The organism is Euzebyella marina (assembly GCF_014855515.1).
Classification (GTDB): domain Bacteria; phylum Bacteroidota; class Bacteroidia; order Flavobacteriales; family Flavobacteriaceae; genus Euzebyella; species Euzebyella marina.
In genome coordinates this window covers 461,372-663,301 of sequence record NZ_JACYFK010000003.1, presented here as the reverse complement: position 1 = coordinate 663,301, position 201,930 = coordinate 461,372, and the positions used below count along the sequence as shown (strand labels likewise).

The 201,930-nt window shown below is 38.8% G+C and carries 164 protein-coding genes, 3 tRNA genes and 3 pseudogenes (1 of these 170 running past the window's edge); 36 read left to right on the top strand and 134 right to left on the bottom strand.

All coding sequences use genetic code 11. The features are described from left to right. The 22 genes from IL356_RS15920 to IL356_RS15815 all read right to left on the bottom strand — a co-directional run. Positions 1-259 (bottom strand): type IX secretion system membrane protein PorP/SprF (locus IL356_RS15920; protein ID WP_192466564.1); only part of this gene is annotated, 259 nt, incomplete at its 3' end. Positions 260-279: 20 nt separating this feature from the next. Continuing rightward, positions 280-5,574, bottom strand: a complete 5,295-nt coding sequence (locus IL356_RS15915) for a T9SS type B sorting domain-containing protein (RefSeq protein WP_121848497.1) — start codon at positions 5,572-5,574, stop codon at positions 280-282. Positions 5,575-6,085: 511 nt separating this feature from the next. Then, positions 6,086-6,394 carry a hypothetical protein gene (locus tag IL356_RS15910; RefSeq protein ID WP_121848496.1) on the bottom strand — a complete coding sequence of 103 codons (309 nt, stop codon included), beginning with the start codon at positions 6,392-6,394 and terminating at the stop codon, positions 6,086-6,088. A gap of 14 nt (positions 6,395-6,408) precedes the next feature. Beyond that, the gene (locus IL356_RS15905) at positions 6,409-6,642 is read right to left on the bottom strand and encodes a hypothetical protein (protein WP_121848495.1); all 234 of its coding nucleotides are present in this window, start codon (positions 6,640-6,642) and stop codon (positions 6,409-6,411) included. A 231-nt stretch (positions 6,643-6,873) separates the two neighbouring features. Then, positions 6,874-7,125: a hypothetical protein gene (locus IL356_RS15900; protein ID WP_121848494.1), complete on the bottom strand. Its 252-nt coding sequence runs from the start codon at positions 7,123-7,125 to the stop codon at positions 6,874-6,876. A gap of 38 nt (positions 7,126-7,163) precedes the next feature. After that, positions 7,164-7,397 (bottom strand): hypothetical protein, encoded by a 234-nt coding sequence (locus IL356_RS15895; RefSeq protein ID WP_121848493.1) that lies wholly within the window; start codon positions 7,395-7,397, stop codon positions 7,164-7,166. A gap of 3 nt (positions 7,398-7,400) precedes the next feature. Next, positions 7,401-7,592, bottom strand: coding sequence for a hypothetical protein (locus IL356_RS15890; protein ID WP_121848492.1), 192 nt, complete (start codon positions 7,590-7,592; stop codon positions 7,401-7,403). Positions 7,593-7,931: 339 nt separating this feature from the next. Beyond that, positions 7,932-8,366 carry a hypothetical protein gene (locus tag IL356_RS15885; RefSeq protein WP_121848491.1) on the bottom strand — a complete coding sequence of 145 codons (435 nt, stop codon included), beginning with the start codon at positions 8,364-8,366 and terminating at the stop codon, positions 7,932-7,934. A 174-nt stretch (positions 8,367-8,540) separates the two neighbouring features. Then, positions 8,541-9,074: a hypothetical protein gene (locus IL356_RS15880; RefSeq protein WP_121848490.1), complete on the bottom strand. Its 534-nt coding sequence runs from the start codon at positions 9,072-9,074 to the stop codon at positions 8,541-8,543. A gap of 103 nt (positions 9,075-9,177) precedes the next feature. Then, positions 9,178-9,933, bottom strand: a complete 756-nt coding sequence (locus tag IL356_RS15875) for a PDDEXK family nuclease (RefSeq protein ID WP_162987856.1) — start codon at positions 9,931-9,933, stop codon at positions 9,178-9,180. Between the two features lie 163 nt (positions 9,934-10,096). Then, positions 10,097-10,615, bottom strand: a complete 519-nt coding sequence (locus tag IL356_RS15870) for a DNA-deoxyinosine glycosylase (protein ID WP_121848488.1) — start codon at positions 10,613-10,615, stop codon at positions 10,097-10,099. Between the two features lie 11 nt (positions 10,616-10,626). Next, a complete protein-coding gene (locus tag IL356_RS15865) occupies positions 10,627-11,364 on the bottom strand; it encodes a pentapeptide repeat-containing protein (RefSeq protein ID WP_121848487.1) in 738 nt (245 codons plus the stop codon). Further along, on the bottom strand, positions 11,333-14,548 hold the full coding sequence (locus IL356_RS15860) for a type I restriction endonuclease subunit R (protein WP_121848486.1): 3,216 nt from the start codon (positions 14,546-14,548) through the stop codon (positions 11,333-11,335). The genes IL356_RS15865 and IL356_RS15860 overlap by 32 nt, the downstream gene beginning before the upstream one ends. Then, entirely contained in the window at positions 14,545-16,059 is a 1,515-nt protein-coding gene (locus IL356_RS15855) for an RNA-binding domain-containing protein (RefSeq protein WP_162987855.1), read from the bottom strand. The genes IL356_RS15860 and IL356_RS15855 overlap by 4 nt, the downstream gene beginning before the upstream one ends. Positions 16,060-16,065: 6 nt before the next feature. Next, entirely contained in the window at positions 16,066-16,590 is a 525-nt protein-coding gene (locus tag IL356_RS15850; protein ID WP_225621518.1) for a toll/interleukin-1 receptor domain-containing protein, read from the bottom strand. Positions 16,591-16,653: 63 nt separating this feature from the next. Continuing rightward, entirely contained in the window at positions 16,654-17,340 is a 687-nt protein-coding gene (locus IL356_RS15845) for a TIR domain-containing protein (RefSeq protein ID WP_121848484.1), read from the bottom strand. A gap of 4 nt (positions 17,341-17,344) precedes the next feature. After that, complete coding sequence (locus tag IL356_RS15840) at positions 17,345-17,941, bottom strand: SLOG domain-containing protein (RefSeq protein ID WP_121848483.1); 597 nt, start codon at positions 17,939-17,941, stop codon at positions 17,345-17,347. Then, entirely contained in the window at positions 17,923-19,095 is a 1,173-nt protein-coding gene (locus IL356_RS15835) for a toll/interleukin-1 receptor domain-containing protein (RefSeq protein WP_121848482.1), read from the bottom strand. The genes IL356_RS15840 and IL356_RS15835 overlap by 19 nt, the downstream gene beginning before the upstream one ends. After that, a complete protein-coding gene (locus tag IL356_RS15830) occupies positions 19,092-20,345 on the bottom strand; it encodes a restriction endonuclease subunit S (protein ID WP_121848481.1) in 1,254 nt (417 codons plus the stop codon). The genes IL356_RS15835 and IL356_RS15830 overlap by 4 nt, the downstream gene beginning before the upstream one ends. Next, positions 20,329-21,894, bottom strand: coding sequence for a type I restriction-modification system subunit M (locus IL356_RS15825; protein WP_121848480.1), 1,566 nt, complete (start codon positions 21,892-21,894; stop codon positions 20,329-20,331). Before IL356_RS15825 ends, IL356_RS15830 begins: the two co-directional genes overlap by 17 nt. A 17-nt stretch (positions 21,895-21,911) precedes the next feature. Then, positions 21,912-23,186 (bottom strand): DUF2130 domain-containing protein, encoded by a 1,275-nt coding sequence (locus tag IL356_RS15820; RefSeq protein ID WP_121850671.1) that lies wholly within the window; start codon positions 23,184-23,186, stop codon positions 21,912-21,914. A 32-nt stretch (positions 23,187-23,218) separates the two neighbouring features. Next, positions 23,219-23,887 (bottom strand): recombinase family protein, encoded by a 669-nt coding sequence (locus IL356_RS15815; protein ID WP_121848479.1) that lies wholly within the window; start codon positions 23,885-23,887, stop codon positions 23,219-23,221. Positions 23,888-24,442: 555 nt separating this feature from the next. Between IL356_RS15815 and IL356_RS15810 the strand changes: the two genes are divergently transcribed. Beyond that, the gene (locus IL356_RS15810; RefSeq protein WP_121848478.1) at positions 24,443-24,910 is read left to right on the top strand and encodes a hypothetical protein; all 468 of its coding nucleotides are present in this window, start codon (positions 24,443-24,445) and stop codon (positions 24,908-24,910) included. A gap of 250 nt (positions 24,911-25,160) precedes the next feature. Here the strand turns inward: IL356_RS15810 and IL356_RS15805 are convergent, their stop codons facing one another. The 5 genes from IL356_RS15805 to IL356_RS20170 all read right to left on the bottom strand — a co-directional run bounded on the left by IL356_RS15805 (position 25,161) and on the right by IL356_RS20170 (position 30,142). Beyond that, positions 25,161-25,541 (bottom strand): DUF6876 family protein, encoded by a 381-nt coding sequence (locus IL356_RS15805; protein WP_121848477.1) that lies wholly within the window; start codon positions 25,539-25,541, stop codon positions 25,161-25,163. Between the two features lie 59 nt (positions 25,542-25,600). After that, positions 25,601-25,945 (bottom strand): single-stranded DNA-binding protein, encoded by a 345-nt coding sequence (locus IL356_RS15800; RefSeq protein WP_121848476.1) that lies wholly within the window; start codon positions 25,943-25,945, stop codon positions 25,601-25,603. A gap of 731 nt (positions 25,946-26,676) precedes the next feature. Next, entirely contained in the window at positions 26,677-28,074 is a 1,398-nt protein-coding gene (locus IL356_RS15795; protein ID WP_121848475.1) for an exonuclease domain-containing protein, read from the bottom strand. A 6-nt stretch (positions 28,075-28,080) separates the two neighbouring features. After that, the gene (locus IL356_RS20175; protein WP_262689283.1) at positions 28,081-29,448 is read right to left on the bottom strand and encodes an ATP-dependent helicase; all 1,368 of its coding nucleotides are present in this window, start codon (positions 29,446-29,448) and stop codon (positions 28,081-28,083) included. After that, complete coding sequence (locus IL356_RS20170; protein ID WP_262689281.1) at positions 29,393-30,142, bottom strand: UvrD-helicase domain-containing protein; 750 nt, start codon at positions 30,140-30,142, stop codon at positions 29,393-29,395. The genes IL356_RS20175 and IL356_RS20170 overlap by 56 nt, the downstream gene beginning before the upstream one ends. Positions 30,143-30,379: 237 nt before the next feature. Here IL356_RS20170 and IL356_RS15785 point away from each other — a divergent pair, with 237 nt between their 5' ends. Continuing rightward, the gene (locus IL356_RS15785) at positions 30,380-30,904 is read left to right on the top strand and encodes a DUF421 domain-containing protein (protein WP_121848474.1); all 525 of its coding nucleotides are present in this window, start codon (positions 30,380-30,382) and stop codon (positions 30,902-30,904) included. 237 nt (positions 30,905-31,141) lie between these two features. On the opposite strand, the gene IL356_RS15780 is transcribed toward IL356_RS15785, so the two are convergent. The 16 genes from IL356_RS15780 to IL356_RS15705 form a co-directional block, all read right to left on the bottom strand. Then, positions 31,142-33,283: a catalase gene (locus IL356_RS15780; RefSeq protein WP_121848473.1), complete on the bottom strand. Its 2,142-nt coding sequence runs from the start codon at positions 33,281-33,283 to the stop codon at positions 31,142-31,144. 83 nt (positions 33,284-33,366) lie between these two features. Continuing rightward, positions 33,367-33,804 carry a response regulator gene (locus tag IL356_RS15775; protein WP_121848472.1) on the bottom strand — a complete coding sequence of 146 codons (438 nt, stop codon included), beginning with the start codon at positions 33,802-33,804 and terminating at the stop codon, positions 33,367-33,369. 238 nt (positions 33,805-34,042) lie between these two features. Next, positions 34,043-34,642, bottom strand: coding sequence for a DUF2652 domain-containing protein (locus tag IL356_RS15770; protein ID WP_121848471.1), 600 nt, complete (start codon positions 34,640-34,642; stop codon positions 34,043-34,045). Between the two features lie 60 nt (positions 34,643-34,702). Further along, the gene (locus IL356_RS15765) at positions 34,703-36,181 is read right to left on the bottom strand and encodes a type III PLP-dependent enzyme domain-containing protein (protein ID WP_121848470.1); all 1,479 of its coding nucleotides are present in this window, start codon (positions 36,179-36,181) and stop codon (positions 34,703-34,705) included. Beyond that, positions 36,178-37,983 (bottom strand): FAD/NAD(P)-binding protein, encoded by a 1,806-nt coding sequence (locus IL356_RS15760; protein WP_121848469.1) that lies wholly within the window; start codon positions 37,981-37,983, stop codon positions 36,178-36,180. Before IL356_RS15760 ends, IL356_RS15765 begins: the two co-directional genes overlap by 4 nt. After that, positions 37,961-38,947 carry a 2,3-diaminopropionate biosynthesis protein SbnA gene (gene sbnA / locus IL356_RS15755; protein WP_225621527.1) on the bottom strand — a complete coding sequence of 329 codons (987 nt, stop codon included), beginning with the start codon at positions 38,945-38,947 and terminating at the stop codon, positions 37,961-37,963. Before sbnA ends, IL356_RS15760 begins: the two co-directional genes overlap by 23 nt. 1,102 nt (positions 38,948-40,049) lie before the next feature. After that, entirely contained in the window at positions 40,050-40,520 is a 471-nt protein-coding gene (locus tag IL356_RS15750) for an Hsp20/alpha crystallin family protein (RefSeq protein WP_121848466.1), read from the bottom strand. Positions 40,521-40,853: 333 nt separating this feature from the next. Continuing rightward, the gene (locus IL356_RS15745; protein WP_121848465.1) at positions 40,854-42,137 is read right to left on the bottom strand and encodes a site-specific integrase; all 1,284 of its coding nucleotides are present in this window, start codon (positions 42,135-42,137) and stop codon (positions 40,854-40,856) included. 471 nt (positions 42,138-42,608) lie between these two features. Next, on the bottom strand, positions 42,609-43,220 hold the full coding sequence (locus IL356_RS15740) for a GNAT family N-acetyltransferase (RefSeq protein WP_121848464.1): 612 nt from the start codon (positions 43,218-43,220) through the stop codon (positions 42,609-42,611). Between the two features lie 9 nt (positions 43,221-43,229). Then, the gene (locus IL356_RS15735) at positions 43,230-43,385 is read right to left on the bottom strand and encodes a hypothetical protein (protein WP_162987853.1); all 156 of its coding nucleotides are present in this window, start codon (positions 43,383-43,385) and stop codon (positions 43,230-43,232) included. Between the two features lie 131 nt (positions 43,386-43,516). Continuing rightward, a complete protein-coding gene (locus IL356_RS15730) occupies positions 43,517-43,984 on the bottom strand; it encodes a hypothetical protein (RefSeq protein ID WP_121848463.1) in 468 nt (155 codons plus the stop codon). 87 nt (positions 43,985-44,071) lie between these two features. Next, the gene (locus IL356_RS15725) at positions 44,072-44,305 is read right to left on the bottom strand and encodes a hypothetical protein (RefSeq protein ID WP_121848462.1); all 234 of its coding nucleotides are present in this window, start codon (positions 44,303-44,305) and stop codon (positions 44,072-44,074) included. Positions 44,306-44,307: 2 nt separating this feature from the next. Then, the gene (locus IL356_RS15720) at positions 44,308-46,848 is read right to left on the bottom strand and encodes a DEAD/DEAH box helicase (RefSeq protein ID WP_225621517.1); all 2,541 of its coding nucleotides are present in this window, start codon (positions 46,846-46,848) and stop codon (positions 44,308-44,310) included. Positions 46,849-46,898: 50 nt separating this feature from the next. Then, positions 46,899-48,812, bottom strand: coding sequence for a DNA methyltransferase (locus tag IL356_RS15715; RefSeq protein WP_162987852.1), 1,914 nt, complete (start codon positions 48,810-48,812; stop codon positions 46,899-46,901). A 275-nt stretch (positions 48,813-49,087) separates the two neighbouring features. Beyond that, positions 49,088-49,435, bottom strand: coding sequence for a hypothetical protein (locus tag IL356_RS15710; protein ID WP_121848459.1), 348 nt, complete (start codon positions 49,433-49,435; stop codon positions 49,088-49,090). A 4-nt stretch (positions 49,436-49,439) separates the two neighbouring features. Continuing rightward, positions 49,440-51,011, bottom strand: coding sequence for a HEPN domain-containing protein (locus IL356_RS15705; RefSeq protein ID WP_121848458.1), 1,572 nt, complete (start codon positions 51,009-51,011; stop codon positions 49,440-49,442). A 144-nt stretch (positions 51,012-51,155) separates the two neighbouring features. On the opposite strand from IL356_RS15705, the gene IL356_RS15700 reads away from it, so the two are divergent. Next, positions 51,156-51,563: a helix-turn-helix domain-containing protein gene (locus IL356_RS15700; protein ID WP_121848457.1), complete on the top strand. Its 408-nt coding sequence runs from the start codon at positions 51,156-51,158 to the stop codon at positions 51,561-51,563. Between the two features lie 189 nt (positions 51,564-51,752). Here the strand turns inward: IL356_RS15700 and mobB are convergent, their stop codons facing one another. From mobB to IL356_RS15685, 3 genes are all read right to left on the bottom strand, one after another. After that, a complete protein-coding gene (gene mobB, locus IL356_RS15695) occupies positions 51,753-52,775 on the bottom strand; it encodes a MobB family relaxase (protein ID WP_121848456.1) in 1,023 nt (340 codons plus the stop codon). 5 nt (positions 52,776-52,780) lie between these two features. Beyond that, positions 52,781-53,365, bottom strand: coding sequence for a BfmA/BtgA family mobilization protein (locus IL356_RS15690; protein WP_121848455.1), 585 nt, complete (start codon positions 53,363-53,365; stop codon positions 52,781-52,783). A 498-nt stretch (positions 53,366-53,863) separates the two neighbouring features. Beyond that, entirely contained in the window at positions 53,864-54,418 is a 555-nt protein-coding gene (locus IL356_RS15685) for a hypothetical protein (RefSeq protein WP_121848454.1), read from the bottom strand. A 233-nt stretch (positions 54,419-54,651) separates the two neighbouring features. Here IL356_RS15685 and IL356_RS15680 point away from each other — a divergent pair, with 233 nt between their 5' ends. Continuing rightward, the gene (locus tag IL356_RS15680; protein ID WP_162987851.1) at positions 54,652-55,761 is read left to right on the top strand and encodes an IS110 family RNA-guided transposase; all 1,110 of its coding nucleotides are present in this window, start codon (positions 54,652-54,654) and stop codon (positions 55,759-55,761) included. Positions 55,762-55,918: 157 nt separating this feature from the next. Here IL356_RS15680 and IL356_RS15675 read toward each other — a convergent pair whose 3' ends face one another. From IL356_RS15675 to IL356_RS15635, 9 genes are all read right to left on the bottom strand, one after another. Beyond that, positions 55,919-56,428: a lactoylglutathione lyase family protein gene (locus tag IL356_RS15675; RefSeq protein ID WP_121848452.1), complete on the bottom strand. Its 510-nt coding sequence runs from the start codon at positions 56,426-56,428 to the stop codon at positions 55,919-55,921. Between the two features lie 69 nt (positions 56,429-56,497). Further along, positions 56,498-57,298, bottom strand: a complete 801-nt coding sequence (locus IL356_RS15670) for a type 1 glutamine amidotransferase domain-containing protein (RefSeq protein ID WP_175443742.1) — start codon at positions 57,296-57,298, stop codon at positions 56,498-56,500. Between the two features lie 8 nt (positions 57,299-57,306). Beyond that, the gene (locus IL356_RS15665; protein WP_090294709.1) at positions 57,307-58,467 is read right to left on the bottom strand and encodes an iron-containing alcohol dehydrogenase; all 1,161 of its coding nucleotides are present in this window, start codon (positions 58,465-58,467) and stop codon (positions 57,307-57,309) included. Between the two features lie 31 nt (positions 58,468-58,498). Next, the gene (locus IL356_RS15660) at positions 58,499-59,131 is read right to left on the bottom strand and encodes an NAD(P)H-dependent oxidoreductase (RefSeq protein ID WP_090294707.1); all 633 of its coding nucleotides are present in this window, start codon (positions 59,129-59,131) and stop codon (positions 58,499-58,501) included. A gap of 12 nt (positions 59,132-59,143) precedes the next feature. Continuing rightward, the gene (locus IL356_RS15655; protein WP_090294704.1) at positions 59,144-59,590 is read right to left on the bottom strand and encodes a DoxX family protein; all 447 of its coding nucleotides are present in this window, start codon (positions 59,588-59,590) and stop codon (positions 59,144-59,146) included. A 6-nt stretch (positions 59,591-59,596) separates the two neighbouring features. Continuing rightward, on the bottom strand, positions 59,597-60,271 hold the full coding sequence (locus IL356_RS15650; protein WP_090294701.1) for an NAD(P)H-binding protein: 675 nt from the start codon (positions 60,269-60,271) through the stop codon (positions 59,597-59,599). A gap of 2 nt (positions 60,272-60,273) precedes the next feature. Beyond that, entirely contained in the window at positions 60,274-60,852 is a 579-nt protein-coding gene (locus tag IL356_RS15645) for a TetR/AcrR family transcriptional regulator (RefSeq protein WP_090294699.1), read from the bottom strand. 194 nt (positions 60,853-61,046) lie between these two features. Further along, entirely contained in the window at positions 61,047-62,270 is a 1,224-nt protein-coding gene (locus tag IL356_RS15640) for a site-specific integrase (RefSeq protein WP_121848451.1), read from the bottom strand. 226 nt (positions 62,271-62,496) lie between these two features. After that, positions 62,497-62,570, bottom strand: a tRNA-Pro gene (locus tag IL356_RS15635). 159 nt (positions 62,571-62,729) lie between these two features. Between IL356_RS15635 and IL356_RS15630 the strand changes: the two genes are divergently transcribed. Then, on the top strand, positions 62,730-63,653 hold the full coding sequence (locus tag IL356_RS15630; protein ID WP_121848450.1) for an aldo/keto reductase: 924 nt from the start codon (positions 62,730-62,732) through the stop codon (positions 63,651-63,653). Positions 63,654-63,660: 7 nt separating this feature from the next. Here the strand turns inward: IL356_RS15630 and IL356_RS15625 are convergent, their stop codons facing one another. From IL356_RS15625 to IL356_RS15615, 3 genes are read right to left on the bottom strand one after another with little or no spacing between them, the layout of a single operon-like run. Continuing rightward, positions 63,661-64,575 (bottom strand): alpha/beta hydrolase, encoded by a 915-nt coding sequence (locus IL356_RS15625; protein WP_121848449.1) that lies wholly within the window; start codon positions 64,573-64,575, stop codon positions 63,661-63,663. A 16-nt stretch (positions 64,576-64,591) separates the two neighbouring features. After that, a complete protein-coding gene (locus IL356_RS15620) occupies positions 64,592-65,308 on the bottom strand; it encodes a M15 family metallopeptidase (protein ID WP_121848448.1) in 717 nt (238 codons plus the stop codon). A gap of 10 nt (positions 65,309-65,318) precedes the next feature. Further along, positions 65,319-67,169 carry a DUF5060 domain-containing protein gene (locus IL356_RS15615; protein WP_162987850.1) on the bottom strand — a complete coding sequence of 617 codons (1,851 nt, stop codon included), beginning with the start codon at positions 67,167-67,169 and terminating at the stop codon, positions 65,319-65,321. A 58-nt stretch (positions 67,170-67,227) separates the two neighbouring features. Between IL356_RS15615 and IL356_RS15610 the strand changes: the two genes are divergently transcribed. Beyond that, positions 67,228-69,093 (top strand): arylsulfatase, encoded by a 1,866-nt coding sequence (locus IL356_RS15610; protein ID WP_225621516.1) that lies wholly within the window; start codon positions 67,228-67,230, stop codon positions 69,091-69,093. Here the strand turns inward: IL356_RS15610 and IL356_RS15605 are convergent. The 6 genes from IL356_RS15605 to IL356_RS15580 form a co-directional block, all read right to left on the bottom strand. Beyond that, on the bottom strand, positions 69,090-70,715 hold the full coding sequence (locus IL356_RS15605) for a sulfatase family protein (protein ID WP_121848446.1): 1,626 nt from the start codon (positions 70,713-70,715) through the stop codon (positions 69,090-69,092). The two genes, IL356_RS15610 and IL356_RS15605, sit on opposite strands and share 4 nt — an antisense overlap. 115 nt (positions 70,716-70,830) lie before the next feature. Beyond that, positions 70,831-71,649, bottom strand: coding sequence for a sugar phosphate isomerase/epimerase family protein (locus tag IL356_RS15600; RefSeq protein WP_121848445.1), 819 nt, complete (start codon positions 71,647-71,649; stop codon positions 70,831-70,833). A gap of 131 nt (positions 71,650-71,780) precedes the next feature. Beyond that, on the bottom strand, positions 71,781-72,506 hold the full coding sequence (locus IL356_RS15595; protein ID WP_121848444.1) for a gluconate 2-dehydrogenase subunit 3 family protein: 726 nt from the start codon (positions 72,504-72,506) through the stop codon (positions 71,781-71,783). Between the two features lie 2 nt (positions 72,507-72,508). Continuing rightward, positions 72,509-74,227, bottom strand: a complete 1,719-nt coding sequence (locus IL356_RS15590; protein ID WP_121848443.1) for a GMC family oxidoreductase — start codon at positions 74,225-74,227, stop codon at positions 72,509-72,511. A gap of 121 nt (positions 74,228-74,348) precedes the next feature. Then, entirely contained in the window at positions 74,349-76,460 is a 2,112-nt protein-coding gene (locus tag IL356_RS15585; protein ID WP_121848442.1) for a thioredoxin domain-containing protein, read from the bottom strand. Positions 76,461-76,519: 59 nt separating this feature from the next. After that, entirely contained in the window at positions 76,520-77,905 is a 1,386-nt protein-coding gene (locus tag IL356_RS15580; protein ID WP_121848441.1) for a sialate O-acetylesterase, read from the bottom strand. Between the two features lie 119 nt (positions 77,906-78,024). Between IL356_RS15580 and IL356_RS15575 the strand changes: the two genes are divergently transcribed. The 3 genes from IL356_RS15575 (at position 78,025) to IL356_RS15565 (ending at position 81,821) form a co-directional block, all read left to right on the top strand. Continuing rightward, the gene (locus IL356_RS15575) at positions 78,025-79,386 is read left to right on the top strand and encodes a Gfo/Idh/MocA family oxidoreductase (protein ID WP_121848440.1); all 1,362 of its coding nucleotides are present in this window, start codon (positions 78,025-78,027) and stop codon (positions 79,384-79,386) included. A 238-nt stretch (positions 79,387-79,624) separates the two neighbouring features. Then, the gene (gmd, locus tag IL356_RS15570; protein WP_121848439.1) at positions 79,625-80,737 is read left to right on the top strand and encodes a GDP-mannose 4,6-dehydratase; all 1,113 of its coding nucleotides are present in this window, start codon (positions 79,625-79,627) and stop codon (positions 80,735-80,737) included. 1 nt (position 80,738) lies between these two features. Further along, the gene (locus IL356_RS15565) at positions 80,739-81,821 is read left to right on the top strand and encodes a GDP-L-fucose synthase family protein (protein WP_121848438.1); all 1,083 of its coding nucleotides are present in this window, start codon (positions 80,739-80,741) and stop codon (positions 81,819-81,821) included. A gap of 76 nt (positions 81,822-81,897) precedes the next feature. Here the strand turns inward: IL356_RS15565 and IL356_RS15560 are convergent, their stop codons facing one another. The 10 genes and pseudogenes from IL356_RS15560 to IL356_RS15515 form a co-directional block, all read right to left on the bottom strand. Beyond that, complete coding sequence (locus tag IL356_RS15560; RefSeq protein WP_121848437.1) at positions 81,898-83,205, bottom strand: Gfo/Idh/MocA family protein; 1,308 nt, start codon at positions 83,203-83,205, stop codon at positions 81,898-81,900. Between the two features lie 14 nt (positions 83,206-83,219). Then, the gene (locus IL356_RS15555) at positions 83,220-84,338 is read right to left on the bottom strand and encodes a glycoside hydrolase family 88/105 protein (RefSeq protein ID WP_121848436.1); all 1,119 of its coding nucleotides are present in this window, start codon (positions 84,336-84,338) and stop codon (positions 83,220-83,222) included. Positions 84,339-84,418: 80 nt separating this feature from the next. Next, positions 84,419-87,943, bottom strand: a complete 3,525-nt coding sequence (locus IL356_RS15550; RefSeq protein WP_121848435.1) for a sulfatase-like hydrolase/transferase — start codon at positions 87,941-87,943, stop codon at positions 84,419-84,421. Positions 87,944-88,123: 180 nt separating this feature from the next. After that, positions 88,124-90,379: a xanthine dehydrogenase family protein molybdopterin-binding subunit gene (locus tag IL356_RS15545; protein ID WP_121850669.1), complete on the bottom strand. Its 2,256-nt coding sequence runs from the start codon at positions 90,377-90,379 to the stop codon at positions 88,124-88,126. Between the two features lie 25 nt (positions 90,380-90,404). Then, the gene (locus IL356_RS15540) at positions 90,405-90,866 is read right to left on the bottom strand and encodes a putative quinol monooxygenase (RefSeq protein WP_225621515.1); all 462 of its coding nucleotides are present in this window, start codon (positions 90,864-90,866) and stop codon (positions 90,405-90,407) included. Continuing rightward, positions 90,863-91,762, bottom strand: a pseudogene (locus IL356_RS15535) (alpha/beta hydrolase fold domain-containing protein). Before IL356_RS15535 ends, IL356_RS15540 begins: the two are co-directional and overlap by 4 nt. A gap of 49 nt (positions 91,763-91,811) precedes the next feature. Further along, positions 91,812-94,073, bottom strand: a pseudogene (locus tag IL356_RS15530) (molybdopterin cofactor-binding domain-containing protein). A 21-nt stretch (positions 94,074-94,094) separates the two neighbouring features. Next, on the bottom strand, positions 94,095-94,556 hold the full coding sequence (locus tag IL356_RS15525) for a (2Fe-2S)-binding protein (RefSeq protein ID WP_121850667.1): 462 nt from the start codon (positions 94,554-94,556) through the stop codon (positions 94,095-94,097). 110 nt (positions 94,557-94,666) lie between these two features. Beyond that, complete coding sequence (locus tag IL356_RS15520) at positions 94,667-95,272, bottom strand: flavodoxin (protein WP_121848434.1); 606 nt, start codon at positions 95,270-95,272, stop codon at positions 94,667-94,669. Positions 95,273-95,299: 27 nt separating this feature from the next. After that, positions 95,300-95,608: a nuclear transport factor 2 family protein gene (locus tag IL356_RS15515; RefSeq protein ID WP_205601284.1), complete on the bottom strand. Its 309-nt coding sequence runs from the start codon at positions 95,606-95,608 to the stop codon at positions 95,300-95,302. A gap of 158 nt (positions 95,609-95,766) precedes the next feature. Here IL356_RS15515 and IL356_RS15510 point away from each other — a divergent pair, with 158 nt between their 5' ends. Continuing rightward, positions 95,767-96,672, top strand: coding sequence for a helix-turn-helix domain-containing protein (locus IL356_RS15510; protein WP_121850666.1), 906 nt, complete (start codon positions 95,767-95,769; stop codon positions 96,670-96,672). 8 nt (positions 96,673-96,680) lie between these two features. Here IL356_RS15510 and IL356_RS15505 read toward each other — a convergent pair whose 3' ends face one another. The 7 genes from IL356_RS15505 to IL356_RS15475 all read right to left on the bottom strand — a co-directional run bounded on the left by IL356_RS15505 (position 96,681) and on the right by IL356_RS15475 (position 104,144). Next, positions 96,681-97,070, bottom strand: a complete 390-nt coding sequence (locus IL356_RS15505; RefSeq protein WP_121848433.1) for a helix-turn-helix domain-containing protein — start codon at positions 97,068-97,070, stop codon at positions 96,681-96,683. A gap of 12 nt (positions 97,071-97,082) precedes the next feature. After that, positions 97,083-98,066, bottom strand: a complete 984-nt coding sequence (locus IL356_RS15500; RefSeq protein WP_121848432.1) for an aldo/keto reductase — start codon at positions 98,064-98,066, stop codon at positions 97,083-97,085. A 63-nt stretch (positions 98,067-98,129) separates the two neighbouring features. Continuing rightward, a complete protein-coding gene (locus tag IL356_RS15495) occupies positions 98,130-98,603 on the bottom strand; it encodes a cupin domain-containing protein (RefSeq protein WP_121848431.1) in 474 nt (157 codons plus the stop codon). Positions 98,604-98,620: 17 nt separating this feature from the next. After that, positions 98,621-100,831 carry a DUF5916 domain-containing protein gene (locus IL356_RS15490; RefSeq protein ID WP_240467935.1) on the bottom strand — a complete coding sequence of 737 codons (2,211 nt, stop codon included), beginning with the start codon at positions 100,829-100,831 and terminating at the stop codon, positions 98,621-98,623. A 214-nt stretch (positions 100,832-101,045) separates the two neighbouring features. Beyond that, positions 101,046-102,179: an aldo/keto reductase gene (locus IL356_RS15485; RefSeq protein WP_121848430.1), complete on the bottom strand. Its 1,134-nt coding sequence runs from the start codon at positions 102,177-102,179 to the stop codon at positions 101,046-101,048. A 23-nt stretch (positions 102,180-102,202) separates the two neighbouring features. Further along, positions 102,203-103,276, bottom strand: coding sequence for an NAD(P)-dependent alcohol dehydrogenase (locus tag IL356_RS15480; protein WP_121848429.1), 1,074 nt, complete (start codon positions 103,274-103,276; stop codon positions 102,203-102,205). A gap of 25 nt (positions 103,277-103,301) precedes the next feature. Further along, positions 103,302-104,144: an aldo/keto reductase gene (locus IL356_RS15475; protein WP_121848428.1), complete on the bottom strand. Its 843-nt coding sequence runs from the start codon at positions 104,142-104,144 to the stop codon at positions 103,302-103,304. 468 nt (positions 104,145-104,612) lie between these two features. On the opposite strand from IL356_RS15475, the gene IL356_RS15470 reads away from it, so the two are divergent. Next, complete coding sequence (locus IL356_RS15470) at positions 104,613-105,515, top strand: helix-turn-helix domain-containing protein (RefSeq protein ID WP_121848427.1); 903 nt, start codon at positions 104,613-104,615, stop codon at positions 105,513-105,515. A gap of 68 nt (positions 105,516-105,583) precedes the next feature. Here the strand turns inward: IL356_RS15470 and IL356_RS15465 are convergent, their stop codons facing one another. Then, the gene (locus IL356_RS15465; RefSeq protein WP_121848426.1) at positions 105,584-107,098 is read right to left on the bottom strand and encodes a hypothetical protein; all 1,515 of its coding nucleotides are present in this window, start codon (positions 107,096-107,098) and stop codon (positions 105,584-105,586) included. Between the two features lie 270 nt (positions 107,099-107,368). Between IL356_RS15465 and IL356_RS15460 the strand changes: the two genes are divergently transcribed. After that, on the top strand, positions 107,369-108,103 hold the full coding sequence (locus tag IL356_RS15460) for an NUDIX hydrolase (RefSeq protein WP_121848425.1): 735 nt from the start codon (positions 107,369-107,371) through the stop codon (positions 108,101-108,103). Positions 108,104-108,125: 22 nt separating this feature from the next. Here the strand turns inward: IL356_RS15460 and IL356_RS15455 are convergent, their stop codons facing one another. Continuing rightward, positions 108,126-108,470: a cupin domain-containing protein gene (locus tag IL356_RS15455; protein ID WP_121848424.1), complete on the bottom strand. Its 345-nt coding sequence runs from the start codon at positions 108,468-108,470 to the stop codon at positions 108,126-108,128. 245 nt (positions 108,471-108,715) lie between these two features. On the opposite strand from IL356_RS15455, the gene IL356_RS15450 reads away from it, so the two are divergent. From IL356_RS15450 to IL356_RS15440, 3 genes are all read left to right on the top strand, one after another. Then, positions 108,716-109,297 carry a hypothetical protein gene (locus tag IL356_RS15450; protein ID WP_121848423.1) on the top strand — a complete coding sequence of 194 codons (582 nt, stop codon included), beginning with the start codon at positions 108,716-108,718 and terminating at the stop codon, positions 109,295-109,297. Positions 109,298-109,399: 102 nt separating this feature from the next. Then, complete coding sequence (locus IL356_RS15445; protein ID WP_162987849.1) at positions 109,400-110,479, top strand: sensor histidine kinase; 1,080 nt, start codon at positions 109,400-109,402, stop codon at positions 110,477-110,479. After that, positions 110,476-111,183 carry a LytR/AlgR family response regulator transcription factor gene (locus IL356_RS15440; RefSeq protein WP_121848421.1) on the top strand — a complete coding sequence of 236 codons (708 nt, stop codon included), beginning with the start codon at positions 110,476-110,478 and terminating at the stop codon, positions 111,181-111,183. Before IL356_RS15445 ends, IL356_RS15440 begins: the two co-directional genes overlap by 4 nt. A gap of 67 nt (positions 111,184-111,250) precedes the next feature. On the opposite strand, the gene IL356_RS15435 is transcribed toward IL356_RS15440, so the two are convergent. The 9 genes from IL356_RS15435 to IL356_RS15395 all read right to left on the bottom strand — a co-directional run bounded on the left by IL356_RS15435 (position 111,251) and on the right by IL356_RS15395 (position 119,400). After that, positions 111,251-112,075: an alpha/beta fold hydrolase gene (locus tag IL356_RS15435; protein WP_121848420.1), complete on the bottom strand. Its 825-nt coding sequence runs from the start codon at positions 112,073-112,075 to the stop codon at positions 111,251-111,253. 3 nt (positions 112,076-112,078) lie between these two features. Continuing rightward, positions 112,079-112,774 carry a family 16 glycoside hydrolase gene (locus IL356_RS15430; protein ID WP_121848419.1) on the bottom strand — a complete coding sequence of 232 codons (696 nt, stop codon included), beginning with the start codon at positions 112,772-112,774 and terminating at the stop codon, positions 112,079-112,081. Positions 112,775-112,780: 6 nt separating this feature from the next. Continuing rightward, positions 112,781-113,302, bottom strand: a complete 522-nt coding sequence (locus IL356_RS15425) for a DinB family protein (protein WP_121848418.1) — start codon at positions 113,300-113,302, stop codon at positions 112,781-112,783. Between the two features lie 24 nt (positions 113,303-113,326). Continuing rightward, complete coding sequence (locus IL356_RS15420) at positions 113,327-113,779, bottom strand: YybH family protein (RefSeq protein ID WP_121848417.1); 453 nt, start codon at positions 113,777-113,779, stop codon at positions 113,327-113,329. A gap of 73 nt (positions 113,780-113,852) precedes the next feature. Then, on the bottom strand, positions 113,853-114,329 hold the full coding sequence (locus IL356_RS15415) for a hypothetical protein (RefSeq protein WP_121848416.1): 477 nt from the start codon (positions 114,327-114,329) through the stop codon (positions 113,853-113,855). 471 nt (positions 114,330-114,800) lie between these two features. Next, positions 114,801-115,493: a 3-keto-disaccharide hydrolase gene (locus IL356_RS15410; protein WP_225621513.1), complete on the bottom strand. Its 693-nt coding sequence runs from the start codon at positions 115,491-115,493 to the stop codon at positions 114,801-114,803. A 144-nt stretch (positions 115,494-115,637) separates the two neighbouring features. Next, positions 115,638-117,776, bottom strand: a complete 2,139-nt coding sequence (locus IL356_RS15405) for an outer membrane protein assembly factor BamB family protein (RefSeq protein ID WP_121848414.1) — start codon at positions 117,774-117,776, stop codon at positions 115,638-115,640. Between the two features lie 87 nt (positions 117,777-117,863). Next, entirely contained in the window at positions 117,864-118,736 is an 873-nt protein-coding gene (locus IL356_RS15400) for a helix-turn-helix domain-containing protein (protein WP_121848413.1), read from the bottom strand. A 79-nt stretch (positions 118,737-118,815) separates the two neighbouring features. Beyond that, the gene (locus IL356_RS15395; protein ID WP_121848412.1) at positions 118,816-119,400 is read right to left on the bottom strand and encodes a Crp/Fnr family transcriptional regulator; all 585 of its coding nucleotides are present in this window, start codon (positions 119,398-119,400) and stop codon (positions 118,816-118,818) included. A 487-nt stretch (positions 119,401-119,887) separates the two neighbouring features. Between IL356_RS15395 and IL356_RS15390 the strand changes: the two genes are divergently transcribed. Genes IL356_RS15390 through IL356_RS15375 form a run of 4 tightly spaced genes read left to right on the top strand, consistent with a single transcriptional unit; the run spans position 119,888 to position 124,984 of the window. Then, a complete protein-coding gene (locus tag IL356_RS15390; protein WP_121850664.1) occupies positions 119,888-120,562 on the top strand; it encodes a TetR/AcrR family transcriptional regulator in 675 nt (224 codons plus the stop codon). 4 nt (positions 120,563-120,566) lie between these two features. Then, positions 120,567-122,231: a peptidase domain-containing ABC transporter gene (locus tag IL356_RS15385; protein WP_121848411.1), complete on the top strand. Its 1,665-nt coding sequence runs from the start codon at positions 120,567-120,569 to the stop codon at positions 122,229-122,231. A gap of 6 nt (positions 122,232-122,237) precedes the next feature. Beyond that, positions 122,238-123,587 (top strand): HlyD family secretion protein, encoded by a 1,350-nt coding sequence (locus IL356_RS15380; RefSeq protein ID WP_121848410.1) that lies wholly within the window; start codon positions 122,238-122,240, stop codon positions 123,585-123,587. Then, the gene (locus tag IL356_RS15375) at positions 123,587-124,984 is read left to right on the top strand and encodes a TolC family protein (protein WP_121848409.1); all 1,398 of its coding nucleotides are present in this window, start codon (positions 123,587-123,589) and stop codon (positions 124,982-124,984) included. The genes IL356_RS15380 and IL356_RS15375 overlap by 1 nt, the downstream gene beginning before the upstream one ends. Positions 124,985-125,117: 133 nt before the next feature. On the opposite strand, the gene IL356_RS15370 is transcribed toward IL356_RS15375, so the two are convergent. Beyond that, positions 125,118-126,026 carry a LysR family transcriptional regulator gene (locus IL356_RS15370; protein ID WP_121848408.1) on the bottom strand — a complete coding sequence of 303 codons (909 nt, stop codon included), beginning with the start codon at positions 126,024-126,026 and terminating at the stop codon, positions 125,118-125,120. Between the two features lie 93 nt (positions 126,027-126,119). Between IL356_RS15370 and IL356_RS15365 the strand changes: the two genes are divergently transcribed. Further along, entirely contained in the window at positions 126,120-126,728 is a 609-nt protein-coding gene (locus IL356_RS15365) for an NAD(P)H-dependent oxidoreductase (RefSeq protein WP_121848407.1), read from the top strand. Positions 126,729-126,783: 55 nt separating this feature from the next. Here IL356_RS15365 and IL356_RS15360 read toward each other — a convergent pair whose 3' ends face one another. The 13 genes from IL356_RS15360 to IL356_RS15300 all read right to left on the bottom strand — a co-directional run bounded on the left by IL356_RS15360 (position 126,784) and on the right by IL356_RS15300 (position 144,735). Continuing rightward, a complete protein-coding gene (locus IL356_RS15360; RefSeq protein WP_121848406.1) occupies positions 126,784-127,830 on the bottom strand; it encodes a lipid II:glycine glycyltransferase FemX in 1,047 nt (348 codons plus the stop codon). A gap of 402 nt (positions 127,831-128,232) precedes the next feature. Then, positions 128,233-128,499 carry a hypothetical protein gene (locus IL356_RS15355; RefSeq protein WP_121848405.1) on the bottom strand — a complete coding sequence of 89 codons (267 nt, stop codon included), beginning with the start codon at positions 128,497-128,499 and terminating at the stop codon, positions 128,233-128,235. 476 nt (positions 128,500-128,975) lie between these two features. Continuing rightward, complete coding sequence (locus IL356_RS15350) at positions 128,976-130,124, bottom strand: Gfo/Idh/MocA family protein (protein ID WP_121848403.1); 1,149 nt, start codon at positions 130,122-130,124, stop codon at positions 128,976-128,978. Positions 130,125-130,164: 40 nt separating this feature from the next. Next, positions 130,165-130,977, bottom strand: a complete 813-nt coding sequence (locus tag IL356_RS15345; protein WP_121848402.1) for a sugar phosphate isomerase/epimerase family protein — start codon at positions 130,975-130,977, stop codon at positions 130,165-130,167. An 18-nt stretch (positions 130,978-130,995) separates the two neighbouring features. Beyond that, positions 130,996-131,802: an alpha/beta fold hydrolase gene (locus tag IL356_RS15340; protein WP_121848401.1), complete on the bottom strand. Its 807-nt coding sequence runs from the start codon at positions 131,800-131,802 to the stop codon at positions 130,996-130,998. Positions 131,803-131,831: 29 nt separating this feature from the next. Next, positions 131,832-132,857, bottom strand: coding sequence for a sugar phosphate isomerase/epimerase family protein (locus IL356_RS15335; protein ID WP_121848400.1), 1,026 nt, complete (start codon positions 132,855-132,857; stop codon positions 131,832-131,834). A gap of 35 nt (positions 132,858-132,892) precedes the next feature. Then, positions 132,893-134,104, bottom strand: a complete 1,212-nt coding sequence (locus IL356_RS15330; RefSeq protein ID WP_121848399.1) for a class I mannose-6-phosphate isomerase — start codon at positions 134,102-134,104, stop codon at positions 132,893-132,895. 27 nt (positions 134,105-134,131) lie between these two features. Beyond that, positions 134,132-135,199, bottom strand: coding sequence for an aldose 1-epimerase family protein (locus IL356_RS15325; protein ID WP_121848398.1), 1,068 nt, complete (start codon positions 135,197-135,199; stop codon positions 134,132-134,134). Between the two features lie 32 nt (positions 135,200-135,231). Next, positions 135,232-136,032 carry a 3-keto-disaccharide hydrolase gene (locus IL356_RS15320; RefSeq protein WP_225621512.1) on the bottom strand — a complete coding sequence of 267 codons (801 nt, stop codon included), beginning with the start codon at positions 136,030-136,032 and terminating at the stop codon, positions 135,232-135,234. A 20-nt stretch (positions 136,033-136,052) separates the two neighbouring features. Beyond that, complete coding sequence (locus IL356_RS15315; RefSeq protein WP_205601283.1) at positions 136,053-137,309, bottom strand: FG-GAP repeat domain-containing protein; 1,257 nt, start codon at positions 137,307-137,309, stop codon at positions 136,053-136,055. Positions 137,310-137,339: 30 nt separating this feature from the next. Beyond that, positions 137,340-140,033 (bottom strand): c-type cytochrome, encoded by a 2,694-nt coding sequence (locus tag IL356_RS15310; protein WP_121848395.1) that lies wholly within the window; start codon positions 140,031-140,033, stop codon positions 137,340-137,342. A 54-nt stretch (positions 140,034-140,087) separates the two neighbouring features. Then, positions 140,088-141,596 carry a RagB/SusD family nutrient uptake outer membrane protein gene (locus IL356_RS15305; RefSeq protein ID WP_121848394.1) on the bottom strand — a complete coding sequence of 503 codons (1,509 nt, stop codon included), beginning with the start codon at positions 141,594-141,596 and terminating at the stop codon, positions 140,088-140,090. A 52-nt stretch (positions 141,597-141,648) separates the two neighbouring features. Continuing rightward, positions 141,649-144,735 (bottom strand): SusC/RagA family TonB-linked outer membrane protein, encoded by a 3,087-nt coding sequence (locus tag IL356_RS15300; RefSeq protein WP_121848393.1) that lies wholly within the window; start codon positions 144,733-144,735, stop codon positions 141,649-141,651. A 682-nt stretch (positions 144,736-145,417) separates the two neighbouring features. On the opposite strand from IL356_RS15300, the gene IL356_RS15295 reads away from it, so the two are divergent. Next, positions 145,418-145,831 carry a response regulator gene (locus IL356_RS15295; RefSeq protein WP_121848392.1) on the top strand — a complete coding sequence of 138 codons (414 nt, stop codon included), beginning with the start codon at positions 145,418-145,420 and terminating at the stop codon, positions 145,829-145,831. A 305-nt stretch (positions 145,832-146,136) separates the two neighbouring features. After that, complete coding sequence (locus IL356_RS15290) at positions 146,137-146,583, top strand: response regulator (protein ID WP_121848391.1); 447 nt, start codon at positions 146,137-146,139, stop codon at positions 146,581-146,583. A gap of 28 nt (positions 146,584-146,611) precedes the next feature. Here IL356_RS15290 and IL356_RS15285 read toward each other — a convergent pair whose 3' ends face one another. The 4 genes from IL356_RS15285 to IL356_RS15270 all read right to left on the bottom strand — a co-directional run bounded on the left by IL356_RS15285 (position 146,612) and on the right by IL356_RS15270 (position 158,116). Continuing rightward, positions 146,612-151,054 (bottom strand): chemotaxis protein CheB, encoded by a 4,443-nt coding sequence (locus tag IL356_RS15285; RefSeq protein ID WP_121848390.1) that lies wholly within the window; start codon positions 151,052-151,054, stop codon positions 146,612-146,614. A gap of 275 nt (positions 151,055-151,329) precedes the next feature. Beyond that, positions 151,330-152,220, bottom strand: a complete 891-nt coding sequence (locus IL356_RS15280; RefSeq protein ID WP_121848389.1) for a transglutaminase family protein — start codon at positions 152,218-152,220, stop codon at positions 151,330-151,332. A gap of 1 nt (position 152,221) precedes the next feature. Further along, a complete protein-coding gene (locus IL356_RS15275) occupies positions 152,222-154,783 on the bottom strand; it encodes a circularly permuted type 2 ATP-grasp protein (protein ID WP_121848388.1) in 2,562 nt (853 codons plus the stop codon). Positions 154,784-154,792: 9 nt separating this feature from the next. Further along, positions 154,793-158,116, bottom strand: a complete 3,324-nt coding sequence (locus IL356_RS15270; RefSeq protein WP_121848387.1) for a transglutaminase family protein — start codon at positions 158,114-158,116, stop codon at positions 154,793-154,795. Positions 158,117-158,477: 361 nt separating this feature from the next. Here IL356_RS15270 and IL356_RS15265 point away from each other — a divergent pair, with 361 nt between their 5' ends. Continuing rightward, a complete protein-coding gene (locus IL356_RS15265) occupies positions 158,478-158,891 on the top strand; it encodes a hypothetical protein (RefSeq protein WP_121848386.1) in 414 nt (137 codons plus the stop codon). An 84-nt stretch (positions 158,892-158,975) separates the two neighbouring features. Here the strand turns inward: IL356_RS15265 and IL356_RS15260 are convergent, their stop codons facing one another. The 9 genes from IL356_RS15260 to IL356_RS15220 all read right to left on the bottom strand — a co-directional run bounded on the left by IL356_RS15260 (position 158,976) and on the right by IL356_RS15220 (position 166,882). Next, positions 158,976-159,743, bottom strand: a complete 768-nt coding sequence (locus IL356_RS15260) for an SDR family NAD(P)-dependent oxidoreductase (RefSeq protein WP_121848385.1) — start codon at positions 159,741-159,743, stop codon at positions 158,976-158,978. 87 nt (positions 159,744-159,830) lie between these two features. Then, complete coding sequence (locus tag IL356_RS15255; RefSeq protein WP_121850663.1) at positions 159,831-160,760, bottom strand: helix-turn-helix domain-containing protein; 930 nt, start codon at positions 160,758-160,760, stop codon at positions 159,831-159,833. Positions 160,761-160,845: 85 nt separating this feature from the next. Beyond that, entirely contained in the window at positions 160,846-162,582 is a 1,737-nt protein-coding gene (locus IL356_RS15250; protein WP_240467934.1) for a glycoside hydrolase family 13 protein, read from the bottom strand. Positions 162,583-163,283: 701 nt separating this feature from the next. Further along, a complete protein-coding gene (locus IL356_RS15245) occupies positions 163,284-163,496 on the bottom strand; it encodes a hypothetical protein (protein ID WP_121848384.1) in 213 nt (70 codons plus the stop codon). Positions 163,497-163,503: 7 nt separating this feature from the next. After that, entirely contained in the window at positions 163,504-163,770 is a 267-nt protein-coding gene (locus tag IL356_RS15240; RefSeq protein ID WP_121848383.1) for a hypothetical protein, read from the bottom strand. A 9-nt stretch (positions 163,771-163,779) separates the two neighbouring features. Continuing rightward, complete coding sequence (locus IL356_RS15235; RefSeq protein ID WP_162987848.1) at positions 163,780-164,160, bottom strand: hypothetical protein; 381 nt, start codon at positions 164,158-164,160, stop codon at positions 163,780-163,782. Between the two features lie 111 nt (positions 164,161-164,271). Then, entirely contained in the window at positions 164,272-164,991 is a 720-nt protein-coding gene (locus IL356_RS15230; protein ID WP_121848381.1) for a LytR/AlgR family response regulator transcription factor, read from the bottom strand. Positions 164,992-164,996: 5 nt separating this feature from the next. Next, on the bottom strand, positions 164,997-165,746 hold the full coding sequence (locus IL356_RS15225; RefSeq protein WP_162987847.1) for a sensor histidine kinase: 750 nt from the start codon (positions 165,744-165,746) through the stop codon (positions 164,997-164,999). A 272-nt stretch (positions 165,747-166,018) separates the two neighbouring features. Continuing rightward, positions 166,019-166,882 carry a DUF6268 family outer membrane beta-barrel protein gene (locus tag IL356_RS15220; protein ID WP_162987846.1) on the bottom strand — a complete coding sequence of 288 codons (864 nt, stop codon included), beginning with the start codon at positions 166,880-166,882 and terminating at the stop codon, positions 166,019-166,021. A 774-nt stretch (positions 166,883-167,656) separates the two neighbouring features. Here IL356_RS15220 and IL356_RS15215 point away from each other — a divergent pair. The 5 genes from IL356_RS15215 (at position 167,657) to IL356_RS20255 (ending at position 172,168) form a co-directional block, all read left to right on the top strand. Continuing rightward, positions 167,657-168,082, top strand: a complete 426-nt coding sequence (locus IL356_RS15215; protein ID WP_121848378.1) for a DUF1801 domain-containing protein — start codon at positions 167,657-167,659, stop codon at positions 168,080-168,082. A gap of 307 nt (positions 168,083-168,389) precedes the next feature. Continuing rightward, positions 168,390-168,566, top strand: coding sequence for a hypothetical protein (locus IL356_RS15210; RefSeq protein WP_162987845.1), 177 nt, complete (start codon positions 168,390-168,392; stop codon positions 168,564-168,566). A 417-nt stretch (positions 168,567-168,983) separates the two neighbouring features. Next, the gene (locus IL356_RS15205; protein WP_121848376.1) at positions 168,984-169,709 is read left to right on the top strand and encodes a DUF6090 family protein; all 726 of its coding nucleotides are present in this window, start codon (positions 168,984-168,986) and stop codon (positions 169,707-169,709) included. A 135-nt stretch (positions 169,710-169,844) separates the two neighbouring features. Next, positions 169,845-170,411: a hypothetical protein gene (locus tag IL356_RS15200; RefSeq protein WP_225621511.1), complete on the top strand. Its 567-nt coding sequence runs from the start codon at positions 169,845-169,847 to the stop codon at positions 170,409-170,411. A 239-nt stretch (positions 170,412-170,650) separates the two neighbouring features. Next, positions 170,651-172,168: a TlpA family protein disulfide reductase gene (locus IL356_RS20255; protein WP_317125499.1), complete on the top strand. Its 1,518-nt coding sequence runs from the start codon at positions 170,651-170,653 to the stop codon at positions 172,166-172,168. A 268-nt stretch (positions 172,169-172,436) separates the two neighbouring features. On the opposite strand, the gene IL356_RS15190 is transcribed toward IL356_RS20255, so the two are convergent. The 9 genes and pseudogenes from IL356_RS15190 to IL356_RS15150 all read right to left on the bottom strand — a co-directional run bounded on the left by IL356_RS15190 (position 172,437) and on the right by IL356_RS15150 (position 182,756). Further along, complete coding sequence (locus IL356_RS15190) at positions 172,437-175,610, bottom strand: ABC transporter permease/M1 family aminopeptidase (RefSeq protein WP_121848373.1); 3,174 nt, start codon at positions 175,608-175,610, stop codon at positions 172,437-172,439. 2 nt (positions 175,611-175,612) lie between these two features. Next, complete coding sequence (locus IL356_RS15185; RefSeq protein WP_121848372.1) at positions 175,613-176,485, bottom strand: ABC transporter ATP-binding protein; 873 nt, start codon at positions 176,483-176,485, stop codon at positions 175,613-175,615. Positions 176,486-176,516: 31 nt separating this feature from the next. Then, positions 176,517-177,743, bottom strand: a complete 1,227-nt coding sequence (locus IL356_RS15180) for an alpha/beta hydrolase-fold protein (RefSeq protein WP_121848371.1) — start codon at positions 177,741-177,743, stop codon at positions 176,517-176,519. Then, positions 177,740-178,465, bottom strand: a pseudogene (locus IL356_RS15175) (DUF4386 domain-containing protein). Before IL356_RS15175 ends, IL356_RS15180 begins: the two are co-directional and overlap by 4 nt. Before the next feature lie 99 nt (positions 178,466-178,564). Next, on the bottom strand, positions 178,565-179,542 hold the full coding sequence (locus tag IL356_RS15170; protein WP_121848370.1) for an AraC family transcriptional regulator: 978 nt from the start codon (positions 179,540-179,542) through the stop codon (positions 178,565-178,567). Positions 179,543-179,549: 7 nt separating this feature from the next. Further along, positions 179,550-180,173: a CatB-related O-acetyltransferase gene (locus IL356_RS15165; protein ID WP_121848369.1), complete on the bottom strand. Its 624-nt coding sequence runs from the start codon at positions 180,171-180,173 to the stop codon at positions 179,550-179,552. A gap of 223 nt (positions 180,174-180,396) precedes the next feature. Further along, a tRNA-Pro gene (locus IL356_RS15160) sits at positions 180,397-180,471 on the bottom strand. 25 nt (positions 180,472-180,496) lie between these two features. Next, positions 180,497-180,580, bottom strand: a tRNA-Ser gene (locus IL356_RS15155). Between the two features lie 127 nt (positions 180,581-180,707). Beyond that, positions 180,708-182,756 carry an HD family phosphohydrolase gene (locus IL356_RS15150; protein ID WP_121848368.1) on the bottom strand — a complete coding sequence of 683 codons (2,049 nt, stop codon included), beginning with the start codon at positions 182,754-182,756 and terminating at the stop codon, positions 180,708-180,710. Positions 182,757-182,869: 113 nt separating this feature from the next. On the opposite strand from IL356_RS15150, the gene IL356_RS15145 reads away from it, so the two are divergent. After that, positions 182,870-184,045, top strand: coding sequence for an acetyl-CoA C-acyltransferase (locus tag IL356_RS15145; protein ID WP_121848367.1), 1,176 nt, complete (start codon positions 182,870-182,872; stop codon positions 184,043-184,045). 25 nt (positions 184,046-184,070) lie between these two features. Then, positions 184,071-184,823 (top strand): C40 family peptidase, encoded by a 753-nt coding sequence (locus tag IL356_RS15140; RefSeq protein ID WP_121850661.1) that lies wholly within the window; start codon positions 184,071-184,073, stop codon positions 184,821-184,823. A gap of 75 nt (positions 184,824-184,898) precedes the next feature. On the opposite strand, the gene IL356_RS15135 is transcribed toward IL356_RS15140, so the two are convergent. Beyond that, on the bottom strand, positions 184,899-186,161 hold the full coding sequence (locus IL356_RS15135; RefSeq protein ID WP_121848366.1) for a tetratricopeptide repeat protein: 1,263 nt from the start codon (positions 186,159-186,161) through the stop codon (positions 184,899-184,901). 46 nt (positions 186,162-186,207) lie between these two features. Next, positions 186,208-188,748, bottom strand: coding sequence for a DNA gyrase subunit A (gene gyrA, locus IL356_RS15130; protein WP_121848365.1), 2,541 nt, complete (start codon positions 188,746-188,748; stop codon positions 186,208-186,210). 260 nt (positions 188,749-189,008) lie between these two features. On the opposite strand from gyrA, the gene IL356_RS15125 reads away from it, so the two are divergent. Both IL356_RS15125 and IL356_RS15120 read left to right on the top strand, forming a co-directional pair. Beyond that, complete coding sequence (locus IL356_RS15125; protein WP_121848364.1) at positions 189,009-191,564, top strand: ATP-dependent Clp protease ATP-binding subunit; 2,556 nt, start codon at positions 189,009-189,011, stop codon at positions 191,562-191,564. A 198-nt stretch (positions 191,565-191,762) separates the two neighbouring features. Then, positions 191,763-192,170, top strand: a complete 408-nt coding sequence (locus IL356_RS15120; protein ID WP_121848363.1) for an STAS/SEC14 domain-containing protein — start codon at positions 191,763-191,765, stop codon at positions 192,168-192,170. Positions 192,171-192,215: 45 nt separating this feature from the next. Here the strand turns inward: IL356_RS15120 and IL356_RS15115 are convergent, their stop codons facing one another. Continuing rightward, complete coding sequence (locus tag IL356_RS15115) at positions 192,216-193,760, bottom strand: NAD(P)H-hydrate dehydratase (RefSeq protein ID WP_121848362.1); 1,545 nt, start codon at positions 193,758-193,760, stop codon at positions 192,216-192,218. Between the two features lie 75 nt (positions 193,761-193,835). Next, positions 193,836-194,000, bottom strand: a complete 165-nt coding sequence (locus IL356_RS15110) for a hypothetical protein (RefSeq protein ID WP_162987844.1) — start codon at positions 193,998-194,000, stop codon at positions 193,836-193,838. Positions 194,001-194,026: 26 nt separating this feature from the next. On the opposite strand from IL356_RS15110, the gene thrA reads away from it, so the two are divergent. Genes thrA through thrC form a run of 3 tightly spaced genes read left to right on the top strand, consistent with a single transcriptional unit; the run spans position 194,027 to position 198,700 of the window. After that, complete coding sequence (thrA, locus tag IL356_RS15105) at positions 194,027-196,471, top strand: bifunctional aspartate kinase/homoserine dehydrogenase I (RefSeq protein ID WP_121848361.1); 2,445 nt, start codon at positions 194,027-194,029, stop codon at positions 196,469-196,471. 3 nt (positions 196,472-196,474) lie between these two features. Further along, positions 196,475-197,404 (top strand): homoserine kinase, encoded by a 930-nt coding sequence (locus tag IL356_RS15100; protein ID WP_121848360.1) that lies wholly within the window; start codon positions 196,475-196,477, stop codon positions 197,402-197,404. Next, complete coding sequence (gene thrC / locus IL356_RS15095; RefSeq protein ID WP_121848359.1) at positions 197,405-198,700, top strand: threonine synthase; 1,296 nt, start codon at positions 197,405-197,407, stop codon at positions 198,698-198,700. It abuts the gene before it with no gap. Between the two features lie 379 nt (positions 198,701-199,079). On the opposite strand, the gene IL356_RS15090 is transcribed toward thrC, so the two are convergent. Together IL356_RS15090 and IL356_RS15085 are read right to left on the bottom strand one after the other, a co-directional pair. Next, a complete protein-coding gene (locus IL356_RS15090) occupies positions 199,080-199,547 on the bottom strand; it encodes a hypothetical protein (RefSeq protein WP_121848358.1) in 468 nt (155 codons plus the stop codon). A 120-nt stretch (positions 199,548-199,667) separates the two neighbouring features. After that, complete coding sequence (locus IL356_RS15085) at positions 199,668-201,284, bottom strand: aminopeptidase P N-terminal domain-containing protein (protein ID WP_121850660.1); 1,617 nt, start codon at positions 201,282-201,284, stop codon at positions 199,668-199,670. Positions 201,285-201,414: 130 nt separating this feature from the next. Here IL356_RS15085 and gcvT point away from each other — a divergent pair, with 130 nt between their 5' ends. Continuing rightward, positions 201,415-201,930, top strand: the 5' portion of a protein-coding gene (gcvT, locus tag IL356_RS15080) for a glycine cleavage system aminomethyltransferase GcvT (RefSeq protein ID WP_121848357.1). Its footprint extends 570 nt past the window's final position; only the first 516 of its 1,086 coding nucleotides appear in the window; it begins with the start codon at positions 201,415-201,417; its stop codon lies off the right edge, out of view.

The window sequence follows — 201,930 nt, the reverse complement described above, 5'->3', positions numbered from 1 at the left end:
TAAGTACCGACACTCCTAGGCCTACATTTTTTCCCAACGATGTACCGAAAATAGCACTTTGGCTTTCCGGAGCGCCTTCTACCCCTGCCCATTGGCTTCGAAGGCCCAAGGCAAATTCCAGGCCGTCATTACTACCGGCATAGGCAGGGTTCACTACGTTCATGTTATAGCGATAGAACGAGTACTGCGGGTCTTGTTGGGCATAAAGGCCTAGGGCCGCCAGAAGCACGCTAAATATTGTTATTACTATTGTTTTCATTTTTTTTTGGCTTGATTAGGTTAATAGTTGATGAATATCCAACCTCTCAACGGAGCTTCACCATTGCCGAGGTCGATTATGTAGAGATAAGATCCGGAGGGCAGTTTCTCGTTCTTATTCTTAAAGAAACCCTGCCAATCGTTTCGATAGCTATTTTGGGCAAATACTTCATGACCGTAACGGTTGTAGATCCTTACGACATTGTTGGGATAGTTTTCGATGCCGGGCACCATCCATGAATCGTTAAGACCATCGTTATTGGGCGTGAAGGCCTCCGCCGGAACCAGTACCGGTTCATTATCCTGTGGGAAATAATCCTCACTGTCAGGAACCCCGTCATTGTCATCGTCGTCGTCCCTATTGTCGGGAATACCGTCATTGTCATTATCGGCCGGGGTGTCTATCGGGTCGGTACTATCCGTTCCCGACTCGTTTTCCTGTTGGTCAGTATACCCATCTCCATCGTCATCGGTATCGGCATTGTCACCGGTACCATCACTGTCGGTATCTTTTTGCTCTGTTTCGTCCAGTGGAAAATCGTCCGAGCCGTCCACCACTCCATCATTATCGTCATCCTCGTCCACATTGTCCCCAAGACCATCACCATCGGTATCGACATCCTCTTCACCGTCGTTGTCATCGTCGGTATCCTCATTGTCACCAATGCCATCGCCATCAATATCGGAATACTCATTTGGGTTATGGGGCAGGTCGTCTACATCGTCGGGATACCCATCGTTGTCATCATCCTCATCGGAATTATCTCCAGTACCGTCCCCATCGGTGTCGGTATCCTCATTCCCGTCCAAGGGAAAATCGTCCTCCGTATCCGGGGTTCCATCCCCGTCGTCATCGGTATCGGTGTTGTCACCTGTACCATCACCATCGGTGTCGGTATCTTCATTCCCGTCCAAAGGAAAGTCATCTTCCGTATCCGGGGTTCCATCCCCATCGTCATCGGTGTCCTCATTGTCCCCGGTTCCATCACCGTCCGTATCGGTATCTTCGTTTTTGTCCAATGGGAAAGCGTCCTCTGAATCCGGTGTTCCATCATTATCATCATCTATATCACATACATTTCCTTCCCCGTCATTATCAGTGTCCGACTGGTCTGTATTAGCTGAATCAGGGCAGTTATCCGAATCATCCCTGACCCCATCATCGTCCGTGTCGGTATCCTTATTTACAACATGATTAGCATTGATTCCCGTGTTGCCATCGTTATCAGTTAAAGAAACTGTTAGGGTAACCATACCATCGCCAAGAACACTTAAATCGATATCTGAAATCTGATCGGTTGAAGACGTAATTGTACCCGTACCCGTAACATTGGTTCCCCCACCTTCACTACTAAAAGAATATTGGTAATTGGCGCCAATTTCTGCACCTGTAAATGTAAAAGAGGCAGATGATTCGTTGGATACGTCCAAAGAAGCCTGATCGAAAGCTACAGTGTAACCTACCGGTGCGGTTGTATCTTTATGAACCGTATCTGTGGTAGCTATGCCGGCATTGCCCTTGTCGTCGGTCAAAGCGACCGTCAATGTAATAGTGCCGTCATTAAGTCCGCTAAGGTCAATTCCTGAAATTTGTTCCTCTGTTGATGAGATAGTACCCGCGCCGGTAATATCGCTAACGCCACCGTCACTACTGAAGGTATAATTATAGGTAGAGCCCAACTCAGCACTTGCCAAAGTAAAAGAGACCGAAGTTTCGTTGGATGGATTTATCGAGGCTTGATCAATGCTTACGGTATATCCTACGGGAGCAATGGTGTCTTTTTCCGCCAAATCAGTGGCAGCTGTACCTACGTTGTTGTTCGCATCGGTCAAAGTAACCGAAAGACTAATAGTACCATCGCCAAGAGCGCCTAGGTCGATATTAGAAATCTTATCGGTCGAAGTTGTTATTGTGCCTGAGCCTGTTACATCAGTTCCCCCGCCATCGCTACTAAATGTATAATTATAGGTGGCTCCTACTTCGGCACTGGCAAAGGTAAAACTGATAGAAGATTGATTTGAACTCACTACCGGGTCTTGATCGATAGACACTGTGTAGCCTTCAGGTGCAATATCATCATTAACCGAAACGGTAAATTCCTTGGTAAAGTCATCCGTACCATCATTGGTGTTGATTCTGATGTTGTAGTTGCCCGCCGCTAAAGTACTATTGGTTCTTAGGGTAGTACCATTGATATTAAAACTCGCATTGTCGGTATCACCTGTGCCCGCTATGAGTGAGTAGGTGTGAGAATCGCCAGAATCTGCATCGATGGTGGATAATGTACCAACCGTGGAGTCCAAACCCGTTGCACTTTGATTGATGCTATTATTATTTAGAGCTATATCGGTAGGAGCAATGTTAATCGCTTGAACCGTGATTTGGAAATTATAAGGTACATTGACCTTTCCATCACTGAGGGTAAGTTCTACATCATGGACCCCTGCATCAGCGTTGGTTGGCGTACCGCTTAATTCAGCCTTAGTTGCTACCTGAGCAATAAGTGCGGTTGTCAATAAATATAACTCACCCGTATCTGATATTACGAGGTCATCGGCAAAACCGCCGGAAGAAACTGTAAAAAATGTATTAATATTACCGTTGATATCGATTTTTCTTATCCTTTTGCTTAATCTCTCGGAAATGAAAATTTCGTCATGTTCATTAATGGCTAATCCCGATGGGTCGGCAAAAGTCGCATTGACTGCAGGTCCGCCATCACCAGCTTCCGATCCGGCACCTTGTGTACCAGCTATGGTTTCAATGGTGTCCGTCGATAAATTAACCCTCCTGATGATGTCATTGAATCGGTCGGTAAAGACCAGACGCCCAGCATTATCAAACGCCATTCCGTGCGGTTGAGAAACTTGTGAGGTTGACGCAGTCCCTGTGTCGCTATAACCCATTGTTCCTGTGCCGACGACTCTTGTCCAATTCGTAGCGGGGTTATTGTTGGCAAGGTCAATTTCATATATTCCTCCCCGTGCCGACGCATAAAGTTTTGAACCGCTAGAATTCACTAGCAATCTAAGGATGAACGGTTCCGGTAAATCTGACAGAAGGGTTCGAGTACCCATGTTATCAATTTTAACGATGTCCGATTTGGCGTAGTCTCCAACATACACTGCATTATTGACCACATCATAGGCGATTCCTAATGGATTTAGATTTGTATAAGTCCCATCACCCTGATACCAAGTTTGCACATTTCCGCTCTCATCAACATAGCGAATCCCATACTCTTCGGTATCTGTGAAAAACAATTTATTATCACCATAGGCGGCAGTACCTGTTCGAATGACTGTGGCGGAGGCACTGGTACCATCTGGCGATTGATTTACACCATCCCCCATATTGCTTGGCGTTGCACCAGTACCTACGAAACTGGTTTGCAACGTGCCACTGGTAAAGGTCAACCAAGTAGGGACGTTGTTTGCCATCCAAGTAATTACATCGTTATCAGCATCTGAAGCCTTGATGTCGTAGTAATAAAGTGATTCCGCTGTTGCTGATGTGATTGAGGTGGACGTCACCGTTGGGGGATTATTGGTTGGGGCAATAGTTACAGATCCCGAATCACTATAGGCTATACCGCAACTGCCATTGGTCAGTACTGCTCTATACATTGTAATATTTGCTACGTTACTGTAACTATAGGTGTTTGAGGTATTCGAGATATCTGACCAAATAATGCCCTCATCGGTCGAACGCTGCCATTTGGTAATGGTCCCTGTGTAACCTGTCAACGTCAACGTACCGCTATTGGTGGTGGAACCGTGCACCGCTGAACTAACCTCTCCTCCTTCGGGAGCCGTACCGGATACTACGGTAATTTCCTTTGATGGGGAAATATCCGTAAAACCACAGTTGTCTATTTCGGTAACAACCCTGTAAAAATAAGTTCCTGTACCAGCAATGACTTCATCAAGTGTAGTTTGTGTATGGGCAATATCAGTCCAGTTTGTATTATCGCTGGAACGTTGCCACTTTTGGACTTCACCCTGCTGACCTGAAACAAAGAGTTCAACATTTGAGCCGGCACAAATCGTGGTGTTTTGGGCGAATACATTTCCAGCCTCAGCTTCCGACACGTTTATAGGTGTACTTGAGGTGGTTAAGTTGTTACAGTTAGTTGGGGCATTTGTATTAACAATTGCCCTATAGTAAGTGGTTCGGGAAATATTGTTAACTACCAATGAGGTGGAAGTGTTGTTGATGATCATTGGGGTATCGATAAAGTTATTGTCGGAGCTTTCCCAACGCACTACTGTACCATTAAGTCCAATAAGGGTAAGCGTGGTTGAATTGGAACCATAACAAACGGAAACCTCTCCACCGGTAATCGTACCTCCTGGAGCACCATTTATGTTGATATTTTTCGTGAAAAATGGTGTGGCACTGGTTTGATCATAGGGCATATCACCAAATTCCATGATACCAAAAATCGAAGAGGTGTTGGGAAAATCGTTCCAATCTCCTGCACTTGAATAAACATGACCAAAAGACTCCCCAGGGTTCCCATTATTATAATCATTCGGTTCACCGCTTCTCCAATTTTGATATACGCCCGAAATTTCATTGCCCCCTGTTCCCGCGTTAGCGGTGGTCAGCTGGGTACCTTTTTCCGGTCCTGTTACCCAAAAAAATTGACCTTCTGAAGCATTTGTATTAGCGAACTCATTATAACCTAAAGCTTGATTGATTTGGTCATGATCATCTGACGCTCCCATCCATGAATCTTGACCTATCAATCTGGTCACAAAAGTATTTTCAGCTGCATCCGTCAACGTTACCAAGTAACCTTCCCTTCCATAGTATGAAGTAGAAGAGGCCAAGGTTTTGGCATCTGTCCAGCTGGACGGATTTGGAGTAACACGATAAAAATGCCCGTTCAAGGGATTATAGAATGTTTCCCCGGCCACAAATGAAATCTTTCTGGATTCCGGGGAACATATTGGACCGGATGTTATCGTAACATTCCTAAGAAATGCCTGCCATTCCGATGGCGACAAAGTCCCCTTAAATACAATAGATCTGGTGTTACTGTTCCAACCAGCAGTCGATATACCGGCTGGTAACCCGCCATTGTAACCCAATTGATCGGATGGTGTGAATGAGTTGGTAATGGAAACTGTAAAATCGGTGATATTCGACCCCGCTTCAATATTCAAATTCGGGGCTACAATGGTCGCGGTGGTCGCTTCAATCGCATTTGGCTGATTGTCGCCGGAAACGGTTATATCGTTTTGGGCGTAAATAGTTCCAAGAGAGAGCAAGAGAACTATAGGTCTAAATAATTGGGTTAATTTTGTCATGGTTTTTTGGGTAATGAGTCAGTCATATATTTAATCTTATATTTTGGCATAGGTCATCCTGTTCCAACTTGTTGGACTTTTTTAAATAGCTTCATTGAAAACCTTAATTAATGGTGTTCGCAATGCGGAGTTAAAGCGTGGAACCAATGAAAGATTACCTACATTCCGCTAGTCTACTCACCTTAGTTGCAAGCGATTAATACCTTGCTACAAACGTGTCTGATAAAAACGGCAGAGAACCTTTGTTATTGCAATCCTTACACTTTAATTGTAAGAAAAATCATTTTACGATAATTCCCACAATTAAAAATTTTGCCGGATAAGTCTTAGTATTGGATATTAAACATCAAAAAAACTGATTTTCAATATTTTAAATCGAAACTCATTTTATCAATTCGATAATTTCGGATAGTGAATGGATAACTGTTAAATTTTTGTTTTACCGTAATCAGATGATACCATAAATAAGTTCCACATTACCCGATTAAAATTAAGCGAGGGATTTCATCGTTTATCTAGACTTAAGCGATTTTGCTTTTTCAAGACGTTCCCTGAAATCATTTAGCTTCGGTTGAACGTCCTCTCTTCCGCTACCTGCGAGGTTATGAAAGACTGACACAGCTTTATCTAGGACCCTGATCTCTTCATCAATGAATTTGCCTTTCCTGTACAGGATGGCTAGTCTTCTATACGGAAAGCTACCTTCAAAACCTTCGGAAATGTTACCTTCATATAGAGCTTTGGCCTCCAATATTCTTCCTTCTTTCTCAAGGCGCTTGCCCATCAGGTTCCTTCGAATTTGTGAATCGAAACTGCTCATTGTTCTTTAATAGATCACTTTTCCCAATGCTTCAGGTAAATCTGATTGTCATTGACATCGAACAGTCTTGAATAATTGTTGACCCTGGCCAAAATTTGGCCACTTGTGACTGCATGTCCGTCGATTCGTTCGTAAAGTGAGAGAGTATTGATCATGTCGGATATTTCACTCGGACGCAGCGGCCTATTCGATATTTTGAGCGTTTCTTCTATGGCCTCGTGAAGTTTCTTTTTTAGTTTATTTTCCATGGTCGTTGGTACTCTGGTATCTACCTGTTCATTTATAACCTCTATAGATGTAGGACCTTACTTAATAAACTAATTACTAAAGCTTTATATCTTCACCAAATTACAAAAAAACTAAATGCAGTAAGTAAATCGACTAATTATCGGTCATCTGGGTCTCGTCCGGTCAAATCCGACCGAAGGCCGCAACTTTCCTTCCTTTACATTGTACACAATCGGATAAGAAACCATCCACTATCGTTTATTTGAACTTTGCTCTTTTAGGTAATATTGACAGGCACTATCTTCATCAAAAAATTTACGTACAGAACCAATCTGACCTCTTTCTTTATAATATATTTCCCAAACAGGTCTGTGCTTTCCCTTCTTGATTAATAAAGCCAATTTATCGTTATCATCTTTACTTCCATATAAACCATGCAAATAAATTTGGGAATCATCAATTTCTAAAGCTTTTAGCTCATTATATAGCTCGGCTAGATTCATCGTTAATTTAGACTTTTCATTTTAGCTGCAGTATAATTTCATACCAAGAAATTAAGCTCATCATTGTCAAAAATTTGACGTAAACGTTGTTCTGATATTCCTGTTGTGTTCTCATCTATTTGGTGTTGTCTAAGAGAGGGGACATAAGTGCATGTAAGTTTGCCTGGGGCAGCTATAAATTCCTGACTTTCCTCAGCCATTATTAAAAAATCCTGAACTCTTTCTGGTCTTTGATTCGGAACGAAATTCCCTTTAATTGTCAATTCTGCCATCGTTTATTTATACTTTAAAAACTCTTCCATATCGCCTCCTTGATCTTGATAAATATCATGTAAGTCGTATGATATTTGAATGAATAAATTTGAAAAGATATAGTCCTCACATACATGAAGTGAGTTTACGAAATCCAATTCTCCAATTCCTTGTATAAGCCCATCTGTCATATCGTTGAAATTCTGCTTGGCCAAAATGAATAAATGTTTTAATTCCGCAACTGTCGGTTCAAAAGCAAGGTTGTGAGCAAATTTATTCCTGAGCTTGTTAATCCTTTAAAGAACGTCGGCTTGCACATCTGAAATCAAATTCATACTCTTAACCAATTTTATAAGCTTAAAATGATTTAGTTCCTCAGCGAATTTTAATAATTTAGGACTCTTTATTTCAACTATTCTAACCAATAAAAATTCTACCATTAGATGGCCTGAAATTATTGATGAAATAATCCCGTTAGGGCTCACAGCGCTCTCATACAATTGTCAAATGAGGTAATTTTATCGCCCATTGTTTATCAATATTATTATGGCCCTCTACTCTATAATGGGAGAATCAATTCTTGAAATGAACATATTGTATCCTTCCTCTTTTTCCCCTCCAACCAATGTGGTGGCTTTAAAATGAAAACCTGACCACTCCCAATCTTCCTTGAATTCTTTTGGATTGAGAGATATATTTATAACAGTACTGCCTACTTTACGCTCTATTGCTTGACTCAATTTCTCCAGTATTAAATCAAACTTATTGCATTTGAAAACTAGAACCATCGGTTTTTTGCATTCCATTTGCACAACAGCATAGTATTTATCATCATAATACTGGTAGCAGTTAGAACAGAGATACTTACCGGTTTTTTTACCTGAAAACGTTTCTTCCAGAATACCGTATTTAGAATGTTCGCAATCGTGTGAACTTATAGGTTTTTGAGACCTTCCTTTCTCAACAGCTCTTTTCTCAATCCTCTCCATTTTTTATTTGAACTTTATCCTAAGTTACAATCTATTAATTATCACTTGTAAAAAAAGGGAAGGCCACAAAAACAGGGAAGCCTTCAACTCTATTTAAATTTTTGCAATGGTCCTTTGATATCTCAATGAAATTATTGAAATCTAAGAAAAATAAAATATGAAATTTAAGCTAAGCTACGGTATACGTTCATAATACGTCAAATAATACTTTTCATCGTCTGTATCAAAATCAGAGATTAAAAAAGTATCCTGAGACAAAAATTCAGGTTGCCACAAGGTACCATCTTCTGCCAAACTTTTGTAGACCCAATTTATATCTAAAATTTTTTCTCCATTTTCGTCAAAGTCAATATACCAGTTACCGCTATCAAACCCTCCTCCTTCATCATCCTTGTCACATGTGCCTCCAATAATTTGATTTTCTTGGTTATACTTTTCATGCCATGTTGTTAGGTCTTCCATTATGAACTCTCCGTTTCGTAGAAATTTATATTTCGTTATTGCATCACATTCAATAGATAAGTAGCCTGGTAGCTCTAACTCTTTCCTGTTTTTATCTAATACTGAAATGTTATAAACATGCCACGTTCCGATAATAAGTTCGTCTATTTCTTTCTCCTGTTCCTGTAATTCATTTATCTCGGTATTTTGATCAGAGCAAGATGAAAAAGCTAGTATTAGAATGGCAATTATTTTGGTTGATTTCATTGGCTGTAACTTTGCGGTTTACTTAATTGACAAATGAGTTTGTTGCCTTAATTTAAATGAAAAGGATATGAAGACTTCATCATCGGCTATAAAATGTTATACTCTATTTCTCGCTATTTAATTCAAGTTTCATCTTGTATGTTTTCAGTTCAATTTTATCTGATGTTCGAATTGCATTTTTCAAAGTGACATCCATCTCGCCGGCAATTATCATTCCCTGGATTTTTCGGTCGGGAAATTTGTCCATTAGTAATCCAATGTACATTGATATTTGTCCGAAAACTTTGTAGTTAGCAATTCCAGATTTTAGCTCAATTACTAATAGCTCCCCATTTAGCTTCTCCAGAAGTATGTCAATTCTTTTTCCACCAATAAGATATTCAACTCCTTGATTATTTTCCCCAAATATCTTGTAGTCGGGAAACAGCTCATTTATTTGGGAAACCATGGAGTTTTTCAAGTCCTTTTCGTAACTGAAGTTAGTCCAGGTTTCTATGTTGTCAATTTCTTCTTCGAGGGATTGCTTTAAGTCAAATGACTTATTTGAACTTTCATCAGGTTCAAAGTTCGAACTTTTATAAGCCATATATAGTTTTACAGCTTGTTTCAGAGTTGCTGACCCGGTTCTTAAATTGCCATTTATTGGAATTTTATGGTTTGCCGGGAGGTCATTTCTTTGGTCTTCCGTTGAATAACTCAATCTTTCCAACAGAGAAAGCCCATTGTCTTTAGCATAATGCTCGTCTAAATCGCCTTCGTGATTTTCGACAGTCCTACAATTTGAGATTCGGCTCTGTATTGTTCGATAATCACTCCCATTTTCTTCGTCCAACCACACTTTAAATGCTGCTAAATTCATTATACGCTCTGTTTTGACCATTAATCTAATAATTCAATCGTTCCGATTGAATGGGTGCCTGTATGACATATGGAAAATAGTTATTAGGATGTTCAAATCTTATAATTTTAACGTTTACCAAAGTTGCTATCGATGAATTATCTATTGTTGAGACCTCCGAATTCTACAAGCCAATTGTTTCTATTTGGCATTTCCATTCATTTAATATTTTAAACGTATTATTTGAATTCATACTACTTGTGGAATTTAATTGATAAAATTTAATACTGGAAAATACCCCATCTTTATATTCCTTCCTGAAATATTTTTCAGATTTACTGCCATTAAACAGTACAGTCTTTATGTTTGGGTATCTTTTAAAAAATGTGGTAAAGTCGTTTAAATTTTCATTTTTTATCTTGCTGTCACTACTTCCTTTCCTTTCGCAACTCTCGATTACATCCCACAATCCAATTTTATTTTCTAACAGTAGCTTATATCTTTCTAATATCGACTTAGATTCCGCAAGTTCAAAACAACTAAATTCGGGCTGAAGTGTTCTGTACACGATATCCCAAAAGTGGTTCTTCTCATTGCCATAATAGCATTTTTTAAGAAGTGATTTTTCTCCGGGTATAGTACCAAGAATAACTAACTTTGTTTCTATATCCACTAGCGGGTCAAGACAATATTTTCGATTCATATTAAGCCTATTTAATTAAACTCTAGAATTGAGTCAATTTCTATGATAATATTTCTTAATTCCTCATCGTCCAAATAATCGCTAGGTTTTTCCCATATACTTTTAATTTTCTTTAAAGTAACACTGTCTACCAATTTGCTTTTTACTTTTAAACCAGTATTGTTTAAAAGAATCGCCTTTGAAAAGTTCAAAGAATTTATAGTTTTAACTGATGTGAAACTTGAATTTTTTATAACCGCACCTTTAAAAGAGGCATCTTTTAAGTTGGAATTGCTAAAATCAACTTCGTCCAAAAAACAATAATCAAAATTCACATTTTGAAGGTTGGCATCAATAAAGGAGATATTGTTCAATACTGACCTTGAAAATGAGGCTCCAGCTAAATTGGCATCATCTAAATTTGCAATCCTCAAGTCGATTCCGTCAAGTTTTTGTTTTGATTTCACTAAATCTTCCAATGCACTTTTTCTAGCATGTGAACTGGGCATTAACTCTGTAAAAGTTATAATCTCCCAAGCACGATATATTCTTTGCTTTCTTAAATTTTCTCTTTCCTCTTTTCGATCATCTATTTCTAAAATCCAAAATATAGCAGCAAACACTATTCCTAGTTTGGAAATAGAGTCCAATAGCCTAATTAAGGGATGGCTCTCTACAAAATCGGCATATTTCTTAAGGTGGTTTTTCAATTTAGCTAAATATCGGATTATCCAAATATTATTTTTTAACGGAGCGATACTTCTTAACATTTTCCGCTTGCTCAAAGATTTCCTTGTAAACTTCGTCCCTTTCTACTGGTGGATAGCCGTGCTCATCCAAAAGAAGTATTAGTCCTACTTTTAAAGCTGATTTAATATCTTCTCTTTTGTTCCAATCCGGAAACTTTGCTTGACCATCAACCAAATCTTTAACAGCGCGTGCCAGTTCAATTAATTTATCTTCGGGGTAACTAAAGTCATACTTTACACAAAGTTCCTTTAGGATGTCATAAAATGCTTTTTCTTCAAAATCAATCCCTAAATCATCACCAGCTTTAAACTCTTGGTAAACGTCCCAGATCATATCTGTAATTTGCTTGGCAAAATCGTCCAATACCTCACTCTGTAATACATCACCTTTACGCTCATTGTATTTCTGAACCAATGATTCCATTTTCTTGGAGAAGTCAACGCCTTTCACCTTATTGACCTTCTTCATTTCGCCAATAGCCTTGGCCAACAACTGTTGTAACAATTTGATCTTTGTATTGGGCAGCTTTATTTTATCAATTTTAGCCAAGTAGTGTTCATCAAAGATGTCCTGCTCTTTCTCAGTGTCTTCTCCCATTTTAAAAATCTCATCTACACCATCACTTTGTAAGGCATTCTTTATCATTTCCCTTACCTTGGCATTCATTTGGGCGGTGTCAGGTGCATCGCCTTTGGTAAGTTTGAAGACAATAGACCGGACAGCTAAATAGAAATGTGTAAAATCCCTTTCCTGTTGTGTCAATTCCGCACTCCCTGCACAGATATCATAAGCTGCTTTTAATCTTTTAACCAAGCCCATAAAACGAGTTTCCATATCCTTGGTAAGCTGTACAAATTCCGCGGCCATATTCAGGGTGTTCAATTGTTCCAGTGCCGTACCATTAAAGTATTTTGAGCTATCGAATTTATGTAGCAATTTAGCCAGTAAATCCAAGTGATTTCTGACCACTATCAAGGATTGTTGTATATCCTCAAAATTATCCTTATCGCCCTCTGAGTATTTTTTAAGCGCAAGGTTCATTTGTTTTTTGATGCCAATGTAATCCACCACCAAGCCCTTATTTTTTCCTTTGAATTTACGGTTCACACGGGAAATAGTCTGTATCAGGTTATGTTGTTGGATAGGCTTGTCAATGTAGATAGTGTCCAAGAAGGGGACATCAAAACCGGTCAACCACATATCCACCACAATGGCTATCTTGAAATTGGATTTCTCGTTCTTGAATTGTCTGTCAAGTTCCTTGCGATAATCCTTTGTGCCCAATATATCGTACAATTCCTTTGGGTCGTCTTTTCCCCGGGTCATGATCATTTTAATCCGTTCCATAGGTTTGATTTCCCGCTTTTCCTTGTCGGTCAAGACAGCACCGTCCTCAGCTACTTTTATATCGTTCCATTCCGGTTTTAACTCAAGTACGTTTTTATAAAACTCATAAGCTATAAAACGAGAACTGCTGACGAACATGGCCTTGCCCTTAACGGTTGCACCCTCAGTTACCCGCTTTTCGTAATGCTGAACAAAATCGGCAGCCAATTCTTTTAACCTGTCCGGGTCGCCCAAAATAGCGTTCATATTGGCAGATTGTTTTTTGCTTTCCTCAATTTGGTATTCGTTGGCACCGGCTTCCTCCGCTTCTTGATAATACTTTTCAATCTTCTCAAGTTCGCTGTTCTGCAAGGCTATTTTGGCAGCTCTACCCTCATACACAATGCGCACCGTTATCTCATCCTTTACAGATTCAGTCATCGTGTAGGCGTCCACTACTTTACCGAATACATCTAAAGTAGCATCTACAGGGGTACCCGTAAATCCTACAAAAGTTGCATTAGGCAGCGAATCATGCAAATACCTGGCAAATCCATAGGATTTTTTAACTCCCTTTTCCGTGACCCTAACCTTTTGGTCCAAATTGGTTTGACTTCTATGCGCTTCATCGGAAATACAGATTACATTGGTTCGTTCGCTCAATAGCTCAATGTCTTCCGTAAACTTGTGTATGGTGGTCAAAAATACACCACCACTTGCACGGCCTTGTAACAGCTCTCTTAATTCAGACCTGCTTTCTACACTTTTTATCGTATTATCACCTATATAAATTTTGGCATTGGAAAACTGTCCTGAAAGTTGGTCATCTAAATCGGTACGGTCTGTTATGAGAACGATTGTAGGGTTTTCGAAATATTCACTCTTCATTAATAACCTTGTGAGATAGAGCATGGTGTAACTCTTACCGCTACCGGTAGCGCCAAAGTAGGTACCTCCTTTTCCGTCCCCTTTTGGCTTTTGAGCTTTTTTGATATTATCATATAAAGCTTTTGCTGCATAGTATTGTGGATAACGACATACTATTTTCTCATCTTTTTTGGACGTGTCCGGTATGTAAATGAAGTTTTGGATAATATCCCTTAATCTGTTTTCATGCAACATTCCTTGAATAAGGGTGAACATACTATCAATACCATCCACTTCTTTGGCCAAACCAGCTATTCTGCGCCACGCATAGTAAAACTCATAAGAAGCAAAAAATGAACCTGCTTTATTGTTTACCCCATCACTGATTACACAAAAGGCATTGTACTTAAAAAGCTCGGGGATATCTCTTTTATAGCGGGTTGTTAACTGCACGTAAGCATCATGTATGGTGCAATTCTCTTTGATAGCTGTTTTGAACTCGAACACTACAACCGGGATCCCATTAATGTAGATTATACCGTCAGGAATACGTTTTTCCGTACCTACGATTTCTAGTTGGTTTACAAACTTGTAAATATTATTGTCCCCGTATTTTTCTCGAGGTTCGGCAACCGATAAACTATCCAAATTATCGCCCTGCATTTGCCGTTCCAAGCCTGTATAATCGATTAAAGAAACCCAAATATCCTTTTGGTTACGGTCTTCCCGTTTTAGGATAAAACCATCGGAAAGCCATTGCATTATTTTTTTATTGGTTTCGTACAAATCTGAGGCTGGCAAGGTCTTTAGCTGCAACACAATGGATTTGGCCTCCGTAAGTGTGAGCCCTTCGTTTTTGTAGCGTTCCAATAGAAATGCTATTAAATCTTCTTCTATCAGTACTTCTTCCGGTTCACGTTCAATGGTATTGCCTAAGTAATGTGGATACCCCTCATTATCCAGCAATTCTATAAATGTTTCCTCTAATCTGGCTTCCGTAAATTTTTTCATCCTTGATCAGTGATATGCCAATGCCCCTCTTTTCTTCCTCCCACGCGCTCAATTAAGTTGGCTTTTTTTAGTTTGTTTAAGTGTGTAAATATGGAACGTTCCGAAACTCCTATTAAATCCGAAATTTCATCTGCGGTAGTGTTGGAATCCAATGCCAATATCAATAGGACCATTAGGCTGGTAGGAGTTTTTATGTTGGATTGCCTTAATTTACCCGTTTTTAATGACGTTCCGAATTCTTTTCCGAAGTTTTCCTGAAGCTTTCCTGAAGTTATACTGAAGCTTTCCTGAAGCTCGCGCAACAAGGTGGGCAGATTATCCTTGACCCAAGGCAAAAATCCATCTCTACTGGGTTTATCACTGCTTCTCAGTGCATGAAATTCTTTTTGTAATGTATCCCAATTACTATCAGGAGCAGGGTTATGTGAAGCCTTACCTGAAGATGGAAAAACCATCCGAGTAAAATTGTCCATGAACTTAAAACAGTCCCTACCGTAACTTTGTAATATCCTAGGAATCCCAGAACCCAATTGTTCCACTAACTCTACATCTTTAAAGACACGCATTAGTTCCTTGTTCCTGGGAATGGAAACACCCTCAAAAAACTCTTCCTGGCTCAACCCTTCCGGCAGGGAACCTGCGGAAGTAATCTCTATCCTGTCATCGAATATCTCAAATTTAGGGGGTACCTCCCGAGTATAATCGTTATGTACAAGAGCATTTAAAATGGCCTCTCTCAAAGCCACGGCGTTCCATAACCGTTCCTCTATTCTTTCTTTGGAAGTAATAGTGGCAAAGGTTGTATTCTCAACTTCCATTTTGTCCAAGACACTCTTAGTGGCCTTGATTAGGGAACAATATCCGTACTCGTTATTTTCAGCAAGGTTAACCCGGTCCAAACCTTTGTATTTGGCCACTTTAATGGAAATATTGTTAACATCTGCCAAAAGGTAAGCTGCATAGTTTAAATCGCCATCTTCTGTAAATAGTTCCAGGTTTTTCTTAAATTGACTATTCAGGGTTTTGCCTTTCTCCTGATAATAAATGGAAAGTTGCTCAAAATTAAGGTCCTGACGATGCGATTTTATCTTACCTATCGAATTGCGGGTCCTACCGGCAAAAAGCTTGTCAATCATTGCCTGTGGCATTGGTTCGGCGGCTGTACCTACACGTAAGAAACAACCTTTCTCGGTCATTCCGTATTTTTTCTTGAAATAGGGTTTTTCACTACCGCTGGCCACAATGACTTTAATGATATGCTGACCGTCTTTTCCTTCTGCTACCACATCAAACAAGCCCATAGCGGAAGGAGCAATGTTGTTTTTAATGCGGTCTTTTATTTTAAGCATATCGGCATCCAGGTCTGCTACACCAAGGGTGTTGCCGTTTTTATCGATACCGATATAGACCAAACCGCCCTCGTGGTAGTTTAAAAAGGCTACCACTTCTTTTTCCAAATCTAAATCTTTGGTGAGCTGTGCTTTGTATTCTATGCGGTTGGTTTCTGTCATAACTGCTTAATTTTTATTATTCAACCATTCACTAATAGGCACAACTTTATCATTGCCATTAATCGATGGAAATACAACATAAGTTCCTTCTGACCTATAAGTTCCCTTGAAATATTGATAATAATCAACTTTGTAGATGTAAGGATATATTTCTAAATACTCACTACCTGAAAAATCTGAATAATCTTTTTTAATAGGTAAAATTGCAATTTGTTCAATATACTTTGCTGCATCTCCTAAACCTAACTCCCAATTACACCATTTAGAGCTTATTGCACCCTCTGTTGCTAAAAGAATAAATTTATGATTATCCTTAATTTTTTGTTTTATTCTATCTGCGGTCCTTCCTGATGTTGTTTTAGGCATCCCATCATCTAACCAATCAACATAAACGTCTACACCATACGATTTTAAAAATGAAATAGCACCTTCCAAATACTCTCTTTCGTCGTGTTTATGAGAAAGGAAAATTTTAGTTTTAAAAAGACTACTTTCTCCTTTAAAGCTGGTTAGGCTTTCATTTAAGGTCATATAGTAGGATTTTGATGACCTTCTTTGGTTTCTAAGTTCTGATTCAGTTATAAAGCTCATAGATTATCTAATAGTTTTTACAATATTAAAATCATCTTTCTTATCTCGTAGCTCTATCGCTTTGTCAATATATTTTGTGGGATTTGCTATAAAATCGGACCATTTTACAGATTGAATATAGGAGCTATCGCCAGAGTAAACCCAACCGCCATTGCAAGCTCTTCTGTTTGGTTCTTTTACATTAAAAATATTATCACGTATTATTTGAAACAGAATAGAAGTATTCAACGACCTGCAATTACATTCACCATCACGTGTTATATAGTATTCATAACTTCCGCTTTCATCTGGAAGTACAACGGCTATAACACCATTAGTACTACTCGACCTACCTAATCTTGTCTGCTTTTTTAAAGAGTATGAAACTTCCCAAGGCATCCATTGGTCTTTTTCGGATGTAAACGATTCCTTCATTCCTTTAGAAATTAAAACAACTGTAACACTACTATCAAAAATCTTGTCTCCTAATTTTGAACTGATAGAAGAGTCTGCCAAGTTCTCCATACTTTCATCGTCATTTTCACCTTTATAAATATGGTCATCACCTGTCAAATGCTCTGAAATCTCATCTACATAATGTCTTGCAGTTGTAGCGATTTTTATTTTACCAAAAAAGGAATCTTGATATATGCCTAAATCTTGTACTAATGAGTCAGAATATTTATATGAAACGAATACTTTTCTTGCCATACTATTAAATTTTATCCATTAGAAATTTTTGAAACAAAGACATATACCCATAATCCTTTTCAAGTCTTTTGTTTTTTAGGTTTTGAGGAAATAAATTCTCATATACTAATTTAGTTGCTGCACCTGTACTAGCTATAGGAAGTAATAATGCTTCTGGATGATATTCTTTAAACATTCTATATTCGTCTTCAATACCATCCATTCCGCCAATAAAAACTGCTGCTGAAAATTCATTCTCTGAGAACATCTTTTCTCTGAGTAGTTTTATACTAGCAGGAATGCTGTCTTCTTTTTTCGTGAATACTATATTTTCAAACTTATTATTATCTGCAGGGAAAATATCTTTAAACCATAAAGATTGGTAAAGCTTCACGTGTTCTTGGATATTCATATCCAATTTTTCCATCACGTAATAAATTAATGGCGTTATTGATGGATGACCACCCCAAATTATTCTGTGGTGTGGCAATATGACTGTTGTCAAAGCAATAACTGAATCACGAATTGCAATAATGTCTGCTGTTTCTATGTACTTGGGATGTCTATCAGGAAGAGGAATACTTGCTGATAGAAAAATATTTTTTAAGATTTTTGTAGCCATCCTTGAAATTCTTGTTTTTTTAGTGTTTTAATGTCCTTCTTGAAATTATCATTTAACCATTCCAAATGTTGTAACCATTTATCACGTATTCTTAAATCATCATATATCAAGCGTATAGACACCTCATCGTATCCCATTAACTCTTTTTTTATTTCGGCAGATTGACAACTAGTAGAGCGCGGTATACCAATTGTAGGAATGTAGATAATGTGCTCACCAGTTGGCCGGTCTTCTGTTAAAATTTTCTCGGGCTGTACGGTAACGATTCTATTATTTTTTTCAGCCATGTTTCTAAACTCGGTGATTAAATTGTCCTGTCTTGCAGCTAGATTTCTGGCGCGTACAGATTCAACTTCGACAATTATATTTTCAATCATCGATTCAACTAGCTGATCAGTTTTATCATATTTTTTTTTTGTGAAATCGTTTTCACTTAACTGAATAGGATAACAGAGGTATGAAGATTTGTCAATATCCTTTATTTGATGATTTGGCCACACCAGCTGGACAATTCCTATTTGTTTTGCATTTGCCTCTGCAAATTCTTCTTTACACCAATGACTTTCCAAAAAACCAGGAGTATTTAGTAGTACAATAACATCACAATCTGTCATACGATGCCATAATTCATCTTGAAAAGGTTCTCCTTTTTGAATTGAGTGCGTATCAAGAAACACATCAAAATTATAGGCTTCTAAAGCCTCATATAATTGAATAGCTACACCGGTAGATTCTGCTCTTCGATAACTAATGAATACTTTTCTTGTACTTCTTAACAATTCAAAAGCTTCTAAGACAACATTAGTAATTCTATTTAATTCATTTTCTGAATATTTAATGGCATTTTGATTTTCTAAAACGCGTGGTATATCGGTTTCAAAACTGTCATAAAAGATTGGTAGAATCATCGTACCATCTTTCAGAAGCTTCTGAGTAACATCTAAATCCTTAAAATCGCTACTAGTGTCTCCAAAGTACAGCGCAAATGCAGGTTGGTTACCCTTATATTCATCTTCAATAGAGGATGCCGGAATGACTTTAATAAACTCTTCAGGCAATTTGAGATTCCTTAAATCCTCCCTTATTTGGTTAATAATTATTTGCCTTTCACGAACGTCTGAGCCTAGTGTTATGAGTTGATATTTGTATTTCATCTTTGAGAACAGTAATGTTTAAGTTCAACTTTAGTCATTTTAGCTAATAACAAGCTTTGAAGTTCTTCTAGTTGGAATAATTGGCTTCTTTTTCTTTCAATTTCGGATTGAAAAAATCGTAATTTTCTTGATATTAAATCAGTAATTTCATTACTGTTGAAGAAAAATAAATTTGAAATTATTTTGGTGTTAAGTACTGATTGAACTGAGCCACCAAGTGAACCTTGAATCTGTTTTTTTGTTTCTATAGAATTCAAATAACAATAAATTAATTTAGATGATATTCGAAGCTCGTCTGGCTTAATTATTATTGTATTCAAACAATTAGCCTCAAAATCGGCATCAAAAATAACAGGCATACCATTTGTTCCGTGTCTAGCTACTAAAATATCTCCTTTCTTTAATTGAGATTTTATATGTTTACTGTGAAATTTCTTATTAACATATTTAAGGTCTTTATAAGACATTCCTTGAGAAGTTAAATCAGTTGTCCTTAGCATTGGTATACCTTCATCCTTGCTACAATAAGAATCATAAAGAGAGCCTACAAACCCTACACAGACCTTTTTAGTTAATTTTTCCAATCTCTCCACTCTCCACCCCACAGGAATCTCCTTATCCAACTCATCATTAAAAACCATTTCACCACCAGAAGATTTATAAGGTTTACCTTCTTCATTAGGAAACTCAAAATCCACAAACCAATGCTTATACAAGGCTTGTGCGGTTTCTTCCAGTTTTTGGTTAAGCTGTTCATTAAGTTCAATGCGGTTGGTAACGGTGTTGTATTCATTAACTATTTCGCGTTGTTTTTCTATGGAAGGGATGGGGAGTTCTACTTCGCAGAGTTCATCCCAATCAAAGGTTTCTCTTGCAGAACCGTGTGATTTAAAGCGAGCATAACGGTCAAATTCTGGTCTTCCAAACCACATCATTAGGTATTCGGGATTCAGTTCGTTTTTATCAATTACTTCAAAGACCGTATATGCTTGTGAAATAATAGCCTCATCATAATCTTGTAATAAAGCAATGGAAATTTTATCGCCATTACGTGATGTTACTGGACCATAAGCAAATTGATTTTTCTCTATAATCTTGTAGGTTTTCATATTTGTACCTACCGTGTTTGCTATGGATGGCATTAATATTTTTTGAATACTTACCCCTAACAGTGTTTCTACCTTTAAATCAGTATTTCTTTTGTTTACTGGTTGTATGTAATCGCCAAGTTTTTTATAGTTCGAGCTCATAACCTAATTCTTTAAACACGTTTAACAATTGGGTCTTGCTCTCGGCTTCTTGTTGCAACAAATCGCTTAATTCCGTTTGTAGAGCCGTCATTTTCTCCTCAAAATTGATGTTCTCGTCACGGTTTACAAACTCAATATATTTACTAGGCACTAAAGAGAAGTCTTTCTTTATAATCTCTTCTTGCGAAGCTGAATAGCAGAATTCAGGAACATCTTTATAGTCAGTTTCCTTTTGCTGCCAACTGTGATAGGTTTTGGTAATATCTTGGATATTTTCTTCTGAAAATTGGATAAATTTCTTTTCAAAGGGAATCCCTTTTTGACGTAAATCCATAAACAGAATTTCATCCTCACGATTACGATAGTTTCTTATAGTATCAGGTAATTCAACAGTGCGTTCGGTTTTGTTTTTGTTTAAAATCCAAAGTGTTACGCTAATGTCTGTGGTGTAGAACATACTTCTTGGTAGAATAACAATGGCTTCCACCAAGCCATTCTCTACTAATTTTTTACGGATTTTGTATTCTTCACCACCTCCGGAGAGAGCCCCATTAGCCAAAATAAATCCAGCCACACCATTTTCGGACAGTTTACTTACCATATTCAAAATCCAACCATAGTTGGCGTTGCTTTTTGGAGGTAAATCATAGCCTTTCCATCGTGGGTCGTCTTGCAGCTCATCAGCACCTCTCCAATCTTTTTGATTGAAAGGAGGATTTGCCATAATAAAATCGGCTTTTAAGTCCTTGTGTTGGTCTTGCGCAAAGGTATCGGCAGCTTTATCGCCTAAATTGGCAGCGATTCCACGAATGGCTAAATTCATCTTAGCTAGTTTATAAGTAGTGTTCGTATATTCTTGACCATATATAGAGACCTCTTTCTTATTACCGTGATGATTTTCTATAAACTTTATGGATTGCACGAACATACCACCAGAACCACAAGCAGGGTCATAGATGATGCCTTTATAAGGTTCTATCATTTCGGCAATTAGATTTACAATACTTTTTGGGGTGTAAAATTCTCCCTTTCCTTTTCCTTCTTTTAGCGCAAATTTTGATAGGAAATATTCGTACACTCTTCCAACAATATCCTGACCTTCATTTTGTAGCGTATCTATCTCGTTTATTTTATCTAGTAATGATCCTAATTTGGATTTATCTAAACCTAAGCGAGAGAAATAGTTGTCGGGTAAGGCTCCTTTTAACGATGGATTGTTTTTTTCGATGGTGTGCAAAGCCGTATCAATTTTAATAGCGATATCATCTTGCTTTGCATTTTTACTGATATAGGACCAACGAGAAACTTCTTCTAGAAAGAATACGTTTTTCATATTGTAGAAATCTTTCATTTCTACATATTTCTCTTTACCTTCTGCAATGAGCTCCTGTCTTCGTTGTTCAAATTTATCACTGGTAAATTTCAGGAAAATCAACCCTAATACTACGTGTTTGTATTCCGAGGGTTCAACAGAGCCTCTTAGCTTATCACACGATTGCCAAAGGGTTTCTTCTATAGATTTGGTCTTCAGTACTTTTTTCTTGGCCATTTATTGGTTGAGTTATTTTACTTTAATTCATTAAATTTTTCCTTCATCGTGGGATTGTTGTAGGTTAACTTCTTTATAGTTAAATCCTCCGCTTTGTTATTTGCCAAACGTAAATTATTGACAGATGCCAGCAGTGCATCTTTTGTCTTTTGTAAATGCGTCATGGTTTTATCAATTTCTTTGATTGCATCCCCAAACTGTCTACTAGCTAAATCATAGTTTCGAGCAAATCCAGTTTTAAAATCATTGATTTTTTCTTCGAAATTGGTAATATCTAAATTTTGATTTCGCATAATACTGAGCTCCGTTTTATACTCCAGTGATTTTTTACCTGCGTTGCGTAATAGGGTAATCATCGGAATAAAAAATTGCGGACGAATAACATACATCTTGTCGTATTTATAAGAAACATCCACTATTCCAGTATTGTAAAACTCATTGTCAGCCTCTAATAACGATACAAGCACGGCATATTCGCATCCCTTGGCATTTCTGTCTTTATCCAATTTGGCAAAAAAATCTTCATTCCGTTTTTTAGTGGCAGTTTGGTCATTTTCATTTTTCATTTCAAACATAATGGATACAATTTCATTATCATTTGCATCCTTATCTTTAAAAATAAAATCACCCTTGCTACCCCCGGAAGCATCGTTATCCTTTTCAAAATAGGCATTTGGAAAAGCCGTAGGTCTTATTTTATTAAACTCAATTTCGCAGTGTTGTTCTAGAGTTTCGCCAACCATTTTGGTTGAAAGCTTTTGCTTGTAATCTTTTAAGCGCTCAATTTCTTCGTCACGGTATTTTATGACTTGATCTTTGGTTTCCAACTCCCTTCTAAAATCATCTTTTAGAGATTTGGCTAATAATTCTTTTTCTACCTCTTTTGTTTTAAGGTTGTTTTCTAGTTTGTCCTTTTCCTTTTCTAAGACACTGACTGCCTCTTGCAGTTCCAGTTTCTTTTGTGTTTCCGCTTGCTCTAATTTGGATTGCAAGTCCCTAATTGTATTGTCTTTTTTTGAGACTTCTTGAATCAGCTCAGTCTTGCTTTTCTCTCGAAGTCTATCTATCTCTCTTTGTTTTTCAGCAAATTTTTGTTGGAATTCGTTTATCAACTGCGACTCTTTCAATTGAAGGGCATCAGCCTTTTGTCTTTCTGCAATATCCAAGCGATTTTTAATTTCATCTTGGAACTGCTGGTCCCGAACTTGCTTAACTATATCAGAATAAACCGAATCGTCTACTTTAAAGACTTCTTGACAATTTGGACATTTAACTTCTGTATTCTTATTCATTTTAATGATATTATTTGTAATCGAAACAATTGTTAATTCTTGATTGGGTTGTGTTTTGAACAAAAAGCATTTTCTAAATCTTGTTCTTTATCCCAAAACAAAGAACCACATTCCTTACAAGTCCTACGTCCGCGAATAGCGAGATACTTATAGAGCGTTTTCTTGGAGCCTACGTCAATCAATTTCATTATTTCTTCAACGCTCAATTCATTATCCCTATAATAGCGTTCAGCCAATATAGCCTTGTGCTCAGCCTTTTTGCTCAAGCCCGGTTTACGGCCAAGCCGTACACCTCTACGCCGTGAACTTTCCAGTCCGGCGCGGGTCCGTTCAATAATAATGTCTCTTTCCAATTGGGCTACGGATGCGAAAATGTTGAAAACAAACCGACCATGGGGGGAGGTGGTGTCGATAAAACTCTCTTGAATGCTCTTGAAATGTACGCCTTTTTGCTCAAATTCCTCGATCAATTTGGCAAGATGAGAAAGGCTTCTGGCTATCCGGTCCAGTTTCCAGACAACCACGGTATCGCCTTCGCGTAACTTCGACATCATTTCATCCAGACCCTTTCGTTCTGCTTTGGCTCCAGATGAAATATCTGCATAGATGTTTTTGGAATCTACCCCTTCCTTTAAGAATGCATCGACCTGCAGATCGTGCTTTTGTGTTTTGGTGCTTACCCTTGCGTACCCAAATTTCATTTTGTGGTATTTATACGTGTACAAGGTAAACTATTAAAGTGTACGGTAATAGTAAACTCTAGAATATTAACAATCTGGTATGGCTGGCAAAGTTTATTTAAACGGTGGGTTTTGTACACTTGGAATGGCACATGAAACGGCAATTGACGAACAAATAACAGAATAGATTTGGTTTAGATGCTTTAATTGTTAATGGGCTATCTTTAAACTGCTATTAATTAATGGCACCAATTTAGAAAAGTGTTCAGCACATATCTACTCTCTGCCTTTCGCAATAGGTTCTGTACTTTTCGCATTCACTATTGTATTTTCGCAATTGCTCTTGTAATTCACAGGTCAAACAAAAACCTGGGAAATAACAATTTTCTAATCGTTTTTTCGATGATTACCCATTTTGCAAATCCTTCAGGGAAATAAATTTCACAACGATTATGGTGCGCTTCACAACAAAAAGGAGAAACATTACCACAACAGGGTAGGGAAATTGTTAGTATCGTTGTTTAAAGGTCAACAAAACAAAAACTATAGTTTTAAAAATTTTCCAATAAGTAAATTATGAAAACCTCAAATCTATTCAAATCAGTTATTGCAGGAATAATGGTATTGACCGTAATTGCGTGTAGCAAGGATGATGACCCTACCGCAAGCGTAACGGTCAATGGAACTACTTTAAGAACAAGCCCTTCTGACTTTACCGTTGGTGACCAATCCGATTTCAATGGTGACATCGATGCAAGTTTTACTGGCAACGGTGGTTCCACTACGCGTATGTTCAGCTGGAACAACAATCTCACTACGGCAGATTACAATGCCGATATCACGGCGACCACAGATGGCACCTTCAATATGATCGTAACGGATGCGGACGCAAATATCGTTTTGAACAGATCCTTGAACGGAGCGGTTGAACCGGATTCTTTCTCTGGGGTAACCGATGCAGGAACTTCTGGGATATGGACGGTGACGATTACCGTTGAGTCTTTCAGTGGTGATGGTAGTTTCTCTTTGAGCGAGGGGGACTAATCTCCCGTTTGTAAATATATGGAAGCCCCTCTATGGGGCTTTCTTTGTTTCTAGTTCTAATTATAAAGGAAGTTTTATAAAAGCAACCTTTTTCTGAACAGGGTTGGTTATGACTGTTTATTGAAATGTAGGACAATGCTTTTCACATAAGTTCAATTTATTATAGCATTTCTTGAACTATCTGAAAAATGGATGAATGACCATCATCAGGACAATCAATCTGTGATTACTTAATCCTTTACTCGAATTATTAATATTCACTCGGTAACATCAAGGTATCATTAATGAAGAATAAACGAAGTTCATCCAATGGAAAATCCGTATAAAGGTATTCTTGTTTTACCAGAACATTATTGTTTCCATCACTATAGATAACTTCGGCTTCATATTCCAAATTCATTCTTTCCGTTTCAGAGAGCCTTTTAAAATCTATAGTTACAAATTCACTACAAGTTCTCAGACTTTTGGCCATTATCGAGGCATCGGTAATTAACCAAAAACATTCCGCAACTTCGGAAAGGTATTTGATTCCGTCGGTATATCTAGTTTTAAATAATGGTAGCCTGTAGAACCCTTCTGTTCCTATGAATTGTGAAAGTTGTTCCATTATTTCATCTGCTTTTGCTTTCATTTTACTGAGTTTTTAGTTGTTGTATGAAAGGGCGGAACTTGTTCCGCCCCTTACTCCATTTACTCTTTTCCTTTGTTACCGATTAATAATATTTCGTCGGCTACTACTTCGGTCACATAGCGTTGGTTTCCGTCATCGGTAGTATAAGTTCTAGTCTTCAATTTACCGGTCAATCCAACTTCCTTGCCTTTAGTAATGAATTTTTCCACTACCTCCGCTGTCTTGCCCCATGCTACAATTGTATGCCAATTGGTATCCGTTTGTTTGACCCCATTGGAATCCTTATAATTTTCATTAGTAGCCAATGAAAACCGGGCAACCTTCTTTCCGTTATCCAAATTGGTAATGGTTGGTTCTTGTCCAACATTTCCGATCAACTGTACGTAATTTCTAATGGTACTCATAACTATTTGATTTTAAAGCCTACTCTATGGGAGGCATAATTAATAATTCCCTTTGGTGTGCACATTAAATTTTAAGGGGTGTTTGTTTGATTTCCTTTGTGCACCGCACTATGGATAAGGTGGGTTCTGTCAAGACTTTTTGTGAACAAATAGGGAGTGTCTGCTACTCAGTTGTTCCATTTAAAACTTTAGTGAAGTAGAAACCTTATTTTTCACAAAAACTCGCCTTGGTCTTGATAGGTTCCATAAGGGCATTAGCGATTCCTTTAAATCTGGTGGTAGACCGAGTGTACGGAAAGTTTAACCGGGAAACAATCGGATTTAAATTGGAATCGGTTATGCCATTCCCCGTTTTGCGCAGTTCCGCAAAACGAGAAGGGCCTTATACATTATAGACCCCTTAAAATTTAGAAGGGTACGGTTCGATTTTCAGGGATGAACGGGAAAGGGCACGAAAAGACCTTACCGTTCATCCTGGGAAGAAAATCAGAATCGGGGCCTACCGATGGGTAAAGCGGACTTACCTGTTTTTTGAACGGAATGAAGTGTTCCGAACCGGCGTGGCGGTTCGGCTAAATGGAATGAAGGCTAAAAACAACAGGTGTGTCCAAGACTTTTTAGCGAAGCTCTTTATCCAAAATAGAGAGATAAAGTGCTGAGAAAATGTATGATAATTGAAATAAAATAAACCTGTACATCTCCATTCGTTGCAGGAGGCCTATTTGTCCAATTTACCTTATATCATTCTCTTCAATTAATCGTACTTTCCGTGGATAACGAGTTCTGTATGCCGCAATAATTTTAGCAGTATGGTATGAATGCTTTTTATTGTCAATAAAATTCCTCAGCTCATTAATTGAAGCAATAGATTGAGAATGGTCGAGATAACCGTATCCCTGATATACCCCATGGAGTACTAATACCAAGCACTTTTCACCTTCAACACGTCCTTTTTCAAAAATTACGTAATTATCCTTTTCATTAACAATATATTGCAAAGCATTAGCGACTTTATTATTATAAGTTCCTATATCCTCCTTACCTTGACATACTCCATCACAATTCGAAAATTCATCAAGATAACAATTTCCCAATCTACTTTTCAAGCCAGTCTTCAATGGGCACAACCTAAATTTACTCGTTAGTTCGATTAACCGTTTAATGGCATCGCCCCTCTTTAAAAATATCTCATTAGGAGAGTGCATAAATGGCCTTCTTTCGATTTTTAGCTCCATAAGGCCCAATTTGTTCTTTTGGGATATTATATGATAAGTGATATAATCTTTCTTTTGAATATAATTATAGATGGGATTTAATTTATCGATTAAATCTGCTTCTCTCAATAATGCGATAAGTTCACTCCCGGTTCTTTCAAAATCTATATCACTAGTACTTTCACAAAGTAATCTTTCCTTTTTACTATTGCTGTAAAAATGGCTTAAGACCCTTTTTTTAATATTTTTAGCCTTGCCTACATAGATTACTTTCCCTTCGCTATTTTGAAATTTGTAGATGCCAGGCGTATTTGGCAATTGGCTGAACTTCGAGCCATGAGAGTCTTTGATTGCATTTTTAAGCTTCCCAGTTTTAGAATTTAAGAGATTAGAAATTAGGTCCCCCTTCTCATCTAACAGCACCAATCTTTGAAATAGAATAGAAACCGCCTGCCCGAGACGATCGGAATAGTTTCCTTCCTCATATGGAATGTTTAATACTCTAGTCAAATATGATAAGTCGTAACTCGTCATATTTGGCATTAATTTTTTTGCTAGGCGCTTAGTGCAAAGGTGTGCAGCATTAAATGCAAAACCCAAATAATTGAACTCTGATTGTAAAGCATAATGAATCAATGATGCATCATGTGCAACTAAAATATAATCGTCAAGCTCATTTAATAACCTTTGGGCAATATCTAAGAACGAGGGCGCCTGGTGCAATATCGCGTCAGTCAAACCAGTTCTATTGCCGACATAAGAAGGTATTGGCTCTTCTGGATTAACATTAGTATGAAAAATAGGTTCATAATGAGTACCTTGAAGTTTACTCACGGTCAACTGAATTATTCTTTGAGGTTTAGTTTTATATCCGTAGGTAACGAGCGATACGATGGCAAAATTTCTTCTCAGCATATTACTTTAACTAAAATCCATTCCAGAGGACAGATCCAATTTACTGGGTTTCTCGGCATCCCTAATTTTCATGAAATTAGGACCAATAGTTTGTTGGTTTACTAAATCCTCTGGTATAGAAGTTAAAAAATAGCTTTCATTGGCCTGTGATAAATTCTTCAATTGGACCGATTCAGATATTCCGTGAATGGCAGAGATAGATGCTATGTTTCTTGTAATAATAAGTCGATTTTTTGCACGCGTTAGGGCTACATATAATACTCTTCTGTCCTCCTCTATAGCTTCCATGTCATCTAAAGACCTAGCAGATGGAAATGATTTTGGGGATACATTCAATACGATACAAATATCAGCCTCTAAACCTTTTGCCGAGTGGATTGTCGATATTATAACATGATCCCTATCTTCGGAAGTAGTCAACTGCGATTCACTTAACACGGGAGATCCATTTAAATTCTCGGCATTGTCCAATAAACCTTCGCCAATAAATTCTGCCAATGTCGAATAGCTATTTGCCAATAATTTTAAAACCGGAAAATCACCTTTACGCTTTTCAATCCAGTCTTTTCTATATCGAAATGCTAAACCTAACGACATGGCTTCATATGCAATATCCACCATTCTGCCAACCTTGCCCCTTTCCCTTTGAATTTCTTCATATAACCCAGAAATTTTATCGCCATCTTTCCCCGGTATCGCCCTTTTTAAAAGAATAGGTATTTCGGTACTACCTTGGTCCGCAAGAATTATTGCCATAATTCTTGATGCTTTAACTTCACCAATGCCCTCCCAAAAGGTTAGAAATCTTATCCATGCGATTTCATCATATGGGTTATTGACAATCCTTAATAGCGAAACTAAATCCTTAATGTGTGCAGCCTGGAGAAATTTTCGACCACCAAAAGTGATGTAAGGAATTTTTCTTCTTATGAATACAGCTTGCAAGGTTTTAGTATAATATTGAGACCGAGAAAGTATTAGGTGGTCTGAAAATTGACGGTCTTCTTCCGAATAATTCTTCAAAATCTCATTGGCTACCCAATTGGCTTCTTGCCATTCATCACTTACATTTAACAACAAAGGTTTTTCTCCGCTACCTCTAATGGATTTTAATTTCTTTTTATAATCGATAGGGGATTTTTCCAATAGCCAATTAGCAATATCCAAAATTTCTTGTGTTGAGCGGTAATTCTTTTCTAATTTTAAAATTTCAGAATTAGGAACACGTCTATTAAATTCATTTACATTTCTAAAATCAGCTCCCCTGAAAGAATATATGGATTGTGCATCGTCACCCACACAGAAAAGATGACAAATATTAATAAATGGCGTTAGCAATTCCCACTGTAAAGGATTCGTGTCCTGGCATCTCATCAACAAGCAAATAATCTAAATCTTGAGCCAATAGGGATTTAGCTTCGGGGTTCGAATTTAGTTGTGTAGAAACCACCAATAATAGATCATCATAATCTAGATAGCGCAACTCCATTTTTTTCTTTTGATAAGCCCTCAGCAGTAATTCTACATCTGTTTTGATTGCTGAGATTTCGTAATCTGTATCTTTATCGTTTTTTCCATTGTAAACTAAATCACGCAAAGATTCTGTCAGGTTTTTTTTAGTATTTCTAGCATACGAGTAAATGTCTATGAGCTGTTGGGGTTTAATTCTAAATTTGCTATAAGCCTCTTTATAGTTTCCACAAATCATTTTCATAATTCCCAACTGATCATCAGGATCAATGACTGTGAAATTTGCTGCTCCAAATAAGTTGGGGTATTTAATAATCAGTTGATTGCACCAACTATGAAACGTTGCTCCATTTAAGGATTGAGCGCTTGCTTTAGGCAAATTAGATTTTACCCGCTCAACTATTTCATTAGCGGCTTTTTTAGTAAAGGTCAATATTTGAATTTTTGAAGCCTGTGCACCCTTTTCAACTAAATAAGCAGCTCTTCCAATTATCGTTCTTGTTTTCCCAGTACCGGCACCGGCAAGTACAAGGAGATGCTGCCCTTTAAATTCAACAGCTTTCAACTGCTGCTCGTTTAGTGATTCTCTATAGCTCATAGAAATATTAAATATTTAAATTAATCATTAATACCTTCGTTGACTATAATAAATCTTTTGAAGATGGCGATAATTTACTATAGTGAAATTATACGCTGCGATGATGAATAGATTAATTTTACCAATTTCCTTATTGGTGATAAAGACTTATAAAATTAGGGATTACCAATGCATTCCTTGGTCACTTTTCAATCAAAACTTTGATAAAAAATTATCAGAATTATAATTACTATTTACATGATGGAATTATTGCAAATTAATTTACCGACACCCTATAGGATAGTACTAAGTACTATGGGTATTTACTTCACTGTCATTCTATTTACTAGAATAGCCGGAAAACGTAGTTTTTCGAAAATGTCCAGCTTTGATTTTTCAATGACCGTTGCTATTGGTTCGGTCATTGCATCGACAATTCTCTCTCCTTCAATATCTTTAGTAAGTGGTATAATGGGATTGGCAAGTATTTATATATTGCAAATTCTTGTTGCAATCGGCCGAAGATATAAATTGTTAAAGCAAGCGGTAGATAACTCACCTTTACTTCTTATGGACGGACGAATAATTATAAAGGACAACTTAAAAAAGGCTAGGGTAACCGAAAGTGATTTACGCTCAAAATTAAGAGAGGCAAACGTCGCTTCATTAGATGAGGTACTTGCTGTAATTTTCGAAACCACGGGCGATATAAGTGTATTGCATAAGATTGATGGAGATATAAAACTCGACCCGTGGTTACTAACCGATGTGCAAAAATCTTAATACACCACTGCTTAGTTGTTTCCTATCAGCATGAACTATCTTTTTCAAAGGGTAGTTGTATGAAAATGATTTTAAGGCAACGCGCATAATATACCTCATTTATGATAAAGTCGAAGTTACTCATCGAACCTTTATCAATTATGTTCACATGTGATAAAACATTTTTTCAAAAAGGGCTTATTTGAGCTAAAAAAACCCCAGTAGTTTACCATTGCTGGGGTTTTTCTAAATTTGGTATTATACAGGAATTTTTTGCGCTACTTGCATTCGCTTCCAATTTCGATGCCTTGATATAGCATCTATAAATAACTCCGGTTTTTCATTAATTAGAATAGCTTCATCTTCCTTATATTCTTTTATACTAGAGGTCTCTAATAAATGTTCACCCTCTCCATCTGCAGCGATGGATTTACAATGAGAAAATGCTTCATTGATAAATTTGAGAAATTTCGATTCTTCTTTTAATACATTGACGGATTTCTTACCGCCCGGAATATAAATCGCATCGAAAAGAACACTCTCCGTAGTCATGATCGCTGCATCGACCTTGTGATCCATTCCTTCATCACATTTCACCATTCCTCCATGCGGGGCAATTATTTTCACAACAGCCTTTTCATTTTCTAAAGCTTTCCGCATGGCCTGAAAAGATTGCATATGGAATCCGTCAGCAACTAAAAATGCAATTTGCCTAGTAGCAATAGTATCAAATTTAGTGTTGGCTTGACTCAAAACAGGAGATTTCTCAAGATATATTTTTTTACTTCCAGGCTGATGGTCCTCAACAACCGCATCCGCCCCAATTGATTGATTCAAGGGTCTATCAATATCTTCGGGTATTTCCATTCCTAAATTATCCGCTACCCTTTTAGCTAAATTGGAATCAATTTGGCCAATTATAAATAGCATACGACTTTTAATCTCTTCGTGGTTACATTTACCCAATTCAAATGAATATGCAGATATAACATGTTCTTTTTCCCAATCGGCCAAACTTCGGTAGAATAATGCTGGTTGTGAAAAATGGTCACTAAAACTTTCGCTTCTGCCCCTGATTTTCTTGGCGTCGATTCGTTCTTGGTAAGATTCGAACGCTCCATCGGCGACTTTACTCAAATAGGGGCAACCTCCACCCAAAGCATTTGGAAAATACGCAGTTTGCCCTTTAGGAATTTCCATTTGCATATGGCCATCACGTTGATTTACATACGACTCAGCAACTGGCCTATTGATAGGAATTTGGTGAAAATTAGGGCTTCCTAATCTGGATAATTGAGTATCTCTATAAGAAAAGAGCCTACCTTGAAGAAGTGGGTCGTTCGTAAAGTCAATTCCAGGAACAATATTACCAGGCAAAAATGCGACTTGCTCAGTTTCGGCAAAGAAGTTTTCTGGATTTTTGTTGAGTACCATGCGCCCAATAATTTCAACAGGCACCATTTCCTCGGGTATAAGTTTGGTAGGGTCTAATAAATCAAAGTCAAATTTGTGCTCATCTTCTTCAGCAACAACTTGGATGCCTAATTGCCATTCGGGGAAATTGCCCGAATCAATTGCATCCCATAAATCTCTTCTATGAAAATCACTATCCGCCCCACTGATTTTCACAGCTTCGTCCCAAGTTACAGAGTGAACTCCCAGTTTCGGTTTCCAATGAAATTTGACAAAATGAGATTTTCCTTCCTCATTTATTAATCGAAAGGTATGTATGCCAAAACCCTCCATCATTCTGTAACTTCGAGGAATCCCTCTATCGCTCATAACCCAAATATGATTGTGTAATGTTTCGGTTGTTTTGGAAACAAAATCATAAAATGTATCATGTGCCGAGGCTGCTTGAGGAATTTCATTGTTCGGTTCAGGTTTCACCGAGTGAATTAGATCGGGGAATTTCATCGCATCTTGAATAAAGAAAATGGGCATATTATTACCTACTAAATCCCATGTCCCCTCTTTTGTATAAAATTTTACTGCAAACCCCCGAACATCTCTCGCCAAATCGGTTGACCCTTTTGACCCAGCCACTGTCGAAAATCTGACAAATACTGGAGTTTTTCTAGAGGTATCGGTAAAAATTCCAGCCTTTGAATATTTTTTGATATTTTTTGTTAACTCAAAATATCCATGTGCCGCGCTTCCTCGGGCATGTACTATTCTTTCTGGAATTCTCTCGTGATCAAAACTTGTAATTTTCTCTCGAAGTAGAAAATCTTCTAAAAGTGTTGACCCTCTCACGCCAGCTTTTAATGAGTTATTGGTATCATTTACTTTCAAACCCTGCCTTGTAGTGAGAGGTTTATTCGCATAGTCAATAGTATATTCTTCAAGTTGACGTGATTTATCGGATTCTGATGACTTTTCATTATTCTTTTCGGCCATGATAATTGATTTTAGATTGTTGTTAACTACTTATAAAATGGTTATTCGCTTTTAGAATTGATATTCCTCCATTTATTTTAAATCTATGCAACAATGTTAATAATCGCAGTTCCCCCTAATGCATTACGACGAAGTGACTCGACTGAAGTTTGTATGGATGCTACCAATGAATTGAAGGAATCGGGCTTTTTTAAATACCTATTTGCTCCGATTGAAAATAATTTAGCTATGCGATCAATATCAAATTCAGTGGAATAAATTACAATAGGTACATTGTCAAATTTGCTATTCTTACGAAGAGCCTCTAAACATTCCTCGCCATCCATTCCTGGCATATACAAGTCTAAAAAAATCATGTCAGGTTTACTGTGTTCGGATGAAATAGCACTCATCAACTCCAACCCACTATTATAAATCTTTAATTCAGCAGAGCACTTTGATTCTAAGAAGGCTTCTTTAAAAAGTTGTTGATCATCTTTATCGTCATCCACTAAAAATATCCTAGACTTTTTCATTTTCATCTAAATTTCATTTATAATTAATTCAGTTAGGAGATGTAATCTGAAAGAAAGGATAGAGTCCTTTGCCATTTCTTGTAGAAACGAAATTCTTAGATTTTGAGTTAGAAATTTGTTGCCAAAAATTTTTAAGTTAACTCAAAACGATATAAGAATATACCTACTTAAAAGTATTACATATCATCATCGAATAATTAGCTATCTAGGTAACTTGCCAACTACTAAAAATTTTACAGCTTGTCTATACGGGTTTTAGAGGTGACAAATCTATATATTGAAGTCGAATTTCCCCCACATGTTCGTCGTACACAACATCATTGTGTAATTTTTCCCAAGTAATCACCTCATTGAAGTTTTCATTGAATTGTGCTAAAAGCTTTTCCGATAACAAAATATATTCGTTCTTGGCAATATCATTCTTGAGTAGCTTATGCGCAGTTATTACATCCTCTCCAATGAGTTTTATATGCTTACCAACTTTCACGTGAGCAATCTCCTCCCCAAAGTGAAGTATAATTTTAAGCCCTAAGATCTTTGGAATATCCTTGGCCCTAGCAGAATCTTCCTTTTTGATGAGCTCATCAATATGGAAATAAAAATCTGTATAGAATTTTTTACATTGATTTATAAGATCATCGAAGGAAGGAAGTTTCCCCTGTTTGTAGAATAAGACCGCGTCTCCCTCAATTTCAGAAATTTTAAGTCCAATATTATTTGAATATATAATATTATTTAGGAGGGAAGGTATCACTTTTGACCCTAGGTCAAAATCAACTTTGGACATAAATTCTGTGAACCCACTAATATCAGGGATACATAATAAGGTAGGTTTAGGATTCATATTATGAATAAATATTTGAGTGCAATAAGCTATGTTATCAGGCTTCGGCCAATAACGCCATTATTTTTTTTCAGGTTCGATGTCTTCTTGAAATTCATCTGTCATTTGAAATTCTGATTGATAGGTGAAAATATTGGTAGACAAATTAATTAAATGTGATTGCGTTTCATAGAAGTGCATCATGTAACCCGCCGTATTCACAAAAATTACAACATCTCCTTGAGAGGGCAAACCTGGGAACTTTAAAGCTCGTTTTAAGAGTACGTCCTGTTCTAAGCAATAGGCTCCAGTAAAGTATAATTGAACTTCCTCCCTTTCTGTTGGAAGGTTTTTATAAACAAGAAAGGGATCCACCAAATAGTCAGCGCTGGAACTTTTGAGATGGCTCATATTCATCTCAAGACCCACCAACCAATTATCATTAGCATCGATTTTTCTGTGAATGACCTTGGCCATGGTTATCCCCACTTGATCTAATAGAGACCGGCCAGGTTCAATTCTAACTTCTAAATTCAATTCCTTTAAAATATCCGCAACCGATTTCCCTTCAGAATTTTTATATTGAAGAACATTTTCCAAGTATTCGGGCCCGTTTACACTATTATAATATGGGTATGTGCGTAAATTACCCCTAATAGTCTTGGCCTCTTCATCTAGGTGTAATCCCAAACCATCATTCCTAAAAGTTATTTCTTTTTGATTACCATACAAGGAAGATCTTAAATTGTACTGGAAGGCGTTCCATTCATTTTCGGACTCCAGATAATTCATTAAAATTCCCCCTCCAATATCCATGAATTCTATCACGTTTCCTTGTTGACGGAATTCCTTTATTATCTGTAGGGTCTGTTGAGCTGCCTCCCCGCGCTGTCGGATACTATATCCATCTAAGTGAAAATGAATTCCACGAAGCATCAAATTGGGAAAGTCATTGTTCGAGAACCACATTTTAAGGCTAAATATATCTCTCTCGATATCGAAGCCAAAACGGCTGTAGAGTTTCTCCCCGCCCACTTTAAAACCGCTTAATCGAATAGCCACGTTACATTTTTGATTTAATTCACCAGCTATTTGATTGGCCATTTGCAATTCATCTAAATTATCAATAACCATGACTACCTGATTAGTTATAGCCAACTGCATCAATTTTCTATTTTTAACGGCAGCCGTTAATACCAATTTGTCAGGATTTCCTCCTAAGAGCAGTGATTGATTTAATTCTGTATAACTAGCCGTGTCTACGCCAATGCCGAACTCCAAAGCCTCTTTTACTAATCTGGTACATTTATTGGCCTTTCTTGCGAAATAAATTTGACCTTTCAGTTCCAACCTATTGAAAACATCTTGAAAGTCCTTTATATTATCTCTGAAAGATGGGAGATGGTGTACATTTATAGGAGAGTCATATTTCTCGAATAATGATTCGAGGACTTCTGAACTCCCCATAATATTATTCATCCATTCACTCATTTTTGGAGTTAAAGGTGTATCGCTCTTTGCCTTATAAACATTTTTTATTTCTGATATATTTTCAATCATAACTTATCTGAAAAATTCATTTCTTCTTGACTCGCATTTTCTAGAACAAGAGTTGCCCAAATGGAAGCGAAATTATTTCGCTTTCTTGACAATGTATCATTATCGTACACTACTCCTTCAGTAGGAGTGCCATAGATGGATATATTTTTGAGCGACTCACCGTCAGTGGATATAGCCTTACCCTGCCTATCAATTTCAGGACAACCTACATCATAGCTCTTATCATTATGATTCACATAGCTACGTAAAATACCATGCTGTCTCATGTTGGTAAATAAGGGACCCCAGTCCCGGGTAGATTGAGCTGTTGGGATTCGTGCATCAATTAAAACATCAAGATGGTCCCTATTTCTTCCATCTAGCGATAGAATCTCCCAATTTTTATCTTTTTTAACGACCGTAGGGTCGATACAATAACTGAAGTCAATAATGCCCGATTGAACCAGGGATAAAACTTTTTCCATATTCGCCAAAGGAGGTCCATAGGATATCCGGTTCAATTTTGATCGATATTTTTTGTCAAACACAAAATGTGAATCTCCCGATAGACCGGAAAAACTGAATACCCGATTGAAAATTTCACTCAAATCCCCCCATGTAAGGGCAGCCGCCATAAATCCACTACTGTGAGATCCTTTTTTACACTCTTGTACTATATAGTTTAAATAATCGACAGGATTCAGTTTGCTTTTTTCCTTTACAAAGGCCCTTGTCTTAAAAAGGTCTCCAAACACAAATTTGTATTCGTTAGGATAGCGTTGATGAAATGCTTTAATGAGAAATTCCATTTTCTCCAAATCATTATTTACCTCAAAATCGAAACTGTATTTTTTTGTAATTACACTATAATATCTATATCGGGTCTCCGCCACATATAATGGTAGAATATGTCTAATGAAGTGAATATAATTTTCGGATAGAGAAGCCTTAAAAATATTCTCTAGGGTGAAAAATTTGGGCGTGTATCGTATTTTATTTTCAATGCCAGTTCTAGGAACCATTAACATACCACTTCTAGAGAAGGGGAATATTTTGCTTGGTTCCTTTCCTGAGGGATGGTATTTATAGTTACCATTGGCTAACAATTCAAATCTCCCGCCTCTACCTTCCGTCAGGCCCAAGACAGCGTCAATGAATGTGAGACCCATTCCTTTTATTCCCACATGACTCCTTTCACTAATTGCTGCTAAATTTTCTTCAACAGGATATACAAATGGAATAAATGTTCCATTACAGGATATATCATTTCTTTTTCCACTCTTGAAGCTTGAGTGCCCGGTAGTTAGTAAAACCTCATTAACGAAAATTTTATGAGAACTACCATTTTCATTTAAATATATACCTACGCCATTCTCATAGTTAACAATATCACGAACCTCGTTGTGATAAATATTAATTTTTGCATTGTCCGGTTTGTTCCTCAACAAAAGATTGAAACAATGAACCAAATAACCTCCAACTGTTTTTCTGGAAGAATAACCATTTTCAAGTTTATAGATATCAATACCTTCCTTTCGCGATAACCACTCCACGAAACTTACTGCTTCAGAAGTAATTGATTTAGGCACTTCATCCACCCATGCATTTATTTTCCGATTTGGATAATTCATTAAGAGGTAGTCTGGCTGATTCGGCTGATATATAAAGCCAGCTCCTGGAAACCCTGATTTTTCATAAATATTAATTTCGAATGATATATCCCGACTATTGTATTTTATCTGAGACAACAAACGTTCCAGAGCATATAACCCTTTTGGTCCCAATCCGACTATAGCAATCTTATATGGTGTTATAGGCGCCATCTAACATATTTTGGTTCAGTATAAGATTGTCATCACTTGTTTTTTGATTGATACCTTCCAGCACCCAATGATCATTGTAAATAGTGTCTAAATACCTCTCACCACTATCTGGTAATAAAAGAACTGATGTAGCGTTCTTGGGTATTTTGTATCTGATTTTATTAAAAGCAGTGATGATACCTCCGGAAGAACCGCCAGAGAGAATTGCCTCTTTGTCCAATAAATCTCTACAACCAGTTACACATTCCAAATCAGACACATGAACAACTTCATGCACTTTCCGAACATCTAAAAATTTGGACGGAACCCCTGCGCCATGTCCCGGAATTCTCCTATTGCCAGATACGCCGCCGAAAAGAACACTCCCCTTTGCATCAACGGCTATTAACTTTGTTGACAATTCGTTCTCTTGTATATAATCTGCACAGCCCATTAGCGATCCACAAGTGCTGGTGGCAACAAATAAATAATCTGGTTGACTCTTCAATGATTCAACAATTTCATCCATGACATTCCAATAGGTTTTGGGATTGTTAGGATTTGCATACTGATTGGTCCAAACACTTCCTGGATACAAATTCAATAACTCACGAACCTTTTGTAAACGCGCGGCCAAAAAGCCACCATTAGGTAAAGGCTCTGTCACTCGGACAACTTCAGCCCCGTAAGCTGCCAATAATTTGTAATTTTGAGCATTTAGATTAACGTCAACTACAACTATCAGTTTTAAATCATAGAACCGACATGCCTGTGCTAAGCCCACGGCCATGTTTCCCGAACTAGACTCTATAAGTGTCCCCCCTTTTCTAACAGTACCATTTCTAATTAATTCCGAAACTATACGTTGAGCAGTACGGTCCTTCATGCTCCCTGCAGGATTCGCACTTTCTAGTTTGGCATATACATTATTCTCCTTAAAATAACGCCCCAATCTTACTAGTGGGGTATTTCCTATAGTATCCATGATATGCAATGCAACATTTCTCATAATTGTAACTTTAGCCGTGATTAATTGAGCTTAAATTCAGAAACCTAGGTATTATAAAGTAATCCACATACTTTAAACCACTGCAAATTCAGGATAATTAAGATGCTCTATGCTGCTCGATTCATTTTGATTTTAGCTTGATTAAAGTGTGTCAAAAATTCTTCTATAAGAACACATGGAAAGAACTGAAACAAAAAATTTAATAGTGTTGATTTCAAGATAATTAATAGTCTAAACCTATGGGTAACGAGAATAACTTGAAGACTGTAGAGGGGATAGGACTTTTTATTTATAAACTTATACTTGTTCCTATATCAAGAGATTTTCTTAGTATTCCTTTTTTTAAAAATTCTCTCGTTCCAATACATTAAAATTCTAACGATGTCAGCCTTAACCTTTTCAATATCAATTTGGTTGTCAATTTTCCCCAATATAAAAATGGAAGATATGTAAAGGAAAATAACATATATAAATAGTATTGCCGACATACCTACCGCAAAAGTTCCCATGTTATTCATATAAATTATTTGCTATCCAATACCTATCGCCTTTAACATAATTTACCGCATATATTTGATGAACTTAGGGTTGTATTAAGTTCTTCTCGCATAAAGTAGTTTGTTAAAATATAATTATAGGACATGGTCAACATTAAATTAATAGTCAAATACAAACCTAGATTATGTGATGGAAATGTATTAATTCGGTTGCTAAGAGCATGACAACCAATCCTATATATTTTGATAAATTAAAGATGATACGCTACATCGATTCGAACTTCGATAATCGTTAATAAACCAAGCCTAGATTATATAAAACCATTGGTATTCCAGCTACGAATTAACTGATGGCAAATTTGATTTCGACTACAGGTTTAGCGAGGATATGGTATTAATCATCAACGAGTAAATCATATAATTCCGTTAACAAGTTCCACTCCAAATTCATTAACCTATTTAGCCGATAAATTGCCAATGCATCATTGCCACAACCATATATGCTTAAATTAAGGTTATTAGAAAATTAATTAATGTGGGAGTATTTAAATACCCCCACATTATAGTTCTTTATTGCCCCCTCATGATAATTGAATTATCCTAGGAGGTTTTTGCCTCGCTTCTTCTTTTTTAGGTAAGAGGATTTCAAGAATACCATTCTGATATGATGCACCAATCCTGCTGCAATCCACAGTCTCTGGTAATCTAAAGGTTCGTTTAAAATTGGTATATCCGAACTCCCTTCTAGCGTATGTACTTCCTCCCGCTTGCTCGTCGACTTCACTTTTAGAAAATATGGAGAGTAATAGGTTGTCAAGTTCGATTTGGAAATCGGACTTTTGCATTCCAGGCACGGCCATTTCTAAAATTAAGGCATCAGATGTTTCTTTAATGTTTACTCTGGGCAAGGTAATTCCGTTATTATACCCTGTAGGTAATACACCGGATAATTCGGATTTTAAGACATTGTCAATCCAATTCGACCAATTGGCTAATCCTAAATCGGAAGTTGCTAAACTTCCATTTTTCGGAACAGTTAATACATTGTTCATTTTAAAAAAAATTTAAGTTCAACATTATTTTGTCATTAGTATATGCCCCTTGGGACAGTTTATAAGAAAACAAATGAAATGCCAATTGTGAAATGCACAGTGTTGAAACTTTCAATTTTAATAAAATTTTTAAATTTTTAGTGTTCTAGAAAATAGTGCATAACCGAGCATATGTCAATTTGACAGAGCGTATAACATAAATTTTGATGCTTCCGAATGGAACTTTCCTTATTTCATTAATAATAAGGATTTTAGAATAATTTGATCCTTACATTCTCCATATGAAGTTGTAATCCAACTTCATCAATTTCGCTTGTTATCAAATTTTTAGCCTTATACAATCCTCAAATGTCCCTTTTTGTTGGTATGATTATTTGACTTACTTTGCTTATGTTCATCAAGTTTCCTTCTCAACAATTTCATATCATTACTAATTTTTTTCTCAATTACCCTCGCATATTTTTGAGTAGTAGATAATTTTCTATGGCCTAGCAATTTAGAGACCGTCTCAATCGGAACATCGTTTAATAGAGCTATCGTAGTAGCAAAAGTATGTCTTGCAACATGGAAAGTTATATGTTTATCAATTTTGCAAATAGAGGCGATTTGTTTCAGGTAAAGGTTAAGTCTCTGATCGCTAAATACGGGTAAAAGGTGATATCCATTTTCTACTTTTGGATAAGAAGCATATTTCTGAAGTATTAATTTGGCTTCATTTAGCAAGGGTAATTTTACAGGTACATTAGATTTCTTCCTCCGTAGTACAATCCAATCTTCGCAATCAATTCCTTCAACGATGTTCTTTGCACTTAAATTTTTCACCTCTATATAACTCAGACCAGTGTAGCACGAAAAAACGAAAATATCCCTCACTAGAGACATACTGTCATTGGATAGTGATACATTCATTAAACAATCCAACTCGGACTGTTCCAAAAAGGCGCTATCGTATGAGTCAAATTTCAATTGGAACAAATTGAAAGGGTTAGATTTAATCCAACCATGCTTCAGAGCCATGTTCGTAAGTTTTTGAAGTCGTTCCAAGTGTTTCATTATACCATTGTTCCGCAAGGGTTGAGATTTTTTTAATGGAGAACAGGTACGTAAATAATTTTCAAATTTTGTTATAAAAGAATAATCGATGTGCAGAAGATAAATGTCCTTCACTTTATATTCTTTTTGGATAAAACGTCGAATGTACTTTTCGCTAGCCTTATAATTCTTGACAGTTCCGGGGGCTAGCTTTTGGATTTCATTTTCCCTGTGATAGGTAATCAATTCCATTAATGTCAAAACTTCTCTATCTTTTCCTGTATAGCGAAGTTTTATAGCTTCGGCCGTTATGGGATGGCCTTTCTCCAATAATTGTCTGTAGGCACTTTTTAAGTTTAAATTCACTGTATCCAGTGCATCATTAATATTGCCTGAATTTTTTACCTTGGACTTAACTCGGCAGGCATTGTAATTCCAATTCTTCTCAAGTACAGCTTTTTTTGTACTAATGTCAACTGCCTTACTATCTATCCATATACGCGCATAGATAGGAGCTGTACCATCTTTTTTAAGGGCATTTTTCCTCAACCAGAAATGAACGTTGAATGTGTGTTCTGAAATCATCACTTTCGTATTTAATTGAAAACTCAGTTAAATCGAAAGCCAAATCATCTCGAAAGTCGAATCACAGGTCGTGAACTATAAATTTAGGCATTTCTTTCCTTAGAAAATAGGACACTAATTAGGACACTAATTATAGTGTCTATAAATGAATACAAAAAAAACCAGTAAAAATGTATTTTACTGGTTTTCATTTAATTACATATTAAAAAATCAATTTTAATATCCTAAGTGTCGGGATGACTGAATCATCGACGTAATCTTATCGTATTGAAAATCATTGTTTTAACCCTGTAATCTTGGAGGTATTCCCGTTAAGAACACGGAAAGCGAAAAACAACTTTTGAACACAAATTTTATGTGTTTAACTACTAGTAAAAATAAGATTAAAATTTAAACTATTTGGAATCAAACATAAAATCCAAAATATTAACTCGATAAAATATAGTTCTACATTTTCAAGTTATTGTATGTCTATTCTTTTGCCAAAACTATCAAGTCAAAGAATAATAGTCTCGTTGATAGCTTTACTTCATCCGGTAAACCTGTAAATTCCCTCTCCTGTTCTTCAGTAGAAAATAGACTTTCAAAACCATTTTTAGCATAATATCTTAATGCCCTGGGTTCATTATATGAATCCACAACAATAAAACGACATCCTGTTTTATTTGCTCCATCTATAAACCAAGACTTAATGAAATCCATTAATTGTTTTCCAGTATTATCCTCTTCACCTTCAACATTTCTATAATCTTTGTGAACTCCCAAACGACCAATTAAAACCGCTGGATAGCTTCTCATATGTTTTTCACGTGGTATTTCCCTAATTACTTTCTTTTTCCTAGAATTTGGAAGATGCGTGGTTTTAATACTATCATTTGATATTGTAAAAGCACAAACAATTATTGATGGATCTTCATCAAGAGTAAAACAATAAGTTTTTCCTAAAAGTTCAGCAGAATAATTTTCCACATCATTTCTAAAAAAATCATTTAAATCAGGATGATCGCAATCAAAAGGTTCACAACCATCTATAACTTCTTGATTGTAGGGTTTTAATGTGCAACTTTCAAGTAGAAAACCCAAAGCAAAAGATTATAGTTTAGCTTTAGCTAAAATCTTTGAAGCAACAGAAGATTGTTTGGAAAAATCAATAGAAGATTTCTTAGCAGAGTTTTCAGCTATTTTGGTAGTAAAATGAACTGCTGCTTTATCTTTTAATACAGGTATAGATTTAATTGCTATTGCCATTGTTTCTATATATGATACAAAATTATATAATTTAAACGTTTTAAAACAATTTTTATACCAAAAACTCCATTAGTTTATATAATCAAGACCTCTACTAAGTATCATTATAAGAGGTAAATAATTAACGACACTTATTGCAAGAACAACCATTCAGATAAAAGCAACATGAGTTTTTCCTTACTTACAGAAGGTACTTCTTTAAAGAATTTAGCTTGAATATTATTATGCTTTTCTCCTATTACACCACCACTGATATAATTTCTAATTACAGTATTATCAACAAACCAATAATTCTCACTTTCTATGTTACCCAATATCCATCTTAAATTAGTTTCAAAATAGTCCGTCTGATCTCTAAGCATTTCAGGTTGAAATCCAACACCATTACCTGAACCGAACCCTAATCTACCATTACTCTTTTTGTGATACTTAATTTCCAAAAAATATAAGTTAGGTCTAGAACCATTTTCAGCTATCATAATATCTACTGCCTTTTTAAAATCATATAGCTTAAAATTCCCTCTATCAGATAGAATTTCATTCAATATATCTTTTCGAATATGGTTTTCAAATTGTGGTTCGCTTAGAATATTTTGCATAGTTATAAATACCCTGATTTTCGTCAACCTTTAGTCATTCTCATATCTGACGTAAAATAATAGGACAGGTAAACATTTTACTTGGAATTACTTGGTCAAGAACCTCCAAACGTCACTTATTGTAGCATTAAGAGTATGTTCGTCTTTGTGGGAATAGTGAAAATGGCAAGGTCTTCCATTAAATATGGCTAAATAAATTGGATATTCCGATTTTCCATCCAAGTCCTCAAACATTACAATTTGAAGACTTACACCTTTATCCAATAAGGCCGCAAAAAGTTCCTCTTCTTCCCTACTTAATGGCTCTGTTCTCAAAAACATAATTAATTATTTAATTCATTGTCAAGGTTACTTATAAACTTACCTTCTATAAGCTTGCCATTTTTCAAATACTCAAAAAACTGGTCATAATTTTCAGGGCTAAGAAAATGAAAGTCATAGTGTTGGTCGATTTTATGATATTCAAGTTGATTATTAAGTTCTTTAAAATGAGAACAAGCCCATTTGTACTTAGCTTTGTTTTCAGGAGAATAATCTTTATCGCTCTTTATCTCAACCACTATTATATGCTCAATACCATTTTTGGATACCTTTATAAAAAAATCTGGGTTAAACTTGGATTGCTTTGTATGGTTTCCTGTTGCAGTTGTCAATGAGTATTCAATCGAATAAAAATTTTGATTAGTTGATTTCAACCAAGCGTCTATTATTTTGGAATTGTCATTTTTAACTAATTTTTCAACAAATTTTCTTTCTGGTTCTTTAGTGGTAAATAGAATATCAACAGGAGTTTTAAAATCAAATGCGTTGATCTCTCTTTCTGAACTTTTCAAAAGATCCTCATCCTCTAATACTTCATTCAAAATTCTCAGTATATCCTCATCTTCTATTTCATACTCATATTTATTTGTGTAGAAAACCGTAGATCCAGCGGTTCTAAGATTACCGACCGAAAGAGTTTCCCTTTCTCTTTTTTTAGTTGATATTAGATATGGCTTTTGGGCTAGTCTCTCCAATACAATTGATTTGTTCTTCTTTCTCAATAGTGTGTTAAATGCAGCAAATATTTTTCGCTTATTATTTTCATCTATTAAATCCCCTTCAATTCCAACCCTTTCCATGGAACGCCTCAATAATTTTTCTATTTCCTCTCTTGGTGGTAAATTATTCTTTGTATACTCCGAATCGGCCAACTTCAACACAACCCCTTCCCATTCCCTAGTTTGAAACTCACTATAAATCTTATTAATTATTGCTTTTAAAGGCGTAAAACGATATTTAATATCATATTCGGCTTCACTTACTCCTCCTAACACGTTTAAATAAATAGTTTCCTTTTTCACATTGGAGACTGACGATTCTAAATTTATATAACCCTTGTAATTGAATGTATTAGTTTCACTTGTATTTTCAACCCCTCTTTCCGTTTTCTTATAATCGATGTTATAAAGATTAAAGTGATATTTACTTCTTTCCTGTGTTTCACTAGTCAATACTTGGCTAACCAATCTTAACTCAATTTCAAGAACTTCATCAACTAAACCTCTAATTTTGGAACCCCACGATGAATGATTAAAAATAACAACTTTGGCTGCATTTGGATATAAATCAGGTAATCTCAACCCTCTCCCCAAAACTTGAGCAATTAGCAGTTTTGAATTGAATGCTCTTTCCTCCATTGGAACTATTTGAAAAACATTTTTCACGTCCCACCCTTCTGTCAACATTGAAACAGAAACTATCCATTCAATTGTTTCATCTTTGTCATCAACATTTTCTAATCTTATCAGGTTGTGCTCATGTACTTTGTCCGAAGTAACTGTTATGACCTTTGTCCTCCTAATTTCTTCTTCAGATATATTTTCCTCTTTGGATAGAAACTCAACAATCCTTGTTTCCAGTCGTTTAGCATTATTTATGTTATTAGTAACCAAAATGGTCAATGGCCTAACATCCCTGTAGATTATTTTATTCTTTTGATGGTTCTGGTAAATTTTTTGAAATCTTTGGTCTTCGTTAGAACTATCATCCTCACCTACATAGTCAATGGATTTGGTGAAACCTTTGTCAATTGCACTTCTCAATGAATATCTGAATATCACATCGTTAAAGTAGTCGTTGTCAATGTAAGCTGTACCGGTAAAACCTAAAATATAATTAAAGGCATATGCATCATCCAGTAAAAATCTTTTCCAAACCTTGATGCTTTTACTTTGCAAATCATTACCCGTTGTTTTATTGTAAATATGATGTGATTCATCATTAAGAACCAATGTTTCAAATCCCTTTTTAAAACCGAAACTATCTTCAATAGAAGAGCCTGTTCGCTCATATACTGCATGGATATTTTCTATACAGATATCACCTTCTACTACCGTGACGCTACCATCAACAATTCTTGGGTTTTTTAAAATTGCTTGTTTCGGTATTGATTCTGAAAGTCTAGGATCAGATGAGAGTTGAATAAATTTTCTTTTCAACTCCTTTTCAATTGTTATTGAAGGACAAAGCACCAATACTTTTTTTACGATGCCCAATCCCAACATTATTTGGGCAATTCCAAACATGACAAAACTTTTTCCTGTTCCAGTTGCTAAATCGATAGTGCCTGAAAGTTTATGAGGCAACTGAATTTTCTTGAAATATTCATCCACATGCTCAAATCTCTTTCTAATTTCAGGATTATTCGAATGGTTTTGTCTAATTAAGTCATTAATAGAGTTGTACTGTTTTGAAGCTAGATAAATCAAAGCATTTTTAATTGCTTCCTTCTGATATTCCCTATTACCGCAAAGTGTATCCAAGTATCTATCCCAATATTCTATAGATAAATCGGTAGAATCATAATACTTATTAATTTTCAAAACCAAATCTTTCGTTTGATACGTCAGTTTATCATGCAGCATAACAGTACTTATTTATTTAGAATCTCCCTGAATTCGTTACCAAAAATATCCACATAGATAACGCATACCTTTTTGCCATTTTTTGCTTTTAACGAAATATTTATTGGCTCACCCTTTTTAAAAATATCCTCTGCAAAGAATGACTCAGATAGGATAAATTCTTTACCGTTGTAATTGTTATCTACTAAAACCATTGCCAATGCTTCAAAATCAGGAATCTCATTAAGTGTTTCCTCATCCGGATAATAGGTTTTAAACGAAGTGATGTTTAAATTTTTACCGTCAAAATTAGATTTGACCTCTGGTTGCCTTATGAAATGAAAGCCGATAGCATTATCTAAGTTATTAATATCACTTGAGCTTGTAGGCTGTCTAAACTTCTTAAATCTCTTTTTGTGAAGCTCTTCAATTATTTGATATGGAACCTTTAGGAAATAATACCTTACTTTACCAATTTCAAAATAATCATCGATAAATTCGACTGAGTTTGCGGGAGCAATAAGGTATAACCTATCACCAACTCTATTCCCAATATTTTCATGTAGATTTCTTAAAAAATACTCATCAATTGAAGCATCTTTAAAATCCCAATATTTCCACACCTGGACCAAATAACCATCTTTCCTTTCTCCCTGAAATTCAACTCCATTGATAGATTTTATCTTTGGATAAACTTCAAACAGATTAAGTACAAATTCAATATATTCCTCATGCTGAAGTTGAAAAAGCTTTTGAATGTCATAGATTCCCGTATTTATTGTACAAAATGATTTTGCAGGAATTTTATAATTCTTTTTCTTCTCAATTAACGATTTTGAATTTTGAATTGTAAGCAGTCTTTTTTGCATTGTGTAGAATGAAAACTTTCCAATATCACAAACGAGCCACTTTCTGTTCAATTTTTCAGCAACTGATGCTGTCGTGCCGCTTCCTCCAAAAAAATCCATAACCAAGTCACCTTCGTTTGTAGTCGACTCGATTATTCTTTTGATTAATTCCTCTGGTTTCTGTGTTGGATAACCAGTTCTTTCTTTGGCGTTACCCCTAATATATCTTATAGGCCATACATCATCCACTGCTCTACCTCTTGCAACAATTTCATCTTCGTACTGTCTCGTAGTTCTTTCCATATTTGCATCTGGAGCAAGCAAATACCTTTTTCCATTTTTATCAACATGGATTTTTTCGTGTCTGGATTTGGCATATTCATCAAAATCTACTTCATCCTTTGGCATTTTAAACGTATAGCCAGACTGGGTTTGCGTGTAAAATAATATTATCTCATGCTTTCTATTGAACTGCTTTAGATGGTGCATCATCCTACCTCCATAATGCCATGTAATAGAATTTTTGAAATTATGTTCACCAAAAATTTCGTCCATTAAAACTTTTATATAATGAACTTTCTTCCAATCCAGATGAACAAAAATCACTCCATCGGAAGCCAAAACTTCTTTTGCAACAATGAGTCTTCTTCTCAAAAACTCGACAAACTCAGAATTCTTTGTCTTATCGGAATACGCCTTTTGACCTTGTGTCCCATTAAAATCGGATTCTGTTGCAAAAGGAGGATCTATGTAGATTAATTTTACTTTGCCTTTAACTTTACCCTTGATTAGAGGGTCTTCATTTTTATAAATTGTCTTTAGCAATTGAAGATTATCTCCAAATACTATCATATTCTTCCATCCATCTGGAAAAGCATCCCTGTTACCATTAAAAACCTTTTCAACTTGCAGAGGTACAGCCGTAACCCCATCTTCATCTGAAAGAATATCTTCCTTTCTCATTTTTCCCGCATATGCAAGCTCATATTCTTTTTGAACGCTTGGAAAAAGTTTATACTTAAAATCTATAGGTATAGACTCTCCTTTTCCCAATTTATCAATTAAATATTCCCTTTCCTTTTCTGATAAATTCATCAATATATACTCGTATTTGGTCTAAAAATAGGATAATAACGAGGAATATTCTCTTTATTTTGAAAGAAGTTTTTAAAGAAAAGAGCTGCTATTTTAACTTTTGGCATGTATCTTATATCCGAGGAATAAACGTAAAATTGTTTTTGTTTGCTTTAATACTAGGATGGTCAATAGTCGTGGAAAATCAAAAGTGAAGTCTTAATAATTAATCATTAAATATGGATATAATGATTAAGGGAAGATAAATGTATGAATTATAAAAACGCTTACCAATTTCATGGTTCTTTTCCACAATTCTTTTCATCTCTGAAATATTGATTTAAGTGATCCATCAAAGCCTCTTCCCCGACTGGCATCAAACGGTTGGCTATGGTCATCGCTTGATGGATGAATTCCTCTTCGTTCCTGTCCATTACATCATCCGAGCCAAGCTCTGGATTTATTGCCCTTATGGAAAGGTATATCAATGCACGAACGGTCAACAACAGATCCGCATGACCGTCAATGTAAAAGAAAGTAGGCTGGAACTTGTCCTTGAACCATGGATGGGGAACCAAGGTAGGGGAATGATCATTTGAGTGAAGTCTCAAATCCTTTAGGAGCTTTTCTTCGTTTGGGTTCATGGATTCATTTTTTGTTTTCAAGTTTTGATAGCTTTTCGTCCAGCTTGTCCATGAAGTAAATTTGGCTATCAGGAAGGATGCTCAATACCAGTTCCAATACTTGGATCACACTGTCCTCTTTTGATGCATTTTGATTGGCAGGAAACAACATCATTCCTTCCCCATCAAGTGCGAACACGCAAACCTCCAAAAGACTTATGATTTGTGTCAAAAGATGGTTGTTGTCCCTGACCTCGAAGGTCACATAGTTTCCTTTGGGGTCGATGGACTTTTTGTTTCCCAACAGTCCCGAAAGATTGCTCCTGAGCTGTTGTATCTCTTCCAAGGTCTTTAACCTTTTCTTCTTTGATTTCATGTGAATGGATTTATTGGGTTGTGGTTGTCTTTTGTTCCGAAAGCAGTTTCTGACCTTGTCCAAGAATTCCATTTCATCATGTGGAATCAAATCCAGTATGTATCCCAAAACCTCACTTACATTGTGGTGGGGTTGGGGAACAATGCGTGTAGGGATATATTCATTTTCCAATGCAACAATGCAAACCTTTATCAGGTTGGAGATCATAAAAGAGGTTTCACAGTATCCTTCGGTTATGAGTTCGGTGATGTACAAGCCCTTTTCAGGGATATAGGGTTTCAAGGCATGGAAATACATTTTTTCCAGTTCCTTCAATTGACCAACAAATGATTCTTCATTATTGTTCCCTACGTTCTCGGCTACTTTCGGGAATGCTTTCTCAAAATCCTTTCCGATTCTGTCGATTTGGTCTTTGCACTGATCAAGATGTTTATGGAAAATGGATTCCACTTCTTGGATGAAATTCTTCATTTGTGTTTGGATGGTCTTGGCCTGTACCTTGGTGATCTCAAATTCATTCCCATAACGGGCAACACTATAGGCGTGTTCCAACAGCAACAACAGTTCATTGCTGTTCGTCCCAGAAGATTCCGTAAAAGGTTGGAGGGAGGGAAAGAAGTGTTTGCAATAGTTGATATGGCTGATGATACTGTGGGTCACCATGCTCCTTCCAATACACATCTGTTCAATGAACCTGAATGAAAGTTCAAAGGCCTGGTGCATATTGAAAGTGGCAATAGCATAATCCCCTTCCTTGATCAAGATGTCCGCAGTATTGGCAAAGGCAGTTACTTTTGCCAGTTCCGATTTATGATAGCTAGCAGCCCTCTTCATGAGGGTCTGGTACGCCATTGTTGAATAATCCATGATGTTCTCCCCTTCGGGATGGGCGAAGACGGTCTTCCCAAGACAACAATGTTCCAAGAAATAGAGGGCACCCCTTTCAAGGCCTGTTTCGGATTGGTTCTCCGTGTAGACCCTTATCCTGAAATCGGGATGCTTCTTTCCTTTCTTTGCGACCAGTGAACGGATCTCATTGGGAAGTGGGTCATTGTTGATATCCACAAAAAGGGTAAGAAAATAATATTCGGTGTTTCCCTCAATTTGTTTCTTAGAAAGAAAGGCCCTGTCAATGGTAATGATGTTCAGGATGCTGTCGAGCAATTCGGACAGCTCTTCCACTTTTTCAAAGTGTTTTGGTATGTTTGTGCCATGTGTCATGATATTGTGGTTTAAAGGGTTCGAGAATCATTGACCATATTAGGGCCACATTCGCAAGTACCCCACCATAGACACTTGTATTTTATTAAAAGTGTTTTGTATTTTACAATCGGATTATTGTACGAAACACCCTATATTTGAGATATGCAGATAAAGACCAAGAACAACCATATAGGCAGAAAGATCAGTAGGATCAGGGAACTCCGCGGAATGAAACAGGAAACCCTTGCAGAGGAACTGGGCATCAGTCAACAGGCCGTTTCTAATATCGAGAATAGCGAAAAGGTGGATGATGTAAAGTTGGAAGAAATAGCCAAAGCCTTGGGAGTTACCAAAGAGGGAATCGAGAATTTCTCTGAAGAAGCCGTTTTTAACATTATCAACAACACATATAACAATACAAGCAGCGACAATTCAACAATAATCGCCAGTTCTCTCAACTACCAACCAACTTTTAATACAATTGAAAAAGTTGTTGAGCTATATGAGCGTCTTGTTCAGGCTGAAAAAGACAAGGTAACTTACTTGGAAAAGTTACTGGACAAGAAATAAACCAATCATCTAACTAAAACTACCTATAAAGCAACTTGCAAAAACGGCGAGCGAAACCCTGTTTCGCGCTGCAAGCGTCCCAAATTCTTACCCCCAACTTTTGCGCATGGATCCTATCGGGTTTTTGTAGTGTTCCGGTAGATAAGCGTAGAACAAAAACCCGAAAGGGCGCAACCTACTTTTTGGATTTCAATAACCCATATCCTCACCAGTCCCCCTAGCCTTATCGATTCCCCTCCCAAGGGCCTTTATGATCTTGGCTGCCATTTGCACTTTATTGGTCGGTATACTTGGTGCTTTGACACCCATCGTTTTAAGAAGTTTAAAGGCCATGTCCTTTTCCTTGGTGGGCAGCCCCATGACCTTGGCAAAGAACTTTCCCGGTTCCTTGGCATGGGCCTTTCTCCCAACATAGGATTCCACATAGTTCCGTTTGAACCCTGTTGTCTTGTCAAAGGTCTTCTCGGCCGATTGATAAAAACTGTCCCTATCAAACCCTCTTTTTATGGTCTTTCCGTTCAGTTCCACTTCGGATGCCTTGTGCTTGGCCATGGGTGAAAGCGTATAGGTGTTCGTCACATCCCTTCTGCTGACTATGATATGGATATGGGTCTGAGGCCCCTCTTTTTGCATTCCGGCTGCCACTAACTTTCCATTCTGTTTGTGTGGGGCCAATCTTTCCTGCTCTTTGATTCTTTTTTCAAGCTCTTTGACATTACCTATGGATTCTCCACGCTCCACTTTCCGTATCTCGTTCCTTAGCCTTGCTATCTCGCCACGGTAAGGTGCATTCTCCTGAACCTGTTTGTCAAAGCCACGATAGGTGCGCTCATGCTCAATCTTGGCATAATATTTAAGGTTTTCGGCCTTTACCTCTTGGTTACGGTGGAAACTCTTGGCATAGTCCTCCATGAGCTTCCTTGTGTATTCCCTTAACAGGTTCTGGTCATTGCCGATGGCCTTCAGTTCCCTTTGGTTGGGACTGACCACTATGGAATAGAATTTCGGGTCTTTCTGCCTTAATTTGGCCGTATTGGCATCTATTTCATCAATGACCGTTTGAGGGCTTACTCTGTTATTTTCTTGGTCAAAGAATTCCTCCCTTTGTTCAGGCAACCTATCTTGGTTCTCCTTTTCCAGATAATCCACATAGTTACCTACACTGGAGTTGTAGGTACTGCCCATTTTCTGTGCTGAGATGGTAAGGTACATGAGTGCTATTTTAATTGATGTTTCAAGCTTTCAAAATCCCCAATGTCCATATTGATCTTTAGATAAGGCTTTCCCATGATCGGCTCCACCTTCTCAACGCTGTTGAGGATTTCATTGCAGTGTTTTTTATATTCTTTGAATTCTTGCAGCATTCTATCATGCTCTGTTTTTGGAACAGTATTCCTTGGCTCCAGAAAATCCATTCGCTCTTCCTGTAACTTAACAGGTTCACGTTTGGGTTTCCTCCCATCCTTTACATAGGCCTCATATAGAATCAACATCATTTCATAGGTGGGCCGGATACTGGTCTTTTCCATGTTCTTGATAATGGCAATGATTCTATCGAATTTTTTCATCATCTGACGCTCCAATTTTTTGATACTGTAAAGGATGACCTTTGTTCCCTCTCCAAAAGGGTCAAGGTTGTTCTCCTTGAAGTATTGTATCATTCCATCCAATACCTCGCTATGCGATTTGTTGAACTTTTTGGAATAGCTGCGAAAGCGTGTGGCCGTTTCTTTCTTTACCGTGATATTGGAATAAGCACCGGTTCCTTTCTTTTTTCTATCATTTGTTGATTGCTTTTCCATAGGTGCGATTTTGTTTTTTAGTGAAATTGCGTCAATTTTTTCGTCAAAAAATTCCAGTGTTTACAGGGCTTCCCAAAGGGTTTACTGTAGATTTTGGAAAAGTCTACTGTAGCCCCAGATTTTGAATAGTATTCCAAAATATATTCAATTGACTGGTTTTCAACTTGTTAAAGACCCAAAAACAACCGTGATGGCGCATTCTGCGCATCACCCTCTTGCTATTCCTTCGTCCCGCAAGCGGGACCGAATAAATACAAGCTGATTTGGGAATCAGTTGCACAATAAATATTATTTGGTTTGTACGGACTTTTGGAAAGTCAAATCATAAAATTACTGCCGTACTGAAGTGCTCAAAGACACTTTTTAAAGATAACCAATTTTTTCCATTTCTTGTTTACACTTCACTATTAGGGATCTTTCTAAAATGAGAATTTGTTTGACAATTACATGTGCCTATATGACAAAATTCAGGTCTGATAAACATTGTTTTTATTCGTCTTAAGCAACCAGTTTTTGTACAAATTGACTCAATTCAGTTCCCAATTTTTTAGTCCAAATGTCCACCAAGGTAACTTCCTCATTTCCATAATTTAAGACCAATCTAAATCCTGAGTTAAATTTATCGTAATTTCTTGATTTAGTTTTTATGCTACGAATTGAATTGAAGGAAATATTTCGTTTCTTGGTTTTCATAATGTTCTTCCGAAAATAATCTTGCGGTTCGATTATAACTAATCTTTTTTCAAGATCGATAATGACATTGTTATTAGCTACGATTTTTTGAACTCGTTTGTAAAAGGTTACAATAAACCAAACCGTTGCAATTCCAATAAGATAAGAATTCGTCGATTTCGGTAATTGTTTATTGGTAATTACAATAGTTATAATAATTGGAACAATAACGACTATAAAAAGATTCCCAATCAAATTCATTTTATCAAATCCCTTGTTTACGAGAGTTACGAGGCCGCTTTCTTGTTCCAACTTGGGGTCATGATACTCATTCCGATTTACAGAGAAGTATTTTACAAAACTGTCTTTTTCTAGGTTCATTTAAATTGATACCAACGGTCTCGGCTCGTATGTTTACGAGCACATAATCTATTATTTATAAATATAGTAGTTTCCCAATAATAAATAAGAGCTAGAATAGAAGGGACAGAGAGGTCTCGGCTAGATACATTGAATGATATCGTTTCATAGAAATCCCGCCCTTCTATAATCTTCTTGGAATCCGGACAGTACCTAGACCCTGTTCACAGAGGTCGAATCAAATGCGAGCAAGGATGATAAAGAGGGTTATGGCCTTAAAAAACGATATTATGGAAAAGCGGTTGAAACAAAGTCTGGGTATCGATGTCTCTAAATTGGGTTTATCCTTGTCCCTTGGGTTCCTAACGGATAAACTGGGGAAGGAATTCATATCTCATCCAGATGTGCCCAATGACCTATCGGGTTACAAGGAGGTTTTAAAATGGTTGAAGACATCAGTTGATGGCACTGTCGACCTAGTGGTCGTCATGGAAGCCACGGGGGTCTACCATCAGGGTATCGCCCATTATCTGTACTCACATGGCCATGCGGTCAGTGTAATGCAATCAGGTCGTGTAAAGCGCTATGCGCAGAGTCTGGACCAGCGTTCTAAAACGGATGCCCTGGACAGTAGAATGCTCAGTATGCTGGGACTTGAAAGGTCCCTTCGTCCATGGCGACCGCCAAGCGAGGAACTACGGGAACTAAAGGCATTGAGCAGGGAGCGCAGTTCTTTGCTAAAGGACAAGGTCATGGAGACCAATCGCCAAGGAGCCATCGATTCGGGTGTCCATGGTAACACCAAGGCCTTGAAACGGCACAGGGACAGACTGAAACTTCTCAATGGCCAAATAGCAATGATAGAGGAGGAGATGAAAGAGATCGTATCAAAGAACGAAGTGCTGGGAAGAAAGATCGGTTTTATGATGAGCATCCCTGGAATCTCTTTTATATCGGCCGCAACGGTAGTAGGTGAGACATTGGGCTTTGAATCGATAACCAGCGCAAAACAACTGACAAGTTATGCCGGCTACGATGTGGTATTGCGGGAATCCGGCAGTTTTAAAGGAAAGACCAGAATCAGCAAAAAAGGGAACAGTCATATCCGGGCGGTCATGCACATGCCCTCGATGACCTGTGTGCGATGCAACCCTACATTGAAACGATTCTATAATAGGCTAAAGCCCAAAAAAGCAAAACCATTGGTGGCCTTGATAGCCGTTCAGAGAAAGCTGTTGATATTGATGTACACCCTTTGGAAGAGCGAGAAATTCTATGATGCAGCTTATGAAACAAAAAAGCAGCAAAAGCGCAAAGCCCTTGCTGCGCAGGATAACAATTTGATAAATCAACTTGTTTCCTAAAATTATAAGGAAAAACTTGTTTTTTGACGGTTAGTATAAGGGCAGTAGCGGATTCAAACGCAGCAACTTTCGGATAACAAGATACTTAATTAAAAGCAAAACGGTTTGAATTAAGACCCAAACCGCTATTGCTTTTATACATTGTTAGCTACTGTTTTTATTTTGAATAAGCACCCGAAGAATATGTCAATTCATAACTATGCGTGTAGATTTCAAAAACAATTCCGAATGGATCTTCTACATATACCATTTTATATGGTTTCTCATTTGGATAATATTCTCTTATTGGCATTCTCTGTTTACCACCAGCCTCAACTATTTTTTTAGTAAGATTTTCGATATCTGGGTCTTGAACACAAAAGTGAAAAAGCCCTGTGTTAAAAGGGTTAAACTCAGGTGCTTCTTTTTTTCCGTGAGGGAACGAAAAAAGCTCAATTCCAATTCCGTCAGAAGTTGACATATGAGCGATTTCAAACTCTTCCCAATTATCCCCAAAGACATCAATGCACATTTGTCCAATTGCTGTATCACTTTCTTTTTTTACTATAGATGGTTTCATAATTACGTACCATCCCATAACTTCGGAATAGAATTTTACGGCTTCCCTGATATTTGGAACTGTGATCCCAATATGTGAAAATGATTTCGGATATTTTATTTCTTTCATATAATTGTCGTTTCAAGTTTATACATTGTTAGCTACTGTTTATTTATAATAACTATTCAATAATATTGTTTATTTTTTTAATAATAATTCTGCTACCAATTCTGATGAAGCTGGGTTTTGACCAGTAATTAAATTTCCATCTTGAATAGCATAAGATGCCCAATCTTCTTTTTTAGAGTAGATTCCTCCGTTTTCTATCAACATATCTTCTACTAAAAATGGTACAACATTAGTTAGTCCAACTGCTTCTTCTTCAGTATTTGTAAAACCTGTTACTTTTTTACCTCTTACTATAGGCGTGCCATCTGCATTTTTTACACTTTTTAGTGCAGCTGGGGCATGACATACAAAGGCAATGGGCTTTTCTTGACTATTGAATTTTTCAATTAATGCAATGGATGTTTGATCGTTTGCTAAATCCCATAATGGACCATGTCCTCCTGGATAAAAGACAGCATCAAAATCGTCCGGATTCATATCTGCCAATACTTTTGTGTTTGCAATTCTTTCTTTTGCTTCAGCATCGTTATTAAAACGTTCTGTATCTTTAGTTGCAGCATCTGGCGAATCACTACTAGGATCTATTGGTGCAGCGCCTCCTTTGGGTGTTGCAATCGTAATAACTGCTCCTTTGTCTAATAAGGTGTAATACGGATTTGCAAATTCTTCAACCCAAAATCCTGTTTTTTCCCCTGTATCTCCTAATTTATCGTGAGATGTTAATACAAATAATATTTTCATTTCTTTTTGTTTTTGTAATTCAATTTTTTCTTCTGAAACTTTTTCAGAAGGTGTTTCCTTTTTTGTGTCTTTACAACTTGATGCTGTAACAACCGTTAGCAGTAATGCTATTATTTTTAATGGTTTCATAATTAACGTTAGTAAGCCATTTTTACAATTTTCTCTACGTTTTCTGGTGATAATGACTGATGTTCTCCAAGTCCTGTCCAACCACGATCTGTAAAACGCTTTTGAATTTCTTCTGCTGTACCTTCGTATTCGTTTGTGTAATCAGACAGTTTAGTGTCGATTCCTAAAGCTTTGAAAAATTCAGTTGTTTTTTCGATAGCTGCATAGGCTTTATCGTCAACACTTCCTTCTGTAATATTCCATACGCGTTCACCATATTGTACTAATTTTTCTTTTTTAGCTTCAAAATTATATGTGTAATGACTTTCTGTTATGATAGCTAATGTTCTTGCATGATCTATACCATATAAAGCCGTTAATTCGTGTCCCATTGCATGAATAGCCCAATCTGTAGGCACTCCTTTTTGAATTAATCCGTTTAATGCCATGGTACAACTCCACATAAAATTAGAAGCCGCTTTATAGTCAAAGTCATCTTTCAACACACTTGGTGCAATTTCAACTAAAGTCTGTAAGATGCTTTCAGCAAAACGATCTTGAAGTTTAGCATCTACCGAATAGGTCATATATTGCTCTAAAACATGTGTAAAAGCATCGGCTAAACCATTTTCCAATTGACGCTGCGGAATTGATTTTACGACTTCAGGATCTAGAATTGAAAATTGCGGAAACAAACCAGGTCCACCCATAGCTAGCTTTTCTTTGGTTTCTTTACGTGTAATTACAGCTCCAGAATTCATTTCAGAGCCTGTTGCTGGCAATGTTAGAACAGTTCCAAAAGGCATTCCTTTTTCGGTTCTAATGTTTTTAGTTAAAATATCCCAAGGCGTGTCTCCATCGTATATTGCCGCTGCAGATAAAAATTTAGTTCCATCAATTACAGAACCACCACCAACAGCTAATAAATAGGTGATATTTTTGGCTTTAATTACTTTTAAAGCCTCCATTAATGTTTCATATTCTGGATTTGCAGGAATACCTCCAAACTCAGTTATATCAACATTTGCTAATGCCGTTTTTACTTGGTCGTATATGCCATTCTTTTTAATACTACCTCCACCATAAAGTAATAATACTTTAGCATCTGTAGGAATTTCTTCTTTTAGTTTCTCTATTGTGTCCTTTCCAAAAATAATTTTGGTTGGGTTTTTAAATTCAAAATTGTTCATCTTCTTTTATTAATTTTTTATAGTATATTGATTATTCAATTACTGTTACTAAATCTTCTGTGCTTTTTCTAACCTTTACAAGATTTACCAACCAATCGCTATCGGCATCTCTGTAACCAATGGGTAGCATTACTGCACTACGCAAACCTTTCGCTCTTAAGTCTAATATTTCATCTAACTTATCAGCGTCAAAACCTTCTAAAGGTGTTGCATCTACGCCTTCGTAGGCAGCAGCTGTAATAGCTTGTGAAAATGCAATGTATGCTTGTCTGGCAGCATGATTAAAGTTTACTTCTGCATCTTGTTGCGGATACATTTGTAATAACTTTTGTCGGTAGTTTTCCCAACCTTCGTTTTTAAATCCTCTAATCTCGTTTGTTAAATCGAACATATAGTTAATTCTATCTTCTGTATAGGTGTCCCAAGCAGCAAAAACGAGCAGGTGAGAGCAGTCGGTTATTACAGATTGATTCCAAGCTATTGGTCTAATTTGTTCTTTAATTTTTTGATTTTTAACTACAATTATTTCAAAAGGTTGTAGACCACTTGATGTAGGAGCTAAACGAGCTGCTTCGATAATATTGTCAATTTTATCTTGAGATACTTTTTTGCCATTCATTGCTTTTGCAGCATATCTCCAGTTTAATTTGTCTAATAATTCCATTTTTTTAATTTTTTATTTATTGCTATTTTTTTTCTTTGATATTAAATATTTAAGTGCTCCTGTTGACCACAAAGCCCAGACAATTAAAACGGGTTGAAAAATCAATCTTATTAACCTTTGCCTATCCGTATTTAAGCCAAAAGAATCAATTTCATTTACATATTGATTAATATTTCCAGGAAAAATAAGAATGTAGAATATTGCTAATGAAATACCTGTTTTGATTTTTAATCTACCTCCCAAAATCATTAGTAAACCAAAAATAATTTCTACCACACCAGATGCTAACACTATAAAATCCATAAACGCTTCATCTGTTGTGATCCAAGTGGGAACTTGTGCCTGAAATTCTGTCCTAAGGAACGTTAGATGTCCTATTCCTGCATAGAGCATAAAAACACCTAACAAGATTCTCAATATGTTTTGAATGGTACTTGTTTTATTAAAATTTTTTTCCATAAGGTTTTATTTTTGAGTAGGTTTTCCTTTTGCAAGTAAGTTGATACTAGCAGATGTAATTATTGTTTTTGTTGAATTTGAATTTGCCAAGTTGATCATAGCTTGTGCAATATCTTCAGCTTCTGTAATTCTATACTTCTTTAATTTCCCGAAGAATAAAGGTTGTAGAAGTTTAATTAAAACCAACCCTATTTTTTCTCCAATACGTTTCTCTTGTCTGTCACCACCAATAATAGAAGGCTGTAAAATGTGTGTCTTTTCAATTTTTTCTGAAAGAACAGCTTGTTCCATTTCACCTTTTGTTTGGCTATAAAAAATAGAGCTTTTTGCATTTGCGCCTAATGAAGAAATGACTAAAAACACAGGCATTCCATTTGCCTTTGCAAGTTTTGCGGCAGTAACCGGAATTCCAAAATCTATCTTTTTGTATAGTTGTTTGTCTGGTGTTTTCTTGGCTGTTGTACCAATGCAACAGAATACTTCATCTGCAGTGAAATCCTTCTTGAAGTTATCTAACTCTAAAATATCTCCAACAAACTGTTTTACTTTTGAGGGCAGCCCATCAATTTCTTTTCTGGAAAACAATTTGATTGTTTTATACCTATCATCATTTAGTAGTTTTTCTAAAAGTATAGAACCTGTTAAACCAGTCGCACCTAATATAATTGCTGTTTTTTTCATTTTTAGAGTTTTATGCTGTCCCAAGCTGTTAGAAATGCTTCTTCGGTATTTGCTTTGGTCAATTGAAATTGACCTAGTTTTTGTGCCATCATTAAACTTGATATGGGATTTATCGAATAGGCATATAATATATAATCTGAAATGGGCTTAATAACTCCTTCATCCTTTCCTCGTTTCCATAGATCGAGTAGAGGTTGTAGGTGTTTTATACCTTCTTGTCTACTAGGCTCATCAATTATTGGCGTGTTATTACATTGGGTTAAAAAAAATGAATATTCACATTCATTAATATTAAATTCCGCAATTCGTTTCCAGATGAGTTCGAAGCCTGTTTTAATTGATGTATTCTCATCATAGGTATTAAAAACAAAATCTGTGTATTTCGTTTTTACTTCTAAATACGTTTGATTAACCAAGTCTTGTTTATTTTCAAAATATAAATAGATAGTTGCAGGTGAGACATTTGCCATTTTTGCAATTTTACTCATAGGAGTGGCATGGAAACCATTGTTATTTACTAATTCGATGGTTGCTTTTATAAGAGCGTTTCGTTTATCTATACTTTTTTGAAGTTTAGTCATGATGTTTTGTTTTAGGGTACAAAGATATAAAAAAATGAATATTCATTCATTTTTAAAAAAACATCAATAATTTGATTGAATTTAAAATGAAGTAAGAAATAGTAGCTAACTAGGTTATATGAATATAAAATACATCTATATACTCCTAAAATCGAATAAAATCGATGAATTTGATTAATTCTTACTGGAGAGCTTTACTTGCCTTCCATTTTTTTAACCAATATCCTCATATCTTCGCCAACTTTTTTTTCCAAGACCCTTGCATAAATTTGGGTGGTGGTTAGTTTAGTATGCCCCAACATCTTTGAGACGGTTTCTAAAGGCACTCCATTGGACAAGGTTACCGTTGTTGCAAAAGTGTGCCTTGCAGTATGGAATGTCACTTTCTTGTAAATCCTACAGGCTTTACAGATTTCCTTTAGGTAATAATTGACCTTTTGATTGCTGTAAACAGGTAGTAGGACTTTCATCACTTTTCTTTCAGGCGAGTCTTCATATTTCTTAATGATCTCCATTGCCTGTGGAAGTAAGGGGATTTTAAGTTTTTCGTCCGTCTTTATCCTTTTGGTGAATAGCCATTTATTGCCATCTATTCCTTTAAGTAGATGTTCTGGGGTCAATGCCTTGACATCAATATAGGATAGGCCAGTATAGCACGAGAAGAGAAACACATCTTTGCATTTCTCAACCCCTTCCCTTGTGAAAGTGGATTCTTCAATCAACCTCAATTCCCGTTTTGTCAAATATTCCCGTTCGGTTTTTTCAAAACGTAGTTTATAGTTTTCAAAAGGGTCTTTTGCTATCCAATCCAACCGAACGGCCAACCTCGACATTTTTTTAAGCCGTTCCATATGTTTCATGGCCCCGTTATTGGTGCATTTGGTTCGTGTAGATGGCCTGTACTTTCTTAGGTACTGCTCAAAGTCCAATATAAAACGGTAGTTCAATTTTTTGAGCTTTATGTCCTCAACCCCATATTCCTCTTTTAAAAATAGGCTCACGCATCTTTCTGTGATGTGGTAATTCTTTCTGGTTCCGGGGCGCAATGAAGTGTGCATGGTTCCATTGTGATAGGCAATCAATTGTTTCAATGTTTTTCCGCCCTCATCTTCCCCAAAAAATCTTGCTTTGATAGATAGTGGAGTGATTACTTTTTCTTCTGCCATCATCAATCTATGGGCCTCATGTAGTCCTGTATAAATTTGATCTAGGTACTTGTTCAGGGAAATCACATAACTGGAAAAACCCTTGCCCCTTTTACGATTATTATCCCATAAATTGGCTTTTATCTCCCGATTTATGCTGAAATCGGTGCGCTCACCGTCGATGGTGATCCTACAATAGACAATTAGGTTCTCGGATTGAACCTTGTGCTTTCTAGTAAAGAAATTGATTGTTAAACGATTGTTTTTCTGCATGTTGCAACCTTTTAGAGTGTGAATACTGTGAAAGTCAAAACACAAGAAAAATGGTTCTAAAAGTCATTTAAAGTTACAATAAGAAATGTAAGTGTTTGCTCCCGATGGGAACACGCTTGATATGATTTTAGGTGGTTTTAAATGAATTCAAACGATATGCCTAAAAACACAAAACACTGAAAATCATAAGATTAACAGTGTTTTGATTTTACTTGAAAAGGTTAAGTCGGGATGACTGGATTCGAACCAGCGACCACACGCACCCCATGCGTGTACGCTACCTGACTGCGCTACATCCCGAAACCCATTCCACTCGAGGTGTGAAAATAGGATTGCAAAAATATAAAACTTTGCCACAATTCAAGGCTTAATTATCTGGTTATTGCTATTTGAAAACGTCTTTTCAGAAAAATTAATTTAACTTATTGATGGAAAACATTTTACGCAAAAGCATTTCTTATGAAATTCTATTCTAGAAGGGAAGTTTCAAAAATTCTTTTTACGGGCGGTGCGGCCATGAGCGCCTTTCCCCATTTGGCTTTTAACAAAAACGAAAAGATGATTGAAAGAAAAATTCCTTCTTCAAGCAAAACCTTACCGATAGTTGGCCTAGGTACATGGCAGTCTTTTGATGCTGGCGCAGATGTAGAACTTAGAGAACAACTTGCTACCGTACTTAAGGAAATGCACAACAAGGGCGGGCAGGTTATTGATAGTTCTCCCATGTACGGTAGTTCCGAAGAAGTAGTCGGAGACTTGACCTCAAAATTAGATTTTCAGGAATCTTTCTTTTATGCCACTAAAGTCTGGACTACCGGCCGGAAAGCTGGAATGGAACAAATAAACAGCTCGATGCAAAGAATGGGAAGAAAATCAATGGACTTACTCCAAATACACAATTTAGTGGATTGGCGAACGCATCTATCGACGCTTAAAAACATGAAAGAAAGTGGATCTATTACTTATTGGGGTATAACACACTATAGTGACTCTGCACATTCAAAATTGGCTGAAATTATAAAAAAAGAAAAACCTGACTTCGCGCAATTCAATTTCTCAATGGCTGAAAGAAGAGCTGAGCAATTCTTGCTAAAAACAGCTCAAGACAATGGTACTGCGGTTATAATCAATAGACCTTTTGCCGGAGGGTCTCTCTTTAGGTCTGTTAAGGGAAAAGAATTACCTACATGGGCCAAAGAGCTTGATATCTATTCTTGGGCGCAGTTTTTTCTTAAGTATATATTGGGAAACGAAGCAGTTACATGTGCCATACCGGGCACTTCAAAACCTCATCACGTCATTGACAATATGGGTGCCGGTTTCGGTAGGCTTCCTAATGAAAAGGAGCGTAAAAAAATGCTAGTAACCCTTTCAAATCTATAATTAGAGCTTAATCTAAAGAGCTCATCCATTCGAACATGCGCTCTGTCCAGTCACGTAAGTGCTCATCATTTCGTGCAAGGGAAAACCCATGTCCGCCCTTGGGGTAGATATGCATTGTGGCAGAAACTCCTTTATCTTTAAGAGCCTGAAAAAACAATAGACTATTTTCAACCGGTACAGCCGTATCATCAGTTGCATGAACCAATAATGTAGGTGGCGTTTCCGGTGTTACTTGGGATTCGTTCGAGAAACGCTGCAACAATTCTTCGGTTTCATTGCCTTGTAAAAGTGCTTTTTGAGAACCTGAATGCTTTGTAGATTGGGTGAAAGTTATAACGGGATACACGAGGGTCATGAAATCGGGCCTAGCGCTTAACTTATCGGCATTATCAATGTCATCATACACCTTTTCATTAAAATGGGTGCCCAAGGTTGATGCTAAATGGCCCCCAGCTGAAAAGCCGACAATACCGATTTTATTGGCATTTATATTAAATTCCGCAGCCTTTGACCTAACGAGTCTCAAAGCTCGTTGCGCATCTATCAGCGGAACATTATATTTTTCTTTGAGGGATTCAGATGTTGGTAACCGGTACTTGACCACGATACCCGCAATTCCCTTACCATTTAAAAATTTGGCTATATCTGTGCCTTCCCAATCATACGCCAAAATATGGTAACCGCCGCCCGGAAAAATCAACACGGCCTCACCTGTTGCATTCTGCTTAGCGGGTAAATAAACTTCAATAGTAGGTTCTTGTACCTTGCTGATACGTAATATGCCCTCTTTTACGTGTTCTTCTTTTTCATCTGTTTCGACCCTATTAGGAATTTTTCCTTTTGGCCATAGTGGGATGATGGTATCTTGAGCTTGTAAGTTCATTACGGTAAGAATCAGAATAAAAGATATTATAGTTTTCATTTGATGAGTTTTATATTTAAGGACAAGGCCATTTAAAGTTAGCCACCCGGTCGTTAGAACCCGCAGCCAGATTATAATGCCACCACTCAGTTCTTATCGACCAGAAGCCATGTTTCTCCATAGTTTCTTTTAATAGTTTTCTATTATCCAGAATTTCTTGAGGAAGGTCGAAATTATCATGATAGGCCCTTTTTCCGAAAAAATCGAAATCAGTACCCATATCCAATTGCTCACCGTTCAAAGTTTCTAAAGTAATGTCAACCGCTCCTCCTTTATTGTGAATAGACCCCTTCTTTGGGTTGGCCACATATTGGGGGTTGGGCACAATCTCCCACATTTTATATTGTACCGAATTGGGCCTATAACAATCAAAAAACTTAATTCTCACACCTTTTTTCTCGAGCTCTTTATTGGCAGCTATCAATGCTTTGGCAGTCTTGACACGTGTATAACACTCAGCACAATCATAGACCTTTTCCTTTAGAAAATTGTTTTTGGTGGCATAACGTAAATCATAGGAAAAACCATCACTAAAATCGGCCAGTCTAACAAAAGTTGTATCAGACAAGCTCGCAAAACTTTTAAGTTTTTTCTTTGTTTCTGAAACAGCTTTCTTTACGGTATCTACTTTTGCCTCTACCTCTATTTCTTGTTCATTGATTTTCTTCTCTTGAGAATTCTTGCAAGAGATAATCATTACCAAAATGACAAGGCTAAAAACTTTAAACTTCATTTATAATCAGTTACTTATTTCGGGCAATCAAAATCACCCAATCTTTGTTTTTTTGACCATTGAAAGCAGATAGTTCAACACTATTGGGCTTTGTTATTCGCCAACCTTCGTTCTGTTTGTCGTGTAACATTCCACCTTCTTTGGGATCATAAAATGCAATCGAAAAGGCGCCATCGCTAATGGTCAAATCGGTCTTTTCTCCTTTGGGTAGATAAACTACATATATTTCATCTTTCTTTGCAAAACAATAGGCCTTTTTATTGCTTAAAAGTTCATCGTGGTTCTGCATTTCCCAAAAGGGAAGGTGCCTTTTAAAAAATTCGGTGGCATTATTGCTTACAGTCCACCACTTATCCCTTACCCGAAAATCTTCAGCGGCCATATCATTATTCGCTTGGTCCAGACCTCCAAAATACCAAGAAGTACCGCCAGCACCTGATAATAGACTGCCCCAAAGACTACTGTGCATGACCATATCGTAATTGTTATTGCTAGCTGTATCAGTAGTAACCCCTATGTCATAATGCCCTATCTCATCTACATAGACTACCCAAGGTTTTTTGCTGTTCTTAGATAAATCGACCCATTTTTTCACTTCTTGGTGTACCTCGGTAGTGTCATACATCTGCAATGAAGGTATTTCAAGGTTTGTATAACCCAACAAGGGAGAAAACGTTTCTTTAATAGGATCTAAAGGCCTGCCTTCCATTCTTTTGCCCGTCACCCTTATATGGTTATGAACAGCAATGGGGTGGTCGTAAGGATCGATACTTCTTATGTATTCGGCGTAACTCTTTAATTGCTTGGTGGTACGATTGGTCTCTTCCCCTAAATTCCATACAACCCCTAAATGATGCCCAAACCTCGCAACCATTTCTTTGTAATATAACATGCGCTCAAGGCCCAAATCACCGTGGTTCAGCAACGTATCGTTTTCGGTCTCCTGGGTGAAAAAATTCATGGCCATGCCCAACTTATCCATATGGGTAAAGACAAAATCCCACTGGTCTAATTTGCTTACATAAAATCGGGTTCGTTCATTTGGTGAAATCCAAGGCCATACATTGTCACCGTCGCCCGCGACATTCATCACCATAAAGTAAAGGCTGTTCATTCCTTTTTTTGCCAAGTAATTCAAGGCCCCTAAAATGCCCTTTCCTTTTTCGTCTTGCCAAGTTCCATCCTCCTCGTTCCAATCAGAAATATGATTTTCGTATCTATGTAGGCCATCGATTAGACTTGGGGTTTCTACTCCTCCGTTTTTGAAAGTACCGTCAAATTCATGATAGGCCAAAAAGGTTTCGGGGCTTCCCACTCCATTTTTAATAAAATAATCCTGTGTTTCACTTTCCACCAAGTACCGCTCACCATCATATTTAAGTTGGCCAGTTCTGTAGAAGCCGCTATCCGTTGTATCGATTTCCATAACTTGAAAATCACCTTTTAACGCCCAAATAGAATTGTTCTTTTTCGGCATTGTAAATTGCTTAACGGCAATATCTGTCCCCTCCATCAAAAATGCTTCGAATTTCCACTGACCTACCCTATCCGGAGCAAACTTCACGCGCCATTTATTTCCTTGCTCGCTTCCTGTATTTCCGGCATCCCCATCCGCCGCAAAATACCCAAGAACGGTCTTTCTATCGTTTCCGTTGCTGAAATTGACCAGAAGTTGATAATCTAAAAACGGATTCAGACTGTCTTTTTCCGCTGCCAAAGGTCCGTTGAAAGTGATGGTCACAGGTTGCCATTTGCGCATACTACCTTCTAATCGGTAATCTGCCATGGTTTTCTTTTCTTGGCAACCTAAAAGCACTCCGAAGGCTAAAAGAAGATATATTTTAGAAAATGCTATTCTCATGGTGCTTCGATTCACTTTTAGCGGCATAAGATAAGTATAATTTCACAAGGGCTAATTTATGGGTTCTAACAATTATGAGTATATTGAAGAGCGACTTCTAAGCATCACCAACTGTCTCAAAAAATCAGAATTATCGACCATGTACAGGTATTTCACCTTGATTCTCTTAGCTCTCATACTCAGCTGTAAAGAAGAGCCAAAAACGACCCCAGTCTCAGAAACAAGAGATGACAAAAGGCCTAATATCATTTTAATAGTTGCTGACGACCAAGGTTGGGGAGACCTGGGCAGCTCCGGTAATACCAACCTAGAAACTCCACAGATAGATGCATTGGCCAAATACGGGGTTTCTTTTGAAAACTTTTATGTGCAACCCGTATGCTCACCGACCCGGGCCGAGATACTAACAGGTCGTTATTTTCCTAGAACTGGAGTGTACAGTACCTCATCAGGTGGCGAACGTATGAACTACGAAGAAACCACGCTTGCGGAATTATTGAAAAATGCCGGCTATAAGACTGCTATTTATGGTAAATGGCATAATGGCACCCAAGCACCATACCACCCCAATTCACAAGGATTTAATGATTTTTATGGATTTGCCTCCGGTCATTGGGGCAACTATTTTGACCCAATGCTTGAACATAATGGAAAGATTACTAGAGGAAAAGGTTACCTGCCCGATGACTTGACCGACCATGCCCTTGAATTCATAGAGCAGTCAAAAACGGAACCATTTTTTCTTTACCTACCTTATAATATTCCCCATAGCCCTATGCAAGTTCCTGACAAGTACTGGAACAAATTCAAAGACAAAAACCTTCAGCTTTTATCCGAGGATGGGGAAAATGAAACTATTGATTTCACCAAAGCGGCCTTGGCCATGGTCGAAAACATAGATTATAATGTAGGTAGGGTCATGGCCAAATTGCGTGAACTCTACTTAGAGGATAATTCCATCATTATTTACATGACCGATAACGGCCCTAATAGCTATAGATGGAATGGAGGAATGAAGGGCAGAAAAGGCTCAACAGATGAAGGCGGCGTTCGAAGCCCGTTGTACATTCAGTGGACAGGAATAATCAAAGAGGGAAAAAAAATCAATGAGATTGCAGGTTCAATCGATTTACTACCAACTATTGCAGGCTTGGCAGATGTTTACCCTATTACCGCCAAGCCTATTGATGGTAAAGATTTGACACCTCTTATTTTTGATGAAAAACAAGACTGGAAAGACCGAATCATTTACAATCATTGGAATGGTCAAACCAGTCTGAGAACACAGAATTTTAGGCTTGATAGTGAAAATAAGCTTTATAGAATTTCACGTGATAGAGGTCAAAAGATAGATATCTCAAGTCAAAACCCCAGATTGGTAGATTCCCTAAAGAGGATGAAGGATGACTGGCTTACTGCTGTAAAACCGCTAGATTCGAGAAATGATAATCGACCGTTTACCATTGGCCACCCCAAGTTCAGTTTTACACATCTACCTGCCAGAGATGCAAAAGCACATGGTGGAATCAAAAGAAGTAACCAGCACCCAAACGATAGTTATTTCACCAACTGGAAAAGTCTTAAAGATTCGATTACTTGGGATGTAGAGGTGCTTGCGGAAGGTACATTTGAAGTAGACCTATACTATACTGCCGACTTAGAGAATATGGGATCCATCGTAGAACTAAGCTTAGGTAAAAGTAAAATAGCCAAAAAAATTACGGAAGCGCACAACCCGCCATTAATCGGAAAAGAGCAAGATAAGGTTGTTCGTATCGAGTCTTACGTTAAAAATTTCAAACCTCTGAGGCTAGGAAAAATGGTTCTAAAAAAAGGCAGGGGCTCCCTAGTTTTAAAGGCCACCGAAATACCAAATTCCGTGGTGGCAGACGTTCGTTTGTTGGTTTTTAATCGAGTTGATTAATCCCCTTCATATTTTAGTAGTTCGCTATCGGTATAACCTATTCGTTCTGCTTTGGCCGTAAAAGACATCTCAGCCGGCAAAGGGTTTGAATACACCATCCATACCGAATCTTGTGGTTGTTTATAGACGATGGTAGCATCGGCCTTGGGTTCTATCAGTTCAATGCCCAGGTCGGTTACTTCTAACTGCAAAGGATCTAGTCGAGGTTGTTCTCCTTTTACCAACCAACGTTCCATTAACGAACGTTCATCAACCCTCCCTAAATCGTTGGTATCTTCCATCCAATCCATCAAGAGCTGCCTATAGGTGGTGAGAACTTGTTGGTAATCGGGGTCTTCAGCCAAATTGTTAAGTTCAAACGGATCTTCATTTAAATCATACAATTCTTCGGCAGGTTTTGTAGCCGACAGCCAAAAAGATTGTTGCTCGTTCAATTCACCTTTGGCATTAAGTCTTCTCAACTCTCTCATCATGGGCATTTGCTCTCTATATGAAAGTGGCATTGCGTGGCTGATATTGGTATTGAAGCTCTTGATGTATTTATAATCAGGAGACCTTACCGCTCTTAATCTATCATAACGCTCATCAAAACGATCGGATGTATGATAAGTATATTCCGGTTTTTTTTCCGCTTCAAATGCTCCGAACTGGGCCGTACCCTGCATTAATTTTGGCGGTTCTATACCTGCCAACGAAAGTACTGTTGGTGCATAATCGATAAAACTGATCAAACGTTCATCACGCGTACCCGCGTATTCATTTTCCGGAAATTTTACAACCAAAGGTACTTTAACACCTGTATCGTATAAGGCCCTTTTATGCCTTGGGAAAGGACCCCCATGATCGGCATAAAAGAAGATGATGCTGTTCTCATAAAGACCATCTTCTTTGAGGTCGTCTAACACCTTTCCTAACTGGTCGTCTAACCTTTTTAGGTTCGAGTAGTTGACCGCCAGGTCATGTCGAATGGTGTCATTATCGGGAAAGTAAGGCGGCACAGATACCTCAGAAGGCTTTACGAACAAGCTATCTTTTCCCCTTGACCAAATTTGGCTTTCATGGCAGACCGAATAGTTAAATACCGCAAAAAATGGTTGGTCTTTATCACGCTTTCGATAGTGCCTGTCTTTGCTACTCTCATCCCAAGCAGCATCAGTCTTTTCAAAGTTATAGTCCTCTTTGGGGCCGTTACAAGTATAATAGCCTTCTTTTCGCAAATATTCGGTAAACATGCGAACACCTTCAGGAACAACAGGAGAATAACTTGGCAGGCTGTCAAGTAGAGGTTCATTGACCTTTCGCCAAGGGGTATGGGTACGCATATTATGTGTGCCCAATGTTGTTGGGTACATACCCGTTATCAACGAACTTCGAGCGGGAGCACAGACTGGGACCGGGGCCACGGCATTATCAAAAACGACCCCGTCTTCCGCCAAACTTTGCAAATGAGGCAAGTCGATGATTGTGTTTCCGTACATTGGAAACCACTCCGGTGATTGATCTTCAGCTACAATCCATACAATATTAGGCCTATTCTTTCCATTATCTTCTTCTTGATTTTTATGGTTATTACAAGCCCCAAGTAGAACTACAATAGAAAGAAAAAAAGATACAGACCTCATGTTTTTTGATTGATTTGATATCTTTTAAATATACCCGTTTTTTATTTTTAAAAGGCAAACGCCCCACATTTATCGATGTGGGGCGTTTATATACTGCTTAAAATGATCTTATCGACTAATCAAGGCTATCTAAGTATTCTAAACTTTGAGGTACCTGTTCTACCACCCTTGAAGATTCGTCTTCTATAAACATGTACTCGATACCCAATTTTTTAGCTTCTGCGACCGTACCGGCAATATCAACCTGACCCTCACCCAAAACCACGTTGGTTTCAACATCTTCATGACCAGTATTATTACCCTCTACTCCATTTTCCATATCCTTTAGGTGCATCAACGTAAATTTCTTAGGGTACTTTTTCATCAAGGCCAAAGGGTCGGCACCCCCGTGATGTGCCCAATAGACGTCTAACTCAAAAGTAAAATCTTTCGCATTTTGCGCCATGTAGTCGAATAGCGTACCATCTTTCCAAGGTCTAAACTCATAGCCATGTGCATGATAAGCTAATGTAATACCGTTCTTTTTCAACTCTTTGCCCGACTTATTAAAAACCTTCGTGGCATGTTTGGTTTCTTCCAAATCCCATTTGTTATCATCATGGGGTACCCACGCACACATTACATATTTGGCATCAAAGGCCTTTGCATTTTCAATCACCTTTTGAACATTGTTCTCTAAATCTTCAAAACCAGCACCTACACTAACCACATCAAGGTCGTTTTCTTTCAACAAAGTTTGAAATTCATCCATCGATAGGCCGTAAGTACCACCACCTTCTATTTTTGTGATTCCCCAGCCATTTATAATCTTCAAGGTGCCAGGTACATCTTCTTTAAATTGGTTTCGAAGGCTATACAATTGAAGGCCCACTTCTTGAGCGTTCATAGCGAATGTAGCCATCACCGCTACTGTTGCAATTATTATTTTTTTCATCGGTTCTAGATTATTACTATTTATTCAATTTTACGGCAACAAAGCCACAAAAGCAAGACACCTCTCAAGTAATTTTGAGAGGTGTCTTAAATATTCAATTGCTTTTAACTTTCAAAAGTTTGAAAATATATTTAGGTCAATAGGTTACCCTCATCATCCCATTCAGCAATGACATTTCGAGTACTTTGATCAACACATTTGGCAATCCACTCGGGATCATATTCAACACCGTGCTTTTTAAGAACATCATCGGGCACACCATCCCAAACATTGGGCTGGTTTCCTTTATATCCTAAATCGGCGATACCTACTTTTGAAGTGTAGTACCCTGTTACGACCAAGTTTCTCATCAATGCAAAGAACTGAATCTCTAGCGGCTGGTCATCCAAAGAAACCTCCATATCTTGATTACAGATCTGGTCCAATATTTCTTTTTGTTGATCCAAGCTTGCCGATTTGAACTCCACCCCATAATCGGTATTCGATTTATGGTCTAGCCACATCAAGCCACCTAGCAGGGTGTTTTGCATTTGAGGCATGTCTTTACCAATGAATTCTATAAATTCCGGAACGTCTGCCTCTAAAGGTCCGCCATGCGGTTCTTTCGGAGGGAGTATCACCTCACTCAATACGGCAATAGTTTCCATTTCGTGCTCGTTGAAAAGCTGCTCGTCGTGAAGCTTCTCATCACGCTCGGCCTCCTGCGGTGTTCTACCGTAGTATTTGGTATCGGTATTTACAGAAGCATCTGCATTGGCAGGTGCGGCCTCCCCTTTATCGGTTTTGCAGCTATGAAATGCAAGTGCAGAAGCCCCAGCACCAAGAATCATTGTCTGTATACTTTTTCTTCTGTCCATGATTAGATATTTTGTTGTTTCAACTGTTCGATGATATAGTCAGAAGCCCTCCAAGACAAGGCCAAGATTGTCCATGTACAGTTTTTATCTGCCTGCGATACAAATGGTCCCGCATCAACGATAAATACGTTATCGACATCGTGCAACTGATTGAACTTATTAGTAACCGAAGTTTTGGGGTCATCACCCATTCTGGTAGTACCTACCTCGTGAATGATCTCTCCAGGAGCGTGAAGACCGTAATCTCTATCCTTACCAGGTTTATTCAAATAGATACCGCCCATATTATGGGTAATCTCTTCAAAAGTGTCTTGCATATGTTTTGCCTGACGTACTTCGATATCCGACCACTTATAATTAAACTTTAATACGGGAATACCATAGTCATCAACCGTTGTCGGGTCGATTTCACAATAGTTTTCCTTTCTGGCCAAACCTTCGCCTCTACCACCGAAACCGATAACGGCACCGTAGTATTTTTTAACCTCATCACGAAGCTTATCGCCATAGCCACCGGTAGGCAGACCTAATAATTTATTGAAATTATCTTGATCAAAACCAAAACCATAATTAGGCTGGCTCATACCGCCCCATACTTCAATGTGGTAACCACGGGGGAAGTCTAATTTGCTATGATCGCCCCACCAAGGTGAATACACGTGCATACCACCAACACCGTCTTCGTTATAGGTAACATCACGGTTCATTAGATCAGGAACGAATGCCGCGCCACTACTACCGGTAGAGTCATGTAGGTATTTACCAACCAAATCACTACTATTACCTAAACCGTTAGGGTGCTGCTTACTTTTTGAGTTAAGAAGGATACGGGCAGATGAACAGGCTGATGCGGCCAGAATGACCACTTTTGCCTTCAACTTATATTCTTTTCTATCATCTTTGCTGATGTAAGAAACACCTGTTGCCTTACCTTCTTCATTGGTAGTTATCTCGCGAACCATTGAGTTCACGTAAAGACGAACTTTACCGCCACTTTTTTGTGCCGGAAAGATCAAACAACTGCCTGCCGAGAAATCGGCATAAACCTGGCAAGACCTTCCGCACTGACCACAGTAAAAACATACACCACGATCATTATTAATTCTTTTGGTCAACATTGAAAGTCGACCTGGAATAACAGGAATTCCTGATTTTTTGGCTCCTTTTATATAGAAAAGCTCATGTAATCTCGGTTTTGGAGGGGGGAGGAAAAATCCGTCTGGATCATTCTCACGACCTTCATTGGTGCCAAATACACCGATCAATTTATCTACCTTATCATAATAAGGTTTAACATCATCATAACCGATAGGCCAATCTTCACCATATCCGTCTCGGGTTTTGCCCTTAAAGTCTTTAGGTCCGAATCTTAGCGAAATACGCCCCCAGTGGTTGGTACGGCCACCGAGCATTCTTGCACGCCACCATTTAAAAGTGGTACCTTCTTCGGTTGTGTAGGGTTCGCCATCTACATGCCAATCGCCCCACGATTGATCCCATTCACCAAAAGCACGAGTAGTACCTGCTCCCCTTCTTGGAGAATCATAAGGCCACTTTAACTGGGTCATGGTTTTAGGGTCAGCTGGGTCAAAGAAAGGACCGGCTTCTACTACCGCTACATTAAATCCGGCATCAGCTAGCTGTTTGGTAGCCATTCCACCGCCGGCGCCGGAACCGACAATGATAACATCATACACTTCAGGAGATTCCTTTATCTGCATAGTTAGTTTTAGTTTTTATGAGCGCACAATTTAAAAATTAAAAATGAAAACTCTGTTGATTTAATCAATCGATGTAGTGGATTGGCACAATCTGTATCAACATGAAACAAAATAATACCAATCAAAAATTAGCCATTTGGTTCAAGGCCTCATTTACCGTTTTAACCGGAAGTTTGCACGTAGTATTCTGACACACATAAATATACGTCTCGCCATCGATAAACCTATCTTCGAACAAGGGCAGTTCACTTTTTGAATCACTGCCCACAATTAAGGTATTCGGAAGGTATTTTTGGTTCAAACCGTTTATGACAGGTTTAACATCTTTACCCACCACGGCAATTTCAAAATAAGGATAAACATTGTTAAGGGAAAGTGCGTTCCATTTCGAATAGCTAGCCGGACTTTCTGCGACCAAAGGTTGCATTGAAGCGAGCATTTGCTTCGAACTTTCAAGATATTCTTTATTGTAATCAATATGCCCAAGAAGAAATAAGTTCTTAGCCATTACCGCATTGGGCGATGGAAGTACACCATCATCTGTTTTCACGATTTTTGCAATCAATTCATCACTTTCATTGTAAAAAAACATACCTGTTGTGTCATCAAAAAATCTATCGTAGGCTTCTTTCGTAAGCCGGTCGGCAAAATCGTGGTATTTCTCATCAAAAGTTACCGAATATAATTGCAGGGCCGCATTCGCCAAATAACTATAGTCTTCTAAGAAGCCTTGATTTTGAGAGCTTCCTTCTTTATAGGTATGCACCAACCTCCCATTTTTGAAAGAATTATTTTCGAGAAATTGAAATATCTTTTCTGCTTCCGTCAAAAACTTCTGTTGCCCAAAGGCTTTGTAAGCATCTACTAGACCATTGATCAAAAGAGCGTTCCATGAGGTTATTACCTTATCGTCGATACCCGGCCTTGGTCTAGTGTTTCGGGCATTTAAAAGTTTATTCTTCCATTCTTGTTTTAAAGTGGATAATTTGGATTCATCCATCTTCTCAGATTCTAAGAAATCGACATCATCTGAATTTCTACGTAAAACATATTTATTTTCTTCCCAAGCTTCCTTTTCATTAACGGAATAGTATTTTGCAAAGAGATCAAAATCACTACCCAGCGCTTTTTTCAACTCGTTTTGCTCCCATACATAAAACTTTCCTTCCTCACCTTCAGTATCAGCATCTAATGCTGCATAATATCCCTCAGAGTTACCCTTCATTTCTCTTTGAAGAAATTCGAACATTTCGGAAACCAGCTTTTGGTATTCGACATCCCCAAAAACCGTATAAGCTTTTGAATAAAGGCTCAAAGCCTGTGCATTATCGTAAAGCATTTTTTCAAAATGAGGTATTTTCCAATCAGCATCTGTACTATACCTAAAAAAACCACCGGCGACGTGATCATAGACCCCACCAAGAAGCATTTTATCCAACGTAGTCTTTACATGGGATCGAGTATTCACATCATTTTCTAAGATTGCATAATCCAACAAAAACATCAAGTTGACAGGAATCATGAATTTTTGTGTGCCTTGGTCTCCCCCTTTTTCCAAATCCCAGAACTTCTTCCACTTCTCAACATTTTCAACGAGAACTGTTTTAGAAATTTCACTTTTCTTATTTGTGGGAACAATGGTATTCGCCTCTGCAATACCGGCGGCTACCATATCGGCATATTCCTCCGCCTTTTTGGGGTCATTTTTGTAAAGGTCATTGATTTTGGTCAAGACTTGGGTCCACTGTTCTTTGGTATGGTAAGTGCCACCATACAAAGGTTTTCCGTTGGGTAGTGTAATTACATTCAAGGGCCAACCTCCATTGCCGGAAATCAGTTGAAGAGCGGTCATGTATATTTGATCGACATCCGGACGCTCTTCCCTATCAACCTTTATACTGACGAAGTTCTCGTTCATGACCTTTGCCACTTCTTCATCTTCAAATGTTTCTTCTTCCATCACATGGCACCAATGGCATGAAGAATAACCGATACTTACCAATACGAGTTTATTTTCTTTCTTGGCATCGTTTAACGGTTCTTGGCCCCAAGGGCGCCAATTGACCGGGTTATGTGCATGCTGAAGGAGATACGGACTGGTTTCATTGGCCAATTCATTGGTATACTTATGTTCTTCCTGAACTGGAACGTCATTCTTTTCCTCCTTACAAGAGGCAAGAATTAGAAAAGCGAACAGAATCACTTGAGGGAAGAAAAACCTAAAAACTTTCATAGCGAAATTTCTATCGCTCGAAAATACGATAATTAGTATGATAGAAAACCAAAAGGAATTTATTCCGTAATAAATGCCGATGCTGGCAAGCCAGCTTCGTTAAACAAATTAGGTTCGGCAATATTACCCCACCCAAACCTTACCTTTGTGGGCTCTTTTACCTCTTTTGAAGACAACAATATTTTACCATCTTTTATTTTGGCTTTTGCTTCATGCCAAGTACCATCTGCCGATGCTATTTCAAAATGCGTTGGTTTTTTGTCCTTCGCCATCAACCCTTCGGAGTGATCAAAGGTCAATTCTACAGTTTTACCCTTAATTTCATGGGACTTATAAAGTGGCCCACGAACTTCGCCATCATAACTACCATAGGTCTGTTTTAATGCCAAATTCCCCAATCGTAAACCTACATCTTGCTTATTGGGCGGATGAATATCGTTTACCGTGGCAATATCGCTTACTACCACCATTCCCGAGTTAGGAATATTCTGCTCTGCTCTTCTTTGTGCATCCCTTAAATAAGCGCCTACTTCAGGCACATCATACTTATAAGGTGCAATCTGAACAAAATAAAATGGAAACTCATACCCCCAAGCATTTCGCCAAGAGGCTACCATCTCAGAGAATAACTTGGTATAACGACTATGACGATTAACATTTGACTCACCCTGATACCAAATGGTTCCGGCAATTTTAAAAGGTGTTATGGCATGCACCATTCCGTTATAAAGAAAAGATGGCGTGACTGGGCTCCACGGTGTTTCCTGCAGAGATTGCGCATCGGCATTAAGGTCTTCATTTTCATCAAAGACAGATTTAGTCGCCCATACCTCGGCAGGGGTACCTCCCCAGGCATTGTCAATTAGCCCAATCGGAATATTCAGTTCTTTTTGAAGACGGCGTGCGAAAAAATAACCCACCGCACTAAAAGACTTCATTGTTTCGGGAGAACATACCTCCCAATTACCGGGCAAATCATCTTGCGGAAATTCAGAGGTTCTTCTGGGTACGGTAAAAAGTCTTATTTTGGGGTAGTTGGCTTGATCTATTTCCTCCTGTGCATTATCTATTCCTGCGGCCGTGGTTGCACTCCACTCCATGTTCGACTGTCCTGAACAAACCCAAACCTCACCTATGAGAATATCTTTTAGTACTACTTCGCTATCTCTACCCTTCACATTTACCTGGTATGGCCCACCCGCCTCAGGAGTATTTACAACAACCTCCCATTGAGCGGTAATAGGTGTTTTTACATTATATTCCTTACTATCCCAACTGGTAGTAAGTACTAGTTCTTCACCTGTGCCTGCCCAACCCCAAATCTTCACCTCGTCATTTCTTTGTAAGACCATATGGTCCGAAAAAATATGGGGAAGTGCCACTTGGGCCAAAATAACCTGACTTGAGAAAAACAAAAGAGTTAAAAAGAAGTGCTGAATTTTCATTTTTTGAATAGCGTTAAGTTTGAAGTCTTAAATATATCAAATTATATACTCAACAAATATTTGGCCCTTATTTTATATAGATTTAAATATCTTTAGATCATCAACCAAAAATCATTAAAATGCAAGGCAAAAATTTTTACATTAATCGTCGCAACTTTTTAAAAGGCACTACTGCCGCCATGGCTCTTTCTTCATTTGGTGCATATGGCCTTGATCTAATTTACCGGGAAAAGCCTTTAAGAGTTGGGCTTATCGGAACAGGTTGGTACGGTAAAAGTGATCTTTTTAGGCTCATTCAAGTAACGAACGTAGAAGTAATATCGCTTTGCGATGTCGATAGCCAAATGCTAGCGGCAGCGGCCGATTTGGTAAGCAAACGTCAGAAGTCGGGCAAGAAACCGAAGACGTATTCCGACTATAAAAAAATGTTGGCTGAAGGTGATTTAGATGTTGTTCTGGTCGGTACGCCCGATCACTGGCATGCGCTACAGGGTATTGAGGTGATGAAATCAGGTGCACACGTCTACTTGCAAAAACCAATTAGTGTTGATGTACTCGAAGGAGAAGCATTGATCGCCGCAAGCAAAAAGTATGGTAAAGTAGTACAGGTAGGCACGCAACGTAAAAGCACACCTCACCTCATCGAGGCCAAAAAGAACATTGTTGATGCCGGCCTTTTAGGAAAGGTTTCACATGTAGAGATCTGCTGTTATTATCATATGCGTGATACACAAAACAGGCCGCAAGCACCTATACCTGATTTTTTTGATTATGATATGTGGACAGGTCCTGCACCCATGCGAGAATTCGATGGCCTGCCCCATAGAAGATGGAGAGCCTTTATGGAATATGGAAATGGTATAGTGGGCGACATGTGTGTTCATATGCTCGACACCGTGCGGTGGATGTTGGATTTAGGTTGGCCCAAAAGAATTAGTTCAACGGGAGGCATTTACGTTCAAAAAGATGCCAAAGCAAACATAACCGATACCCAAAATGCCGTATTTGAATTTGAGGAAATGGAGTGTATATGGAAACATCGAACATGGGGTACTGCTCCCGACCCTGAATACCCTTGGGCCTTCAAAATTTTTGGGGAAAAGGGTACGCTATCGGGAAGCGTCATGCAATATGACTTTGTTCCGGTTGGAGATGGAAAGAAAATTCATAAAGATGTTATTTACGAACGTGAAAAATACCCCGAAGACGTAACGGAAAAAGATATAGAACTTCATGCAGCACCCGCCACCCGAGGCCATATGCTAGACTTTCTAGCTGCAATTGAAACAGGTTCAAAGCCGGTCGCGAACATACAGGAAGGACATATTTCTACCGCGAGTTGTATCTTGGCCAATATGGCTCTGGCTTTGCAACGCCCTCTTTCGTACAGTCAAGAACAACAACTTATTTTGAACGACCCTGAAGCTACTAAGCTTCTAAAAAGAAGCTATCGCGAGGGTTGGCAACATCCTCATTCTTAGCTCAAGACTTTGCTTCCATCATCTGAAAAATCAAATGATTTAAAAGGCCAACTTTATAAACTTGAACATTATTAATTTGCATTATCTATAGAACTTGCGCCATCATATAATCAAAATTTAGACTGACTTATTTGGTAATCATTAAATAATCTAAATTTTGTTGAAAACGGTATGATGATACTACTTTTATTATCCATATTTGTGCAAATATTATTGGAACCGACAAACTTTTTAGCAAATGAAAAAGTGTTTGATTACAGGAATTACAGGTCAAGACGGAGCATACTTGGCTGAATTTTTACTTAAAAAGAATTATCAAGTGCATGGCCTTAAAAGAAGGTCATCTTTGTTCAATACCGATAGAATTGACCACCTCTATCAAGACCCCCATGTAGAGAACCGAAATTTGCATTTGCACTATGGCGATATGACCGATAGCACCAATCTTATTCGCCTTATTCAAGAAATTCAACCCGATGAGATTTACAATCTGGCCGCTATGAGTCATGTTGCAGTTTCTTTTGAAACACCTGAGTATACTGCGAACGCAGATGGTATCGGCACCCTTAGAATATTAGATGCAGTTCGCCTTCTAGGCTTAGAGAAAAAAACAAGAATCTATCAGGCTTCCACTTCAGAGTTGTACGGTAAGGTTCAAGAAGTACCTCAGTCTGAAACAACTCCATTCTATCCTCGTAGTCCATATGCGGTAGCTAAAATGTATGCCTATTGGATTACGGTGAACTATCGTGAGGCTTACGGAATGTTCGCTTGTAATGGTATTCTGTTCAACCACGAATCGCCCATTAGAGGGGAGACTTTCGTGACCAGAAAGATCACCCGTGCAGCTTCAAAAATAGCATTGGGTCTTCAAGATAAAGTGTATTTAGGAAACCTTGATGCCAAACGAGATTGGGGGCATGCCAAAGATTATGTTCGTATGATGTGGATGATTCTTCAGGCAGACGAACCTGAAGATTGGGTAATTGCCACTGGAAAGACTACTACAGTAAGAGATTTTGTTAGAATGAGTTTTGGCGAAGCCGGTATCGAACTCGAGTTCAAAGGTGAAGGTGTAAACGAAAAAGGTTACGTTGTTTCTTGTAACGACCCAAAATACCAATTGGAAAAAGGAACAGAAGTCGTAGCTGTCGACCCTAGATATTTTAGACCGACCGAAGTCGATTTGTTGATTGGTGACCCGAGTAAGGCCAATAATAAATTGGGATGGGTACCAAAATACCAACTTCAAGATTTGGTAAAAGATATGATGCAGAGCGATTTGAAATTGATGCAGAAAGACACTTATCTAAAAGATGGTGGATACCGTATCATGAACTATTTCGAATAAAATGGATAAAAATTCCAAGATTTACATAGCTGGGCATAGAGGTTTGGTGGGCAGTGCCATTTTAAAACAACTCAAAGCCAAAGGCTATACCAATTTCGTTTTTAGAACACACGCTGAATTGGATTTGGTCGATGGTAATGCCGTTGGTGAATTCTTTGCGAAAGAAAAACCGGACTATGTTTTTTTGGCTGCGGCCAAGGTTGGCGGTATCGTTGCCAACAATACCTATCGTGGTGATTTCATTTATGCCAATCTCATGATTCAGAACAACGTGGTTCACCACAGTTATCTCAATGGGGTTAAAAAGTTGCTCTTCTTAGGCAGTACCTGTATTTATCCAAAAGAGTGCCCTCAGCCGATGAAAGAAGATTACCTTCTAACAGATGTTTTGGAGTATACTAATGAGCCTTACGCTATTGCGAAAATTGCCGGCATTAAACTTTGCGAGAGTTACAATTTACAGTATGGTACCAATTACATTTCTGTGATGCCTACCAATCTGTACGGGCCTAACGATAACTTTAATTTAGAAAAATCGCACGTATTACCGGCCCTCATTAGAAAAATGCATTTAGGAAAAGCATTGGAACGCAATGATTGGACATCCATTCGGGCCGACTTGAAGAACAGACCTATTGAATCAGTTGGTGAAACTGCCGAAGAAAATGAAATTCTTCAAATTCTTTCTAAATACGGAGTTACCAAATCTGATGGGAACGTTTCTGTTGAAATTTGGGGTAGCGGCAAACCAATGCGTGAGTTTCTATGGTCAGAAGATATGGCCGAGGCTTGTGTTTTCATTATGGAGAACAGGAACTTTGAAGATACCTATGAAAAGGGCCAAAAAGAGATTAGAAATACCCATATCAATATTGGCACGGGTAAAGATGTCTCTATTCGAGAACTTGCGGAAACCATCAAGCAATTGGTCGATTTTGAAGGTGTCTTGAAATTCAATGCCGATAAACCGGATGGTACTATGAAAAAGCTTACCGATGTAAGCAAGCTGCACGATCTTGGTTGGAAGCATAATATTGAATTGGAAGAAGGTATCAGCAAAATGTATGAATGGTACACCACTTAGAACTAAGGGCTATTCAAAAAAAATAAAAATGGCGCCATTAACCAATGGCGCCATTTTTAGTAGTAGTCAATATATCTTAATACTTCCTGTTCTTTCTTTTTCTAAGTTTGTTGGCTTCTCTATCTCCCTTAAACTTTTCCTTTACGGGATCCCATTCGATGGTTCTGCCTAATTCGTATGCAATATTGGCAACATTACAAACGCTCGCCGAACGATGGCCGGTTTCTACATCACAAATCGTGGTTCCCCTGTTTCTTATAGCAGCAAGCCAGTCTTCATAATGGTTGCCTCTATCTTCAAATTGTTCGGCGGGATTACCTCCATTCGGCATTAAAATGTTAGTTGGTGTAGTTTCTAAGAACCCCCTACTTACATCCATCGTCCCTTCCGAGCCAATAAAACGTACGGCCCATCCCCTACCAAAATCTTCATGTACCATTTCTATTCCATTTTCATAGTACATTTTTAAACCTCTAACTGCATTAGGGTCTTTTGGAGGAATATATTTCACAGGACCGGTTCTATCCATCCCCAAACACCATTGGGCAATATCGAACATATGGGCACCCCAATCGGAAAGAATACCCCCGCCGGTCTCCTTAAAATCACGCCAATCCGGATACTTGTCTACCACCTCGGGTGCAATCGTATGATGATAGGTCAATAATGGTGCGGGGCCGCACCATAAATTCCAATCAATACCATTTGGGGTAGGCTCGGTAGGTAAATCGTAAGCTCGTGCAGGATCGCCCACATTAACCAAAACCTTTTTTATATTGCCCAATTGGCCGGAGCTAACAATCATTTGAGCTTTTTTAAACTTTTCCCAAGACCTTTGCATGCTGCCAACCTGAAGAACCGTTTTATTCTTTTTAGCCGCATCTACCATAATTCTTCCTTCAACGATGGTATTGGTCATCGGTTTTTCGCAGTACACATCTTTACCGGCATTCATGGCATCAATAGATTGAATCGCATGCCAGTGGTCAGGGGTCGCTACAACTATACCATCAATATTTTTGTCTTCGAGCATCTCGTTATAATGTAAATAAGTAGCTACACCATTGTAATTTGATACCCCGCGCTTTTCTGCATAATAACCCTCAACTATCGACTTAAAACGTTCCATTTTCGATGACCACACGTCACTGCCAGCAACCACTTGAGCCTGAGTTTCGCCCGTAAAACGGTTGGAAAGAATACTTCCCTGTTTTCCTAGACCGATGTAGCCTAAATTTATCTTATCATTTGGTGAAACGTACCCTTTACCCAGCACATGTCTAGGTACTATGGTCACTAAGCCGGCCGCTAGTGCAGAATTTCGTAAAAACTTTCTTCTAGAAATTGTTGAGGCGTCAACTGGTTTTTGCTTTTCCGTTTTCATTATTGATATCTTTTCTACTGGTTCAATTTTAGTATTTCACTCCCGGCCAATAAAAAGGCACCTGTACCAAAGTTTTGCCAGCTATCTGCTGAAGCCGGTTCAGGGCTAGCGCCAATATCTTGAACCCAGCCGACCATTCCGTTTTCTTTTTGGCATTTTTGTAGGGCGTTCCACGCTTTTGTGACTACTGGTGTGTATTCCTTTTTATTAAGAATACCATTATTGATTCCCCAAGTTAGGGCAAAGGTGTAAAAGCCGCTTCCGCTCACTTCTCCGTGGTCATAAGACTCGGGTGACAAGAGGCTGGTTCTCCACAACCCATCGCTATGCTGAACCTCTTTAATTTTGGTAGCCATCTCTTTGTAAAGATTCAGATAAAAATCGCGATGCTCATAATCTTCGGGCATGTCTTCTAAAATAAGGGCCAAGCCACCTATCACCCATCCATTACCACGAGACCAGAAAATCTTCTTTCCATTTTCCTCTTTCAAATCCTTTTCATTTCCTTTCCAAAGAAACCTGATATCGCGGGCAAAGAGATGTTCTTCTTTATCGTATAATAATTCATAAGTCTCCAGATAGAGTTCATGCATTTTATCCAAATAACTCTTATCGTTTGTAATTTTTGAATAAACCGTAAGTACCGGCGGTGCCATAAAAAGAGCATCGCACCACCACCAAAGAATCTGTTGATCAGTACCCTCTACCCCATCACGCCAAGGGTGCGGTTTGTATAGATGATCGACCAAAAACCTTTCGATCGGTTCAAGGTCGACCATGCCTTTTCTTATTTCATTAACATAGAGATACGAATAGGAAATAATAATATCATCGGCATGGTAAAAACGGTCCCAAGGTTTCCACTCATTTACATAACCCATGGTTTTAACGGCGGAAGAAAAAATGGGATTATTGGTCGATTCATGTGCCTTAGAAACACCCACGTAGTAGGCTCCATTGGTCCAATCGGTGGGTGATGAAGTAAAAATGGGATGCTGCTCTTGCCATTCCATCGCCTTGACCATAGAAGCCTCGACATTTTTTGAATCGATCTTTTGAGCTGTCAATAAGGTGATAGATACGATAGGTAGTAGCCTAAGTACATATTTCATCAGGCGCAATGCGTAAGTCATAAGTTGAGTTTTAGTTGTAATTGAAGTTTTTGAGGTTGTTTTTAAAAAATTGATTTAAAGTTTGTTAAAATAATAAATAATTAAAAAGAGTTGGCCGTCAATTTTATTTTATGTTCACCCGGTGTTAATCTCACGCTTTTAAAAGCTGTGCTAACCTTTTGCCCATTATGGGTAACCACCATTTCATTCATATCTTCCAAAACGAAGTCAGCTACCATATTTGCGGGTATAGAAATGGTATAAGTTTTCAATCGACTGTTCACTTTTTTATAATCGGCTTTAATGGAACCAAGTATTGTGGGGACTTCAATGGTACTTTCATTCAACCCTGCTAGTTGCGGACGAATTTGAGCTACTTTAAAACCAGCTTCTTTTGGTTGAATACCCCATAGTCTGCGAGGAATTATATTGGCAGGCACAGCCCCCCAAGCATGGTTCCAATCGGCATTAGGTTTGTATTTCATATCCCAGGCCTCCAAGGTAATGGTAGAACCGATACGAATCATATTATACCAACTTCTATCAGAGGTTGAAGTCAACAAATCAAAAGCATAATCACTTGCTCCGGCCCGGTAAAGCCCATCCATCAAATACTGGGCTCCATAAACACTACAGGCCATTCCTCTCGACTTTATAAACTCGATTACCGATTTTTCATGTTCTTTTGGAACAATACCAAAAGCCAAAGGCATCATATTGCCATGTATGGAAGAATGGTTGGATCCCTCACCATCTACATAAGCGCCTGTCTCCTTATTAAAAAGCTTTTCATTGATCGCCTTTTTGGCCTTTAAGGCCAGTAATTCATAATCTAATGCTTCATTCTCCCTACCCATTATTTTGGCAAACTCTGCCATTATAAGCATGTTTTGGTAGTAAAAACTATTCACTACGGTATTGTATGGCTTAAAATCGAAACCATCGCGTTCGCCAGTTACATTCGGGTCGCCTCCCCAATTGGCGGGTGGCCAATCAACTATATCTCTAAAAGTTTCTTCCAAATCGTCGGGAAAGCCCAACTTTTTCATGAGTTCAGGGGTCATTCTTGTTGATGTGATCAGCCCATCTTCGCGTGCCAGTTCGTAAAGGGTCTTATGCTTTAACCGGTCGTAATATTTCTTAATCAGCTCAGTATTGCCGGTATACATATAATCGGCATGAAACATCAATGCCACATGTTGCTGCCATTCTGTGGGCCAAGTGGGGTTTTCCATAAAATATTCTATGGTCTGGCGAGCAATCGCATATTCGCGGTCTGTTGTATAGTGGCTCAATTGATTGAGATAGGCATCGGCCTCATACGGAATTCGCTCCCGGTCTCCATCTACATAAAGTCCGTTGAAGGTAGTTGCCTTGATCGAGTATTTACATAAATTCCAAACCTGGTTCAGAATATCATTATCACTTTCAAAGCCGCTGGTATCATCCTCCCAATAACTATGATAGGCCAATTGAACAAAATCTTGGGATGAAATAGGATTTTCTGCCCCCTCTATTTCGGCATATCTAAATGGCATCAGCACAGGAAAGCCCTCTGGCAAGGGCAATGCCTTACCGGGCAAGGTGTTTCTTTTATCTTTTCGTATGGGGAGTAGGTACTCGGTTTGATTGGGTGTAACCGGTACTTTAATCTCTTGATAGCGAATATGGCTTCGTTTCTCAGGCTCTCTATTGATATGGCTATTCTTTAATTGCTCGCCAATTCTAAAAGTGAGCGTATGAGCCTTCGTAGCCCTATAATTGAATTTAAGTGTGGCAAAAGCATCCTTTCCAAAATCTATAAAAAAGAAATTTTCTCTTTTTTCGAACGCTTTTGGGGTAATGGTATCCACCTGAAATCTATTGCCCGTTGTAATGTTCTTTTCGATTTTATCAGATGTGGTAAACTCTTGAGGTTGCGAATAGGCCGTTAACCGGTTGTCTTCGTCCCAAATTCGAACCTTCCAATAATAGGTTTTTCCGGCTTGGAGTTTTTCCGCCTGTTCTATATTGGTTGATTCACTTGAACGTACTTGACCGCTGTTCCAAATATCACCTAGATTCTTATCTACATTTTCTTGGGATGAAGCTACAAGAATCTGATATGCTAATTGATTCACAGCCGTTTTTGGTACCTCCCAACTATATTCTGGTTGCAAGTCAAGTACCTTTAGACCTTCCGGCTGTCGAATCATCTCCACGGTCAGCTCTGTCGGCCCTTGAGAATAGGCATCGCTATATTTTTTGATTAGCTCGTTTGTTTTGTTCCTAAAGGCTACCAATATGGATTCATACTTCGAATTAGCCGCTAAATTTTGAATTTCCTCCGGATCATTCTTTAGAAAATAAAGCTCCTCTTCCGATTGGTCATTGACGTACCTAAAATATTTCCAGTCTTTAGTACGTACACCTTCGCTGGGTGGTATATGTTCAAATTCCCATAAATGCTCAATCAATACGGTATCTCTTCCCAAATTTTTATCTTCACCCTTTATTAAGGGCATTAGGCTTTTGCCCTGCCATTCAGCAGGGGATGAAAGTCCGGCCAAATCTAAAATAGTCGAAGGTACATCTACGTTCAAGGCGAGAGCCTCGCTATCTTTTTGCTTTCTTTGTCTTGGGTCAAAAACTATCAAGGGTACCCGAACCGAATTGTCATAAAGCAACCATTTACCCGCTAACTGCCTTTCTCCTAAAAAGTATCCATTATCACCCATTAGAATAATTACGGTGTTTTGTGCCAACCCTTTTTTCTCAAGAAGATTTCTAATTTTTCCCAATTCCCGGTCAATGCCGGAAATCATTCGGTAATAACCTTTTACACTATGTTGATACTTTTCTGGTGTATCGTATCGCCAGTGCCATCGGGTTCGATTGAAGCCTTCCCTTACAAATTCAGGTTGCTGCAAAAAATACTTCTCTTCGCCCAATACCGGTGGTGGAATAGTGGTATCAGCCAAAAGATTATTGCTTTCTTGTTGCCAGAAATACTGGTCTTCGGCAGCATCATGTGCGTGCGGGGCGCTAAAACTCAAAGACAGGCAAAATGGCTCTTCTTTCGAAGTCTTCTCAATAAAATCAAGGGCCTGCTGCCCAGTGTAGCGAGTTAAGTGAATGGTATCGTTTCCGATAGTTTTATAGAAATAGCCCCTTTTATCTTTAAACGACCCATTTCGGTCATAAGATTCGTATTCGTGAAATTGTTTGTTCAAAGAATCATAACGAACGCCATACTTGCCAAAAAAACCTGTTTTATACCCATTCTCCTTCAATATACGAGGGTACGATTGTGCCATATAGGAAGGTCTTATATTTCCTGTCTGAAAGTTATAGCTGTGGGTTCGTTCGTATAGACCGGTTAATATACTTGCCCTACTTGCTGCGCAAATAGGTGTTGTAACCATGGCATTGCTAAAATAGGTTCCTTCTTTGGCCAACCTGTCCATCTCTGGAGTAGAAATCAATTTATTACCGGCATAACCAAGAGCATCAAAACGTTGGTCATCTGTGAGTATAAATATGATATTCGGTCTTCTAGTTTCTGAAGTGGTTTGACCAAAAAATGGACTTATAGTAAATAGAGATAAAAATAGGGTGACTAAATGGGCAATGCGAAAATGTGTCATCGTTTGTTGGCTGGGTGATAGGTCTAATACCTTCGGACAACAGGACTTTTTCAAAACTGCCTGCTCCGTTTCTAACTTACCAATTTAGTTCTCTAAGGGTATCCTGTAGTGTCCTGAATTTCAACATTTTTATCAGACCGAATATTCCCGTTCTATTTTAAGTGGAAAGAAGTACAGTTTTCAACCCTCGGAAACAAGCTGGGAAGCAAAAGGCTGTTTATACAACCTCTTACCCGTCACTTTATAAATAGCATTTGCCAAAGCTGCAAATATGGGCGGGAAAGTTGGTTCACCAAGTCCGGTGGGGTCTACTTCATTTTCTACGAAATGTACCTCAATTTCTTTTGGAGCTTCATTCATGCGAATGAGACGATACGTGTCATAATTACTTTTGGTGGGCGCCCCATTTTCAATCGGCATCTCGCCATATAAGGCATTGCCGATTCCGTCAATGATACCCCCTTCGGCCATATTTACCGCTCCATCGGGGTTAATTACGATTCCACAATCAAGGGCACACACCACTTTTTGTACTTTTGGTTGCCCATCGACCATCTCAAAATCAAGTACTTGAGCAGCGTAACTGTTATGACAATAATAGGCGGCCACCCCCCTATTTTTATTATTGGTTGCCCACTGCGACTTTTCCCTAACCAACTTCAAGACCTCTGCATACCTTACTGGGTCATAATCGTTAGTAACACCTTCCAAGGGTTTTTTAATGGCCCTATCAAGCAGTTCTAAACGAAAATCGATGGGATCTTTACCTGCAAGTTCGGCAACCTCATCTAAAAAAGACTGCTCGGCCGCCGCCATAAAATTGGAACGTGGCGCCCGAAAGGAACCCACTGTAATATTACTATCGATGGTCCAATCTTCAGCGAGATAATGATCTACCGCACCGGCAGGAAATCGGTTTTCGTACATGGGGCTCTCGGGAATTCCACCAGCATTGACATGATAGGCCATCAAGTGGTTTTTATCATCGAGACCGGCCTTGATTCGAATCATGTAGGAAGGGCGATAAATACCGTCGGTCATATCATCTTCTCGCGAATAGATAAGTTTCACGGGAGCCTCCATACGTTGTGATATCAGAGCTGCTTCTACCAACCAATGCGCATAAGAGCGACGGCCATAACCGCCGCCCAAACGGGTCATTTTGATCTCAATATTCTCCAAAGGAATTCCTGTTCTGGCGGATAACGTCTGTTCGGTGAATTCAGGTTTCTGTAGCGGACCTACCAACTCGGCCCTTCCGTTTTTGACATCGGCAAAGAAGTTCATTGGTTCCATACAATTATGGGCCAAAAACGGTGCTGTATACATACGCTCAATGGTTTTGGTCGCACGCCCAAAAGCCTCTTCGGGGTTTCCGTCTTTTCTTCGCACCTCACCCCCTGTCCTTGACATTTTTTCCATAGCCCGATAATGGGCATCAGAACTTTCAAGGCCGGACGGGGTGTGTTGTTCCCAGGAAGTTCCGAAGCGGTCGCGAATATCGGTAGAGCTAACTATAGGTTCGCATTCGATTTCTAATTCTTTTTTCGCTTGCATTACCTGCCAGGTAGATTCACCAACGATAACCGCCACTTCGTTAAAAGTACGGGTATCAAAAAACGTTTTCACGTAGTCATCATTGTAGACCTTGACACTAAAAATATCTCTAATGCCGGGCATACTCTTAGCCTTGGAGTCATCAATAGACTTAATTCTCAAACCAAACGCAGGAGGGTGAACAATCATTGCTATCAGCATACCTTCTCGATGGGTATCAACCCCAAAAAGCGGTTTGCCCGTTACAATTTTTTGGCCATCTACATTCTTTTTAGAACGACCAATAATCTCAAACTCACTCAACTCTTTGAGAGCAACCTCTTCCGGCACTTCTAAGGTCGAGGCGGCCGAAGCGAACTCACCATAACTGCCACTGTGATTACCTGCCTCATGCATAAGACGACCATTGCCCGTTTCTATTTCTTCAACAGGAACATTCCACTTTTCGGCAGCAGCCATTTTCAACATATGCCTTGCGGAGGCTCCCGCCATTCGCAAACCTGGCCAACCGAGCCTGATCGCTTGGCTTCCGCCTATGAACTGTCTTGTGAAAGCATCGGTATCGAGAGGTGCTTGCTCTACGGTTACGTCGGCCCAATCGACATCGAGTTCATCAGCGATAATCATGGGCATTGAGGTCTTAACATTCTGCCCGCCTTCCGGATTAGGAGACATAATAGTTACCACGCCATTATCGGCTATTTTCAAATAGCCATTTATTTTAAACCATTCCTTTGGAGCACTGTCAATGGAATTTTCTTTAGAACCATTAGGCTTACAAGCATTCAAGAAACTAAAACCTAATATAAGAGCCCCACTACCCATACCCGCATTTTTGATAAAGGAACGTCTTCCCATTTTAATTTTTGTAGTCGGCATAATTCTTACTTTAGGTTTAAACTTTTTAGTCACTCGATTGCCCCATCTTCTTAAATATATCTGGCATCGTTTCTTTATCTATAGGCTTCATGTCTATTAACTCTAGCTTCTTGACCATTTTTAAAGTTGCTGTTTTGTAATGCTTGAAATGTGGTGATTTCAGATGCTCTTCATAGGCCTTTCTATTGGCATAGATTTCCAATAATCGAATCTGGTTCTTGTTCTCTTCTATGTACATGGGATAGATGCAGATCACCCCCTTTTCCAATCGTACCGAAGCTTCAGCTTCCTCTTTTAAAATAGCCAGATAATCCTGTAAATGTTCAGGATAAATTTCAAGTGCGGCAATTCTCACCATCATGCTCGCATCAGTGAAATCATCTGTACTTTTTTCTACGGTCTGACCGACGAGTGATGAGAACATCAGCATAAGACCCATGATTACCATCGAAAACCGGAACCCTATTTTCGTACCACTCATTTTCATTGATCCAAATGTTTCTTCAGGAAATCGATAACCTTGGTACGAATATCATCCGCATCGAACATTTCACCGTAATGGGGCGCATCCTTAACAATGATCAATTCATTTTCAATACCCTTTGTGGTAAGCCACGAGCTCATTAATTGTGAGTGCCTAGGGTGTACCATATCGTCCTTTTCCCCATGAATAATAAGAAATGGAGGGTCTCCTTTATCAATGTATGTGGTGGGGCTAGCAATTTTGGCCAAATCAGGGCGCTTCACCGGTGTTGCACCGATAAGCAAAGCTTCGGGTGACTCGGGGTCATTCGCACCAGGAAACAGTATCAATTCAGCCGGGCCGTAAAAATCGACTACCGCCTTAAATTGAAAATCATCGTTCGTTCCCGCCATGAAAAATTCACCAACTTTATTATTTTTTGAGAGCCCCATCATAGAAGCTAGGTGTCCACCAGCTGAAAAGCCCATCACCGCTATCCTGTCCGTGTCAAAACCATATTCATCAGCATGGTCGACCAAAAATGATACCGCTGCATTACAGTCTTGTATCTGAGCTGGAAATTTTGCCTGTGTTGCAAAACGATAGTCAATGGATGCCAGGGCATACCCACTTTCTATAATTTCCGATACGGTCTACTTCATGTAGCCTATATCGGCATATTTGTCGTTTACGATCCAGCCACCGCCATGAACAAAAACAATAAGAGGCATTCTTTTTTCAGGCTTGGGAGGTAAGTAAATATCCAAGAGATGCTTTTTAAGTGTATCGTTATTGTAATTGATATTACCATGCAGTACCGTACCCTTCGGAAACCAATCGATTACCTTATTCTCTTGGCTGCATGACCAACTTAAAAAGCCGAATACAAAGCAAATAGTAATTATCCCTTTTTCTCTCATATAATGGTTCACTATCATTTTCGCCCCCTTTCCTTCCTCTAAAAATTTACTAGCCTACTAATGGAGGTTTGTCGGTTATGAATGGCTGCCTGTAGTGCCTTCGACCCGTTGCTTTGTACATGGCATTGGCCAAAGCTCCAAAAACTGGAGGAAATGGCGGTTCTCCTAAACCGGTCGGGTCAATTTCATTCTGCACGAAATGTACCTCAATCGAATCAGGTACTTCTTTATGACGAATAATTCGGTAACTATCAAAATTTTGTTGTTGGGGTTTTCCATCGACGAAGGTCAATTCGCCATACATGGCGTTCCCTATCCCATCTATTATGGCTCCCTCGGCCATATTAGCGGCCGCATCAGGGTTAATTACAATGCCGCAATCAATCGCACAAACTACCTTGGTTACCTTTGGCTGACCGTCTTCCATCACCATATCCAAGACATGGGCAGCGTAACTATTATGACAGAAATAAGCGGAAACCCCTCGATGGACTCCAGGGTCGCTATTTGCCCAATTTGACTTTTCCCGCACCAATTTCAGCACACCAGCCAAGCGCTCAGGGTCGTAATCATTGTTTTCTCCTACAGGATTGCTCTTTACTTTCTCCAACAATTCCAATCTAAAATCAATGGGATCTTTACCCGCGGCTTCTGCCACTTCATCTAAGAATGATTGTTCGGCACCGGCCATAAAATTGGAACGGGGAGCGCGAAAAGCACCTATGGTAATATTGGAGTTGATCTCCCATTGCTCTGCTTGATAATTCGCTACAGCACCGGCAGGAAAGCGGTTGGCGAACAAAGGGGTTTCCGGTACACCACCAGCTTTCACCTGAAAGGCGACCAGATTGTTTTCTTCGTCGAGCGCTGCTTTATAGCTGGCCATATATGATGGCCTATAAATACCAAAGGTCATATCATCTTCTCGAGAGTAGACCAGTTTTACGGGTGCTTTTGCCTGTTTTGATATCAAGGCCGCCTCAATGGCATAATGACCGTAAGCCCTTCTACCAAAACCACCGCCCATTCTTGTAAGCTCTATATTTATTTTTTCCAACGGAAGGTCTAGCCTTGAAGCCAAAGTGGCTTCTACCAATGAAGGTGCCTGAACCGGGCCGGCCAACAGAACTTCGTCATCGGTTACATGGGCAAAGAAATTCATGGGCTCCATACAATTGTGGGCCAAGAACGGACAACTATAACTTCGCTCAATAGTTTTCGCAGCGGTTTTAAAAGCACTTTCAGGCTGACCATCTTTTCGTGCTACCGTAGCGGTTTTTGATAGCATGCCGTTCATTTGCTCGTAATGAGCTTCAGTACTCTCTAACCCATCCGGTACCTCAACTTCTATCTCAGTACCGAACCTATCTACCTTATGACTTGATTTTTCAACGGGCTGCCATTCTACCGTGAGCTGCTTTTTCGCATTCATCACCTGCCACGTAGATTGACCAACGATTGCCACTAAATCGGTGAAGGCATTGGTATCAAAATAACCACGGGTCATACCCTCTTTGAGCGTCTTGATTTGAAAGACATCGACAATGCCCGGCATTTTCTTTATGGAATCGGCATCAAAAGATTTCAACTGTAGCCCAAAAGCGGGCGGATGCACGACCATTGCCGTAAGAGCCCCCTCATATTGATAATCGATACCGAACAGCGGCTTGCCAGTAACCAGCTTTTTGTTTTCAACGCTTTTCTTGGAATTACCTACAATCGTAAAATCTTTTACCTCTTTTAATGAAACTTCTTCCGGAACCTCTAAAGTGGAGGCCTAAGCAGCCATTTCACCGTAACCTGCCGATTTATTGGTTGCCTTATGTTTCAAAATTCCTTCTGATACCGAAATCTCCGTAACCGGTACCTGCCAATTTTTTGCCGCCGCTTCTTTCAACATGTGTTTGGCGGTCGCACCGGCCATTCTCAAACCTTCCCATCTTCGGCGAATACCCTGGCTACCTCCCGAAAACTGCCAACCATAATTATCGGCATCGAAATTGGCCTGTTCGACGATTACATCTTTCCATGCAACATCTAACTCTTCAGCAACAATCATCGGCATCGAGGTAATAACCCCTTGACCGAATTCAGGATTAGGAGCCATTATCGTTACCATACCATTATCACCTATTTTGAGATACGAATTGATATCGAACCACTCTTTCGGCAATTCTCTCTCTACTATTCTGGTAGCTTCATTCTGTTTGCATGAGTTAAAAATGCTAAAGCCCAAAACGAGTCCGCCACCCGCCAAGCTCGTGTTCTTTATAAATGCCCTTCTTCCTATATGTGTTTTAACCGTTTTCATGGGATAACTTTTAAAGTATGATTATGAATCGCCCTGAGCGGCCAATTTGACCGCCTTTTTTATTCGTGTGTAGGTACCACAGCGGCAAATATTCCCGTTCATGGCACTTTCAATCTCAGCATCCGTAGGGTTAGGATTGTTTTTCAGCAAAGCCGAAGCGGTCATAATCTGACCGGCCTGGCAGTAACCACATTGCGGAACGTCTATCTCTAGCCAAGCTTTTTGAACCGGATGGTCACCGTTTTCCGATAAGCCTTCGATCGTGGTTATTTTTTGTTCGCCCACGGCAGATACGGGTAATTGGCAAGAACGCACCGCATTATCGCCTAGATGTACCGTACAAGCACCGCATTGAGCGATACCGCAACCGTATTTAGTTCCTACAAACTGTAAATGGTCGCGCAATACCCAAAGCATTGGAGTACTGGGGTCTACATCTACCTCGTGGTTTTTTCCGTTGATGTTTAATGAAAAGTTTGCCATAATTATAAAGATTCCTTTGAAAGTATTGAAAATTTGGGTCTTCCTACTTATAAATTTCAAACAAGACCTACAGTTTTAAGTTTATTTTTAGAAATTTTAACAATTAAAAATTAAAATCCGTTTTGCTTCAGCCAATCTCGTACTTCGTTTTGTACCAGATGTTTTCTTTCATCTTTAATCGCCAATAAAATACCATCGCGCTCAATTCCGCCCTTAGTAGTGTAACCTTCCTTTACGTTACAGTTTTCACATAATTGCCTTACCTGTTCAAAACTACTGCCCACGCCGTAACCGGCATTGGTATTAAAGGGTAAGACCGTTTTTCCCTCCAAGTCATTTGACTTTAAAAAGCTTTTCATTGGCGGAGGCAATTTCATACCCCACGTTGGAAAGCCCAAAAAAATAGTTTCGTACTGTTCAAGATTTACTTTGGTTTTCAAAGGCGGTAAAAATCCGGTCTCGTTCTCTTTGGCCACCTGAGAAACAATCTCCTGATAATTTTCTGGATACGGAGTTTCAAGTTCGAGCGCCACCAAATCTCCCCCCACTTCTTCCTGTATCATTTGAGCTACTGTTTTGGTATTTTGTGTTCTTGATAAGTAAAGAATTAAATTCTTTTCTGAAGTGGCAGGAGTGGTTGAAATCGGACTATGCCCAATTGTCTCTAACGATAGGCAAAAGGATAGAAAAAGAAATAGGATATACTGAATTTTCATGAGTGTACGATTAGTTAATGAAGTTCTCTAGCCTCTACGGCTTTTTGAATAATATCCAATCTTTCCTTCTTTGGGTCTTTTTTGGCAACCCTGCTTATACCAAATGCTTCCTGTTTGAATAATCTCAAGTTCCCGGTCCTTTTTCCAGGATCCGCTCATATGCACAAATTTTGCTTTTTCATGGAATAAGTTAGCCAGTTTGTCAACATCCTTTTCCGCCATCCATTGCCATTTTTGTTTGGAAAGTTCTTTAATCTCGGTTTGAATGTCTGCACCTTGCGAGAATAGAGAGGTGCTACTTATGACTATAAAGAAAACTACTACAAAATTCTTCATTTTATATGTGTTTTAAATGAGCTCTCTCAAAAATACAAACCGCTCATTTCAATTTACATACCCATTTTACGGAAATACCTACCCACATTACGGATTCACATTTCTTTATGCTATTTATTTGGGAGGCAAATGTTAACTTTATCAAAAAAGGGACTGGCATGAACGATATTGTGGATTTGTTTACGATAAACGATTATTGCTCCGGACTCAATCTTTCGGCACTACATCCTTTGGTGAGTGTCATCAATCTTAATGATGGTGAATGGTCTGTAAATAAAAAAGCAGGGGCAGTACGGTACCACTTTTATGCCGCATTTCTAAAGCAGGGGCAAAATTGCATATTGAAGTATGGTCGACAAAACTACGACTATCAAGACGGTACATTAGTATTTCTTGGTCCGGGCCAAGTAGTCGATATTTCAAATTTGGATACTAATATAAAGCCTTCGGGGCATGCACTATTGTTTCACCCTGAATTGATTCGCGGTACACACCTAGGTAATATAATAGAGCGTTATTCCTTCTTTTCCTATGAATTACATGAGGCACTGCACCTCTCTTTAAAAGAAAGGCAAATAGTACTCGATTGCTTCGATAAAATCTCCTATGAACTCTCACAGAATATTGACAAGCATAGCAAAGGTGTCATTGTCTCAAACATCGAATTGTTCCTGAATTACTGTAACCGGTTTTATGACCGGCAATTTATAACTCGTGATTCGGCCAACCTTGGTGTCATTGAGCAATTTGAATCTTCACTGAACGCCTATATCCGAACAGGTAAGGCCCGAAAGGAAGGGATGCCATCGGTGAGCCATTTTGCCCAAGAACAGCACCTATCGCCCAACTATTTTGGTGATTTGGTTAAAAAGGAGACAGGAAAAAGCGCGATGGAATTTATTCGGTATAGAGTAATTGAAATTGCTAAGGATAAAATCTTTGATCCCGATAAAACCATTAGCGAAATTGCCTATGAGTTGGGTTTCAAGCATCCGCAACATTTTACACGGCTATTTAAAAGTAAAGTGGGGTACTCCCCAAGCGATTATCGGATGTTGAATTGATGAAGTAACTACTGAGACCTATCTACTTTTTCAGAACGAAATTCGGTAGGACTCAGCCCAATATTCCTTTTGAAGAAATTACTGAAATGAGTCGCTTCTTTAAAGGCTAGAACCATAGCTATTATATGAATTGGCCATTGGTTTCTCCTTAACAACCTTTTTGCCTCCTTTAAGATGGCCTGGTTAATATTCTCTGTGGTAGTATGACCCGTTAAAAGCTTTACCGACCTATTCAGGTGGTTCACATGAATATTAAGTTCATTGGCAAAGTCAGAAGCTGTTCGAAACTTTATAATCTGTGAAGGCTCATTTATAGGAAACTGTCCTTCCGATATATTCAAAAAGTTACGTCCTATTTCAAGATAGGTTTTCGGCTTGGAGGGTTGGAAGGAACTCATGTAGGCATCTATTTATAAACCGGTGGCCTTTTCCATCTGCTCCGTATACCTATCACCAACAATCTTAATTTCAGCTGAAGCCCTTTCAATTTCTTGTAATTCGGAAACAGACAGTTCAATATTTGCAGCCTTCAAGTTTTCTTCTAAGCGATGTAATTTTGTAGTGCCGGGAATGGGAACAATCCAAGGTTTTTGATGTAAAACCCAAGCCAATGCAATTTGCGCTGGTGTTGCGTTTTTTACCATAGCATATTCATGTAATAGTCTCAATAATACTTTGTTTGCCTCTCTAGCCTGCTCTGTATATCTTGGCAATACATTTCTAATATCGCCCTCCTCAAATTTGGTTTCTTCATCGATTTTACCTGAAAGAAAACCTTTGCCCAACGGACTATAAGCCACCAACCCGATGCCCAATTCTTCAATGGTCGGTATAATTTCAGCTTCATGTTTCCGCGTCCACATCGAGTACTCACTTTGCAAGGCCGTGACAGGTTGTACGGCGTGGGCCTTTCTGATAGTATTCGCACCAGCTTCCGACAGGCCAAAATGTTGCACCTTACCTTCTGCAATCAAATCTTTTACGGTGCCGGCCACATCTTCTATCGGAATGTTCGGATCCACCCGATGTTGGTAAAATAAATCAAGGGTTTCTACCCGCAATCGTCTTAAACTTTCCTCGGCCACTTTTCGAATATTCTCTGGCCGACTATTCAATCCTTCCATTTTTCCATCAATAAAATTGAATCCAAATTTGGTAGCAATTTTCACCTTCCCCTTAAAAGGTTCTAAGGCTTCGCCGACCAAAAGTTCATTCGTATATGGCCCATATACCTCGGCCGTATCGAAAAAGGTAACCCCCAAATCAACAGCCTTACAAATGAGCTGAATCATTTCTTCGGTACTTTTAGCAGGACCGTAACCAAAACTCATACCCATACAGCCGAGCCCCATAGCAGAGACTTCTAAGCTTCCTCCTAACTTTCTTGTTTTCATTATTCTTTATTTTTAATCAATAAGATTGGTATTTTTGAAAGCCCTCAAACCTTAAGACTTCTTCTAATTATCTAGTTTTCTGGAAACGCCGTCGTAATATTCTTGTGAAAGTACCTCGGTCCATACCGTAGGGGTTTCACCACCATAAATTGCCAAATAGGTCACGTCGTTTTTCTTTGAAGATGAATGCCAGTGCTCTGTGTCTTTTTCACATCTAATAACATCTCCTTCTTTCAAGATCATAGGCTCTTTACCTCTCTCTTGATAATAACCTTCGCCCTCTACGATTACCAGTACTTGTACCGATTCGTGCTTATGCCAATCAAGGGTAGAATTTGCCTTAAAAGTGGCCTTGGTGATGTTATAGCTTAAATCATCGTCTGCTTCCAAAACATGGTTCAACCAGGCTTCCCCGATATAATGGGTGTTGGGCGCCTTGTTACCTTCGGTTAAATAGGAAGAAACAGTGTAATCTGAATTTTGAGCAGATAGAGCGGCTGAAAAAGACAAAAGAGAAAATAGAACTAATTGTTTCATAATAGTATTGTTTTAGTTTATATGTTAAGCCAATAAGTCAACTTTAAATTAATAGATCTAAACCTCGGACTATACGGACTCGTAAAATAATTATCATTGTACACCAAGTACAAATCTGACAATGGGGCAAAACGCCATTGCAACCGCGAGTTGATTCCGAAATTCTCCTGCCGGTTGCTGTATTGTGCAAGGGTCGTCCAAAACACGCTTTTGCTGAAGGTAATTTCGGAACGTAAAGTCGCAAAGAAAATATTGGCATCTGCATAGGGATCGGGCAATCGAATTCCGTTGTAATCCAATCCCAAACTTATTTGTGCTTTGGGCTGAATTCGTAAACCTACTTGGCCACCTACCGCCGTGATTTCTCCGTTAAAAAACCTTCCGATAGTGGCAGTACCCCCATAAGTGAGTATGTTGCTGTTATTGGATTGATATTCAAAACTTAACTGATTGAAATGATAGCCCTGGTCGCCAGGCAATGGGGTAGCCCCAAGAGTTCGAGTAGGGTCAAAAGCACCCGTCAAAAAGATATAGTTATTGGTGAAAAAAGCCTCTGCGGATGCCTGATTCTTAAAATCGGTTTCCCAACTTAAGCTCAACCTACGATCCGTATTTTGATAATCTAAACTTGGTCGCCAATACATCACCGACAAGGCGCGAATACCATGGGTATTGAAAATTCCTTTTTTTGGATAGGCAATGTATTGAATGCCATTACCCCATTTTAAAATGTCGGTTCTGGGCACAAAACCTAAATCTGCCCGAAAATCTTGGTCTATATACACCAAGTCTTCAATAATTCGCCAGTTTCTCGGATTGTACGTCACCGTGGCCTGTGATGATAAGTTTCCTTTCGAATCGTCGGGTTGAAATGATTTGTGCAAATAGAATTTTCCGTTCCAGATGTTATCGGCAGAAGCCAAGTTGTAATCAACACCCACCACCCTGTTGTAATTTTCCTCAGGAGTTATATAATCTTCGTCGCCTACCACTTGGCGGTTTACCCAAAACGCACCAATATTTGAACGAGCCCCAATCTTACGTTGTACGGCCAGCATCATGTTATTGTTAGATGCTATCTCATTCCCTTCGTCCCGTGCGGTCTGAAGGTTTAAAAAGCCCAAACGCCAATCTTTATTTAGTTTACCACTTAAACGCGCACCACCGATGATATCGTTCTGTATCAAATTACCATCGGCATCACGGGCCAACCCTATCCTCCTAGAAAAAAAGGGTCTAGCTTCGTTAAATGAATTACCAAAGTTTTCAAAAAGGTCGCTATTGTCAATAAAAAATTGACGCTTTTCGGGTAACCTAACTTCAAAGCGCGTTAAATTGGTGAAAATATCATCAACCTCAACATTGGAAAAATCAGGATTCAGGGTCAAGTCTAAATTCATTCCGTTGCCAATAGAAATCTTGGCATCGCCACCGGTCTTAAATTTGGTTTCACTTTCGTTGATCGAGTAGTCTTTATCGGCCAACAGGTTGATGTAAGGAATAAGAGCTATGGGCATTCTCGATTCGCCTAACGGTTTTTCAAAGGTAAGTTCACCCATATAGGCCAAACTGGACAGTAATTGCTGCTGCGGCACTTTGACCCAACTGTCTTGCTGATTTACCTGATTATTCCATCGGTAAGGGCGAAACCGCCACGAGGTAGTTCCTTCGGGGAATTTCATCGAAGTGAAGGGTATGGCGACCTCGATTACAAAATGGTCATCAAACCGGGTCGCTTCGGCCTGCCACTTAATGTCCCAAGTGTTATTAAAAGTGGTTCCACCGTCAGAAACCAATCCTTCTCTTAGAACTCCATAGGGGGTGACCCCAAAAAAATACGCAGTGGTACCATCACTAAAGGTGTCGAACAACAACGAAATATTGTCATTGGTGGTCGCCCCGAAATCTCTTTTTAAACTAGAAACCACATAATCACCCGGTGCTTTCTCCGCATAAATACCAATATATAAATGCGTGTCTGAATACAACACTTTTACCTGTGTACTGTGTTCAGCCGACACTTGGTCTGATGGGAAAAATTGTTGAAAGTCGCCCGCAACTTCCGCTGTTTGCCAAATGGGCTCGTCCATTACCCCATCTACATTGATGGCTTCGGAAACGTGTTTTGCCTGAATACTTTTAAATACATCTTGAGCAAAAGAATACCCAGGGAATAAACACAGAAGAATGAGGTAAAGGCCTTTTGAAATATATCCGTTTTTGGTCACCACCGCTTTCTAGAATTTAGTTTTACCAAAAATATTCATCAGTACTACACGAGGTAATACCCAGATTACGGATATTCCTACCATTTTTACTGAAAGCCCTTGAGCGATTGGCCAAGTAGATCAGGAAACTGAGAAGGGAAGCACTAAATTCTCATCATTTTCATTCGGTTCATCACCTCAATTTAGTGTCTCTTCTATCAACAACCATGTTTTTTTAACGGTCTGTTAATGCCGTTTCTGGGGCACGAACACCTATTAACGGAATTTTCTCTAATTCCGTTCTAAATTCTTGTAATTCTTGGACTGTGAATTGTATGTTCAAAGCGCCCATATTCTCTTTCATGTGGTGCAACTTGGTAGTACCTGGTATGGGTACGATATAGGGTTTTTGTTCCATCACCCATGCCAAAGCTATTTGTGCTGGGGTAGCGTCTTTTTTACGCGCCCATTCCCTCACCAAAGTTAATACCGGCATGTGGGCCTTTATGGCCTCAGGGGTGAAATAAGGTACCGATGAAAATCTTGAATCATCTGAAAAACGACTGTATTCGTTGAATTTATCTCCTAAAAATCCTCTATTCACTACGCCCCACGGTACAAAACCAATACCTAGTTCGCCACACGTATCAATAACCTGATTTTCCAAAACCCGTTCAATCATGGAATATTCACTCTGAACGGCCGCTACTTTTTGTTCGGCATGTGCCCTGCGAATGGTATCTGGCGCTACTTCCGACAGGCCAAAATGCAATGCTTTTCCTTCCTTAATCAATTCTTTTACCGTACCGGCTACATCTTCAACAGGTACTTCGGGGTCAACGCGGTGCAGGTATAATAAGTCGATACGGTCTGTGCGCAAACGCTTGAGCATACCCTCGACCGCGGTTTTTATGTTCGCCGGTTTGCTGTTTCTGCCACTTCTACTGCCCGAAGTTAGATTGAACCCGAATTTACTGGCAATGACCACTTGGTCACGAACCGGTTGTAGAGCCTCGCCCACCAATTCTTCATCGGTAAAAGGGCCGTACACCTCTGCCGTATCAAAAAACGTAACCCCTAAATCAACGGCACCACGGATTACGGGAATCATTTCACTTTTATCTCTTGGCGGATTGTAACTGCCACTCTTCATACTCATACAGCCCAAACCAATTCCCGAAACCTCAAGGTCGCCCAACATACGGTTAGTAGTATTGGTACTGGTACCGCTCATGTTAGTTTTGGTATTTTGCGCAACCACACCTAAGGTAGAAGACACTGTCAAGCCGGCCAAACCAAGGGCAGAACGAGAGGCAAATTCTCTACGACTGATTCCATTGTTATTTGAATGATTCTTTTTGTTTTTCATTATCTGTGTTTTTGTTATTTGTATTAAAGCGTATCCATATCAATTACAAATCGATATTTTACATCGCCTTTTTCTAGGCGTTCAAAAGCTTCGTTGACTTGTGAAGGTGAAATCACCTCTACCTCAGCGGTAATATCGTGTTCGGCACAGAAATCCAACATTTCTTGGGTCTCGGCTATACCACCAATGTTAGAACCCGCAAAACTGCGTCTGCCCATTACCACGTTGAAGGCTCCCACTTCCAAGGGTTCTGGTGGTAGGCCTACCAAAACCAAAGTACCTTCGATTTTTAACAACCCTAAATAGGTGTTTACATCGTGTTTGGCCGAAACGGTATCAATAATAAAATCTTGCGTACCACGATAGGCTTGCATTTCTTCTTCATTTTTGCTCAAGACCGCATAGTCTGCACCCAATCTTTTGGCATCTTCAACTTTAGCCGGTGAGGTGGTAAACACCGTAACCTCTGCACCCATGGCCTTGGCAATTTTAATGGCCAAATGGCCCAAACCACCAATACCTAAAACGCCTACTTTTTTACCGGGTCCGGCATTCCAATAGCGTAACGGGGAATATACTGTAATACCCGCACACAATAGCGGTGCGGCGGCGGCCAATCCAACAGTGCCATTGGCCAAATCTTTAAAATCTGGCATGTGCAACACGTACTTGTCTTCGCACACATAGGTTTTGGCAAAACCACCATAGGTCATTTTTCCTTCTAAATACTTATCGGGAGAATTGAACGAAAAGGTGGGGAATTCTTCACAGTATTGTTCGTGGCCTTCTTCGCAATGTTGGCAATGTCTGCAAGAGTCTACAATGCATCCTACGGCTACCAATTCACCTACTTTAAAATTAGTGACCTGGCTACCAATTTTGGTGACCTTGCCCACAATTTCGTGACCCGGTACAATAGGATAGGCCGTATGGCCAAAATCGTTATGTATTTGGTGAAGGTCAGAATGGCAAATACCGCAGTATAGCACCTCAAACTCCACATCATGGGGTTGCACTTCACGACGTTCAATGGTCATCTCATTTAACGGCTCGTTATTGGCCGTTGTTCCTAAGGCTTTTATCGTTGTTGTTTCCATTAATTTTTATTTATGCTTTGTTTAATTATATGAGGGATTTAAACCAAGACACTCGTTCAGGGTCTCTATGGTCAAAAAAATGACTTTTTTGGGTGTCCATTTCAGCGATAGTCTTCATTTCTGCTTCGGTTAGTTCAAAATCAAAAACATTGAAATTTTCTTTGATTCTTGATGGTGTAACCGATTTAGGAATGACCACTATACTGCGTTGTATCATCCATCGCAGAGTTACCTGGGCAACTGATTTTCCATAATTGCCCCCAATTTTCTTGAGTATGTCATTGTTGAAGAAATCGGATTGACCTTCGGCAAAAGGAGCCCAACTTTCATGTTGCACGCCTAGTTTTTGCATGGTCTTTTGGTCTTCTTCACGCTGATAAAACGGATGGGTCTCAATTTGGTTCAAGGCAGGTATAATGTCATTGAACTCCGCTAAATCCGTCAGCCTATCCGGATAGAAATTACTAACCCCTATGGCACGAATTCTACCAACTCGGTTCAGTTCTTCCAAAGCGCGCCAAGATCCATACACATCGTTAAACGGTTGGTGCAATAAGTAAATATCCAAGTAATCTAGTTGCAGCTTGTTTAAAGTGCGTTCAAAGGCCAATTTGGCGCGGTCATAGCCATAATCGGAAATCCATAATTTTGTGGTAATGAATATTTCATCTCTTTCGATACCACTTTCTTTAATGGCATCGCCCACCGCTTCTTCATTACCATAGGCCTGTGCGGTATCTATACTACGATAACCAGCATCCAAAGCCGCCAATACTGACTTTTTACATTCTTCGTAATCGGGTATTTGAAAGACCCCGTATCCTAAAATGGGCATTTCTACCCCGTTGTTAAAAACTACGTTTTGCATAAGTTAGAAATATAGTGTTTGCGTTAATCCTTTCTAGTTAGCCCTTCGCGGTGCAGTTTGAATTTTAACCAATGTTGGCCTTTCATATTTGCCTTTAAGTCATCTTGCAATTTTCAAGAGAACTTGGTCACTATTGATTTTTCAAAACATTAAATACTAATCATCTCTATCAGTCTTTTCGAGTGCTATCCCTAACTGTGTCTCTGTTTGATAGAATTACTAGTCTTAGATGGAAGTTTATTTAATTTTTAAACCTCGTTAGGGTTTTTGACTTTTTATCGAGTGGTGAAACTTTCCAGAAAGTAAAATTTACAGTTGACTTATTAATCCAGTACAAATGTAAGTGCCTTTGAAACCCAATTTAATACCCATATTACGGATGTTTGTACCATTATTACCGATTCGATGGTCGACAGGTGACAAGCATTGTTCAATCACTTATCTTTATCATATAATTCAATTTTTGATATGGAAAATGTGTATCATATTAAATCGGTAGCCGATTACTTTAACTGGCGAAATTCAAAACCTGATCACCCACTTATAGGAGTTTTAGATTATGAGAAATCAAATTCACATCCTGATTATCTATATGATAGCCTGCATTACGATTGTTATGCCGTTTTCTTAAAAATGGCCAAGAACTGTAAATTGAAATACGGCGGCGGAGAGTATGATTTTGATGAAGGCTCTATGGTCTTTGTTGAACCTGGTCAAAAAGTGGGATTAAGTTATGATCCCGATTATGTGCCTAAAGGCTATGCATTGGTTTTTCATCCTGATTTATTATTAGGCACCGATTTGGAACGTAAAATGAAAAGCTATAAATATTTCTCCTATAGTGTAAGGGAGGCATTGCACCTATCGGCTAGGGAACAAAGTCTTATTCTTAGTGTTTTGGACAAAATTCAGTACGAGTTAGAGCAAAACTTAGATAAGCACAGCAAAAAGCTGATTGTAAGTAATATTGAATTATTGCTCGATTATTGTCTTCGTTTTTACGACCGTCAATTTTTAACAAGGGAAATTCCGCATCAAGGTGCATTGCAAAAGTTTGATTCGTTATTGAGCGATTACCTTAATTCTGAGAAACCCCAAAAGCATGGTCTACCTTCGGTAGGGTATTTTGCCGACCAATTAAGTTTGTCTTCCAATTATTTCGGTGATTTGGTAAAAAAAGAAACAGGAAACTCTGCCCAAGAATACATTCAATCAAAATTGATAGATGTGGCCAAAAGCAAGGTTTTTGATCCCAACAAATCTGTTAGCGAAATTGCGTACGAGCTAGGTTTCAAATATCCGCAGCACTTTAGCCGCTTGTTCAAAAAGCAAGTTGGGCATTCACCCAAAGAGTTTCGTCATTTGAATTGATATAGTCTCTGATTTGACGCTAAAAAATGTGCAACTTTATAAATTACCGGAAAGTCTTGGCCCCTACCCTATTTTCCTTGAAAGGTCAAAAACATAATGCTATGCGCAGGAACGGATAGTTCACCCTTTGAAACGGAAACACCTTTGATATCGGGCATGGTCGTATCGGATTCTAACTTTAGAACTTTTCCATTTAATTGAATTTCTTTAGAAACCAATTCTTTTGCGGTAAGCAAATATTGCTCTGCATTTTGAGTCAAGTGAAAATCAACGGCCTTTTCTGAAGGATTGATCAGTAAAGCGGCATAACCGTTAGCACCTTTCAAATTATGGACATATACATTTATGCCCTCGATATTAATTGTCATATCGAAAACTTGGGTACCCATAAGTCTACCCCATAACAGGGCTGCCCAATAGTTCGGTCTTGGGTCGTGTGTGTCTTGCTCTAGCAAAGCATATTCGCTAGCAGCCAATGTATTGTGCATTACCACTTGAACACCTTTTTTTGCCAATCTGCCCATTTGTTCTAAATACCGGAAAGTATCAAGAAAAGTGACAGCCCAAGGATTCCCCCCACAGGCGGCTTCGGCCGTTTCGGTTAACCAAATGGGGGCATCTGGTAAGTAAGTGTCACGTACTTCTTCATAGAACTTTAGGCCATCTTCTGTTTTAGAGAGCCATTCATCATTTAAAGCGTTCTCTGGGCTTAATTGCCCCATACATCGTTGAGATACACCTCCATAGAAATGATAACTAAAAATATCAAATTCAGGAATAGGCTTGGCCGATAGAATTTTATCTGTGGTAATTGTAGAATCGTTACCCCCAAGTATACCTCCCTCCCCTGTTGATCCCGGCCCTAGTATTTTCATGTCTGGCGCAGCAACAGAGACATATTCTTTAAAGGCTTTAAAGTCGTTGGCATAATCAATGGCGTCATAATTTTCCGGTGCCCCACCATGACTTGAGTGAGACGGTTCGTTGAACATTTCAGATGCATATATCTCACCTTTGAGTAGGTTGGTATATTCCAATAAGGGTTTTATCTGTGCATTGGTCCAATTTCCTTTCTGATCACGCATTCCCTCACTTATGGCGAATGAAGTAACCAGTTTTGCATCTAAATATTGACAAAAATCGATAACGCCCTTCCATTCTTTTCGGGTCAAGACATTTTCGTAACCCTCTGGAGCTTTTGTCATTTTAGGTAGGTCATTATCCTGAAAATAAGTCGTATTTGCCCAAGTACCACTCACCCTAATATACATGGGGCCCAAAGCCGAAGTAAGCATCCTTAACTTCTCATCGTATAAATCAATGGCCGGTATCTTTCTCTTTAATGCTGAAAAACCCCTTGCTTTAACCGCTGCCGTATCGATTAAATCATAGGGAATCCAAAATTCCCCTCCCACTACTTCGCACATTTCTACATTTACCGATTGATACCGCTCCTCGACATCGGCGATATGTTTTAAGCTCTCAAGTTCAAGCTTAGGTGTTTTCAGTTCATCACTTTTAGTTTCTTTACAGGAATAAATGACTAGTAAGAAAGGGGTCAAGACTAAATATTTGTATCTCATAAAAAGGTGTTTAAGTTGGCATATTTGAAAATGTTAAAGGCTATATGAAGGCTTAATTTAAATCTTCGACTTAATGATGTATAGGGAGGTGCTTTCGAGCCCTAACTTTAACCAGTAACCCTTCCCTATTCTTAACCACTACAGAATCAATCAAATATATTAAAATTTTTTATTGTCTTTTAAAAAGACAATAAAATTTATCTTTGAAAATCATTAAAATGAAAAAGGCTAGATTTAATTTTGAATCAACCTATAAGTAATTGATGGGCTATGAGAATTTATGAAGCAGACGAACTAATTTCACAACTTTCTATTGATTGTACCATTTTTGGCTACCAAGAGAAACGGCTAAAGGTTCTCATATCACAATTAAATTTCAAAGGTGATTTCTTGGCCCTGCCTGCTGGTTTCGTTTATCAGAATGAAAGTATCGATCAGTCTGCACATCGCATATTGACAGAAAGAACAGGCCTCAAAGAAATTTATCTTCAACAATTTTGGGTGTTTGGTGAAAAAGACAGAAACTATTCAAAATTTATGGCCCAGCTGTTTGCCTTCAACCCAGAATTAAAGCCTAACGATGAAATGGGAAACGAGCGATTGACTTGGTTCTCAAAAAGATTCATCTCGATCGGCTATTATGCCTTAGTTGATATCAATAAAGTACAACTAAATAAAAGTGGTTTAGACCATTCATTGGAATGGTACGATTTTAATGAGCTTCCCGATTTGATATTTGACCACAACGAACAAACATCAAAGGCTTATAGGGCCTTGCAACTTAACTTAGATGAAAATCTTCTCGGTTTCAATTTGCTACCCGATAAATTTACCATGAAAGAAATTCAACAGGTCTATGAGGCCGTCTACGATCGCCCTTTTAGAAGAAATAACTTTCAAAAGAAAATGTTGGATTTAGGAGTTTTAGAACGTTTGGAAAAAAAATATACCGGCGCCAATAACAAAGCCCCTTATTTCTATCGCCTAAAACCTTCTACGCCTTAAAATTCACCTGCCACTTACCATCCTATTCCTCCAAATCAAAACGGTCACCTCTTGTAGTAGGTTGCGAGATAACCAAGAAGATTAAATCGACATTTTCATCATTTCTGATTCGGTGAACCGATTTAGGGGGTATATGAATGCCATTGCCTTCATCTACAACAACCGTTTCACCATCAATCTCAAAAGTAGCTTTACCACTCAGTATTCTGAAAAATTGTTGCGCTTTTTGGTGATAATGCCTTTTTTCAACTGTTCCAGACGGCATTAACTCTTCGATAATGCTTAAATCGGGTGATTTTACCAAATGCCACCCACAACACTCATCTCCCCATTTATAATGTTCAGCATACGATTTAGATATCTTCATTTGAGTCTTTATTTATCATCAGAAAAAGGATTACCTACTCCCCTTTTTACAGTTTCCTTTCCATAAAAAAACAGAAAACAACCTGCTCAAAAAGAATAGATTACAAGAAATACGATGGTGTACATCGCTTCTATTTTCCGAGTTCGTCGCAGACTTTTTCGGTTTCGTCTCATTTTCTCATTTGGCCCTACATCTCGCCCTACTTTTGAACCAAAATCTAATATAAACCTAAAATATATAAAGAGATGAAAACAATTAAAAAGTATGCACTTATCGGTGTCGCATTGATTGCCCCATTGGCCGCAATGGCCAATAACCCCATCGTTGAACTAAAAAAGTCAGAATCTAAAAAGAGTGTTCTTTTAGAGATTGGCAATTCGCAGGAAGAGGCAAAAATTACTATTCTAGACAACAATCTTCAGACCTTGTTCAAAGAAGAGGTCTATAGCAACTACTCTAAATCTTTTAATCTTGAAGAGCTAGCGGATGGCCGCTATTTATTCATGGTAAAGATGAAGGACAAATCTCTTAAGTACACCTTAGATGTAGATAAAAGCCAATTAACCATATTGGATACCAAAGAAGATGCCGCTCACGAAATTTTTCAGGCTAAAGATGGCCGCCTGAACCTTAGCCTTCTAAACCTTGAGAGAAAGCCTGTTCTTGTCAACATCATCAACCCAGATGGATATATTACCCACGAAGATAAGTTTGAAGGAGATTTGACGGTTGAACGCAGTTATAACTTTGAAAAGGCATTAAAAGGCACTTACGAGGTAGTGGTTGTACAAGGCGATAAGGTATATCGCCAAAAAATAAAGAATTAAGATTGATGTCGTAACTACGTCATTGTTTGTTATAGGTGACCTAGGGTATTTGCCCCAGGTCGCCTTGTTTATGAACCGAACTTAGATCAACTTTCTGAAGAGTTGACTAAATTAGTATCTTATGCTGTATTTGCCCAGATGATGAACTTCAACTTTAATATTCCGAAAAAATATAGAAATATCATTCCTCATATAGTGGTTTGGGGCATTTTGATTCTGCTACCTTTTCTTTTTGCATGGATGCGTGAAAACGAAAGTCCCCTTTCTGATAGAGATTGGGCCTTTTTATACCTCAACTCTTTCATGCTTTTTTTCTGGATGCTGTTCTTCTACCTGAACACACAAGTAATCATTCCCAAATTACTTTTTCGCGGAAAGTACCTTTTGTTCATCTTATTGCAACTGATCATGTACCTAGGTGTTTTGGGCGTGCGCCGGTTGGTCTTTCACTTATTTGTGAGCGATTCGATAGAATTTCAATTTTTAGGCTCTGCGTGGCATAATTCCATCGTATTTCTCTTGACCACACTTGTCAGTATCATAGTAAAAACGGTTCAGGACAGGGCAAAAACCGAGCAGTTGGTACAAGAGGCAAATAACGAAACCTTAAAATCTGAACTCTCTTTTCTTCGTACGCAGATAAGTCCGCACTTTTTGTTCAACGTACTCAACAATATGGTCGCTATGGCACGGTTAAAAAGCAATCAACTTGAGCCCACGATTCACAAATTATCTTCGATTATGAAGTACATGCTGTATCAAACAGAGGAGAAAGTGCTTTTAAAAAGTGAAATAGAATACTTGAAAAGCTACATTGAACTGCAACAGTTACGAATTGGTGACCGACTACAGCTTAATCTGAATATTCATGAAATAGAAGACTGGCACACCATAGAACCGATGCTTTTGATTCCGTTTGTTGAGAACGCTTTCAAGCATGGCACGGGAATGTTGAAAAAGCCGGAAATAGCCATTCATATCATTAGCGACAAAGGTCGCCTACATTTTGAGGTCAAGAATAGGTATGAGACCCAAAATACTACAAAAGACGGCGTTTCGGGTATCGGGCTGGCCAATGTTAAACGCAGGCTTCAATTACTATATGACGGCATGCACGAACTAGAAATAGATTCTGATGGCGAATGGTTTAAAGTAGATTTAAAGTTAACTTATAAGTCATGATCAGATGTATTGCGGTCGATGATGAACCATTGGCATTAAGCTTACTGGAAGACAATATTTCAAAACTGCCTTTTTTAGAGCTCGTGGGTACGTGCAATAATTGTTTTGAGGCTATGGAGCTAATGCAGAAAGAGCAGACAGACCTCATTTTTATCGACATTCAAATGCCTGGCATGACGGGCCTTCAATATATTTCTGGCCTAAAAGAACGTCCACTGGTCATTTTTATAACAGCCTACTCTCAATACGCCGTAGATAGCTACGATTTAGATGTTGTCGATTATTTGGTAAAACCTGTACCCTTAGACCGATTTATGCGAGCTTGCAACCGTGCGAAAGAGTTGAAAGAATTAAAGGAAGCGCCCAAGTCTTTACAAAAAAGCCAACCATCTGACCACTTCTTCGTAAATTCTGATCACAGTCAGGTGAAAATAAAATTTGATGATATCATCTGGATGAAAGGTTATGGGGACTATATCAAGTTTCATCTAAAAAAATCTGAACGACCTTTAGTGGTTCGAATGACCTTTAAAGAATTGGAAGGTCAGTTACCTGAAAATCTATTCATTCGAATACATCGCTCTTATTCGGTAGCTATTAACGAAATTACGGCGATTCGAAAGAATAGTATTTATTTGGGGGATAAAGAACTGGCCGTAGGTGAAACCTACCGAGATTCGGTACAGAATCTCACCCAAAGATAAAACGGAGCAATAAACCCTTTAGAATTTAAAATAGACCCTTTTTTAACTCTTCAAAAAATGATTCTATCTATTCTACGGACAAAAAAGGTTCTATACACGCCCAAACAGTATCAAAATTTTCCATAAAGGTAACATGCCCTGTGTTGGGTATAATTGCTAGTTGACTGTTCGGAATCATCTGGTAGGCCGCGATTACCGTGGCCAGTGGCGCATTACGGTCCAGTTCACCAGACAAGACCAAAGTTGAACATTTAATGCTCATGAACAAAGCTTTATCCGCCGCCATAGAATTGTAAAACTGCTCCATATCCCTCCAGAATTGCACTAATCGGTCTGGTTCGGGCATCAGCTTTTTCTTTTGCGTCCAAATTTCATTATTGGGGTCAAAAATGGGGCCATTAAAATTCACGGTACGCAGGCCAGGTGTTTGTTCGCCTGCGCCAATGGCGACCATCTTTTTGACTCGCTCAGGAAATAGGCTTGCCACTTTATAGGCCGTATACGCCCCATCACTAAAACCCAATACGATAACGCTGTCTTGGGTTACCGCATTGATAACGGCCAACACATCGTTGGCCCTACGTTCATAGGTAATGGGCTTGCTGCCAATTTCAGATTTACCATGCCCTCGGGTAGCCATAGCGATTACCTGGTAGTCTTTTTGTAGCCTATCAATAAAATCGGTCATCTCGTCCATATAACCTAAAATGCCACCGTGTAAAATGATTAAGGTTTTACCTTCACCGTACACTTCATAATATAGTTTAGCGTCATCGGCTTGCACATAATGTCCTGCCTTTGGGTTGTTGCCGTAGGGTATTTTGGTGTTTGTTTGAGAATAGCAAAGAGAATTTTCTACCAGTAGGAATGCTAAAACAATAAGTGATTTCATTTTTTATTCTTGAATTACTTTCAAATCTCTAAAATAGCCTTCGGTACCAATATCTACCCAAAGTGCAATAGCGCCTTCTTTAGTGCTTCCTAACATTTCATCAATGACCATGGTGGCATATTCTTCATTATTAAGAAACATTTTTACCTTTTTGTCCTTTATTTCCAAACGCATGGTAATCCACTCGTCTAAAGCAATAGGTGCTGCGGTTTCGTAATCTTTTTTGGTTTCGTTACGTAAAACGTCGAATTTATGGTCCGGGTAGGCGTAATATTGCACTGTACGGTTACGTGCAAATTGACTATCTGATCTACCAACACGGGGTCTTAGGTAAATGGATTCGTAAGCACTATCATCGTCATTGATTCTAAATGCAACCCCAATAAAACCTTGTGCACCTTTAAAAGTGGTGTTGGCCTGAACCCTGCTCAATAATTTTACCTCTATGGTGCCATTTGCCAAAGTAACATTCTTTAGCTTAACATAGGTAGGTTCATCTACAGTAGATCCTAAATTTTTAAGGTCAAATGGCAAAGCTTCTAAATCTCGTTCTACTTTAATAGCCTTTTTTCCCTTTACCTTTTCTATGGAAGCGGTGACATGTTTAAGCTCAAACTCTTGTTTTTTAAAAGTTAAAGATTGTGCATTGATAGCCGTTGCCACAATAAATGATATTGTAGCCAAAATGTATTTTTTCATAATCGATTAAAATAATTTTTCGTTAGGTGGGGTAATCCCGGCCATTCGAATGTAAATAGTTGTTTGTCCTCTATGATGGGTTTGGTGCTCGAACAATTTAGCAAAAGCCTGTGCTTTAGTCATTTTGAATCTTCCGAATAACTGTATGCTTTCTTTTAATTCTGCATCGGTCATTCCGTTCAATCCCTTAATGACAAAATCATACCCATCGGTTACCAATTGGGTTACATTTTCTTTAGAGGTGTCGGTGCTTTTTTCTGATTCTCCCTGACCTATGGGGCTTTCAATTCCTACCGCGGCCGATGTAAACCCGTAATTGGCATCGGTCAAGTGTAGCATTTGCTGCGAAAAAGAGCGAATGTCTTCGGTGGGTTTAAAATCATATTTATCGGCAGGCATGGCTTCTAAATATTCTAAGGTATAGGCCTTTGCCCTTTCCCAATCTTCTATGAGGCTGGATACGGTTTGTGCATGAACTGAGCCAAAAGCGCCCAAAATTAGGGATAGGATTACGAGTGATTTTTTCATGTTGAATACTGTTAGAGGATTAAATTATTTTGATTGATTGTAAGAATAGGTATCGATTTTCCAATAGTTATTTAATTTTTTCAAGATAAACACTTCCCTAAAGTCTTGCGCTAATTTTTGATTTTCCTTTTTCAAAAGGATGGTTCCTTTAGAGGTAGAACGTACAAAGGCATAATCACCAGCAATAACTACATCGGCAATGGTTACTTCTAGGTCAAAATCAATGGTGTTGAATACATAGGTATAATTGCCAATTAGTTCTTCAGTGCCCGTTGCAGTTGGTGCTCCAGTAGGAAGCAGTACCGCTTTTTTGGTAAACTGTTTAACTAATTCATCGATGTTTGAGGCATTCAACGCAGCAAAGTAATCTTTTACGGTTTGTGCTACTTTTTGCTCTTCATTGCTTTGGGCATTGGTCAATACGCTAAATAAAAATAAAGGTGCGATCAAGCTGTTTTTTACAATTTTCTTTCTCATTGTACTCGTGTTTTAATTTTAAAACAAAGGTCTTTGGTAGCAAGGTGTTTTACCCTTAAACTAGTTTAAGAAATCAAATATCATCCACTTTAACCTCTTTGTTCTTGGTGGGGTCAAAGGCTCGTTTAGTAATCTTTAAATCTTTAAAATACCCAATGGTTCCTATGTCAACATACAGCCCTACCCCACCAATCTTATGTTTTCCGAGCATTTTATCTACCACAAAAGTGGAGTATTTAGCATTGTTGATGTACATCTCGGCAAAATCACCGTTTACCTCAATACGCATGGTAATCCATTCTTTAAGGGCTACGGGAGCGGAGCCTTCGTATTTACCAGGGTCAGATTTTCTGAGCATGTCAAACTTGGCGTTCGGATACGAAATGTACTGAACCGCATGGTTTCGGTACTGCTGATTGTTTACGCGACCTACTTTAGGGCGAACGTAAATACCCTCAAAGGCCGAATCATCGGGCTGAATACGAAAATAAACGCCTATAAAACCAGCAATACCGGGGTAAGGCGCAGGGTCTTGTAATTGGCTGTACATTTTAACTTCAATAGAGCCATTTTCAAAATCTTCAAGACCAACTAAACGCGCATAGTGGGGTTCATCTACCGTGGCTTCAATATTATTTTCATCAAAGGGAATAGCTTCTAGTCCCTTTCGATTTTTAAGACTTTATTACCTTCAAATTTGATGATAGACCCCGTTACATTATGTAACTCAAAAGATTGTTTTTTTAGTTTGATTGTTTGTGCTTGGGTTAATACCGCACCACAAAAAAGTGTGAGAATGGAAAGTAAATATTTCATGGAAATGCTTCATTTTTAATTCGCTACAAAAATGAGACACCCATATACTTTCTGCCCTTAAAGTAGTTTAAGAATTTGCATCTAATGTGATGCATAGTCGGTTTTACTTATATCATCTACAGTTCTTGAAAATAAAAAAGGCAATCATCGATTTTATCGCTTTGATTGCCCTTTAGTTCTTTGTAGGTGTCGCCTTTACCAGGATTTACAGCTCTTTAATTTTTAGGTTTCGAAACCAAACAGGGGATGTCCATTCTTGCAAAGTTATATGCCCCTTGGTAGATGCACCGAAATGAGGGAAGTTCTTAAAGCCAGAATTGGCGACATAATCTTTCCATTCTTGCGAATTAAAATCGGCTTTTGCCGTAAGGTTTCCATTCAAGTAGAATTCTATTTTACCATTTTCTTGTATAATTCGAGCCGTGTTCCACTCACCAACGGCTTTCGTAGGTGTTGGGGTTAATTGCGGAGCATAGCCATAAAGACAACCTGATCTCTTTTCTTCGATTGAAAAGTCTTTATTACTGGCATCCAACAATTGATATTCCGGACCGGTAAACCAGGCCTCTTCAAATTCTTCATTTTCATGAACATTCACAAAAACACCGCTGTTACCGCTTTCCGTCATCTTCCATTCAAAGGTAAAATCATAGTTTTCGTAGGATTGATCAGATACCAAATCTCCATGCTCACCATTACCGTTCAAAGGATCACAAGTAAGTATACCATCTATCGCTGCCCAAATTGGCTTAGCATCAACATCATTATACAAATGCCAACCCTCGGTAGTCTCTCCGTCAAATAACAAAGACCACCCTTCCGATTTTTCTTCATCGGTTAATATATTTGGCAGCATGATATTAGATTCTTCAATAACTTCAGTATCTGAATTATTCATAGTCTTTTTATCATTTTTACATGACGCGACAACTAGGAAGAAAACGGACAAAAAATAAAATTTTCTATTCATGAATGTTAAATTATTTAATTGTAATGATTTATAAAAACTTTACTAGCTTTTAATTTCTTTGGTTCAACAACTTTATTTTAAGGCAAAGGCCATCACCGAACCAGAAGGGTTTTCCGTTGTTCCTCCAACGGATATGGAAACATATTGTTTGCCACCTACTTCATAGGTACAAGCCGTGGCATTTGCCATGGCAGGCAGCTCATATTCCCATAAAGTTTGGCCGTTAGATTTATCTATTGCTCTAAGCAGCTTATCTTCTGCCCCACCAATAAAAATTAGTCCGCCAGCAGTGACTATAGGTCCTGATTTTCCCTCAAGTCCTGTTAATGGTGCTCCATCTTTTTGCAATTCCGGATTATTTCCCAAAGGAACTTGCCAGTTATATTCCCCGCTTGATAAATCTAGAGAATGTAGGGTGCCCCAAGGTGGTTTTATGGCAGGGTTACCGCTTTGATCTATCCAAGTAGTGTATCCAGAAATATTATAGTATTCAATTTTGTCATTTTGGGAAGTGGAAGCCGCTTCTTCAGAAATTACCCTGTCTTCTTCCTCATATAAAAATGCCAATAACGATTCAATTTCATCATCGGTCAAAGCCCTAGAAAAGCCAGGCATTTGACCAACGCCCCCGGTAATTTTTGTTTTGGCTATTTCTTTTGAAAGTCTTGATTTAACGTTGGTTAGTTCAGGAAAAACCGCGCCATTACCTTGACGGTTGGCGCCATGGCAAGCGGCACAATAGTTCTTATACAAATTGCCACCCTGTTCAATGGTTGACGTAGCCTTAATTTTTGCCGGGTCTCTTTCTACTATGGTAATCAGTTCGGCAACATCCATAGAGCGGATATATAAGGTATTGGTTTCCTTATCAAAAGCCGCTCCGCCCCATTGGGCACCACCACGGGTACCGGGTATCATAACGGTTCCTTTTAAATCTGGCGGAGTGTACATACCCTCATACCTAAGTGAATCGAACTGTTTTTGAAGCGCTAGATTATTTTCAGCTGAGACATCATTTAAATCTTCAACCGTCATATATTGTCGTGCAAACGGTAGAGGCCTTGTTGGAAAGGGTTGTGTGGGCCATGCTTTTTCCCCTGGCATAAATGATTCCGGTACCGACTTTTCTTCTATGGGAAAAATGGGCTCGCCTGTGTCACGATCCAATACGAAAACAAACCCTTGTTTAGTAATCTGCGCCACTGCATCTATATCTATTCCATCTTTTTTTAAGGTAACCAAGTTAGGTGGTGCGGGTAGGTCATAGTCCCACAAATCGTGATGCACCGTCTGGTAGTGCCAAACATAATCTCCTGTTGCTGCATCTAAGGCTAAGACGCAATTACCATAAAGATTTTGCCCCAATCTATCGGCCCCATAAAAATCATAAGAAGGTGAACCCAGAGAAGCGAAGACCAACCCTCTTTTAGTATCTACACTCATTCCTGCCCAATTATTTGCACCACCAGCAGTTTTGTAGGCTTCTTTTGGCCAAGTTTCATAACCTGGCTCACCCGGCTTAGGTATGGTATGAAATGTCCAAGTTAACTCACCGGTGATTACATTATAGGCTCTTATATAACCGGGAGGAGAGCCATAAAGATCTTCTAACCTACCTCCTACAATATAAAGGTCTTCATAAATTACCCCCGGAGAAGTCAGGGCAGTAAACAGATCAGAAGGATCATCCCTCAGACCTATTCGCAAATCAACCGCTCCGTTTTTACCAAAGTCGGTAATAGGTTTTCCATCTTCCGCATTAACAGCTATCAATGTAGGGCCCGCCCCGAATAGAATACGACTATCGCCATTTTTCTCCCAATAGGCAACCCCACGAACGGTACCTCCGCCTTGTTGGCCATTAAAAGGGTCGAATTGCCAAATTTGCTTACCGGTGGCCGCATCAAGGGCATATAAAATGGCCTTTGCGGACATCGTGTACATCACCCCTTTTACAACAATTGGGGTACATTGGCTTAAACCAGCCCTAGAACCATCTGGCATATCGTTCATATTAAAAGACCAAGCTAATTCTATGTCTTTAACATTATCAACCTTTATCTGTTCAGCCCCAGAATAATTTGAACTTTCCAGGTCTCCTCTATGAGTGAACCACTGTTCTTTTGAATTACTGGTTTGATTTGAGTTACAACTCAAGAAAAATACGGTTGTAAGTGTTAGTATGGTAAGATAGATTTTTGAGTGGCCCATTATTTAAATTTTAAAGTCATTTTCAAAATTAAATGGATATGATAAGCCATATATATAATAATCAAACCAAGAACTTTGAAAATAAAACTATTCTCTTCTATATTCCTGTGGAGTTTGACCTATGTGCCTTTTAAAAAATGAACTAAAATAATTTGACTGAATAAAACCTAAGGCAAGAGCTATTTCAGAAATTGTCCAGTCTGTTTGTTTCAAAAGTGCAACAGCTTCTTTAATAATCCGTTCTGCGATGAGATGACTCGTCGTTTTACCTGTTGTATCCTTAACCATTCTATTAAGGTAATTAACATGAACAGAAATACACTCGGCAAAGTCACTGGCACTGACCAATTTTATAGGCTTTAATGGACTTACAACAGGAAACTGTTCTTCCAGTAAATCAAAAAAGCGCGATGTAATTCTAATAGGTGCTTTTTGATAAGGCTTAAAATTTAGGGTGTCATCTATTTTAATCGATTCATGAATCAATAAGTTAATATGAGACCTAAGTACATCATTCTTAAATTTGTATGTGCTTGACTGTTCATGTAACATATTTTGGAAAATAGAAGCAATTTTATCTTTTTGTTCTATAGTGAGCTTTACAGCAGGTGCTGCCCCGATTTTGAACAAAGGGGTTTTCTGCATAATGCTGACCCGGTGGCCGGGATACAAAAATTCTTCCAAAAAGTAACAGGCATAACCTTCCCACTTTTCTGAAAGAACTTCTGAAGAATAGGGAATATATGGTGTAGAAAAGCGCAGGTAGGTTCCATCAAGATGAATTTTTTCATGAGCTTGATTTATCAGTGCTTTTCCCGTTACCAAAGCAATCTTATAAAAACCTTTACGAGAATAATTCAAAAACCCTTTGGCATGAGGTTGAATCTCTATCACTATAGCTCCTTTTCTTTTTAAATTGTTCAGAAAATTTGTTGACGGGGCAGAATTGGTTTTGCTCATACCGTTAAAGTATAAAAATCAAACTTATTTTCAATCCCTCATGTGTATTTGATTTATACCGACTTTTAACAGGCTTACCCTAATCAGACTTTACCATCTCTTTCCTGATCATACTTAAAAATTCAGGAGTAATTCCCAAATACGAAGCGATTTGGGTGTTGGGTAATCTATAGGCCAATTTGGGGTATTGCTCTAAAAAAGCCAAATACCGTTGATGAGCGGTTGAGCTTATCGTATGAAACACCCGGTTCTGTAGCTCAACATATTTTTCCTCGGTAATCACCTTAAAGATTCTATCTAACTTTTGAATGTTTATATAAAGAAAATAGAGATCTTGTTGGGCTATCTGAATAATTTCAGAAGACTCTAAGGCCTGTATATTGGACACTCCCGGCTTTGTAGCATGAAAACTCGTAATATCCGAAATCCATTCATTCTCCCCGGCAAAGAGAATATTGTGTTCTTTACCTTCTTCATCTAAAACAAATAGTCTTAATATGCCCTTTACCACAAAGGTGTAGTATTTACAGACTTCGCCCGTTTGCAGAATGAATTCCCTTCTTTTAACCGCTTTATGCGTAATTCTGCTTTTTATCAAACTTTTTTCATCTTCCTCAAAGGGTAAATAAGACTCAAAATGGGCTAATAGGGCTTCAGCATTCATTTTCGGGAAAATCTTTTATTGAAGATAAAGAAATTCGGTTAGATGAGATTTTCGGTGCGGGTAGGCAGTGATACACTGAATAGCTTCTTAGGGCATAATTAAGGGTATATTTCTAATGTGATACCCACAAGTTAATATTCAAAAATGAACCTTATCAAATCATTTTGTTTAGCGGTCATTTCTCATATATCCCAAAAAATGATGGAAATCCTTCTAGAGTAGAAGATAAAACCTCGTAATGGGCTCTCAGAAGCACCCCGTAGCATACTACTCCAAAAACACTTGTAAATCAACATCTTAAATAACTTTATCTCCTAGTAAAATTCATTACAACAGCCTTTCCCAAAGAATTATGTCACCATTTTAACTACTTGGCAAAAACTAGATTCATCGAATCATTTACTTAAACAATATCCATAAACAAAAGTTAAACTTTTAATTAATAATAGTATTACTATTAATTTTGCGCTTCTCAACTACACAAATGATGGACCATCTTTTAAAATCTTTAAAAATTCAAATCAACGAAGGGCTGTACATAAAGGATCCCGAGACGAGCGATTTAGGCAAACGAATCGTAAAAGAAAGCATATTGCTTATCGATGAAATCGGCTTTGAGCATTTTACATTTAAAAAACTAGGGGTAAAAATAGCCAGTAACGAAAGTTCAATTTACCGGTATTTTGAGAACAAACATAAGTTGCTGTTATACCTTACTTCTTGGCATTGGGGCTGGTTAGAATGCCAGTTGGTTTTTGGCACCAATAACATGCCCAACGTGAAAGAAAAGCTAAAAAAAGCCATTAAGATCGTTACATGGCCCGTAAAGTTCGACGCCACTTACTCGCATATAGACGAGGTGAAGTTGAACAACATAGTAGTAAACGAATATTCAAAATCATATTTGACAAAAGAAGTAGATAGCGAGAATCGAGAGGGTTATTTCGCCATTTACAAAAGATTGATCAATCGCCTGAGCTCAATGATATTAGAGGTAGATGAGAGTTACCCTTTTCCTAAAAGTTTGGCAAGCAATGTTCTTGAAGGGTCTTTGCACCAACGCTTTCTTAAAAGCCATTTTCCCTCATTGACCAATTGCAGCGAAAAACAGGGTCCGAATTCATTTTTTGATGATTTGGTCTTTAAATCACTAAACATATAATTGCATGGCCAAAAATGTACTTACCGCTTGGCAGCGCCTCATCGGGCTTCTTAAATTAGACAAGCGCGATGTTTATCAAACTTTTTATTATGCCATTTTTGCCGGTCTGGTCAATTTATCACTCCCGGTAGGTATTCAGGCCATTATCAACCTAATACAAGGTGCTAAAGTAAGCACCTCTTGGATCATTCTGGTCGTTTTGGTAACAGGTGGCGTGGCCTTTGGCGGGCTTTTACAGATAATGCAGATACGTATTATTGAGAATCTTCAGCAAAAAATATTTGTGCGATCGTCCTTCGATTTTACCTATAGGTTTCCAAAAATAAAAATGAGCGAGTTAAGAGATTATTACCCCCCGGAACTTGCCAATCGTTTTTTTGATACGCTAAACGTTCAGAAGGGTTTGTCAAAAATATTATTGGACTTTCCGGCATCGATACTTCAGATTCTATTCGGTCTCATATTGCTCTCATTTTACCATCCTTTCTTTATCATCTACGGGCTATTGCTCATTTTATTGATTTATGTGGTATTCAAATTTACCGCTCAAAAGGGTATGGACACCAGCTTAGATGAGTCTAAACTCAAGTATAAGGTCGCCCATTGGATACAAGAAGTAGCCCGTTCATTGGTAAGCTTCAAATTATCGGGCAAAACGGCGCATGCTGTATCGAAAAACGACCTTTTGGTTGCCGATTATCTTGAAGCACGTGAGAACCACTTTAGAGTTTTGCTGTTACAGTTTATTCAAATGATTGGTTTCAAGGTTTTGGTTACCGCGGGTCTTCTTTTGATCGGGGGGCTTTTAGTACTTAATCAAGAAATGAACATCGGGCAGTTCGTAGCGGCTGAAATCATTATTCTTTTGGTAATCACCTCTGTGGAAAAGCTTATTAGGGGCCTTGAAACGTTTTATGACCTTTTGACCTCTTTAGAAAAAATGGGGCAAGTGGTCGATAAAGACCTTGAAGATCAAGACGGTGACCAACCTATCAACCCTGCGGAAGATATGACCGTTGAGTTGGATAATGTTTCTTTAAGTGTTTCGGGTGGAAAGACCATATTGGAAGATATGTCGCTAAAAATAGAACCACACAGTTCGATTATGATTACCGGACCGAACGGTGCCGGAAAATCGACCTTGCTTCGCATGATTGCCGGTATTACCGAGCCGACCGGAGGAAATATTTATGTGAACGATATTTCGCTAAACGGAGTCAATTACAATCATTACCGGGCACTTTTAGGGCAGTCGCTTACTGAAGAGACTCCTTTTGAGGGAACCATTTGGGAAAATATCACTTTCGGTGATAAAACCATCCCCCAAAAAGACCTTCATTGGGCATTGGACAAAGTGGGGCTTTTACAATTCGTGAAAGAACAACCCTTAGGTCTGAAGACCATCATTTATCCCGAGGGGAAACAAATACCGCATACCGTGGCCAAAAAGATTGTCTTGGCAAGAAGTATCGTTCGCAGACCTAAAATATTGCTATTAAAAGACCCTCTAAATCTTTTCGATAAGTTGGAAGCTACCCGGATTATGGACTTCCTGACCGAAAAAGAAAATCCATGGGCATTGGTGGTAGCCAGTCAAGACGACAGATGGTTAGAACGCTGCCAGACCGTCGTGACCATGGAAAGAGGAAAAATTGTATCGATAAAATAAAAAGCCATGCTCAATATATCTAAAAATCCACTGAACAAAACAGTACACTTGACGGGCTTTAAATCGACCGAGCGGGTATTTCACCAAAGGCATTACAAGCATTTGAACCGGTTTCTTCTCGGATCGGCCATTTTCGGAATCATTGTTTTGCTTCTACCATGGACACAAAATGTTCGCGGAAATGGTTATTTGACAACCCTTAGCCCTGAGCACAGACCTCAAACCATTCAATCGCCAATTCCTGGAAAAATTGAAAAATGGTACGTGAACGAAGGTGATTATGTTCAAAAGGGAGATACCGTCTTATTCATATCCGAAGTGAAAAATGAATACATGGATCCCAAACTGGTTGAACGTACAGGAGAGCAAATCAAGGCAAAAAGTCTATCGGTACAATCATACCAAGGCAAAGTAAATGCTTTGAGGCAGCAAATTTCGGCATTAAGGCAAGAGCGCGAACTTAAACTTGAACAGTCAAAGAACAAGTTGACACAATCAAGGTTGAAGGTGAAAAGTGATAGTATCGACCTAATTGCTGCACAAACCAATATCGACATTGCCGAGCGACAATACGATCGAGTTGTTCAATTGCAAGAAGAAGGGTTGAAGGCTGTGAAAGATGTCGAGGAAAAAAGATTAAAACTTCAAGAAACCCAAGCCAAATTGATTTCACAAGAAAATAAATTACTGGCTTCTAAAAATGAAGTTATCAATGCAGAAATGGAAATCAATCGTCTCAGAGCTTCCTATGCCGATAAAATAGCTAAATCTGAGAGTGACATGTATACGGCCCAATCAAATCAATACGATTCTGAGGCCCAGGTCAGCAAACTTGAAAATCAATATTCCAATTACGACATCCGTAGCTCTCTTCATTACATCAGGGCCCCTCAAAGTGGTTACATCAACAAAGCAATCAAGTCAGGTGTCGGCGAAACCTTTAAAGAGGGTGAACAACTGGTCAATATCATGCCGGCAGATTTTGATATTGGTGTGGAAACCTACGTGGACCCTATCGATTTACCGTTAATTCATGTAGGTGGTGAGGTACGTATTTTGTTCGATGGATGGCCGGCTATTGTTTTTAGCGGATGGCCCAATACTTCATACGGTACTTTTGGAGGTAAAGTGGTTGCCGTAGAAACCTTCATCAGTCAAAATGGCAAATACAGGGTGTTGCTAGCTCCTGACCCCGAAGACAGGGCTTGGCCGAAAGATTTAAGGGTAGGATCCGGTGCCAATACCATTGCACTTCTTGACGATGTTCCGATATGGTACGAAATCTGGAGACAGTTAAGTGGTTTTCCACCGAACTATTACCAACCTGCCAACGCAACGGATAAAACTAAAAAGTAATGCGAATAAAAATTCTCTTTATATTCTTTTTAGTCGCCTTCAGCATGTCTGGTCAAGAACCCCAGACCGTCTTAAAGTTCAATGAGTATTTGGCCTTTGTCAAAAAATTTCATCCCGTAGCGAGACAGGCCGAGCTCACCATAGACTCTGGACAAGCCGAATTGATGAAATCACGAGGTGCATTTGATCCTAAAATTGAGGTCGATTATAATAAAAAGCTTTTCAAGGGAACGGAGTACTACGAAAAGCTGAATTCAACCTTTAAAATTCCGGTATGGTATGGTATCGATTTTAAGGCCAAGTACGACCAGAACGAAGGTGAGTATTTAAACCCTATGGACAATGTTCCTGAAGATGGTCTATACAGCGCCGGGGTAACCGTGTCCGTCGGTCAAGGTCTTTGGATGAACGACAGAATGGCAACTTTAAAAAAGGCCAAGATTTTTAGGGAGCAATCGAAGGTAGATCGCGACCTGCAGGTCAACCAAATACTTTATGAGGCATCAATGGCCTACTTTAAATGGCTTCAAGCCTATCGCGACCAACAAACGTTCAGTCAGTTTTTATCAAATGCCGAGATTCGTTTTGAGAGTATAAGAACTAGTGCACTCTCTGGCGAACTTGCCGCCATCGACACGGTAGAGGCAAAGATAACGGTTCAGGACAGGCAACTTCGATTAGAACAATCAAAAATTAGTTTGATCCATGCATCACTTGAGCTCTCTTCTTTTTTGTGGTTGGATAATGTACCGGTCGAACTGCAACCTGAAGTCGTTCCCGACATTCAAATAGATGGCATAGTGGACACTACGTTGGAGATTGCCGGAAAACCACTCGACAGTTTTCCTATGGAAAACCATCCGAAACTAAGGTCTTTAGATTTCAAAGTTCAGAGTTTGGTAGTAGATAAACGACTTAAAACCAATAAGCTGCTACCAAAAATCGATTTGGAGTATAACTTTTTGACGGAAACACCGGAATACATCAATTCTTTTCAAGACGATGCTTATAAAGCAGGTCTTTCATTCAGTCTGCCGTTGTTTTTAAGAAAGGAAAGAGGTGACCTTAAATTGGCCAAAATAAAATTACAGTACGCCCGATTAGATTATGATAATGCGGAAATAAAGATTCGGAATAAAATTGTCGGGCTATATCAAGAGTTAGATTCTTATGAAACGCAGCAACTACTGATGGGCGATATGGTCGATAATTACGAACGAATGTTATCCGCCGAAGAGCGCAAATTCATGTTGGGAGAAAGCTCGCTATTTTTAGTCAATTCGAGAGAAAGTAAATTAATCGATGCTACCCTAAAACGTAACGAAATTCAAAATAAATTCTATTCGGCCAAAGCCAAACTGTTCAACTCTATTGGTCAGGCACCTCAGAATTTATAAAAAGTGCTATTGTTAGTTCTTACATCGCAAGAAAAATACGTGTAAATTCTAAGAATAGCATACCAAAAATAAGTGCTGAGTAGATTAGGTAATTATATTATCCCCCTTTGATAAGTAAGAAATCTACAGGTTTTTAAAGTTTACCTCCCATTTTATCTTTGAAGATAGATTTTATGACCGCCACTTCTTTCTTGAACTGCAAATCGGTTCGAGTCGCAAAATAGAGCGTATTATCGACGGTTACATCACCTTTCCAAATCACCTTGATTTGCTTAGACTCAAGCTCATTTTCAACCAAAAAATCAGGAACTACAGCCAAACCTTCTTTACCACTTAAACTACGTATAATAGAACTGATATTAGGTAAAATAAAGTTTGGTTTAAAATCGGGTCTTCTCTTAAAATTGTCGAACCAAAATCGTATGAAATGTTCCATTTCATTTGAGGCACTATACCAGGTATTGTTTTTTAAAGTTTCTTCGATTTTGGCTTTTTGCTTATCACCTAAAGCACTTTCAATTTCTGGAATTTTTGTTTTTGAACCGGCCACCAAAATGATGGTCTCTTTTGAAAATGGTTCGTACTCTACCAAGGTTGATCGGTTGTTGATGCGAGGGGTAATGACCAAATCTAACAAACCGTTGTTCAAATCTTTGATTAAATCTTGATGGTTGCCGAATTTAGCCACCAGATTGAAATTGAACTGGGCGATTTCTGGTTCAAGAATGGCTTGAAAAGTTTCCGTACACATACCAATATGTACCGAAGGCACCTGCTCTTTTGAAGTTTTTTTAAAGTGCTGCTCGGCCCTACCAAGCTTTTCCAACGGTTCTAATACAAAATTATACAGTTGCTTACCCTCTTCGGTAGGTATCATTTTACGAGAAGTACGCTCAAAGAGCTTTCGACCCACGTAGGCCTCCAAAGCATTCAAATGCAAACTCACCCCAGGTTGAGATGTGTATAACGATTTGGCAGCCTTTGTCAAGGTATGGTTTTCATAAATAGCGACAAAAGTGCGATACCATTCTAAGTTAACCATACTATTATTTTTATAATACAAATGTATAATTTATATTATTTTAATAATGAATAGTCTCGTGTTAATTTTGCTTCAAATTAGAAACAAATCGATATGACACGAATTCTTATAATCAATGGCGGACATCAATTCGCACACTCACCAGGTCTATTTAACAAAACGCTTCTTAATGAAGATGTCAATTACTTTAATGGTTTAGATGAGTATGAAATTAAGACCACTCAGGTAGATGAGGCTTATGACACTTTAGGAGAAGTCGAAAAGTTGAAATGGGCCGATGTAATTATTTATCATACGCCTGTTTGGTGGTTTCAAATACCCTTTAAATTCAAAGAATATCTTGATAAAGTTCTTACGGAAGGGCATCAGAAAGGCATATACCACAGCGATGGTAGAACCCGAAAAAATCCGGCTATTAATTATGGAACAGGAGGCCAACTGAACGGCAGAAAATATTTACTAACCACCAGCTGGAACGCGCCACAGGAAGCTTTTGAATGGAAAGGTGAGTTCTTCGACCAGACCAGTGTCGATAAAGGCGTTCTTTTCGGTTTTCACAAAATGAACCAGTTTATTGGTTTAGAACATCTTGACTCTTTACACTTTCACGACATGGAAAAAAATGCAGATGTTCCCAAAGAACTTAGTCGCTACAAGTCTTTTTTAAATCATCATTTTAAAAAAGAGCTCATTGCACAATAAATAAAAACCACCTCACGGTGGTTTTTTATATCTACTTTGTCTAAAAGTTTATAAATCAAAGGGTTCGCGCCATACTGCGATAGGCTGGAAAGTAGTCGCAAGTTTTGAAGACGTTCGTTTTCAAAGTACTATCGAAGCTCTTATTAGAAAGTTGCTCATAAACCTCTTTATTTACCACATACTTCCATAAATAGAACGGTCGAAAATCTTTTGAAAAGCTTGACTTAAAGTAAAAAAGTGAGTCTTCACTACCAGATTTTCCTCCTCCCAAATTAAAATACGTATAACCTTGTTGGGTGGCTATAATTCGCATCTCATCTATGAGCAGTTTCAAAGGGTTTAGATGTAAGTAATCAGTTTTACTACCAGAAAGATGGTATTGTACAACGTTTTGCGTCTTTACAAAAATAGCTCCCGAAATAATCTCTTCGGTCTCATTATGTACCACCAATAAGAGTTGCGTGTTGAATTTTCCCTTTTTTAGAAGGTCAATGAAGTATTGCTCATCAAAAAAATAGGTTTTCTCAGCCCCTACCCTTAACATGTTTTCGTTGTACATCGCAGCAAATTCCCGAATATGCTGTGTGGTAGTTGCTTCAATGACGCCACACTCTCTTCTAGCCTTATTAATATAAGTCTTAAGCCTTTTGTTGAATCTTGAACGCTGTTCATCCAACGTTTGGGTCAAATCGATATTCACCACCAAGTTATGAAAGCAAATTTCCCCCAGATCTTTTAATGTATGAGACTGACCATCTATATAAGGGTGCAATCTTGAAAAGACCGATATCACCTTATGCTTGAACAAAAATTGATGTAATTCGTTTTTGAAAGCACTTTGTTCAAAATAGCTCCCTCTTTTTTCAATAGGCCCAGCATAACCGTAAACCGAAGTAGCATCATAATAATCGGTTCCAGAAATTTTTCGAAAAATCAAAGGTAGGGCAATTAGCGTGTCCCCCTCTGTATACTTTATCAGCGCGGGTATATCGTTGTTCTTTGCTAAAAGACGGTGGTACTCATAAGTGTGATAGAAGTCAAACTTGCCGATGCTTTCAATCACTTGGTTCCACCCTTTTTTGTCAGTAAATGTTTCTATCATAGGATAGCATGTACCGGTTAAATTAATTATGTTCACTTCTTTCGGTAGTCGACCGAAAGTATTGGGGCAGCTCTAAATATTAAAAAAAGGCACTGCCTAACTTTTGGCAGATAAATTTTCTTGAAAGTGCAAGGAACTCAAATACGAGGTATGATATCGGAGGTAATTCATCAAAATAGTGGTTAAGGTTTGGATTCTGTTTGGCCTTGAATTTAGGTCTTTTTTTTCAGATTTAGGAATTTATCAATGTTAAAATGGATTTTAATGCAAAAAACACCGATGAACGAACCAAAAAATGATTTTTATTCAATACTAAAATGAATGAATGTCCTAAATAAAATGGTTTCTCAACACTCTATTTTATCAAAAATTAGGCCAAAAAAGAATGTTTAAAATTTGAAATTAAGTAGCTTTTAAGAACTTAACCTTGAGTATTTTATAACCAAAAAATCCTGTAATCCCTCCAATTAAAGATCCAAAAGGTATGGTAACAAAAAGGAAAATCCATCCAACGGCGACATACCCTCCTCCGCTGGCCGCTCTTTCGGCCTCTTGCCCATCTAAATATTGACAAATCCAAAAAAGACCATAAAAGCCAAGAATACCACCTAGAATTACCCCAACAAATATCAGGGTCAACATTATTAAAATTCTGAAAGTTTTGTTCATTTTGAGTTGCACTACTCTACAATTAACGCAAAATATGCTAGCCCATTGTATCTACAAACAGCCTGAAGTTCTTAACCTAATACTGAATTTCTATTTAAGAGGTCAAGACAAGAGCTACATCAAATTGCTATTACTCAAGGTGATTTTTAAAGATCCGACACAACTACAAAAATTTTACTTCCTTTTAACGCCAAAAGACCCTTTCAAGCAGTACAGTACAGGATGGTATTTCTTCCATTTTGAAGTAATATAGTACTTGAAAGGAGTGATACCCTTTTGAGTTGTTTGAGTTAGTTTAATTGAAAGGGACGAATGTTGTTTTTTGTCCCTTTTTTTCCAATATAAATTCGCCTTTGCAAACTTCCAAACCTATCTCATTACCCATTCTAACCCGCCAACCTAAACATAGAAATCCCGACCCAAATACGAAATAATCGTTATCAGGTCGGGATTTTACTTTAAGTTAGTTTGGTCTTTTAAAGACCGGTATCTTGCCAGCTTTTCGAGTTGGCAGAATTGATAACCGCTTCACAAACTTTTTGGGTCATCATGGCATTTTTAAAGGTAGGCTCACAAGGCTTTCCTTCTTGTAGACTTTTCAAGAAGTCGGCCACCTGATGAACGAAAGAATGCTCATAACCAATAGAAGTTCCAGGAATCCACCAACGATCCATATAGGGTTGGTCGCCATCGGTTATCAATATTTTTTTCCATCCGCGAACGATTCCCTCGTCTGCATGGTCGAACATTTCCAAGTAATTCATATTGTGAAGATCCCATCTTAAAGAGGCATGCTCTCCGTTAATCTCCAACGTATATAACGCTTTATGGCCACGGGCATACCGTGTAGCCTCAAAAAGCCCCAGTGAACCGTTTTCGAAATGACAGTGAAAGATACAGGCATCATCAATACCGACCTTCTGCTTTTCACCCGTACCTTGGTGTACCCTTTCTTTAATGAATGTTTCGGTAACCGCCGATACATCTTTAATAGGTCCGTTCAACCACATGGCCCCATCAATACAATGTGCCAATAAATCACCTGTTACCCCTGAACCCGCAGCATCTACATCTAAACGCCAAAGCGCTTCGCCCCCCTGTGGCAAATCAGGACTGATAGTCCAATCTTGCAAGAAATTGGCCCTGTAGTGAAAAATCTTACCCAATTTTCCTGAATCGATAATATTCTTTATCAACGTAACTGCAGGAATTCTGCGATAGTTATAGAAAACCGTATTTGGCACTCCGGCTTTTTCAATGGCATCGACCATAGGTTGTGCCTCTTCTACCGTGCGGGCCAATGGCTTTTCACACAGCACCATTTTACCGGCCTCGGCGGCCGCTATGGCAATATCGGCGTGCATATCGTTTGGGGTACATATATCGATAGCATCAACATCGTCTCGTTTGATTACCTCTTTCCAATCTGTTTCGTACGATTCGTAACCCCATTGTTCGGCAAAGGCCTTTACTTTAGATTCGGTACGTGAGCATACCACTTTCATTACGGGATTATATTCCAATTCAGGGAAAAAATCACGAATACGATTGTAACCGTTACTATGGGTTCTGGCCATCAGGCCCGTACCTATCATCGCTATGCGCAGTTCTTTCTTTTGTGCCATTATTCTTTAGTTTTTAATTTAAGTTGTAGTTAAAATTCATTTACAAGAGAGGTCGTAAAACTTCCTCGATATAAATACCGTCTTTAGCGGTCACCCCATCAGGGTTTACGATGGCCTCATCACATTCATCTTCAACAATGATCCAACCTTCAAAACCGCTCTCTTTTAGGTATTTGGTGATGCCCTCAAAATCGATAATGCCTTCACCCATTTGCGCCCACTTACCGTTCTCGAACATGTCTTTGTAGTGTACACAGTTGACTATATCTCTATATTCTTTAATGACCTTAAGGGGGTCCATTCCACCTTTTGCCATGTGACCCACATCCGGGGTGTATTTAATCACCTTACTATCCAACCCATTGAGCAAAATCTTATAATCTTCTTCAGTTCGGTAAATGGAGCCCATAGGGGAGTTGGGGTGATAAGAACAGGTAATTCCCTCACCTGCGGCCCTGGTGGCTATCTCGTTCACACAACTCAAAAGGTTCTGCTGGCGTTCTACCAGATTTTCACGGTCGCCACCGGGCATTTGAACCAAAAGCAAAATCGCCTCCGGAAAATAATTCATGAATTCGATCCACTGATCGGCATTGCGCTTTTCTTCAGCGGTCTCCTTAGGATTTCTCCAATCTTCTACATGACATAGAACCGATAGTTCGATATTATTTTTATCCAGTGCCTCTTTGAACACCCGGGGGTCTGTAAAACCGTTCATAAAACCCGTGTCGGGCTCTATGCTTTTAAAACCGGCCTTGGACATTACACCTAGAATATGCTCCAATTTATTTTTATAAGCATCACCGGACATGGCCCAAGTGTACGTTTCACATCCTATTTTTATTTTTCCCATTTTCTATTCTTTTCCCAATCAATAATTCATATTCAACCAATTCAGTACTCGGGTATTGAAATCATCAATTTTTTCCCAATGGAAGGCATGGCCCGCGTCTTCATATAGGTGCAGTTCACTGTTTGGTATACCGCTAGCCACCTCTTTGGCCATCCATTCAGGAGTAAACTGATCTTCTTTACCACCAATAACCAAAGCAGGAACTTTAATATCCGGTAATTGGTCAACCACCTCATGAGACATACAAGCATACGCTTGCCCTTCTAAACCATGCAGTGGTTGCTGCACTTGAGCAAAAGCAGCCTCTTTCTGGCCTTGCATGAGGCCCTCGTATTCTTGATCATCATCCCAAGTAGATTTATGGAAAATCAGTAACTGAATGAAGTTTGAAAACTGTTCAGGCCGCAAATGGGCCTTGGCATGCATCATGTGGGTAAAAATCGCTTTTGCTTTGCGGTCACAGCTTGCCCAAGGGCACATTAAAACCATTGCTTCAACCATTTGAGGGTGTCTAATAGCCACTTGCAAGGCGATAGCACCCCCCATTGAAACACCCACCACTGCTGCATTTTCTATATTCAAGGCTTTTAGCAACCCTGCAGAATCATCGGCCATTTGAGCAGTAGTGTATGCTCCTTCAGGTTTGTCGGAGAGGCCTACTCCCCTATTATCAAAAAGAATACAGCGGTAGTTCTTTTCCCAAAAAGAGACATGCTTTTCCCAAACCGAATGGTCTGCAGTTATGCCCATGATGAGCAAAAGGGGTTTACCTTTTCCTCTTTCTTGATAATGTAGCCTGATTCCGTTGACGGTCGTATAGGGCATTATTGATTCGATTTTATTAGTGTTTCAGCTTAGCTCCATCCGTGCATATCGCGCACCTCTACTAATTTGGCAAGAATATCGTTCCAGGTCTGCTGTTTCATCATGACGTCGTTATCGAACATACATCCGTCCCAACAGATATGCTGAAAAGCTTTGGTCAGGTTTCCACTGCCATCGCGCAACCAATAACCGGCATCTTTTGCGACATCCAACTTACCATTTGGATCAGTGGCCAAACAGTGTCTACCAGTTTTATCATGAGATCCTGTACCATGAACGGTACCATCGTTTTGGGCCACATGAAAATCGATGGTCCATGGTCTTAGGGCATCGGTTACGGTCTTCAGTCCATTTTCCAAGGTAGCACGGTCAGACCAATCAAAATCTTTTGGTAAAATTCGATGCTCAGGTGCGTTATAACCCAGTAGATATAATAATGTGTGCGACATATCGGCTTGAAAACCGATGTTCGGCCGATCGACGGCCTCTAGGGTCTCTACCATCGTTTTCCAGCTGTGCATACCGCCCCAACAAATCTCGCCTTCGGCAGCCAACTTTTCATCATAGTCGGCAGCGACGTCACAAGCAGCCCTAAAAGTATCGGCCACCAACTTGGTGTTTTTGGCAGGATCTTGCGCCCATTGCTCGGGGCCGGAAGCAGAGTCAATTCGAATAACACCATACTGGCGTACCCCATGCTCTCTTAAAACCTTTCCGAAATGACAAGATTTGCGAACCATTTCTACAAAGGTTTTTCTATCTTCATCAGAACCTAGTGTCGGCCCTCCCCAAATAGGAGCTACCAAACTACCTACGTTCAAACCATGGCCCGCAATTTTATCGGCCAATCTTTTTATGTCATCATCGCCCATATCGATATTGATATGCGGATCTAACAGACCGATATCGACACCGTCAAATTTGTTACCGTCAACTTCTGCCGCGGCAGTCATTTCAAGCATTGTATCAAAAGGAATGACCGGTTGCGAATCTGGACCTTTACCCACAATTCCCGGCCATGTGGCGTTATGTAGTTTTGGAAAAGTATTACTCATCTTCTCTATATTTTAGTGTTCTACTTAATTTTCTTTTAGTCGAGTTGTAAATCAGGATTTTCAGGACCAAAATGCTTTAACATCACAATCGGGTCTGTAGCGCTCTCATTCGTAATGATAATACCCTCCTTTGCGGCACTCTCTGTTACGAAGTACTCATCATGGGTCAATTGCCCATAACGGATTAATGAAGGAGTTTCAATATCCCAAACACCCATTTTACCGTGGCCCTGCATCATGATCATACCATAACAGGCACTATCTTTGATGGTTACCGTTTGACCTGGGAGTATGGTCAATTCTTTGGCACTAAAAGCATCGGATCGATAACAGATCCATTTATCAATATAACCTTTAGCTTCCATTTCTTCAAGAGGTTCTACCGGAACAGGAGCCATAAACCTAGTTTCAAGCATATTGGGGTCTGTGTTGAGCTCCCAATCGATTACTTCCATTAGTTGGTCATAATCTCCTTTACGATCTTCAGGTGTACCTTTCCACAATAATTCCTCCGGTATAATGGCTTCGTTCACCAATGACTGGTACATAGCAAAAACGTCGGAGGCCTTTTGTGGCTCATAAGTACACATACTACCTGGGGCATGAAGCATTCCCGGAGGTACATCCCAACCGGTACCAGGCTCTAACCTAAATGCCGAAGAGTAATTGGTAATCTTATTATCACCTTTGGTAAAATTTTTCAAGCACTCTTTGATCTGCTCTTTGGTCGTACCGGGGGTTATTCCAAAAAAGGTATAGGGAAAATCACCACCATGGTTGTTCACTTGCGGAGGAAAATAATACGCTTCCGGTTTTCCCTTTTGGCCAACTTTGGCCGCATGCTCATCATTGTGATGAATGTGATGCGGTAAAGGACCCATGTTATCAAAGAATTTTGAGTACATAGGCCAGCTTTTATATTCGTTCCAAAGCCTGTCACCTATAATTTCTCCTTTTAGTTCGTCGATTACATCTTTTAAGAGTATTTGAACCTCTTCGCCCCCATCTTCAAGAACAACGTGGCTCAAACCTTCATTCTTTCCTGTCAGTGGGCCATTTTCGGCTGGTGTGGTAGAAGAGAACCAACGCTCATCGATACCCCCGCGTTCACCGCCTAACACATAATAATCGTCTGGGTGAAGTTTTATTCTTCTTCCGGGAACACAAAATGATCTTGGTACCCAAGTTGGCGTCAAGCGCAAAATTCCCTTGCCTTGTTCCAGTGCTTTTTCAGCCAATGTTGCCATATTACTCTCTGTTTAAAAAGGTTTAGTTTAAATTGAATTAATAAATTTTTCTATTTCTTTTTCTTGCAAAACCTCTATTTGCAAATCATACATTTTTCTTTCATTGGGCTCCAAATAAATCAAGCTTCCTTCTTCTCTGGCCTTTTTTTGGCCTATCGGCGGATTGGTGGCCGGCTCCATGGCCGTCACGTACTCGTTTTCTCCCCAATGTTGCCAATTGACCAGCCATGGTAATTGTTCTTTCTGAAATTGAAGCCCCACCAGTAAATTCAGTTGTTCATTATAAATTCCGCATCGGGAGACCCCAGCATCATCAGCCTTGATATCAATAAAAGCAACATCTTCACCTGTACCGGAATGGGCTTTCAATGGTGGGGGACAGACCCTAAAATCGTTACCATCTTTAAATACTTTCTTATCGGTGTCTGGGTTAGGCGATTTCCAATCACCATTCCAAAGCAATTTCGTACCCTCATCAACCAAAGGCCAACCAAAGTTGACATGGTATAATAGCATGTGCGGAACTCTACTATTGCCCCTATTGACCACCTCATCTTGAATGTTGATTTTGGCTTCACCCAATCTTCCAGAGATGGTTCTTCTCAACTCTAATGAAGGGCCAAAAACTTGCGTTTCTTTTATAACCCCTGTAATACTCATTTCTAACTCACCATTTGCAGGGTCGGGCTGAACGATTGAAATTACTTCGGCCGGGGTATTACTGATTCGACCGTGCACCCCTCTATGCCCATTTTCATCTTCTTCAGGGCCGCCCACATGTGAAAGTCCACAGGTGGTGACCAGACCTCCTACAAAATTTCTTAGCCAACCGATACCGTGGTCCGAAAATCGATCAGGCGGCAATACGCCAGCATGACTCAACCATGCAAGACTATATTGGTTGTAAAAAGCATCGGCAACATCCATCGCTCGATCAAGAAGCACCTTATAACGTAGACCGGTACCCGTGTTGATCCAAGCGATGCGTGATCCTCTTCCCAGACCATTGTCCAGAACCGAAGTTTCAATTCCGCCCATCTGGGCAACATTACCCACTTTTCCTTTTGCCTGTGCTATATATGCCGATTCTATCATAAATCTATCTCACAATTTGGAGCACCCAATGATTAAAGTTCTTTGATTCTTATATTTCTGTACTCTACTTTCATTGGAGGACCGACATGAACTTGCACACCTAAGTGACCCGCGTCTTTTCTGTTAACGGCATCTTCATCGGTCACATCGCTCATAAGGATGCCATTTACGTAATGCTGCAAGTGGTTTCCATTGATGACCAGGTGTACTTCGTTCCAATCTTCATGCTTGATTTTTGTTTTTAGCGAGTCTGATTCTCCTAAAGAATCTACCACTTCCCTACTTTGCCAACAATTGCGCTGCACATTGGCGCTAAGTGATCCTGGCTCATCAGGATTGTCTTGTGTGTTGATAATGACTTTTTCACCACGATACGCTAAAGTGGCCCTTTTCTTTTCCTCATAGTTTTGCCCGGTGTACCGAATTTTGCCATCTATATCGGCCTGATAGCCTCGAAGGGCATGAGGTATCGTATCTATCTTATCACTTCTATAATTGATTCCGCTGTTTCCCGAATCGGCAATTTTGAATTCAAGCTTCAATTCGAAATCTGACGGTTGTCCGCCTTGCCAAACAATAAATGTGTTATTTTCTAATAGGGTTTCAGGAGTCACTTGACCGACCAAGCTACCATCTTGTACGCTCCAATAAGTTGGGTCACCCTCCCATCCTTCTAAAGTTTCGCCATCAAAAATCTGTACAAAACCATCTTTGTCAGCTTTCACTTCGGTCGTTTCTTCTTCAACAACCGTTTCTTTTTCTTTCTTTGTTTCTTTACAAGACTGAATGGCCAATGCCGCCAACAGCATATAAAGACCAAGTCTAATATTCATTTTTTTCATCTTTTATTTCTTTAGTGTTTTTGTTCTTTTAGTTCGTTGTTAAGCTCTTTGTTGAAATACACCGTTAGACCATCTTTGCCGGGAACCACAATATCTGGTCGCCCATCTTCATTGAGGTCGATTACCTCAAAAGAGACACCCGTACCTTTTCCTTCGCCATAAACCCCGAAATCGATTACCTGTTTACTGAAACTCTCGCCGTTCCAACGAAAGTAATACAGCCCAATGGGGTCATAACCTCCAGGGTCGTTACCGTTATGTGCCTTGTAACGCTTGCCAGTAACGAGTTCTTCGACACCGTCACCATCAAGGTCGGCCATTTCCATAGTGTGGTATTGGGAATTGAAAGGGTCAATTGGATGTTTTGACCACTCTCTTGAACCTTTCTTTTTATTACCTATAGATTGTTCATACCAATGCAAACCATAACCATGCCCCTGCCCCACTATCAAATCATTAAGACCGTCACCGTTCACATCTGTAACCAACATGGGTACACTGGTAGTACCTAATTGAAATTCTTCATGCAAAACCCACTCTTCATTGAAAATATCTTCGGGCGCTTCTAGCCAGCCGTGCGGAACAACAATGTCACCTCTACCATCGCCATTCAGGTCTCCATAACCCAAACCGTGACCTTGCTTTTCAGCAATGGTCTTTACTTCGAATTTTCCGTTCTGCCAGAAAACTATACGCAAAGCATCATTGGGTGTGTTGGGAACTATTTCTAACACGCCGTCGCCATTCATATCCCAAGCTCGGGTAGATTCAATATTACCCACTTCGGCAATTAAATGTTCAGGCCATTCTTCTGATCCGTTGTTTTCCTTCCAGACCAATTTCTTCTCGAACCAGCCGCCCGTAATAAAATCCGTCTTTCCATCTGAATTAACATCAAAAGGAATGGTTGAAAAATGATCGTAATATTCACCAAATCGCTTAGGCCCACCCACGGAGTGCCGTTTGGCAAATAAAGGCCCTTCATACCAGAAAGCTCCTGAAACAATATCTAAGGCCCCGTCATTATTGACATCGAAAACCCCCACCGATTCATAACTCTCAGTAGCAATTTGCTTCTTTTCAAATACGATGGTCTGAGGAAGTACTGGTTCCGTAACCGGTTCTTTTTGACACCATATGGGGGCCGAGCACAATACTAGACCCGGAAATATGGCATAAAACCTGTATGGCGAGCATACAGGTTTTAGCCTACTTTTAATACTGATTATCAGATTTTCAGAAAAATTTTCAAATCCAATCATGCTCATTGCAAAAGGCAATTCTAATTATTCATATTCTTATTGCCCCGCCTCTGCTTGGTCTTGGCCCGAAAAAATCTGATTTTCTTTGTCACCACCGGCAACCAGATAGGCCAATAAGTCTTTTACCTCATCTGGCCCCAAACGATTGATCGTACCTGGAGGCATCAATGAAATAGTCGACATACGTGTGCTTTGCACTTGATCTTTGGCTATACTTCTAATTACATCCGGTGCGTAAGGGTTTTGGCTAATTTTATATTCCGAATCATTTTCACTGATCAAACGTCCTACTACTGAATTACCATCTTTTAGCGTGAACACGGTAGAGTTGTACTGATCGGAAATAACATCGTTCGGATCTATAATTGCCTTCATCATATCTTCCGGTGAGAACCGCGTACCAATCTGTGTTAGGTCAGGACCAATATTCTGGCCTTCGCCACGCATACTATGGCACGTAATACAGTTGGTGGCCAAGAACATGTTTCTACCTTGCTCAAAGTCGCGGTTTTTTAATCCGTCGGCCAATAAAGGCTCGATATCTTCTTCTTGCCAGTTTTTTCTAGGCCCCTTTGGCTGCACCGCATTGGATACCAAATCATTACCGGAACTGCTCAGCAAAGAGTCTCCCGACATTTCGTTATACATCTCAAACTGACTTTTAGATACGTGCGACAGTGCACCTTGTCTAGCTTTATCGATGAACCCGATATAACTTCTACCCGCTTTAAACGAGAAGGCCTTGTAGAACCATTTGAAATATTCTTCGCGTAATTCCGGAGTCCATCCATTGGTAGCACCACTCAAAACGGTACCATAGTAAGTACTTTGGGCCGGAGGCATGTTCTTAAGTGTCTCGGCGATATCCATACCATATTGTGGATTTCTGAGGATAAGATCGGCAGCCTCGGTAGCGGTGTTCGCCATTACGGAAGCATTTTCACCCTGAGGATTTTCTAAAAGTGCCAATGTCTTTGACACAACCGTTGGTTCGCCCACATAAACTAAGGTCTTGCTTAAAAGCTGATTAAGAACATCAGTCTCAGATGGATAATGTGAAGCTAGATAAGAACGTACTTTTTGTTGTGATGCACTGTTCGGCTTACCCATTCTTGATAAAGTGAGCTCTATAGCGCGTACCAGGTCGACCTGTTGAGCCGTATTAAGACTTACATAGTCAATTTCGGTCAAGGCCTGAAGCAATTTGCTCTGTTGATTCGAATTACCCTGTCTTGCCAAAGCGATGGCACCTTGAATCTTAGCGATGGCATCGGTCTCATCATACACCTTCTGTTGCCAAGAATCGACTGGTTGATGTTCAACCGCTATTCTAGCGGCATATTGCAAGAACCTATCATCACTTTTCAAATAAGGCCAGGCAGCCTCAACAGCTCCTTCTTTGGCTCCTAAATGATAAGTTTCCAATTCTTTTCTCTTCTTATTGGCATCTGTCTGGGCAAGAGCTGTGCCCGCACCTTCGACCTTATCGTCACCATCGTAATAAACACGGTATAAATCAGAATCTAACCTTCTACCTCCGGTCATAAAGTACATGGCACCATCAGGCCCGATGACCCCATCGGTCAAAGGCAATGGCAACCCTGAAAGAAACTCTTCTTTCACCCCTTTATAAGAAGAACCTTCTGGTTGTAATTCGATACCGTAAACGATACCAAAACTCCAATCGAATGCAAAAACACTGTGCTTATACTTTTCAGGAAAGTTAGCTCTACTGCCGTACATGACGTTGGTAGGTGATCCCTGACCAATATTCATTAACGGAGGTAAGTTATCAGGGTAGGCAGGCGACCATTTTCCGTTACCGGTTCTCCAACCGAATTCGGCGCCACTGGTAACATGGCAAATTCGTGTAGGTCGGTACCAAGGCATACCCAAATCCCATTCCATATCGGAATCGTAAACGAACATGTCTCCCAATTCATTAAAAGCTAAATCATAAGGGTTTCTAAACCCGGCAGCTACCAGTTCCCAATTCTTTCCTTCCGGATCTACTTTGGCTATCCACCCACCTGGTGCCCCTCTATCGTTTGCGTGACCACGCGGATCTTTAATTTGTGGAAACAAGTTATCATCGGCCCAGTTCTTAGGCAGTCTATAAGTAGCCACATCTTCAGGTAAATCGGTGTGGTTACCAGCAATTACATACAAAGACTTTCCATCAGGCGATGGAATAATACTGTGAGGACCATGCTCCCCCGCCCCATGAAGGGCCTGGAGCAGGGTAATCTTATCATATTGATCATCATTATCGGTATCCTGCAAACGGTAAAGACCACTGGTTTTCTCAAATTCTTCATCGCCCCAGTGATTGATCATTACATAGAGACTGTTAAAGGCATACAAAAGACCTTGGGCGTACCCCATTTGAACAACGGAATCTGCGACCTGCTCACCTGTTTGAATTTTTAGTTTTTCAATTTTCGGTGTTAGGTCATCAGAACCGATAGGTGCAACCTCCATACGATAGAGTGCCCCATATTGGTCAGAAGTAATCAGTCTACCCTTGTCATCAAAGGTCATTGAAACCCAAGAACCGGTACCAGCCTCACCCGGGCTATATAAATGCTCTGCCTTAAAACCAGGTTGTAGCTTTAATTTGGCAATTTTCGGATCTTGGTTTTCTGCGGTTTCCGCCTCACCTCCTTTGTCCGTTCCACACGAGACCATTAGCTGAAGCGCAGTTGCAAGCAGAAGAATTTTTTTGATCATTTGGCTTAATTTGATAATTTATTTCAGTTAGATTTTTTAATGCCTTTGAAGGTACTAAAAATTCGGGTTCAACGACGATTCAGACGCCGGAAGACCATATCTCAGACTTATATTGGAGAAGGCATTACCTCTAGGTTCCGCTCCCTCAGGATAATAGTAATCGTTAGGGTTTGCCTTGATTCGGTTTCCGTAAGCCGTTATAACGTCTACGGCGCGACCTGTTCTAACCAAATCGAACCAACGTTTGTTCTCAAAAGCCAACTCGACCCTGCGCTCGTTAAAAATGGCTTCCCCTAAATCACCAGTGGGATCCCCAAGACCCGCACGCGTACGAACTTGGTTCAGATATATCAGAGCCTCTCCCGATTCGCCCTGTTCTTCAAGCGCCTCGGCTAAAAATAACAATACTTCAGAATAGCGATATACTGGCCAATTAACACCATGATTAAAATGAAGTGAATGTGGCTCTAAAAATTTATTGATTATAGGATATGTTCCATCTCTCCAAAAACTTCCACTAGAATTTACATAGGTTATTGAAGCATCTTTTCTTAAATCTCCATCTTCGTAGGCTGCTAGTATATCCGGTGTAGGAATATTATTCCCTTCACCACTCAAGGGCTGTGGGTTAGATGTTTGCATTAAACTTCCTACCTCCTCAGCGTCTAAAGGCCAAGGAAGGCTATAATAAAGGAAAGTGCCATTCAAACCTTCAGCTCCCTCCTTATATTGAATCTCAAAAACTGATTCCATGTTATTCTTATTACCGCTGTTACCTGAAAAAGCATCTGCATAATCGGGCATCAACATGTACTCATCACTTTCAACAACCGCTCTTGCTTGAGCTTCAGCCTCAGCCCACTGCTCTCTTACGATATGAACATTTGCCAACAACGTTCTTGCCGCACCTGAAGTGGCCCTCCCTGGGTCTTGCTGTGATTTTGAAGGAAGTAAGGTAATCGCTTCACTAGCATCACTAATTATTTGAGTATATAGTTCATCCTCGCTAGAAAGTGGTAAAGCCGCATCTTCACGGGATAGTACTGGCACCAAGTGCATAGGTACACTACCGAACAATTGCACTAAATCAAAATATGCCAAAGCTCTTAAAAACAGAGCCTGACCCTTGATGTTGTTCTTGGCGGCTCCATCAAATTCAGCCTCATCTATGGTCGCTAAAATCTGATTGGTACGGGCAATTACCTGATAATTATAAACATATACATTTTGAACATGAACATTGGTAGTAATACCTTGATCGGTAGGTACCGCAAAATCGGCAAGATCTTCTTGTTGTTCGGTCGCTCCGAAAGCTGTATTACGAGCATAATAGGTATTATCGGAATGCATTTCTTTTAGATAAATACCTGATGGACCGCCCCCTGTACCATTCAGCACAGTTCTTAATGGAGCGTAGGCACCGTTAACAGCTTGTTCAAAATCAACTTCTGTTTTATAAAAAGTGGGAACACTCAAGGAATCTTCTGGAAAGATGGTCAATTCATCTTCGCAGCCTGTAGCCAGTACCCCCAGCACTACAAGAATTGAGAATATTTTTTTCATTGTATTATTTTTTTAGAAGAGTCTAATTCTTTTTTAATGATTATCCAGCCTATTAAAAGTTCAGGTTTACGCCTAAACTGAAAATTCGGGGAACAGGGTACCCCGATAGGTCTACCCCTGGACTCAAGTTACCTCCATCACCGTCTCCATCAGATTCTGTACTGATTTCTGGGTTTGGACCACCCCAGTACTTCGTGAAAATGTGTACATTTTGAATTGAACCGTAGATTCTGGCAGACTTGAAGAAACGGTCAACACCGCCTAAAGTATAGCCCAATGTAATGTTTCGAATATTAAAGAACGAGGCATCGGCCACAAATCGGCTGTTTACCCAGTCTCTTTCAATACCTGTGACATTACCGCCACCTACTGTTGTACCATAGAAGCCTCTACCAGGGTTATCTACAGATCTAAATCTGTATTTAACATCTGACAACAAATTAAATACACCATCAAGGTTGGTTGTACTATAAAGGTGACGAACCAGAACATCGTTACCTTGAGATCCTGTTCCGATTACGGAAAAATCCCAATTACCATATTTGATCGTATTGGTGATACCGTAAGTGAAATCAGGGAAAGGATTACCCATAATCGCTCGGTCATCATTGTCACCACCATTGGTAATAACACCATCCCCATTAACATCAACCAATTTGATACTACCTACCGTAGACCTACCCGGTACTTGCGGAGAACTATCTAAATCTTGTTGGTTCAAGTAAACACCATCAGCTATATGACCATAAAATTGAGCGAATGGTTTGCCAACTTGGGTTATGTGAAAGGTACCGTAGACGCGATCAATACCTTCTGCAAGCGACACCACTTCATTTCTATTAAAGGATATGTTTGCGTTGGTTGTCCAACGGAATTTACCCGTGGTGTTCACTGTATTCAGAGCGAATTCATGACCCCAAAACTTTATTTCACCAATATTATCGCTAAAGTTGGTAAAACCGGATTCTTGAGGCACCTGTACATTGTATAAAAGGTTGGTCGTGTTCTTAGTGTAGTAATCGTAAATGAAAGAAACACGATCATTGAAAAGACTCAAGTCAAACCCTATGTCAAATTGTTTAGTAGTCTCCCAACCTAAATTAGAATTTGATAAAGAACTCACTGCAGAACCTGGAGCAAATTCATCATTAAATGCCGCATTCACTCGGTTATTGATTAAAGCATATTGGGTGTAGTTACCGATATTATTGTTACCAGTAACACCGTAACTTGCTCTAAATTTTAACATGTTAATAGCTTCTTGATTCTCCATAAAGGCTTCATCGGAGATAATCCATCCAGCAGATACGGATGGGAAGTTACCCCATCTGTTTCCTGAACCAAATCTTGAAGAACCATCTCTACGCACCGCGGCCGTAAGCAGGTATTTACCTTTATAGTTATAGGTCAATCTGGATAGGAATGATACCAGGCTCCATTCTTGAATATTATCAAAAGTGCCGTTTCTATCAATATTCGCGGCGCCCTGTATGGTTGGCAAACGATCGTCTGCAAACGTATTGGCAGCTATCCTATTAAAATCTCTTCTAAACTTCTGATAACTAAATCCCCCTAAAAGAGAGAAATTGTGATCACCGAAACTCTTGGTATAGGTCGCCAAGTTTTCATTCAAATAAGAAAAGTCTCTTTGATCTTCCCAAATGGCTTCCGATGTGGTCGGAATGGGCACATTGATACGAAACGTAGCGGTCGAAGGACTAAAGAACTCATACTTCTCATTATATATTTCAGCATTTAAGCTCGACTTTATAACCAATCCATCAATCGGCTCATACTCTACAAAAGCATTGGAAAGTATGTTGACGTTCTTATTTTCATTTTTGATTTGCTCAGCCGACGTTAACCAGTTGGCGTATGAGAAAATATTTCCTGTTTCGGCAGGAAAATTATTGAAGGTCGTTCTAGTACCATCTTCATTGTAAATGGGCATAATCGGCCAAGTATGAAGGGCGTTGAAAAGAATACCGACACCACGATCACCGTCACTACGAGGCGTATTGTCTTTTATATAGGACGGGGCAATATTGAAGCCCAATCTTACTTTATCCGACACATTATAATCTAAATTGACCCTTAACGAATAACGCTCATAATCAGAATTGATAACAACCCCATCTTGCTTAAAGAAACCGGCAACTACCGCAGTACGTAATTTCTCTTTATTTGAGGTAATTGTCAAGTTATAGTTCTGCACAGGCGATGTTCTTAATAGAGCACCATACCAGTCGTTGGTCTTTCCTTCGTATTGAGAAGGGTCTTGAAAAATGGCGGGTACTGGATCACCCTGATCTTCGTAATATTCTTTTTTGAACTGGGCGAACTCTACGGCATCCATCATATCGATCCTACCCCTTTGAGGCACCTGCTGAATTCCCGTTGAAGTGTTAAGACTTACATTGGTCTCACCAACAGTTCCATTTTTGGTTGTTATGAGTACCACCCCGTTGGCAGCCCTCGAACCATAAAGAGAGGTTGATGCTGCATCTTTAAGAATGGTAATGTCTTCAATCTCATCAGGGTTTAAGTTGTTGATTCCCCCTGAAATCGGAAAACCATCAATGACATAAAGAGGTTCGCTACCTCCAGAAACAGAAAGTTGCCCCCTAATACGTACAGACATTCCCTGACCAGGCTTACCTGTGGTTTGATTGATCTGTACACCTGCAAGCTTACCTTGCAGCTTTTGTGTTACTTGTGAAACCGGCAAATCGGCCAACTCTTGTGCTTCGATTGTCTGTACAGATCCCGTTACCTGTCTTTTAATCTGTGTACCATAACCTACCAACACCACTTCATCAAGGGCCGTGGCATCTTCGGTCATAGTTGCATTTACTGTAGTTTGGCCATTTAATGGAATTTCCTGGGTAGTAAAACCTATATAGGAAAAAACAAGGGTAGCGTTCGAATCCGCTACATTCAAAGTATAGTTGCCGTCAAAATCGGTAACCGTACCGTTAGTGGTACCTTTTACGATAACATTTACACCCGGCAAGCCAAAGCCGTCATCAGCCGATACCACCGTACCAGAGACCGAAGTGCTTTGGGCGAATGCATTAAAAGATAAAAATAGGGCCAAAACCAAGTACAAGGTTTTTAACCCAAATCGGATTTTTTTCATAGTGATTAATTAAGTCAGTTAGCGAATAGTTCAAGTCGATAGAGTTCAGCATTCTACCGATTTAGTTCAAATGTATCTTTCGAAATCGTTTTCGCTATCCTGTAGTATCCTGCTAATTCGATAAAAACAGATAGAAAATTTTCAACGACTTCATTAATTTTAGGCCTAAAATTGTCAATTACACACCTATTATTGTAATTCAGTAAATTTTATCTAAATCTCATTTGATTTTGCTCTTCTAGAATCATCGAATTTTGAGGTAGAATAGTTAGAATGAAGAGTTGTGTATGATAAGTTTCTAAGCGGTGGTCAATATTCCATTGGTTTATTGCAAAATTCTTTTATAATGAGCTAACCTTTAATATCCCCTATCACTGAAAAATTTCTTACAAGAATTCTGACAAGCTTAATTACAGAAGGTTGCACCTAATTAACCGAGAGGAAAATACATACTTTAATAAAGGCAAATGAAGGTCATTTTATCAAAATGCCAGTAAAAAACAGAGCTACCATATTATTGATATCCGATTCAGTTAAGAAAAAGTTATCATATCTGCTATTTATAGTAGAAAATTTAAATAAAACGAGAATTTTGCATTTTTTTGCCCAAATAATATATTTCCTATATAATTTTACATTATCTTTATAAGAAGTAGGAATTATACTTCAAAAATTACCTTAAATGACTCCCCTAGTAATGTTAATTGATGACGATCTCGTATCTCAATTTGATATGAGAATCAAGCTACAACGACACGGCCAGCCCTCGGAAATACTTTCCTATGATTGCCCAATCGAGGCATTAAGTTGGTTTGAAGAATGGAAACTATCAAACGGTGGTCTACGCCTACCCGATATTCTTTTGTTGGATTGGCAGATGCCCAAAATGGATGGCTTTGAATTTCTAGAGGAGGCTTTTGAAAGAGGAATTCCTTTAGAAGAAATGGATATTTATATGGCCTCTTCGTACAGCAACTGCTTAGAGAAAGCCACTGAAGAAATAAGATCTAAGGTAAGAAGGCGCTTTATTAAACCGTTGAGTAGAGCCAATGTTGATATTATCTTTACCAATCAGGCACTTAAAGAGCAAGTCTGAGCATATTTCAGCCAACACTAATCAACTGCCTTGCATTAACTTTTTTTTAAAATCTTACTCTTTTTAGTGGGTTATTTACCAGTTCCACAATTATTCACCCTGATTTTATAGCGCTAACTATCCATTCACCAATTCTTCGCATGCCCAATAGTTTGTGCTCATTCTTATGTTAAAATGCTCTTGCTCATTGAATAGGATTAAAAGTTTGATGCTTTGGAGCACATACACTACAGAGGCACGACTACTTTAGTGGGTCTTATTTGACCAATAAAAATTTATTCAATTTCGGCAAAGAATAGCGCTCTATGTATGGGAAAAATCTAGATAATAAAGTCGTTTACTTGGTAGATGATGATCAGGAAGACCAAGAAATTTTTAGTGATGCCCTTGAAATGGTCGACACCAATTTTACCCTAAAGATGTTCGACAACGGGGTTGACCTAATGGCCGATTTACACTCAGAAACCGAATTGCCCGACGTTATCTTTCTTGACCTGTTCATGCCCATGATGAATGGGGAGGAATGCCTTCAAGATATCAGGGAGAACTATCAATTTAATGATGTTCCGGTAGTGATATACTCTACTGTTCTTGACATGGGTAAAATTGAAGAGCTATTTGATATGGGGGCCAATAGGTACTTACACAAACCTTCTAACTTCAATGCATTGGTAACCGCTCTGGAACGTACCATGCGCTCGGTCGAAAGAAATAAAATGGGGGGAACGGCTATTATTAATGTTATGAATTAACGCTTTGACAAATTCACTTTCCTCCTTTTTAATTGATCCATTTAGCCATTAGGGCATACATTTCACTTTTTGAAACCGGTTTGGCTACATAAGCTACAAAACCTGAAGCAATACAATTCTCTTTATCACTTGTCATGGCATTGGCCGTTTGGGCTATAATTCGAGTATCAGGTTTCATTTCGAGAATTGCTTCAGCCGCCTCATATCCGTTCATAACCGGCATTCTAATGTCCATTAAAATTAAGGAGTAATCAGAATCCTTCTTGAAGAGGTCTACCACTTCTTTTCCATTATTGGCCCAGGTTATATTGAGGTCGGTAGGTTCGAACAATTTTTGTAAATAATGCTTATTGGTAGGGTTATCTTCGGCAATAAGTATTCGTTTATTTTTAAATACCTCTAAATCGAACTCTTTTTCCTCCTCTTCTTCGACCTCATTTTCATTCCATTTTTCGAAAGGAATATCAATAGTAAAAGTACTGCCTTTGTCTTTTTCAGATTCGGCGGATATATTACCACCTAGCAAGCCCATTATTCCTTTAGAAATAGCCAGGCCTAGCCCTGTACCATCGTATTGTTTCTTGTCTTTATGTTCCACACGCTGAAAGCGTTCAAAAATAATTTCCAGATCTTTTTGGGTCATTCCAATACCGGTATCGGATACAGCAAAGACAATACGGTCATTTTTAATTTCATAACCGAACCTAATGGTACCCGAAACCGTAAATTTCATCGCATTGCCCACCAAATTGGTCAATACCTGCTTTAAACGTGAGCCATCTGTTTCAACAACTAACTCGCTACTCTCAAGAGGCACATAAGTCTCTATGGCTATCTTACTCTTGTTGCGTTGGTCTTTTATTGCCCTGAAGGTAACTTCAACTTCTTTGATCAATTCATTTAAGTTACAAGGGCCAAATTGCATATTCAGCTCACCTGCCTCTATTTTTGATAAATCGAGTATATCATTGACCAAATCAAGCAATTGCTTACTACATTTTTCTATAATGCCAACATATTCATCTGTAGAAGCCTTATCCAATATATCTTCGCGAAGCAACTGGGCGAAACCAACAAGCCCATTCAAAGGAGTGCGGATTTCGTGGCTCATATTGGCCAAAAACTGATTTTTATAAATGTTAGCCGAGTTCGCTTCTGCCAAGGCCACTTGTAAATTATGTTCGGTCTGTTTCTTCTCGCTGATATCGATAACAACGCTTATATAACTTGTAACCGTTCCGGAAGCGTCTTTTTCAAAGGGAGAATCGATGGAATAACACCAAATATAAACCCCGTTCTTATGCTTGATACGATATTCTATCTTGCACGGAGCAGCACCGTTACTTAGACTTTTCAAATGGTTTTTAACGCCCTCTCTATCATCAGGATGTATCAGTTTTTTAAACTCGTCATCGGACATTGAATTAATCTCCCCTATTTCATACCCCAATATGGTCTCATATTGAAAATTCATATAGGTAATGCGTCGATCCACAAAACTGTATACATAAATTCCGGAAGCCGATAGTTCCGTAATCTTACTTGAAAACTCTTTTTCGTGCCAAAGCTTTTCGTATAAATTTTTACGTTCGGTGATGTCTTGTGCAATTCCGCGAAGGTGGGTTATCTCTCCCCTGCTATTTTTATAGGCATTACCGGTGACCCACATCCAACCGTGCGACCCGTCATTTCTGGTCGTTTCCAATTCCAGTTCATAAGGCACCCCTTCATTGGCAGTTCTATTAAGCGATTCGCTGAGTAAATTCCATGATTCTTCGGTAAATAATTTTTGATGTTCAGAATATGGTGGTGGCGGTAATTTTGGGTCAAAACCGTACATTTTATAAAGTTCTTCTGTCCAAAAAACTTCATTTGATGCAACATCTAATCGCCAACTACCCATTCTTGCTACCTCTTGGGCCTTCGCTAATTCTTCCGATTTTAAGGTTAATGCCTGTTCGTTTTCTTTAATCTCATTGATATTAACAAAAGTGACGACTACCCCTTCTATTTTCTTATCCGTGGTTATAAACGGGCTTATACGGTTGAGATACCAATTACCTTTTCGGTCACAAACATCACCTTCAAAAGTCTTCAACTCTTCCAGTGCCAATTGACAGTCTTCGATAATTGACTTTCTGGTAGCATCTTCGAACTCAGAAGCAAAACTGTCTATTGAACGACCATAATCTCTATCCTCTAGATTAAAAATCTTTTTGATAGCAGGTGTAAACTTTCTGATATTCAACTCTTCATCTAAGAACAACGTACCGATATCGGTGCTGTTCAAAAGGTTGTTCATATCATTGTTCAGGTTTTCAAGCTCTTTGTTTTTTTCCTGAAACTCGGTATTTACCGTATATAGCTCTTCGTTGACCGATTGAAGCTCTTCGTTCGAGCTTTGAAGTTCTTCATTGGAAGACATCAACTCCTCGTTCGAACTTTGAAGCTCTTCGTTACTCGTTTCTAGCTCTTCAATTACATTCTGAAGCTCGGTTCTTTTCTCTTTAAGTTCATATTCTAAATCTTCAATACGCTGCTTCGAGATATTCGAAATATCTTCATTCGACAGAATTATCTGTTCTGCGGATTCCTCTTTGACACTTTCACCAAATTGAACCAGAAAAAGCTTATTTCCACTTTCGGTATTTTTTACCTCCTCAAAAAATAAGTCGGTCGTCATGGTTATTTTCTCCGTATCAATCAACAGATTCTTTATGGTAATCGGTTTATCGAGCTTGATAGTTCGCCTGATACCATTTCGTATAACCGTTGATAGTTCTTGAGGCACCAACCCTAAGAGGTTATTTGTAAACATGCCATCTGTTTGACTGAACCACTTCTTAAAGTCACCCTGAATAAACTGCACATTGAAGTCATCGTCGATAAATACGGTAACCGGGGCATATTTTTTACTTAAATATTTATAGTAAAAAAGCTCTCCTTGTTGCGCCTCAGTAAACTTATTCGATTGCCTAATTTGGAAATGCGGAACTTCATGTCGTTTAAAACTTAATGAGGTATCTTGAATAGACCTATTACGAAATGCTTGGTTCTTTTTCTTGATGCATTGAAAAATTCTATGCTTCGAATCGACCGTTTTAAATAAATTACCCATTTTACCGAGCGACTCGCTACTGCCTAAAAACAAGAAGGCGTCTTTGTTCAAAGCAAATTGAAAGTTTGAAAGAATGCCTTGTTGAGTATTACTTGACAGATAAATTAATAGGTTTCGGCATACGATTAAATCGACCTGAATAAAAGGAGGGTCGTTCGTAATGTCATGATATGAAAATACCACTTTCTCTCTCAGACGTTTGATTATTTGAATACGCTCGCCCGACTTTACAAAATATTGGTCAAGGTAACCTTGGCCTATTTCTTCGGCCTCATTTATCGAATACGAGCCAGAACTAGCTTTTCTAAGTGCATTTTTGTCAACATCGGTTGCAAATATCTTGATGTCAAGGTCAAGATTATTGGTTCTGATGTATTCATCAAAAAGCATGGCTATGCTGTAGACCTCTTTACCCGTAGAACAACCCGCCACCCATATACGAATATTTTCAAGCTTATTTTTTACTTGGCAAATGTGCGGTATGGCCGTATGTCTAATAATTTCAAAGGCTTCCGAATCTCTAAAAAAACTGGTTACACCAATCAAGAATTCTTGCTGCAGAGTCAGAAGCTCGTCCGCATTGCCCTTTATATAGATGTAGTAATCCTGCAAAGTATCTATATTTCTCAAGCTCATTCGCTTAGCAATACGCCTCAATAGGGTGTTGGCCTTGTACTTCTTAAAATTGACACCGGTATGTTTTTGTATTTCAAAAAGGATGGACTGGTAGTTCTTTTCATCGTACGTTTCGTCGTCTACATCACCCTCTATAATCAGATTGTTATTGGTGAACTTGACAATTTTGCTCGCTATCTGATTAGCGGGTAGTACATAATCTGCCAAATTGGTAGCAATGGCCGCTTTAGGCATTCCGTCAAATTGAGCCGATTCTGGATCTTGAACGAAAATGGTGCCCCCTGCCTCTTTGATTGTCTTTATACCTCGAGAACCATCTGATCCCGTTCCAGATAATATAACCCCAATAGCCTTGTCCGCATAACATTCACCGAGCATTTTCAGCATGATATCAATCGGAAGGTTTAAGTGTTCTTTGGGTGCTTTTTCCAATAATATGAACCGCCCGTCTTTAATACCCAAATTCTTGTTACGCTGATTGAGATAAATGCAATTAGGCTGAATCAATTGATTATGCTCAGCGGTAAATATTTGCATTTTGGTATGTGTAGCCAAAAGCTCGGGCATGAGGCTTTTGAAATCTGGTGATAAATGTTGAACTACGACAAAAGCCATTCCCGAATCATTCGGCATATAGTCTAAAACATCTCTAACTGCTTTTAGCCCACCTGCTGAAGCGCCTATTCCTACAATAAAAAAATCTTGGGGTTGTTCCATTCAAAAGTCGGGTTACATGAAAAAGAAAATAGTACCACCCTGGAACAATCGAATAAAATTGATATAGGTGACGATTTCGCCCATACCCATAAAAATGATTCGCATACTTACTTTCTAAAAGACTTAGATGCAATCACTTAATTATTCTCGGGGAAAATCAGTTCGGTCTAGTTGGCTTTTCCTGTTAAACAATGCTATGTTAAAAGTAGACCTTTTTTATCAATTAATTGCTTTACAGCAACTTAAATGCAGGTTAAATTAATTCATGATAAAATTTAGGAAGCAGGTGCAATATCAACAGAAACCTTTAATTTACTCTTGCCGCTGCCATAAACGACCCCTTTTAACGGTGGAACATCGTAATAATCTCGCCCCCAACCAACTACAATATGTTGGTTTTTTGGAATCATGTTATTGGTAGGGTCAAAATCTACCCAGCCGTACCCAGGAATAAAAACCGAGAACCAAGCATGCGAAGCATCTGTACCGACCAATTTCTCTTTACCCTTTGGCGGTATCGTTTCTATGTACCCACTCACATATTTTGCGGGCAAACCGACCGAGCGTAAACAAGATATTCCGATTTGGGCAAAATCTTGGCAGACGCCTTTTTTTTCGCGCATGACCTCGGCAACGGGGGTAGAAATACTGGTAAAACCTGAAACGAACTTAAAATCGGTATAAATACGTTGCATCAATTCATAAGTGGCATCAAAAACAGATCTGTCGGGCCGAAAAGATGCCTTGGCATATTCACGAATTGTTTTATTCGCTCTTCGAATAAAAATAGATTCCAACGTAAATTGTTTGGCATCTAAAATTGACAAATCATTACTTTTCAAACTTTGAAGTGCTTCAGCTAGTGTAACCCTCTTGCACTCATCTGAAAAAAGATTGTCATAAATCGTGGAAAAATTTCGAGCTAATTTACTTCGGGTGGTTACTTTCAGGGCAGTGTGTTCTGTTTGAATGGAGAAACGAGTGATATAATTGCCAAAAAAATCGACTCTTTCCGAAATTTCAGAAGGTTTGGGCGTTATTTCAATCTTATAATCTAACAGTTGCTGCCCCATTGCTTGCCTAGGTCGTAACGTCGCCAAATTATGGCAATAACTAACAGGGGCGTTATAGTTGTACTCTGTGGTATGGGTAACGTTAAAGAGCATATCAAAAAGGAAAAGTTTGAACCACCAATTGATTCTGTTTGTCGGTATGACTGAAATAGGTGCTTGTAATGGATTGAGATGTTTTGTAGAGCAAGTCGGTCAACTCGGCAAAAAGGGCGTCTAATTCTTCCCTTACATATTCATCATCCGTTTCTGTTTTTGATAGTTCGGATGAACTGGCCAATCGCAATTTTGAAAAAGCATCTAAAACATACTTTTGATAATTTGCCAAGTTATTGTCATTTCGGGAATGCGGTAATCTGGCAATATCCTTTTGAATTCTATTGATCATGAATGTCAATGACCGGGGATATTCTAAATCTAAAACGACCAAATCAAGAACATGCTCCAGTTTTATATAAGATCGATAGCTATATCTATAAATATTCAAACTTTCGTGACTGGTCAAAAGGTATTCAAGCAAATCGTATTCAATCTGCTCATCGTATTTAATGGCCAGTAATGACCGGCATTTGGCTATGGTCAAAATACTTTGTTCCAATTGCAAACCGATAAAGTATAATAGCAGACCTTGTTTGACCAAAATACTTTCTTCGATCAAACCCATAAAAGCAATCAACCTCGTTATTAGTTGATTGAGTACTTTCAAAATTTTGTTGATAGAACTCTCTCCACTCGATTCAAAGGCTTTCCATATATGTTGAATGTTTTCAAAAACCCTCCACATATCACTTGACCATAGGTTGCGTATCGAATAGTATGAGTAACTGAACATATTAATGGTATGGGCCATACTTCCGGGCCGATTTGCATCAAGCAAAATGGAAAGCATTTCTTTCATCGGATTATCCATAGCCGATTCACCTTCTTCCGTTTCCTCAACAAAACCAGGATAGGTTCCCGTTAGGCTAGTTACCGCTTTCAATAGAACCTCAAGTTTTTCCGATTGGGGGTTTTCATCACTCTTCTGAACCAAGGCCAACTGCCTGATAACCATTCTTATAAAACGGGCCATGACCAAGGTACGACCTACATATCGGCCGGCCCAAAATAGATTTTCAGCGGTTAGGCTGGGGAGATCGTTCAATCCTGAAATGGAAACAGGACTTTGCTTATGCCAATTTCTGGAATAGTCTTCATAAATCGGCTCTTCTTGAACCACCCAAAAATCTTTACTGGTACCGCCTCTTTGGTTTGAAACCCTAACCGTTTCACGGTCCGGAGCTACTCGAACCAACCCCCCGGGCATCACTTTATAACCTTCTCTGGCAGCAATACAAAAAGAACGGGTCACCAGATTTCGAGCTTCAATATCTCCATTTACTAAATTGGGTGCCGTTGAGAAGTTTATTTTTTCTTGGGCTACGTATCTATATGGGGTTCTATTAATTTCCAGTTTAAGTTTTTCTAACTCAACCGCCGACAGAAACTCTGCAAAATGTATGCTCTCACGATTGGTTCTGTCTATTCTTTTGATAACCAATTGCGAAAGATTGTTGAGTACATAGTTTTTCTCTTTTTCTTGGCCACACCACCACGAAGCAATTTGAGGCAAAATAAGCTCTTCATCCAAAAAATACTTGGCAACCGATGGCATAAAGGGAATGAGACCCGGATTTTCCATTACGGCACTGCCAACTGGATTTACTATGGACACATTTTTTCTACGAACTACGTCTAAAAGGCCTGCGACTCCCAAATGCGAGTCTTCACGGAGTTCTAACGGATCCGCAAAAAGGTCATCGACCCTACGCCAAACCACATCAATTTTTTTCAGCCCTTGCAATGATTTCATCCAAAGAAAACCATCACGAACAACTAAGTCATTACCTTGAACCAAGGGATATCCTAGAAAGGAGGATAGGTAAGCATGTTCAAAATAGGTTTCGTTATGTGAACCGGGTGTCAGGATAACGATATGCGGATTTTCCTTTTTTACTGGGGATGCATCCAATAACATCTGATTCAGGTCATTAAAAAACCCGGACAGTCTTTTAACATTCATTGCCCCATAGATATCGGGAAGTATTCGACTCGTGGTAGAACGATTTTCAAGGGCATAACCCATACCCGAAGGAGCCTCGGTACGGTCATTGACCACCCAGAGCCTACCATCGGTGCCACGGGCCAAATCGGCGGCATAAATCGAAAGAAAGGTGTTATTGGGGTATTGAATTCCGTCACACTGCCTTAAAAACCCCCTATGGCCATAGATTACTTCATGCGGTATGATTCCCTCTTTGATCAATCGACGTTCTCCGTAAACGTCTTTCAACACCAAATCGAGTAGTAGGGCGCGTTGCTTGATTCCCTTCTCAACGCCAGCCCATTCATTTTGACGAACCAAAAAAGGTATCACATTCAAGTTCCAAGGGCGATGCATGCCCTTTGGATCGTTGTATACATTATAGGTTACACCATTTTCTGCTAGTAGCCAATCAACATCCTTTTGTCTAGACCTCAACCCTTCAACACCAAATTTTTCAAACTCTGCCAGCAGATTACGCCAATAAGGCCTTAACCCATTGTTAGCATCGAACATTTCATCATTACTGTACTCAGTACTGTAGCTACTTAACCAGCTGGTAGTTGTTAACGGCATCTTCTATAATTACTTCTTGCGCAAATCAAGAACGTGTGGGTATTCTGGATTGATCGGTACCTCCTTATATACAAATGTACTTGAAGCATTCTTTCGCTCAACCGATCGGCCGACAAAATTTGTACCTAATTTCGGTTCCATAGAAAGTACCTCATCTTGGGTATGGTTAAATTCCCAAAATCGGTTAATCCGGCGAGATTCTGCTTCTAAACTGTTGACTGGATACGTATCGTAGGAACGGCCACCGGGGTGCGATACAAAATAGGTGCATCCCCCAATTGATTTTTTATTCCACATATCCACTATGTCGAATACCAAAGGTACATCTACACCGATGGTCGGGTGCAGGGCCGACCAAGGTTGCCATGCCTTGTACCTAACACCGGCAACGTACTCGCCCTTGGTACCAGTTGGGCTTAATTCGATTTTAACCCCATTACAAGTAATGTTATAACGTTCTTCAACAAAATTTTTCACTTTTACCTGAACCCTTTCCAAAGAAGAATCGACATATCTGGCGGTACCCCTACCGGACATTTCCTCGCCAAGTACGTTCCAAGGTTCAATGGCCATTCGCACCTCTATTTGCATCGAATTAATCTCTACCATGCCATATAATGGAAACCTAAATTCAAAGAACGGATCGAACCAATCCAGTTTAAATGGGTAGCCTGCTTCATTCAGTTGCGAAACAATATCGGCAATATCTTCTTTCACATAATGCTCCAACAAAAATTTGTCATGTAACTCAGTACCCCATCGAACCAAATCATGCTTATAGGGCTTTTTCCAGAACCATGAAACCAAAGTTCGCACTAACAACATTTGCATTAGGCTCATTTGCGCATGTGGTGGCATATCGAAAGCCCGAAGCTCTAAAATACCGAGTCGACCCGAGGATGAGTCAGGTGAATACAGCTTATCGATGCAAAATTCTGCCCGATGGGTATTACCTGTAATATCGGTAAGCAAATGCCTGAACAAACGATCTGTAAGCCAAAAAGGCACTTCTTTATCCTCTGGAATTTGAGCAAAGGCAATCTCCAATTCGTATAAATTTTCTAATCGCCCTTCATCTACCCGAGGCGCTTGACTGGTAGGCCCAATAAAAGCACCGGAAAACAGGTAGGATAATCCTGGGTGGTGCTGCCAAAAAGTAACAAGACTTCTTAATAATTGTGGATTGCGCAGTAAGGGACTATCGGCGGGCGTAGTGCCCCCTAAGGTGACATGATTGCCCCCACCGGTACCTGTATGCTTACCATCAAGCATAAATTTTTCGGTACCCAACCGAGACTTTTTTGCCTCTTCATAAAGTTTGAATGTATTGTCGGTTAGTTCTTGCCAGTTTTTCGAAGGATGTACATTTACCTCAATTACACCAGGGTCGGGCGTTATTTTTAAAACCTCTAACCTGTTGTCTTTTGGGGGTTCATACCCTTCGATAATTACAGGAACTTGCAATTCGCTGGCCACGGCTTCGATTGATGAAATCAAGTCTAAGAAGGCCTCGGCGGTATTGAGAGGTGGTAAAAACAAATGCAATCTATTCTCTCGAACCTCAGCGCAAAGTGCCGTTCTAACATAAGGATGCTTTTTAGGATAATCATCAAGGTTTTTATTGGCCCTTATTTTTAAATCCTCACCATAGGAAGGCAAGTTATTTTTAGGCTCAAAAAGCTCTGGTTCTGCCGTCGGTTCTGAAGCTACTTCGGGGTTTTGTGGTAATGACTCTATAGGCAAGCGCAACCCAATCGGAGAGTTTCCGGGGGCCAGAACCAACTCATTGCCTCTAAATTGCCAATTGTTGGATAACCATCGTCCACCACTTTTTGACAAAGGCAATACGTGACCGACTATTTCACTTGTACCTTGCTCCAGCACCTCCCCTAGCTTACGCCTTAGGGCCGAATCATCTTTACCATACTCCTTACCGTTAACATCGACGGGTAGTTTACGCTCCTCCCACAAAAAGTAGAAGGCATCCTCATAAGCAGGCATGATGGAGTCGTTCGGGCATACCAATTTTTGGGTCAAGGTATCTAAAAAATCATAAGTTATGTTGGAGGGCAGTTCATACGATTTTGAAAAGGAAGCTAACCATTTGGATTCTTTCCAAATAATACCACCGTCTTTACGCCAATGAATTCCAATAGTCCATCTGGGTAGCGCTTCCCCGGGGTACCACTTCCCTTGAGCATGGTGCAGCATCCCCCCTTGACCAAAACTACTCAGCAACCTATTGGCCAAATCGCTGGCAAGTTGCCTTTTGTGTTCCCCATCGGCAGCGGTATTCCACTGGTCCGATTCCATATCGTCAATGGAAACAAAGGTAGGCTCCCCACCCATGGTTAGTCTTACGTCGTTATTCTCAAGTTCTTCCTCTACTTTGAAACCAAGATTATAAATCTCGTTCCACTGATCTTCGGTATAAGGCTTGGTCACTCGCGGAGATTCAAAAATACGGGTGACCTTATTTTCAAATTCAAACTGTGTTTCGCAAGGGTCTGTAAGCCCATATACCGGGGCCGCGCTCTCAAACGAGGGCGTGCATGCCAAAGGTATGTGGCCCTCGCCGGCCAAAAGCCCAGACGTCGCATCAAGACCGATCCAACCCGCGCCTGGCAAATACACTTCGGCCCAAGCATGAAGGTCGGTAAAATCTTCTTCGGGACCCGAAGGGCCGTCCAATGATTTTTCGTCGGCCTTTAATTGCACCAAATAACCCGACACAAATCTTGCCGCCAACCCTAAATGTCTGAGGGTCTGCACCAGCAACCATGCAAAATCTCTACAAGAACCCAATCTTTTTTCTAAGGTTTGTTCACAGGTCTGCACGCCCGCCTCTAAACGAATGGTGTAATTCAAGTAATTATATAGGTTCTGGTTGAGAGCGGTTAGAAAATCAATCGTGCGCCGCGGTGTCAAATCTATTTTCGCTACCCATCCTTGCAATAAGGGTCCGTTTTCGGTTACCTCAAGATACGGTCGCAACTCTTTCTTTAATGCATCATTGTAGGTAAATGGAAAATCTTCAACCGAATCTTCTACAAAAAAATCAAAAGGATTGATTGTTTTTAGGTCAGCAATGATTTCAACATCAATCGAAAGAATATCGGTTTTTTCTGGAAAAACAAGCCGTGCCAAATAGTTGCCAAATGGATCTTGCTGCCAGTTAAAAAAATGGTTTTCAGGTTTGATTTTTATAGAATATGCTTCGATAGGCGTTCTACTATGCGGAGCCGGGCGTAATCTAAATATGTGAGGTGATAAATTGACCAAACGGTCATACTTATAAACGGTTTTGTGCTTAATAGCAACCTTAAGAGCCATACAGTTGTTTGATTTTCAATGTATGTAAGATAAGCACTTAAACAACTAATCCCTATCGGAATCGATAGATATATTAAAACTTTTAGGTGTAAGAAATTTAAACGGTGGTATTTTAGGCTTTTGATAATTAATTACAATAATTCAGCTTATTTAATTAAAAACCTGATTAAAATTCTTTCACCGCTTACAGTAAATCCGATTTTCGCGAAATCGCTGAAACAACTAAAAAGTGCTGGAACTTGAACCGTAAAATGGATTTAAGTGGCAAGAACTCTTCACTAATTTACTCTACCCTTCATCTAAAAATATCCCTTTTACGTAAATTCATATAACACTTTAATCGGCACAAACCTATCTAGCAATGATCCATATAAAAGAATTTAATAAACTGATCATAGTTTCTTGCCTTATTATTTTAGGATGCAAAGAATCAAAAAAAGAAAACTCAGGCGAAGATATGCTATGTTTTCGAAATGAATATGCCTATAACGATTCGTCAGGACTCAAAGATGTAGAAGAATTAAACCTTACAATTATGGACGGAAAGGTGAACGGATCTTACAATTGGTTGCCCGCTGAAAAAGACCAAAGAAAGGGAGATTTGACCGGAAAACTTACTGGAGATATGATTAAGGTCACCTATACTTTTTCACAAGAGGGAACGGAGTCGACAACAGAACTAACAATCGAACTTGAGGATGATAAAGCAATAGTAACAGGTGGAAAAGAAGAATTGGGGTTAAATAGAACTCTAACACAGGTAAACTGTGAATAGAAAAATATACATCAAGTTTTTCAAAATCAAATGAAATAGAGCCGCTGTTAGCGGCTCTATACATTGTTCGAATAGGGTCTTGTTCTAGATGTAAAAACCGCCTGCAACCTCAATTCGTTGGGCGTTGACCCATTTGGAATCTTCGCCGCAAAGAAAGGCAACTACACCGCCAATGTCATCAGGTAATCCTACTCGCCCGAGAGCGGTATTACCGGCAATCATATCGTTCATTTCTTGATTGTCACGTACAGCACCTCCACCAAAATCGGTTTCGATAGCTCCAGGAGCAACCGTATTCACTCGAATTTTTCTACTGCCCAATTCCTGCGCCTGATAGCGACTTAAGCTTTCAATACCCGCTTTCATGATGGCATACGCCGAATAATTATTGAAACTGAATCGAGCCAACCCTGAAGAAATATTTACTACACTACCACAATCTGAAATTATTGGCAGTAGTTTCTGGGTAAGAAAAAAGGCCGCCTTTAAATGAATATTGACCATTTCATCAAATTGTGCTTCGGTAGTGCTTTCATAAGATGCATGAATACCAGTTCCGGCATTATTGACTAAAGAGTGAATACTATTGATCTCAAAAACACTTGAGAGACTATTCTTGACCTCAGCAACAAACTGATCGTAGGTGTTGGCTTTTGCCACATCAAGTTGAAGGGCCACGGCCTTTCTTCCTTTCGTTTGTATTTCTTCAACGACTTCGTTCGCCATTGACTCATTGCTATGGTATGTAAGGATGATATCAAAATTCTTCTCCGCAAGTTCCAATGCCATTGCCTTTCCCAAGCCACGACTACCGCCAGTGACCAAGGCTACTTTGTTTAAATTACTTTTCATTGTGTGTGAGTTTAAATGAACGACAAAGTTCTGCCTAATTTCACCCACCTAGATTGCAAAAAACAATCCGTTATTTACAAAATTCAATCAATTACGAAATTTTAACGGAGACAATTGGGTATGCTTCTTGAAGAAGTTCGAAAAATGTGCCAATTCATCAAAACCTAGGGCAAATGCTATTTCAGAAACGTTCCACTGGGTTTGCCTCAATAGCACCTTTGCTTCCTCCACTAACCTACTGTTGATAATTTGAGAAGTACTTCTACCTGTAGATTGTTTTAAAACTTTATTTAAGTGGTTAATATGAATACCCAACTGCTCGGCAAAATCATTGGGTGTTCTTAATTGTATCCTTTGCACGTCATCTTCTATGGGAAATTGTCTTTCTAAAAGTTCGATGAACAACGATACTATTCGGCTTGCCGCATTATGCTCGTTTACCGTATTTTCCATCGGCTTTAGTTTTTGCCCCTGATGGATGAGCTCAAAAACATAGTTGCGCAGTAAATCGTATTTATAGGTATAATCAGATGAAAGTTCGGCATCCATCTTTAAAAATATACTTTCAATCTCAGAGAATTGCTCATCATTCAGTTGAAAGACAAAATCGCTGTTCGGTTGATAGATAGGAAGGTCATCTAGAATAAGGCCTGTCATCGATTTGGAAACGAACTCCTTGGTGAAAACACAAAAATAGCCTGCTTGATTCGTGTCTTGGGGAAGGTATCGGTAAGGTATTTTTGGTGTGGCGAAGAGTATACCCTGCTTTTCAATCAGAACCGACCTATCTGCATATTCTACCAGATTTTTACCTTTTATCAGACTAATTTTATAATAACGTCTTCGGTTATAGGTCATTTCTGGCTTTTTACTGCTACAGTTATAGAACTTTTCAATATTGAAAATATTAAAATGACCTATATCACTTGATTGCTCACTGTCTAAAAACTCGTTTAACTGACAGACCGTATCACCGCAAATCTCTTTATAAAACTCTCGTATGCTTATAGTATCCATTCTTGCAATATTCAAACAATGCAAAGTAACGGCATTTAAGCCAAACATCTACCCAAGATTGGTCTGCCTTAGAAATTAAAAGCACTTATAACATTTTTAAAATAGTGGCTTGGTATGGTTGAAGGGTTGTTGACCCAGAGACAATGTTGATATCATCGTAATTATTAATTACACAATTTTTCGAAGATAAACCGGTCAGTTCATCCAGTTCTATCAACACTTCACCTTCAGAGAAATTGAGTAAAATCAACATTTTTGTATCATTCATTTGCCGGGTAAAAGCGTAGACTTGTTCGTGATTCGGCAGCAACAGGTCGTACTTTCCGTATACAAGCACCAGGTTTGTTTTTCTTACCCTTGTCATTTTCCTAAAATGGTTAAGAACCGACTTTGGGTCTTTCTTTTGAAGAGCTACGTTAATGTTCAAATAGTTCGGATTCACTTTTTTCCAGGGAGTTCCAAAGGTGAATCCGGCATGATCCGATGAATCCCATTGCATCGGGGTGCGGCCGTTTTCTCGAGAATTGTAGTTGAGCGTATTCATAAACTCATTCATATCCGCATTGGCCTTTAATGCCGCTTGGTACCGACCGTGTGCCTCAATATCGTCATAATCGCTAATATGGGGCATATCAATATTGGTCATGCCTAACTCATCACCATAATAGAGATAGGGCGTACCGCGCATACTCATCAGAAAAGTATTTAAAAGTTGTGTAGAAACCGTTCTAAATCTTTCAGATGGGTTACCGAACCGATCTACGAGCCGGGCATTGTCGTGATTGGCCAGAAATATGGCCAACCAGCCTTCTTCGGTAAAAGATTGATCCCACTTTGTAAAAGCCTGCTTAAAGTCGAAAAGCGAATATCGAGCAAGTGTTGATGAGAGATTGATGGTTTCAAAATGATAGGCCATTTGCAGTTCATTGCGGCTTTCGTCTACCAGATTATGGGCGTCTTCAAAACTATTTCCGGTTCCTTCGGCTACCGCAAAAACATCATATTTACTGAGCACCTCATTATACATTTCGTTGAGATAACCGTGCAACTGCGGACGCATACCGTACCATTTAACGTATTCTTTTTCGTGCCCTTCCGGAAAATTAGGCCAGGTAATGTCTTTGCTCACGAATTGAAAGGCATCTAAACGGTAACCATCTACACCCTTATTGGCCCAAAACTTCATAATATCAAAAATCTCTTTTCGAAGTTTCGGGTTTTCCCAATTTAAATCGGGCTGATGTTTGGTAAATGTATGTAGGTAATAGGCATTTACGGTATCTACATATTCCCAAGCCCCATTGGGGTCAAACAAACTATGCCTGTACGGGGGTTGTCCGTTTTCGGCCGGCCACCAGTGGTAATAATCGTAAAAAGGACTTTCTCTAGATTTCTTGGCCTCTTTAAACCAAGGGTGCTCTTCACTACTGTGGTTCACGACCAAATCCATCACAAATTTGATTCCCCTTTTGTGCATTCCTTTTATCATTTTTTCAAAATCTTGCATTTTTCCAAAACGAGGCAGAATCGCCCGATAATCACTGACATCGTAACCATTATCGATTAGTGGGGATTCATAAAAGGGGTTCATCCAAACGATGGTAATACCAAGACTTTCTAAATAATCTAGCTTATCGATAACCCCATTAAGGTCACCAAAACCATCGCCATTTGAATCTTTAAAACTTTGAGGGTAAATCTGGTAGAGAATACCTTCCTTCCACCAACGAGAATTTTTGTTTCCGGAAGACATGACATAGCTATTCTCACCCTTTTTGGTGTAGCGATGGAATATATGCCGCAATGAACCTAATATGTTCACTATTGGGTAGTTTTTCTATGGATAAAGTTATGTTATACCGCAATTGAAAATGAGAACTTTTACACTATTCTTATCCCAAATGATTTAATCGTCAAATAACAAGTTACTTGTTAAATACTGCGCTAGAGAATTATTTATGTTAAAGTAAGAAAGCTTAAAAGCTAGGGCTTTGGTTTTGTGTTGTATTTAGAATTACTTAAGGATTGAGAAAACTTCTCATCAGCAGATAAATTCTCAGACTGATTAGCAAAGAGCATGTTAGAAGGTATGGGCTTGTAAAACAATCTTAGCGACAGAATTCAGCCAAGAATAATCCTTTTTGCTTTAAAAAATAGGATTCGAATTTTATCAACTAAGCTTCTTAGTTACTGAAATCTCTCACATAAAAACATTTCAATCTTATAGTCGAACAATAATAAATTCTGACCTTCGATAAATATCGTGCTCGTCTTTGGTGCATTTAACTCCATTTGCACAACGGTTCAACAATTGTTTCTCACCATACCCAATGGCACTTTCAATACGGTTAGCTTCAATACCTTGCAAACTAATATAGGCCGCTGTAGATTTTGCCCTCTAAATTAATTTTTCTAATAGGAGAAAGAAACTCATCTTAAAACTTAAATACTGTTTCTGAAGCCGTCTCAAAACTAATTCTTTCGAAAAAATTTATCGCTTAGCTATTTAGAACAGAAAGAATCTCAATCAACTAGATTATAGTTCACATCATTATCTAATAAAATCGTTTCTATTTGCTCATAACTCAAATCTGAATCATAAATTATCATAAGGGTAAAGTTCTGGGTTGAGTTAAAATCTAGCTTGCTTTTAAGACAAACCCTACTAATGTCGTACATCACCCAGAACATTTGATAAATGGAATTGGTATATAATTCAAACTTAAAAATTTCCATAATCTTTTTAATCTTCGAGTTCTTTACAATACAATCCAGTGGCTCTTACAGATAAGGTTATTTCTTCACGCATATCTTCTAGACTCTCGACCCTAAGAATGTTATCACAATCTTCAAAGTCAAAATCGATGCGCAGTATTTTTGAATAGCCTGACAATATTTTCCTTAGCCACATTTCATGAATTCGTCTAGCGTTAGTTTTGAAAACCAATACCATAATTTCTTTTTCTAACGTGGCTACAGATTTGTCGGTATTTGTTACTATATCGATCATTGGACCTCCCTATTGAATTTCAAAATATTCTCTAACTTCCTGCCGAATGTTTTCCTTATTCGTTGCATAAAGTTCAATCTGGTTTGGGTTCAGCACTGAAGTAATCTTGTTATCGGTATACTCTTGTACCACCTTCATTTCTTTTCGCATTTTTATCAGACTAGAATTTTCGAGAATACTCCTTCTATCCTGTGCCGCCTTTAGGTTAATAGCCATTATCTCGGCCTCCTGTGTCTCATTCAAATCGAGTTTATCTTTTTGAAGTGCTGTAATTTTCTGAGCCATTTCTTCGGGCGGAATGGCCTTTATTCTATCTATTTTTGACTGCCCCACAGCGATAATACCTATAAATAGAGCCACAACGATCAACAAGCTTTGTCTTGTTTGCATATACATGTTTTTTATGTTACAAGGCAAATGTAGAGTGCGAAATACAGGCTCTAAAAAAAACTCTACGTAGTATAAAAAGGCGTCTGCAAACCCTAATTCAGAAGGGACGAACTATGCTAAACCCAAGCGCTTATGAACCTCATCCTTAAATGTTTCACCAATGGGGATGAGCAAGTCGCCGTGTATAATAAGGCTGTTTTTTCTCAAAACAGAAAGAAAGGCCATATTTTCAACGTAAGATCTATGTACCCGCAAAAATCTTGAACGAGGAAGTTTTTCAAGAATATCTTTGAAATTTGATAATGTAAAAATTGCCTTTCCGGATGTACAGGTATAAATTTTGATATAGTCTTTCAACCCCTGAATATGGGTTATTTCATCAATATTTATTTTAATGTTCTGATGTTCTGACCTCACAAAAATAAAAGGTAATGACAAATCATCTGCTGTAGATATTTTATCATCAGAATTTTTGAGCAAGCATAATTCCCTGGCTTTGGTAACCGATGCTATAAAACGTTGTAAAGGAATAGGCTTGACCAAATAATCAATTGCGTTTAGGTTAAAGCCATCCAAAGCATACTGCGGATAGGCGGTAATAAAAATGAAAAGAGGCATGTTTGAAATCGTTTTCACCAATTCTATACCGGTCAATTGCGGCATTTCAATATCTAGAAATACGAGATCGATCTTTTGGTTTCCTAAAATATTAATAGCCTCCATAGGTTTCCTGCACACCGCTACCAGATTGAGATATTCTATTTGGTGCACATAACCGCTTATCAAATCTGCGGCCAAGGGTTCATCATCAACAATAATACAATTCATCATTCTGGCTATATCAAATTTAAATGTATGCCAATTTCAAAAATCTCATCCGTTGAACGGATTGTAATATCATGTTTATCAGGATATAGTAATTCAAAACGTTCCTTGGTATTTTTGAGTCCAATACCAGAATCCGCTGTTTCCTTAATCTCCCCTCCTATTTTGTTTCGACACTCAAAATAAATATTATTGCCTTTAATTTTAAACAGTATTTCAATTAGCACATCATTTACATTGTAGGTACCATACTTAAATGCATTCTCTACAATTGACACAAATAGCAATGGTCGGATCCTTTGACCCTCTAATTCCCCTATTACTTGCAGGCGTACTCCGGCATTATTGTACAATCGCATTTTTTGAAGGGCCACATAATTTTGCAGGTATTCAATTTCACTTTTTAAATATACAAACTCATCATCTGTTTGATATAGCATATAACGCATTAAATCAGACAACATAATTATTTGCATTGGTGCTTTTTTTGACTCTTTAACCACAAGGGAATATATATTATTTAAAGAGTTAAAAAGAAAGTGTGGGTTGATCTGATTTTTGAGGGCCTTGAGTTCGGTCATATTTCTTTCTTCTTGAATTTTTCTCTTTTTCAGTTCATTACGACGCCACTCTTCAAAGACACGTATAGTTGAACCAAGAAAAATATATAAGAGAATACTTACCGCGGTAAAGGCTTTAGCAACACCATTCATCAAAAATCCAGATTGAATATAAATATCAAGTGAAATATGAATCTGCATAGCTATGAAACAAAGTAAAAGTACTAACGTAACATACCAGATTCTTTTTTCTCTAAGTAAAAAATATGGTACCAGAATACTGTAATTGATATAGAACAAGCTAATATTAAAAAGTATTCTTGTAAAAAAATTATAAGGTACCTCGCTCGTATGAAGGTATATCTGAGATGAAATAATCAGCACGAAAAACAACCAGATTACCGTGTGAATCAAAATTTTAGACTGTAATTTTTTCTTCACCATACGAATATTTGAAGTAATCGGTACATTTCTTAATTAGACTCCGTTCTCGGCTTCGTACCTCTTGTTTTGTTTCTTAGAACATTCAGTTTCATGCCGGTTGTAAAATACAATCCTTTTGATACATCTTGCTTAAAAATATCATTTTCAAAGTTATCTTCTAACATGTAATCTCCCCAAAAGGCATATTCGGCTTTCAAAAAAAGATTCCAATATTTACCCAGTTGATTTTGATATTCTATACCCAAAAAACCGGTTCTAAATGATAACTTTTTTGCCGTTTCATTAAGGCCAACAACATCAACAACAATAGGCTTACTAAAGTTGGCATACAGGCCATTGATGCTTGCATTTAGACTTAACCTAGTATGAGGGCTAAAATGATAGCGCAAGAAAGCTTGGGGAAAGCCGAGATTGTATGACCAATGCCGACTACTCTGCTTAAAATAATTGATATAGGGAAAAAACATAGGCTTTCCTGCTAAGGTCGCGTAACCACCGCCAAAACTTAATACAGATAATTTTTCTTCTTTTTGTAAGCGTTTGATGAGCAATAATGTTCCATTTAAAAACAAGTCATCTGCTGTTAAGGCCGAAGAAAAATTGGATACCGCCATTAACCCGCCCCTTCCCAGTAATTTCCAGTTGTTTTCTAAAGGATGAATATAGGATAAGGCATAACTTAATGAATGTATATGCTCTAACTCACTTGCGGAATATTCCAGATTTGGATTATCGACTTTTATATTAGTAAAACTATAATTAAGGGAACTAATCAAGACACCTTTTTGAATTCTCATAGGAATACTACCCCCCATATCAGTACTCCGATATTCTATATTATCACTACCTAAGGGAGAGAAAGAAAAGGTCAGAAAACCTAAATCTTCATTCATCTGCGCTGACAGTTGAATAGAACTGATTATTAGAATAGCTATTGATAGAAAATTTTTCAAATTTAATTTTTGCACAAATCTAAATAGGCCCTTCTATTGCTATCAATTATTGTATACAAACCTTGAAATGTTGACCATGAATCTTCAATTTTCATGGATAAATTCTACTAAAAATTGAAGATTCATTATAAAATTTTAGGTAATAGTGTTCAGATTCAACAGAATATTAATTACCGCTATGATTACTAATCTTTTATGTTTTAAGTAACCGGAATATGTTAAGAAAGTTGGGGTGGTAGAAACCACGTTTGATTTAAAGATTTATCATCATTATCATGCCATTTACTTTTAAAAAATAAATGGCGAAAACAGTTTTTGAACTCACGGATAATACATCTTTAAATCTCAAACTTTTCAACTAGTGAAGCCCTAAGACTATCATCATATAACCCACTGAACTGAGAACAACATCAACAACCTTTTTTTGATGACCTTTAATTATCTTTATATTGAACGCTGTTTAAATAACACAAGGAAACTGTACTGAAAGATATTCTACAAAACTTGAGCATAGCCAACTAGTTTGGTGATATATGCACAATAAAGTTCAGCATATAATCAAGTTAGCGGTCATTGGAAAACAAGCCAGCCAAAGACATTGAAAATTCATAACAAAAAAATGAAATACAAGGATAATGCAACCGATTCAATAATAAAAACGACAAGTACGAGCTTATAATTAATAATTAAGATTTAGTTGCTAAAGAACAGCGTATGGGTATACAAGAACAAATTAAAAATTACATTGCTTCACAACCCGAACCAAAACGTTCGGACGTTGAAGTTTTGCATAATCAGATACTTCAAGTTCTACCAGATGCCAAACTTTGGTTTTTAGATGGCAAGGACGATAAAGGCAAAATAGTAACTAATCCTCAAATCGGCTATGGACTTCAAACAATAAAATATGCTAACGGAAAAACCAAAGAGTTTTTTCAAGTTGGAATTAGTGCAAACACAACGGGTATATCTGTTTATATAATGGGTATTGAAAACAAAAAGTATTTACCTGAAACCTATGGAAAAACAATAGGTAAGGCAAGTGTAACAGGCTATTGTATTAAGTTCAAAAAATTGAAAGACATAAATATTGCCACACTTGAAGAGGCAATACGGGACGGAGTAGAACAAACAACTTAATGAAAGAAAACAAAAAACAACGAACCGCCAACAATTTATATAAAAAATGGGCAAAATAGCAGTAAAATTAACGGTTTCAGCTTGTATCAAAATTTTGTGCTTATTCGAAAGTTTCGCGCTTCGAAATCGCCTACTTTTCGTGTACTAAACGTTAGCTACAATTGTCTTAAAGAGATACTTATAAGCAATATTCTAAAATAATATTTGTAACATTTAATACCACAAGAGCACTAATAAAATTGGTATCTGTTATGACATTATGTAATGAACAGAATAGACATCAAAAAATTTAAATAATAAAATCTTTATGAAAAAAAATAACAAACTAGCAATTGGAATTGCAATCGGAGTTGGAATTGGGACCGCTGTTGGAGTTGCAACAGATAATCTAGCATTATGGCTTAGTCTTGGCATAGCTATTGGAGTCGGAATAGGATCTACACTTGACAAAAAAAACACATCAGAAGAAAGTAATAAATTCTAATATCTTAAAAAGAACTGTAGTTAATCACATATTTCAAAAAATCGCTACATAGTGCTTAAACAAAGGTAGTTGCATTTTTGTTACGTCTGATTTTCCTGCGAAAAATTCTCACCCGCAGAAGCTCAACTTTCCATACACAAACACGTTAGTAATAATACCTGCGGCAAGTGTTTGCGCCACTTCGTGCCGACCGCGAACACTAAATGTTCCTAACGCCTTGCAGTACGACTACACATCCGCCAAAACTAAGGCACCAACCCCATTCATTATTTTCACTAAATTGCCTTTGCCACTATATCTAACATCGGATATGGCGAATATGGGTCTAATGGCTACCATTACTAATGGCAGCAAGCTGCGAATGCAACTCGACATATCCGCGTGGCTTTGTGCTTCAGTAAAATCCAAAATAAACCAATGGCAAAAATCTTTAGAAAAATAAGACATAATATGATAAGAGATAAAAAGGTCGTTAATTATGTTCTTTATGCCATCGGAGAAATTATTCTTGTAGTTATTGGAATTTTAATTGCGCTTAGTATAAATAACTCGAATGAGTTAAAAAAAACCAGAGATGCAGAAAAAGTTTATCTCAAAGAAATAAAGAGTGATTTAGTTCAAGATACATTATTGTTGTCTCAAGTAATTAAAGATCACAAGTGGCGCATAGCTCAATTAATGTCTCAAGACACAACTATTGACTTGATATTCGAGGAAATTATTGGTAAGCTACCTAAGGTGGAAGGAGTTTCAGAATTGGAATATATTTTCTTTACAGATAGAAAATTTCGACCAAAAATTGGAACTTATAATTCAATGATATCTGAAGGAAAGTCAAACATCATAAGAAATCGTGAGCTATTTAATAATATTCAAAATATCTATGAATTGGAAGCCCAAAATATCATTAGTATTGGAGAGGATGTGCTAGATCGTTCTAATGAATTGCGAAATAAATATGCGTATGAAATAAAATATGGTGACTTTGGTTCACCAATTATAATTACAGACAAACGAATATTAGCTGATATTTACATTTCTTCTAGACAACTTAATTATTATACAAGGCAATCAGTTTTATTAAAAAATAGTATAACGGAGTTAATCGCGCTAATAGATATTGAATACAAATCTTTGAAATAAAACAACTAAAAATAAATTCAAACTTAAAAGATTTACTGCTTGGCAGCCACTTTTAGTAGTTGTAACAAATTTGAATCTATAACGTCATATGTCCTAAAGAATAAAATGAAATATCGAATTCTAGTAGTACTTGCCATGGTATTACTAAGTTCCTCCTGTAACAACTCAACTAAATCCAGCACTACCAACCAACCGACTCTAACTGACTATCAGCTTGGCGAAAAATGGGTCTGGAAATATAAAGGTGTAACTACTGAAGGAGAGGTTCGCTCGGATGGAACAGATACAAGAGAAATTGTAAGTTTTAAACGAGCCCTAGGTATAACTATTGGTAAAGATACTATTCCTGTTACCGAAATCGTTAAACCAGAAGTAAGCGAAACACCCAAGTACGACTGGCCTCTCGAAGTTGGTAAAACATGGAAATTTGAAAACAGTTGGACGAGTCAAGATGGTACAACTGGAAACCAAAGTCAGGATGCCGAAGTTTTGTCCTACAAAGAAGAAACCGTAGAAGCCGGAACATTTATGGCCTACACTATAAAATACACGGGTAAAACAACCAATTCCCGAGGATATAGTGCGAATGAAACAGAAGTTTGGTTATATGCACCTGCTGTAAAAAACTTCATAAAACTCACTCAAAATCAAGGAGATTTTCACTACGTTGAGGAATTGATCGAATATTCAAAATCAAAATAAATAAACGAAAGAGCAACGACGTATATGACTAATTGTCTATGAAAGAACTCTCACAGAATTCTAGCGAATTCCGCCTAGTCCCTATTCCGTTTTTTTGATATCTTACCGAACGAATCACGCAACTAGCCACGCAGTACGACTGCACATCCGCCAAAACTAAGGCACCAACCCCATTCATTATTTTCACTAAATTGCCTTTGACACTGTACCTAACATAGGGTATGGCGAACATGCGTCTAATGGCTACCATTGCGGCAGCAAGTTGCCAACGCAACTCCCTATATCCGCGTGGCGTTTTATACAAGCCGATGAAAAACATTTTACTAATAATATCATTATTCTCTCTTTTTGGCTGTCAAGAAAAAAAGAAAGAAAATAGTTCTGAAGTTTCAATCATCAAAGAAAAGAAAATCGAAAAAAGGAACGAGGTTGTCATTAATGTGAATGACACTATAAATACACTTTTCACAAATCTTTTCGTGAATGAAATGCAGGACAAGCCTGACATGTTGTATCTCGGATTTAAAGAAAACAAAACATCAGTAACTATACCAACACAAAACACTATCAAAATAATTGGTGGCGATCCGTTCGTTGGATTTTTCTATGAGTTACAACTTGAAAAGGGAGATAGCCTCTTAATCGATATTGAAAAAATAGATGTTAATCAATCTAAACAGATTGAGTATCCTATATTTACACTATTGAATAGTTATAGAACTTGGGGTGAAATAAATTTCGGTTATCTTCTTTATATATATAATCTCAAAAGTAAGGCAATAGTAATCGATGAGAGCGAAATTCAAAATAACAAATACGATTCAGAAAAAATAAAGAGAAACTCAATTAAATTACTAGATAGTCTAAATGCCAGTAATAGCATTTCAGATAAATTCTATTCAACAGAAAAAATAAATCAAAAATTAAAGTTTGCTACTGCTACAATTAGAGAAGCTAAAAACCATAATATAGAGTTGGACATTCAAAGTTTAGGTGTAAATCTTCATGAAAAAGAATTACTTAACAATGAAGAATATATAGAATTTTTGAAGGCTTTGATTTTATACAAATATTTTAAAGAAGATAATCAAGTTCAGAATTCTGTACTATTTGACTTTGTTAATAAACAAGAGACATTTTTGAATAATTCCACAAAAGAGGTTTTATTGAACTCCTATCTTAAAAGTATATTTTTTGTTGAAAAACCAAAATTCGACCAATATCTAACAAAATTTTATACAGTTAACAAAAATGAAGAATTTAAAAATAAATGGATTTCTTTTATTGATAAGCAAAAGGAGAATTCAAAGAGACTAAATGCAACCGATAGAACTGTTGGAATATTAACTAACCTTGTTAATGACAGCGAGTTGACTTTCGAAGAAGTGCTTTCAAAATATAGAGGCAAATTAGTTTTAGTGGACTTTTGGGCAAGTTGGTGTGCTCCTTGCCGAAAGGAAATGCCATTTCTTAAAGACTTAAAACAAAAATTCAATGAAGACAAACTTAAAGTCATAGAAATTTCAATAGATAATGACTATTCATCTTGGGTTAGGGCTTCCAAATTAGAAAATCTGTCGAAAGAAGAAGAAAATCACATAATATCAAATTGGAAAGAATCCAATCTTTATAAAAATTATAACATCAAAACCATTCCGAGATATTTACTTTTTGGAAAGGATGGTAAAATAATAAATGACAATGCACCTAGACCAAGTGAAAAAGAACTTATTGAACTAATTACGGCCAGCATATAACAATGTATAACCGTTAGTCACAACGCCTGCGGCACGTGTTTGCGCCACTCCGACCCGACAGCAAACACTAAATATCCTTAACGCCACGCAGTACGACTGCACATCCGCCAAAACTACGGCTCCAACCCCATTTTATTTTCACTAAATTGCCTTTGCCACTGTATCTAACATCGGATATAGCGAATAGGCGTCGAATGGCTACCATTGCGGCAGCAAGCCGCGAATGCAACTCGCCATATCCGTGTGGCTTTAGGCATTCATCTTTTCGTCATATAGTCGTAAACAGCTTCACCATTTCAGATTTAGCATCTTGATTGGGTGCAACATTGTAAAATTCTTCCAACAAGTCTAAAGACGTGGGCTTTTGAGGGTATTTATTATGGAGTAAAAAGTTCTTAAGTGCTTCATTTACTTTTTCTTCACCTATCAATTCAGATAGTTTGACCATAGCAATGGCACCCTTTGAGTAGGCTATGTGTGTTGCACCATAAGGCACTTTGTACAACGGTGTATTACCGTAAAGCCCTTTTTCATTATCATAAATTTGTTGGTGAACCTGAACACGTTCCATCATACGCTCTTTACCATACAGTTTTTTGTAAATCATCATTTCGGTGTACATGGCTAAGGATTCCGTAAGCATGGAAGCGCCTTCTCTTTCATCTGGGTTTATTTGGCTGTTTCCCCACCAAATATGGGCCAGTTCATGACCTGCCAATTCATTGATCACATCTTTGGTTGGGTCACTCTCTATATTGGTATGGAAAATCATGTTCTCGGTCATAAAAATGGTGGCGGGATATGCTGTAGCCGCAAAGCCGCTTGTAAAAGAGGAGACCTCAACAAAGCTTATTTTTTCAAATGGGTACCCATTAAAATTATCTATGCAATAATCTAGACTCAACACCGCATTGTTTACTAATCTATCTACATTCTCGAGGTGCCTTTCATCATATAACACTTCAATAGCGATGCCCCTATGTGTTATAGATTTTTTTTGATACTTAGAAGATGCTACTGCAAACCTAAAGGGAAGTCCGTTCGTTTTGTACTGACTATACACCCTTCCGTTTTCTGTCCAAGACTTTTTTAGGTTTCCGATACCTATGGGCGTTTGACCAACCTCCGTAGACACAGTCATGTTTAGGTCAATAAAATCCTTGATGTAAACTTCAGGCATCTCCAATGATTTTAATGCGTTTGGCTCCCCTAATCCATAGTCTTCCCGTTTTTGTACATCTTCTAATTCGTTATCAGATTGATAGCCTAGGGCTGGGTAATAATTGCTAATTCTCATAAATGAGCCGTTATCCACTATGGCATTAAAAGATTCGTGGCCGTTAACAGCATACCATTTATAGGACAGTTTGAATTTTAACGTACACACTTCATTTGGGATCAATGGTGCATCCAGTTTAACCTCTGAGACAAACTCATCTATTGAAATTTCATCATCGTGTATTCTAAGTGTTGCGTCCTCTAATTTTAAGTCAGAGTGAAAATTGAATAGAATACTTCCAATGGATTCATCAGCTAAATTTTCCAGGGTATAGGTTCCTTCTATTTGATAGGCATTTTCAGAGGGATATAAGTCTATTTTAGTGCCTACTTCTGTAATGGTGGGTTGCGCTACATCTTGATAATGGCGGTAGTTTTTTTCATAACTAGCAGCTTCCAAGACCTTGGCATCTTCATTTTTGGGGATATACCCGTTTATAAATTTCGAACCACTAAAAAGAGCCAATCCCAGAAAAAGTACCACCAGACCCGATTTTAATTTTGTCCACGCTCTGGTGTTGAAATAGGAATGTAACATCCACAAAATACCTAATAGACCTGTTCCAAAACACAAACGGTACATAAAGGCTGGAAGGTAAACCCCATACCCATTTAGGTCACTATAAATTCCCCTAAATCCAGAAAAAACATGTAGTAAAGGATATGGTATCACCATTTTTATTAAGGGTGTGGTAAGAACGATTACCGACAAAATAGAAACACCAAGCGCCGCATATTTATTTTTTAAGAGGCTGTTGATAATCACTAAAAAAGCAGCCAATAAAATGAGAGGAAGCGTATTGAAAACCACGACGCCCCAATAAGCCCACCAATCGATATGAAAATAGCCATAACTTACTTGAAATACGAGAGCCAATAAGACAAGTAGTATCGTAAAGAACACAACTAATGCACTTACCGAAATTAGATGCCCTTTTAATTTTACCTTAGAAAAAAATGTGCTCTGCTCTATTAAATAAAAATTAGCAGCATAACTTCTCCAGTACAAATCATTAACAAAATAGACCAATATTAAAGCTGCCAACAAATGAAAGCTTTGGGAAATGGAAGTGGCCAAAAGCCCTGAACTAGCATAGTATTCAGGTAAACGAATGCCTTTATCGATTTCTGCAAACATTTCCATTCCTACAAAAAACACTAGCAAAATAGAAACTGCTACAATCGTTACACTTTTAAAGAGGTAAATTAAATCTACTTTAGCAAAGGACAGAACAGCTTTAACTTCTGATGCCTTCGCAAAATTGAACGTCGGTGTTTTAACATTCTGTATTATGTGACTCGTTGGATTAGGCTTCCTTAGTTTTTTTTGCTTTAATTCCTTTTTGCTTACTGTTTTAGTAAACGCATAATAGCGATTGGCCATCCACAAAAAGACCATTGATAACAATACATAAACGGTTCTGTTCAAAGCCAGAAATCCTAATAAGGGCGTGACGAACTCATTCTTCTCTATTACACTAAAATGTCTGGCCTCAAAAAAGTATGCAGATGTACCAAAGGGGTCTATAATCGATGATAATTGTTGCACCTCTATAGATTGTGGCATACTCCCGGCCATGAAAGGGGAATTAGAAAACACTAACAGCACCATATAAAGAACATAGAGCAATAACCCACCAATAACAACCAATAATTTTTTACGGGTGGTATAGGCAATCATGAACAGAAAACTACATACAAGAAGACAATTCACTACCCCAAAAATCAAGAACGGATACACGTATGACCAGAGGTTGAACCCTAATTGCATTTCATCGCCTGTTCGCAAATTTTGACCAACTACAAAGCCAACAATCAAAATGAAAAAGCTCAACAGTGTTTTGGTGGCAAAAAAGGAAAACTTGCCTAATAAATACTTTTTGAGGGAAACAGGGTAAGAGAATAGTATGATATCAAATTTTGAATCCCACTCTTTATACAGGATCTCTAGCGCAAACAAGATGGCTAAAAATATAATTGAAAGACTCAATAATGCTACCATAAACCCTATGGTATACGGCGAATTAAGATAAATTCCTTCGCCGGCGGTCAGGTTGAATTTGTAGCCTGCAAACAAGCCTATAAACAATAAAATAAGAGCTGTTAAGCCCAAAACCCAACGATTACTACTATGCCTTACTTGAAACTGAAATATAGCGTTCATAATTAGTTGTTTTGTGAAAGAACATTAAAGTAAACGTGCTCTAATATGGGTTCTGTTAGGTGGAACCCCTCTAACCTTTCAGATGAACATACCGTAATCTGTAATTGACGTTCAATGAGTTGCTGACTAATGACCTTGAAGGTGGTTTGGTAATATTCCAATTCACTTTTAACAATAGATTTTGACCAAATCTTACCTTGTAGCTCTTCAATTAATGCCTTAGGCTTTCCTGTTTTCAAGATTCTACCCTTGTTCATAATGGTCATTTCAGAACAGAGATTTTTTACGTCTTCAACTAAATGAGTTGACAAAATGACAATGACTTCCGTACTAATATCACTTAAAAGAGTGTTGAAACGGTTACGCTCTTCGGGGTCTAACCCAGCCGTTGGTTCGTCTACGATGATTATTTTAGGATTTCCCAATAAGGCTTGCGCCACGCCAAAACGTTGTTTCATTCCACCCGAAAACGTATGAACCTCTTTATCTTTAAAATGCCATAGATTCACCTTTTCCAACAGGTATTGAATCTGATTTTGACGCTCTAATTTGTTACTAATACCTTTTAAAATGGCAATATGGTTCAATAAATCATAAGCATTTACTCTTGGGTACACCCCAAAATCTTGTGGTAAAAACCCTAGGTTCTTCTTGATATAATCACTTTGCTCGACTATATCTATATCATTAAACTCTATGGTGCCCGAAGATGGTTTTTGTAACCCTACTATAGTTTTCATTAAGGATGATTTACCGGCACCATTGGGGCCCAATAGACCAAACATTCCATTTTTAATGTCCAGGGAAATTCCATTAATGGCGTTGTAACCATTCTTATAGGTAAGATTAAGGTCTGTAATTTTTAAACTATTCATATTGTTCGTTTTTGATTGACTATTTATGGTTTTAGTTTTGGTTTTTTCGCAATCTTTCTATTTCTATTTGAAAATCATCTTCTTGCCCCAGCTTATATCTTTTAGAAACTTCAACCCCAAGCAGATAGGTATCAATTGCTTTGTTCTTTTGATTTATTTTTTCATATAGCTGTGCCAAATAAGTCAGAAGTCCGACGTACACCGGGTAAGCTTCAGTCGCCCTTTTAAGCACCGTTATGGCCCCTTTATCATTCTCATTATCGACCAATGCCGAAACAAGTGTAAAATAATCTTCAGCAGGTCTTCTTGCGGTTTCCCCGTATTTATTCAAAAGTTGCTGTTCGGAATTTTGGAAGCTTTCTTCACTAAAATTATTGACTAGGTCATCGCTGATTTTTAAATCTGAAAACAAGAACTTGAGTCCATTATAATTGAGGAGCATCCGGGATGCCATATGCCCTTCATCACCAACCTCTTCGTGTAACCACCTGAAGTTCTTTGGAGTTTTCTGTTTTACTACCTCAACATACCTGATTAGCTCTTCCCGCATTCCCCAACCGTCTCCACCACCAATACCAAAGTAAACGGTTTTATTCAGGCTCCCATCCGATTGGAAAAAGGTTTTTGCCTGTTCCGTCATTTCTTCCCCGTTCCACCAAAGTGCTGGGGCTTCTATAATGAAAGCATCAAAGAGGTCAGGGCTTTCCATAAACGCATAAACACTGAACAAGCCTCCTAAAGAATGGCCTTCTATTATCCGATATGGATGCGTTCGATAGTTATCATCCACAAAGGGAATCAATTCTTCTTTTAGAAACTCAAGAAATACGGGAGCACCTCCACTTTGTGATATACCCTTATTTCCAACACCGCCATGTATACCCTGTCCTGCCTGAGAAGGAGTTAAATCTCTATTTCTATCTAAGCTCTCTATACCCACTACAATTATGGAAGGTATTAAACCTGATTCGGTCAAATGCTCCACTGTTCCAACGGTGTGCTTTATATTTTGTAAACCATCCAATAAATATAATACCGGGTAGTTAAATTGGGTTTCTTCATAACCGTGAGGTAATGAAATAACAATAGGACGCTCTTCATTCAAAATATCTGACTTGATTATGTGCTGTGTACCCAAACCCAATAGTCGATTATCATCGGTCATTTCAATCTTACGGGCCAATTGTCCATATGATTTTACTGTAAGCAACCCCACAATGAACAAGAATGTCAAAATATTCAAATTACTCTTTTTCATTCCGTTATTTTTTTCAATCGTTTGTATGATGTGGTGGCACCTTTAGTTAGCATGTAAATCGTAATTCCTACCTCCCCTATGGCGGCAGCAAAACCAACTATCAAAGCGGTATAGGTTTCATATCCAGAAAAATTGAAGTTTCCGAAAGTTTCTATCAGGTATCCTAAACCAGAACCCAATAACAACCCGCCAAAGATTTTTGGAAATACGTTAGACTAATAGATAAGTATGCCCAGTAAAACACAGTGAATACCAAAAAATGCTCCGGCAATCAGATAGCCATAATGGTGCGCTTCCATTAGCAGGCTACTCACTTCCTGAAGTTGCCCATCACTAAAAGAACCAACCAAAACATTAGAATCCAATACCTCTACCGCCATATAATGATTTAGAAGGTTGAAACTTCCTATGGCAGGATGGGCAATGAGTCTAAAACTCGAACCTATTAGAGCGATACCTTTGTGAAAGGGCTTAAAAATTTGATATAAGCATACGGAAATGACTACATCGAATAAAAATGCAATAAGGTCAGTGGTAAGCCCAAGCTTAAAAAGAGTTTTATTTTGTAAAATATTTTCAGCTGTTAAAAAGGCATCTTCAGGCACTACCAAAGTGCCCCGAACATAACCTTGGCTAAACCCTGCGCAAATAATTACAATCAAGTAAAATAAACCGGTAAGACGTATCAGCTTTAAACTGACAAATGAGTTGATGCTCTCCATCGCTTCTTAGTATTTGCTATTGAAAGCAAATTTCTAAGAGATGAGCGACCATTTTTTGACTGATTGTTCCAAACAATTGACAATTGAGGACAATTATTATTAATTAGCCTTACGGTATTGATTTGGGGTGCTTCCTGTCCATTTTTTAAATGCCCTATTAAAAGCACTTTGTTCAGAGAATCCGGTTAAAAAAGCTATTTCTCCAATAGATCGTGAAGAATTCGATAGCAAACTAATGGCTGTTTCTTTTCGGTTTTTTTGAACCAAATCCCTAAAAGTTAAATCTCGATCGGATAGTCTCCTTTTTAGGGTTCTTCCGCTAATTCCTAAATAGTCACCAATCTGAGTTAAGCTTGGAATGCCACTTGCCATCGATTCTTTAAGAATTTTATTGATTTCTTCGGTAAGTTCATCTTCCTTTTGAGATAACTCTTTCTTTTCCTCCTCCATTCTTTGGGTTAAGAAATCATGGATAAACCTATCGGCTTTAAGCGTAGTAATTTTAAGAGTTTCGGCATCGAAAGTTATGGAGTTCTCTTCAGCCTTTGAATATACAGGACATCCGAAATATTCTGTAAAATCTTTAATATTAGTAATGTTATGCTTAAAACAAACCTTCACAGGTTTTATCTGTTTTCCTGTTGCTTCTTTAATCACATCAAGCAACATTACAAAAGGCGCCTCAATAGTAGTTTTAATGCCTTTTCTGTAAATATCCCTATCTAAAGTCAGTGAAATTGTAGACGTCCCTTCGCGTAAATCAATGCTTCCTTCATTGGTTACCAAAACCATATAACGCCTAACATTTCTCAAAACATCTATCGCCTGTAAACAGGTTCTCCATGACAAACCTAACGTACCGTAATCGGTAGTTTTCAATTGCTTACCTTGCCTTAATCCAAAATTTGGCGGCAAGTTTTCTTCTGCAAGCTCATATACCTCTAGAAGCGAAGACATTGGTACATATGTGCCAGTCTTGTTTAAAGGATAATGTTCTCCCAATAATTTGGGAGACAATCCTTCTCTCAATGCTAATTCAATCGCTTTTATGTAAATGGATGAAGAAACAAACGGCATAATTCAATTATTCAATTAGTTCACTGAGGTCATTGCCAGTTAATAGCTTCACATTTTTCGTAATCTTCTCAATACTCCAATTCCACCATTGTAAATTTAAAAGCTGTTGAATCTTTTCCTCATCAAATCGCTTTCGTATTTCTTTTGCAGGATTTCCGCCAACAATGGAATATGCAGCTACATTTTTAGTCACTACGGATTTGGTCGCAATAATAGCACCATCACCAATTGTTACACCTGGCATGATGGTGGCATCATGTCCAATCCACACATCGTTCCCGATGATGGTATCACCCTTACTTGGATAGCTTTTACCTTCCATAGCATTTTGCCAATCCCCGCCAAATATGGCAAAGGGATAAGTTGTTATTGCCTCCGTAAGATGATTTCCTCCATTCATTATAAAAGTAGCACCGGAAGCAATCATGCAGAATTTTCCAATAATTAGCTTGTCCCCAATAAAATCGAAATGGTATTTTACATTTTTTACAAAATTCTGAACATCTTCAAAATCGTCATAATAGGTATAATCTCCCACCTTGATATTAGGGCTTTTAATAATATTCTTTAAATAGCAAAGATTGTCATAATGCTTTAGTGGGAATATTGAATTTGCATCAGGGATTTTCATTTGTTTAAATTAAAAAAACCTGAGAATATTAAAACCCTATTAAGTTCGAAAAACCTATTAAGTTAAGACCGGATCAAATCGGTAATGGTGTAATTATTCGAAAAGGGTTTCGAAGAATAACTATTGTAACTATTAGAATTTACTTTGAGGTGAATAAAGTCCATTCTTTTTTAAATGAATAAAAAAAACCAGTAAAAAAACTTTACTGGTTTTCATTTAATTGTCGGGGTGGCAGGATTCGAACCTGCGACCTCCTGCTCCCAAAGCAGGCGCGATAACCGGGCTACGCTACACCCCGAAGGTTATTTTTATTTGGAAAAAAGCGGAGAGACTGGGACTCGAACCCAGGCAGCACTTACGCGCTGACAGATTAGCAATCTGCTCCGTTACCACTCCGGCACCTCTCCAATATTAATTCTTTTAAGAACGTTGCCCAACCTCCGTCGGGCCAAAATGCGGATGCAAATGTACTTTATAGTATTCGAGTTAGCAAAATTTTATTTGCTTTTTTTTAGACAAGTTTACAGACCGCTCTTACTCAGGATATTCGACCCGAAGGTGATAAATATTTATCAACTTCTGCTTGAATATTTTTTTTATCGTCTCTATTTCCTTGAAAGTAATATCGGCGTTTAAAAACTGGTCTGCGTTCATTTGACCTGCTATGATTTTATCAACAAAGTCATTGATAATTGTAAAAGTCGGGTTCTTGAGACTTTTAGAGGCGGCCTCTACCGAATCTGCCATCATCAATATGGCGGTTTCTTTAGAAAAAGGCGTGGGGCCCGGATATCGAAATTCCTCTTCATCCGAACTTGGGTCGATTTCCTGTTGTTTTTTGAAGAAATAATAAACCAAGGTAGTACCGTGATGCGAGCGTATAAAGTCGATTACACGATCGGGTATATTGTTCTTCTTGGCAATTTCAATACCATTGATGACATGATCTAATATAATTTTACCGCTATCCTTCGGTAAAAGTTCATCATGCGGGTTGACATTGGTTATCTGGTTTTCGGTAAAATAGGTCGGGTTCAACATTTTACCAATATCATGGTACAATGCCCCTACCCTAACCAACATGGCGTTTGCTCCAATCTCATTGGCTGCTGCCTCTGCTAAATTCGCTACTTGTAAAGAATGGTGAAATGTTCCTGGGGCCTTATTCGATAATTCCTTTAAAAGCTTAGAGTTGGTATCTGAAAGTTCTAGAAGAGAAACATCGGATACCAAACCAAACAACTTTTCATATACATAAATCAAAGGTTGAACGAACAATGTTATCATACCGTTCAACAAAAATAATCCTAAGGTGAACCAGGCTATATTGTCTAAGTTTCCCTCGTGAATGATATGAAATGCTAAATACCCTATCACATAAATTAAGGTAATCTGTCCGACGGATATAAAAAGATTGGCCCTTTTATAAAGTTCGGAAACAGTAAGTATGGTAACAATACCTGCTACAATCTGAAGAAAGATGTATTCGAAACTATTGGGCACAACAAAACCCAAGACCAAAATGGTAAGTACATGAACAAACAGACCTAGACGGGCGTCAAAGAAAGTTTTAAGTATTAAAGGTAAAATGCATAGGGGCACCACGAATACAAAGCGCTCATCGTATTTCACCACCATGGTCGTGATAAAGACCATGAAAAGAATATTAAAAAATATAAAGGTGACCTTGGTGTTGTGCTCAAATATTTCTGGGCGATATTTCTTTAAAAACAGCAGTAGCATGATGAGTACCAACGCCACCAGAACGGTATAGCCAAATAAAATATAGTACTGATTATTGGCCGTCCATAGTTCAGATTCGTACTCTGATTTAAGCGAATTAAGTATCTCTAGGTTCTCTGCCTCTACTACTTCCCCTTTGGCAATTATTAGTTTTCCTTCATCAACCGTACCCCGTGTGTGCGATATTTTAGAAAGTTCATCCTCTAAAGCCCTTTCCGTCAATCCATCATCATAAAAAACATTTGGTTTAACCAAATCAAAAAACAACTCCTGAAAATCATTGTTGAAGTCATCTAGGCGGTTTTTTCTTAAAATATCTAGTATTACATCATCGATATTAGGAAGCTTCCATATTTGGTTTGAATTGATTTTTTTAGCCTCGTTATGCTTAATCAGATAGGTTTGTCCGCCGCTGGGCCTTGAGTTTGACTTCATTAAGATACCCCTACCGTAGAGAGTATCAAGTATTTCTTTTCCTGCAGATTTAAGTACCACCAATTCATCTGCATCGTACTCCCCGCCCGGAAATGCATCTGAAAATTTCCCATCAAATTGTTCAAAGACCTCTGCCTGAATAGAACTATCGAACCGATAGTAATTATCTTGACGGCCGCGCACTTCTTTCTGCTCATTGGCAATCTCCTCAGCTCCTTTTTTTATGGAAAAATCAAAGGGAGCATACAGATTTTCGTATTGCCAAGGTTTTCCTTTTTGAAACTCGTATTTGAATTTACCGCCTTTAGGAAAGAAGAAAACAATGCACACTACCGATACCACATAAAGAAAGTATTTGTAGATGAGCGATTGGTTCTTAAAAAGGTTATCAAGAAATGTTCGCATACTGGTAGTATTGGTACCAAAAATAGAAAATTAAAGTGTGTATTTAGCTTTTACCGAGAGGCCACTTAACATTACTCTTTAATTTCTTAATTTCGCAGGAACAAATTTGTATAATGAAAGAGGTTGTAATTGTTTCTGCAGTACGAACACCGATAGGAAGTTTTATGGGAGCCTTATCAACGATATCCGCTCCAAAGTTAGGTTCCGTAGCCATCAAAGGGGCATTGGGTAAGATTAAGTTATCTCCTGAAATGGTCGATGAAGTGCTAATGGGCAATGTTGTGCAAGCCGGTACGGGCCAAGCCCCTGCGCGACAAGCAGCGCTCTTTGCTGGCATTCCTGAAAGCGTACCTTGTACAACCATTAACAAGGTTTGCGCCTCGGGCATGAAGGCCGTAATGCAGGCGGCTCAAGCAATCGCATTGGGCGATATTTCGGTGGCCGTTGCCGGCGGAATGGAAAATATGAGCTTGATACCTCATTATGTATATATGCGAAACGGACAAAAATTCGGCCCGACCACTTTGGAGGATGGGATGCAGAAAGACGGACTTGTCGATGCGTACGACCAAAATGCCATGGGGGTATGCGCCGATGCCTGTGCCGAAAAATATAATTTCACCCGCGAAGATCAAGACAAATTTGCAATTCAATCATACCAACGTTCAGCGGAAGCATGGAAAAACGGAAGCTTTGATGATGAAATAATTCCCGTAGAAGTACCTCAAAGAAGGGGCGAGCCGATACTTTTCTCTGAAGACGAAGAATTTAAAAATGTAAAAATCGATAAGATACCTCAGCTCAGGCCCGCATTTTCAAAAGACGGAACTGTTACTGCCGCAAACGCTTCCACTATAAACGACGGCGCTGCAGCACTAGTTCTAATGAGCGAGGAAAAAGCTAGGGAACTGAATCTAAAACCCTTGGTTTATATTAAAAGTTATGCCGATGCTGCCCAAGAACCTAAATGGTTTACGACTGCTCCCGCAAAGGCATTGCCAAAAGCACTTTCTAAAGCAGGCCTGGCAATTGAAGACATTGACTTTTTTGAATTTAACGAAGCTTTCTCCGTTGTTGGGCTCGCGAATCTCAAACTATTGGGTCTGACCGATAAAAATACCAACGTCAATGGTGGTGCCGTTTCCTTGGGCCATCCGTTGGGTTGCTCCGGTGCTAGAATTTTGGTCACATTGATCCATGTGCTGCAACAACATAATGCAAAATTAGGTGCGGCAGCTATTTGCAACGGCGGTGGCGGGGCATCTGCCATAATTGTTCAACGTTCTTAAAACCGTATTTCCACCTTACGACCAAATGCAATACGGTATTAGCCACCTTAGTATAGTTTCAATCAGAACGCAAGCCAACGACTCATCAGAAATGGTTACCCAACTATTATATGGCGACCATTTTAAAGTTTTGGAAGAGCGCAAATTCTATAGTCGTATTAGGGTCGCTTTTGATAAATGTGAAGGTTGGATTCAAAATCAACAATTTACTTTCATTGACGAATCGGCTTACAATGAAATTGAAGGTAGTGAAAGCTCAAAACTATCTTGCGATTTAGTATCTTTCATTGAAGCCAAGGATTCTATACTTCTGCCCGTTGTCTTAGGTTCGTCAGTAGGTATCGCCGATAGGTTAGCCCATAAGTTCGAAGGAAGTTTTTTCGATTGTAAAAAAGAAAAAGACAGCTTGGTTCAAACAGCCCTTCTATATCTGAATGCTCCCTTTTTGTGGGGAGGTAAAAGTCCTTTTGGTATTGATGCCTCTGCCTTCACCCAAATGGTCTATAAAATAAATGGCTACAATTTGCTTAGAAAGGCTTCTGAGCAAGCTAGACAAGGCCAAGCCTTAAGCTTTATTGAAGAAAGTGAAGCGGGCGATTTGGCGTTCTTTGATAATAATGAGGGAGAAATTTTTCATGTGGGCATCATTATGGAAAATAACTATATCATACATGTAGACGGCAAAGTTCGTATCGACCGTTTAGACCACACCGGTATTTTCAATACGGAAACCTCAAAATACACTTATCAACTCAGGGTAATCAAACAGATAGTTTAGTTCATAATTTATTGGAGCAAAAAAATCCCTTCGAAATATCGAAGGGATTTTTCTATTATAAGAATATGGATGTGCTTACTCGCCCATCAATTTCTTGATTCTCATGAAATTTTCATTGTCACCCATAGCGCCGTAAATATTCTTTAACTGGGTAAGAATACTTTGGTTATCAGGATTCGTTTTAAGTGCATCTTCTAAAACAGTAGCACCTTCCATGAAAAGGTTATCTTTTTTCTCTTTCAACTCATCGTATTTAGCTACGTCAGCTTTCGAGTTGCCTAGACTGTTCATCTCGTCAATCAAAGAGTTACCTTCGTTCACATAGGTAGTAGAAAGGTTCAACTGTGCATTGGTGTAACCAGGATTGATTTCTAAAGCTTTTTTGTAAGAAGCCCTAGCCTCTAGAAGGTTACCTTGCTCCATATTGATTACCCCGATGTTGTAGTGCAAATCTGGGTTATCAGGAGCCATAGCAGCGGCTTCAGCCATCAATTCCTTAAACTTTTCTTTATCACCCAATTTATAGTGAAGATTAGCTTCGTTTAAAACCAAGTTCACATCTTCAGGATTGCTTTGACGTGCAGCTTTGTAAGCTTCAAGAGCTTTATCATCTTTACCTAATTGGGTATAGATAAGAGCAGTATTCTTGACGATTTCAGCTTTTTTTGAAGGAGTGTTTTCATCAATCGGATCTTTATAAGTACCTGATTTCACCATCAAATCTCTCTGGTTCTTATCCATCTCTTCAACTTCCCCAGTTTCTACGTTGGTAGCTTTATAAACTTTACCACTACCATCATAACCGATTTCTTGAAGTTCTTCGTAAAATTTCAAAGCTTGCTCGTAGTGACCTCCGTTAACGGCACTACTTGCTGCATAGTACAAATAAGAAGTATCCTGTGGGCTAATTTTATAGCTAGTATACAATTTATCGGCAGCCTCCTTAAACTTTTTGTTTCCATTATCCTCAACAGCAGAGTTTACCAAATCAGCACTCAAAGCTCTCATATGCTGTTGGGTCTCATCGGAGTATTTGCTTTTTCCGCTTGCCTCCTCAACCTCTAAAACTTTTTGAAAAGAAGATGCAGCTTCTTCAAAAGCACTGTTATCGCCTTTTTTTGCCAAATCGGCATAGGCCTTACCTCTAGTAAAGTAATATTGAGCTTGTAGTTTCTCATCAGCTCCGGCAATAGAACCGGATACCGCATCCAAAGCTGTCTTGGCAGCAGTGGCATTTCCGTCCTTTAAAGCCTTCTCCGCCGTTTTAATTTCACTCTTTTGTGCAAAGGCCGCCATTGAAAAACATAGGCCCGCAACTATTAAAAATTTATTCTTCATTTTCTAATCAATTAAATAATTTGTTAGTGTTTACTATAATTAAGGGTTAATTATTTTCTTCTTCGCTACCATCATTATCAAGAGCCGTGCCATCTTGCTCGGTATCTACCTCAATATCCATTATATCAGTATCCGAAAGGTCTTCTTCATCCTCCTTCATAACCTTGGCTACTGCTGCAATCGAATCATTACCTTTCAGGTTGATCAATCTAACACCTTGAGTAGCCCTACCCATTACCCTCAAATCTTCAACGCTCATTCGAATGGCGATACCAGACTTGTTGATAATCATCAAATCATCGGAATCGGATACGTTTTTAATTGCTACTAAACCACCGGTCTTATCGGTAATGGAAATAGTTTTAACGCCTTTTCCTCCCCTATTGGTAATTCGGTAATCTTCAATGCTAGAGCGTTTTCCGTAACCATTTTCGGAAACAACCAAGATGTTATCCTCAAAATCGTGCACCGATACCATACCTATGACCTCATCATTATCATCTGCCAAGGTAATACCCCTTACCCCGGAAGCATTTCTACCCATAGGTCTGGTCTTGCTTTCTTCAAAACGGATAGCCTTACCGGATTTCAATCCTAAGAAAATTTGACTAGTACCTGTGGTAAGTTTAGCTTCTAGAAGCTCATCATCTTCACGAATACCGATAGCGTTGATACCATTCTGTCTAGGCCGCGAATACTGTTCTAATGATGTCTTTTTGACAGTACCTTTCTTTGTGGCCATAATCACGTAATGGCTATTTACGTACTCTTCATCTTTTAAATCTTGGGTACAAATAAAGGCCTTTACGTTATCGTCTTGTTCGATATTGATCAAGTTTTGAATGGCCCTACCCTTCGAGGTTCTGCTTCCTTCAGGAATCTCGTAGACCCTCATCCAAAAACATTTACCTTTTTGGGTGAAGAAAAGCATGTATTGATGGTTCGTACCGACAAATAGGTACTCCAGAAAATCTTCGTTTCTTGTGGAAGATGCCTTTTGGCCTACTCCACCTCTATTTTGGGTTTTGTATTCGGAAAGAGGAGTTCTTTTAATGTAACCGGCATGTGATATTGTAATCACCACCTGCTCATTAGGAATCATATCTTCAATACTCAAGTCACCACCGGCCAAATTGATTTGCGACCTACGTTCATCACCATACTTCTCTTTAACCTCAAGAAGTTCATTTTTGATGATTTCCATTCTACGTTCCTTTTTGGCAAGAATATCCTTAAGGTCCGCAATGGTTTTAATGATTTCTTCGTATTCCGAACGCAACTTATCCTGCTCCAGTCCGGTCAGTTGTCTCAAACGCATTTCGACAATGGCCTTCGCTTGAATTTCAGAGAGCTTAAAGCGCTCCATCAATTTCTCCCGGGCTTCATCGGCATTTGATGAACCTCTGATAATGGCGATTACCTCGTCAATATTATCGGAAGCAATGATAAGACCTTCTAAGATGTGGGCCCTGTCTTCTGCCTTTTTCAGTTCGAATTGGGTACGTCTGACCACTACTTCATGGCGATGTTCCACGAAATAGTGGATCATCTCCTTAATATTCAGTAGCTCAGGACGTCCATTTACAAGTGCAATGTTGTTTACGCTAAAAGAAGATTGTAGCGCAGTGTACTTATATAAGGTATTGAGAACGATATTCGGTATGGCATCACGTTTAAGTATATAAACGATACGCATACCTTTTCTATCCGATTCATCACGAATACTTGATATACCCTCGATTTTCTTTTCATTGATCAGATCGGCCGTTTTCTTGATCATATCGGCCTTGTTGACCTGATAAGGTATTTCGGTTACCACGATACATTCACGGCCTTGAACCTCTTCGATAATGGCCTTTGCGCGGATTTTTACCCGGCCGCGACCTGTATGAAAAGCTTCTTTGACCCCATCGTAACCATATATAATACCTCCGGTCGGAAAATCAGGAGCTTTTATATAGGTCATGATCTCATCGACATCAATTTCGTTGTTGTCGATATAGGCTACCGTACCGTCTACCACTTCCGACAGGTTATGGGGCGGCATATTGGTCGCCATACCTACGGCAATACCGGAAGCACCATTGACCAAAAGGTTGGGTATTCTCGTCGGAAGAACCGTTGGCTCTTCGATGGTATCATCAAAATTAAGTTGATGGTCTACTGTATCTTTATCAATATCCGCCAGCATCTCCTCGGCAATCTTACGCATTCTTGCCTCTGTATATCGCATTGCTGCAGGGCTATCGCCATCAACAGAACCAAAGTTACCTTGACCGTCTACCAACATGTATCGAAGGCTCCATTCTTGGGCCATTCTTACCATGGTATCATAAACTGAAGAATCGCCGTGAGGGTGGTACTTACCCAAAACCTCACCCACGATACGAGCTGATTTTTTATGCGCACTGGTTGACCTAACTCCTAAATCATGCATCCCATAAAGGACCCTGCGATGAACAGGTTTCAGTCCGTCCCTGACATCAGGCAGGGCACGTGACACAATGACCGACATCGAGTAATCGATGTAGGCTGATTTCATTTCCTCTTCAATATTAATAGGAATCAGTTTTTCTCCTTCCGCCATATTAAAATCCTAATATTTTATTTTAGTTAAAAAAACATGCCAATATACGTAAAATCATGGCTTTCAAAGCAAACACGGGGTACTTTATTAAACATTTTATCAACATCACAAGGCCTTGAAACCATGTTCGTTTCAACGTTAAATATTTTGTAATTAGATTCTTTTTTCGTCAATTCATAGAACGTTATCTAATAATAGGTACACTATTTGCGTTAGATTGGTATAGTTTTACTAATTTTATAGATGAAAGGATAAGTTTTATGGATGATAATTTTTCACCAAGAGTTAAAGACGTAATCGCCTACAGTAAAGAGGAAGCACTGCGTTTGGGCCATGATTTCATCGGTACCGAACACCTCATGCTCGGGCTATTGCGCGACGGCAACGGTAAGGCTATCAGTATTTTGGATGCCCTGGAAGTTGACCTGGACCATCTCCGGCGAAAAGTCGAGATCTTGAGTCCGTCAAATCCGAATCCAAATAATATACAAAAAGACAAGAAGAACCTACACCTGACTCGTCAGGCTGAACGTGCCCTAAAAACAACGTTTTTAGAGGCCAAGTTGTTTCAAAGTTCTTCCATCAACACCGCACACCTGTTGCTGTGCATTTTAAGAAACGAGAACGACCCGACGACCAAACTTCTACATAAATTAAAGGTAGATTACGATGGCGTTAAAGAACAATTTAAGTTTATGATTACTAGTGATGATGATATTGTAGATGCTCCTACATCAGAATCTTTTCCTAGTGACAATGACGATAACGGAGATGGAAAAGATTCGGGTTCATTCGGTACTACTACGGGCCAAAAAGGCAGCAAGAAATCCAAGACTCCGGTCTTGGACAACTTTGGGCGTGACCTTACCCGTTTGGCCGAGGAAAACAAATTGGATCCCGTTGTTGGAAGGGAAAAAGAGATTGAGCGTGTTTCACAAATATTAAGTAGAAGAAAGAAAAACAACCCCCTATTGATAGGTGAGCCCGGTGTGGGTAAAAGTGCCATAGCAGAAGGTCTGGCATTAAGAATTATCAATAAGAAGGTTTCTCGTATTCTTTACAACAAACGAGTGGTAACACTTGACCTTGCTTCACTTGTGGCCGGTACCAAGTACCGTGGCCAATTTGAGGAAAGGATGAAAGCTGTTATGAACGAGCTTGAAAAGAACGACGATGTAATTCTTTTCATTGATGAGATTCATACCATTGTTGGTGCTGGTGGAGCAACGGGTAGCTTAGATGCTTCCAACATGTTCAAACCGGCATTGGCCAGAGGTGAAATTCAATGTATCGGGGCTACTACACTTGATGAGTACAGACAATATATCGAAAAAGACGGCGCCTTAGAAAGACGTTTTCAAAAAGTTATCGTCGAGCCAACTTCGGTTGAAGAGACCATTGAAATTCTTCATAACATCAAAGCGAAGTATGAGGATCATCATAATGTCAATTACACCGATGAAGCTATCACGGCCTGCGTTAAGTTGACAAACAGGTATATGACTGACCGCTTTTTGCCGGACAAGGCTATCGACGCTCTTGACGAAGCAGGTTCACGTGTTCATATTGTTAATATGGATGTACCTAAACAGATTCTAGAACTCGAGAAAAAGCTGGAAGATGTAAGGGAACTTAAGAACAGTGTCGTTAAAAAGCAAAAATATGAAGAGGCTGCCAAGCTAAGAGACGATGAAAAGCGCATCGAAAAAGAGTTGGCAGTGGCCCAGGAGAAGTGGGAAGAAGATAGTAAACAGCACAAAGAGACGGTTACCGAAGATAACGTTGCCGATGTAGTATCGATGATGAGCGGTATTCCCGTAAATAGAATCGCCCAGACCGAAAGCAATAAACTGGCCGGTCTACCAGACCTGATCAAATCAAATGTAATTGGTCAAGATGAGGCTGTAGCAAAAGTGGCCAAGGCCATTCAGCGAAACAGGGCTGGTTTAAAAGACCCTAACAAGCCGATTGGATCTTTCATTTTCTTAGGTCAAACAGGTGTTGGTAAGACCCAACTTGCGAAAGTGCTTGCCAAAGAATTATTCGATTCTGAAGATGCATTGATTAGAATAGATATGAGCGAATACATGGAGAAATTTGCGATATCTAGATTAGTTGGTGCACCTCCGGGATATGTTGGGTATGAAGAAGGTGGTCAATTGACCGAAAAGGTTAGACGCAAGCCTTATTCCGTAGTTCTATTGGATGAGGTCGAAAAGGCACACCCGGATGTATTCAACATGCTTTTGCAAGTTTTGGATGATGGCTACCTTACCGATAGTTTGGGAAGAAAAATCGACTTTAGAAATACCATTATCATCATGACATCCAACATTGGAGCCCGCAAGTTGAAAGACTTTGGTCAAGGTGTAGGTTTTGGTACTTCTGCCATGAAGGCTCAAGAAGAAAGTCATCAAAAAAGTGTCATTGAAGGAGCGCTAAAAAAAGCCTTTGCACCTGAATTTTTGAACAGAATCGATGATGTAATTGTGTTCAATCCCCTCGAGCGAGAAGATATACATAGAATCATCGATATTGAACTGAGAAAGTTATTTGCAAGAATTAAAGATATAGGCTACGACCTCAAATTGAGTGAAAAAGCCAAAGACTATATTGCCGATAAAGGTTTTGACAAACAATACGGTGCACGACCTTTGAAAAGGGCCATTCAGAAATATATCGAAGATGCCCTGGCCGAAGAAATCGTGAATTCAAAGTTAGATGAAGGAGACACGATTCTGATGGATTTTGATGAGAAGAAAGAAGAACTGACCATCAAGATAAATAAACCTGAGAAGTCTTCTAAAACGGAATAAAGCCGTAAGAAATTATAGATGAGGGAGTCGCAAAATACGACTCCCTTTTTTTATGCCTTTTATCTATCAAGTAAGAAAGTAATCACAGGCTATGGTCAAGTTGAGCAGATAAAACGATATTTAAGCTTTTAATCTAATAATTTTCAGTTTGCTGCAACTGGCATCTACTTTCGTCTCGAACACTATAATCTTATTGGAATGAAAGTGAGGCGACCGAAAAAGACAATTATTGTCAGGGAGTATCAGTTAGATGTTGGAAAAGTACAGGTATATGAAAACTTCATGGTGGCATTATTTGACGAGGGAGCAACCCTTACCTTAGAAAGAATGTACCAGATTATCGGTATCTCGGAAATTCACTTCAGAAACAAAAACTTTGGCTACATAAGCCTTAGAAAGCATTCATTTGCAGTTGACCCTACAATTTATACCTATTTAAGGCAATTGGAAAACCTAAAAGCATTTGCCATTGTAAGTGTCAAAGAAATTGATATGCACAATTTTAAGATTGAAAAACTCTTCTACAAAAAACCGATGAAGTTTTTTATAGAGTACGAGAACGCCCTTAAATGGGTAAAAAGAAGAGTGATTGCTCAATCTTGTTAAACTGGAAAGGCCAAGCCTAAACCTGCTCCCTATTTAGGCTTGAGCTTATTCATTACCATCTTCCTCGGCAGAAACTTTTTCCTCTACTTTAAACAAGTCTAAAAACGCCGGCCCTATTCCCTCAATAACATCTGTTGCCAAAAGAGCCTGATAGCCTGTATTTTCAACCGTTATATCTCCAGAACGCCCATGTAGGTATACCCCTAGCAGCGCCGCTTGCAGTGGTTCATAACCTTGAGCGATCAGCCCCGTTATCATTCCGGTAAGTACATCTCCCGTTCCGCCCGTGGCCATACCTGGGTTTCCCGTAGTATTCACGTATCCTTTGTTTTTATATATGATAATTGTATGGGCTCCTTTAATTACCAATACACAATCATGCTTATCTGAAAATACCTTGGCCTTTTCTAACTTATCAAAATCGTCTTTCCAAGAACCAATCAATCTCTCTAACTCCTTCGGATGCGGAGTCAATACCGCTTGGCCAGGTAGATACTTTAATAAATCTTTGTGTTGAGCTATAAGATTAAGCGCATCTGCATCAACGACTACGGGCCGCTTATAATCCTTTAAAAAATTGGCGATTGCTTCTGAAGTACCTTCTTTGGTTCCCATTCCCACACCGAGACCAACTGCTGTTGGCTCAATAGACAGTTCTATTTCTGAAATATGCGAATCTTCATTGTCCGTAATCACCATAGCTTCAGGAATAGCCGTCTGCAACGGAATATAGCCACATTTGGGAATGTAAACCGTTACCAAACCACTACCCACACGCAAGCATGACCGCGCAGCAAGTTGTACGGCTCCCATCTTCCCATAGCTTCCTCCAATAATTAAGCTGTGGCCGTAAGTACCTTTGTGCGAATATTTCTCCCTAGGCCGGTAGAAAGGTAAAATTTCATTTTTCCCGATCAATGAATAATCTGTGTCGGTTTCAAACAAAAACTGTTTGTCCAATCCAATATCCAAAACCTCCCATTGAACCGTATATTTACCGGTTTGCGGAAGGAAAAATACAAGTTTAGGCACTTGAAAACTTAAGGTATAATTGGCCTTGAGAACATCTTTTTCCCTCTTGGGAACACTTTCGGTGAAGAGTCCCGAGGGTATATCCACAGCTAAAACAAATGCCTTGGTACTCTCTAAATGTTCAAATAGATTACCGACCCATTCATCAGGTGCCCTGTTGAGGCCAATACCGAAAATGGCATCTACAATAATTTCCTCTTCTTTAATTGGAGGCCACTCACTTCCTTCCTCTAAAAAGTTGGGCCAAATTTTACGCTCTTTTAATCTTTCTAGGTTCGTTAAAAAATCTTTCGAACGCTTCTTGCTATAATTCACCACGTAAACTTCAATATTATAGCCATGGTCTTGCAAATGCCTGGCAAGGGCCAGACCGTCGCCCCCATTATTGCCAATTCCGCAAAAAAGATGAATTTTGACTTGGGCGCCTTGCATTCTTAAATGCAACCAGTTAAAAAGTTGAATGGCCGCCCGCTCCATCAGTTCATCGCTAGTAATATTTTGTTTTTCAATTGTGAATTTATCGGCAGCATAGACTTGTTCGGCAGTGAAAAGCTTCATTCAGTAAGAAATTTTGACAATTGTTGAAGATTATGTAAAATTTTATCGTTTCATTTGATTAGGTCATCAAAAGTACTACTTTTGAGTCTTTATTTTAGGTATGTTCTTGAGCAACCCACATAGAAATAAGACATTTACGCCATTTACCAATGGATGCACCGCTATTACCGGTACCACTACCCCTTTGGGGTAAGAAGCTATATATTTCTCCGTTTTTGCGCTATTTAGTGCTTTTTTCAATCAAGTCTCTTTTAATATTTATTTAGATGAAAGTCTTAAAATTCGGTGGCACTTCGGTTGCCAACGCTACCAATATCAACCTGGTCAAAGAAATTGTAGCTCATTCAGGTTCTAACAAAATAGTCGTGGTCGTTTCAGCACTCGGGGGAATAACCGATTTACTGCTCGATGCCGCTCATTTAGCGTCCTCACAAAGTGAAGGATACCAATCTGTTTTCAAGGAAATTGAAGACAGACATCTCAGCACGGTCAAAGAACTTATTAACATTAATTCTCAAAGTAAAGTATTAAGTAAGGTAAAAAGCGAGCTCAATTCATTGGAAACTTTGCTGGAAGGAGCTTTTCTAATCGGCGAAATCACTCCTCGCCTATCGGACAAAATAGTAAGCTATGGCGAACTATTATCGTCATATATCATTAGTGAATATTTTGTAGAATCAGGGCTAGACTGTGCATATGTAGACAGTAGAACCCTTATAAAAACAGACGACCATAACGAAAAAGCTTCGGTCAATTTTAAATTGACGAATCAAAATTGTCAAGAACATTTTGCAGAGGCCAAAAGCACTGTTTCCGTAATGGGCGGTTTTATCGCTTCTTCCGAAAAGGGCAACTCGACCACATTGGGGCGAGGTGGTTCAGATTATACTGCCGCTATCGTTGCTGCAGCCTTAGATGCAGCTGTGTTAGAGATTTACACTGATGTTAGCGGAATGTATACTGCCAACCCAAAATTAGTAAAACAAGCGAAGGCCATACCTCATATCTCATACGAGGAAGCTATGGAGCTTTCCCATTTTGGGGCCAAGGTTTTATACCCGCCCACTATACAACCAGTTTTAAGCAAAGGAATATCCATTCACATCAAGAATACTTTTGAGCCTAACAATGCCGGAACCCTAATTACTAAAAACAAGAACGAGAAAGGCAAAACCGTTAGAGGTATTACCCATGTGGGAAATATGGCCTTGCTTTCTCTTGAAGGCCCGGGTATGGTTGGTATTCCGGGTATTTCAAAGCGTTTTTTCGAGGTTTTGTCACAACATGACATTAGCGTCGTTTTTATTACGCAAGCCTCTTCTGAGCACTCTATCTGTGTTGGTATTTCAGCGAATGATATTGAAAAGGCCGTAGAAATTGTCAATGAAGCTTTTGAAGTTGAAATCGAAAGGGGAAAAATAAAACCTGCCATTGCCGAAACCGAATTGGCCATTATCGCCTTGGTTGGAGACAATATGAAAAAACACCAAGGTTTGAGCGGTAAAATGTTTAGTACCCTCGGGCGAAACAATGTTAATATTCGCGCTATTGCACAAGGTGCCTCCGAACGTAACATTTCGGCCGTAATCAATGAAGGAGATGTAAAAAAGGCCTTGAACGCCTTGCACGAAGAGTTTTTTGAAGAGAATGTAAAACAGCTGAACCTTTTTGTCATGGGTGTGGGTAACGTTGGTTCGAAATTCTTGGAACAGATTCGACAGCAGCGCTCTTATCTCAAAGAAAAATTGAAATTGAATATTCGAGTTATCGGAATATCCAATTCAAGAACCATGCACTTTGATGAGAACGGAATTTCCCTTTCCGATTGGCAAAACAAATTGAATAGCGGTGAAAAGGCCAATAAATCAAAGTTTTACGAGCACGTTCAAAAACTAAACTTCCGCAATAGTATTTTCGTCGATAATACCGCGAGCAGTGAAGTTGCTTCTACTTATAGTTCTTATTTAGGTAATAGCATTTCGGTGGTTACCTGCAATAAAATCGCCTGTTCATCAGAATTTGACAATTACCAAAATCTGAAGGATCTTGCCCGAGAATATAATGCGCCGTTCCTTTTTGAGACCAATGTTGGTGCTGGCCTACCTATTATTGACACTTTAAAACATTTGATAGCATCAGGTGATAAAGTATTGAAAATACAGGCCGTTCTTTCTGGTAGCCTGAATTTTGTATTCAATAATTTTAACGACCAGACTACTTTTCACGACATTGTTAAACAGGCTCAAGAAGAAGGCTATACAGAACCTGACCCGAAAATTGATTTGAGCGGTATCGACGTTATGAGAAAAATATTGATTTTGGCACGTGAAAGTGGCAATCGCCTTGAAATCGACGATATCAAAAACAATAGCTTTTTACCGGAAGAAAGCCTCAATACCGACAATAATGATGATTTCTTTGCCTCATTGAAGAAATACGAAAGTAGTTTTCAGGAAATGTTTGCCAAGGCTTCTGCAGCCAGTAGTAAGTTAAAATATGTGGCTCAATATGAAAACGGACAAGCAAGTGTAGGACTTCAAGAAATACCAAAAGGCCATGATTTTTATAATCTCGAAGGAAGTGACAACATCGTTCTTTTTTACACAGAAAGATACCCGAATCAACCTATGATTATTAAGGGTGCCGGTGCCGGTGCCGATGTAACCGCTTCCGGTATCTTTGCCGATATCATTAGAATAGGAAATTTCTAGATCATGAAAGAAAACGAATTACGAATTTTTTGTCCTGCTACCATTGCCAATGTTTCCTGTGGTTTTGATGTATTGGGGGCAGCCCTTGATTCGGTCGGAGATGAAATGGTCGTTAGAAAGGTTCCGGAGAAAGGAATTAAGATTACCAAGCTTGTCGGTCAAGATCTTCCTATGGAAACCAATCAAAATGTCGCTGGTGTGGCCGGTTTGGCCCTTTTGGCCGAGAGTGGTTCCAATGAAGGTTTTGAAATAGAAATATACAAGAAAATTAAGGCCGGCAGTGGCATTGGTAGTAGTGCAGCTAGCTCTACTGGTGCAGTGTGGGCTATTAATGACCTGCTCGGAAGGCCTTTTTCGACACTTGAACTGGTCAAGTTCGCTATGGAAGGTGAGCGATTGGCAAGTGGCGTAGCTCATGCCGATAATGTAGCCCCTGCCCTCTTTGGTGGTTTTACATTGGTTCGTAGCTATGAACCACTTGATGTTATACCCATTCATAGCCCCAGCGAACTTTATGCCACGGTCATTCATCCTCAGATAGAGGTGCGAACTTCCGACTCACGTAAAATATTAAAAACGCATATCAACCTGGCAGACGGGATCAAACAATGGGGCAATCTAGGAGGTTTAGTTGCAGGGCTTTATACGGAAGACTACGATTTGATAGGCCGCTCTCTGGTCGATCATATTGTTGAGCCCATCCGCTCTATATTAATTCCGGGCTTTGATAAGATTAAATCGGTATCAAAAGAAGCTGGGGCGCTAGGTTCTGGTATCTCAGGCTCAGGGCCAAGCATTTTTGCTTTTAGCAAAGGAGAGGCTACTGCCCAAAAAGTGGGGGAAGCCATGAAACAGGTCTATCAGAAAATCGGCATCGACTACGATGTTCATGTGTCTAAAATAAATTCTCAAGGAATAAAGATTTTACAGTAAATGAAATTCTATAGCTTAAATAAAAAAGCACCAGCGGTATCTTTCAAAGAAGCGGTGATTCGAGGGATAGCTCCCGATAAGGGACTCTATTTTCCTGAAAGCTTCACGCCTTTGCCCGACTCTTTTTTCGAACAGATTGAAGAGCTTTCAAAAGAGGAAATTGCCTTCAACGCCATTCATCAGTTCGTGAGCGAGGAAATACCGAACGATGAGCTTCGCGAAATCTTAAAGAACACCCTAGATTTTGATTTTCCGGTGGTAGAGATTGAAGAGAACGTAGCCACACTTGAGCTATTTCATGGCCCGACAATGGCTTTCAAAGACGTAGGCGCACGCTTTATGGCCCAATGTCTTGGGTACTTTTCGAAAGGCGAGAAGAATGAGGTAACGGTTTTGGTCGCTACTTCCGGTGATACCGGTGGTGCGGTTGCGAACGGTTTTTTAGGGGTAGATGGAGTTAAAGTGGTCATTTTATACCCTAGCGGAAAAGTCAGCGATATTCAAGAGCGTCAATTGACCACGTTAGGTCAAAACATTACAGCCTTAGAGGTTGACGGTACTTTTGACGATTGCCAAAAAATGGTCAAAACCGCTTTTTTAGATGATTCCATTTTAAGTGAAATGAAATTGACCTCGGCCAATTCGATAAACGTGGCTCGATGGTTGCCCCAAATGTTCTATTTTCTTTTTGCATATAAACAAGCTAAAAAGCAGGGAAAACCGATTGTCTTTTCTACACCCTCTGGTAATTTCGGAAACATCTGCGCCGGTCTGGTCGCTCAAAAATTAGGTATGCCGGTCGACCATTTTATTGCCGCTACCAATGTAAACGATACGGTGCCACAATTCATGGTTACCAAAGAGTATACGCCCAAACCTTCTAAAGCTACTATTTCTAATGCAATGGATGTAGGAGATCCGAGCAATTTTATTCGCATAAGGCACCTTTTTGATGATAATTTTGAAAAGCTCTCCGACAATCTGTCCTCCAGTTCTTTTACAGATGACGAGACCCGTTCGGCGATGTCAGCCATTTATGATAAAAGCGGTTACGTTGCCGACCCACATGGGGCTGTGGGCTATTTAGGCTTGAAAAAATACCAGGAAAATCATGAGGATACTTATGGCATTTTCCTTGAAACTGCCCATCCCGTTAAGTTTTTAGATGTTGTAGAGAAAACCATAGATAAAAAAGTGCCCATTCCCGAGCAAATCGAAAAGGTAATGGACAAGGAGAAAAAGTCTATCAAAATAAAGTCTTACGACGAGTTAAAAGGCTTTCTTTTAAATCAATAAAAAAGAGACCCCTTGCGGGGTCTTTTTTATTTTCTATTAAAGCAACTTAAATCAGTACGTTTTACCTGATAGGTAAATACGATATCAACTGAAAACCTATTAGTTAAAAGAAAACTTTCTGATAAAGAAGAGTTAATCTGAACTTAATGCTTATTAAGCTTCTTCTAAATAACTTAGAATGTAGTCATTAAATTAGACTAGTATGATTGCTATTTGGCAAATAACATTATTGATTTTAGCGATAATTTTGGTCTATTCTTTATACAAGCTTTTCAAAAAATCGAAACGAAAAGAATTTAGAGATGATTAATAAAAATAGCGGAATACCAATGTTACCTTAGAATTTCAACTTCAAAACCCAGAAGAACTCTATAAATCTTTAATTTACTTTTTTAAAAATTGCCGAAAAACTATAATTATTCCTACCTGAGTTATCCTTGAAAATACCGGTATTTTCAATAAGAAGCTGAGAATTCCGAACCTTGAGCTTCATCACATGCTCCGCATAATCTAAATGCCAAATGGCCATTGCGTGATTAAAGGGTAGTAGATTCGCTTCATTGTCAACGCTGTCGCTTATTAGAAAGAGTACTACTTCACCCAATTCACAATCTTTTGGAGCACATTTACCAAATGCTCGAACCGTTAGTTTACCTGAATTTTCAATAACCAGTCGAGTAACATTTTTAGAATTAGGGTCGGTATTGACCCACTCCCCTAAATATTCTTGGATTAACTTCTCTTTCAAATCCATTGCTTCCTGTCCCCAACCTGAAGTGGTCAACGTCACAGCCAGCACTAAAAATAAAATGAGGTTTGCGCTTGATTTAATTTCCGTACTTATCATAGTTCCCTATAAATATTAGTTCTGCCATGAGTCAATTTTCACGGAATCATCTTAGTCCTTTTGTTTATAATACAATTTAAACTCAATAAATCTTCTTTTATCCCTGGTATCAAGTTAAGATTAATCCAACTCGGGCAAATTAAATTTATCTAAAGGGCTTGGTTGTGCCATTATGGTCTCGATGGCCTCTGTAGTTCGGGGTGCCATAGCCGATAGATTATACGGCCCTTCCTCCGTAATCAAAATATCATCTTCAATTCGCACGGCAATGCCCCACCATTTTTTGTCACAATCGCTACCTTCAGGTATATAAATTCCCGGCTCAACCGTTATCACTGTATTCGGCTTAAAAGCCCTATAGGTGCCTTTATCATGAACATCAAGCCCCAAATAGTGCGAAGTACCATGAGGGAAATAAATACGGGCTTCTTCTTCCTTTTGAATAATTCCCAACTTCAACAAACCCTCGGTAACCACTTTACTGGCCGCCTGACCCGGAGCCTGAAAAGGAGCGCCAACGACACTGGCCATAATACCGGCTTCTTGAGCGTTATAAACGATGTCATAAATCTGCTTCTGCTCTTTGGTAAACTTTCCGTTGGCGGGTATGGTGCGGGTTACATCAGCTGTATACCCGTGATATTCCGCCCCCAAATCCATCAATACCAAATCATTGCCGACTTTTGGTTTATTGTTTTCAATGTAATGTAAAATGCATCCATTATTTCCTCCTCCAACTATAGAAGGATACCCTTCATACTCCGCACCATATTTTTTATAGACATATTCATGAACCCCTTGAATTTCAGTTTCCGACATATTTGGGTGCATGGCCTTCATCACTTCTACTTGGCCGACCGCTGAAATTTCAATGGCTTTTTTTAAGAGTACCATTTCCTCTTCAGATTTGGTTTCCCTAAGCGTTGCCATAATTTCACCCAATAGCGCCGAGTTCAGATTATGAGCCGATAGTTTTAATGACACTTTTTCTTTGATATCGGTTCTAGTTTCATCATTGGAAGCATTGACAAACCCGTTCAAAAGCTCATCTTCTTTTAGGCTTTCATCTCGATTTAAATACCTACCTAGAATCTGGGCAACATTAGCACTGTTTTCAACTTCGGTCGATTTGATCATCTGATACAACTGTTGCTTTCCTGCATCATAATCAGAAGGGTAGTTGGTCTTTGCCTTGAAACTGGTAATTAAATCGAATAAGTCGGCTTCGTCTCTAGAGTCTCGCACATCATTATCAAAATCAAAGAAAAGTACATTGTCGAAACTCTTTAAATCGATATTCGAAGTTGCGAACTCACTACCATTATATACTTTACTAAAACCTAAAAGTTCTTTTGCACCTTCAACTCCTAATCGTTTTCCATTCCATTGTTCGGCCCTGGGGTCTCTTTCTTGCACGTACAGAATTTCATTATAAGTGCCCTCTTGCCCATTTTGCATCTCAGAGAAAATCATTAAAACGGCATTAGGTTCATGATACCCCGTCAAATAATAAAAATCGGGATCTTGATGATAGACATAATCAACATCGTTGGCCCTATTTCTGACAGGGTTGGCAAAAAAAACGGCCACGCTATTTGGGGGCATCATTTCTCTTACCGCTTGCCTTCTTCCCTCGTGAAAATCAGCGGGCAAAAAATCGGTCGGCCTATCTTGGGCCTTTGCCAATTGCATTGATAAGGCGACGAGCACTAAGAGTATTATCTTTTTATAGTTCATAACGGTTATAATTTTCAGATGTACGTGTATTCTTAACTTTTTCAAATATTATGCTAAACATAACAAATTGAGCTTATTCAAAACCTAATTTATTCAATAGATTTGCACAACTCTAATATGCAAAGTTACAATGAAAAATACAGCCCTTACCTCAACACACATTGATTTGGGAGCTAAAATGGTTCCGTATGCCGGGTATCAAATGCCGGTTTCTTACGATGGCGTGAACATCGAGCATGAAACCGTAAGAAACGGGGTAGGCGTTTTTGACGTTTCGCATATGGGGGAGTTTTTAATCGAGGGACCGAAAGCATTGGAACTTATTCAAAAAGTAAGCTCTAATGATGCTTCAAAATTAACCGTAGGAAAGGCACAGTATAGTTACTTGCCAAATGAAAAAGGAGGTATCGTTGATGATTTGATTGTTTACCGAGTAAAAGACGAAACCTATCTTTTGGTGGTAAACGCGGCCAATATCGAAAAGGACTGGAACCATATTTCTAAATATAATACCGAGGTAGGTGCGGAAATGCGAAACATCTCCGACGGATTTTCCCTTTTGGCCATTCAAGGACCGAAAGCGGTCGAGGCCATGCAATCGTTAACCTCGGTAGACCTCTCTAAAATTAAATTTTACAATTTTGAA

Excerpts from the sequence above, each read along its gene's own strand:
- IL356_RS15710 (WP_121848459.1), bottom strand. The coding sequence starts at position 49,435 with ATGAACCCAAACGAAGAAAAGCTCCTAAAGGATTTGAGACTTCACTCA.
- IL356_RS15375 (WP_121848409.1), top strand. The coding sequence starts at position 123,587 with ATGCGAATAAAAATTCTCTTTATATTCTTTTTAGTCGCCTTCAGCATG.
- IL356_RS15600 (WP_121848445.1), bottom strand. The coding sequence starts at position 71,649 with ATGAAAAAAATAATAATTGCAACAGTAGCGGTGATGGCTACATTCGCT.
- IL356_RS15460 (WP_121848425.1), top strand. The coding sequence starts at position 107,369 with ATGAGAATTTATGAAGCAGACGAACTAATTTCACAACTTTCTATTGAT.
- IL356_RS15670 (WP_175443742.1), bottom strand. The coding sequence starts at position 57,298 with ATGAAACCATTAAAAATAATAGCATTACTGCTAACGGTTGTTACAGCA.
- sbnA (WP_225621527.1), bottom strand. The coding sequence starts at position 38,947 with ATGGATACTATAGGAAATACCCCACTAGTAAGATTGGGGCGTTATTTT.
- IL356_RS15185 (WP_121848372.1), bottom strand. The coding sequence starts at position 176,485 with ATGAATAGTTTAAAAATTACAGACCTTAATCTTACCTATAAGAATGGT.
- IL356_RS15395 (WP_121848412.1), bottom strand. The coding sequence starts at position 119,400 with ATGAATGCTGAAGCCCTATTAGCCCATTTTGAGTCTTATTTACCCTTT.
- IL356_RS15865 (WP_121848487.1), bottom strand. The coding sequence starts at position 11,364 with ATGTTAAGAAGTATCGCTCCGTTAAAAAATAATATTTGGATAATCCGA.
- IL356_RS15320 (WP_225621512.1), bottom strand. The coding sequence starts at position 136,032 with ATGAATATTAGACTTGGTCTTTATATGCTGTTGGCGGCATTGGCCATT.
- IL356_RS20170 (WP_262689281.1), bottom strand. The coding sequence starts at position 30,142 with ATGAGCTATAGAGAATCACTAAACGAGCAGCAGTTGAAAGCTGTTGAA.
- IL356_RS15170 (WP_121848370.1), bottom strand. The coding sequence starts at position 179,542 with ATGCCGTTTGTTTCTTCATCCATTTACATAAAAGCGATTGAATTAGCA.
- IL356_RS15605 (WP_121848446.1), bottom strand. The coding sequence starts at position 70,715 with ATGAGGTCTGTATCTTTTTTTCTTTCTATTGTAGTTCTACTTGGGGCT.
- IL356_RS15450 (WP_121848423.1), top strand. The coding sequence starts at position 108,716 with ATGAAAACAATTAAAAAGTATGCACTTATCGGTGTCGCATTGATTGCC.
- IL356_RS15355 (WP_121848405.1), bottom strand. The coding sequence starts at position 128,499 with ATGAACAAAACTTTCAGAATTTTAATAATGTTGACCCTGATATTTGTT.
- IL356_RS15555 (WP_121848436.1), bottom strand. The coding sequence starts at position 84,338 with ATGACTTACGCATTGCGCCTGATGAAATATGTACTTAGGCTACTACCT.
- thrA (WP_121848361.1), top strand. The coding sequence starts at position 194,027 with ATGAAAGTCTTAAAATTCGGTGGCACTTCGGTTGCCAACGCTACCAAT.
- IL356_RS15855 (WP_162987855.1), bottom strand. The coding sequence starts at position 16,059 with ATGACAGAAACCAACCGCATAGAATACAAAGCACAGCTCACCAAAGAT.
- IL356_RS15325 (WP_121848398.1), bottom strand. The coding sequence starts at position 135,199 with ATGATAGAATCGGCATATATAGCACAGGCAAAAGGAAAAGTGGGTAAT.
- IL356_RS15850 (WP_225621518.1), bottom strand. The coding sequence starts at position 16,590 with ATGACCTTAAATGAAAGCCTAACCAGCTTTAAAGGAGAAAGTAGTCTT.
- IL356_RS15590 (WP_121848443.1), bottom strand. The coding sequence starts at position 74,227 with ATGCAGATAAAGGAATCTCCTGAAGTGTATGATGTTATCATTGTCGGT.
- IL356_RS15815 (WP_121848479.1), bottom strand. The coding sequence starts at position 23,887 with ATGAAATTTGGGTACGCAAGGGTAAGCACCAAAACACAAAAGCACGAT.
- IL356_RS15700 (WP_121848457.1), top strand. The coding sequence starts at position 51,156 with ATGCAGATAAAGACCAAGAACAACCATATAGGCAGAAAGATCAGTAGG.
- IL356_RS15905 (WP_121848495.1), bottom strand. The coding sequence starts at position 6,642 with ATGGAAAATAAACTAAAAAAGAAACTTCACGAGGCCATAGAAGAAACG.
- IL356_RS15835 (WP_121848482.1), bottom strand. The coding sequence starts at position 19,095 with ATGAAATACAAATATCAACTCATAACACTAGGCTCAGACGTTCGTGAA.
- IL356_RS15895 (WP_121848493.1), bottom strand. The coding sequence starts at position 7,397 with ATGGCAGAATTGACAATTAAAGGGAATTTCGTTCCGAATCAAAGACCA.
- IL356_RS15360 (WP_121848406.1), bottom strand. The coding sequence starts at position 127,830 with ATGATAGAAACATTTACTGACAAAAAAGGGTGGAACCAAGTGATTGAA.
- IL356_RS15285 (WP_121848390.1), bottom strand. The coding sequence starts at position 151,054 with ATGGAACAACCCCAAGATTTTTTTATTGTAGGAATAGGCGCTTCAGCA.
- IL356_RS15735 (WP_162987853.1), bottom strand. The coding sequence starts at position 43,385 with ATGGCAATAGCAATTAAATCTATACCTGTATTAAAAGATAAAGCAGCA.
- IL356_RS15725 (WP_121848462.1), bottom strand. The coding sequence starts at position 44,305 with ATGTTTTTGAGAACAGAGCCATTAAGTAGGGAAGAAGAGGAACTTTTT.
- IL356_RS15520 (WP_121848434.1), bottom strand. The coding sequence starts at position 95,272 with ATGAAAATTCAGTATATCCTATTTCTTTTTCTATCCTTTTGCCTATCG.
- IL356_RS15190 (WP_121848373.1), bottom strand. The coding sequence starts at position 175,610 with ATGAACGCTATATTTCAGTTTCAAGTAAGGCATAGTAGTAATCGTTGG.
- IL356_RS15365 (WP_121848407.1), top strand. The coding sequence starts at position 126,120 with ATGACACGAATTCTTATAATCAATGGCGGACATCAATTCGCACACTCA.
- IL356_RS15215 (WP_121848378.1), top strand. The coding sequence starts at position 167,657 with ATGGGTATACAAGAACAAATTAAAAATTACATTGCTTCACAACCCGAA.
- IL356_RS15225 (WP_162987847.1), bottom strand. The coding sequence starts at position 165,746 with ATGCAGATTCATATTTCACTTGATATTTATATTCAATCTGGATTTTTG.
- IL356_RS15330 (WP_121848399.1), bottom strand. The coding sequence starts at position 134,104 with ATGGCAACATTGGCTGAAAAAGCACTGGAACAAGGCAAGGGAATTTTG.
- IL356_RS15625 (WP_121848449.1), bottom strand. The coding sequence starts at position 64,575 with ATGAAAACTATAATATCTTTTATTCTGATTCTTACCGTAATGAACTTA.
- IL356_RS15430 (WP_121848419.1), bottom strand. The coding sequence starts at position 112,774 with ATGAAAAAATACATTTTGGCTACAATATCATTTATTGTGGCAACGGCT.
- IL356_RS15775 (WP_121848472.1), bottom strand. The coding sequence starts at position 33,804 with ATGAAAATGAAAAAGTCTAGGATATTTTTAGTGGATGACGATAAAGAT.
- IL356_RS15240 (WP_121848383.1), bottom strand. The coding sequence starts at position 163,770 with ATGATCGATATAGTAACAAATACCGACAAATCTGTAGCCACGTTAGAA.
- IL356_RS15820 (WP_121850671.1), bottom strand. The coding sequence starts at position 23,186 with ATGAATAAGAATACAGAAGTTAAATGTCCAAATTGTCAAGAAGTCTTT.
- IL356_RS15615 (WP_162987850.1), bottom strand. The coding sequence starts at position 67,169 with ATGAGAATAGCATTTTCTAAAATATATCTTCTTTTAGCCTTCGGAGTG.
- IL356_RS15630 (WP_121848450.1), top strand. The coding sequence starts at position 62,730 with ATGAAATTCTATTCTAGAAGGGAAGTTTCAAAAATTCTTTTTACGGGC.
- IL356_RS15465 (WP_121848426.1), bottom strand. The coding sequence starts at position 107,098 with ATGAGATACAAATATTTAGTCTTGACCCCTTTCTTACTAGTCATTTAT.
- IL356_RS15830 (WP_121848481.1), bottom strand. The coding sequence starts at position 20,345 with ATGAGCTCGAACTATAAAAAACTTGGCGATTACATACAACCAGTAAAC.
- IL356_RS15380 (WP_121848410.1), top strand. The coding sequence starts at position 122,238 with ATGCTCAATATATCTAAAAATCCACTGAACAAAACAGTACACTTGACG.
- IL356_RS15475 (WP_121848428.1), bottom strand. The coding sequence starts at position 104,144 with ATGCAAAACGTAGTTTTTAACAACGGGGTAGAAATGCCCATTTTAGGA.
- IL356_RS15870 (WP_121848488.1), bottom strand. The coding sequence starts at position 10,615 with ATGAATCGAAAATATTGTCTTGACCCGCTAGTGGATATAGAAACAAAG.
- IL356_RS15205 (WP_121848376.1), top strand. The coding sequence starts at position 168,984 with ATGGCAAAAATCTTTAGAAAAATAAGACATAATATGATAAGAGATAAA.
- IL356_RS15245 (WP_121848384.1), bottom strand. The coding sequence starts at position 163,496 with ATGGAAATTTTTAAGTTTGAATTATATACCAATTCCATTTATCAAATG.
- IL356_RS15665 (WP_090294709.1), bottom strand. The coding sequence starts at position 58,467 with ATGAACAATTTTGAATTTAAAAACCCAACCAAAATTATTTTTGGAAAG.
- IL356_RS15280 (WP_121848389.1), bottom strand. The coding sequence starts at position 152,220 with ATGCTCTTTAACGTTACCCATACCACAGAGTACAACTATAACGCCCCT.
- IL356_RS15525 (WP_121850667.1), bottom strand. The coding sequence starts at position 94,556 with ATGGCAAACTTTTCATTAAACATCAACGGAAAAAACCACGAGGTAGAT.
- IL356_RS15480 (WP_121848429.1), bottom strand. The coding sequence starts at position 103,276 with ATGGAAACAACAACGATAAAAGCCTTAGGAACAACGGCCAATAACGAG.
- IL356_RS15470 (WP_121848427.1), top strand. The coding sequence starts at position 104,613 with ATGGAAAATGTGTATCATATTAAATCGGTAGCCGATTACTTTAACTGG.
- IL356_RS15400 (WP_121848413.1), bottom strand. The coding sequence starts at position 118,736 with ATGAGCAAAACCAATTCTGCCCCGTCAACAAATTTTCTGAACAATTTA.
- IL356_RS15765 (WP_121848470.1), bottom strand. The coding sequence starts at position 36,181 with ATGATTGAAAATATATCAGAAATAAAAAATGTTTATAAGGCAAAGAGC.
- IL356_RS15550 (WP_121848435.1), bottom strand. The coding sequence starts at position 87,943 with ATGACACATTTTCGCATTGCCCATTTAGTCACCCTATTTTTATCTCTA.
- IL356_RS15685 (WP_121848454.1), bottom strand. The coding sequence starts at position 54,418 with ATGAACCTAGAAAAAGACAGTTTTGTAAAATACTTCTCTGTAAATCGG.
- IL356_RS15275 (WP_121848388.1), bottom strand. The coding sequence starts at position 154,783 with ATGCCGTTAACAACTACCAGCTGGTTAAGTAGCTACAGTACTGAGTAC.
- IL356_RS15705 (WP_121848458.1), bottom strand. The coding sequence starts at position 51,011 with ATGACACATGGCACAAACATACCAAAACACTTTGAAAAAGTGGAAGAG.
- mobB (WP_121848456.1), bottom strand. The coding sequence starts at position 52,775 with ATGTACCTTACCATCTCAGCACAGAAAATGGGCAGTACCTACAACTCC.
- IL356_RS15270 (WP_121848387.1), bottom strand. The coding sequence starts at position 158,116 with ATGGCTCTTAAGGTTGCTATTAAGCACAAAACCGTTTATAAGTATGAC.
- IL356_RS15165 (WP_121848369.1), bottom strand. The coding sequence starts at position 180,173 with ATGAAAATCCCTGATGCAAATTCAATATTCCCACTAAAGCATTATGAC.
- IL356_RS15390 (WP_121850664.1), top strand. The coding sequence starts at position 119,888 with ATGGACCATCTTTTAAAATCTTTAAAAATTCAAATCAACGAAGGGCTG.
- IL356_RS15140 (WP_121850661.1), top strand. The coding sequence starts at position 184,071 with ATGCAATACGGTATTAGCCACCTTAGTATAGTTTCAATCAGAACGCAA.
- IL356_RS15085 (WP_121850660.1), bottom strand. The coding sequence starts at position 201,284 with ATGAACTATAAAAAGATAATACTCTTAGTGCTCGTCGCCTTATCAATG.
- IL356_RS15305 (WP_121848394.1), bottom strand. The coding sequence starts at position 141,596 with ATGAAAAAAATATTCTCAATTCTTGTAGTGCTGGGGGTACTGGCTACA.
- IL356_RS15880 (WP_121848490.1), bottom strand. The coding sequence starts at position 9,074 with ATGAAATCAACCAAAATAATTGCCATTCTAATACTAGCTTTTTCATCT.
- IL356_RS15640 (WP_121848451.1), bottom strand. The coding sequence starts at position 62,270 with ATGCAGAAAAACAATCGTTTAACAATCAATTTCTTTACTAGAAAGCAC.
- IL356_RS15125 (WP_121848364.1), top strand. The coding sequence starts at position 189,009 with ATGGATGATAATTTTTCACCAAGAGTTAAAGACGTAATCGCCTACAGT.
- gyrA (WP_121848365.1), bottom strand. The coding sequence starts at position 188,748 with ATGGCGGAAGGAGAAAAACTGATTCCTATTAATATTGAAGAGGAAATG.
- IL356_RS15370 (WP_121848408.1), bottom strand. The coding sequence starts at position 126,026 with ATGGTTAACTTAGAATGGTATCGCACTTTTGTCGCTATTTATGAAAAC.
- IL356_RS15500 (WP_121848432.1), bottom strand. The coding sequence starts at position 98,066 with ATGAAAACAAGAAAGTTAGGAGGAAGCTTAGAAGTCTCTGCTATGGGG.
- IL356_RS15410 (WP_225621513.1), bottom strand. The coding sequence starts at position 115,493 with ATGAATAATTCAGATACTGAAGTTATTGAAGAATCTAATATCATGCTG.
- IL356_RS15650 (WP_090294701.1), bottom strand. The coding sequence starts at position 60,271 with ATGAAAAAAACAGCAATTATATTAGGTGCGACTGGTTTAACAGGTTCT.
- IL356_RS15420 (WP_121848417.1), bottom strand. The coding sequence starts at position 113,779 with ATGAGAAAGAAAATTGTAAAAAACAGCTTGATCGCACCTTTATTTTTA.
- IL356_RS15150 (WP_121848368.1), bottom strand. The coding sequence starts at position 182,756 with ATGCGAACATTTCTTGATAACCTTTTTAAGAACCAATCGCTCATCTAC.
- IL356_RS15750 (WP_121848466.1), bottom strand. The coding sequence starts at position 40,520 with ATGAACAATGTATTAACTGTTCCGAAAAATGGAAGTTTAGCAACTTCC.
- IL356_RS15805 (WP_121848477.1), bottom strand. The coding sequence starts at position 25,541 with ATGAAAGCAAAAGCAGATGAAATAATGGAACAACTTTCACAATTCATA.
- IL356_RS15290 (WP_121848391.1), top strand. The coding sequence starts at position 146,137 with ATGTATGGGAAAAATCTAGATAATAAAGTCGTTTACTTGGTAGATGAT.
- IL356_RS15485 (WP_121848430.1), bottom strand. The coding sequence starts at position 102,179 with ATGAAAAACAAAAAGAATCATTCAAATAACAATGGAATCAGTCGTAGA.
- IL356_RS15885 (WP_121848491.1), bottom strand. The coding sequence starts at position 8,366 with ATGGAGAGGATTGAGAAAAGAGCTGTTGAGAAAGGAAGGTCTCAAAAA.
- IL356_RS15295 (WP_121848392.1), top strand. The coding sequence starts at position 145,418 with ATGACTCCCCTAGTAATGTTAATTGATGACGATCTCGTATCTCAATTT.
- IL356_RS15660 (WP_090294707.1), bottom strand. The coding sequence starts at position 59,131 with ATGGAATTATTAGACAAATTAAACTGGAGATATGCTGCAAAAGCAATG.
- IL356_RS15440 (WP_121848421.1), top strand. The coding sequence starts at position 110,476 with ATGATCAGATGTATTGCGGTCGATGATGAACCATTGGCATTAAGCTTA.
- IL356_RS15690 (WP_121848455.1), bottom strand. The coding sequence starts at position 53,365 with ATGGAAAAGCAATCAACAAATGATAGAAAAAAGAAAGGAACCGGTGCT.
- IL356_RS15840 (WP_121848483.1), bottom strand. The coding sequence starts at position 17,941 with ATGGCTACAAAAATCTTAAAAAATATTTTTCTATCAGCAAGTATTCCT.
- IL356_RS15760 (WP_121848469.1), bottom strand. The coding sequence starts at position 37,983 with ATGGCGCCTATAACACCATATAAGATTGCTATAGTCGGATTGGGACCA.
- IL356_RS15335 (WP_121848400.1), bottom strand. The coding sequence starts at position 132,857 with ATGAGTAATACTTTTCCAAAACTACATAACGCCACATGGCCGGGAATT.
- IL356_RS15415 (WP_121848416.1), bottom strand. The coding sequence starts at position 114,329 with ATGTACAGCCAATTACAAGACCCTGCGCCTTACCCCGGTATTGCTGGT.
- IL356_RS15545 (WP_121850669.1), bottom strand. The coding sequence starts at position 90,379 with ATGCCGACTACAAAAATTAAAATGGGAAGACGTTCCTTTATCAAAAAT.
- IL356_RS15610 (WP_225621516.1), top strand. The coding sequence starts at position 67,228 with ATGGGTTCTAACAATTATGAGTATATTGAAGAGCGACTTCTAAGCATC.
- IL356_RS20175 (WP_262689283.1), bottom strand. The coding sequence starts at position 29,448 with ATGAGATGCCAGGACACGAATCCTTTACAGTGGGAATTGCTAACGCCA.
- IL356_RS15300 (WP_121848393.1), bottom strand. The coding sequence starts at position 144,735 with ATGAAAAAAATCCGATTTGGGTTAAAAACCTTGTACTTGGTTTTGGCC.
- IL356_RS15770 (WP_121848471.1), bottom strand. The coding sequence starts at position 34,642 with ATGAATCCTAAACCTACCTTATTATGTATCCCTGATATTAGTGGGTTC.
- IL356_RS15800 (WP_121848476.1), bottom strand. The coding sequence starts at position 25,945 with ATGAGTACCATTAGAAATTACGTACAGTTGATCGGAAATGTTGGACAA.
- IL356_RS15715 (WP_162987852.1), bottom strand. The coding sequence starts at position 48,812 with ATGAATTTATCAGAAAAGGAAAGGGAATATTTAATTGATAAATTGGGA.
- IL356_RS15745 (WP_121848465.1), bottom strand. The coding sequence starts at position 42,137 with ATGATTTCAGAACACACATTCAACGTTCATTTCTGGTTGAGGAAAAAT.
- IL356_RS15210 (WP_162987845.1), top strand. The coding sequence starts at position 168,390 with ATGAAAAAAAATAACAAACTAGCAATTGGAATTGCAATCGGAGTTGGA.
- IL356_RS15180 (WP_121848371.1), bottom strand. The coding sequence starts at position 177,743 with ATGAAAAAGAGTAATTTGAATATTTTGACATTCTTGTTCATTGTGGGG.
- IL356_RS15135 (WP_121848366.1), bottom strand. The coding sequence starts at position 186,161 with ATGAAGAATAAATTTTTAATAGTTGCGGGCCTATGTTTTTCAATGGCG.
- IL356_RS15435 (WP_121848420.1), bottom strand. The coding sequence starts at position 112,075 with ATGAAATCACTTATTGTTTTAGCATTCCTACTGGTAGAAAATTCTCTT.
- gmd (WP_121848439.1), top strand. The coding sequence starts at position 79,625 with ATGAAAAAGTGTTTGATTACAGGAATTACAGGTCAAGACGGAGCATAC.
- IL356_RS15405 (WP_121848414.1), bottom strand. The coding sequence starts at position 117,776 with ATGGGCCACTCAAAAATCTATCTTACCATACTAACACTTACAACCGTA.
- IL356_RS15675 (WP_121848452.1), bottom strand. The coding sequence starts at position 56,428 with ATGAAAGAAATAAAATATCCGAAATCATTTTCACATATTGGGATCACA.
- IL356_RS15810 (WP_121848478.1), top strand. The coding sequence starts at position 24,443 with ATGAAAACCTCAAATCTATTCAAATCAGTTATTGCAGGAATAATGGTA.
- IL356_RS15580 (WP_121848441.1), bottom strand. The coding sequence starts at position 77,905 with ATGAAAATTCAGCACTTCTTTTTAACTCTTTTGTTTTTCTCAAGTCAG.
- IL356_RS15780 (WP_121848473.1), bottom strand. The coding sequence starts at position 33,283 with ATGGCCGAAAAGAATAATGAAAAGTCATCAGAATCCGATAAATCACGT.
- IL356_RS15315 (WP_205601283.1), bottom strand. The coding sequence starts at position 137,309 with ATGAGCATGATTGGATTTGAAAATTTTTCTGAAAATCTGATAATCAGT.
- IL356_RS15785 (WP_121848474.1), top strand. The coding sequence starts at position 30,380 with ATGATGGAATTATTGCAAATTAATTTACCGACACCCTATAGGATAGTA.
- IL356_RS15900 (WP_121848494.1), bottom strand. The coding sequence starts at position 7,125 with ATGAATCTAGCCGAGCTATATAATGAGCTAAAAGCTTTAGAAATTGAT.
- IL356_RS15620 (WP_121848448.1), bottom strand. The coding sequence starts at position 65,308 with ATGAAGTTTAAAGTTTTTAGCCTTGTCATTTTGGTAATGATTATCTCT.
- IL356_RS15255 (WP_121850663.1), bottom strand. The coding sequence starts at position 160,760 with ATGGATACTATAAGCATACGAGAGTTTTATAAAGAGATTTGCGGTGAT.
- IL356_RS15425 (WP_121848418.1), bottom strand. The coding sequence starts at position 113,302 with ATGAAAAAATCACTCGTAATCCTATCCCTAATTTTGGGCGCTTTTGGC.
- IL356_RS15220 (WP_162987846.1), bottom strand. The coding sequence starts at position 166,882 with ATGAATGAAGATTTAGGTTTTCTGACCTTTTCTTTCTCTCCCTTAGGT.
- IL356_RS15910 (WP_121848496.1), bottom strand. The coding sequence starts at position 6,394 with ATGAGCAGTTTCGATTCACAAATTCGAAGGAACCTGATGGGCAAGCGC.
- IL356_RS15235 (WP_162987848.1), bottom strand. The coding sequence starts at position 164,160 with ATGCAAACAAGACAAAGCTTGTTGATCGTTGTGGCTCTATTTATAGGT.
- IL356_RS15200 (WP_225621511.1), top strand. The coding sequence starts at position 169,845 with ATGGTATTACTAAGTTCCTCCTGTAACAACTCAACTAAATCCAGCACT.
- IL356_RS15915 (WP_121848497.1), bottom strand. The coding sequence starts at position 5,574 with ATGACAAAATTAACCCAATTATTTAGACCTATAGTTCTCTTGCTCTCT.
- IL356_RS15340 (WP_121848401.1), bottom strand. The coding sequence starts at position 131,802 with ATGCCCTATACGACCGTCAACGGAATCAGGCTACATTATCAAGAAAGA.
- IL356_RS15825 (WP_121848480.1), bottom strand. The coding sequence starts at position 21,894 with ATGGCCAAGAAAAAAGTACTGAAGACCAAATCTATAGAAGAAACCCTT.
- IL356_RS15510 (WP_121850666.1), top strand. The coding sequence starts at position 95,767 with ATGAACGATATTGTGGATTTGTTTACGATAAACGATTATTGCTCCGGA.
- IL356_RS15680 (WP_162987851.1), top strand. The coding sequence starts at position 54,652 with ATGATAAAGAGGGTTATGGCCTTAAAAAACGATATTATGGAAAAGCGG.
- IL356_RS15350 (WP_121848403.1), bottom strand. The coding sequence starts at position 130,124 with ATGGCACAAAAGAAAGAACTGCGCATAGCGATGATAGGTACGGGCCTG.
- IL356_RS15875 (WP_162987856.1), bottom strand. The coding sequence starts at position 9,933 with ATGAATTTAGCAGCATTTAAAGTGTGGTTGGACGAAGAAAATGGGAGT.
- IL356_RS15230 (WP_121848381.1), bottom strand. The coding sequence starts at position 164,991 with ATGATGAATTGTATTATTGTTGATGATGAACCCTTGGCCGCAGATTTG.
- IL356_RS15145 (WP_121848367.1), top strand. The coding sequence starts at position 182,870 with ATGAAAGAGGTTGTAATTGTTTCTGCAGTACGAACACCGATAGGAAGT.
- IL356_RS15455 (WP_121848424.1), bottom strand. The coding sequence starts at position 108,470 with ATGAAGATATCTAAATCGTATGCTGAACATTATAAATGGGGAGATGAG.
- IL356_RS15645 (WP_090294699.1), bottom strand. The coding sequence starts at position 60,852 with ATGACTAAACTTCAAAAAAGTATAGATAAACGAAACGCTCTTATAAAA.
- IL356_RS15565 (WP_121848438.1), top strand. The coding sequence starts at position 80,739 with ATGGATAAAAATTCCAAGATTTACATAGCTGGGCATAGAGGTTTGGTG.
- IL356_RS15585 (WP_121848442.1), bottom strand. The coding sequence starts at position 76,460 with ATGAAAGTTTTTAGGTTTTTCTTCCCTCAAGTGATTCTGTTCGCTTTT.
- IL356_RS15505 (WP_121848433.1), bottom strand. The coding sequence starts at position 97,070 with ATGAGTTCCTTCCAACCCTCCAAGCCGAAAACCTATCTTGAAATAGGA.
- IL356_RS15515 (WP_205601284.1), bottom strand. The coding sequence starts at position 95,608 with ATGAAGAATTTTGTAGTAGTTTTCTTTATAGTCATAAGTAGCACCTCT.
- IL356_RS15385 (WP_121848411.1), top strand. The coding sequence starts at position 120,567 with ATGGCCAAAAATGTACTTACCGCTTGGCAGCGCCTCATCGGGCTTCTT.
- IL356_RS15560 (WP_121848437.1), bottom strand. The coding sequence starts at position 83,205 with ATGAAAACGGAAAAGCAAAAACCAGTTGACGCCTCAACAATTTCTAGA.
- IL356_RS15090 (WP_121848358.1), bottom strand. The coding sequence starts at position 199,547 with ATGATAAGTACGGAAATTAAATCAAGCGCAAACCTCATTTTATTTTTA.
- IL356_RS15795 (WP_121848475.1), bottom strand. The coding sequence starts at position 28,074 with ATGCTGAGAAGAAATTTTGCCATCGTATCGCTCGTTACCTACGGATAT.
- IL356_RS15860 (WP_121848486.1), bottom strand. The coding sequence starts at position 14,548 with ATGAAAAAATTTACGGAAGCCAGATTAGAGGAAACATTTATAGAATTG.
- IL356_RS15845 (WP_121848484.1), bottom strand. The coding sequence starts at position 17,340 with ATGGCAAGAAAAGTATTCGTTTCATATAAATATTCTGACTCATTAGTA.
- IL356_RS15345 (WP_121848402.1), bottom strand. The coding sequence starts at position 130,977 with ATGGGAAAAATAAAAATAGGATGTGAAACGTACACTTGGGCCATGTCC.
- IL356_RS15120 (WP_121848363.1), top strand. The coding sequence starts at position 191,763 with ATGAAAGTGAGGCGACCGAAAAAGACAATTATTGTCAGGGAGTATCAG.
- IL356_RS15575 (WP_121848440.1), top strand. The coding sequence starts at position 78,025 with ATGCAAGGCAAAAATTTTTACATTAATCGTCGCAACTTTTTAAAAGGC.
- IL356_RS15100 (WP_121848360.1), top strand. The coding sequence starts at position 196,475 with ATGAAAGAAAACGAATTACGAATTTTTTGTCCTGCTACCATTGCCAAT.
- thrC (WP_121848359.1), top strand. The coding sequence starts at position 197,405 with ATGAAATTCTATAGCTTAAATAAAAAAGCACCAGCGGTATCTTTCAAA.
- IL356_RS15595 (WP_121848444.1), bottom strand. The coding sequence starts at position 72,506 with ATGGACAGAAGAAAAAGTATACAGACAATGATTCTTGGTGCTGGGGCT.
- IL356_RS15310 (WP_121848395.1), bottom strand. The coding sequence starts at position 140,033 with ATGATCAAAAAAATTCTTCTGCTTGCAACTGCGCTTCAGCTAATGGTC.
- IL356_RS20255 (WP_317125499.1), top strand. The coding sequence starts at position 170,651 with ATGGCTACCATTGCGGCAGCAAGTTGCCAACGCAACTCCCTATATCCG.
- IL356_RS15655 (WP_090294704.1), bottom strand. The coding sequence starts at position 59,590 with ATGGAAAAAAATTTTAATAAAACAAGTACCATTCAAAACATATTGAGA.
- IL356_RS15495 (WP_121848431.1), bottom strand. The coding sequence starts at position 98,603 with ATGAAACAATTAGTTCTATTTTCTCTTTTGTCTTTTTCAGCCGCTCTA.
- IL356_RS15265 (WP_121848386.1), top strand. The coding sequence starts at position 158,478 with ATGATCCATATAAAAGAATTTAATAAACTGATCATAGTTTCTTGCCTT.
- IL356_RS15730 (WP_121848463.1), bottom strand. The coding sequence starts at position 43,984 with ATGCAAAATATTCTAAGCGAACCACAATTTGAAAACCATATTCGAAAA.
- IL356_RS15115 (WP_121848362.1), bottom strand. The coding sequence starts at position 193,760 with ATGAAGCTTTTCACTGCCGAACAAGTCTATGCTGCCGATAAATTCACA.
- IL356_RS15540 (WP_225621515.1), bottom strand. The coding sequence starts at position 90,866 with ATGAAAATGAGTGGTACGAAAATAGGGTTCCGGTTTTCGATGGTAATC.
- IL356_RS15260 (WP_121848385.1), bottom strand. The coding sequence starts at position 159,743 with ATGAAAAGTAATTTAAACAAAGTAGCCTTGGTCACTGGCGGTAGTCGT.